Source organism: Ulvibacter sp. 2305UL32-6, assembly GCF_058148545.1.
The window spans coordinates 115344-346029 of record NZ_JBYVKA010000001.1 but is presented as its reverse complement, the minus strand read 5'-3'; the positions used below and the strand labels follow the sequence as shown (position 1 = coordinate 346029).

Below are 230686 nucleotides of genomic sequence, written 5' to 3'. Positions count from 1 at the left end.
GTTTCTTTGGAAGTGGGATTATTAATTCGTTTACAGTCTGCGTTTAAGCAATTGCAAAGGTACAAAAAAAACGTCGTTAGACATGGTCTTTATACGCGTGTATTCGACCTCTCGAATTAAGCAATTTGAGCTAAATACAATTGTTTTTTGTAAGTTTCCGAAGTAAAAAAAGACTTACTTATTCTATGTGTACTGTAACTTTTATTCCGCGAGGATTTAACGATTTTATTTTAACCTCCAATCGAGACGAAGCTCCAAATAGAGAAACTTTACCACCCTCTACTTATACCATCAATGATACCCAATTGCTGTTTCCGAAAGATACGGTGGCGGGAGGGACATGGATTGGTCTTTCAGAGAAAAACCGACTTATATGCTTGTTAAATGGTGGTTTTACAACACACGAACGAAAAGAAAAGTACCGTATGAGTCGTGGTATTATTGTAACTGATCTTCTTACTTCGGAAGATGCTTTGGATTCAATTAACACCTATGATTTACATGATATCGAACCTTTTACCATCATTTTGGTCGATTGGGAAAAAGATCTGAAATTATACGAACTGGTTTGGGATGGAGCCAAGGCACATTTAGAAGAAAAACCCATAGCACCTACTATTTGGTCATCTTCACTTTTGTATTCTGAAGAAATTAAAAAGAAAAGAGAATCTTGGTTTTCGGAGTTTCTTTTTAAAAAGATGCGACCTTCCGAAGAAAACATTTTAGATTTTCATAAAACTGCCGGAGAAGGAGATTCAAAAACTAATTTGATCATGGATCGAGGTTTTGTTAAGACTAAAAGTGTGACGCAAATTCAAAAAAACGCAGAATCAACCTCCATGCGCTATGAAGACATAGAGAGGCAAACAGTTAGCTTACATTCCATTTGAACTATACCGGAAAAATAATAGTGTTGGCTTTTCCAGATACCTTTGTAACAATGAGTACCGAATGGGTCTGCAAATTATTACCGTTGGTAGGATTGGGAACCCGTGACTATATTAAAGCGGGTCATGCTGCTTTGGTGTTAATTGAGAACAAAACTGGACAAGCGCGTTATTTTGATTTTGGAAGGTATGTAACGCCAGATGGTTATGGACGAGTGCGCGGCGCTAATACTGATGTCGAGTTGGAGATCCCTTTTACTGCAGAAATAAATGAGTTTGGGCAGTTGACAAATCTAAGCGAGATTGCACTTTGGTTAGCTGCTAATCCGCAAAAGACACATGGAGAAGGCAGGATGCTCACTTCGGTGTGTGATGCTATCGATTATAATAAGGCGAGTAGTTTTATTGGTGAATTGCAGACTGCGGGCAGTATTCCTTATGGCGCGTTTGAAAAGAATGGCAGTAATTGCGCCCGTTTTGTAACAGATACTATTCTCGCTGCAACCCGGGACAGATCTATTATTAAAGCACTGTCTTTTAATAAAAAGTTTACACCAAGTACTGTTGGCAATGTGGAAAAAGCAGCCGGAAGCCAACCTATCTTTGAAGTGTATAACGGAGAGGTTAGATCCTTTAAAGGGTCTGCTTTTACAGAAAATATTAAAAACTATTTTCATAAAAAGCGCCCCCACAAAGGTGTAGATTCTGTTGTGCAAAGAAAATTGCCTATTTACGCTCAACAATTGACGGGCACTGGGAGTGATGCTTGGTTTTATATAACTTCGGAAAGAGGCTTACCGAGGAATCATTTTAGGATACGTCGGTATAACGATCAAAAAGAATTAGATTTTGACGGGGTTTATGTTTCCGAAGAATTCGAAATAGATAAGCCATATGAATTTACATATGATTCACACTGCCAGTTTTGTCATGTTTTTCAGAAGAATAAAAAAATAAGGCTTGCCAAGATTGCGATCTTTTCGCCTAGTTTATTGCAAAAGGTGCGGTTAGTTTAAAAAGCGGGATCCCAACTTGAAACTTTTCGCCAGTATCGAGATTGCGCATACCGTAATATCCCTTCATTGATCCAAAAGGAGATTGTAACTCGCATCCACTCTGATAGGTGTGTTTTTGGCCAGAGTTGAGTACTGGTGTTTCGCCAACAACACCCGGACCTTTAACTTCTTCAATGGCGTTTAAAGTGTCGGAAATGATCCAATGGCGGTCTTCCAATTGTACAGGCTGATCGCTTGTGTTTTCAATACTCACAGTATACGAAAAAGTATAAAATGCTTGAAGCCCCCTGTGGTAGGTGCCTTCAAATCGTGTAATCACTGACACTTTAATTCCGCGTGTAATTTGTTGTACCATTAATATAAAGCTACTGAAATTAGCAAAAATAAAACGGCGCTAAACGATGCGCTGATAAAGAAAACGTTATTTAAAAATATAAATTTTATGATTGTTAACCATCTTTTTTCTTTGTAAAAATTCCGAAGGGCTTTATAAAAATAAAATGGACCTATAAAGGTAAGGAAGATACTAGCAAATAATCGGTCGCCTCCAATGAAGAGATCTGGAATTGAGCAGATCAACATTCCTAAGAAAACGAAACTGAAAATATGAAAGATAAAAACCATATGTTCCATATAAGTATGCCTTTTTTTGGAATAGATAAGCCAAAAGAATAGTGCATAGAACGGCGTAAAAAAGAATAAGAAAAACGGAATTTTCCCTAATAGAAACCTACCAAAATCACCGGGATTTTTCTTGACTTGTTCAAAAACGGGAATTTTTGAATAAATCCATCTATGGTAGCGGGTATTTTTATGCCCCATACTATCTAAAGCTTGGGCAGAACTCTCTATGCTTGTAGTTTTGTAAAAGTTATAGTAAAGCTTGGTGCGTTCTATGTTCTCTTTACTCCATGAAAATTTGTTTAAACTATCTTCTGCAATAAGGGTGTAACTTGGTAGGGGGTCTTTTGTTGGCGTTTTGTATTTAGTTTTGCTGCTATCACTAGGTGTGTTACTTGCTAAATATTGGGTAGTATTTGCTGTTTCAGGAATAGGTTCTACATTAGATTCAATGTTTTCTTCTAGGCTGTCTGTGTTTATTAGATTGTAATTAAAGCCATCGTTTGTTGAAAGTTTCACTACTGGTCCGCTTTCTTTTTTAACTTCTTTATAAAAATTGCTGCCATCATCGGTATACCAAATTATTGTGCTTTGTACAATAAAATAGACAATAGAGACGCTCAAAAAGAAACGAAAGGGATTGGCGTATTTTAACCTTTGTCCGTTTACGTAATTTTTAGTAATCACGCCGGGTTTAAAGAGGAGATCTCTTAATGTAAAGCGAAGTCTTGAGTCATAGGCAATGATACTGCCCAGAAATTCGCTAAAAAAGTCTTTAAGCGACAAACTTTTGGTTGTGTTTAGTTGTCCGCAATACGCACAGAATCGATCGCTAAGATCGAGTGGGTGATTGCAATTAAGACAGGTCTCACTGCGATATTTGAAGTGTCGCCTGCTGTTTTCGGAAACACTTTTTTCGGTTACAACGGGTTTATTCTGGTCAGTCACGAGGTAAATTTAATAAAAAAGAATAGATGCTGTTGTGTTTAACCGCACTGAAATACACTGTGTGCTTTACCTTTATTAAGTGATGTTGATTTGTAGTTTTTTTTATTATTTACTTTTGAAGTACTTCGGAAGGAAATAATTGAGTATTTTGAGCAACAAAACGTTCTAATGTATTAAAGAATATTTCAATGTCTTCAGCTTCTAGCGAAGAATTTATTGTGACCAAACGAACAAATTCGAGTTCTTTAAAATTTCCGAAGCCTACCAAGACAGTCCCACTCTCATATAGAGCCGTACAAAGATGCTGTGCAGGAATATTTTTATAATTAAAACATACAGAAATGGAATCATCGTAACTGTGCAAGGTGTAATCTGGATGGTTTTTAATATAGGCACGTGCCTGATCGGCTAGCGTAAATTGTTTATTGACCATGGTTTCCAAGCCACGTGTTCCAACCGATTTCCATAGGGTCCAAAACTTTAAAGCGTCATTCCGTCTCCCGCATTGTATGGATGTTTTGCCCAAATTGTAATCGTCGCCATCTGTTTGATACAAATAGGCTGCGTCATTTGAAAAGGAATTATAGAGATGCTTTTTATGTTTTGTAACAATGATCGAGCAACTTAGCGGTGTTCCAAGCATTTTATGTGCATTAATACTAAACGAATCTGTTAATTCGAGTCCGTTGACCAAATGTCTGTGTTTTTTGCTAAAGATCACTCCTCCGCAATAGGCACCATCAACATGCAGCCAAAGTTGGTGTTCTTGGCAGATCTCGGCAATAGGTTCAATGGGGTCAAAGGCGCCAAGTACCGTTGTTCCTGCTGTTGCGTTTACGAAGAAAGGGATAAAGCCTTGACGACTGTCCTGTTCAACTATTTCCCGTAGTTTTGAGACGATCATTTTTCCTTGAGAATCTGTTGGGATATAGCGCACTTGTTCTCTTCCAATACCAATAAAGGCAGCATTTTTAGGAATAGAGTAGTGTGATTCTTCGGAAGTGTATAGTGTCATTTTTTGAGTGATACCCTCTTGACGTACATTTGCTTTACGTGCATCGCGTGCCATAAGCATGGCCATAAAATTGGTCATTGAGCCACCAGGAGCAAAGGTTCCATCGCTATCTTTTCCGTAGCCAATAAGATACGAGATCTTATGTAAAATTTCTTTTTCGATACCTACCTGAGGTCCGGCAACTTTGTAGGTATACATGCTGTTGTTTAATAAAACGGCTAAAAGGTCTCCTAAGGTTGCTTTTGATTGTCTTCCTCCAAAAAGCTGGTTAAAGAATAGTTTTGTGGCAGTACGAGGGGTCTGTAAGATAAGTTTCTCAAGAACAGCCTCAAATTGTGCAGCGTTTGTAGGCTGGTCTGACAGCGTTATATCCAGTTCGGCGTACATATTTGAAGCAGGCACGGGATGAATGACCGGTTGTTTTTTTTCGGCGTCGAGTAGTTTTTGCGCTAATCTTTTAAATAATTCGAGATCTTTTTGCATGTTTGATAGCGTCTATTCTCTCAAGGAGAAATAATATTGGTTTTGTAGCTGTTAGCCGTAAGCCAATTGCAAACCTTTCGAAGGTGACTAATTATTTGTGATATTGGTAGAACTGGCTTGTCCCATGCCGATGATCTTGTCAAAACGAGCTCCTGGGGCCCGATAATAAGCAATGACAGTATAGTCATTTTCGGTTTCCCAGAAACTACCAGATACAGGAATTTCGTCAATAGAGCCATCTCGATCTACAAGAACGTACTTATAATTGTAATACCCTTGTTTAAATAATCGTGAATTTTGATAGCTGTTGGTGCTTTCGTTGTAGCTCAAATATGTGCTTCCGTCAATACTCCAGTTATTAAAATTTCCGTAGAGATGAATTTCTTTATCTCCAATATCATCATAATATTGAAGATTAAAATGCAATCGTACGTATTCAGCTTCAATAGCATTATTTTCGGCATAGAGATTTCGCACCACAAAATTACCGTTTATATCTGGGTTGTAAGTATATGGGCGATCGTGTCTTGGGATGTCTGTATATAGGAAATTTTCGTAGATGTCGTTTAGTTCGATGCGTCGAATACCATTATTGGCGACACGCACATCTTTATTGTCGAATGCTAAAAATTCATTACCACCCCAAAATGCTGCTTCCTGATCATAGCGATAAATAAGTTCTGAGCCAATGGTGTATTGCGGCTTTAGATTGGTGATGGCGGTACCTAAATTACTGTTCTGTAAAACAACTGTTTTTACATTTTGCTTCGGATTGATAAGTAATAGGGATGGGGAGTCTATGGTGAAATGAACTACTTGTTTTTCTTCAATATACTGAAGGTCGCGTGATCTTTTTATTTCAACACTAACGCCAACTACAGATTCCATAACCATAAATTTTCTAGAGAAAATTGGGTCGCCATTGTCGTTGTAAAAGCTGATGAGGTAATTTCCGCTTTTGGTTATGCCTCGGGTTTCGCGATTTGGAATGCGCAATTGATAATTTGAAAATATCTGTAAAGTGTTTAATGAGTTTTCGTAATTTTCTATTCGAACTTCATCAAAACCATCGAGGTATTCACTTTTAGCGAGATCGCTTGGAGTCCAATCGAAGTTATGATGCGTAATAACATAGTAAAAGTCGTCTTCTTCACCGTTGAGCGCGTCAAAAGACAGTTGCAATGGGTCTCCAAGGCGAATAATTGGCAACTGACTTTGAGCTGTGTTTCCTTTAAATTGAATAGTTTTTATATACGGTGGTGGCGGAATTTCCTCAACTTGAGCCATAAGTTGCAGCGTGAGGAAAAGCAGAAATAATAAGGAAAGTTTTTCTTTAATCATGTGATGGCATTTGTGCGGTTAAATATAAACAAATTTTGTGCCTTTAAATTGTGTTTATGGCTTTGCTCATTTTTTCAAATAAAAAGGAAAGATTAATTGTGGGATGCTTTTGTATTTTATAAATTTGCACACCCTAAATTATACGCTTAGGGATAAAAGGCAATTTTAACACAACTATCCTATGTCCAAAGACATTAAGATTAAAAAAGGTCTTACCATTCGTTTAAAAGGCGAAGCGGATAAAACACTTTCAAACGCACCGCGCTCTCGAACCTTCGCTTTCAGACCTTCCGATTTTCACCTAATTACGCCAAAAATGGTTGTAAAAGAAGGAGAAAAAATTCAAGCAGGAGATACTATTTTTTACAGTAAAGGTAATGAGGCAATTAAGTTTGTTTCACCTGTAAGTGGAACTCTTTCGGAAATTGAACGTGGCGCAAAGCGCGTTATCACAAAGATCACAATTGAAGGCGATCAACAAGACAGCTTTAAAGATTTTGGAATAATCAATCCAGATTCGATGCGACCAGAAGACCTGAGAGCTCATTTATTAGCTTCCGGATGCTGGCCATTTATAAAGCAGCGTCCGTATGACGTTATCGCAGATCCCGATACTATGCCTAAGGCGATCTTTATTTCGGGAATCAATACTGCGCCTTTAGCAGCCGATTTAGATTTTACCTTAAAAGGGAAAGAAAAAGAATTGCAAGCTGCTTTAACAGCTTTGAGTAAGTTGACCGACGGAAGTGTTCATCTAACTATAGGTGCTGCTGGCGTGTCTCCATTTGCTCAAATGAAAGATGTTGTGATGCACACGATAAAAGGACCGCATCCGGCAGGAAATGTAGGGACACAGATCGCTAAGATCGACCCTATAAATAAAGGAGAGACTGTTTGGACGGTTGCTGCACAAGATCTAGTGATCATTGGAGAATTGTTGTTAACTGGAAAGTTTAATGCTGAACGTATTATTGCGTTGGCAGGTTCTTCCGTAAAAACACCAAAATACTACAGAACACGAATTGGAAGTGAAGTTTCTACTTTTCTTTACGATTCTGGAATGGACGAAGAAAATGTACGTGTGATTAGCGGGAATGTTTTAACGGGGAAGCAAATTTCGCCAAAACAGCATTTAGGTTATTACGATAATACGGTAACGGTAATTCCTGAAGGTGACGATTATGAGTTCTTTGGATGGAATAAACCGATCTTCAATAAAATTTCACCTTCACGTGCCTTGACCTTTTCTTGGTTATTTCCGAAGAAAGAATACGAACTAGACACAAATACAAATGGCGAACACAGAGCCTTTGTAGTGACAGGAAATTACGAAGAAGTGTTTCCACTAGATATCTATCCACTGCAAATTTTAAAAGCGTGTATGGTTCAAGATCTTGATGCTATGGAGGCACTAGGAATGTATGAAGTGGCTCCTGAAGACTTTGCACTTACCGAATTTATTTGCGTGTCTAAACAGCCGCACCAAGAGATCATACGTCAGGGTCTTGACTTAATGTATAAAGAAATAGGATAACGCTATGGGATTGAAACAAAATTTACATAAGCTAAAAGAGAAGTACAAAGGCACAAAGATGGCGCCTGCATTCAATGCATTGCATACTTTTTTGTATTTGCCTAACGAAACGACCCATTCGGGAAGTCACGTGCGTGCAGCAGATGATCTAAAGCGTACCATGAATATGGTGATCATGGCCTTAGTGCCGTGTTTGATCTTCGGAATTTTTAACGCTGGGTATCAACACAATTTACAAACTATGCCAGAAATCACTAAAGCAATGAGCTTTTTTAGTGGTGAATTCTGGAATTTAGACAATTTTAGTGTTGGTGCGTGGAAAGTGATTCCATTAGTGCTTGTTTCCTACGGAGTAGGTCTTGCGGTTGAATTTTTATTCGCTGTAATTAAAGGTCACGAAGTTGAAGAAGGTTATTTGGTTACTGGTATGTTAGTTCCTCTCATCGTGCCTGTTGATATTCCATTGTGGATGTTGAGTGTGGCTGTGATCTTTGGTGTTGTAATTGGAAAAGAAGTTTTTGGGGGTACTGGAATGAATATTTTGAATCCAGCATTGACCATTCGTGCTTTTCTCTTTTTTGCATATCCTACATGGATGAGTGGTGATAAAGTATGGGTTACGGGAGCAGTAGATACCGTTGGTCAACCAGATGCTATTACGGGAGAAACTATTTTAGGGAGTTTAGCACAAGGAAAGGGGTATATGGATCTAAGTATGATGGACCAATTTTTAGGTTTTATACCTGGTTCTGTAGGAGAGACATCTAAAATTTTAATTATTATTGGTGCCCTTATTTTGATATTCTCAAAAATAGGAAGCTGGCGTATTATCTTCAGTACGCTTGTTGGAGCATTGACAATGGGGCTAATTTTCAACGGTGTTGTTGCCGCGGAATGGATAGGTGAAAGCAGTAAATTTTACGGCTTGATGAATGTTCCTTTCTGGCAACACCTTATTATAGGTAGTATTTTGTTTGGAGCAGTTTATATGGCAACAGACCCAGTAACGGCCTCACAAACCAATAAAGGTAAATGGATCTACGGTTTCTTGATCGGGTTTATTTCCATCATGATCAGGGTGTTTAACCCGGCCTATCCTGAAGGTGTATTTTTAGCAATATTATTAATGAATGTGTTTGCTCCAACCATTGATCACTACGTGTTACAAGGGAATATTAAACGAAGAGCGAAGCGTTTAAAAGTTAAAACAGCATAAGTTATGGCGATCAATACAGATAAAAATAGTTATACGATCATCTTTGCAGTTATTATGGTCGTTGTTGTAGGCTCTTTACTTGCAGGCTTTGCGAGTGGATTGAAGCCTTTGATCACAGAGAATATGGAGGCTGAAAAGCAACAGAATATTCTCTATGCAATGAATGTGAATGACAATGAAGGGGACGGAGATGTAACCTTTATACCAACCGATAAAGTTGCCGGTGAATTTTCAAAGTATATCAAAAAACAGTATGTCATTGAAGGCGATAAGGTTACTGAAAATCCTGAGGCTTATTTAATTGATATTAAAAAAGAAGCGACCAAAGCAAAAGATCCAAAATATACAAGAAGATTACCGGTTATGGTCGGTGAAAAGGACGGTAAAGAAATTTATGTGGTGCCTGTTCGTGGAAAAGGACTTTGGGATGCCATCTGGGGCTTTGTTGCCATGGATAAAACAATGACCATTCAGGGAGTTTATTTTGACCATAAGGGGGAGACTCCTGGTTTGGGTGCTGAAATCAAGCAACGGTATTTTATGGATGATTTTACCGGGGAAAGTTTCCTTAACGGGAATACCTTTGAAGGAATCAATGTCGCTAAAGGAAATAATGATCCTTTAAACAAGGATAAAGACGATTACGAAGTTGATGCCTTAGCAGGAGCAACAATCACGGGCGATGGGGTTTCAGCAATGCTGAGAAAAGACATCAAAATGTACGTGCCTTATTTTCAATCTTTAAATAAATAAGAAATGGGATTATTATCAAAAAAAGATAGAAAACTAATATTAGATCCCCTAGCGGATGACAACCCAATTACCATTCAGGTATTAGGGATCTGTTCTGCACTGGCTATTACAGCACAGTTGAAGCCGTCTATCGTTATGGCGATTTCAGTAATCTTTGTACTGGGTATTGGTAACGTAGTGATCTCGCTAATGCGGAATATCATTCCGTCTAAGATCAGGATCATTGTACAACTTATTGTTGTTGCTACCCTTGTAATTATTGTAGATCAGGTTTTAAAGGCTTTTGCATACGAACTAAGTAAAGAACTTTCCGTATTTATTGGGCTTATCATTACCAACTGTATCATTATGGGACGCTTTGAAGCCTTTGCTTTGGGTAATGGTCCGTGGCGCTCATTCCTTGATGGAGTCGGGAACGCGTTAGGATATGGTGTGATTCTGATTATTGTAGGGTTCTTTAGAGAATTATTGGGGAGCGGAACATTATTCGGATTTAAAGTTTTAGGAGATCCTATCACAAAAACGGGATTGTATGCTATTGGATACGAAAACAACGGATTTATGGTATTACCTCCTATGGCATTGATCGTTGTAGGTATTATTATTTGGGTACAACGCTCACGTAATAAAGCATTAATAGAAGAGAATTAAAAAGCCTGCAGTTCGCAGTGACAGTGAGCCATTTTGCTCACTATTAACTGCCACTGCCAACTGAATACTAAAATATATGGAACATATAGAATTATTTTTCAAATCGATCTTTGTTGATAACATGGTATTTGCATATTTCCTCGGAATGTGTTCGTATCTAGCAGTATCAAAAAAAGTGAGTACCGCTGTTGGTCTTGGAGCAGCCGTTATCTTTGTATTGACGGTGACCGTTCCGCTTAACTGGTTTTTAGATCAGTATATTCTTCAGCCGGGCGCATTGGCATGGCTAGATGGAAATACTAAAACGCCCGAGTTAAGTGCTTATGCAGACTACGATCTTAGCTTCTTGTCATTTATCTTATTTATTGCAACCATTGCAACTATGGTACAATTGGTAGAGATCATTGTAGAAAAATTTTCACCATCCCTCTACAACTCGCTTGGTATTTTCCTTCCTTTAATTGCCGTGAACTGTGCCATCTTAGGAGGTTCATTATTTATGCAATCAAGAGAAATTGAAACAGCGCTGTTAGCGTTAAATTACGGATTCAGTTCTGGAATAGGTTGGTTTTTAGCAATCGTTGCCATTGCCGCTATTCGTGAAAAGATTCGTTATTCTAATGTGCCGGCACCTTTACGCGGATTAGGGATCACATTCATCATCACTGGTTTAATGGCCATTGGATTTATGAGTTTTGGTGGAATGCTAACAGGAGGTGATGAAGACACTTCGCTTGAAGGGAAAAATTCTGAAATCGGTTTAAGTCCTTCCGAAGCAAAAGAAAATTTAGAAGAAGCAAGTACCCAAGTGGTAGAAGTTTCAGAAATAACACAAGAATAGTATGATTTTAGCAGCAAGTACTTTAGGCGTTATCGCAGCAACCGTAGTGGCATTTTTAGTGTTGACTCTACTATTGGTAGCATTATTGTTATTTACAAAACAAAAGTTGTCTCCGTCAGGCCCCGTAACTATTACGATCAATGACGAAAAAAAGATTGAAGTTGAAAGTGGCGGTACGCTGCTGTCTACCCTTAGTAATAACAAGATCTTCTTACCGTCTGCCTGTGGTGGTGGTGGAACTTGTATCCAATGTGAGTGTCACGTTTTAGAAGGTGGTGGAGAAGCATTACCAACCGAAACACCACATTTCAGTAGAAAAGAACTAAAAGAAGGCGCGCGTTTATCTTGTCAGGTAAAGGTAAAGCAGGATATGAATATTCATATTCCTGAAGAGGTCTTCGGAATTAAGAAGTGGGATGCCGTGGTTGTTCGTAATTACAACGTAGCGTCTTTTATCAAAGAATTCGTAGTAGAAATTCCTGAAGACATGAATTACAAGGCTGGTGGATATATTCAGATTGAAATTCCACCTTGCGAAGTGAAGTTTGATGAGATGGACATTACGGCACACCCTGAAGAGCATGAAACACCAGATAAGTTTCAGGCAGAATGGGACAAGTTTGGTCTTTGGCCATTGGTAATGAAAAATAACGAAACAGTTGAAAGAGCCTACTCTATGGCGTCTTATCCAGCTGAAGGACGTGAGATCATGTTAAATGTACGTATTGCTACACCGCCATGGGATCGCGCTAAGAATCAATGGATGCAGGTGAATCCAGGAATTGCTTCTTCTTATATTTTCAACTGTAAGAAAGGTGATAAAGTTGTTATTTCTGGACCTTATGGTGAATTCTTTATTAATCCTTCGGAAGCTGAAATGCTTTATGTAGGAGGAGGAGCAGGAATGGCACCGATGCGTTCGCATTTATACCACCTCTTCAAAACTCTTAGAACAGGACGTAAAGTTACGTATTGGTATGGAGGTCGTTCAAAACGTGAATTGTTCTATCTAGATCACTTTAAGCAATTAGAAGATGAATTTCCAAACTTTAAGTTCTATTTGGCCTTATCGGAGCCTATGGAAGAGGACAATTGGAAAGTTAAAAAAGATATCCACGATGAAGCTGGTGACGGTTTTGTAGGGTTTATTCACCAAGTTGTGATCGATAACTATTTGAATCATCACGAAGCACCAGAAGATATTGAATTGTACTTCTGTGGTCCACCATTGATGAACCAAGCTGTTCAGAAAATGGGAGAAGATTTCGGTATCCCAGATGAAAACATAAGATTTGATGATTTTGGAGGATAATACATATCTGAATTAATAAAAAAAGCGCTCAATTAGAGCGCTTTTTTTTATGCATAACAAGGTGATAAAGATGCTTTTAATCTGAAATAACTTGCTTTTGAGCTAAATTGAGTTATTTTTGAGATTCTTATAAACTAACCAAAGGTTTTTAAAAGCACCTATTATGAGCATCAAGAAGCCCTTCACACGTCTACTTATTTTATGCTGTGCCGTTTTTTTATCTATTACAGCAATAGCCCAAAATAAAAACAATACCACAGCTGTTAAGCAATTGTCAAATGTTTCACCCACAACGACAAGTCCAGTATATAATGGTAAGTATGTAAAAAGTTATCAAAAGGTTATTGAGGCAACCAATACACAAGGACTCCTAGAGTTACAGCGTCAGTTTAAGGCAGCCGACTTGCTTTCTAAATCCGAAACCAGATCGTATGCCTTACTTCGGAATATTCCGGTACGCTTTGAAAAAGAGGATGGAACTTTAGTCGAATTACAGCATATTACCGCTGATGGGACACCCATATATTTTACTACATTTAATGATGATGCTGCAATTTCAACTCGGACCAATTATCTCAATACTGGAGGTGGCTTGGGCTTAGATCTCAATGGAGATGATCTTGTGGCCCACGTATGGGATGGTGGTTTGGCTAGATCAACCCATCAAGAATATGACGGTACAGGAGGAGTAAATAGATTCTCCATTGGAGATGGCACATCGGCCTTACACTATCATTCGGCACACGTAACTGGAACTATCATGGCTTCAGGTGTACAAGCTGCTGCAAAAGGGATGGCTTGGCAAGCAGATGCGGTTGGATATGATTGGAATAATGACGAATCTGAAGCCACCACAGCTGCCGCAGGAGGTATGCTTATTTCTAATCACTCATATGGGTATGCTATGCGGGATATAAATGGAAACCCTCAGTTACCAACACTTTGGTTGGGAGGGTATATTTCCGATTCTCGCAACTGGGATAATATCATGTATAACGCGCCTTACTTTTTGATGGTTGTGGCTGCAGGTAACGACGGAAATGATAACGGCGGTAATACCGATCCGCTGGATGGGCAAACGGCTTATGATAAATTATCGGGTCATGCAACCGCCAAAAACAATCTCGTAATCGCAAATGGTCAGGATGCTTCTATTAATGGCGATGGATCTTTAAATTCCGTAACTAGAAATAGTTCCAGTAGTGAAGGACCTACAGACGATTATCGTATTAAACCCGATTTGATGGGGAATGGAACAAGTCTGTATTCGACCTATGAAACATCTGATACTGCCTACAATTCTATCTCAGGAACTTCCATGGCATCTCCCAATGTGGCTGGTACCTTGTTAATTTTACAAGAACATTATAACAACTTAAACGGCTCTTTTATGAGAGCTGCTACACTCAAAGGGTTGGCATTGCACACGGCTGATGACGCGGGTGCGAGTGGGCCAGATGCACAATACGGCTGGGGATTGCTCAACGCAAAAAAAGCAGCAGAAACATTGACAACGGCAGCCGCGGCTAGTGGAAGTGCTATTGTAGATGAATTAACTTTAACAAATGGGCAAACCTATCAAATTACAGTTCAGTCAAATTCGGTAGATCCTCTAATGGCGTCAATTTCATGGACAGATCAGGGGGGAACAATACAAACAGTGACAAATGACAATTCATCACGCTTGGTAAATGATCTTGACGTTCGTGTAACGCAGGCAGCAACAACATACACACCTTGGAGATTAACAGGTGTTACAACAAACGGGACTGGTGATAACGATGTTGATCCTTTTGAGCGAATTGACGTTAGTGGTGCTTCCGGAATGTACACCATAACCGTAACACATAAAGGAACTTTATCCAGTCCACAGAATTTTACATTGATCACAACAGGAATCGTTACGGCTCTAACGCCAGAAATTTCATTTGCTCAAACAACCATGACGCAATTGGAAAATTCAGACTGTAGTTTTACTGATATATCTGTGCCTGTAAATATTGCACAGATTCCATCTCAAGATGCTGAGGTAACTTTTTCTGTAGCAGGAGGAACAGCGACAAACGGTATCGATTTCTCGATATTGGCACCAACTGTAACTTTTCCTACAACAGGTACCGATTCACAAAATTTAATCATTAGAATGTATCATGATGATTTTGTGGAAGGTGATGAAACCTTAATTGTAGATTTTACTGTAAACAATAATGGTGGTGATGCAACGGCTAATACTAATGCTGACAGCCTAACGCTGACAATCAATGATGACGATTTTGGCCCTACAGCCTTAACAACATATACACTCTTTTCTGAAGATTTTGAAGATATTACAGGATGGATCAATACAGAAAGTACTGTAGATAATGAGCTGTGGCTTTATATTACTGGTCTTGGCGGTGTAGGAGATTTTGTGGGTCGAGGTATAGGTTCTGTAACAAACGATGCTGCCATTGGTGGTCTTGGTACCTTATACGATCCAGAAAACTATCTTATTAGTGAAGCGATTACTATTCCCGACAATGCAACAAATACTGCTTTCACATATTCAGTATATGGTGCTTCGTCATCATTAGAGTATTATACCTTACGATGGACAGAAGATATAAGTTCCTTCGCCGCTATAGACGCAGGACAATTAATTGAAGAACGTTTTGCAACTGCGAGTACAGCAGACACAAGAACTGTTAATTTAACTGATATTGAAGGGCAAACAGGATATTTTGTTATGATACATGACAATCCTGTGGCACCAAGTTCATCACATGGCTTACTCGTTATTGATACGGTCAACATTGATGTAACGATTGAAACAGCCGTACAAACTGCTGTTAATTCGGGAACAACAAATGATTCAGTGAATATAAACGGAACAGGCTCAGCTTATGAATATGATTCAGGCGGAGATATTATGTCTCTTATAGTTAATAACGATAGTTTCGATTATGGTTGTACTGATGTTAGCCTATCAAGAGCGGGGGTTACTGCACAATCATACAATGGTAGTAGCTTACCGGATCTGGTGATGGATAAAACTTTCACTCTTGCTCCAGCCAATACAAATGGCGCGGGTGATGTGACACTTACGTTTTACTTTTCTGAAGATGAAATCGATGGTTGGGAAACCACTACGGGTTTATTACGCGGAGACCTGGTAGCTGGAAGAGGCAATGCTTCAAGTGTTTCTGAAGTTGCTAATCTTACTATTGGAGCTTTCGGAGATAATATCACCCTTACAGGTAACTTTACAGGCCTCGACGGTACCTTCTATTTTGGAAATGCCGATTCTTTTATATTGCCTTGTTCAGGTCCATTAAAAACATGGGTTGCTGGAGCGTGGAGTCCTTTAGGAACGCCAACAGCAGCAAATAATGTAGTGATTTCAGACACCTATAGTACAATAACAAATGGAAACATTGATGCATGTGCATTAACGGTGAGTGACGGAGTTACTTTAACCATTGATGCTAATACATATGCCAAACTAGATGGTAACATTAGCGTAAATGGTACAGGGTCTCTAATTGTAAAACACACTGGTAGTATAGTTCAGGTAGATCCTATCGCTACAGTTACAAAAGATCCAACAGCAACAATTAATGTTGAAATAACCACACCAGTATTGAGCAATCGTGACTTTATGGTCATGGGTAGCCCTATGGATGCAGAAACCAGAAACGGAGTCTTTACTGATGCGTTCTTAGTGCTCAATAATACGCCTGCCAATTTTTATCCCTTAGCGGGAGTGCCTTCAGGAGGTACAAATTTTGTAGATGATAAGAATACAAATGGAAAATGGCTTGCTGTGTATAATAGTACTATTAACGTTGGTGAGGGATATATCGTTCGTCCACAAACAGCTTATAATGATCCAGCGGTTACTTCATATGATATGACCTATGCTTTAGGTACCCTAAATAATGGTGATATTACGATGCCGTTAGGCTATAATGGTCCAGTGAATAATCCTACCGGGACACCTCATTTAATGGCAAATCCATATGCTTCTCCTATCAGTGCTCAATCGCTAATCAATAACAATGCACTAATAAATGAGGTTTATTTTTGGGAACATCTCACCCCTCCAAGTCCAAGTCTTCCGGGGTCAAATGCCATGAATTTTGATATGGATGATTTATCTATTTACAACGGATCGATGGGAATTCCTGCCCCAAATGACCCAGGTATCAGTACAACTCCAAATGGTGTAATATCTACTGGACAAGGATTTGCTATAAAATCTCAAGGAATAGGTACACTGACCTTTGAAAATAATATGCGTCTTACAAGTGGTAATACAACCCTTCGAAATGTAAATGAAGAAACTGAAATTGATAGGTTAACACTGGAAGTGCGTAACACTGAATATGGTGTTGGAAGTTATACAGGAATTGCTTTTAATGCACAGGCAACAGAAGGTTTTGATGATCGTTTAGATACACAAAGATTAGCCAGTATTGTTTCAATTTTCTCTCATCTTCAAGATGGCTCCCAACAATTAGGTATACAAACAATGCCAGCCTTCGAAAATAATGTGAAAATTCCATTAGGCTTTACTACTCAAGTACCAGCAGAACTTGAATATGTTATTTCTATTGCGAAACGCGAAGGAACTGAACTTGAAACGACCAACATTTATTTGATAGATAATCTTTTAGGTACGATCACTAATCTAACAGAAACAGATTATAGCTTTAAGAGTAACAAACAAACCTATGAAGGACGATTCGCCCTACAATTTGAAGCCGAAGTTCTGGGTGTTCAAGATGTATTTGCGAGTAGTGTTTCCTTCTATCCAAATCCAACTGAAAGTATCTTAAATATTACTTCCTTGACAGCTGGCATCGATAAAGTTATTATACATGATATCGCAGGAAGAAAGATCAGTGAATTAGCTTATTCCGCAAAAAAGAATATTTCGGTGGATCTCTCTCAACTAGATGCAGCTGTTTATTTTGTAACTGTAAATACAGAAGGTGGTGCTGTCACCAAAAGAATAGTAAGAAAGTAAATAAGAAGTAGAAAATTTAGTTAATAAGTTGTAAAGCCGTCCGTATTTATAATCGGACGGCTTTTTCATTGAGTATTTGCAAAATAAAATGACGCTTTTTCTGTTACAATAAAGATGAAAAGAGCACTGCTCATAATTGTTTTGTTAGCTGTTGTTGGTTATTTTTTCTTTACTAAGAAGGGGAAAGTATCCAAAAATGTAGCATTGAGCTACGTGATGCCCGTTAATAATATTAATAAAGAGGGTACAATCATATCAGATCGTGTAAAACTCCCCGAGGGCTTTTCACGCGTTTTGTATGCCGAAGGTTCTTTTGAACAATATATTCAGAATTACAAACTGAAAGATTTTGATGCCCAGATCATTAATTACGACGGAAACCCATACATTTATCAGGGCGGTCATGTTGGTATTCTAGAGGTTCCCGTCCCGTCAAATGGTCTTCAGCAATGCGCAGATGCACTCATTCGTTTACGAGCCGAATACCTTTGGGAGAGAAACCGAAAGGATGAAATTGGCTTTAAATTCACTTCAGGGCACTATTGTTCTTGGTCAAAATACGCCGAAGGTTATCGACCAAAGGTAAGTGGAAGTAAAGTGTCCTTCCATAAAACTGCTTCCGTAGATGCTTCCGAAGCAAATTTTTATAAATATCTCAATCTGATCTATATGTACTCAGGCACGCAGTCTCTCTACGATGAACTTCCTAAGGTAAAGCATATAGAAGATGTGCAAGTTGGTGATATGCTAATTTATCCTGGAAGTCCGGGTCATGTTGTAATGATCGCCGATCTTGCAACCAATGCGGCTGGCGAAAAATTGTTTATTTTAGCGCAGGGAAACACACCAGCACAAAGTGTTCATGTGTTAAAAAACTTAAATGCTTCAGATATCAACCCATGGTACTCGTTAAAAATGGGAGCGTATCTTGAAATTCCCACCTATTATTTTAACAAGACACAATTCGTTCGATTTAAATAAAAATGAGTCAAGAACTAAGCCTGCAGGAACTCCATAATCTCGCCATGAATATCGTAGGAAAAGATATGGAGGCACAAGGATTTGAATTTTTAGGAGTCAATTCTAAATTAAAAAAGGATCCGCAATTCGTCGGACTTAAAAATAAGGATCTACATTTTGTGATTGTACGTGCCATTCGCTATCCGCAGGATGCCAACGCCTATGACCCAGTCTTTATGCAAACTATTAAGGCACACGCCGAAAGTTTTGAAGCCAAAACATATTATGCAGGTGTTGGTTTAGGGCATGGAAGTGATTATGCAAAACCGGTTATAAAAGGAGAAGACTATACTATGGTGTATAACGGATTGCAAGAAATTGAATAAGACATTTATGAAGCGTCCACTACCTTTTGGCTTAGTTGTAATTATTTCGTTACTGCTTTTTTCCTGTGAAAATGAGCAAGAAGCACCTAAGATCATTCAAGGCAATGCCTTCGGAACCACCTACGGAATTCAATATTTTTCTAACAAGGGATTTGATATTGAAAAAGGGATCGATTCGGTGATCAATGCCGTAAATAGATCAGTGAGTACTTACATGCCCGAAAGTGATATTTCAAAGATCAATCGGGGTGATAGCACGGTAATAGTTGACGCTATTTTTAAAGAGGTCTTTCGAATTTCAGAAATAGTCCATACCAATTCTAATGGTTATTTTGATCCAACTGTTGGTGTACTTCGGAATGCATACGGCTTCGGTGATACTAAGGCATTAAACGAAATAGACGCCCAAACACTCGATAGTTTGATGCCGTTAGTCGGTTTTCGAAAGGTCACTATTACAGCCAACAATACCGTAAAAAAGGAGCACCCAAATACATATATCGACTTTAATGCGGTTGCAAAAGGTTACGGAATTGACTGCATTGGCAATTATCTAAATTCGCAAGGAGTTCATGATTATTTGATTGAATTAGGTGGAGAGATCTTGGCAAAGGGTACTAATAAGGCCAAACATAAATCATGGGCTGTAGGGATTGAAGCCTTAGATTCGGATGTAGATCACCGTAATGCCTCCGTGATCATTCGTTTAAAAAACAAGGCAATGGCAGGTTCTGGTAACTATCGAAAATTTCGTGTCGATTCTGTTTCAGGAAAAAAGTATGTACATACTATTAATCCTTTAACAGGTTCTGCCGAAGAAAGTAACGTTACCAGCGCAACAGTTGTTGCAAATACTTGCGGACTTGCAGATGCTTACGCAACGGCGTGCATGGCAATTGGTTTTGAAAAAGCTAAAGAGATGATCTCAAAGATCGATGATGTTGAGGTTTATCTTACCTATAACGATACTTTAAATGAATCAAAAGTATATATGTCTAAAGGATTTGAGCTGCTTATTCAGCAGTAGGTTTTGTGCAAACAGGCAATAATTCTCCTTTTGCTAATCGGTATTTGTTTATAGTCTCTTCGGAAAGTCTTGTCGTATAGTCTACTGCTTCTACTTCAAAACCAACTTGTCTAAGTGTGTCAAAATAATCCATGCCGTAGACACGTACATGGTCATATTGCCCAAAGATTCTCGCGCGCTCCTTGGCATCCGTAATACTATCATCTTCAAACGTTATCTTTCGATCGGCTTCATAGGGAACTTGTAAAATAGCTGTTCCGCCAGGCGCTAAAACGCGATAGAGTTCCTTCATTGCCTTATGATCATCAGGAATATGTTCCAAAACATGATTACAAATGATAAAGTCGTAACTATTATCTTCAAACGGAAGCTCACAGATATCTGCTTTTACGTCGGCAATAGGCGAATTGAGGTCGGTTGTTGTGTATTGTAAGTTTTTTAATTTCCGGAAACGTTTAAGAAAGGCTTGTTCTGGTGCAAAATGTAGTACGCGTAATGGAGCTGAAAAAAAATCTGTTTCCGAAGTCAAATACAGCCAAAATAAACGATGACGCTCTAAAGAAAGTGTGCCTGGAGCCAATACATTCTCACGTACCGTTTCATAGCCGTAGGGTAAAAATTTCCGAAAAGATTTCCCATCAATAGGGTCGGTATATTTTTCGCCACGCAAAAAAAAAGCAACTATGGGTCGTACCACGTAACTCAACCGAATGAGTATGGGTCTTGGGATAAGATTTAGGAAAAATTTAAAGATCTTTTGCATTGGTGCTTAGGCCTGACCTTTTGCTAGATGTTTTTTTGATGATTAAAGTACCAGTGCTCTTTCTCTAAAAGCGTCTTCTTCGTCGCTTTCAATGCCGAGGGCTTGATAGATATATCCAAAAGTAGACAACAATTCAGGTTTTCCATTCACAAGTGCCACATCATGCTCAAAATGAGCACTAGGCTTTCGGTCGGCGGTTAAAATAGTCCAACCGTCTTTTAATTGTTCAATTCGGCGAGTCCCTAAGTTAATCATGGGTTCGATTGCCACAGTTGTGCCTTCCACAAATTTCTTTCCGCGACCACGTCTGCCATAATTTGGCATTTCAGGATCTTCGTGCATTTTTGTGCCTATTCCATGGCCTACCAATTCACGTACAACACCATAACCATGTGCTTCACAATACTGCTGTATAGCAAAACCTACATCACCTGTTCTGTTGCCAATTTTAAAGGCTTTAATGCCTTCATATAGTGATTCTTTGGTGATCTTTAATAATTTTTCAGTCTCTGGATCAATTTCACCAACAGCAAAAGTATAGGCGTGATCACCATAAAAACCATGTTTGATCGCCCCGCAATCAATAGAAATTATATCACCTTCTTCTAAAGGGGTATTGTTTGGAATGCCGTGTACTACCTGAGCATTCGGACTCATACATAGCGTATTTGGAAAGTCGTATAAACCTAAAAAACCCGGTATTGCACCATGATCACGAATGCACTCTTCAGCGATCGCATCAAGTTGTAAGGTGGTAACTCCCGGTTTTACTTCGGCAGCTAGCACACCAAGGGTTTTAGATACCACAAGAGCGGCTTCGCGCATTAATTCTATTTCTTCACGTGTTTTGGGTATGATCATAGCAATGTTTTAAAAAGGAAACCATCCTTTTTTACGTTTTGGTGGCTCGGGTACATTTTCGCCAATCAAGTCTTGATAAATGAGGCCCCAACTACGAAGCCCTCCTGCATTTCTATCGTCAATAAATAGGTCGGCGTTTATTTTCCGACTGTATTTTTGGTCGAATTCTTCCTCTGGAAAACTTTTATTAACAGCGTAGAATACGAGTCCGTGTTCCTCGCAAAAAGCAACAGCTTCGTCTAGCGCTTTTCCATAGCGATAGGTCCAAAGCACTAAGCGGTGACCGCGTTCCTGCAGCTTTTTTAACGTATCAAAAGCGAATAGGATAGGTTTTCCAATTTGTGGATAAGCGTCTTCAACAATGGTTCCGTCGAAATCGACAGCAATGGTAATAGTATCAGTGATCATTTGGCTTAAAAAAGGCAAAATTACAAAGAAATCTGTCTAATTCTATGTTTTTATACTGTTAAATAAGTGACTCGCGGCTCATTGCTGCTGGTTTTTGGATCCCCATAAGGTGTAAGATCGTTGGGGCGATATCACCTAAAATTCCAGATTTGACTGCTTTAATGTCTGGATCCACTACGATGAGAGGAACCGGATTCGTGGTATGCGAAGTATTTGGTGAACCATCAGGATTTTTCATGGTTTCACTGTTTCCGTGGTCAGCAATGACCAAAGTAGTATAACCGTGTGCTAATGCAGCGCCTACAATATCTCTGGAACATTGATCTACCGTTTCACAGGCTTTTATAGCTGCTTCAAAAACGCCAGTATGTCCAACCATGTCAGGGTTGGCAAGATTTAAACAGATAAAATCGGCCGATTCTGCATTGAGTTCAGGGATGATCTTATCGCGAATATCAAACGCACTCATTTCGGGTTGTAGGTCGTAAGTGGTCACCTTGGGAGATGGACAAAGAAGTCGGGTTTCTCCTTCAAACGGTTTTTCTCTTCCGCCGTTAAAAAAGAAGGTAACGTGAGGGTATTTCTCGGTTTCCGCAATACGGATCTGTTTTTTATGGTTTCGTTCCAGAACTTCACCCAAAGTATCGGTAATATTATCTTTATTATAAACAACGCGTACTCCTTTATAAGAATCGTCGTAATTGGTGAGCGTTACATAATAGAGTGGAAGCGGTTTCATTCCGTAAGCATCAAAGCTTTCTTGGGTAAGTGCCCTTGTAAGTTGCCTTCCACGATCGGTTCTAAAGTTAAAAAAGATCACTACGTCGTCGGGTTCAATGGTTGCGACCGGTTTTTGATTTTCGGTCATAACGATGGGTTCTAAAAACTCATCCGTAATGCCAGCGCGATAACTTGCCTCGATGCTTTCAACTGCGTTTTGAGATGCCGTTCCTTTTCCGAAGACCAAGAGATCATAGGTTTTTTTTACGCGTTCCCAGCGCTGATCACGATCCATAGCATAATAGCGTCCAATGATTGAAGCCAATTTTCCACCTGTTTTTTTCAAATGCTCTTCTAATGCGGAAATGTGCTTTGCACCAGATTTAGGGTCCACATCCCGACCGTCGGTAAAAGCATGAACAAAAACATTGTTTACGTTTGCTTCCGAAGCAGCCGTTAATAATCCCTTTAAATGATCAATATGAGAATGCACTCCACCGTCTGAAACCAAGCCTAAGAAATGTACCTTTTTGTTGTGTTCCTTTGCATACTGAAAGGCACTTTTCAACACAGGTTCGTTATGTAAGGTATTATTCTGAATAGCAAGATTGATCTTGGCCAGATCTTGGTAAACGATACGGCCAGCACCTAGGTTCATATGGCCAACTTCGCTATTACCCATTTGCCCTTCTGGTAGGCCAACGTACATGCCGTCGGTTCGCAGTTGTGAATGAGCATACCTGTCATACAATGAATCTATAAAAGGGGTTTTGGCTTGCGCAATAGCAGAAACAGCAGGGTCTTGTGTAATTCCCCAACCGTCTAAAATAAGGAGTAGGACTTTTTTATTCATAAGACAAAGGTAATGAGAAGCCCTTCAGAAATCAACAAAACAGCGATAGAAAGACACTAAGATGTTGGTTATCCGCCATATTTGATGATAGCCTCTCTAATCTTTTCCATTCGGTTGTCGGGATCTGGATGTGTGCTTTGAAACTCGGGTACCCGACTCGGACCAGCAGCGGCTTTTAATATTTCCATAACGTCGATCATTTGATACGGGTCATAGCCAGCTTTGATCATAAAGCGTACACCAAGATCATCGCTCTCCAGTTCGTCACCGCGACCATTACCCAATAGTACGTTTTGACCAATACCAGCAACTAATCCGCCAGCATCGGCACCCACCGAAGCTCCTTGAGAGATCGTCTGCCAAAATTCACCTTCAGCGATACGTTCTGCCGAATGACGTCCCAATACATGGCCAATTTCATGTCCGAGTACGCCTGCAAGTTGATCTTCGTTTTCTAAGCGAGAATACAGCGCGTAGGTTATAAATATTTGTCCGCCAGGTAATGCAAAGGCGTTGATGGTTTCTGGATCAGCCAACAAATGGAAGTCGTATTGATAGGGTGAATTGGCTGCCATACTTGCATTGACCAATTTTTCTCCAACCATGTCAACATAGCTTTGCGCTCGCTGATCTTGATGGAGGCCGCCGTATTCTTGAGCCATTTGAGGCGCACTTTGTAAACCAATGGCTATTTCCTGTTCAGGATCCATTGATATCACTTGGGAGGTACCTGTATATGGGTTTTCTTGTGTATTGGCGCATTTCTTAAAAAGGGCAAAAACTACAATGATAGCCCCGATAGCAAGTCTTATTTTCCAACTATTTCTCATGGTGTGGGTTTTGTGATAGCCTAAATTTACGAAATGCCTTAAAGTAAATCTGGATTTATATCTAAAATATTTTCGGATCGATACTTCTCAATAAAGGCATCTGTAAAGTGCTCGGCGCCTTTTATCTTTTCTTCCAATAAAATTTGTTTCAGATCAAGTTTCCTATACGATTCGAGCATGGGTTTTGAAACAGGCGCATAACTAAAATGCCAAGGTTCATATTTAAAGCCTTTTCTATTTATATCGTCTGTGTACACTTCGTAAAAACCGAAGCTGTTAGAATGCTTGTTTAGCCATTCCTTTAATTGGCAAAACGGACCATCACCATGAAACAGAGCAGGCTGTAAGACACTTTTTGGTCTTGGCTTCGCATTTCCATCTATGATGTCAATGTCTGTACCCCAGTGATGACGGGAGGTTCCGGGTATAGTGGAGTATTCTATAATTTTTTCAATCGCTTGAGTAGGAGTGAGCCCTTCCGACGTAAAACGGGTGTATTTGCCTTCATAGATCTCTTTTTGTCTTTGAAAACTTCGGTAGGCAGAAACCAATTCGATCTTGATGTTTTCTTTGGCGGCGGCGGCTTGCATCTTGGCAAACGCAGCGGCGGCGTCCTTGTGCATGGTTGTGGTATATGTGCGCTCTAACAGATCTGGATTTCCCTTACCAATAAGTTGACTTCTCGTAAAGGTTTGTTGTGCTTCGGAAAAAGACAGCTGCGGAAAAATACTTACGCCCAATCCTGCAATTCCCGCCAATTTTATAAATTCTTTTCTTTGCATGTTTTATCTTAGTGACAAAGTTAATCCTTAAAAATAGCTATATTTTGAATCATAATACTGTACGTTTCGAGATTATTCCTTCCGAAGATATTTTGATTATTGCTCCTTTGCTTCTTGTATTAGGTTCCGAAAACACTTCCGAAGAAACCATTAAGGAACGGCTCCTTGAAATGGCCCAACAAAGTTACGAATGTATTGGTATTTACGATGGGGAACATCTAATCGGCACTTGTGGTATGTGGTTTCAAACTCGACATTATGCAGGAAAAAGCTGTGAAGTAGACCATGTGATCATCTTAGAAAGTCATCGAAATAGAGGGATAGGTAAAAAACTAATGGCCTTTGTTTATAATTATACTTCAAAAAAAGGTTGTAATTGGGTAGAGCTTAATACGTATGTGCATAATTTTCCTTCACATAAATTTTACTACAACGAAGGTTTTGTAGCCAAGGGGTATCACTTCGTAAAAACGCTTTAAAATAGTTTTTCAAGCGCTGTTTCTGATGCAACTTCACGCGCATTTTTTTCTTGTTCAAAAATACGTGCAGACCGTGTTCCTTTCAATACAATCTTTTCTCCAATAACACGAAGCCAACTACCTTCTCTTAACCCAACCACTGGAATGGTATTTTGCGTGTGAAATTCTTTGATACGCGTTTCGCGAGTTTCACCCATGTGTTCACTATTCTCTACAGGATCTAGATAATGTGGATTTAAATTAAAAGGAATCACACCTAGCGTTTTAAACGAAGGCGGATATACAATGGGCATATCGTTGGTGGTCTGCATGGTGGGGCCGCAAATATTGCTTCCCGCGCTGGTTCCGAGGTAAGGTGTGCCAGATAAAAGTACTTCTCGGAGCGTCTGCATCTGGTTGTTTTGATGGAGTTGGGCAACAAGTACAAACGTATTTCCGCCTCCTGTAAAAATACCTTGCGCACTACGAATAGCTGCTTCAGGATCTTTAAAAGTATGTAATCCAACCAGTTTTTTGTTTATTTTCTGAAAAGCGTCAGAAGCTCTTTTTGTGTAGTCGTCATGTGAAATTCCACCCGGACGTGCGTAAGGTATAAAGAGAATTTCTTCGGAATTTTGATAGAGATCTACCAACGATTCAATAAGGTAATCGAGGTATTTGCCACCAAAAATGGTAGATGTACTTGCAACAATTAGATTTTTCATGCGTCTTAAAAGTGAATGTAGGCAAATATTTGAAAATTACTTCTAATAATAATCAATAAACAAAATATTATGAAAATTACACTGCTTATTTTAATTACAATAGTTTCCTTGTATGGTTGTTCTAGCGACGATTGTGGAGAATGCGATACTGGAGCAATACCCTTTTACTTTGAAATCGTAGACAAAGCAAGCGGTGAGAACTTGTTTACAAACGGAACCTACAACTCGAAGGAAATCACGGTAGTTAATACACTTAACGTCACAAATAATATCTCGTTTAAGACTACAAATATCCAATTTCAATTTATCGATAGTGATGATGCCAATATTCTAGCTATAGCCGGAATTGGATTAGAGACCGAAATTGTTAATATGCGAGTTAGTGTTTCGGGAGAGCCTATTTTTGACTTTTATGTTGATGTAGAAAGAAAACAAGGATCATGCTGTAAATTTAATACTTATAACGTGGTTGAAGTTAGAGAATCTGACTCTGAATACGATTCTGAACTTCATAGATATACGGTTTTTGTGGACTAAAAATTGTAGCCGTACTTGCAACAATTAGATTTTTCATGCGTCTTTTTCTTGAAATTCTAAATGTATAGAATGACTTCGGAATGATTTCGATTTCATCAAAAACAATACGTATCTTTAAGTCATGAACTCGAAATATCTATTTCTAATATTGCTGCTATTACCTTTTTTAGGTAATGCACAAGATGATGTAGAACGTATTGAAGTAAACGGGACGATAACGGCTCCAGTTAATGAAGATGTTGAGGGAATTACCATTTATAACAAGTCATCTTATAAAGGTGCTGTAACAGATGCTAAGGGTGCATTTACTATCGAAGTAGCCGAGAATGATAGAGTGCTTATTACAGCAATGCAATATCAAACGTTTACGGTAATTATCGATAAGGGGGTCATTGATAACAGAAGCATGAACGTATATCTCAACCCTGTCGTTTATAAATTAGATGAAGTTATTGTTCGTCCGTATGATCTTTCAGGTAATATTCAAGCCGATGTTGCTTCTATAGAAACCAATGTGGTGACACCGCAATGGGACATGTCTTATGAAACCATGGAATTTGAATATGAATTTTCAGATGATCAGTATACTTCAATTCGAGGAAATAAAGCAGAAGAAGCCTTTTACAACGGACAAAAACCAAATGATCAAGCGAGTATAATTGGTATAATTGGCATGTTCTTTCCAAAGAAAACATCCTTGACTTTAGGTCGGGAGTACACCGAGATGGCAATGGTCCGCGGAGGATTAAAACAACGCTTTCCGAAGCAATATGTCTTAGAGACCTTTGGTATTCCCGAAGATGAATATGGCAGATTTATCTATTTTGCTGAAGATGCTGGAATTCCTCAGTCTATGCTAAAGGAAGAAAATACAATGGATCTGCTCGCCTTTTTATTTGAGCAAAGCGAACTTTACAAGGCGCAGCGTGAAGATGACTAAAGAATGGCTCTTTGTGGTGTGTTTGTTGTTTTGTGCTATTTCTATTGCACAACAAATTGACCTTAAAGGAAAGATCACCAACAGCAGTGAAGTTGAAGGAATACATATCTTAAATACCAGTTCACATTTTAATGCGGTGACCAATGAAACCGGTCACTTTTCAATCCGGGCGCAATTGCATGATACTTTATTGATTTCTTCGGTGCGGTATGTAGCAGATAAACTGGTAATTTCTGAGGAGATCTTTCAAAATAAAACAGTTGTAATTACTTTGAATACCATGGTGAATGAGTTGGATGAGGTGGTCTTAGGGCCTAATCTTTCAGGAAACTTGGCTACAGATCTTAAAAATATTAAAACGGAAGAATCTATTAATTTTGATGATGTAGGAATTCCTGGGTTTCAAGGAAAACCCGAAGAGAAGATCGTTCCAGTAGTTGTTGCATTTTTCCCGACCAATGTGAACTTGGAGGCAGTCTATAAATACCTTTCCGGCTATTATAAAAAGTTAAAGATCCAACGAAAATGGGAAAAACAAAATATGACGGCAGCACTAATGATTCAGTATTATTCACCAAGCTTTTTTGAAGAAGCTTATTCCATACCTGAAAATCGGCTTTATGATTTTTTACTCTTCTGTATAGAAACCACCGAGATTCAGCAAGATTTTTTAAATGAAAATTACGCAAATGTACTTTCGGCATTTAAGCTAAAAAGTGCTGAATATGTTGATCGCCTAATAAAAGAGGAGCAAACCAACAAAAAGGAATAATTATTGCTCAGAAAATAATACATTCGCGTAATATCGCAGGAATTACCCCTACTATGAAATTATATAAATTACTGTTTTTATTGATGCTATTCCCTCTGATAGCGGCAAATTCTAACCATAAGTTCTATGTGAGTACTACCAATATTGAGTTTGTTCCTAAAAGTGAATCGGTACAAATTATCAGTAAGATCTTTATTGATGATATTGAAAAGGCACTTCGGAAGCGTTCTGGAAAAGAAGTTTCTCTGGCAACAAAAAAAGAAACTGAAGCCGACAGAGAATTGTTGAAAAACTACATAATGCAGAAATTCAGCATATCGATCAACGGCGAGGATTCTAAGTATCAATATCTCGGAATAGATTATGAAACCGATATTGTGAAGTGCTACCTTGAAATTACGGGTGTTTCAGAATTTAAAACGATCGAAGTTGATAACAAAATTCTCTTCGATATGTTCGATGAACAAAAAAATATAATACATGTCAAAACCCCTGAGAGTAGGAAGAGTATGGTTTTGAATATTGATAATCCTAAAGGATTGTTAAACTTTTAAAGGTTGTCATATAAACTAAAGCGATAACCTTACTTTTAGAAATTAATTTTAACCAAAGTACCATGAAGCTAATTAAATGCCTTTCCCTTGTTGCTCTTTTTCTCTTTGCAGGAATTGCTCAAGCGCAAGAAGAAACTACACCTGAGCGTAAGCCTGGGCATACCAATAATAACAGATTTAAGCAATTGTACGAGGAGTTTTCTACTCCAAATACGTACCGTAGCGCTAATGGAGCTCCAGGTCCAGATTATTATCAGCAACAAGCTGATTATGTAATGGATATTGAACTGGACGATAAGAATGCACGTATCTACGGAAAAGAAACAATTACGTATACAAACAATTCACCAGACGCCCTAGAATATCTTTGGGTACAGTTAGATCAAAATGTACGGGCGCAAACTTCAAAATCTAAACTAATTGAACCTAGTGGAGCTGCACCTGCCGAAATGGCCGGAACTTTTGTAAGTCAATATATGGGTGCTGGATTTGACGGCGGTTTTAAAATTGATTTTGTAAAAAATGAAAAAGGAGTTAATCTTCCTTACACTATCAACCAGACGATGATGCGGGTAGATATGCCACAACATCTACAGCCTGGAGATAAATTCGTTTTCTCGATCAAATGGTGGTACAATATTCCAGAGCATACTATTGACAGAGCGCGTAGTGGTTATGAAACGTTTGATGATGGAAACCGCGGTTATGTGATCGCTCAGTTTTATCCAAGAATGGCCGTTTATAACGACGTTGAAGGTTGGCAGAATAGTCAGTTTTTTGGTCGTGATGAATTTGCTCTTCCCTTCGGAAATTTTGATGTGAACATTACTGTTCCTGCAGATCACACCATGGATGCAACAGGGAAGCTGTTAAATCGTAAGGAGATCTTTTCAAAAGATATGATGAAGCGTTACGAACAGGCCAAAAAGTCATATGACAAGCCTGTGATCATTGTAACGCAAGCAGAAGCAGAAGCTGCTTCAAAAGGTTTTTCAACAGAGAAAAAAACATGGAAATTTAGAGCAGAAAATGTACGTGATTACGGATTCGCCACTTCAAGACGATATATTTGGGATATGATGGCGGTTAAGATCGGCGGAAAAGATGTGATGGCTGTTTCGGTATATCCCCCAGAAGGAAATCCATTATGGGAAGATTACTCAACCCTTGCTGTTGCAGCTACTTTGAAGTCGTACTCGAGAATGACTTTCGATTATCCGTACCACAAGGCAATTTCAGTACATGCTAAAAATCAAGGGATGGAATATCCAATGATTTGTTGGAATTACGGTCGTCCAGATAAAGACGGTACATACAGTGAACGTACTAAATATGGTATGATCAGTGTAATCATTCACGAAGTTGGGCACAACTACTTCCCAATGATTGTAAATAGTGATGAGCGCCAATGGACATGGATGGACGAAGGTTTAAATACTTTTGTGCAATATGTAGCCGAACAAGATTTTGGTGAGTGGTATCCAGAAGCAATTGCTCCCAATAAAGCATACCCATCACGTCGTGGCCCTGCAAATAAAATTGTTGATTATATGGCAGGTGACCAGGATCAAATGGCTCCTATTATGACCAAGGGACTGAACACATATAGCTTCGGAAATAATGCCTACGGAAAACCAGCGACAGGATTGAATATTTTGCGTGAAACCATTATGGGACGTGAGTTATTCGACTATTCTTTTAGAACCTATGCACAGCGTTGGATGTTCAAACACCCAACTCCTGAAGATTTCTTTAGAACAATGGAAGACGCTTCGGCAGTAGATCTAGACTGGTTCTGGAGAGCTTGGTTCTACAGCACTGAATACACCGATATTGGCGTTCAGGATGTTAAAAAATTCTACGTGACTTCTAAAATGAACAAGGAAGTGCGTGAAATGATGGAAGCTAGAGGAATGAAAGCAGAAGACCTTCCGCCATTAGTATACCTTGTTGAAGAGGGAAGTGAAGATTTTGAAGAGAGCATGCGTACTTCAACTTTAGATGATGTTACTACACTAAATGAGTATATCATGGATAATGTTCCTGCTTCAGAAAGAGCGAACATGAAAAAGCCGAAGTTCTTCTACGAAGTAACTTTTGAAAAGCCAGGAGGTATTCCAATGCCAATTATTGCTGAGTATACCTATTCAGATGGTACCACAGAGCGTATCACATATCCAGCGCAAATTTGGAGAAAGAACGACAAATCAGTTGGAAAAGTGATTGCTTCAGAAAAAGAAATTACAAAGATCGTTGTTGATCCAGATGAAGAAACAGCCGATATAGATACTGAAAATAATACCTGGCCAAAACGCAAAAAGTTGGGTGAGTTTAACAACTTTAAAAATAAAGTAAAGGGAGAATAATAATTCTACCTCAAATTTTTCGCAAAACCCTTCCGTTATCTTGGAAGGGTTTTTTGCTTGTTGAAATCTTATTAATTGTATCTTTGCCCTATGAATTTGATCGCAATTCCTCTTTTTATTAGCGGTGCTGAGATTGCCTTTATTCTCTTTATCGTTTTGTTGGTTTTTGGAGCCGACAAAGTCCCTGAAATCGCACGCGGACTCGGGAAAGGTATGCGACAAATTAAAGACGCTACCAATGATATTAAGTCTGAGATCACCAAAAGCGCCGAGAAACAAGGTCTTGATATTGACATTACTAAAGACGTTCGAAAAGAGATCGACAAGGTGAAAGAAGACGTTGAAGAAATCACCGGACCCATCAAAAGACGCTTCTAGATGCTGGAAACCCTGAAACAATGGGACAGAGAGCTTTTCATTTACTTGAATAATTTAGGTATTGAGAAATACGATTCTTTTTGGCTCTTTGTAACTCAAATTGAAAGCTGGATCCCACTCTTTGTTTTTTTTATTGTGCTTATTTTTTATTTCTACGGAACTAAAAAAGGCCTGCTGGTTTTCTTTTTAACTCTGCTTACCTTTACCTTAACCATCACCATTACAAACCTTACCAAAGAGTATGTAGCACGGATTCGCCCCAATAATGTGGAAGTTCTTTCAGAATTCATTAGAACATTACAAACACCAAATAACTTTAGTTTTTTCTCAGGACATGCATCCTCTAGTTTTGCCATCACCACCTTTGTAGTGCTTTCACTTCGACAGTTTAACAAATGGATTGTCTTGGCGTATCTCTGGCCGATTTTGTTTGTATTAAGCCGCATCTTTGTGGGTGTTCATTACCCAAGTGATCTCTTTGTAGGTGCCTTGGTGGGGACGAGCATCGCTTTAGGGATGCATTGGGTTTCCAAAAAAGCTCTTAAACGTATTTAAAATTTTACTATCTTGATTGTCCTAACAAAAACAATCAACCATGAAAACAACTACAATTGCATGGGCAAGCGCCCTATTATTAGTGTTTACAGCATGTTCAACAGACAAATTAGACGTTCTCCCCAACGACGAAGCATCACGCACAGCAACAACTTCTCAAGAATTACTTACCATTCCCCAGATCAATAATATTATTGATGCGCGATTACGATCAAATGGCGACTTCAGCTGGAGCGAAGTAAGCGATCAAGTTTTATGGAGTGCTACCGTACACGGAAATGGTATTTTAACTATTGGCTACGGAAATGAAGATGAAAGCTTTCGCTTACAGGAAACCCCACGCCTAACCGAAGCTAAAAACCAGATCATTGACGCTGTGATCTCTTCCGAAGGTATTTCAAAGAAGAGAGCCATAGTTGAAGATGATCAGGTTCTCAATGTGATCGATCTGGAAGTAAATAGCATTCAAACAATTACAATGTTACGCGAACGCGATGATATTCGTTATTTAGAGCCTAATGCGTATTCCTTTTTTACTTCGGAAGCATATCCGCAAAACCAGCGATCTTCAAGCGGTTGTAGTAAAGACGGACAATCACTAAACACCAATGACTACAGAACCGTTGCTCCCGGAGCTTTAGTTAGCTGGACCTATGACGAGCACAATATTACTCAGGCTTGGGGACTTAGCACTGGCGCAGGAGTTACTGTTGGTCTTATCGACACAGGCGTATCTCAGAGTCAGCCGTTTTTAGGAAGTAGCTTTAATGATGGTTACAGTAGCGGAAGAAGCATTCAGAAATATGGAACCTTTATAGACTCAGCATGGCCATGGTCAAATAATTATGATGGGCCACATGATAAATGCGGACATGGAACTTCTATGGGATCAACCATAGCTTCTCCCCGGAATAATAACAATATGCCTGTTGGTGTGGCTTACAACTGTAATTTAGTATCGTATCGCGCTACCGAAGATGTATTGTTGAATGATTATCACGAAAGAAAAGGGGTGAAGGATGCCCTAGTAGCACTTGGAAACCGCAGTGATGTAAAAATTATATCGATGTCTGTTGGGTATCCATGGTCTATCGGAAATGTAAAAGACGGTATTAAGTATGCTTACAACAAAGGAAAACTCATTTTTGCCGCAGGAGGGACGTCAACCGCGGCTACCAATTGGTATCCTGTAATTTTTCCAGCAAGTATGAGCGAAGCTGTTGCCGTTACCGGAATTACAGATGACGGTACCTATCAGCAATGTGATACCTGTCACGACGGAAGCCAGATAGAATTTACAGTTGTTATGGAACGAGATAACAATAATGACCGTACAGGAACCGTACTCGGTTTCTACAACGGTGATAAAAAATATGTTGGTGGTTCTAGTGTTGCCACCGCAACTACTGCTGGAATTGCAGCACTTGTTTGGTCACGTCATTCAAGCTGGTCACGTAGTCAGGTGCTAACACGCCTTCGTCAGAGTGCCGAATTTTATCCAAATAAAAGCAGCACCAAAGGCTACGGAAATATTGACGCCTTGCAGGCAGTGCAATAGCATATTCAGAAATATATAATCAAGTTTAAGAAATGGCACCCAATGCATCTGTATTGGGTGCTTTTTTTAACGTACACGCGAAATGGTTAAACCATCCCGAATTGGCAATAGTACGGTCTCTAATTTTGGATGTTCGTTAAGAAGTTTGTTGTACGCTAAGATGGCCTTGGTGTCTGTGTCACCCTCTTTTAGGGGTTGAACTACCTTTCCGCTCCAAAGTACATTATCACTCAAAATAACAGCACCCTGCGATAGTTTCGGAAGTAAGATCTCTAAATATTTAGGGTAGTTGCTTTTATCAGCATCAATAAAGACCAGATCAAAGGTAAAATCGAGACCTGGAATAATATCAAGGGCATTGCCTGTATGTTGCTTTATTTGCTCTCCCCAAGGAGATTTATCAAAATATTTTCGCTGTAGATCGAATAACTCTTCATTAATATCTATAGTGTGAAGCTCGCCATCAGCTTGCATGCCTTCTGCTAAACACAAAGCCGAATAGCCCGTATAGGTGCCTATCTCTAAAATGTACTTCGGTGAAATTAATTTAGAGAGCATACTTAAAACTCTGCCCTGAAAATGACCACTTAGCATACGTGGTGCCAAAACGGTTTGCCAAGTTTCTTTGTTAAGCTGCCTTAATAATTCGGGTTCAGCTTGTGAGTGATCGCTAGCGTAGGCATCTATGTTTTTTGGAAGGAAATCCATTAGCTTAGAATCCGAGTTCGCAGTTTTTGTTTTGCATCAGTATCATCACCACATAACCATTGAATCACATTGTCTTCCCAAATCGCATCACATTGCATTTCAGTTAAGATATTTCGTTCTTTAGCTAAATCAAGAATTTTTCCTGGGTATGATGATTGTTCTGCACTCTCCATTTCACCTAGTGGATAAGGATCATCTAAGCCCATTACTACTTGTTTATAGCCTTGATTTTTAACTAGTAACTCCAATGATCCCGTATCGTGAACTAAGGTGTCAAAAAAGATATTTCGGTGCCCTACAGCCTTTCTAGGGTGTGTTTTTCCTTCAAAGAGATCTGGCCGACCATCAAAACCTTGTATTCTTCTACCTAAGTTCATCTGCGCTAATTGTCCGCCGTGTGCAAAGCAGGTGCGCATATTTGGATACTTATCGGCATAGCCATTTAGCGTTAAAAAGTGGTAGGCGTCTGCACATTGGGCTAACATCCAAATGAGGTGAAAACGCCAAGCTGTATTTTCTAGTTTAATAAATTTTTCCCCGTCATAAGGATGAATTTCAACGGCTAGGTTGTATTTGCTAGCCAATTCAAAAATAGGCTCATTTTCTTCATCAAAAATACAACGCCAAGTTCCAATGGTGTCCATATAGTGTGTTGGAAGACAAAGTAGTTGTAAACCTAGATCTTCAACACAACGTTCCATTTCCCATAAAGCACCTTGCACAAAACCAGGGTGAACTACAAAACCACAAGTAAATTTAGACGGATTGTCTCGCTGTACTTTCGCGTTAAAATCGTTTTGAAATCGCAATGCCTGCTTCATTTCTTCCACCCGCAGCCCATTTCCATAAAGTTGTGATAAATTTAAAACGACCGCATGATCCAGCTTGTAGCGCTCCATCCACGCTAATTTTTCATCAAGAAAAAAACTAGAATCGGTCACCGGACGACTCCAGTCTTTTTGCAACATAAATTTACGATCCTTATCTACCCAAAAGATTCCTTTTTCCTTCATAAAGTCAGGGATCTCCTCGGGGTATGGAAGTAAATGTGAATGTCCGTTAATTCTTAGTTTTCGTTTCATGGTTTGTTATATTTAATGCGACTCTAATGGGTTTGTTTTGGGCGTGCCCACGCCATATGCGTGGTCGGGCTTTTCGCTGTATTACTGCCCTTTGTTCCCTCGGGCAGTAGATGCCGCTGCAATCCCTCACGCGAGCTCGGGGGGATCACAAGCTTTTCGTTCTTCCTCCGTCAACAGGCAAGTTAATGCCATTTATATAGCTAGCCGCTTCACTAGCAAGAAAAGCTACCGCATTGGCAATTTCTCCTGGTTGAGCAAATCTCCTTGCCGGAACTAAGCTCTGCATAAAGGCAGTTGCTTCAGCTTCGGTTTTGTTCATCTTTTTAGCTGCGTTTCCAACAATATCTTCAAGACGATCGGTGGCGGTAAAACCAGGTAAGACATTGTTTACCGTTATGCCAAACTGCCCTAATTCATTGGCTAATGTCTTGCTCCAACTAGCAACTGCACCACGAATTGTGTTACTCACACCAAGCCCGTCAATAGGTTGTTTTACCGAAGTTGAAATGATATTTATGATCCTTCCATAGTCTGCTTTCTTCATGCCAGGAACCACGGCCTGTACCAATATCTGATTATTGACCAGATGTTGTGAAAAGGCATTGGTGAATTCAGAAACATCTGCCGAAAATATAGGACCGCCTTTAGGACCGCCTGTATTGTTTAGCAAGATATGAAAGGTCTTTTCTGAGACTGCTTTTTCTACTTTTTCTTTTACTTCTGAAGGATTACTAAAATCGGCTACAAAGTAATTGTGTTTTTGCCCGTCCTGAAAAGGAAGTTCAAGCAAGGTTTCCTTTAATTTCTCTTCATTACGTGCAACCAAAGTTACGGTAGCGCCAAGCTGTGCCAGGAGGATGGCAGAAGCTCTTCCTATTCCTGCGGTGCTTCCACAGACCAATGCATTTTTATTTTTTAAATCTAAATTCATTTTATAAGTTCAAGGTTCATTAACTCTATTTTCAATCTAACTCATATTTTATACAGACGTTCTTGGGTTCTGTGAAAAAACGCAAGGCTTCAAAACCGCCTTCACGCCCTACGCCACTATCTTTTACACCCCCAAACGGTGTGCGTAGATCGCGATTTAGCCAGGTGTTAACCCAAATAATTCCAGCTTCGAGTTGTTTGCTCAGCCGCATGCTTCGGTTAAGATCATTGGTCCACAAGGTAGCTGAAAGTCCGTATTTCGTACCATTAGCCATCTTTAAAGCTTCTGTTTCCGAAGAAAATGGCATAATGGTAACCACTGGGCCAAAAATTTCTTCTTGATTTACACGGCATTGATCGTCAAAAACTTCAATGACTGTAGGCTGTAAATAATAGCCATTCTCATGACCCGCTACTTTAACGCGCTTACCTCCAAATAGTATTTTCCCGCCCTCTTCTTCGGCAAGCGCAATATACTGTTCTACTTTTTCGAGATGTGGTTTTGATACCAACGCCCCTAAATTCGTTTTGTCATCTGATGGGTCTCCCACTTTAAGCTCACTCACTTTTTGAACAAAATCTTTTTTAAATTTTTCGAAAATAGATTGTTCAACAAAAATCCGACTTCCGCAGAGACATATCTGCCCTTGATTTGCAAAGGAAGAGCGAACAGTCACGGCCATCATTTTATCATAATTGCAATCTGCAAAGATGAGGTTGGGGTTTTTTCCGCCCAATTCTAACGATAGTTTTTTAAACATGGGCGCAGCGGTTCTGGCAATATGTGCGCCGGTTTGAGTGCCTCCGGTAAATGAGATCGCTTTGATGTTTGGGTGCGCAACTATGACTTGCCCGGCAGACGGTCCAGTGCCGTGTACAATGTTAAGTACCCCTTTAGGAAGGCCAGCTTCGGTGCAAATTTCCCCTAACAGATAGGCTGTCATTGGCGTAACTTCAGAAGGTTTCGCTACCACACAATTTCCTGCTGCGATCGCTGGCGCGATCTTCCATGTAAATAAATAGAGCGGTAAGTTCCATGGTGAGATACAACCTACAACGCCTAACGGTTGGCGCAAGGTGAAGTTTATGGTTTCTAGACCAACACTTTCGTGAGCTTCGCTAGAGAATTGAGTGATCGCATTTCCGAAGAATCTAAAATTACTCGAAGCTCTTGGGATATCAACCGCTTTTGCTAAGCTGATGGGCTTTCCGTTGTCTTTTGATTCGGCTTCAGCCAGAGAAGCTAGATTTTCTTCGATAAGATCTGCTATTCTGATCATGATACGGCTACGTTCTTCGATGGTGGTATTAGACCATAGAGGAAAAGCTGTTTTTGCAGCCTGATAGGCTGTTTCCACATCTACCTCATTGCTGTTTGCAATTTGAGCATAGACTTCGCCGTTACTCGGATTATAATTGTCTATCCATTCACCAGATTGTGGTTTGGTGTAGGTTCCGTTGATGTAGTTTAAAATCTTGATCATTCTTCTTTCTTTTCTGAAAATAGTTTTTCAAAAGCATCATATACAGCCAAATGTAAGGTGTCTCCGTGGTCTTGAGCCTCAAAAAATTTATATAGCACAGTACTCTCTGTTTCCTTTAAGGCAAGCCACATTTTATAGTATAGTTTAGTTGCGCCGGTTTGCATTGTGGGGCCTTCTGTACCAACGGCAACATAAATATTGGTTGGTTTCTTGATTTTAGCTGGTTCGAGTTTTAAAATAGATTCGTCATCCCACCAAACACTAGGGCTCACAATAATGTAATTATCAAACAGCTCAGGTTTTTTGTGTAAGATTTCTGCAGCTAATAATCCGCCTAGCGACTGTCCGATGATCGTTTTTTCTTCAGAAACTTTATAACTTGAAGTGATAAAAGGTTGTAATTCTTGCTCTAAAAACTGAATAAACTTTCCTGAACCGCCTGTAGTAGGAAATTCTTTTCGGTCTAATGCGTTATTTGAAGGAAATGTGAAGTCGTGTTTTCTATCAATATTAGCGATCCCAACCACAATGGTTTCAGGAATCATATTGATCCAAGAAAAGGAACCAAATTGTACTAATCCTGCAATATGTATAAAATCTTCATCTGCCGAGCCGTCTAATAGATAGATCACGGGATATTTTTTACTCGAACCAGCGTCGTAGCCCAAGGGTAAGTAGATATTTAAAACTCGCTCTTCGTGTAGTATTTCGGAATACATCGTGACAGATTCACCGATAACAAATGGCTTCGTTTGAACCGATGCTACTTCCTGAGAAAACGATTTAATTGTAAACAGGCAGAGAATTACGAGTATAATAGGTTGTATTCTCATCATAATTAGGATACCGGCTTATAAGCCATTGCTTTTATTTCAACAACTAAATTAGGGTGAGGTAATTGATGCACCGCAACGGTAGTTCGCGCGGGACCATTTTCTTTGTTAAAGAACTCACTATATACTTCATTGTATCCTGCAAAATCGTTCATATTGACTAAAAAACTTGTTACATCAACCACATCTGCCATAGTGGCATTTTCGGTGGCTAAGTAATCTTTAATGTTTTCTAATACGGCGCGTGTTTGTTCTCGTACGTCCAAATGCATGGTTCCCATTTCATCTACCTGATGAACACCTGCAAAGGTATTATCGGCCAGGCGAGAGCTCGTTCCGCTTACAAAAATAAAATCTCCTGCACGTTTTACATGTGGATAGGCTCCTCTTGGCGATGCTTTTCCTTCTACTAATCGGCTTTTGTTGCTCATTGTTTTTATAAATTTCCAGCCACTGCATCATCGTGCAGTATGGCTTCGGTTTCTTTTTTAACTAATACTAACTTGTCTTTTAGCGGCATGTTCTCTGGCACATTTCCATCGGCAATTAAATTTAAGATGGCTTTGTCTTGTGCTCTTCCGCGTTGTAATGCTTCAAAATACGAAATGTCTTCGTTAAAAGTAACTAATGAATACTTTGAATAATATTCATTTGGAAATTCGGCCTCAAAAGCGGTTTCTAGTTTTCTTTTTTGCTGAAATAAAGCACTTGCAGTATGCTCTTTCATTTCGTGGAAGTTATCTACTGCTAGATCTGCTATAGCATCGGTATCTCTCTTGCGAGCGCTTTCATAAGCTGCAAACACTTCATTCCAATTGATTTGGGTGTCTTCTGAAACCACTTTTAGCTTATCTAAAATGTTGTCAAATACAACAACATCTTCAAAGGAAGCATTCATTCCTTGTCCGTAAAAAGGAACGATCGCGTGCGCTGCATCTCCCATGATCAGTGATTTTCCATAGCAATGCCATGGCGTGCATTTGATCGTGCCTAAAGGTCCTGTAGGGTTTTCGAAAAATTCTTCAATGAGGTTAGGCATCAAGGCCACAGCATCTGGGAACTCTTTTGTAAAGTATTCAGTAACCATTTCTGGCGTCGTTAAATTGTCGAAACAGTAATCACTATTTGAATAAGGCAGGAACAAGGTTACTGTAAAACTACCATCTAGGTTGGGCAGTGCAATGAGCATATCTTCCCCACGAGGCCAAATATGCAAGGCTCCTTTTTCAGTTCGGTAGCCTCCTCCTTCGGCCGCAGGAATTGTAATTTCCTTGTAGCCATGTGTAAGCCAATCTTGAGAAAAGCTAAACAGAAATTTTTTATGCGTGAACATATTCCGTCGCATGACCGATCCGGCACCATCCGTTCCAATAACAATGTCGCCTTTGTAAGTAACTATTTCTTTAGTGTTGTAATCTTTAAAGTTTGCGCTTCCATTTTCTAGATCAACACTTTGACAGCCTTTATTAAAAATGATCTCAACATTGGGCATGGCTTCCGCAGCATCTAAAAGTAGCATGTTTAAACCTGGGCGTGATATAGAGTTTATATACTCGTCTTGTCTTCCGCTATATTTACTTAAAAATGTATTGCTTTCTTTATCGTGAATCATCCTGCCCAACATGGGAATACACAGTTTTTTTGCATCTTCTTCCACACCAGCAAGACGCAGTCCTTTAAGTCCGCGGTCACTAAGGGCAAGGTTGATTGAACGTCCTGCATCCTGCGTAACATCGCGAAGGTCTGGGCGTTTTTCAACAAGGGTAATGTTGAATCCTCGTTGTGCCATTCGTAAAGCGAGAAGGCTTCCGCAGAGTCCGGCGCCAATGATAAGTATATGTTGTTGATTTTTCAAAATATTGTTATGGTTGAGCACAGCAATAGTCTCTTTTAGATTATATATTAGAAACACCCTTTAACTGCGTCAGGGAGTTTATTTGTTTAAAGCACTTTTTTTAATCGTTCTACAAATTCAAAAACGTCTTCAAAACTGTTATACAAAGCAGTAGGAGCTACTCGTATCACATCGGGTTCGCGCCAATCGCTTATTACACCTGCTTCGGTAAGTTTTGTATGTAGCGTTTTATCTGCGCTTTTCACTTGAATAGAAAGTTGAGAGCCGCGTTCTTGTGGATCTCGAGGGGTAATTATGTTAATATTTTTGTTTTCTAGAGAATCGATTAGAAATTCGAGAAATCCTGTCAATTTGATCGCTTTTTTGCGAAGATTTTCAAAACCAGCTTCGGCAAAAACATCTAAGGAAGCTCTAATGGCAGCCATAGATAAAATAGGAGGATTGCTCAATTGCCAGCCTTCAGCCCCAGGCAAAGCATCAAATTCATGTCGCATGTTAAAGCGCGTCTTTTTGTTATGACCCCACCAACCGGTAAACCGATTCAGTTTGTCATTATTTGCATGGCGTTCGTGAACAAAACATCCACCCAAACTTCCCGGGCCACTATTTAGGTACTTATAGCTGCACCAAACGGCAAAATCTGGACCTGTTTCGTGCAAGTCTGGCATAATGTTTCCAGCGCCGTGTGCAAGATCAAAACCAACCATGCAACCATGTTTATGGCCTAATTCGGTGATTTTTTTCAGCGGAAAATGCTGTCCGCTATAATAATTGGTGCTTCCAATCATAAGCAGAGCGATACTGTCACCATCATTTTCTAATATGGTTTCTAGATCTTCAAACCTACAGAGTTCTTCACCTGCTCTGGGTTTCCACAAAATTAAGCCATCTTTTGGGTCGAAACCGTGAAATTTCAATTGACTCTCCATAGCGTATTTGTCGCTAGGAAAAGCATCACTTTCAACAACGATCTTGTATTTTGTCTTTGTTGGCTGATAAAACGAGACCATCATAAGATGCAGATTGGTCGTTAGAGTATTCATCATAACTACCTCGCTAGGCTTGGCACCAACAATTTTGGCCATGTTTTCAGACAAGAATTCGTGATAGGGAAGCCAAGGGTGTTCGGCATCTGTATGTCCTTCAACTCCTAAATTTGCCCAATCTTCTAATTCTTTCGAGATATATTCTGAAGTAATTTTTGGCTGTAATCCGAGCGAATTCCCACAGAGATAGATCAACGGATTCCCTTGGGGATCCTTTGGAAGAAAAAATTGATTTCTGAAACGTGCCAAGGGATCTTGACGATCGCACTTTTGGGCGTATGCTAAGGAATTCTCAAACATATTGAGTGATTGGTTTTTTTGGCTTGTAACAAAAATAGGAATTAAAATTTGAAGTTTTGGTATGATAGTATTTGTGAATCATCATAGAAAGAAACTATCTTTGAGGAAATTGATCATAGCGTGAACCGTTTTTTACTTTTCATATTTTTTCTATTAGTTTCTGTAGCTGCCTTTTCACAATCGATTGCGCGACAATGGAATGAGGAGGTGCTTCACGGAATACGAAATGACTTTGCGCGTCCTACTGTTCATGCGAGGAATTTGTTTCATAGCTCGGTACTTATGTACGATATGTGGGCGGTGTTTGACGAAGCTGCTGATACCTTTTTTCTCGGAAAGAAAGTAGGAGATTATACGTGTGAATTTAACGGTTTTACTACTTCAGAGCCTATTTCCGAAGCAAGAAAAAAAGCCATCAGTTATGCTGTGTACAGATTGATGAGGCATCGGTTTGCAAATTCGCCGGGTGCTGAAGAAATTTTGGAATCCATTAATGCCCTAATGGGAAGCTATGCATACGATACATCGTTTACAGGTATTGACTATCAAAGTGGAAATCCGGCTGCGCTCGGTAATTATATTGCGTCACAAATTATTGCTTTCGGAATGCAGGATGGCGCAAATGAGGCAAACGATTATGAGAACATCTCCTATGAACCACTTAATGAACCTTTAAATACTGATGTGAGTGGAAATCCTGAGATGACCCACCCCAATCATTGGCAGCCTCTTAAAGTGGATAATTATGTTGATCAAAGCGGGAATACAATTCCTGGGGGACAACCTCCTTTTTTAAGTCCGGAGTGGGGGAGCGTGGTTCCATTTTCACTAACGGAAGCAGATCGAACAACGTATACAACGCCTAATTATGATTTTCAAGTGTATCACGATCCAGGTGATCCTTGCTATTTGCAAGAAGGTATGGGCATCTCTGACCCTTATAAATGGAATTTTGCTACAGTTGTAGCTTGGAGTTCGCATCTTGATCCTACCGACGGAGTGTTGGTTGATATTTCTCCCAAGGCCTTGGGAAATATGAGTACAGATCTATTTCCAAAGGACTTTCAAGAATATCAGGCTTTTTACGATTTGCAAAATGGCGGTGATCCTAGCTCTGGTCATTCCTTAAACCCTGTGACAGGTGAGCCTTATGAATCGCAAATGGTGTTTAGGGGAGATTATACCAGAGTTCTGGCTGAGTTTTGGGCAGATGGTCCCGATAGTGAAACACCTCCTGGACATTGGTTTACGTTATTAAACTATGTGAGCGATCATCCGTTATTAGAAAAGAAATTTAAAGGAACTGGTAAGGTATTAAGTGATCTGGAGTGGGATGTCAAGTCGTATCTTATCATGGGTGGAGCCATGCATGATGTTGCTGTTTCGGCATGGGGAATAAAAGGTTATTACGATTTTGTTAGACCCATAAGTGCTATTCGCTATATGGCAGATAGAGGACAATCAACCGATATGTCTGCTACAAATTATCACCCCAGTGGGTTACCTCTTATACCGGGCCATATTGAAACCATAGAACTTGGTGATCCGTTGGCGGGAAATTTTGACGAAAATGTAGGGCGAATCAAAGTAAGAACATGGCGCGGCCCCGAATTTATCCCAGATCCTAATAATGATGAAGCCGGTGTGGGTTGGATCTTTGCTGAAGAGTGGTTTCCATATCAACGCCCATCTTTTGTGACACCACCATTTGCAGGGTATGTATCGGGACATTCAACCTATTCACGGGCTGCTGCTGAGATCATGACCTTATTAACCGGGGATCCGTTTTTTCCAGGTGGTATGGGAACCTTCGATATTGAGGCAGATACGTTTTTAAAATTTGAAAAAGGTCCGAGTATGCCTATGCAGCTCCAATGGGCTACGTATCGCGATGCTAGTGATCAAACTAGTTTGTCACGTATTTGGGGTGGAATTCATCCTCCTATTGATGATATACCAGGACGTATCATTGGTGAAAAGATTGGGATCGAAGCTTTTGCCTTTGCTGAAACTTATTTTACACTCGGCTTGGCTAAAAAAGGCTTATTGTTTCCAAATCCTGCAGAAAACTCGGTTTCAGTTTTATACAAAAGTGATAAAGACCTCACGGTTGCTTTTTACGATGTATCGGGTAGGAGAATCGCTAATATGCCTGCTGTTTTTAAGGATGACCATACAGCCACTATTGATATCTCTGGAATGTATCAAGGCTTGTATTTTGTGAGTTTGTTAGAGGGTGATCGTCTTCTCTTTACCGAAAAACTCATCAAAAAATAGCATCGAGATTTTGATTTATTGTTTTACTGAGATATTGGTAAAATACAACTTAAAGTTAGCAGTTGAATCCCTGTGCATAGTAGCAATTTTTATTCCGTCATGATTTTGGTAATCTTCCCAAGTAGTAACCATAGAAGGTACGCTATCATTTCCTTTTCTAAAAATCCATTCTTTGATCATTAGATCTTTTCCGTAGAAAAAATCATAAGCGTCTCCCGGGGTGTATCCGCCTTCATTTCCATAGGTAAGGGTAAGTTTATTAAGTGTGTCCTTTGAAATTGGCGCGAGTACGTTTTCTTCTTCGGAAATAGTGGTCCCTTGGTCCCAAAGAAGGTTAAAGGGAGCGAGTAGCCAATATTTATCGTTGATGAACGCAGCGTCATATTGTTTGGTGATGCTATCGACCTTAGATCGGTTATAGGCGACCGTGTCTTTTGCCGAGCGCATTACAACATCGTTGCTTTTTGGTTTCCAAACCCAGGCCCGCTCGTAGTGGCTTTCTCCACGATCTACATTGAAGGTAAAACTGATCTCAGAAACATCCTGAAATATTTCAAACCCATTTTTATATGCGATCATTTCGGCTGTGGTAAGCACCGGATTTTTATCGTGATCAGGTATAAATTCTCTTGACCCTGTTTTGTTTTGAGTTTCATCACACGCTAAAAGTGTGCTAATTATAAGCGATAGGAACAGAATTCTTTTCATGATCATTAGATTTTTTTCAAAAATACAGAAACTATTATTATGACTATAATTTTTGTAATTTTAGGTGATGGAAAAACAGAAAGAATATAGTAACGGTGAAATAACTGTTATTTGGAAACCAGGTCTTTGCATTCATTCGACGAATTGTGTAAAAGGCGCACCAACTGTGTTTAGACCATCAGAGAAACCCTGGGTACAAATGGAGTCTTCAGACATAGAGAATATCGTAAATACGATACATAGTTGCCCGAGCGGTGCCTTGACGTATTATCGTAATGATGGAGTTGCAAAAAAAGAAACTTTAGCCACTTCCGAAGAAATCAAAATTGAAGTCATGCCCAACGGACCGTTGCTTGTTTTTGGAACGCTTTCGGTGAATCATGCAGACGGGAGTAAGGAGATAAAGGAAAACCAAACAGCTTTTTGTCGCTGTGGCAAAAGTAGGAATCAACCGTATTGCGACGGAACGCACAAGAAATGATGGATTTTACGGTACATGATAATACAGAAAGAAAACGATTTGAAGTGGTGGTAGACAATCATGTTGCCTTTGTCGAATATATTCGTTCCAAGGGAAATGTTATCTATTTAACGCATACAGAAGTTCCTTCAGAACTAGGAGGAAAGGGCGTAGGCACAGCACTCGTAAAAAATGTATTGGATTTAATAAAAGCGGAAGATGCTAAGGTGGCGCCGCTTTGTCCGTTTGTAGCAGGATTTATTAAACGAAATGAAGTTTATAGGGAGCTGGTTGCTTCTGGCTATAATGTATAAACCCCTCGAGAGAACTCGAAGGGTTATTTTGATTTAAATACTAAAATTTAATCTACCGCATCTTCCACGTCATCTGCAATTTGTTCAACGGTCGATTTTTCTCTACAGCTGTGTAAACTGGTTGACAAAAGCCCAAGGGCTAAAACTAAAATAAATACCTTTTTCATGTTTGTTGTTTTAAGTTAATTGTTTGATTGTTGTTTTTTCTTTAGCCATCATCACGGGCGTCTTCCTGTTGCAAGTCTGTAAAGAATTCCAATTACAGCAAGCACTAATAAAATGTGAATTAGACTACCAACAGCGTCTCCGAATCCAAAGTAACCGACTAGCCATCCAATGATTAATATTACGACGATAAGCCAAACTAAATCTCTCATGTTTTTGATGTTTTATGGTTAATATTCTATAAAATTAACAAGAAAGAAGTTGCATCTTTAAACATTTAACAAAGTTTAGTTTTATTTGTTAAATATTATTTAATGACTTGGATAATGGTAGCATTTGTTACTTTTGAGTTAATCAAATTTTAAATTATGGACTATAAGCTGGCTTTTCAGACAAATCGGGAGACATGGAATAAAAAGGTGTCTGTTCACGCTACAAGCGATTTTTACGCGATGGACGATTTTAAAAATGGCGCAACATCTTTAAAGCATTTTGAATTAAAAGCATTAGGTGATGTTTCGGGAAAATCATTGCTGCATTTACAATGCCATTTTGGGCAAGATACCTTGAGTTGGAGTAGATTAGGAGCCAAATCTACGGGAGTTGATATTTCCGAAGAAGGCATAAAACTCGCAAATGAGTTACGTGATGAACTTCAGCTTGATGCGCAATTTGTGTGTTGTAATGTTTTAGATACAAGCAAATATGTTCAGGAGACCTTTGATATTGTATTCACGAGTTATGGAACTATTGGGTGGCTACCTGATCTAAAACCATGGGCTAAAATGATCTCAGAGCGATTACGCCCTGGTGGGACCTTTTATATAGTAGAATTTCACCCCATAGTTTGGATGTACGATTATAACGTATCACCACCTGTAATGAGGTATGGCTACCAGCAAAAAGAGGTGATCTATGATGAATACGAAGGTACGTATGCCGAGGGGGATGCTAAATTATTGAGCAAGGAATACGGCTGGAATCACGGCTTGGGCGAGGTTATTTCAAGTTTGACTGAAGTCGGACTTCATATCGATTATATGCATGAATATGATGAATCACCTTATGACGTTTTTCCGGACCTAGAAAAACAGTCCAACGGAATGTTTCGATTGCCAAATGGGCATTATCCGTTACTTTTCGAAATTAAAGCTACCAAACTTTAGTGCGCTGAATCTTCTTTTAAAAGTTCGGGGAATTTTGCTTGAAATCGTTCTAATCTAGGAATTGATACCGCACGAATATACGGGTGGTTGGGGTTGTTCTTTTCAAAATCCTGATGATAGTTCTCACCATCCCAAAACTTTTCAAAAGGAAGTACTTGTGCAGCAACCTTTCCTTTGCCAACTTCTTTTTCTAATTCGGTTATTTTAGCATCGATGATCTGTTTCTGTTCTTTGTTTTGATAAAATATAATAGAACGATATTGTGAGCCATGATCTGGTCCTTGTCCGTTTACCTGAGTGACGTTTTGAGATCCAAAGTAAACATCTACCAATTGACTAAAGCTAATGACCTTAGGGTCATAAATAATTTCTACCGCCTCGGCATGCCCTGTTCTTCCAGTATTACTGTCTTCATAAGTTGGGTTTTCGGTATGACCACCGCTGTATCCTGAGATTGACTCTTTTACGCCCTTAACACTTTCATAGACTGCTTCAACGCACCAAAAACATCCGCTCGCAAAATACGCACGTGCAAGTCCGTTTTGCAGTGGAACCTCAACGGCATTCACTTCTTTTTGAGCAATTGTTTCAGCTTCTTTGTTTTTCTCGTTAGATGATTGGCATGACGCTTGAACTGCTGCAAAAACGGTTAGTGAAAGAATAACAAGATACTTTTTCATAAGAATTGAATTTTTCTATTGGTCTTGGGAAATGTAAAAACCTTTCATGAAAAGTAATAAAAAAAGCCCTCACGGTATGTGAAGGCTTTGTTATAATTGTGTGGAAGATATTATTTCATTTTACTGAATAATGTATCCATTTTTTCTTTTTCTTCGTCTGCAAGTGCAGGATCTACTAAGATACGACCACTGTGCTCATCGGTAATGATCTTCTTACGAGATGCAATTTCCATCTGAACTTGTGGAGGAATTGTAAAGAATGAACCTCCAGAAGCACCGCGTTCTACAGCTACAACTGCTAAACCATTCTTAACATTAGTACGAATACGTTTGTAAGCTTTTACTAGTCTCTCTTCGATCTTCTTTTCGAATTTCTCAGATTCTTTGATCAAAGATTTTTCTTCTTTCTCAGTTTCGGCAAGAATTTCGTCTAATTCACCTTGTTTGTGCTTTAAGTGTTCTTCACGCTCACCAACACGGATCTTTGTTTCGTCGATAACTTCCTTCTTCTGCTCAATTTGTGCCTTTAGCTCTTTAATGTGCTTTTCGGCCAATTGAATTTCTAATTCTTGAAATTCGATCTCTTTGCTCAATGAATTATATTCACGATTGTTACGCACATTTTCTTGCTGCGTACCATATCGCTTGATCAATGTTTTTGCCTCTTCAATTAAGTTCTTCTTAGCCTTAATCTGATCTTCAATTACTTCTAGATCTGTATTCAACTTTTCTTGGCGTGTGATCATACCAGCCACTTCATCTTCAAGATCTTCAACTTCCAAAGGAAGTTCTCCACGTACGTTTCTGATTTCATCGATTCGCGAATCGATTAATTGCAGATCGTACAAAGCTCTTAATTTTTCTTCTACAGTAATTTCTGTTTTTGTTGCCATACGTTAAAAATAGCTAATAGGGTTTGTGTTTGTTTGCGCTAAAACGATTGCAAAATTACTAATTTTTTTCGTAAGGAAAGAAACTAAAAGGTCTTTTGTATACTGTTCGCTTTCGTAATGCCCAATATCTGCCAAAAGGATCTGATTTTCTGCCTTAAAAAAATCGTGATATTTTAGATCGGCTGAAACAAAAGCATCAGCACCTGCAGCTTTAGCAGCATCAATTGCAAAGCTTCCGCTTCCTCCCAAAACCGCAACTTTTTTTATTTCCTTCTGAAGTAAACCTGAATGACGAACACAGCCCGTTTTCATGGTTTTTTTGACAAAGGCCAAAAACTCGTTTTCAGACATAGCCTGTTCAAAGGTACCTATCATACCCATGCCTATTTGTTTATTTGAATTCTCAATTGTGATCACCTCATAGGCCACTTCTTCATAGCTATGTGTATTAAAAAGGGCCTGTAACACTGGTTTTTCAAGGTGCTTCTGAAATATGACCGCAATTTCTACTTCTTCTTCGATATGTAATTCACCCGGTCTTCCCTTGGTAGGTTTAGCATGCGAATTTGCTTTATAGGTTCCATTTCCGAAGCTATTAAAGCTACAATGACTATAATTGCCTAAATGTCCAGCTCCTGCTTCAAACAATGCATTACGGAGGGTTTCAGCTTCATCTTTTGGAGCGTAGGTAACTAATTTTTTTAGGGTATTTTTTTGTGGAATTAGAATACGGCGATCATTCAATCCTAATTTTTCACAAATCATGGCATTGACACCGTTATGGGCATTGTCTAATGCTGTATGAATAGCAAAAATATTGATATCATGTTTAATTGCCTTTTGTACTGTGCGTTCCACATAACTCTGACCGGTGAGTTTTTTGAGACCCGAGAAAATGATTGGGTGAAAGCTTACAATAAGGTTGCAATTTTTCTGAATAGCTTCGTCAACCACAGCTTCAAGAGTGTCAAGCGTAACCAAAATATTGGTGATCTCGGCGTGGGTATCACCCACTAAGAGTCCGGTATTGTCAAAATCCTCAGCATACTTTTGCGGGGCGAGTTCTTCCAGTACGGCAATTACTTCACTTACTTTCATGTATAGGAGTTTTGAAGTAAAGATAGTAGTTTCTGTTTGATGCTGAGTGGTGGTCGAAAGATGATGTGTTAATTGTGCGCCCAATTTTTCTTTTCGTTCTTTTTTGATTGGCCGCTTCAACTCTCGCTATTTTTGTACTTTCGTCTTATGAAGGTTTTACGCATGTTATTGTTTCCTTTTTCATTGCTGTATGGCTTGGTGATGCGCATACGAAACCTTTTTTACGATAGAGGTTGGTTTAAAAGCACTACCTATGATATCCCTATTATCTGTGTGGGAAATCTTTCGGTGGGAGGTACTGGCAAGTCACCTATGATAGAATTCCTGATAGAAACACTTCAGGACGATTATAAATTGGCAACTTTGAGTAGGGGTTATAAGCGAAAGACTTCGGGGTATTTAGAAGTTTCAGAGACAAATACAGCCAATGAGGTTGGTGATGAGCCGCTTCAGTTTAAAAAGAACTTTCCAAATGTAACGGTAGCTGTATGTGCTGATCGTCGTGAAGGTATTATAAATTTAGAACAAAAGGCAGAAGTTATCTTATTGGATGATGCCTTTCAGCATCGCAAAGTAAAAGCGTCTACAAATATTCTACTTACACCTTTTGATGATCTTTTTATCGATGATCACATGTTGCCGACGGGTAACTTACGGGAACCAAAAAGCGGTTATAAGCGCGCAGATATTATGATTGTTACAAAGTGTCCCGAACGTGTAGCGTATGCGAAGCTTCAGGAGCTAGAATATCGATTGCCTATTGCCGATCATCAGAAGTTATATTTTTCCAGAATTTCATACGACACTAATATTTATGGGGTTTCGGAAGTGCTTCCACTTGAGTATCTCGCCGACAAGTCGTTTACGCTGGTGACAGGGATTGCCAATCCAGATCCTTTGGTTTCTTTCTTGAACTCAAGAGATTTTAGTTTTGATCATGAGAAATTTCCTGATCATCACAATTTTAGCAAAACCGATCTTATAAAGCTTGAGCAGAAGCAGATCATCTTGACTACTCAAAAAGATTATATGCGTTTGCAAGGACGTTTGTCTAAATATGCTTTTTATTATCTACCTATTAGAACGCAAATTCTAAAAGGTCAGGAGGAGTTTTTAAAAGAGACAATTCACGCTCGTATAGCGAAGTTTAGAAAAGGCTAATCAGGAAACTGGAAATTTAGTGCCTTCAATGCTACGGTAGATCTTTTCAAAGAACTCTTCTGTTTTAAATGGCTTCGGAATGATCTCGTTAAAGCCAGCGCGATAGAAATCATCTAAATTCTCATCGATAGTCACAGCCGTTAAGGCAACAATTGGGATCTCCTTATTGAATTCTCTGATCTTCTGAGTTGCCTCAATACCACTAATTCCTGGCATATGAATATCCATAAGGATGACGTCGAAGGTGTGTTTTTCAACCATTTTGATGGCGTCCATTCCATTATCTGCCACCATACATTTCATCTTGTTCTTTTCCAAAATTTTCTTGGTGATCATTTGGTTGATCTTATTGTCTTCAACAACAAGAACCGAGCGATTTTCTAATGCGAGGTAATCAACTTCATATTTGGTGCCATTCGCATTGATATCGTCTTTATGTTCTTCGGAAACTTCAAAACTAATATTAAACCAGAATTTAGATCCTTGGCCTAACTGACTCTCAAGGTGAATCTTACTGTTCATAAGTTCCAATAGGTTTTTTACAATTGACAATCCGAGACCTGTGCCGCCAAATTTTCGATTGATCTGTAATGACCCTTGTGAGAACGTTTCAAAAATACTCTTCTGTTTTTTCTTAGAAATACCAACACCATTATCTTCAATTTCGAAGTGAAGAGCTACTTTTTTAGCATGCTGATCGATATGTTGCACGCGCACCGTTACATGGCCGTTTTGCGTAAATTTTACAGAATTTCCTATTAGATTGATAAGGATCTGAGATAATTTTAGAGGATCGCCTACCAGTCGTGCCGGAATACTTTCGTCGAACTCGAGGGTCAATTTATTTTTGCGATCGTCGGCAGATTTCTTTAAAGCGATAAGTACGTCGTTGATACGTTTTTTAAGGTTGAAGGTAGTTTTCTCAACTTCCACTTTGTTCGCCTCGAGCTTGTTTAGATCTAAAATATTGTTGATGAGTGATAGTAGGTAATCACCTGAGAATTTTAATGAATTTAGATGTTCCTTCTGATGTGGTTTTGGATCTTCCTCAAGCAACAAGTGTGTTAAGCCCGTTACAGCGTATAGCGGTGTTCTTAATTCATGCGTAATGGTTGATAAGAATTGCGCTTTTGCCAAGGATGCCTTTTCGGCTTTCTCTTTGGCCAATTGTAGCTCGTTGTTTTTGTCTTGCAATAGTTCATTGGCTTTTGCTCTCAAATTGTTGTTCTTGTAGAGCGAAAGAGTTAGTAGGGATAAGATAACAATAAGGGCGATACTCAAGCCCGTGGTCATTTTTGTAAAATTGATTGACTTCTGCTGTTTGTCCAAATCGTTTTTCTGATTTGCAATAATCGTATTTAGGTCTCCAATAGATTCGGAGGTAACTCCTTTAGATATGGCTTGCATATAAGAAGATGCAATAGAATCTTTACGAGAGAGATACTTATTCAATAAGGCGTTGGCCTCTTCAGTATTATTGCGGGCGATGGCTATTTGTGCTGCAATTCGGATGTTCTCAATTGTTAAACGCGTATAGTTATTCGCTTTAGAAAGAGAATCACTTTGTGCTAATACTTCTTCAATGTTATCAAGATCTTTGTCTTCCAAATTAAACAAAGCATCGGCTTTGTTACTATATGCGAAGGCCTCTTGATATTTTTTATTGTGGACTGAAAATAAGGGAATTGAAGCGTCAAGGTAGTTGAGTGCAATGGTTGTATTTCCTTTTTTTAATTCCAAAATCCCCAAGCCAAGAAGTACATCAGCGCGTTCGGCCTCTAGATCATTCTTCGCGAAATAATTGTCTGCTTCTTTTAGATATCGCTCCGAACTTTCGTATTCCTTGGTCCTTGTTAGTACAAGACCGTATAGCAACTTTACAGAAGCAAGTTTAGCAGTATCATTTAGTTTATCTAATAACGCAATAGCTTTGATGGCTTCGGAAGATGCCTTTTCGTAATTTTGAAGATAATAGTTTAAATTGGCTGTTGCATATTGAATATCAGCCTTTAACGGTTCATCGTTTATGCGTGAAGCTAGCTTCCCGGCTCTGTTAATCTTGCCAATGGCTTCATCAAAATTCTGACTCTTAGTAGCGATCAACGACTCACGTTTTAGGTCTTTGATCATGGCAATAGTATCGCTCTTCGTGCTCTGAGCAGAGGCGCTCAAGACTACGAAAATCAATAAAAATGCGAGGGTTAGATATTTGTATCTTTCGGGGTACAAGTTCATTCAGTGATGTACTTAAGCGATAAATATACTCATTTCCTCGATATTTGTAAGATTAAATCTACAATTCTTGAAGAATATCCGATCTCATTATCATACCAACCAATAATTTTTACCATTTTACCAATCACCGAAGTCATGCCTGCGTCAAAAATGCAGGAGTGCGGATTTCCGTTTATGTCAATCGAAACTATAGGATCTTCTGTGTATTGAATGATGTTTTTAAAATTACTTTCGGAAGCTTTTTTAAATGCATTATTTACTTCTGCGATCGAAACCTCTTTAGATACATTTAAGGTAATATCGGTAAGCGATCCGTTGGGTACCGGAACGCGAATACCACAACCTCCAATCACATCAGAAAGCTCAGGAAAGATCTTTGTTAATGCCTTTGCTGCGCCTGTGGTTGTAGGTACAATTGACTGCCCAGCCGCCCGCGCGCGTCTCAGATCGCGATGTGGTTGATCATGTAGACTTTGATCTGTGGTGTATGAATGTATTGTTGTAATATACGCCTGTTCTATACCACAGAGATCATTGATCACTTTTAGCATAGGTGCGGCATTATTAGTGGTGCAGGATGCGTTTGAAACGATGGTGTCTTCTGGAGTCAAAATTCCTTCATTAACGCCAAGAACAACGGTTTTAATGTCGTCTTCGGAAGGCGGAACCGAAAGAATTACCTTTTTAGCCCCGTTTGTGATATGTTTTTGAAGTTCATTTCTCAATTTGAATTTACCTGTGCATTCAATCACTATGTCGGTATTGTTCCATTGTAAGGCATTCAGGTCTTTTTCCGAAGTAAACCGAAAGGATTTTCCAGAAACAACGATATGTTTTTCTGAATAAGAGATCTCTTTATGCCAAACTCCGTGGATGCTATCGTATTTTAGGAGGTGGCTTGCCGTTTTAGTGTCCATTAGGTCGTTAACGGCAACGACCTCAATACTTGGATGATCAAAAAGCAGTCGGAAAAGATTCCTTCCAATACGTCCAAAACCGTTAATACCAACCGTGATTTTCTCTGCCATGGAAGTGATCGCTTAAGTAAGGTGTTTTTGCGCTTTGTAAGAAGAACGAACCAAAGCACCACTTTCTACATGACGAAAGCCCATTTCGAGTCCGATTTCCTCATATTTCTTGAATTGCTCTGGAGTAATAAATTCTTTTACGGGAAGATGTCTTTTTGATGGTTGTAAATATTGACCAATAGTAACAATGTCGAGATCTACTGATCGCAGGTCTTTTAATGTTTGAATGACTTCGTCTTCGGTTTCTCCTAATCCGAGCATGATACCACTTTTGGTGCGTTTTATGCCTTGTACTTTCAGATAGCGTAAAACTTCTAAGCTGCGTTCATATTTTGCTTGAATACGCACTTCACGTGTTAATCGTTTTACTGTTTCCATGTTATGTGAAACAACTTCTGGAGCTACTTCTATAATGCGGTCAATATTGCGGGTATCACCTTGAAAGTCTGGGATAAGAGTTTCTAAGGTTGTTTCGGGGTTCATTCTGCGAATGGCTTTTACCGTTTCAGCCCAAATAATAGATCCCATGTCTTTAAGATCATCGCGATCTACCGAAGTTACAACGGCGTGTTTGATCTCCATTAATTTTATTGAGCGAGCCACTTTTTCTGGTTCATCCCAATCCACTGTTTCAGGTCGTCCCGTCTTTACACCACAAAAGCCACAAGAACGTGTACAAATATTACCTAGAATCATAAAAGTAGCGGTTCCTTCCGTCCAGCATTCGCCCATGTTGGGGCAACTTCCAGACGTACAAATGGTATGTAATTTGTATTTATCTACGAGTCCGCGGAGTTCTGTGTATTTCTTACCTGTTGGCAACTTTACCCGAAGCCACTTAGGCTTAGGGGTGTGTTTTTTAGGTGCTAAAGTTTCTGTACTCATAAATTTTTTTCCTTCTTCAGTAAACGGTCGATGCTGTTAAGCAAAGGTACAATAATTAAAATTCTGAAGCCAATTTGTAAAAACTCAAAAGAGGTTGTGTTATTGTGTTTTCGAACCTGTTTTTAGTTGAAAAGTGTGGTGATGTACCAAAAACTGAAGCCAGAAAGAACGAGAATGCCAAAAAGACTAAACATTTTTAAACCTTTTGAGGGTCTCGCAGTTTGAGGGGTATGCTTTCCGTTAAGAAGTTTATAGTTTATAATAGCATAAAAAGGAGCGGTCATAAAGGAAAGTATTGTCGCAATTTTTATAAGGAGTCCCATTTCCGAAAGTAAAAAGAAAAATATAGCGAGGGTTCCTAAGACCAGTATAATGAGCCAAAGTAGGTATCCGCGTTGATATCTTGTGCCTGTTAAAATTTCCGAAGTAATATGCATCACTCGAGGGGACGCATCTAAGGTAGTTAGGGTAGTGCTAAACATGGTCATCAAAGCTGCTATCCCAATGACCACCTTGGCGCCATCGCCAAGGCTGTGAGCATACATACCTATTAATTGGTTGGCAAATTCACCACCTTGAGGAGAAAAACGCTCGCCACTTTTAAACATGACAAGGGCGCCTAAGGCCAAAAATGCGATGGCTAATACAGTTGTTGCAACATAGCCAACGTTAAAGTCGAATAAGGCATCTTTTTGATTGATTCCTGCAGTGGTTTTGTTCTTTTCAACGGTCCAGATAGACTGCCAAATGGAAATGTCTAAGGGTGCAGGCATCCATCCCATAAAGGCGATCAAGAACGCGATTGAAATCGGGTCTGTTGGTAGTGTTTGAGCGAAGGAGATGCTAGTTTCGGGTTTTATGGCTAAACCAACTGCAATACAAGTGCTTATGGTCAGGCAAATAACGATCACCTTCATTAAGGTGTCTAGAAAGGCATATCGGCCGATAATCAAAATGGTAAAGCAAATACTAAGAATGATGGCGGTCCAGAAAACGATCGAGCCTCCGCCAAATAAAGTAGTTGCAATTCCTGCAGTTACAATGGTTACTGCAGTTTGAATAGTAAACATTGTGGCGAATGATAATATAAAATAGGTGATGAGTACACCTTTTCCCATTTTGCGATAACCTTCCAGTAAACTCTCGCCAGTCGCAGCGGCGTAACGCGTGCCGTATTCAAAGAAGGGATATTTTACCAAATTGATAAGTAACAGCGCCCACAACAACCCGAACCCAAAATCGGCTCCAGCTCGTGTTGACTGAACAAGATGTGAGACACCTATGGCGGCGCCGGCAAACAAAAATCCAGGTCCGAACCTTTTAAGCGTTTTGATCACCTGTTATTTTTTTGGGTAATAAGCTCGAGTAGTAACTTACGTGCTCGCAGTAAGCGCACTTTTACATTATTGAGCGGTTCATCGAGTGTTTCAGCTATTTCATTATAGCTCATTTCCTGAAAATATCTTAAATTAATAACCTCTTGATAATGAGGTTTAAGTTGTTTGATGTGGCGTAGTAATTTGGCTAAATGCTGCTCGGTGATAAGTTTATCCTCAGGTGTTGGAGAGTCGTCGGGTATTTTCTGAATTTGTTCGTCGCTTGTATCTGTAGTATTCGAATAAATAGAAGCATTTTTTTTACGAGTCTTATCTATTTGGATATTTTTCGAAATAGTGATCAACCACGTACTGAAGGTGTATTTTTCATTAAACGTTTCAATTTTGTCGAATGCTTTGGCGAAGGTCTCGATAGTGATGTCTTCGGCATCATATTCATTTCGAACACGGTTTAATTGGAATCCATAAACTTGATTCCAAAATTGATTGACTAGGGCATTGAACGCACTTTGTTCGCCTTGTTTTGCCTTTTGAATTTCTTTAAGAAGTGTGTCTTCGTTTATTTCCAACGAGATGGTTTTGATCGAGTATTAGAAATAAAGATACTCAATTGTACTAAAAGAAGAAACAAATCGAGAAGCGGAAGTAGATAGATTATATCTTTCTCTTTCAAATTTTTTGAACTCTTACCTATAACGATCCATTGTAAAAGCAAACGCAGAGCAATGATAAGAGTGGGTATTTGCCAATTGAGTATTAATAAAGATGCTAAAGCAAGTCCCCAAAATAAGAGGTTCGCTAGGTAATAAAGCGTCAACAAAAATTTATGTTTGGGTTTGTAGAATTTTGCAGTACTAATATGACGTCGTTTTTGATGAAACCATGCGTTCCAGGTTTCTTTAGGTGTTGAATATGTAAAGGCGGCTGCTTCTGTACAAATGGCAGTGTTAGTTCCTGTTGCCGTTTCGTTTACAAATAGGTCGTCATCACCACTTGCTAGTTTTATGTGTGATATAAATCCGTTATTGGCATAGTATAGGTTGGATGTATAAGCAAGATTTCGTCCAACACCCATATAAGGAATACCAGCTTTTGCATACGAAAAATACTGAGTTGCGGTTAACACTGTTTCAAAACGAATAAGCATATTGAGCAGCCCTTTGCGTTTTTTATAGCCGCCATAGCCTAACACGAGCTGCTTTTCCGTAGAAAATTTAGATGCCATAATAGCTAACCATTGGGAAGACGCTGGTACGCAATCGGCATCTGTAAAAATCATACATTTGTTTTTTGCTCTTTTGATTCCAAGGGTTAGCGCATATTTCTTATAGCCCCAAAACGCTTCATTGTTTTCAACATTGACGATCTGAATACGATCGTCCTGTTCTTGAAATTGTTCCATGATCTCTAAAGTATCATCGGAAGAGGCATCATTTATAAGGATGATCTCGAAATTTGGATGGTCTTGTTTAAGAAAGGAGGGTAGGTTATTCTTAAGGTTTTCGGCTTCATTTTTTGCACAGATAATAAGCGAAACAGGAAAATACGTTAACGTTTTTTCTTCGGAAGTTTTATGAAACGAAAATTTAGAAAATAAAAGGTAAAAACCGCAATTTATTATAACCACGATTGCCAATGCGTAGAGTAGCATCATGCTAGTGAAAAGGCGTTAATTTATTTGGTATGTGTTTCTTCGGAACAATTTCCGAATTGCTCCGGGGTTTTTCCGCAGAAACTACAATTGTCACCATCTTTATTTAAAAACGGACTCTGACTCGCACAGGTTCCGGCGAATTTTCCATCCTTTTTTGCCCAAAGCTTTATGGCAATGCCTCCAACGGCAAGTAATAATAAGAGTAGAGTTATAAGTAAAAGGCCCATGTGTACAATTATTAGGCTACAAAAGTACAATCTTTCTTGTTGATTTGCATGCATTTTGACTATTTTTAGCCTTTCTATTTTTAACTAAACTTATACCCATGATGCGTCGTATATCTATTCTTTTGTTCTTGTCAATTGCCTTGTATTCTTGCAAAGAAGATCCTAAAAAAGTTGCTGAAGCTCAAGAAGCAATTATCATGGAAGAAAACAAGAAAAGGGCGGAAGCCGAATTTGAAGTTAAGAAAGCTGAGGCGAAAGTTCAACTCAATAGTGTTATGTCGAAACTAATGCAAACCCCAGATGTTTCTGTGTTTACAAGTGCTTTGGTTACAGCAGAATTGACAGATACCTTACTTAAAGGTGAGGGTCCGTATACAGTTTTTGCTCCTATATCAAGTGCTTTTGATTTACTAAAGAATGAAGAGTCGAGTATACTTACAACGGCCGATCGTAGATCAGAATTGGTAGCCCTGCTTCAATCACATATTGTAAGTGGAAGAATGGATTCTGTTGCCTTGGTCAAAAATATTCGTGAGGGTAATGGTAGCTTTGCTATGAAGACGCTTTCTGGCGAAACATTAACAGCCTTAAAAAGTGGAATGGATATCGTAATTAAAGATTCTCAAGGGGTGCGAGCTGTTGTTGGGAAGAGTGACATTACGGGTTCAAACGGTGTGATTCATGTGTTAGATAAGGTGCTTGCCGTTAAAAAGGTTGAAAATACGCCTAAATAATATTTACTTCGGGTTCGATATAAATATCGAATTGATCTTTTACTTTTTTCTGAATTAACTGTGCGAGATCCCAAATGTCTTGTCCGCTGGCATTACCATAATTCACCAATACAAGTGCTTGTTTTGCATGGACGCCTGCATCTCCGAAGCGTTTGCCTTTTAGGCCCGTTTGCTCAATGAGCCAACCAGCTGGAATTTTAAATTGGGTTGGAGAAACTTCGTAAAAGGGAGCCTTCGGAAACCGCAACCGAAAATTTTGAAAGCTAGACGCGTCCACCACAGGATTCTTAAAAAAGCTTCCGCTATTTCCCAATTCTTTTGGGTCTGGAAGTTTCGATTGTCGGATAGCTATTACGGCTTCAGAAACATCAGCAATAGAAGGGTCATTGATATTTTTGCTCGCTAAAGCTGCTTCAATTGCACCATAATTTGTTTGTATTTTATGGTTCTTTTTGGTTAGTTCAAAGGTTACGCTTGTAATGATGTATTTACCTTTTTCCTGATTCTTAAAAATACTATTGCGATACCCAAATTGACACTCTTGATTGCTAAAAGTTTTGATTTTGTTTGTAGCGATTTCGGCGGCTTCACAAGAAATAAATACATCCTTGAGTTCAACTCCATAAGCGCCAATATTTTGAATGGGAGCGGTACCTACGTTTCCTGGAATAAGTGATAAGTTCTCTACGCCCCCATAGTTATGTTGAATGCAGTACTGCACTAGACCGTGCCAGTTTTCTCCTGACATAACCTTGAGGTGAACAGTTTCTTCATTCTCTGAAACAATCTCGATTCCCTTACTATTAATATGAACAACAAGCGCATTAATATCATTAATTAGAAGCATATTGCTTCCGCCTCCTAATATGAATAGCTGCTCATTGGGATATTCCTTGAGAATTTGTAGTATTTCCGCGGTGTTTTCCGCAGCGACAAAAGATCGAGCTTTTGCATCAATCCCGAAAGTATTGAAAGCTTTTAGTGATTTGTTCTTTTCAATTTTTAGCATCAATCGCGGTATACTTCTAAGGCTTTCTTTAGAATAGAAACAGCTTTTATTAAACTCTCTTTGTTTAAAACATAAGCGATCCTGATTTGGTTGCGACCTGCCCCTTCCGAAGAATAAAATCCGGCTGCTGGCGCTACCATGATGGTTTGCCCATCAACATCAAAATCTTCTAAAAGCCATTGCGCGAAGTGGTCGCTATCTTTAATTGGGAGTTGCGCGATACAGTAAAATGCACCTTTTGGGTGTCCTACCTTAACTCCAGGAATACCTTCAAGGCCTTTTATTAATATATCCCGACGTTCTTTATATTCTGAGATCACCTCGTCAAAATAGCTTTGTGGTGTTTGTAAAGCCGCTTCACTTGCGATCTGGGCAAATGTTGGCGGACTAAGACGTGCCTGTGCAAATTTTAAGGCAGTACGTATGACTTCCTTATTTTTTGAAACAAGACAGCCAATTCGAGCGCCGCACATACTGTAGCGTTTTGAAACGGAATCGATAATTATACCATTTTCGGCTAAACCTGCTTCTTCAAGTATTGAATAATGTTTTTCGCCATCGTAAACAAATTCTCTATACACTTCGTCGGCAACCAAAAAAAGATCGTGTTCTATTACTATAGCCGCTAGTTTTTGAATTTCTTCTTTAGAATAGAGATACCCTGTTGGATTTCCAGGATTACAGATAAGAATTGCTTTTGTTTTAGGTGTAATAAGTTTTTCAAATTCTGAAATAGGAGGTAAAGCAAAGTTATCTTCGATTTTTGAGATCACAGGAACGATCTTTACGCCTGAGGCTGTAGCAAAACCGTTGTAATTAGCATAAAATGGCTCTGGTATAATGATTTCATCACCTGCATCTGCGATACTTCCCATGGCAAAAAGTAAGGCTTCACTTCCACCTGTAGTCACAATAATGTCATCTGCTGTAACTGGAATGTTGTTTCGATTGTAATAATCTGCGATCTTATTTCTGTAACCTTCAGATCCTTCCGAGCGCGTATAGGCTAAGATATCTAAACTATGGTTCATCACTGCATCCATGGCTATTTGAGGCGATTTGATATCGGGTTGACCAATGTTGAGGTGAAATACAGTTTTGTTGGCTTTATAGGCCTTTTCAGCAAATGGAACCAGCTTTCTAATAGGTGATTCCGGCATGTTTTTTCCTTTAATTGAAACAGCTGGCATATTGTCTACATTTAATTACAAAGTTGCGAAAATAATTTATAATAGCATACCCTCTCAGACAGCCGATTCAACTTTTTTTAATATCTTGATACTATTAGTCTATATGAAGAAGAGTGTTACATTTTTATGCCGTTTATTAATCCTGCTTTTGGGTATTTCAACAATGTTGGGTCAGGCTGGTTTTAAACTGCCGAATGAAGTTGATCGAACTAAAATAAAATTTGAGTTGGTCAATAATCTGGTGGTCATACCAGTAAAAGTCAATGGAACTCCACTTAATTTTATTTTAGATAGTGGTGTTAATTCAACCATTTTATTTGCCTTTAAAGAGGTAGATTCGGTAGAAATAAGAAATGTAAAACCTGTTAAGTTGAAGGGCTTAGGCGAAGGAGGAAGCGTTGATGCTTTAAGGAGTGAGGGGAATTTAATGGAGATTGGCCAAACAAAGAATAAGCAAAGTACCCTCTATGTTATCTTTGATGACGATCTAGATTTTTCATCTCGTATGGGAACTTCCATTAACGGGATCATTGGATACGATTTTTTTAAAAAGTTTATTGTCAAGACCAACTATGTGAACAAAAGTATTTCGGTGTATGAGCCAGCTGCTTATGTTCCAAAAAAATGCAGAAAGTGCCAAACGTTTCCTCTAATTTTTAATCAAAGGAAGCCTTATATTACGCTACGCGACACACTTTCGGAAGAAAACACTGAACATGTTCTGCTAGTAGATTCTGGATCTAGTGATGCGCTGTGGTTGTTTGACGAGGCTAAACATATTGATACAATACAGAAAAACTATTTTGATGACTTTTTAGGTCTAGGTCTTAGTGGCAATGTCTACGGAAAAAGATCAAAATTGCCTGCATTTCAATTGGGTAAATTTGAATTAAAGAATGTGAAGGTTGCTTATCCTGATGCTCGATTTCTTGAAAATATAAGGCAATTTAAAGAGCGTGATGGAAGCATAGGTGGTGACCTTTTAAAACGATTTACTGTAACCATGGATTACGCGGGTAAACAAATGATTTTAAAGAAGAACGCTAATTATAAGACCCCTTTTCATTATAATATGAGTGGGTTGGTCATTGAGCATGATGGTATGGTTTTAATAAAAAACTTTGAAAATCCAAATAACGCCGTTATTTCTAATAAGCGGGAGCACGATACAAACGGTATGGTAACGATTAATTTAGGCACTATTGTCACCAAGCTTTTGGCACCTCGATATGTTATAGCCGAGGTTAGAAAAGGTTCTCCTGCAGATCTCGCCGGACTCTTAATAGGTGATATTGTATTAACGGTTAATGGAAAGCCAGCACAGCGCTATCGTTTACACGAATTGATCTCTATGTTTTCAAGCGTAGCAGGCAAAAACATTACCTTAAAAATAGAACGAAATGGAGTAGAGTCTAGCGTAAAGTTTAAACTTAAAAAGGTGATATAAAAAAAGCCGGCTTCTTTGGAAACCGGCCTTTTAACATTTTACTCTTTTCTATTTACTTTGTTTTCTCAAGTAAACTTTTATCGCCAGCCATTACTTCTCCTTTGATCTTAAGAGCTTTAATAGCTTCATCAGCGTTAGAATAAACGGTTACCGTTTTTCTAATTGGTCCAACGCGATTTGTGTCATATTTAACCTGGATAGTACTAGAAGCTCCTGGAGCAATTGGTCCATCTGGTTTTTTTGGAACTGTACAGCCGCAACTTGACTTTACGTCATTAATGATAAGTGGTGCATTTCCAGTGTTTGTAAATTCAAAAACACGAACACCATCGCTGCCTTTAGCGATTTCACCGTAGTCTACAGTATCTGATTTAAATTCAATTTTTGCCTGAGCTTTAGCGGCATAGCCAACTAAAGCAACTAACATAACTAGAACTAATTTTTTCATAATTTCTATAATTTAGGATAAGCTAAAATAAGTAATCTCCACACGTCGTGCAAAATAAGTTATTCACTTTTATAATCTTTAAGATATACCTACTTTTGCCTACTTAGTTCAAAAATCAGACCAAAAATGGCTTTAGAGGCAAAATATAGTACGCAAGAGGTTGAAAATAAATGGTATAGTTACTGGATGGAACATAACTATTTCCATAGTGAAGTAGATGAGAGAGAGCCATATACTATAGTAATTCCTCCGCCAAATGTGACAGGAGTGTTGCATATGGGACATATGCTGAATAATACATTGCAAGATGTATTGATACGTCGTGCGCGTCTCCTTGGTTATAATGCCTGCTGGGTTCCAGGAACAGACCATGCGTCTATAGCAACAGAGGCAAAGGTTGTGGCTAAGTTGAAAGCCGATGGAATAGAAAAGTCAAGTCTTACGCGTGAGCAGTTTTTAGAACATGCATGGGAGTGGACTCATAAGCACGGAGGTATTATTTTGGAACAGCTTAAGAAACTGGGAGCGTCCTGCGATTGGGAACGAACCAAATTTACTATGGATGACGAGATGTCGGCTTCTGTAATTAAGGTTTTTGTTGATTTGTATAACAAAGGAGTAATTTATCGTGGATATCGCATGGTAAACTGGGATCCTGAAGCGCAAACGACACTATCTGATGAGGAAGTTAACCATGTTGAACGTCAAGGTAATCTATACTATCTCAATTATAAAATTGAAGACAGTGATTCTACCTTAACTATTGCTACAACAAGGCCTGAGACTATTTTAGGAGATACAGCTATTTGTATTAACCCTAATGATGAACGCTTTCAGCATTTAAAAGGTAAAAAGGCTATTGTACCTATCTGTAATCGTGTCATTCCTATTATTGAGGATGAATATGTCGATATTGAATTTGGAACCGGATGCTTAAAGGTAACACCAGCTCATGACGAAAATGATAAGAATTTAGGTGATAAACACGGTTTGGAGGTTATTGATATCTTAAATGATGACGCCACTTTGAATAGCTTCGGAATGCATTATAAAGGTAAAGATCGGTTTGTAGTTCGAAAAGAGATCGTTCAAGAACTTGACTCTTTAGGTGTGTTGGCTAAGGTTGAAACACACACCAATAAGGTAGGGACCAGTGAGCGTACCGGTGCGATTATAGAGCCGAAATTAAGCGATCAATGGTTTTTGAAGATGAAAGACCTTGCGCAACCTGCACTTGACGCTGTTTTGGAAAATGAAGTTCATCTTGTTCCAGAAAAATTTGTAAGTACTTACCGTTATTGGATGGAAAATGTTCGTGATTGGAATATCTCACGTCAGTTGTGGTGGGGACAACAAATACCAGCCTATTTTTTCGGAGATGGTGCCGATGACTTTGTTGTTGCCGAAACCAAAGAAGAAGCTTTGGTGTTAGCTCAGAAAAAATCTGGAAATACAACGCTCACAAGTACAGACCTGACACAAGATCCCGATGCACTTGATACGTGGTTTTCATCATGGTTATGGCCTATTAGCGTATTTAATGGAATTCTTGAACCAGACAACAAGGAGATAAATTACTACTATCCCACTAACGACCTGGTAACAGCTCCCGAGATCTTGTTTTTCTGGGTAGCACGAATGATCATTGCGGGCTACGAATTTAGAAATGAAAAACCTTTTACAAACGTATATCTCACAGGAATTGTTCGCGACAAGCAACGTCGGAAAATGAGTAAATCGCTGGGGAATTCTCCAGATCCCATCGAGTTGATGAAAAAACATGGTGCTGATGGCGTGCGTGTGGGAATGCTGTTGAGTTCTCCCGCTGGAAACGACCTTATGTTTGATGAAGATCTTTGTAAGCAGGGAAGTGGTTTTGTAAATAAAATATGGAATGCTTACCGTTTGATTGATGGATGGGAAGTTTCCGAAGCACTTGAAGAAGTAGAGACATCGAAGATCGCAGTTTCTTGGTATGAAGCAAAATTTCAAAAGACATTGATCGAAATTGAAGATCACTACGGGAAATATCGTATTAGTGATGCTTTAATGTCAACCTATAAGTTGATTTGGGACGATTTCTGCTCTTGGTTTCTCGAAATGGTCAAGCCAGGATATCAACAGCCTATCGCTGCAAAAACAAAGGCAAAGGTGATTGCAATTTTGGAGAATAACTTAAAGGTACTACATCCTTTTGTTCCTTTTATTTCTGAAGAGATCTGGCAACATATTTCTAAACGTACTCCAGAAAATGCCTTGATTGTTAGTTCGTGGCCAGAAATAGCTTCATTTGATGCTGAAGTGATATCAGATTTTGAGTTTGCTTCGGAAGTGATCTCAGGGGTTCGAACTATCAGAAAACAGAAAAACATTTCCTTTAAGGACGCAATAGAGCTTTCGGTGATCAACAATGATAAGGCATCAACCTCTTTTGATGCTGTTATTTGTAAACTGGGGAACATTTCTCAGTTAAATTATGTTGATGAGGCTGTAGAAGGTGCCTTGACATTCCGGGTAAAATCTAATGAATACTTTATCCCAATTGAAGGAGCCATTGATGTAGATGAAGAGATCGCTAAACTTTCCGAAGAACTCAAATATACCGAAGGATTCTTAAAAAGTGTTCAAGGAAAACTCAAAAATGAGCGTTTTGTAAGTGGTGCTCCAGAAGCTGTTGTAGCGATTGAAAAGCGTAAAGAAGCAGATGCGTTGGCGAAAATTGAGACCTTAAAGGCGAGTTTAGCCAGTTTAAAATAACGCCTAGGCTGTTATGAGATCTTTTTAAGAATACTGAATAACCTTATTTTCTGTATAAGAAATAATGGTTAACCGTTTCAATGTACATTTTTTTAGCTTCATCAGGATCGAGCTCACGCGCTTGAAACAAGGCGTTTGTTTTAAAAGCTCCTATTAGTGGGTTGCTACTACGGCCATACATATCGGTTGAGTTTGTAGCCCGCTTATAATATGCGTACAGTTTTAACAGCACATCTGCTGGAAAGGGTTCTTTGTGAGCGTTAATATGCTCAACAGCCGCTAAAAAAGTAGTATGTAACTCATCTTTTGTCATGCGTTTGCCAATACAGTAATTCCCCCTTTTACTTTTTGATTTAATTGTACAGCTACTTTTGAATCTATTGGTAGAAATACATCTACCCGAGAACCAAACTTAATAAAGCCACTATCGTCTGTTTGTTGGGCTATGTTACCTTCTTTGGCGTAATTTACGATACGCTTTGCCAAGGCTCCAGCAATTTGTCTATGCAGTACGTCGCCAAACTTCTCTGATCGCACAACAACTGTTGTACGCTCGTTTTCTTCGGAAGATTTGGGGTGCCAAGCAACTAGAAATTTACCAGGATGATATTTGCTGTAAACAATCTCGCCACCAACTGGATAACGAGTCACGTGTACATTTATAGGTGACATGAATACAGAGATCTGAAGTCGTTTTTCATTGTAGTATTCTTTTTCAAAAACCTCTTCAATTACAACTACTTTTCCATCTACGGGTGATAATACCTCATTTGAATTAGGGGCAAAGCGACGCTTCGGATTCCTAAAAAATTGCAGAATTAGTATTAGAAATAACACTAGAGCGATAATGATTCCTCCTTTGAAGACTGAATTTTCAACAAAGTAATGGGCTGCTAAGCTCAGGGCTATACACAACGCAAGTGCGATGATAATGATTTTTGATCCTTCTTTATGAAACATATTGTACAATTTCTAGAAAAGCGTAAACAAACGGACTCGCATAGATAATGCTATCTAGTCTATCAAACAAGCCTCCGTGTCCTGGCATAATTACACCGCTGTCTTTTACACCGGCTTGTCTTTTAAATTTTGATTGAATTAAGTCGCCAATAGTGCCAAAAACGGCGATTATAATGGCAAGGCCTATCCAAGTTTTTAGTTCGAAAATATTCGTGTATTTAAAGATAATAAAACTAGCTAAGATGGCTCCTGCTAATCCGCCCAAAAACCCTTCGATCGTTTTTTTAGGGGAAATGCGCTCGAGCAGTTTGTACTTTCCGAAGTTTTTTCCAATGAGATAGGCAAAAGTATCATTACTCCAAATGATTATAAATACGCTCATAAGGATCTCTGGCATGAATACTCCATTCTGAACCGGAATATTCGTTAGAAATACAAAGCCGCTAATTAAGTAAAAAATAACCACGATATATTTCTTCTTTTCAAACATCGGGATCTTGGAAGTCCAAAGAACATCTTTCAGTAGAAATAAATTCACAAAGCAGCAGAGGATAATGAGCAATAGCAAGGCATTGCTATCCCAGATATTATAACTAAAAAAGTAGAAGGCCAATGCCATAAGGGCGTAGGCTAAATAGCTTTTTAAATGAATAAGTTTTAGAAATTCGCTTAGGGTGATCATTGCCAAGCAGCAGAATAAGAGTAAGAATAACTCACGCGAAATGAACATCGATACAATTACGACAGCCACATAGATAGCTCCCGATAAGCCTCGCACGATGTATTCCTTCATAGATTATAAGTCTTCCAATAGCAGCAAATATAAGTTTTTTGTGCTACTTCCATAACTCATAAAGTCCTTTTCTTTTTCGGTTTCAAAGTCCTGAATGGTGGTGATATTACTTGGAATATGCCCTTCGCACTGGTTCTTTATGGTTCTAAGTCCCTCGCTTATAGTGTCAACCAATTGGCTAGTAGTGGCGAAGATGATAAAGTTGGTAGGAAGTTCGTTTAATTTTTTTTCTTTAATCTGATTTGAAGAGAGCAGAATTGATCCATTGGTTGCCACCAAAGATTCACATGTGGATAGGAAAAAAGTAGCATTAGCCTTTTTTCCGAAGCTTAAATTAAAGCCTTCAAATCTATCTTTTAGTTGTTCATTGATACAGAATACTTCTTTTTCATACCAATCGTTTTCGAGTAGGATGTTATCAAATGCCTCTAGAACTTCTTCCAGATTTTCGCAATAAAGAAACTTTCCACCGTTGCGATTAAAGTGATAGGTAAATTTTTCATCAACGGGTAATTTTTCTTCTGGATAATATTTACCTCGATCAGAAATACCAGCTTTCTGATTTGATTTACCTTTGGGGTTTAAAAGTCTTTTGAACAGACTCATTTAGTGAATTTTGAGGATTTCATGTATGCAATAGCTTCAAATATATAAAAACTAAAGCGAAGTTGTGTTAGGTAAATTCTAAAGTTTAGCCTTTCGGCAAAAACAATTGCTGCTAAGTAGCAGCAATTGTTGGTTCTTCAGGCTTATTAAACGGTCTCTCCCCAAAGATTCGTTCTAAGCTCTCTTTAAATATGACTTCTTTTTCTAATAATTCATTAGCTAGAAGTGTCAATTTATCTTTATTGTTCTCCAATAATTTGATAGCACGTTGATATTGCTCTTCAATAATATTTGAGATTTCCTTATCGATCATTTCGGCTGTACTTTCGCTGTACGGCTTTGTGAATCCGTATTCGGTTTGTCCAGATGAATCGTAATAGGTAATGTTTCCAAGTTTTTCATTAAGACCATATATGGTCACCATAGCTCGAGCTTGTTTTGTAACCTTTTCAAGATCACTAAGAGCACCAGTAGAAATTTGATTGAAAATAACCTTTTCAGCAGCACGTCCACCCATAGTGGCACACATTTCGTCAAGCATTTGCTCTGGTCTCACAATAAGACGTTCTTCTGGTAAATACCAAGCAGCACCTAATGATTGACCTCGTGGAACAATAGTAACTTTTACCAATGGAGCAGCGTGTTCGAGCATCCAGCTTACTGTTGCATGACCAGCTTCGTGAAAAGCGATGGCTTTCTTTTCGCCAGGAGTGATAATTTTATTTTTCTTTTCTAAACCACCAACAATTCGGTCTACGGCATCTAAGAAATCTTGTTTTCCTACCGCTTTCTTTTCTTTACGGGCTGCAATAAGTGCAGCTTCATTACAAACATTTGCAATATCTGCACCTGAGAATCCAGGAGTTTGTTTAGAAAGGAAATCTGTATCGAGGTTTTCTTCTTTTTTAATAGGCCTAAGGTGAACTTCAAAAATTTCTTTACGTTCTCGTACATCTGGTAGATCAACATAAATTTGTCTGTCAAAACGTCCAGCACGCATAAGCGCTTTATCGAGCACGTCGGCGCGGTTTGTTGCAGCTATTACAATAACGTTACTATTCGTTCCAAAACCATCCATCTCAGTTAGAAGTTGGTTTAGGGTGTTTTCACGCTCATCATTAGAACCTGAAAAGTTATTTTTTCCACGGGCACGACCTATGGCATCAATTTCATCAATAAATATGATAGAAGGTGATTTTTCTTTGGCTTGTTTAAAAAGATCACGAACACGGGAGGCTCCTACACCTACGAACATTTCAACAAAATCTGAACCTGACAATGAAAAGAAAGGAACTTTTGCTTCTCCAGCAACGGCTCTAGCTAATAAAGTCTTACCAGTTCCAGGAGGGCCTACTAATAAGGCTCCCTTCGGAATTTTACCACCAAGAGCAGTATATTTTTCAGGGTTTTTAAGGAAATCTACAATTTCTTGAACTTCTTCTTTGGCTCCTTCAAGTCCTGCGACATCTTTAAACGAAGTTTTGACATCGGTCTTTTCATCGAAAAGTTTGGCTTTTGATTTTCCTATATTAAAGATCTGACCTCCGGCGCCACCGCCAGCTCCAGACGACATACGTCTCATGATGAATATCCAAATACCAATAATAATTACAAAAGGGAGTAGAGTAAGCAAGACATCCATCATCTTGTTCTCTTCTGTATCCCACATTACCGTAGGTGCAACATTACTTTCTTCTTCTATAGTATTGATGCTATTTTCGAAATTTTGAAGATCTCCGAACTCAAATTGATAATCGGCATCGCCAGCATTTTCCAAAATTCCACCGCCTTTGGTTTTGGCGTGAATTTCCTTCGTTTTGGCTTCTTCTGTCAAATATACCTTAGCGATCTTTCTATTGATGATTTCTATTTTAGCAACATCGCCGTCACGTAAATATTGTTCAAAATCGGCCCTAGACGTGTCTTTGGGCTGTGACCAGCTACTTCCTCCAAAAAATTGAATACCAATAAACGCCAAAAATATGGCGGCATAGATCCAGTACGGACTAAATTTTGGTTTTTTGATTTCGGGTTTGTTATTTTTTTTATTTTCTTCGGCCATGTGGCGTTTTTTTAGTGCGTTGTTTGTATTTTAACTTGTTTGGCATCTCCCCAAAGACCTTCGATATCGTAAAATTCTCGAATGTGTTTTTGGAAAACATGAACCACCACATGCACATAGTCCATGAGGATCCACTCGGCATTATCACTTCCTTCTATATGCCAAGCTTTCTCGTGTAATTCTTTGCTAACGGTTTTTTGAATGGAATTTACGATCGCGTTTACCTGCGTATTTGAAGTACCACTGCAGATAATAAAATAGTCGCAAACTGTATTTTCAAGCTCTCTAAGGTCAAGTATTTCAATGTCTTGTCCTTTTACATCTTCAATTCCTATAATAATATTGGTGATGAGTTGATCTGTGTCTTTTTCTTTTTTTGGCATTAAAAAAATTTATTTGTGCAAAGTTATTACTTTTTTGTTTCTTGAAACAGCTTAAAACGCAATAGTAAAGCAATTTTTTTCTCTATGAAGATAATCAAACTTAGTGCCACTTCTTCTACCAATTCATATCTGAAATCGCTTCTGAAAGAAGTGTCAATTGAAGACGAAACGGTGATTAGTGCGCGGGAGCAAACAGCAGGTCGCGGACAACAAGGTGCTTTGTGGCAATCACAAACGGGTAAAAGCCTTGCCTTTAGTGTCTTCAAGCGATTTAATTCTCTTGCCGTCTCTCAACAATTTGTACTTTCAATGGCTGTGTCATTAGCTGTTCAAGATGCCCTAAATAGGTTGGGTGTGCCTAGTGTTACTGTCAAATGGCCTAACGACATATTGTCAGATAACAAAAAGATATGTGGAATTTTAATTGAAAATACAATTGAAGGGTCCCAAATTGCTTCGTCAATCATTGGTATTGGTGTCAATGTTAATCAAACAGAATTTGATAATTTGCCCCGTGCAGGTTCTCTTAAAATGTGTACAGGTACTTCCTATGATCTGGATGAAGTACTTCAGAAAGTTGCAAGCGCAATTGTTTTTGAGCTAAATAAACTCACAGCTAGTTCTATTTCCGAAGTAAAACAACGCTATGAAACGCTTCTATTTAAAAAGAATAGTATCGCCGTTTTTGAAAATTCGGCTGGAGAACGTTTCAATGCCTGTATAATTGGCGTTAGTGATATGGGGCAGCTCATCATTCAAACCGAAGATGAATTGCAACAACAGTACAATCTTAAAGAAATAAGTCTGCTTTATTAAAGCCCTTTCATATTTTCGGAAAGTGTCTCGATAAACTTGCTAATTGGACTTTTGATCATCATAGCCATCATCGGATTAAAGTCTCCGGAAAAGAGAAGTTCAGCTTCACTTGTGGCTTCCGAAGTCTCATTGATATTGGCGGTGAGGGTAAAAGGGAGTTTCTCACTCATGGCGCCTAATACTACTTTATTCGGACTCTCAACTTCTTTCAGTTCCAATGCAATTTCAGGCATCCCTTTTAAAGCAAAAACAAAGGCTTTTTCGTTGATCACTTCAAATTTGCTTATGTTCTCAGGCATTAACACCTTGAAATTCTTAACATCACTAAGAAAATCACAAAGGTCGGTAGCCGATTTCTGAACGGTAACTTTTTTACTGTTTAAATTCATCTTTTAATTAAAATTTAGGAATAGAGTAGTACAATAATGATGCCTATTATTTGGCAGCTGAAGGATCCCATTGCGATGGGTTTTCACGCCAAGTGGCCAAGGTTGATGCTTGGTCTGCAGTAATGTAATTTGATCGTTCAGCCAATACCAATAAATTCTCGTAATCACTTAAGGTATGAAGTTTAACATCTGCTTTCTCAAAGTTTTCTTTTGCAATATCAAAGCCATACGTAAATATGGCAATCATGCCTTTAACGTTAATATTTGCTTCCTTTAGGGCATCAACGGCAACAAGGCTACTTTTACCTGTACTAATGAGGTCTTCAACCACCACCACATTTTGATGAGCCTCAATATGACCTTCAATTTTATTTTGACGCCCGTGCTTTTTAGCTTCAGGGCGCACATAGCAAAAAGGAATATTTAGATAATCTGCTACTAACATACCAATACCAATGGCTCCTGTAGCAACACCGGCAATTGCATCGGGTTTACCGTATAATTCTTCAATTTGATTTGCCATATGCTCCCGTATAAAATTACGGATCGCTGGATATGAGAGTGTTACCCGATTATCACAATAAATAGGTGACTTCCAACCAGAAGCCCACGTAAAAGGGTTTTGTGGTTGCAATTTTATTGCATTTATTTGTAAAAGTAATTCGGCTGTTTTTTGAGCAGTCTCATTGTTTCTTATCATACTGCAAATGTATAAAGTTTTTGTAAAAGATATTCCTATTATTCTTTCTACTCAGAAAAATATTGGCAAGCAATATCTGGCTATTCCTTTAAAGTTAGCGCGCTTTAAAAAATTGATTAAACGCATCAATAATGGTGAGCTGCTCTATATTAATCTCTATCATAAAAATGAAGAGAAATTAGAGCGTTTTCTTCGGAAGAAACTACCCGTTGTAGAAGCGGCTGGAGGGATGGTTCTTAACAATAAAAGGGAAATCTTATTTATACGCCGTAACTCGAAGTGGGACCTTCCGAAGGGAAAGATAGAAAAGGGGGAATCACACACGGAAGCCGCCTTACGAGAGGTGGAGGAGGAAACAGGCGTGAAAGGTTTAGAAATTAAGAAATTTCTAAAAACCACCTATCACGTATTTAAAAGGAATGAAAAGTTTAAACTTAAGATCACCTATTGGTATGAGATGTATACCACATATGACGGTCCGTTAGAGCCTCAAGAAAACGAAGGTATCAAGAAGGTTAAATGGAAAAACTTTGAGAAATCACAACGAGCGCTTCAAGATTCCTACGAGAATATCAAGTTGCTTTTTCCGAAGGAATATTTAACCACCCACCCTAATGACAGGATATCGTAAATGTGCTTTTTCATAATGTGGTGACTGCTTATGGATCCAGTCTAACTGCGTGTACCAGTTCTTTGCAAAATCAGGCTCTGCTTCTTTTTTCTTCTGAAATACCTCGTTGATATCCGGATTATCGCGCAAGAATTGAAGTGCTTTGTCTTCCCAGACATATGGAGAAAATCCTTCCTTTTGTTGTAAGATGGTATCGAAAAAGTTCCAATTAAAAAATGAATCGGGTGCTGTGGGTTCTAGTGTCTCCAAAAGATAGCGAACGCCTTCTTGATCGGTGTCAAAAATATAATCTCCTTCCTTTATATTTACCTCTAAACGCTGCTTCTCTATCTCAGTATTGTAGTGTAGGTAATGTCCTTCATACGGAGTTTTTACAGTTTTATAGTCTTTGATATGATAGACTTCAGCTAAAAAGTTAGTATCCTTCTTTGCGCGTTCATAATGTATCTTATTAGCCTTTATAAGATCAATAATGTTCCAGTACCCTTGAGGAATGATATACTTTTCGGGAATCGTAACAGTTTCGGTTGGAGTGAAATAATTGTAGTAGTTAATATCTCTTGTAAATGGCTTTGACTCGTCGTATTTAAGTCGGTTGCTCCCTGTAACCTCACTGGGGATCATTTCGCCTTCATATCCTTTAAATTGTAAGGTACTGGTTTTGCTACTATCTATTTTCCAGGCTATAGGATATGTATTACCAGCCTTGTATTGCGTTGTTGCATTTTTCCGAAGCTCTCTAATAACCTCTGCCTCATTATCGGCAATGTTAATAAAACTTTTCATTAGCTCATATGTTCCTTCTACACGCTGTTTATAAGGTTTAAGCATATGTGTTTCAACCATCATTCCTAATGTATTGTAGAGGGCTGTATAACCGGTTGAATAACGCGGCCCATCCATAAACTGACTGAAACCTTTTTCGGGGGTGCTATTAAACACATTGACATAGGGTGTGATATCCCAGTTCTTTTGTTTTAAGGAGTCTTCCAATTGTGGCATTAGGTTTTTGTGAAGATAGTTTCCTAAAGAACCTCCTAACTTGTTGTGTTGGGTAAATAGGTGTGTAAGTGTGTATTGGTAATCTGCACCGTTACTTACATGGTTATCAATAAATAGGTCTGGCTTTACCGTGCGAAAAATATCGATAAAAGCACGAGCGTTTTTTGTGTCGGCTTTGATAAAGTCTCTATTGAGGTCATAATTACGAGCGTTGCCTCTAAATCCGTAGCTCTCAGGTCCGTTTTGATTGGTTCGTGTATGACTATTCCTGTTTAATGCTCCCCCTATATTATAGACAGGGATGACTGCAATAATAGTATTATTGGGAGCTTCTAGTTTTCCAGTAGCATAGTCACGCAGTAAGAGCATGGAAGCATCTATACCATCGCTTTCTCCAGGATGTATACCGTTATTAATTAGGATAACAAGTTTCTCGCTTTCGTCTGAAAATTCGGACTCAAATGATCTATTCGGGTTAAAAGTTATAAGGTGTAGTGGTTTACCGCTATCAGTTTTTTCCATGGTATACATAGAAATAGAGGTGAATTGGGCGGCAAGTTGTTCGTAGTATGAAATAACTTCTGAATAGGTGGGTGTTTGAGTGCCTTCCGATTGCTCAAAAATGGTTGTACCATCGAAAGTTTGTTTTTCTTCAGAATTACCACAAGATAGAAGTAAAAATACGATTATTAAACAGAGGTATTTGCTCATAGTATTGATAGTAAGAATTGTATGTCAATATTTTGTTGTGCTGTAATAATTATAAAAATATTAAGAAATTTTTTGCAATTAGTATCAATTTTCAAATTGCTTTCCTATATTTGTTACACAATATTAAACTTTTAAACATACTATTATGAAAAAAATTACTTTATTACTTGCTGCAGTTGCAGTATCGTTTGCTGGTTTTTCGCAGACAACAGTAACCCACAACAACTCTGAAGTTATGGTTGATGGATTAGGTCTAACTTGTCAGTCTGGAGGTATTACTACCGAAGGTTTTGACGGTGGTGCTTATGACTTAGCTGGTGATTTCGCTATCACTGATGCATTTCAGGTAAATGAAGTTACTTTTGGTGTTGATGAGACTATTGGTGCTCCTGGTGACGCTTACACAGTTACTGTAAACGTTTACACTACAGACAGTGGAACTCCTGCTGGAACATTAACTTTATTAGGAAGTCAGCCAGTGGTTGTTTCTTCTGCTGATGACTTAACTGTTAAGTCTGTAGTATTCGCTACGGCTCCTGTTGTACCAGCTGGTGAAGTTATGGTTGTAGAATTAGCTTTCGTTGATGATGGTCAAACTAGTTTCCGTTTAGGTGGAACTGATGTAATGGCTAACGACGATTCATGGATTAAGTCTGATCCTTGTGGTCTTGCTAATTATGACACTTACGCTAACTTAGGATTTGCTGACAGATGGCACGTTGTGAGTGCAATTGGTGAGGCTGTTTTAGGTGTTAACGATAACATCGCTGAATTGGCGTCTGTTTATCCTAACCCTGCTCAAGATATCCTTAACGTTTCTATTCCTACTTCTGTTGAAGTAAATAGCGCTCAGCTTTTTGATATCTTAGGAAAAGACACTGGTATCCAGTTAGTAAATGGTCAAATGAATACAGCTAACCTTGCAAGAGGTGTATACTTGTTGAATGTTAAAACAACTGCAGGTACATTGACTCAAAAAATCGTTAAGGAGTAATTAGAACTTCTTTACAATATTAAGAAAGGCCTCAACATTTGTTGAGGCTTTTTTTATTGTGTGGTTTTATCCTAGAACAGAATGGTTGGTTTAGTGATCTTAAAAGCCAAGGAAAGAGTTTATGGTTTCCCCTTATTAGGTACGAACCACAGTTCGGCTAGAGATGACTAAGGCTATTTCAAGACTGCTATTAGATCGTGATCTAATTTGTCTTCTTAATAATTGAGAGATATTTAAAAGAGGAACCTTGATCAAGGGATATTTAAACGCTTCTTTTCTTCTGAAGAACGGTTTTAGCATTCTTAACTAATAGGTATTAAAAAAGGCGCTTCCATTGGAAGCGCCTTTTTTAATGTAAATATCTAGATGATAACTAGCCGTTCATTGAAATTAGGAACTCTTCGTTATTTCTAGTTTGTCTAAAACGATCATTTATAAATTCCATCGCTTCAACTGGGTTCATGTCTGCAAGATATTTGCGCATCACCCACATACGTTGAATAGTGTTCTCATCGAGTAATAAATCATCTCTACGTGTACTTGAAGAGGTAAGATCGATCGCTGGGAATATTCGTCGGTTAGAGATCTTTCTGTCTAACTGTAGCTCCATATTTCCTGTACCCTTAAATTCTTCAAAGATAACTTCATCCATTTTAGAACCAGTCTCAGTCAGTGCAGTTGCAATAATACTGAGCGAGCCTCCATTTTCTATGTTACGTGCAGCACCAAAGAAGCGTTTAGGCTTATGAAGTGCGTTGGCATCAACACCACCACTTAATATTTTTCCACTTGCAGGTTGTACAGTGTTATAAGCTCTGGCTAAACGTGTAATAGAGTCTAAAAGAATTACCACATCGTGACCACATTCTACAAGACGCTTTGCTTTGTCTAAAACTAGATTTGCAACACGAACGTGCTCTGTTGCTTCTTTGTCAAAAGTAGAGGCAACAACTTCGCCGCTAACATTACGTTGCATGTCTGTAACTTCTTCAGGTCGTTCATCAATTAGTAAGATGATCTGATATACTTCAGGATGATTCGCAGCAATTGCATTGGCGATATCCTTTAAAAGCATTGTTTTACCTGTTTTTGGCTGTGACACGATCATACCACGCTGTCCTTTTCCAATAGGAGCAAACAAGTCTATAATACGCGTTGAGATTGTACTTTGCTTATCGGCAAGATTAAATTTTTCTTCCGGAAATAAAGGTGTCAGGTGTTCAAAAGAAACACGATCACGAACCACATTAGGACTCAAGCCATTAATTTTGTTGACCTTAATTAATGGGAAGTACTTCTCGCCTTCTTTAGGAGGGCGCACTTCACCAAGTACAGTGTCACCACTTTTTAGACCAAAAAGTCTGATCTGCGATTGTGAAACATAAATATCATCTGGAGACGATAAATAATTATAATCACTTGACCTTAAGAAACCATAACCGTCCTGCATAATATCCAGTACGCCTTCGCTTTCAATAATTCCGTCAAATTCAAAATCAGGTTCTTTATAACGGTTTCTATTGTCTTTGTTACCATTATTACCGCCTTTAGATGAACGATTGTTGTCTTTGCGATTGTCTTTAGATCCATGCTGTCTGTTGTCATTTGGATCGATTTTGGAATCTTTCGAATTTCGAGTATCGTCTTTCGTATTCCGATTTCCGTCTTTTTGATTCCGATTGTTATCTTTTTGATTCCGATTACCGTCTTTTGTGTTCCGGTTATCGTCTTTTGTGTTTCGGTTATCGTCTTTTGAAGTCTGGTTATCTTCTTTCGTTTTGCGATTATCATTTCGTTGATCGCTACGATTGTCACTTTTTTGGTCCTTGCGCTGATCGTTTTTCTGTTCGGCGCGAGGCGCTCGTGGTGGACGCGGTTTGCGTTGTGGCCTATTGTTTTCTGAAGGAGCTTCAGTGGTAGTAGGTGTTTTGGCCGCGGCAGGCGTTTCTGAGTTTTTGGAAGTTGGTTCGTCTGAACCAACAACTGCTTTTACCGCTGTAGGATTGGCAGCTTGATAATCTAAAATTTGATAGACCAAGTCTAGTTTTTTTAAGCTTCGGTATTTAGGAACTTTTAATGCTTTTGCAAGTTCTTGAAGCTCAGGAAGCTTTTTAGCTTTTAATTCTGATATTTCTAACATTTAAATGGGTATAATATATTGTTATGTAGTGTATTCCCGAAAGGGGTGGTTTTGAAAAAAAAATAGTTGAAGACTAAGTAACCGAGATTGAATTGGTTACGGATTAGTATTGCAAGTATACAACAATTATTTAAAAAATGGGTTGTATCGTTTTAAAAAGAAACCTTATTTTTGCTAAGAATTATTTAGAACAATTATGTTACAACGCATTCAAACCATTTATATAATTATTTCGATCTTTGCATTAGGATCGCTATATTTATGGTTTCCTGTGATATTGGATGCAGCTGGTATTCCAGTTATTGAAAGAGGTGAGCCATTAGTTTTTGGTCTTTTGTTTGCCTCCATTGCGTTGTCAATAATTTCGATCTTGAGTTTTAAAAAGCGGCAGTTACAATTTGTGCTCAACCGTTTAAGTATCATATTAAATTTTGTATTACTGGGCGTTTTCGTGTACAGGTCTCTAACTTTATCCGGAGAAACATTGGTTTCTGAGAAGGGTATTGGGGTGTTACTTCCTATCATTTCTATCGTTTTTTTAGCGATGGCCAATAAAGCCATCAAAAAGGATGAGGATCTCGTAAAATCTGTAGACCGGTTGCGTTAAAACATCTCCTTAGTATATTTTAGTGCAAACCCTCAAAGAATGCCATCTTTGGGGGTTTTTTATTTTTCTTCGGAAATCTTAACGCTTAAATTCAATTACCTCAAGGTTACTAATGGTTTCTTTGTCAATTTGAAAGCGAAGCATGGTTCGTACTTTGTGAAAACCATGAGTACCTGCGGCACCCGGATTCATATGTAGAAGCCCCAATTTCTTATCATTCATCACCTTTAAAATATGAGAGTGCCCAGTAATAAAAAGTCGTGGCGGGTTTGCGTATAAGGCATCACGTATAGCAGGACTATAATGTCCTGGGTAACCTCCAATGTGGGTGATCCATACATCAACTTGTTCACACATAAACCGATTGTGCAGTGGAAATTCACTGCGAGCTTCGGCATCATCAATATTTCCGAAAACCGCCCTAAGGGGTTTTATTTTTTTTAGCGCATCGGTCACTTTTAGATCGCCAATATCACCTGCATGCCATATTTCATCGGCTTCTGAAGCATATTTTAAGATTTTATCGTCAATATAACTGTGTGTATCGCTTAAGAGAAGAATTTTTGTCAAAAGATCATTTTTAAGATGTCTTGCGAAGATATTGATTTTTGAGACCGAAGTGTGAAGACCGAAGACGGAAGTTAATTGAATAGTTGATTGGGTGTTGGAAGCATGAATCAAGAAGAAGGAATAAAATTGAACAAGTACGTTTTTAATCTTACTCTTTGGAATAGCTATTTTTTGTAAACTTAGCAATCATTCAATCATTCAATCATTCAATCATTCAATCATTCAATCATTCAATCATTCAATCATTCAATCATTCAATCATTCAATCATTCAATCATTCAATCATCACGGCAATTCCGTATTTTTGCCTTTCCGAAGAAAAATTATGCGTTATTTTATTGACATCGCTTATAACGGCACAAACTATTGCGGCTGGCAAAAACAACCCAATGCAATCACCGTACAAGAAGTTTTGGAGACAAGTATGAGTACCTTTTTTAGAAAGGATGTTCAAGTTGTTGCGGCTGGCCGTACCGATGCTGGCGTACATGCCAAGCAGCTGATCTTGCATACTGATTTGGAGGGGCTTCAAAATATTGATGAAACTATTTTTAAACTGAATTCATTTCTTCCTGCCGATATTTCAATACGGTCTATCGTTAAGGTACTTCCCGATGCACATGCGCGATTTAATGCGGTTGCAAGAGAGTATAAATATGTGGTTTCTTTGCGGAAAGATCCTTTTCTGCAAAATTTGGCCTTTCAAACGTTTCATCGGCCTGATGTAGAATTGATGAATGACGGGGCTGCTTTACTATTGGATTATCAAGATTTTCAATGCTTTTCTCGTTCAAAAACCGATGTCAAGACCTACCTTTGTGATATTAGAAAAGCGAGTTGGACACAGCAGGAAGATTTGCTTACTTTTACCATTGAAGCAGATCGTTTTCTTCGGAATATGGTTAGAGCGATCGTTGGAACTTTGTTAGATCTAGGTCACAAAAGGATAACTATTGAGCAATTACATAAAATCATTCAGGATAAACAACGCAGTAAAGCTGGTGCTTCTGCGCCAGCACATGGATTATATCTGACCAAAGTAGCGTACCCTGAAGATCTATTTATAAAATAAAAGCCCTACCAAGGTAGGGAGTGATATGGCGGAAAGCGGAAAAGCATTCGATTTTAAACTATTCAGACGTTTGTTGAAATTTACAAACGCCTACAAATTGGTATTTTATTTTGTGGCTTTCGCCGCAGTGGCCATGTCTGTATTGGCCGTACTTAGACCGTATTTGCTTAAGGAAGCTATAGATACTTCTATCGTTCCACAAGATGCCGAAGGTTTTTTATACTTTATAATTTTAATGCTCGTAGTACTTGTCTTTGAAGTGCTGTTTCAGTTTGCATTTATTTATTATTCGAATTGGCTCGGACAAAGTGTTATTAAGGATCTTCGCGTAAAACTCTTCACCTTAATGTTGAGTTTCAGAATGAAATATTTTGATAAAAGTGCCGTGGGTCGTTTGACCACAAGAGCGGTTAACGATATTGAAACCATTTCTTCTATCTTTAGTCAGGGTCTTTTTATGATCATTAGCGATTTGCTAAAAATGTTTGTCATCGCTGGGTTTATGCTCTATCAAAGTTGGCGTTTGTCACTTATAGTTTTTGCCATCTTACCCATTGTTATTTATGCAACTCGTCTCTTTCAGCGGGCTATGAAAGTAGCCTTTGAAGAAGTGAGAAACCAAGTGGCCAATTTAAATTCATTTGTTCAAGAACGAATTACAGGAATGAAGATCGTGCAGATCTTTAACCGTGAAGACATAGAATACGAGCGATTTAAAGAAATTAATGAAAAACATAAAAAGGCATGGGTAAAGACGGTTTGGTATAATTCGATCTTTTTTCCAATTGCTGAGATGACTTCAAGTGTGGCCATCGGACTCGTAGTGTGGTACGGAGGATTGAATGCTGCTGGTGGAGGTATCATCACTTTAGGTTTGATCACAGCCTTTATTGAACTTTCACAAATGTTATTCAGACCGTTGCGTCAAATTGCAGATAAGTTTAATTCGTTGCAAATGGGAATGGTAGCTGCCAATCGTGTCTTCGGAATTTTAGATACACAATCTCATATCGAGGATGTAGGTACAAAAGTATTGACCAAAGCGGAAGGACGTATTGATTTTGAGCATGTATGTTTCGGATATGTTGAGGGCGAAGAAGTGATACGAGATATTTCGTTCAGTGTAAAAGCAGGTGAAACAATAGCAATCGTAGGAGCTACTGGAGCAGGAAAGAGTACGATCATTAATTTGCTCAATCGATTTTATGAAATTAATAGTGGAGTTATTTTGGTAGATGGCGTTTCCATTAAAGAATACACACTGGACTCATTACGTTCAGAGATTGCGGTCGTATTACAAGATGTTTTCCTCTTTGCCGATACGATATTAAATAATATTACTTTAAATGATAAAGCTATTTCCGAAGCAGAAGTCATAGCGGCTGCTAAAGAAATTGGAGTGCATAAATTTATTACTTCACTGCCAGATGGCTATCATTACAACGTTAAGGAACGCGGTTCGATGCTTTCTTCTGGGCAGCGTCAACTTATCGCTTTCTTGCGTGCATATGTGAGTAAGCCTAGTATTTTGATCTTAGATGAAGCAACGTCTTCAGTAGATACTTATTCCGAAGAAATGATTCAAACAGCCACCGAAAAAATTACAAAGAATAGAACTTCTATTGTGATCGCGCATCGTTTAGCAACCATCAAAAAAGCAGATAAGATCTTAGTAATGGATGCTGGAAAAATTGTGGAAACGGGGACGCATAAAGAATTGCTTCAGCGTAAAAATGGTTACTATAGAAATCTTTACGAGGTCCAATTTATGACCGAAGAAGCTATATAGCCTATCTTTTGCTGCGCTGCGGCCTTCTGAGCTTCTATCATACCATCCATATAACCGCCTGTGTACATGATGATCCCTATAATTAACATGGTTATAAAAAGTAAGGGGATCAAAATGAGGCCAAATAGCAATGTTTTAAGTAGTATTTGGAGCACGCTCAACCCGTATAAGCGCTTTAAAACATACCCGTAGAAAATTACTTGAATAGGAAGTGCTGCAATAGTGATTACTTGGAAAACAGGAAAATACCAAACAGTCATCAAATAGAGCAGTGTAACTAAAATGGAAACGTGAGAATACGCATATAACGCAATAATTAGGTGCTCGGCGTAATTGTATTTTTTGTTTTTAAGAAAAACCAGACGTGAAATGGCTGCTAAAAAAGGAATAGTCAGAAAAAATATTAGTGAAGTATACTCAAAAATAGATTTGTTTATGTCGGCCGACATTTTGGCCTGCTCAGCGTTTGCGCTAAACATTGATGATTGATAGTTTAAGGCATCCGGGAACCATTTTAGAAAGACAAAAAAGAAAAAACTAGACAGCGTTAATGCAATGGTAAAGTATCCGAAAGCATGGATATACTTTTTACGAACTCCATCAATATAGCCGCCAATTACCACTTCAGGTTTGCTGAAAAGATGAAAAAAAGTTCGTACAGGTTTACTGGAATCAATACTAAAAAATGCGGTAGCAAATTCAGTTAGTAATGATTTCATGGTAATGCGACGATCAATCACTTTTGCGCCACAAGCGTTGCAAAAGCGATCATTATCACTCAATGTGAGTTGGCAATTTTTACAAGTTGTCATTACCCTAAATCTTTTTTAATTAGTTCTCGTAGTTGATCAATATCTTCATACAGCACAAAATCGCCATCTTTTAAATAAGATATTTGTCCGTTTTCCTCCGAAACGATCAAGCAAACAGCATCGCACTTTTCAGTAACACCAACTCCTGCGCGGTGACGTAGTCCAAACCGCAATGGAATTTTTCTATCGTTTGATACAGGCAGAATCACTCGGGTCGCTTTGATAAAATTTTCTTCAATGAGCATGGCTCCATCATGTAGCGGACTATTTTTAAAGAAAATACTTTCTATAATTGGTTTGTTTACTGCAATATGCATACTATCTCCAGTGTTTTTTACAAACTCAAGACTATTGTTACGTTTAATGACAATAAGGGCTCCAGTATTGGTTAGGCTCATACTTTGACAAGCATCTATGATCGCGTCAACATTGGTAGATGAAACTTGATCGGTGCCAGTAAAAAGTTTGAGGCGTTTCCAAACCCGTTTTCGAGCACTAAAATTAGTAGAACCCAACATGAGTAGAAATTTCCGGATCTCCTGCTGGAATACAACAATCAATGCAAACATTCCTACGCCTAAGAAACCGCCCAGAATTTTACTAAGAAGCTCCATTTCCAAGAGCACGGTGAGACGCCAAATGGCATAAATAATGACAATTCCAACAAAAATGTTGATGGCCACGGTACCTTTTACCAACCGATACATATAATAAAGAAGCACCGCTACCAATAAAATATCGATGGCGTCAATAACTCTAAATTTTGTAAAATCCAATAAATCCAAAGGCAAGAGGTTTTTGTAAATGTACTTTTTTTATTTAAATATTTTTAGCAACTCCACTCAGCATTTCATACAGTTTTACACATTCTACAGCTTCTTTTACATCGTGTACGCGTAAGATCGAAGCGCCTTTGTAAAGGGCAATACTATTTAATGCAGAAGTTCCATTAAGCGCTTCACTAGCTTGCGTTTCTAAGGTTTTATAAATAAGTGATTTGCGCGATAGGCCGACTAAAAAAGGAATTCCTAATGTCTTGAAAAACTCTAGATTCTTGAGAAGTTCAAAGCTTTGTTCTCTTGTTTTTGAAAAACCAAAACCTGGGTCGGCAATAATATCGTTAATACCTGCTGCTCTCGCCTTAGCTAATTGTTCAGAAAAATAATAAAGAACATCACGTGTTACATCTTTGTATTGGGTGAATTGTGTCATGGTTTGAGGTGTGCCACGCATATGCATAAGAATATAGGGAACACCCGCTTCGGCTACCATTTTAAACATAGCTTCATCAGCTTGACCTCCAGAAATATCATTTACCAAGGCTGCGCCTTTTACAATAGCTTCTTTTGCAACCTCACTTCGGAAGGTGTCAATTGAAATCGGTATTGATGGAAAAACTGCTGAAATAGCTTCAATAATAGGGATGGTACGTGCAATTTCTTCTGTTTGCGAAACTTCCGAAGCACCGGGTCGGGAACTATATCCGCCTATGTCGAGAAAGGTCGCTCCAGCTTCAATATGAGTGCGCGCCTGTGTTATGGCATCATCAAGAGTATAGTTTTTCCCGCCGTCATAAAATGAATCTGGAGTTACGTTTATGATGCCCATGACCTTTGGAGTTGATAGATCTATGAGATTTCCTTTGCAATTAATAGTCATGGACGAGTTAGTGGGTTTTAACACTGTGGATATGAAAGATACTATTGGAATAAATAATACAGTATAATTTAAATTCGTTATTTTTCAGCAAAAATCAACTTTAAACTTTCGCCTTTCGGCTTTGAACTCTTAACAATTTAAGCGAAATTTACGCAAAATCTTACACAATCGCTATGGCAGACACTTCCTCGCAGTATAATGATGTTATTGAAACCTGTAGGGCCTTGTTTATCAATAAAATGAAGGACTACGGAAGCGCTTGGCGAATCTTACGATTACCATCCCTGACCGATCAGATCTTTATAAAAGCACAACGTATTCGCGGTTTACAGCAAAATGCCGAACGCAAAGTAGATGAAGGCGAGATAAGCGAGTTTATTGGTATAGTCAACTATTCGGTGATGGCTTTGATCCAACTGGACAAAGGGGTGGTTGAACAACCCGACCTTTCGTTGGAAGATGCTACGCAGCTCTATGACGAAAAAATAGCGATTACCAAGCAACTCATGTTAGACAAAAATCATGATTATGGAGAAGCTTGGCGCGATATGCGTGTAAGTTCTCTAACCGATCTTATCTTGCAAAAATTGCTTCGGGTAAAGCAGATAGAAGATAATCAAGGAAAAACTTTGGTTAGCGAAGGTATAGACGCGAATTATCAAGACATGATCAATTACGCGGTTTTTGCCATGATCCATTTGGAAGCACAGTAAAACATTATAGTAGCATTGCCTTGGCGATGTGTTTAATTTTTGTAATAAATTATTTGTATGAGAGTTCTCGTAGGCGTTAGTCGCATATTTGTAGGTGTATTATTTATCATTAGTGGATTGATCAAATTGAATGATCCTGTTGGTTTTTCTTTTAAACTGAAGGACTATTTTGCTCCAGATGTTCTTAACCTAGAGTTTTTGGTTCCTTACGCATTGGGCTTGGCCGTGGTCATTGTGATCTTTGAAGTTATGCTGGGTGTCATGATCATTTTAGGGTATGCTAAAAAGTTTACGCTATGGAGCTTATTGCTCATGATCGTTTTCTTTACATTTCTTACGTTCTACTCGGCGTATTTCAATAAAGTAACCGATTGTGGTTGCTTTGGTGACGCACTAAAATTAACCCCTTGGGAGTCATTTTGGAAAGATATTGTTCTTCTAGTGTTGATCCTGATACTTTTCTTCGGAAGGAAATATATTCAACCTTTCTTTAGTAAAGGTGCCCGAAGCATTCTTGTATTCGTTTCATTAATTGGCTGTTTGTTTTTAGGATATCATGTATTGCAACACCTTCCGGTAGTAGATTTTAGAGCTTATGCCATTGGGAAGAACATTTCCGAAGGAATGCAAGTTCCCGAAGGTGCTCCTAAGCCTATTTTTGAATACGCATGGAAATTTAATATAAACGGTTCCGAAGAGGTGATCAAGACTAGTGGAGACTATCCGCAAGTAGATGGTGAATTTATAAGTGTAGAAACCACCGAGCTTCAAGCGGGCTACGAACCACCAGTGCACGATTTCAGCATAGAGCGAGATGATACCGATTTCACTGAAAAGTTCTTAAACTCCGAGAATCTTATTGTTGTAATTGCGTATAGTTTAAGCAATGCCGAAATGGATGGATTTTTTCCAGTGCGTGATATAACAAATGAAGCGATAAAGAAAGGGTATACAGTTATTGGTATGTCTGCTTCTTCACGTGAACTAACCGAAGATCTCACCGAAAAATACGGTCTTAATTTCGATTTCTACTTCTGTGATGAAACAACCTTAAAAACGATTGTACGTAGTAATCCAGGGATCATTGAACTTCAAAAAGGTACCATCACACAAAAGGTTCACTTTAATGATGTTGATAAATTAATTTTAAAAGAACTACCTAGTGCAATTCCAAATTTAGATTTTCAATTAAAACGTAAACTAGATAGCATCGGGAAGCTAGATCAACAGTATCGTACGTTGATGCAGATTGAATCTCTAGAGGAAAGAGCGGCAAAAGGTGCTGAAATGGGCTTAGGTCATAGTGACTACTCAGACAAGTCGCTTTGGGATATGCAGCATGTGATTGATGAATCTAACCAAGCCTATGTTGAAACCATCTTAAAAGAACGTGGATATCCTGGAAAATCGATAGTTGGAGAACCAACAAATGAGGCGGCATGGTATGTAATTCAACACAGTATGGAACAGATTCCTGTATATTTTCCTATGATAAAGAAAGCAGGCGAAGCGGGTGAAATTCCGTTTAGAATGGTTGCTATGATGGAAGATCGTTATTTGATGGATCAAAACAAACCGCAGATCTATGGAACTCAGGGCGCATATCGAGAATCGATGGGCGAATTTATCTGGCCGATACAGGATCCTGAAAATGTAAACACCTTACGCGCTAAAACCGGATATAAAAATACGATCGAAGAATACGCGAAAATTTTATTTGGTGAAGATTTTGAATACAAAGTCCTAACGATGGATGATATAAAAGAATAAGCCTTGATACGATATCTACTTCAAAAATTAGGATACGCGTTGTTAACGCTTTTTGGAGTGGTGACTGTCATTTTTTTTCTTTTTAATATATTACCTGGTGATCCCGCCAGAATGATGCTTGGACAAAATGAAAATGCTGAGCAGGTGGCCTTGGTAAAGAAAAAGTATGGCTTTGATAAGCCAATTGGGATGCAATATCTATACTATCTGAATGATCTCTCACCTTTGTCTTTTCACAGTACGAATACGACAGATTATACATTTCCTTCGGAAGGAAAATACGAAGCAACGCGTTTGTTTACAATAGGAAAAACGGAAGTAGTACTCAAGTACCCTTATTTGAGAGAATCATTTCAGAAGAATGGTAAAGAGGTAAGTACAGTAATAGCCGAGACACTTCCTAACACCTTTATTTTGGCTATTTCTGCCATAACAATTGCTATCATTATTGGAGTACTTTTGGGAATTGTCTCGGTGCTTTTTAAAGATGGTTTTATTGATAAGTTGATCCAATTAGTGAGTACATTCGGGATGAGCGTTCCGTCCTTTTTTAGTGCTATTTTATTTGCGTGGATCTTCGGCTTTTTACTAAATGAATATACCCATTTAAACATGACGGGTAGCCTCTATGCGGTTGATGATTTTGGAGAAGGACGATTTATTCAGTGGAAAAATTTGATCTTACCCGCGATTGTATTGGGGATTAGACCTCTGGCCGTTGTAAGCCAGTTGATGCGTAATTCACTTTTGGAAGTCCTTAATCAAGATTATATTCGAACTGCAAAAGCAAAAGGCCTGTCGTTTTGGACGATCATTAGGAAGCACGCGCTCAAAAATTCACTGAATCCCGTAGTGACGGCAATTTCTGGTTGGTTCGCTTCAATGCTTGCAGGCGCAGTATTTGTAGAATATATTTTTGGTTGGAATGGCCTTGGTAAGGAAATCGTTGATGCGCTCAATACCTTGGATCTACCTATCATTATGGGTGCTGTGATCGTGATCGCAACCTTGTTTATAATAATTAATATCCTGGTCGATGTTATCTACGGATGGCTTGATCCTAAGATTAGTCAACAATAGTTTAGTACAAAGTTTAGCATAAAAGAAACAAAAATGAGACAGAATATAGTAGCCGGTAATTGGAAAATGAACAACGATCTTGCCCAAACAGAATTGCTTCTTAAAGATCTAAAAGCGCAAGTGATCCCTGAAGACGTTCACGTCATGGTGGCGCCATCATTTGTGAATTTAAATCATGCATTTAATTCCCTCACCGATCATCCTATTACCGTGGCGGCACAAAATATGCACCAAGCCGAAAGTGGAGCCTTTACAGGAGAAATTTCAGCGAGTATGCTTAAAAGCGTAGGTGTTGAGGTTGTTATTTTGGGTCATAGCGAGCGCCGAGCCTATTTTGGTGAAACGAATGAGCTGCTTTCAGAAAAAATAAATACTGCCTTAAAGCATGATATGACTGTGATCTATTGCTTTGGTGAGGAACTGGCAGATCGCAAAGCAGGCAACCATTTTAAAGTAGTTGAAGAACAATTACAGAATGGCATTTTTCATGTTGCTGAAAAGAGCTGGAGCCATATAATTTTGGCCTATGAGCCGGTTTGGGCTATTGGCACAGGCGAAACTGCGAGTCCGGAGCAGGCCCAAGAAATGCACGCCTTTATACGGGATTGTATCGCTAAGAACTACTCGAAACAGGTTGCAGAGAAAGTTTCTATTTTATATGGCGGGAGTGTAAAACCCAATAATGCTGCCGAAATATTTGGAAAAGCAGATGTTGACGGCGGACTCATAGGTGGAGCTGCGTTGGATGCCACTAGTTTTATGGCTATTGTAAACGCGTTTAATACTACTAAATAATATAACTGTGATCTATATAGGATATGTTTTTACCGTTTCTCCGCTCCAGCCAGGGACTGAGATCTTAATCGCCGAACTTGGCTATGCAGGCTTTGAGAGTTTTGTTGAGACGGAAGATGGTGTTGAGGCTTACATACAAAAGGCCGAATGGAATGAAAGTATATTAAATGACATTCAGGTGTTGTCTTCTGCCGAATTTCAGATCAGTTTTACTTCTTCGGAAATTGAACAGATCAACTGGAACGAAGCTTGGGAAAAGAATTTCCAACCTATAGAAGTGGATGGGAAATGTGCTGTAAGAGCGCCCTTTCACAAGCCTTCGAAGGTAACTTACGAAATTATTATAGAACCGAAGATGTCGTTTGGTACGGGACATCACGAAACCACGCATATGATGCTTCAGCATATCCTAGAGCATGATTTTGGAAATAAAACAGTATTAGACATGGGCTGCGGTACAGCGGTTTTAGCCATTTTAGCCGAAATGCGTGGTGCGGCTTTAGTAGACGCTATTGATATTGACCCTTGGTGCGTAGAGAATTCCGAAGAAAATATTGAACGGAATAATGCCAAGAATATTCGGGTGCAATTAGGAGATGCAGCAAAAATTCCGAAGCAAACCTATCATGCAGTGATCGCCAACATAAACAGAAATATTCTTTTAAATGATATGCATGTATATCGCGAAAGCTTATTGCCAGGGGGGTGGCTCTTTTTGAGCGGTTTCTATACCGAAGATCTTCCCATGATCATACAATGTTGTGAGGCTTTAGGTTTTACTTTTGAGGGAAATAAAGAACGAAATAACTGGGTTGCAGCTAAGTTTATTTTAGCGTAATTGATACAATATTTTTAAAAGCAAATTGTTTATTTAACTGGTGGAAGCATCTCGAAATCACAGATTTTAGTTAAATTTTTGGGGTTTACAATTAGTTTTCAGAATTTTAATGATGTTATGAGTACTCAAGAAAAATATCAGGAAGATACCCTCGTAGAGGAAGAAGTTAAAAATCAGAACCAAATTGTATTGTTCAATGATGAGGTAAATACCTTTGATCATGTGATTGATACGCTTATTTATGCTTGTGACCATACTCCCGAACAAGCCGAACAATGTTCTATTATTGTTCATTATAAAGGAAAATGTACCGTAAAAACAGGCGATCTTGATGATCTTAAACCGCGCTGTAGCCTATTATTGGACGCGGGTCTAAGTGCGGAAATCCAATAAAAATTACTAAATCCTTGCCGAAAACCTAAAGTAATTATCGATAAAGTGTATAATTGATAATTATTTAGGAAATTTCCTACAAATATTAATTTTTATTCTTAAATTGTTCTCTGGTTAACCTAATTTATTATTCACTAATTTTTAATTCATTAACTATGAGAAAATTAACAAACCGGCTACTGGGAATCCTCACCCTTAGCCTGCTTCTAGTTTCTTGCTCTAAAGACACAGACAGTGTTCAAGAAGCTGAGAAAGAAGCAAACAGTACTAAGCAAGTTCCACAAGAATTAATTGACATTGTCAATAAATTGGAACTAAACAGCAATTTCGTTCGCTATGGCGATTTCGTTCTCCCCAACGGAACCGTAGAGGAACGAATTTTTATTGAAGAGGATGTTTCAATGACCGAAGAGCAATTGAGAGCTCTAGGCGCTGTAGATATAACTTCAAGACAATATCGCACCAACAATCTTGTAAGTCAGGGTAGAAATATTTCTATTATTGGATATACAGGTAGTGGTGTAGCGCTTTCTTCTAAAGCTAGAACAGCTTTACAGTGGGCTGTCAATAACTACAACCGCCTAAGCGGAGTCTCAATTAGTTTTACACTTACATTTGGTGCCGACTGGCAAAGCAAAGATATGGTAGTCTATGACACTTCTTCGAGCAATAATGGCGCTGGTGGTGTAGCTGGGTTTCCTAGTGGAGGCTTACCGTACCAATTTGTTCAGATTTACAATTTAGAAGGCTATTCTACAGACGTTAATGAGCACGTACTTACACATGAAATAGGTCACTCTGTGGGCTTCCGTCATACAGACTGGTTTAGTCGTCAAAGTTGTGGTCAGAATGTAAACGAAGGAACTGGTAGCTATGGTGCGAACCATATAACGGGAACTCCAACCGGATACGATTCATCGTCTATAATGCTAGCATGTTTTAGTTCAAATGCAACAGGTGAATTTAATGGGAATGATGTTACTGCACTTCAGAATATGTATTAACACTATCCATCAACAAACCTAATTTAAGAAAGCCCATGAAAATGGGCTTTTTTGCTTTTAGTGTTATTAATTGAACTTCTATCGAGTTTAGGTTCCTAAATTATTGGTACTATTTGCCAAAGGATATCCTAAGGATTGTAGCTTTAACTTTACGCCTTCCAGAGCATTGTGCGTGCCATAATCAAAAGAAACTGCCCCAATAGTTATATCCACCGAAACCTTTGAAACTTCTGGGATACTAGCGAGTTTTTTACGAATAATATGTTCACACTCAGAACACCGTAAGTTTTGTACAATGAGTGTTATGTCCATTGATTTTATTATATAATGGCTAAATTATTACGACAAATATGCTGCCTAAATCTTACCAAAACTATGATTTTTGTCAGTTAAATTTTTGTTTTCTGAAGCTATCTTTGGGCTAACCAAAATGTAAAAAAAACATGAAAACCTTATTAGTACCAACAGATTTCTCTACTCATTCTGAAAATGCACTTCGTGCTGCCGCAAGTATTGCTAAAAAGCAAGAAGCCGAATTACTAATTGTGCATATGGCAGGTATTAAAGATAGCATCCTTACAAAAGAAGAATCTTCCAATGCGCTAGAGTCTATATTTTATATGAAGCTTACTGAAAAGCGATTTGCAGAGTATTTAGACAAACCGTATTTAGAGGGTATTCCTGTAAGAGAAGTAATTAAGAAGTATAAAAATTTTTCAGAATTGAACGATGTAGTTGCTGAAAACAATGTTGACCTTGTAATAATGAGTTCGCATGGAAGTAGCGGAATTGAAGAGATGCTTGTAGGTTCAAATACAGAGAAGGTTGTTCGTTCTGCCAAGATACCGGTGCTAATCATCAAACAATTTACATCAGATTTTAAAATGGAAACAGGAGTGTATGTTTCTAATTTTTCTGAAGAAACCATGGAAGCCTATCACAAAGCAAAAACATTTTTTGAGAGTTTTGGAGCTAAAATGAAATTACTTTATGTCAATACTCCAGGCCCGTCTTTTAAACGCACTAGTGAGATCGATAAGTTATTATATGAATTTTTTGAAGCTGCAAATGAACCTAAGTTAGCCGAAAAGATCAAAGAAGTAACAGTTGTTTCAGACTATACAGTTGAAGACGGAGTTTTTGCATATAGTCAATTGATAAATGCCGATTTAATTACGATTCCCACTCACGGTAGACAAGGAATTGCACATTTCTTTAGAGGAAGTATTTCTGAAGATGTCGCAAATCACGCTACAGTGCCGGTTCTTACCATTCGTATGTAAGAGCGTCTAGAAACCGCCTATTATTTGCGACAAGGCTTTTGGGTCTTCAATTTTGATGCGTTTGCCTTGGGTAGAAATAATCCCTTCTTTCTTAAATTTTGCCAATGTGCGTATACACAGTTCTGTGGCTGTGCCAACCACATTGGCAATGTCGCCACGAGACAGGCTTAGGGTCAAATACCCATCTTTGTCGGTGCCAAAATTGGTTTCGAGATATTGCAGTACTTGTGCCAAACGCTGATTTACATTTTTTTGTGCCATGGTCACAATACTGTCATCAGCGAGTTTTAGTTCGTTGGCCATATGTTTTAAAACTGCCTGCGTAAAATCTGGATTTTTATGAAGGCTTTGTTTTATATGTTCCTTCGGAATATAGCACACTTCCATGTCGTTAAGGGCTACCGCGCTCAAATTGGTAGCTTCAGAAGTGATTACAGAACGTTGCCCCATAACTTCACCTTTGGTGGCAATTTTAACGATCTGGTCTTTCCCATTATTGCTTAATTTAGAAAGTTTTGAAGCCCCGTCGCGAATACAGAAGACACCATTGAGGCGTTCACCCTCTTTAAATAATACTTCGCCTTTCTTGATAGATTTGGTAACCTTATTGTCAGAGATACGCTTTAATTCCTCTTTTTTCAAGGCGTTAAAACTATTCATTTGTCTAATAATGCAGTTTTCGCACCTTCCAGTGTGATGGTGATCTCCCATAGATTGTAAATCTAATCAATAGCGCTTATTTTCCAAAGAAATGATTTTAAGAATTTTGAAGATTTCAATAGCGACTGACAAAAATCATATTTAGAACTGCCATATTTATAGACATTTGTTCCAAGGTATAAGCAAATTTATGGAAACGTGTTATCATTGTGGTGACGATTGTTACGACTCGGTTCTGGAATATCAAGGCAAAAATTTCTGCTGTAATGGCTGTAAAACAGTCTATGAGATATTTCAAGAAAATGATTTGTCTCATTATTACGAACTTCAAGCAAATCCGGGTAAATCACCATCCGAAACAAAGACCGCATTCGATTATTTAGAGAACGAAGCCATTGTGCAAAAGCTCTTAGAATTCGATGAGCAAGGTACTCAGATCGTTTCTTTTACCATCCCTCATATACATTGTAGTTCGTGTATTTGGGTGCTTGAAAATTTACAAAAGATGCATCCGGGCGTTATTCATTCACAGGTGAATTTTCCTAAGAAAACCGTACGAATCACCTTTGCTTCCGAAGAAATTTCGCTCAAAGAACTCGTGATTTTACTATCTCGTATTGGCTATGAGCCGAGTATTTCTTTAGATGATTTTTCAAAAAAAAGATCGTCAGTAGATCGAAGTTTGATCTACAAATTGGGCGTGGCAGGTTTTGCCTTTGGAAACATCATGTTTTTATCTTTCCCCGAATATTTTGAGGTCAATGAGTTTTGGCTAGACCAATTTAAGGGCTTGTTTCGTTGGCTTATGTTTGCTTTTTCCGTTCCCGTTGTATTTTACGCCGCTCAAGATTATTTTATCTCTGCCTATAAAGGTTTACGATCGCACGTGCTCAATATTGATGTACCTATTGCCATTGGGATAACCGTCTTATTTCTACGTTCAACGCTTGAGATTATTATGCATTGGGGAACAGGTTTTTTTGATAGTCTTGCTGGTTTGGTGTTCTTTTTACTCTTAGGAAAATTATTTCAGCAGAAAACATATGCTTTTTTATCTTTTGAACGAGATTACAAATCGTATTTCCCTATGGCGGTAACCCGTTTAGTTGGCAGATCGACTCAAGATGAAGAATATGTACAAGTGTATGATCTTAAAAAGGGTGATAGAATCTTGATTAGAAATGCCGAGCTCATTCCTGCCGACGGAATATTATTAAAGGGAACAGCTCTTATTGATTACAGTTTTGTAACTGGAGAGGCTGAACCCGTTTTAAAGAAAGTTGGCGATACTATTTTTGCAGGAGGGAGGCAACAAGCCGGCATTATTGAAATGGATGTTTTAAAGCCAGTTGCGCAGAGCTACCTTACAAAATTGTGGAATAACACCGTGTTTAATAAGAACAAAGCCAGCACTTTTGACACGATCACCAATCAAATAAGTAGACGATTTACCATTGGTATTTTGCTCATTGCTGTTCTGGCAACAACATATTGGTTATTTGTAGATACTAGCATCGCTTTTAATGTTTTTACAGCGGTTCTTATCGTTGCTTGTCCGTGTGCCCTCGCATTGGCCGCACCCTTTACTTTAGGGAATATGTTGCGTATCTTCGGAAATGAGAAGTTCTATTTAAAAGAAAGCCATGTGATTGAACAAATGGCAGCAATTGATACGGTTGTTTTTGACAAAACTGGAACGCTTACTACAAATAATAAAAATGTGATCGCTTATGAGGGGATCTCGCTTTCCGAAGAAGAAAAACAGCTCCTTACCAGTACGCTTAGAGCTTCTAGTCATCCGTTGAGTAGGGCTCTGTATAAAATGTTACGACAGCATGACGTGTTTACACTCGATGATTTTACGGAAGAAACAGGGAAAGGAATTATTGGCGTTCATGGTGTTTCGGAGATCAAAATAGGAAGTTCGTCCTTTGTTGGAAAAGATGCGGCGGTTTCTAAGCAGTACACGCAAATGAATCTACAAACAGAGGTGTTAAATACGGGTCGTACTGAAGTTCATATTGCCACAGCAGACGCCTATAAAGGGTGCTACGTATTTTCTAACAGCTATAGAACTGGAATGGAAAGGATTTTTAAGGAGATTGGGCAAAGCTGTGAAATTGTAATTCTTTCGGGGGATAATGATGGTGAAAAAAAATATTTAAAAGAACTGTTACCCGATTCTGCTCAATTACATTTTAATATGAAGCCAGATCACAAGCTAGCTTTTATAGAATCACTTCAAAAAGAAGGGAAGCGCGTTATGATGGTTGGTGATGGTTTAAATGATGCGGGTGCACTTGCACAGAGTGATGTTGGTATTGTGGTCTCGGAAGATATTACTCTCTTCTCGCCAGCTTGTGATGGTATTATGGATGCCACGCGTTTTTCAGATCTACCAACTTTTATGAGACTATCAAAAAGAGCAATTAGTGTAATTAAATATGCCTTTGTGTTTTCCTTGTTATACAACTTGGTAGGCTTGGGTTTTGCCGTTAGCGGAAACCTAGCTCCTGTTGTTGCGGCCATTTTAATGCCATTAAGTTCTATTAGTATAGTGGTTTTTACCACTTTGGCAACCTATTTAATAGGAAGTCAGATAAATAAAGAAAAAGTTAGATTTGGGTCAAAAAATAGAGAAGAACTGACAAAAGTCATCTTTTCTACAAGACCTTCAGACTAATTTTACATTTTTAATTCAGGTAGGTATGAGTATCATTTATTTGCTTCTTACAATAAGCGTTATTGTTGCTGTTGTGTTTTTTATAGCCTTTGTCATTTCTGTGAGAAAAGGCCAATATGACGATACATATACACCTTCAGTAAGGATGCTTTTTGAAGACGAACTTGTCAAAGAAAAATCACCTTCCAAAGAGAAAAAATCAACCGTTTTGAACCAATCAAATAACTAGTTATATTATGCAAACAGAACAGTTTTATTACGATAACAAGATCGTAAAGAAGTTTGTCTACGCCACCATTTTTTGGGGTATCATTGGTATGTCTGTCGGACTGCTACTCGCCTTTATGTTCTTATTTCCAAATGTTACCGATGGTATTTCTTGGTTAAGTTTTGGGCGTTTACGACCCCTGCATACCAATGCCGTCATTTTTGCCTTTGTGGGTAATGCCATCTTTGCGGGTGTTTATTATTCTACGCAAAGATTACTAAAGGCTCGTATGTGGAAAGACTGGTTGAGCAACCTTAATTTTTGGGGTTGGCAGGCCATTATAGTTGGAGCAGCAATAACGCTCCCATTGGGGTATACAACTTCAAAGGAATACGCCGAATTAGAATGGCCGTTCGATATTGCGATCGCTATCATTTGGGTTGCATTTGGGGCAAACCTCATTGGAACAATGATTAAAAGGAGACAACGTCACCTGTATGTTGCAATATGGTTTTACTTGGCGACTTTTGTAACTGTTGCGGTTTTGCATATTGTAAATAGTATTGAGTTGCCTGTAAGTGCCTTTAAAAGTTATTCGGCCTATGCTGGGGTGCAAGATGCATTAGTACAATGGTGGTACGGTCATAATGCCGTTGCCTTTTTCTTAACAACGCCGTTTTTAGGGCTTATGTATTACTTTGTTCCTAAGGCAGCAGATCGTCCTGTATATTCATACCGACTATCTATTGTGCACTTTTGGTCTTTGATATTTATTTATATCTGGGCTGGACCTCACCACTTGTTGTATTCTTCATTGCCCGAATGGGCTCAGAACCTAGGGGTAGCATTTTCTATTATGTTGATCGCACCATCTTGGGGTGGGATGATCAACGGACTCCTAACACTGCGAGGTGCGTGGGATAAAGTACGAACCGATCCAGTTTTAAAGTTTATGGTTGTGGCCATTACCTGTTATGGTATGGCAACCTTTGAAGGTCCTATGCTTTCGTTAAAAAACGTAAACGCTATTGCTCACTTTAGCGATTGGATCATTGCCCATGTACACGTAGGCGCCTTGGGTTGGAATGGTTTCTTGACCTTCGGAATGATCTATTGGTTGGTTCCTCGCTTGTTTAAAACAAAGCTCTGGTCAATAGGACTCGCGAATGCGCATTTCTGGGTAGGAACATTAGGAATCATTATGTATACACTTCCTATGTATGTTGCTGGTTTTGTACAAGCATCTATGTGGAAGCAATTCAATCCAGACGGAACACTCACCTACGGAAACTTTTTAGAAACGCTTAATGAGATCATCCCAATGTATTGGATGCGTGCTATTGGTGGTTCATTATATATAGTGGGTGCCTTTATCATGCTTTATAACGTGGTAAAAACAATACAACAAGGAAGCAAAGTAACAGACGATCTTGCCGAAGCAGCACCTTTAGAGCGCGTTACTAAAAAGCGAACTGCAAAAGAAGGATATCACACTTGGTTAGAAAGACGTCCTGTAAGATTGACAATTTATGCTACTATTGCTATCCTTATTGGAGGAATGGTACAGATCGTTCCGTCCTTAATGGTAGAAGAATATGTGCCGGTTATTTCAACTGTAAAACCATATACACCCTTAGAGTTGGAAGGCCGTGATATATACATACGCGAGGGTTGTGTGGGTTGTCACTCACAGATGATTCGTCCTTTCCGAAGTGAGGTTGAACGCTATGGTGAATATTCAAAATCTGGTGAATACGTATATGATCATCCGTTTTTATGGGGTAGTAAACGTACAGGACCTGATCTGCTTCGTGTAGGTGGAAAATACAGTGACAACTGGCACCTAAATCACTTCTATGATCCTCAGAGTACCTCTTCTGGTTCTATCATGCCATCCTACAAATGGCTTATCGGAGCAACCTTAGACAAGAGTAATACGGAAACAAAAATGGAAGCTATGGTAACTTTAGGTGTTCCATATACAGACGAAGATATAGCACGTGCTCAAACCTGGATGACTGAACAAGGAACCAAAATAGAGCAGAATTTATACAACGATCCTGACTTTGCTAAAACCTATGAAGCTGATAAAAAATATGCCGAAGAGAATGGAGAAGATTTTGTGGATATGCGTGATCGTGAAATTGTGGCTATTATAGCCTATTTACAGCGCTTAGGTACTGATATAAAAATCAAAACCAGCGAAGAAGTAACAACCAACTCAAACGAATAATCATGCTAAAATTTATAAAAGGAAATTTAGAAAACATAGATGGAGTTGAGATCTATCCTATGATCTCACTACTTATCTTCTTCTTCTTCTTTGTCGCCTTGTTTTTATGGGTGTTTACGGCTAAGAAGGAACATATTGATGAAGTGAGTCATATTCCATTAGAGGATACCAACCAAAATAATGAAACGATATGAAAGGATCAGCTTATTTAAGGATACTAGCCTTTGTTGTTATAGGGTTTTTACTGCTTCACTGGAGTGGTAGCGCGGGAGATAGCTCGGCATTTGTAGAACAACCATGGCTGTGGGCTGTGCTTGGAATTATTACACTTATTTACATTGCCGGAGAAATCTGTATAGCAGCGCTGCGTAATATTTTATACCGAACCTTGAGTCCTGATGCGCGCATTCGATATGATCAAGAAACAGTGCTGGCAAAAGAAAATCAGTTTAGCGGTATTAAAAGGGTTTATAAAAAGCTCTTAGGTGATAAGCCTATGGAGGCTGAAGACGAGATCCTGTTAGACCACAATTATGATGGAATAAAAGAACTTGATAATAATCTACCGCCATGGTGGGTGTACGGTTTTTATGCAACGATCATTTTTGCTGTTGTGTACATGGTTCGTTATCACGTTTTTGACGACGTAAATCAGCATGAAGAATACGCTATCGCGGTCGCCGAGGCCAAAGTTGAAATTGAAGAATACAAAAGAACGGCCAAAGATCTTATTGACGTTAACACAGTAGAATTACTTACAGATGCAAGTGACCTCAGTGCAGGTAAAAATGTTTTTACTGAAAACTGTATTGCTTGTCATAAAGCAGATGGTGGAGGAGGAATTGGTCCTAACCTGACTGATGATAACTGGATATTAGGTGGAGGTATTAAAAATATCTTTAATACTATTTCTGAAGGAGGTCGCGCCGGGAAAGGAATGGTTTCATGGAAAACTGATCTAAAACCATCTGAAATGGCACAAGTAGCCAGTTATGTAATGAGTTTACGAGGCACAACACCTGCAGAGCCTAAAGCACCTGAGGGAGATATTTGGGTTGATGAAAATGTACCCGTCGATGATGTGATAAAAACGGAAGTCATCGATTCTACTCAGGTAGAGGTGGTAATTCCAGATGTAGCGGTTGAGCTTAATTTGGAAGGTCAGACAGATAAATAATACACGATTCTTAGAGTACTAAAGAACACCATGCCATGCTAAAAGAAATTGCCAAAGAATTAAAAAATAGTGATCGGCCAGTGGTGCGCACACTTCAGAATCATGGAGGTACTAGAGTTATTGCTATTGGTTTAGGCAAAAATGTGGAGCTAAAAAAACATGTGGCACCATCAAAAGCAATCTTATATGTTTTGCAAGGAACAGTTCATTTTCACCTTCCAGAAGTAGTACATGAATTGAATTGTTACGATACGTTTGAAATCCCATTAGAGACTCCGCATTCTGTTATAGCCGAGACAGACGCAATATTTATGATCATTTTTACTGCGGAATCATGAGCGATATTGAAACCAGAGAGGATATTGAGTTGTTGGTAAATCAATTTTATGATCTGGTAAGGCAAGACGAAACTATTGGTTACATATTTAATGAAGTGGCTCAGGTAAATTGGGACGAGCATCTTCCGAAGATGTATTCCTTTTGGGAAACGATCCTTTTGGGAAGCATGTCATTTAAAGGAAACCCAATGGATAAGCATATTCAATTAAGTAAAAAGACCAGTATGCAACAGGTGCATTTCGACGCATGGTTATCATTGTGGAATAAAACAATTGACTCTCATTTTGCGGGAGTAGTGGCTGACAAGGCTAAACAGCGAGGGATTAACATTGCTGGACTTATGTTGCATAAAATAGAACAGTACGGTTAACGGATATAGTGAATAATAAGTTATGGCAGAGCAAGGACAAGATAATTTTAGAGATACCATAGGAACGTTAAACGAAGAAGGGAAACGGGCATGGGTATTTCCAAAAAAACCTGTAGGTAAATGGTATGAGTACAGAAAATACGTAAGCTATGTGCTTTTACTTTTTTTATTTGTAGCCCCCTTTGTCAAAATCAATGGGCATCAATTTTTGATGTTTAATGTTTTAGAACGCCGATTTAATATTTTCGGATTTCCATTTTGGCCTCAAGATTTTTACATTTTTGTGATCATGATGCTGGTAGGGGTTGTCTTTGTGATCTTGTTTACAGTTGCTTTTGGACGTTTATTCTGTGGTTGGGTTTGTCCGCAGACCATTTTTATGGAAATGGTATTTCGACGAATAGAATACTGGATCGACGGGGATCGAGGTAAGCAGATCCGTTTGGCTAAAATGCCTTGGAATGCTGAAAAGATCAGGAAACGTGTTACAAAATGGATCATCTTTTTTATCATTTCTTTTTTAATAGCTAACATATTTTTAGCCTATTTAATTGGTAGTGATCGTGTGTTGCGCTATGTAACAGATGGACCTTCAGAGCATATGAGTACGTTTATCTCTCTCCTTATTTTTACAGGTGTCTTTTACTTTGTATTTGCGTGGTTTAGAGAACAGGTATGTATTATTGTTTGTCCTTATGGAAGACTCCAGGGCGTGCTACTCGACACTAAATCTGTCGTAGTTGCCTATGATCATAAGCGAGGTGAAAAGGAAGAAGGACGCGCGAAATTTAAAAAGAATGAAGACAGGGAAGCCACAGGAAAAGGTGATTGTATAGATTGTTTTCAATGTGTGCAAGTATGTCCCACAGGAATTGATATTAGAAACGGAACACAACTGGAATGTGTAAACTGTACGGCGTGTATTGATGCTTGTAATACGATCATGGAGGCGGTCGATCTGCCTAAAGGCCTAATTCGTTATGCAAGTGAAGAGGAAATTGAAAAGAAGACCAAGTTTGAATTTACACCACGTCTAAAAGGATATGTTGTTGTATTAGGGATCTTGATCGCAGTATTATCAGGCATGCTTTTTCTTCGGAATGATGTTGAAGCTGATATCTTACGCCTTCCAGGGCAGTTATACGAGCGTAAAGCAGACGGTGTGATCAGTAATGTATATACTTACAAACTAGTAAATAAAACTAATTTAGAAATTAAGGATGTACGCTTTGAGCTTATGTCACATAAAGGTTCAGTAACGATAGTTTCTCATGACACGTTTTCGGTACCCGCTGGAGGATTGGCAAAAGGAACATTATTTGTTGAACTTAATGCGAGCGCGTTAAGTGGTGATAAAGATAAAGTGACCATTGGAGTTTATAGCGGGGATGAGCTTATTGAAACTACACGAACCGCATTTTTAGGTCCGAGGAGCTATAATTAAACATGCAGCTACATCATCGCAAGAATTGCGAAGGATGTTGGTCGCTAGCGAAAAAGGACCCGATTAAAATATTAAAACATGAAAGAGCATACAAAAGATAATTGCTGCAAAGGATGTCAAAACGGACAACCAGGAACGAATGCGGCATGTCAGGCAAAACTATTGATGGAACGCCTACAAGACGGTCTTGCTAATGAGAGCTCTTTAGAAACTAAAAAGTAGAAAATTAATTAAAACCAACTCACTAAGCTGAGGTATCATTATGAAATTTAATTGGGGAACGGGACTGGTTATTGGAATGCTGCTCTTTATTGGGTTTATCATGTTTTTTGTATTTAGAATGATGACCGATCACAATCTGGATCACGATCTGGTGACCGAAAAGTATTATCAAAAAGAAATGGAACTGCAGGAAATGATCTATGCACAACAGAATACAGCTTCCATGGAAGAACAAATTAAGGGATTGAAAACGGCAGAAGGTTATGTAATTACATTCCCAGAAGGTTACGATCCTAAAAAAATTACTGGAAATGTGTTCCTATATAGACCATCTAACAAGCAACTGGATTTTGACTTCGCTATCGACTTGACAGATCCTAATTTGCTCATACCTGACAAACGCTTGTTGGATGGTCGTTGGAACATTACCATCAACTGGGTATACGAAGGCAATAATTACCAGTTTAAAAAAGAAATAGTGTATTAATTATGTTATTAACCGGGCTCATATTTGGACTTTTAGGCAGTTTTCACTGCGTAGGTATGTGCGGCCCTATTGCATTTATGTTGCCCGTAGATCGGGAAAACAAGGCGAAACGAATTATTCAGATTGGCAGTTATCATTTAGGGAGACTTTTTACTTACGGAATCATAGGTTTGCTTTTTGGCTTTTTAGGAACACGTCTGAATCTCTTCGGAATACAACAGCAAGTCTCTATTGCGATCGGGATCTTGATGATCTTGGCGATTCTATTACCCACACGCATTTTTAGCAAATACAATGGTTCTTCATTTATGTATCGTTGGGTTGGTAAAGTGAAGTCGGGATTAGGACAAGCCCTTAAGCGGAAATCGGCCGACAATTTTTTTACTATTGGATTTTTAAACGGATTGTTACCTTGTGGCTTGGTTTATATGGCTGTATTTGGTTCGGTGGCGGCTGGAGGACCTTGGGAAGGTGCGATGTATATGTGGGCTTTTGGACTTGGAACGGTCCCTTTAATGACTACAGCTACCTACCTAGGGAATTTTTTAAAAGGAACGGTTAAAAAGAAAATTGTAAAGGCGATACCTGTTTTTGTGGTGTTTGTAGGTCTATGGTTTGTGGTTCGTGGATTAGGTCTGGGAATTCCATATCTCTCACCAAGTTCTCATGTATCACAACAAAAAATTTCGGCACATCATTCGTGTCACTAAACGTACTATTAATTTAAATTTCTACTGATGAAAACACTTTTTTTACCACTTGTAGACTGGGGAATGGGCACCGTACTTATTGGCGTTTTTGCCTTGGTGTGTGTTATCCTAGTTGCTGTAGTTTATAACCTGTCACAAGGTGACAAAAAGAAGGAATAATCATATTGTATTTCGCGGTTTGATCAAGTCATCTTGATTCAACCGCGCAATTGCTGATTAGGGCAACTTTTTTATATAGTCATAGAGAACAACTGCGTTTCTGGCTTTTTACGTTGTAGACGAAGGTCAAATGGCAAGCAGATATTTCGAACATAAGGTTTGCCTTTTTCGGTAACTGAAATAGATTGTTCTTGAATCATAATGAGTTCGTCTTTTTCCAATTCCTTAAGTTGTTCTAAAACCTGTGGTAATTCGAGGAAAACTTCCGAAGGAAGTTTCCATGATGTTTGAAATTTACACATAAGGTTTAGAATATGTTGCCGAATGATAAGGTCTTCTTGAGTAAGCAAATGACCGCGCATAACAGGAAGAGTATTGTTTTCTAGAATTTGATAATATTCTTTTAGGCTTTTTACATTTTGTGAAAAGCCAAACCAGCTATCGCCAATAGCAGAGACACCAAGACCGATCATCATATTGGTTTTAGCTGTTGTATACCCCATAAAATTTCGGTGTAAAGAGCCATATTCTTGCGCCTTGTGTAAGGCATCAGTTTTTAATGCGAAGTGATCCATGCCTATTTCTACATAGCCAGCATCGAGTAATTTTTGTTTCCCTGTTTCATATTGAAGTCGTTTTTCTTCGGGGCTTGGCAGGTTGGCTTCGCTATAGCCTCTTTGGCCATTTCCTTTGATCCACGGCACATGCGCATAGCTGTAAAAAGCAATACGATCTGGCATAAGTGAAATCGTTTTTTCAATGGTGTTCTCAACATGTACTAAGGTTTGAAATGGGAGTCCGAAAATAATATCATGTCCTACCGAATTATAACCAGTTTCACGAGCTTCTAGGGTTACGCGCTGTACATTTTCAAAAGGTTGAATTCTATTAATAGCCTTTTGAACGGTTTCGTTATAGTCTTGAACACCGTAGCAAACTCGTGTAAATCCGTAGCGATTGAGTGTTTTTAGATGTTCCTTTGTTGTATTGTTCGGATGACCTTCAAAACTAAATTCGCAGTTGGGTGCTTTATCGGCTATTTTAAAAATTCCGATAAGGAGTTTTTCTAGGTGTTCCGAAGAAAAAAAAGTAGGGGTGCCGCCACCAAAGTGTAATTGTTCGATAGAAGGTTTTTCTTTTAGAATATCGCGATAAAGCTGTAATTCTTTGAGCAATGCTTCAATGTATGGGAGTTCAACGCTGTGATTCTTTGTAATACGTTTGGTACAGCCGCAAAAGGTACACATTGATTCGCAGAAGGGTAGGTGAATGTAGAGCGAGATCCCTACAGGTTTGTTACTTTGGGAAAGATTCTTTTGAATACTTAGTTCCCAACCGTCTAGCGAGAATAAATCGTTGTCCCAATAAGGGACCGTTGGGTAGCTAGTATAACGAGGTCCGGGAACATTGTATTTTGATATAAGTTGCTGAGCCATGTCCTGTATTTAGGGTACAAAACTAGGCGTTGTTTAAGGGATATAGTATGATTTTTGTCAGTTGTCAATCTATAAAAAACGGCAGGTCTAAACCTGCCATTTTATTATTATTCTCTATTGCTATTATGCAAAACTCATACAAAAATGTTCGTAGTTTTCGGCACTGCGTCTGGCCTTCTTTGGATTGTCTTCGGCCAATTTAAGTGCGAGCTCATCTCCATAAACTGTTTCTCCATCTAGCTTTTGATCGGTAAACCAGACGTGTATCAATTCATGAATTAAAACACTTGCAATGTAATTGTAACCTATTTCTTTGGTTTCTTCATCTAGTGAGTTTTCAATCAATTTAGGAAACACTTTAAAGGTTTTGGGTTCAAAGAAAGTTCCCATATTTTGAGCATTTGTGTTTTGATCTCTTTGAGGATGAAATCGAATGGTGATTTTTTTGTTTAGACGGTCATCAACCGATTTTAAACGATCATATACATCCTTAACATCACTTGCTTTATCTACTGCTCCAAACCATCTGTTCAGTCTTACTCTATCTGCCCATATGGAAGTCCATTGATCTCTAGGTTCATCAATTATGGTCTGCAGTCGGCGAAGGCCTCTTGCTGAAATATCTTTTGCAATAGTATAGGCGTTTTCAAGTATATCGAAGGCATCTTCAATGACAAGTTCTTTTTCAACAAGAATTTCATTACCATTTTCTGTTTGTTTTTCGGCATAGGAAATATCGCGAAGATCGGCACGTAATATAGCAACATTTCCTGCCACGCTAGGCAATTCAATGTTGAGCCAACGTTTCACTTCTTTGATCTCCTTTTTTACATCTTTTACCTCTTCTTTTTTGTCTTTGTTGATGTCTTTTACATCGCTTCTTTTATCTTGACGGATATCTTTTTTAGCTTCGCGTTTTTCCTTGCCCGTTGCATCCGATTTACGGATCTCCTTTTTGTCGTCGCGAGCATCTTTTCTGATGTCTTTCTTTTCTTTCCGAGCGTCTTTTTTAATGTCCTTTTTTTCGTCTTTAAGCTCTTTTTTGGCTTCCTTCTGATCTTGTTTCCGCTTCTTTTCAGCAGCTGTTTTTTTTCGTAATAGTCCCATGATATTGTGTTTAAAACATTATTAATTAATTTACGAATAGATGGAACGAAGAGTGTTTTCCTGAGAACTACCGTAAAAATGAAATAAATTGTGATGGGGAATCGAAGTATGTAAATGTAGTAACTAATTGATTTTAAAACCTATATGAATTCATGGATTTTTAAAATAGTGCTTCGCGTAGCCGACCTTTAGGCGGTGGTTTCAAAAACGAAGCTAATTACCATTCATCTTCACTAATTGGTAATTCATGATCTTTGTTTATAATAACCAAGACCGTTTCGGGGATAAAAAAGTGTAAAATACTCCCCGTAGAAGATGATACTATTGAAGTAATAAAATTTAAAAGAGCTATTGCCAAGTTGGAGATGCAGCATGAGAACTTCATCTTTCACAATCTGTAAAGGCATCCAAAGAGTCTTCCGAAGAAAGTAAAAAAGAGTTCCCCGTTAAAACAAACCGACCTTCTAATGTTGTTGCTTGTGATTATTTTACAACCAATATTTTCCGAGTTCAAAATAGCTTTGAGCGAAATTATGCTAAGCTAGATTCTTTTGTCATCTTAATGTGTGTTTCGGGTATAGCTACAGTTGTAGTAAATGGTATTACTGAAGTAGTGTCGAAAGGAGAGACCATCTTATTAGCTGCAACTATAGCAGAGACTTACTTTTTTGCTAAACAAGCAGAATTTCTAGAAATGTATATTTCAGAATAGTATCAGCAGAGAGAAACCATTTAAAAATCTTTTTTTCTACTTTTTCGATAAATATTGAATACAGGTATAGCGACCCAAAGTGATAGCGTTCCGATCGATATCAATAAGCCCAAGCCAGTTCCGAAGAACTTTTGAAAAACGGCACCTGTATATCCTAATAATGCCGAAATATCTAACTTCAATAAGATAAGAATACGGGATAGATCAATAGGGTTAAACATGGTGGCAAAGATCGAAAAGGTATCTAGCGGGTACGATTCTAGTAAAATAAGGCATAGTAAAAAGAGCCCATCATAGATCACAGCCATAAAAAGCCAAAGTAGTATGGCATAGCTAAAACCCTTAATTTTATTCTCGTTGTACAACGCAATATTAAAAGCCAAAGCTGTAAATATGAGCGTTAAAAAAGTGCCAGTAACAAGTAATAATACAAAATCCCATATTTCATTAGATTGAAACAGGCCATAAAGAATGAAAGGTATGCCTAAACCTATAATTAAACTCATCGATAGCGAAAGCCCTACGCCAAGATATTGTCCTAGAAAAATAGAGGAGCGTTTAATAGGTTGGGCCAGCAATAGTTCTGTAAATTCTTTAGAATTATAATAGTACATAATTCCAAAAATGGTACCTATGAGTGGTACTAAGATTATGATCACGTTCATCAAGGTAATGACCGCCTTAGAGAGGTCATTATTTAAGAAAAGTAATACCGAACTTAATAAGAGGTAAAATAGCAAGTAGACATAACTCCATCTGCTGCGTATCAGATCATAAAAACTATATTTTAGTATTTTAAGCATTGTCTTGAGTTAAGAGATTTGCGATAGCATGTTCAAAATCAGATTCTTTGGTCTGTTTCTTTAGTGCTTCTATGTTGCCTTTAAAGTATACTTTACCTTCGAGTAAAAACACAATTTCATCTGCCATCTCTTCCACAAAGCTCATGATGTGGGAGGTGATCAATATAATTTTCCCCTTTGATTTTTCTTCGGAAATGAGCTCTTTCAAACGAATCAAGGCTATAGGATCCAGACCTGTAGTAGGCTCGTCAAGTATAATAATCGGACTGTCGAACATCAATGTTAGTACAATATTTACTTTTTGTTTTGTTCCACCAGATAGATTGCTCAGTTTTTTAGATAAGAATGGTTGTAACTTAAATAGGGATACTAGTTTTTCATCATCTCCTGGGCGGTTCCGCAGATCTTTGATCATGGCGATCAGTTCTTTTACCGTGAGGTTTGCAGGAAAATTAGCTATTTGCGGTAGGTAATCAATGTCATCCCTATATTTCCACTTTTTCTTGATAGATACTCCATCTAAAAGTAAGCTTCCTTTATCTGGAACTACCATTCCTAATAAGGTTTTGATCAAGGTAGTTTTGCCAGAGCCGTTAGGCCCTAAGATGGCAAATATCCCTTTCTTGGAAATCTCTAGATCTATGCCTTTAAGCACATGGTTTTTTCCGAACCGCTTGTGTAATTGCTCTATTTTGATCATTAGTACCGTTTCATTTTTGGAGTCATATCTAACAAATTACTGGGTGTAAATACAGGGGATACTTTCTCTGAAAAATCGATAATATCGATAAATAGACTTCGCATGAGGATGATGGTTTCGGGCGTTTTATTAACAATATAAGAGAACAGTTTAACGGGTCTATATGGTACGTCGCCCACCCCGTCTTTATCGAGGTCATATCCCGTATAACTACTCCAGTAATTATCCCGAAAGACATTATCATTTATTCTGCTGTTATATGCAATGTCAAAAGAGTTATATAAAAAATTATTTTTTTCAAAGGTGTTAGCGTAGCAGGCACCTAACACTTTGATCGCATATCCGTTACTGATAAAGCTATTGTTAGAATACACTATTCTATTAGAGCCTTCTATATTTATTCCTACGGTATTTTCTTCAAACACATTATCCATAATTTCGGCGTCATTGATTTCTTTTAACAACAAACCAAAAGCAGCCGATCCCCAGTTTTCTTTGAATGTGTTATTGAGCATTTTTATGCGTTTTGAAAACATTACGGCAACTCCAGCTCCATTGTTCTCAAAAGTGTTGTTGGTGTATAGATCATCATTAGAAAACATAAAGTGCAGACCATAGCGTAAGTTATTTGTGCTTATGTTTTCATTGATGGTGATATTATCTGAAAATTCCAGATAAATTCCATCGCGTACTTTTTGCACGATGTTGTGTTCTACGATCACATTTTTTGAATACCATAATTGAATTCCATTACCCGAGTTGTATTCGTCTTGTGCGTCTCCAATAATTTTGTTGTGATAGATCTTTCCATTGTTCGATTTTTCAATATAAATTCCGAAGAACAATTTTTCCAATACCACATTTTGGATCAAGAAGTTTTTGCTTCTAACCACGCGTATGGCGGCATGATCACTAGTGTAACTGGTTCCTACGTTTATTATAAATAAGCCGTCAATGGTAACGTCATCAGAAACAACTCTTATTATTTCACCTTGATCCTCTCCGTCGATGACTGGAAAGTTTTCACCTTTAAGGGTTAGTGGCTTGTCAATTACAATATTATACTCTTTATATGTTCCCTTTTTTACTAAAATAGTATCGCCCGTTTGTGCGGCCGAAATAGCCACTTTTAAGGATTTTATGTCACAAGTTTTGCAAACTGTAATTGTATTTGCGAAGACCAAGTGAGAAGCAAAAAATGCTGCTATTATAATATAAATATGACTGTAGGGTGTTTTCAAGGAATGATAGGTTTATCTCTTTAAATACGCCTTGAGGGAATCCCAAGTATATAATTCTCCTTCTTTTTCTGCTTGTACTTTCTCTGCGCTTTCTCTTGTTTTAAAAGCTGTTAGATTTGCCCCCATAGGGCTAGGAAGTTTATTGCTTATTAAAAAGACAGCATCTTTTGTTTCAATAAACTCTGTTGGACCTTCATAATAATTCGTAACGAGTGTTGCGATAGGCAAGTCTTTATTTTCTGCCATGTAGTTCAGCATACACTCTGTTGCATCAAATTTGAATACCTTTCCCTTATCGGTGATCAGTTCAGAGCCATGGATCTTATCGACAATGGTCATTTTACAAAAGTGGCAGCCGTCGTTTCCGTAATCAATGGCTTTCGGACTTTTGCTACAGGCGCTAAGTATTACGAATCCCAATACAATTAATATGGTCTTGTTTAAGTGTTTCATGAGTTGACTTTTTTTGCTCGTTTCCCCAAAAGATAGGCAAAAAGAGTGAATAACATTCCTAATCCCATTAGATAACCTCCCAGTCGCGGATAGGAGTAAGCATCAAAATTTAATAACTTTTGATGTCCTAACAACGGAGGTTTATAACTCATAGGGGTGCCATCGGGATTTTGTAATTTCATTATAGCGTTTGGATCGAGATTGGTTCCGTAGTCCATCATCCAAGCATTAAAATCGTACATGCCCAAAATACCTAATATAGTCATCACAATGAGCCAGCCAAGAAACCAGTGATAGCTTACTTTTTTGAATAGTCCTAGTAAACCTATAATAACTCCCAAGGTTGCCATTGTGCCTATTACAATAGGGAAAACACTAAATTCCCACATATCTTTAGGTTTTGGAATGGTTTTCATGCCAATATAATGGTTGAGTCCATCAATATTTTGAATGTCAAATTCGTTCATTCCCTGAATCCCATTGATATAGATATTCATTCCCAAAGGTTCTGGATATTGAGGAGCGCCAAGCATGATATTCCATAGGGGAAATACAAACAGCCCTGTCAATAATAGAGCACCAATTATCATTAAAGTACTTGCCTTTTTCATTTTTATAAGTTTATTGGAACTACGCTTTGCGAAGCGTGTATATTGATACGGGAGTTTAATAAGCAGGCAGTATATTAGAAACTGCCTGCTTAAAAACAACCATCAAAATTAGTCTCCTAGAGACCAACTCAATTCTATGTTAGAATTTGCGGGTGAAACTCTAACATAACCCTGCATTTCTTGGTGCAATGCACTACAGAAATCTGTACAGTAAAATGGCCATACACCTACTTGCTTAGGCTCCCAAATAGAAGTTTTGGTCTGTCCTGGCATCACTAGTAATTCTGAAGTGTTTTGTCCTAACATCGCAAATCCGTGAGGCACATCAAAATCTTGCTCGTGATTGGTAATATGGAAATACACTTTATCACCTACTTTGACACCTTCAATATTATCTGGTGTAAAGTGGCTACGTATGGTAGACATATAAATATGTACTTCGTTCCCTTTTCTTTCTACTCTTGCCTGATCTGGACTTGTTACTGCGTATGGGTGCTTGTTTTCATCTAACCTGTAGATCTTTTTTGATTTAGGGGCTAAGATGCTCGCTGGAATTCCTGCAGCATAATGAGGTTCACCGTGCGTTGGGAAATCATAGAGGAGTTCCATCTTTTCACCCGTAATATCGTAAAGCTGGGCAGAGTGCTCCATTTCCGGACCTGTGGGCAAATATCTGTCTTTGGTGATCTTATTCATTGCGACTACATATTTTCCAAATGGTTTTCTTGAATTTCCTCCGGGAATCATTAAGTGACCCACCGAATAGTAGGTAGGTTTTCTGTCAATAACTTCCCAAGTGCCAAGTTTCCATTTGACTACTTCCGAAGAAATAAAGAATGTAGTATACGCATTTCCTTTACCATCAAACTCCGTATGAAGTGGTCCTAAACCACCACTCTTAACGGTTCCGGCCAATACATCTTCAAACTTTAGAATGGGAATTCCGTAAGCTTCTCCGTCAAACTTTTTACCTTCAATTGCAGCGATCATTTTATCAAATGAGTGCACAGTCAAGTCTGCTGAAAGTTTACCATTCCCAATAATATATTGTCCTGTAGGGTCTACATCACAACCGTGAGGTGATTTTGGAGTAGGTAAGAAATAAACGGCACCAGGTACTTTAAGCGGATCTACCGTTAGCACTTCTTTGCGTATTGTTGAGGTCGCTGTGTGAGTTGCTTCATCATATACATTGTGGGCATAGTTTGCTGGCATTTTTGTACCTCCGCCATTATTCACATATTCTTCAATTTTTTTCCAATTTACCGCAGCAATAAAATCTTTATCATTTTGAGAAGCATTTACTTCTAATAATGAATTTGCTTCCTCCGTATTGTAAGTTGTAAAGAAGAACCATCCGTGTGATTTATCACGACCAGGGTGTGATAGGTCATAATTAAAACCAGGCATTAGCAGCTGAAATTTAATATCCATATGGCCATGTTCTGGGTCGACGCTTATAAAAGAAAGTGCTCCTTTAAAGTTGCTCTTATATTCACTAATAGGCATATCTCTTTGTGGTACAGGAACAGAAAAACGGGTTCCTGCTACAACGTACTCTGTGTTTTCAGTAATAAAAGAAGAACTGTGGTTCCCCGCACTGTTAGGTACTTCAATGATCTCTTCGGTCTCAAAGGTGGTTAAGCTAATTCTTGCAATTCTTGGGGTGTTATTACCATTGATGAAAATCCAACGTCCGTCGAGCACTCCTTTCGTTTGAGAGATGTCTGGGTGGTGCGAGTCATCCCAGGGTACAAACCCATGAGAGGTTTCAAGCATAGGTTTGGTTTCTTCAGAATACCCATAACCCGAAGTTGGAAATTGTGAGAACACAGGAATTTCTTTAAACATTCTACCAGAAGGTAAGCCGTATACAGTAATATTACCACTATAACCTCCAGACATAAATGCGTAAAATTCATCTAATTCTCCTGGTGCAACATAAACCTTTTCGGCTGCACTAGATCGTAATGCGCCGCTAGATGCATCCTTTCCATTATTGTCTCCGCAACTGGTAAGGAGCATTATAGCTCCAATCAGTGTTAATAGTTGAAATTTAATATTTTTCATTGGTTGTGAGTTTTAGTTGTTGTCTTATTTGTTTTTACTATTATTCTGGTAAAATCACCTTGTCTACTACGTGTACAATACCATTACCAGCTTTAATACTTGCTACTATTTTTGCTCCACCTATAAATACGTCTTCGCCCTTAACTTCGACCATAACATTGGTGTCATCTGCCTGTCCTAGTTTTTTGAATTTTTTCAAAAAATCTTTATCGTAGTTGCCTGCCGTTACGTGATGCTTTAGAATGGCCGCTAGTTTTTGCTTGTTTTCGGGTTTTAATAGATCCTCTACAGTTCCAGGAGGTAAGGCGGCAAACGCCTCGTTGGTAGGGGCGAACACCATTAATGGACCTGCATTTACTAATGAATTTTCTAAACCAGCTGCCTGAACTGCAGCAACCAAAGTAGTATGATCTGGTGACCCCATCGCGATTTGTAATACATTAGGGGTTGAACTATCATCTTCAATAAAGGCCTGACCTTTTTGACTATCTGAAACAGCCTCCTGAGTGGTTTGAACAGAGGTTGTTGTTTGCTTTGCATCATTGTCTTTACAGCTGTAAAATGCAATAAAAACTACGAGCAAATAAATTGTTTTATAAATATGATTGATTTTCATACTGATTTTATTTTAAGGTTCGGAAATATTCTAAGATATCGCGAGCTTGAGCCTCGGTTAAATTCTGATTTGCCATTGCAGCTCCATTAAACTCAACAAGTAAGTCTTTAGCGCACTGGTCTTCTTCAGTCATCAATTTTGGATCTAGAATCATGTTCATTATCCATTCCGGACTTCTACGGTCTAAGATACCAGTAGGATTAGGGCCTATAAAGCGTTTATTGGTCTTATGACAAGCTGTACAATTAGTTTTAAAAAGACCTGCTCCTCTTTCTGCCATTGCATTATCAATGGTTGCACTGAGCTCTAAATTTTTGATCTTTCCAACACCTTTGTTGTCAGTTGTGATTCGTTTTGATGCTGGCACTTCATCTGTTGCTGGCGTTTCGGCTTTTTGCTCAACTTTAGGTTTCTCACCAATTTTAAAACTTTTTTCTTTTTTTTCTTCTTTCCCCCCACAGCTTATTAAGATGGTAATTGTGAGAAGGAGTACCAATGTTTTTGTTGCTCTCATGTGTATTGTATTAGGTTGATGTTGTTTTAAATAGGATCAAAGTGGAATATCCCTTTGACATTACAAAAATAGCGGACAAATTTATCCGAATTAATGACTTTTATCATATAACCGACAATTTTATCTTTTTTACCTTTGTAAAAAATTTAAGTCTATGTTTTCGAAAGCTTGCGAATACGGAATTCGTTCCCTGATATATATTACTATGAAATCATCCCACAATGAGCGCGTTAATCTTGTAGATATTTCGACAGCCATCGATTCACCGACTGCCTTTACAGCGAAAATTCTACAAAAACTTGTCAAAAATAATATTGTGGAGTCGGTAAAAGGACCTCATGGCGGGTTTCATATTGCCAAAGAATCTATGGACACCATTAGCCTTTCAGACGTGGTTAAAGCAATTGACGGCGATACTATTTATAATGGTTGTGGTTTAGGTCTTGCAGAATGTAATGAGTTACGCCCATGTCCTTTACATGACAAATTTACACAGGTTAGGGGAGACCTGAAACAAATGTTAAAAACAACTAACCTTAGAAGCTTAGCTGAGGAGTTGGAAAGTGGAAGTAGTGTATTAAGGGTTTAATAATTTTACAAAATTACCCTGATGTATTTATGACCAGCGTTCAATTTCTAGAAGTTTCTACTCAGTTTACGTGATTATTCGCTACGCTCATGATCCAGAAAATCTCCGTAGTCTAAATGAAAAGTCGCAAATTGTAGATTTGCGACATTTTTCGCTAAGCTTCCGAAACATTTGTTTCTCGCTTTTTGAAAAATAAAAAAGTCTGCACATTTGTGCAGACTTTTCCTTCTTTAGTGACCTCGACTGGATTCAAACCAGTAACCTCTTGAGCCGTAATCAAGTGCGCTATTCAGTTGCGCCACGAGGCCATTATTGGGGTGCAAATATATTCCTTTTTCTAGCTATGGCAAAGGAGATTTAGAAAAAAAATAAAAATATCCTTCCTTTTTATTATAAGACTTTAAAAAAATAATACAAAATAATCGCAGTACGTGTAGAACAGCAAGGAGTTGCGTATTTTTGTAATCATCAGCTCACCTTTTATTATCAAATTTTATGACATTAAATAAACAACAGTTCACGCAAAATCTTCAATTGCCTATAGTAGCAGCGCCCATGTTCTTGATCTCCGGACCAGAAATTGTCATTGCATGTTGTAAGGCAGGAATCGTTGGAACATTTCCAGCACTCAACCAACGAACCTCCGAAGGCTTCGAAGAATGGGTCGTTCAAATTAAGACCGAACTCTCCCGATGGGAAAATGAAACAGGCAAAAAAGCAGCACCTTTTGGCGTAAACTTAATTGTTCATCAAACCAATCCAAGGGTAGAAGCAGATCTAAAAATTTGTGTAAAACACCGGGTGCCATTAATTATTACCTCCCTAGGGGCAGTATCACAAGTAGTTCAAGCGGTGCATAGTTATGGTGGAATTATTTTTCACGATGTGATCAAAAAACGTCATGCAGAAAAAGCGATCGAAGCTGGGGTTGATGGTCTAATCTTGGTTTCAGCGGGAGCAGGTGGTCACGCCGGAACATTAAATCCGATGGCATTTGTAAACGAGATTAAAGGCATCTTCGATGGTTTTATTTTGTTGGCGGGCGCTATGAGTACGGGTAATGATGTTGCTTCAGCCATGCAAATGGGTGCCGATCTTGCCTATATGGGAACGCGTTTTATTAATACCAAAGAAGCTAATGCGCCCAAAGAGTATCAAGAAATGATAGAAAGTTCAGAAACTAGCGATGTGGTATATACAGCAGCTATTTCTGGCGTTGCAGCTAATTTTCTTCGGAAGAGCCTCGAGGCCGGTGGAATTCCACCAGAAATGTGGGAAAGCAAAGCTAAGATCGACTTCGGAAAAGAGCTTAACACCGAAGCCAAAGCATGGAAAACTATTTGGTCTGCCGGACAAGGCGTAACGTCAATTCACGATGTTTCTTCGGTTTCCGACTTGATCGAAAAAATGAAAACAGAATTTAAAAACGCCATTAAGAGACAAGCCGAACTACTTAACAAGTATAACTAAAGATAAATCATGCTACAGATAGAGGATTATATTCGCGATATTAAAGACTACCCAAAGCCCGGGATACTGTTTAAAGACATTACTCCACTTTTGGGAAATAAAGAAGCATCTGAAGATTGTCTTAATAATCTACTTGATCTTATTGGGGATCTAAAAATCGATAAGGTAGTGGGTATTGAATCACGCGGATTTTTCTTCGGAATGTTGCTTGCTCAAAAACTGGATGCCGGCTTTGTTCCTGTAAGAAAAGCAGGGAAACTGCCGTTTACGACCTATGTTGAACCGTATTCTCTTGAGTATGGTATGGATTCACTCGAAATTCACGAAGACGCCATAGCACCAGGAGAGCGTGTTTTACTTCACGATGACGTGCTTGCTACAGGTGGAACAGCACGCGCGGCTTGTAATCTTATCAAAAAATGCGGAGGAACTATTGTGCAATGTAATTTTATTATGTCGCTCGATTTTCTTGGCGGAAAGCGCAAACTACAACAGTATAATGTCGCTTCAGTATTACACTATTAATCTAATGCGTTTTTTGTAACCCATAATTTATAACCAAAAAGGGCTAACTGAAACTTAGATGCTTTTGCCAGATCAAGCTTCTTTTTTGTAAAGCTGGGTAAGAGTGCTTTATTGATCTTAGCTAAGGTTTTAAAAAACGATTTCTTCATACTATAAAAATACAAATAAAAAGCCTTTCCAACTGGAAAGGCTTTTTATTATAAACTACTAACACCCATTATAGTTCAATCACTACATTGTCAATAGGAGCGTCGTCATCAGTTTTTGTATAGATTTGTTGTTTACTACCCTTACCATTGTCGGCTTCAATTTTAATACGCGTAATTTTACCCTGGCTATTTCTTTTTACTTTACTGTAATTAAACGAGATTCCCTGAGAAGCAAGGTCGACTTTTAAACGAGACAAGTCGGCATCAGAGGTATTCGAATCAATAATTATTACATGTTCGTTATGGTTGCCGTGAGAAGACTGACTTACATGTGAGCGATTTCCGTTACCGTGACTTATCGTGCTGCTAATATTGTGGTTTTCATGGGCTTCGTGAACTTCACGTTCTTCTTGCTCTTCTCTTATTTCTCTACTTCTTTTACGCATTTCTTTACTGCGTTCGGCCATTTCAGAACGTCGAGATTCCATACGTTCGCGCATCTCTTCTTTGCGTTCTATCATTTCTTGCTTACGTTCCATCATTTCCTCTTTGCGTTCTTCCATTCGTTCAACACGTTCTTCCATACGAGCTACTTTACGCTTTTCATGCGCTTCAGACCAAAATCCTGTTTCGCCATTGTCTCTAGCGTAGAAGAAAAAATCTTCAATAGGTTCTCCATCGTCCCCGCTTACGCTATAGGATCCGCTGTTTCCGTTACCCGAATACGTAATTGATAATGCGGTGATCTCACCTTTGGTATTGCGAGAAACACTATAAGACATATCGAGTTTGTGCTCTTTTTTTAGTGTAGCTTTCATCGCGTCAAATTGCGCATTGGTGGTGTTTTTAGTGACGTCTATTTTTATATCCTTCATAGTATTACCGGTTAAACGCTGAACATTTACGGGCGTCTTTGGATTATTAAGAATAACACTTTGTGATTGCAGGGGTGAAGTGGTTGCCGTTTTTTGCGTTGCTTCGGAAACTGTAACATCTACTTCCGGTTGGGCTATTTCTAAACTGTTTTGAACGGAAAACGCATTGGCTTGCACGCCTTTTGCGGTTGCTTCAGAAGACATTACATCACTATCCATTTCCGAAGAAGAAATAGCGTGTACACTTTCATTGAGCTCAGCTTCGTTGGGCGTTTCCAGAAAGGCGATTTCTTCCTTTACATTAAAACTCCACAGGAACACTGCGATTGCTGGAATAACCAAACTTAATTTAAGTTGGCTGTACTTGTTTGAATTGCTTTTGTTTAACATAATGATTCGTTTTTTGATAAATGATTGATAAAACTGATTGGTAAGCGCTGGCGCAAAAACGGTCGATGAGGCCTTGACCAGCGTTAATTGATACTCTTTTTTTGATTGTACTTGTTGAACTGTTGTGTGATCTGCGAGATATTCTAGGTTGGTTTCTATACTCTTTTTATACGCCCATGACAAAGGGTTAAACCATTGTATCGTACGCATAAGATGTGCTAAGATTAGATCTATTGAGTGCCATTGTCTTGCATGTACTTGCTCATGTTCTAAGATCATACCAAGCTCGTGTTCCGAATGTAGTTTTGGATTGTAAACAATATATTTAAAGAAGGAAAATGGTGAGATGGTTTCAGTAATTGCAATAAAGGTATAGCCGTTTTTAGCGTGTCCGGGATATTTCCGAAGTAAACGTACTAAGGAAATTAATTGTACAGCGAAATGAACAAACATAATGGTGAGTCCGAGAACGTAGATCCAAAGTGCGACATCCCAAAAACTAGGTGTCCAGGCGGCTTCGGTTTGTACTAGGCTGTGTGATATCATGGGGAGTTCGTCTGGAATTGGAGTAGATTCTAGCGTGCTAACGGGTGCCGCAACATACGTAGTTTTAGTAAAGGTCAAAAATGGTAGTGCGAGCGCAGCTAGTATTCCTCCTAAAAGATAATGACGATTGGCCGTAAAAAAAGTGTCTTTTCGTAGTACGATATAATATACTAGGTAGAAAACTGAGAAAATACCAACCGATTTGGCGACATAATTTAGTAGTTCCATGTTACGCGTTTTTTTCTATGAGTGTTAAAATTTCTCGAAGTTCGTCGGCACTAATTTTCTCCTCTTTTGCAAAAAAGGAAACCATACTCTTATAGCTGTTGTCAAAGTAGCGAGACATAGCGATGTTCATAAAGCGTTTGGTGTATTCTTCTTTGCTGACCACAGGGTAGTACTGATGTGTTTTTCCAAAAGCCTGATACGATACATAGCCTTTCTCTTCCAGATTGCGAACAATGGTCGATACCGTATTATAATGATTGTCATTAGGCAGAAGGGCCACAATCTCTTTAACGAAGGCTTTTTCAAGCGACCAAAGCACTTGCATTACCTCTTCCTCTTTATTTGTTAATTGTTCCATACGTCAAACTTAAAACTATTTTTCTAGTTATACAACTATATTTCTAGTTATGTAACGATAAAATTAGTTGTTTATTGTAATTACGAGTCAAATATGATAGATTGTAGGGGGTTGTACAATTTGCATTTAAGGAAATACCTTAGCGTCTCCCAAGTATAGTTAGAATTGATTCTGAAACCCTAACAGATCTGTTTCATCGGGAACATCGATTTTGTATCTTCGCGTTCAGAAATAAAAATACATGAGTATACTATTTGTTTTATTGGGGTTGATCTTATTGGTTGTAGGGGGCGAATTTCTAGTCCGCGCTTCGGTTGCCTTATCTTTTAAGTTGAAGTTGTCAAAAATGGTCATTGGTTTAACGGTGGTTTCTTTTGCTACTTCGGCTCCCGAATTGCTCGTGAGTTTACAAGCTGCTCTTAATGGTTTTAGTGATATCTCCTTAGGAAATGTGATTGGGTCAAATATTGCGAATATTGGCTTGGTGTTAGGTATTACTGCTATGATAGCACCTCTTGGGATCGATAAAGATTTTTATAAATTTAATTGGCCGGTGATGATGCTTTTATCGGTTGGACTCTTCTTTATTTTACAAAGTGGGAATGTAATTTCACGTACGGAAGGTATTGCGCTACTTCTTATATTAGGAGTCTATTTGTATCTCTTAATTCGCCGTGCTCGGAAATCGGCTAAAGAAGATATGGTGGAGGAAGTAGATGATAAGCTATCTCTAACCTCTAATTTTAAAATGATTATCTGGTTGCTAATTGGGGGTTTAGCACTTTGGGGTGGTAGTGAACTTTTGGTTACGGGAGCGGTAGATCTTGCCACGGCCATGGGGGTTAGCGAACGTGTCATTGCAGTAACCATGATCGCAATTGGAACAAGTGTACCAGAGTTGGCTGCCTCGGTAATTGCTGCCTTGCGACGAGAGAAAGCATTATCCTTAGGAAATCTAATTGGTTCTAATATTTTTAACATTGCCTCAGTATTAGGATTAACAGCCGTGATTCAACCTATAGTTGTTAAAAGTCAAGAAGTTTTAACCAATGACATTTGGTGGATGCTTGGATTTGCTGGAATTCTTATTCCGCTGGCGTTTCTTCCAATTAAGCTTGAAATAGGCCGATATAAGGGACTTTTACTTGTAATTGCATATTGCGCCTTTATTAGCTTAGCCTTTATCAACTAATTTTTCTTTCTCAAATTAATATTTTTCTTACTTATGATCTTCGTATCGAGATAGGAGTTTTCTGTCTATGATCTTGTATCTCCTAATTATATAAGGGTATTTCTTTTAAAGGTATATGATTTGTAATTTTTCTAGCGCAAAATAGGGGGTCTGTTCATAAAATCATCATTTTATTAATAACTTAACACTAAAAATTAGGGGGTGTATGCTTAAAAATTATATTTTTGCGCTCTTAATCTAAATAATTTAAAGCACATCTTATGTCTACATTGCGTTTTCATGCCATTAAAGAAACCTTTAAGCGTCAGGTAATCGACGTACAAGAACCTGCAAGACGTTCTGATATCTTCGGAAAGAACGTTTTTAACGACGGCGCCATGCGTCAATATCTTACAAAAGATTCCTATAAGAGTGTCAAAGATGCTGTTGAAAACGGATCTAAAATTGATCGTGCTGTAGCAGATCATATTTCAACGGGAATGAAAGAATGGGCTATTTCTAAAGGAGCTACTCATTATACACACTGGTTTCAGCCATTAACTGGGACAACCGCCGAAAAACACGATGCCTTTTTTGAAACCACAGATGATGGCGGCGCTATTGAAAAATTTGGTGGTGGTGAGCTGGTTCAGCAAGAGCCAGATGCATCGAGCTTTCCAAATGGAGGTATTCGAAATACATTCGAAGCACGTGGGTACACGGCTTGGGATCCTACTTCACCTGCCTTTATTTATGGAACAACCTTATGTATTCCTACAGTGTTTGTTGCTTATACAGGAGAAGCTTTAGATAATAAAACACCTTTACTACGTGCGCTGCAGGTAGTTGATCAAGCTGCCACAGATGTAGCAAAATACTTCGATAAAAATGTGACGAAGGTGAATCCTACGTTAGGTTGGGAACAAGAATATTTTTTGATCGATACTGCTTTGGCTAAATCACGTCCCGATATTATGTTTGCGGGCAGAACCCTTTTAGGTCACACTTCGGCTAAAGGACAACAATTAGACGATCATTATTTTGGCTCGATCCCAACACGTGTTTTAAACTATATGCGTGATCTGGAAACTGAATGTATGTTATTGGGTATTCCAGTAAAAACACGTCATAACGAAGTAGCGCCTAACCAATTTGAATTGGCGCCTATTTTTGAAGAAACAAACTTAGCTGTAGATCATAACTCCTTACTAATGGATGTAATGAGCAAGGTAGCAGATCGTCACTTCTTTAAAGTGTTATTTCACGAAAAGCCATTCGCAGGTATTAATGGAAGTGGAAAACACAACAACTGGTCGTTAGCTACCAATACAGGCGTAAATTTATTAGGTCCGGGTAGTACACCCATGAAGAATCTTCAGTTTCTTACCTTTTTTATCAATACCATTAAAGCGGTTAACGAGCATGAAGAATTATTACGTGCTGCAATTGCTAGTGCGAGTAATGATCACCGTCTAGGAGCAAATGAAGCGCCTCCTGCGATCATTTCAGTGTTTATTGGTTCACAGCTTACAAATGTGCTGGATGAATTGGAGAAGGTCACTAACGGAAAATTATCTCCGCAAGAAAAAACCGACCTTAAATTGAACGTAGTTGGCAAGATCCCAGAGATCTTACTTGATAATACAGATCGTAACCGTACTTCACCATTTGCGTTTACTGGGAACAAATTTGAATTCCGTGCGGTAGGGTCTACAGCAAACTGTGCTAAGCCAATGACTGTTTTAAACACGATCGTTGCAAGACAGTTGATCGACTTTAAAAAGCAAGTTGACGCGCTTATCAAGGATAAGAAGATGAAGAAAGATGACGCCATCTTTAATGTGTTGAGAGAATATATCAAAGACTCTAAGCGAATTCGTTTTGAAGGAGATGGTTATGGTGAAGCTTGGGAAGTAGAAGCAAAAAAGCGTGGTCTTAGTAACAACAAAACAACGCCAACTGCTTTAAAAGCACAGGTTTCAAAAAGAACCATTGCGCTTTACGAAGACCTAGGCATTATGAGTAAGGTTGAAATTGAGGCACGTCATGAGATCGAAATGGAAGAGTACGCAAAACGTATTCAAATTGAAGGTCGTGTGTTAGGTGATATTGCAAGAAATCACGTGATTCCAACAGCGATTCGCTATCAAAATATTTTGATCGAAAACGTACAAGGGATCAAAGATATCTACGGAAAAGATTTTAAAAAACTAGCAGGTGAGCAAATGCGCCTTATTGAACAAATTAGTGGCCATATTGAAAATATCAATCAAGGGATCACCAATATGATCGAGGAGCGCAAAAAAGCAAATAAACTCACCGATATCGAAGAATGTGCACATGCATACTGCGATGTAGTAAAGCCATTTTTTGATGAGATCCGTTACCACTGTGATAAGTTAGAATTGTTGGTAGACGACGAGATCTGGCCACTTACAAAGTATCGCGAGCTATTGTTTACACGTTAAATATAATTGAAATGCAACTTAAAAGACTGTCTGAAAAGACGGTCTTTTTTTGTTAGTAGATTACTGATTTCAATACCGAGCTCCCAACTTTAAGCTGTAACTTTTCTTCTTTCTTCGGAAATCACAAGCTCGGTGGTATTGCTATAGTAGTAAATATTGCTAGCGACCTTTAGTAGCTAGGCCATGCAAAATTTGCAGTGACAGTCACCCGTTTCATTTCGGAACATTTTGGCGGTACCCAACCGGCAAAAGTAGGCTAATAACACGCTATGACCCTCTAATTGTCTATGGATCGGTTCCATTTCCGAAGAAATCCATAAACAATGAGGCCTAATTATGAGTGCTTAGACTTAGATTGGTAAAAATGTTAACATAAGATTAACACTTCATAATTATGCCGCTTTCTTGTATTTTATCGGCTTTTGTTTTGAGATTAACCTATAAGCCGTTCGAATTAAGTAAGTGTTTAGCTACATAATATACTCATATTTAGACATGTACGTATAAATACGTAGAAATAAAACAGAAAAAATTCTCATCTTTGAGTAAGGTATAGAATAACTAAGCAGGTTTAATTAGTCCGTTTATACAATGGATAGCGGCATTTCAAAAGGGTCTCATTCTTTTAAGCGCAGCTGCGCTCGTACTAAGCACAGTGATGTAAACAAATTTGGAAATGGTAACGGCTCTAATGTTAATCAAAACAACTAAGAGCAGTTTTATTTAGTAGTAGAATAATTAGATTAGAGGCGCGCCGTAAGGTGCGCCTCTTTTTTATCTCCACATTACTGACGGGAGCTTTGTATTTCCAACAGCATAATTGCCATTTTATATCTCTTATTGAAGTTTATTGAATTCATCATAAGAATTCTAGCAATGAACAGATTTTAGGATAAAATGCCGAAATCTGTTTTTTATAGGGTATTACGGGTAGGATTCCTCTTTCAAAAGATGCCCTTAAGCGGTGATAGATAACGTTTTATCGTCACGACGATTGTTAATTTTTTATTTAACAAAACATTAACATTCATAAAATAAACAGAGTTTGGTGCTTTTGGTCGATCATACTCTGCCATTTGGCTGAATAATTCAAAACCGTTGTAAGAAAAAATCTAATAAATTTTTGAAAAATAGGGGCGTACGTGTATGTACGTATTTTACAGAACAGGAAAGTAGTTGACATTTGATGTGTAAATAATTCAATTAACCAAGTTGCAATTTTACTTTGACTATATCTTTTTTAAACAAATTTGATAAGATGCGTACGTATTTAGATAGCTCTCCTTGTGTTGGTCCTATGACGTTAAACGCTACTTCAAACTCCATAATATTATTTTACTAACTAAATTTTATACTTATGAAAAAAGTGCTTTTAAGCGCAGCTGCGCTGATGTGTGGAACAGTAATGTTTGCGCAATTCAACAACTCAAATGTCAATCAGGTTGGCAACGGAAATGATTCCGATGTAGACCAAATAGGATTGATGAATGACTCAGATGTAGACCAACTAGGTAACAACAACGAAAGTGATGTATTACAGCTAGGTGCTACAAACGGATCTATTATGTTACAAGATGGTAACAGAAACGATTCAGATGTTCAGCAATTAGGTGATGATAACACATCTGATGTACTTCAAGATGGTAACAGAAACGAAAGTGATGTACACCAGGGTCTTACTGGTTTCAGTCCAGCAAATAACGACAACAATGCAGCTTCTGTAACGCAGGTTGGTAATAGAAACATTGCGCATATTGATCAATATGGAGATGCAGACGGATCAGATGATAACACTTCTGCTATTACGCAGACAGGTAATTCTAATGCTGCATATAATCTTCAAGAAGGAGATATGAATAACGCTACACAAGATCAATTGGGTGATAGAAACTATTCAGATGTAGATCAGTTAGGAGATAACAATGACGCCGACGAAGATCAAACCGGAGACCATAACTTTTCTAATACAGATCAAACAGGTGATGATAACGAGTCTGATATGACTCAAAATGGAGATTTTAACCGTTCTGTTGTTGATCAAGATGGAGATTTGAACAATAGTGATGTTGACCAGGATGGTAATGCTAACCGTTCCAATGTGGCTCAAATCGGCGACATGAACGAAAGTGATGTTCGTCAATTTGGTGACGATAACAACGCACTTACTGTACAAACAGGAGATATGAATGAAAGCGATACGGAGCAGGATGGTGACCGTAACAGATCTAGAGTATTTCAAACAGGAAATAGAAACAGAGCGGAAGTTTACCAAGGAGATGGTGCCTCTATCAATGATGATAACACGGCTTTAGTGCGTCAAACAGGTGATAGAAACAAAGGTTTCATTCAGCAGTACGGTGATCCAGACGGTATGGGTTCTGATAGAAACGAAGCAACTATGCGTCAAACAGGTGATCGAAATACTGGGTTTGCGTATCAACGAGGAGACGATAACGCCTCAGATACACGCCAAAACGGAGATTTAAACCGTTCTGGAGTTATTCAACGTGGAGATTTCAACACTTCAACCGAACTACAAGTGGGTGACTCTAATTTTAGCGATACCGATCAAATTGGTGACTATAACGTAAATGATATGACTCAAAGAGGTGATGATAACAGAAGTGATGTATTTCAACGTGGTGATACCAACTTCGCACTTTTATTATCTCGTGGAAATAACAATAATAGCGATGTAGATCAGGATGGTGATAATAACTCATCAGATACTGAACAACTTGGTGATTATAACGGTAGCTCTGTAAACCAATTAGGTGACAGAAACATTTCTACAGTTGCACAAGATGGAAACGCGAACAGCGCTACTTTGTTCCAAAGTGGAGATGACAACCAGTCGTATGTTAGTCAAATTGGAAACAACAATGGTTCAGGTACTACTCAAATAGGTGACTTGAACTATTCACAAGTAGACCAAATTGGTAACTTGAACATCAGTAGTGTTGGTCAAGTTGGTGATAACAACCTCTCTGTTGTGTATCAAGATGGAAATGCTAACAACAGTCAAGTTGGGCAAACGGGAGATGATAATATTCAAGCGACTATTCAATTGGGGAATACAAACTATAGCAATACCCAACAATTTGGTGATCGTAACCTTTCGCTTACAATTCAAGATGGTAATCAAAACTCAAGTGTTGTAAACCAAAATGGTTTTGAGCACGGTAGTCTTGTGTTACAACAAGGGAACAATAACCACAGTATTGTAGGTCAAACAGGAAACAACCAAACAAGTGTTGTTAGTCAAATAGGAAACAACAACAACTCAAATGTTTCACAGAGCAACTAATTAAAGATTAGTAGTGATTTGTTGACTATTTTAGTGAGGGAGGCGTATCGTAAGATGCGCCTCTTTTTTTTGAGATAAATTAGTTGGATTTGCTTCGGAAATCACAAGCTCGATGGTATTGCAGTATATAAAGGAAGTGATAGCGACCTTTGCGATCTAAACCAAGCAAGATTGTCAATGTCATATAAGATTGGTATTTCGGAACGTTTAGGCGAAATGCAACCGACAAGAATATGTTAGTTAGAGAGTAGCTTGTTATTAAATACCCCTGAGCATTTTAAAATTTCCGAAGTGATTATAAAAGAGTAACATACGGAAGAACAAATAGGCATGATCTGCTTTGGCCCTTTAATATAAGTTAGGATTTCTCCTTAAAAAGCACGGTTTATCGGAAGTAATAAACACTTCATCTTTGGTGTAAAAGAAGTAAATAATATTAACATAATATTAACATTTTGCTGTTTATCGATTTTTCGGTATTTCATCGAATTTTTAGATCATTTTAACTTCGAAATTTAAAAATCCTTGTAGGAAAGATACCACGCAAGACATTGAATAATAGTGAGGTACGTGTAAGTACGTAGATAAGCATGAAAAAAGTTATGCATCTTTGAAGTAGGAGAAAAAATAACTAACCAAGTTTCAATTCCCCTACATTTTATACAATTCATGCCAAAGCTTTAGACGGAACCGTGTTTAGGTAGCGTAGGGATTGTGCAGATATAAGAAAATTTTACTAACTAAATTTATTACTTATGAAAAAAGTATTATTAAGCGCAGCTGCGCTGATGTGTGGAACAGTAATGTTCGCGCAATTCAACAACTCAAATGTCAATCAGGTTGGCAACGGAAATGATTCCGATGTAGACCAATCAGGTTTCATGAATGACTCTGATGTAGACCAACTGGGTAACAACAACGAAAGTGATGTTTTACAGATAGGTGCTACAAACGGATCTATTATGTTACAAGATGGTAACAGAAACTATTCAGATGTTCAACAATTAGGTGATGATAACGCATCTGATGTACTTCAAGATGGTAACAGAAACGAAAGTGATGTACACCAAGGTTTTGATGGTTTAAGTACTGGTGATGACCGTAACGATGCTACGGTACGTCAAACAGGAAACCGTAACGATTCTCACATAGATCAGTATACTACGGGTGGTGACTCAGATGACAACACGTCAAGTGTTTCTCAAACGGGTGATCATAACAATGCTTACAATGGGCAACGTGGTGATGATAACAATTCTGATATTGACCAAACAGGAGATCGTAATGATTCTGATGTAAATCAAGAGGGAGATAATAACCACTCTGACGAAGATCAAACTGGAGATCGTAACCGTTCTGAAACAAATCAAACAGGTGACGATAACGAGTCTTATATGACTCAAACAGGTGACGACAACCGTTCTACGGTTGACCAAGATGGTGACGATAACGAAAGTGATGTTGATCAAGATGGTAACATGAATCGATCTGCTGTAACCCAAACAGGTGACGAAAACGAAAGTGATGTTGATCAAGTAGGTGACGATAACCGCTCTAGAGTTACTCAAACAGGTAATGAGAATGAAAGCGATGTTAGTCAGTTAGGTAATACTAATGATTCTAGAGTTACTCAAACAGGAGACGATAATGAATCTGAGGTACACCAAGGATTTAGTGGAGCTTCAATACATGATAACAACACTAGTGTTGTAACTCAAACAGGTGACGATAACTATTCTCACGTAGATCAATATACCATCAATGGTGACGTAACAGGATCTGATGATAACGACTCTAACGTACGTCAAGTAGGTGATAGTAACAGCGCTTATGTTCGTCAAAGAGGAGATTTTAACATTTCTGATCTTGATCAAGTAGGAGACGATAACGATTCTGATGTTACTCAAACAGGAGACAACAACAACTCAGACGAAAATCAAAGAGGTGATAATAACGACAGTGATACCGACCAATTAGGTGACGGTAACATAAGTGTGATGTCTCAAAGAGGTGATGATAATGAAAGTGACGTAAACCAAGTAGGTGATTCAAATGATTCTACAGTAGGGCAACGTGGATTAAGTAACGATTCTGATGTAGATCAATTTGGTGATAATAACATTAGTTTTGTAGAAGAGTTAGGAGATGATAACGAAGCTGATGTTTTACAAACAGGTGATCGTAACTATGCTCAAATATCACAAGGAATTTTAGGTCTTACTAGTCTAAATAATGATCGTAATGAGGCTTCTGTAACACAGACTGGAGATGATAACATTGGTGTAATTTTCCAATTATTTGATGCAGGTGGAGCAGATGACAATGACGCTGCTGTAACACAAACTGGAGACAGAAACGGAGCTCGTATTCAACAGTCGGGTGATGATAACACAGCAACTACAGATCAAGTAGGTGATGATAACATTAGTTTGACACTGCAAGTAGGTGACAACAATAATTCTGATGAGGACCAAACAGGTGACTTTAACGAAAGTGATACACAACAATTTGGAAACTTTAATGGTAGCTCTATGAACCAATTAGGAGACAGAAACATCTCTACTGTATACCAAGACGGTAATGCTAACACTGCTACATTGTTCTCAAATGGTGATGACAACCAGTCTTATGTTGCTCAAGTTGGAAACAACAACGGTTCAGGTACTACTCAAATTGGTGACCTTAACTTGTCTGAAGTTGACCAAAACGGTAACACTAACATTAGTAGTGTTGGTCAAGTTGGAGATTTTAACTATTCTGATGTAGATCAAGATGGTAACGCTAACAACAGCCAAGTTGGACAAACTGGAGATGATAACGTTTCAGGTGTATACCAAACAGGTAATACTAACTTTAGTAACACACAACAATTTGGTGACCGTAACTTTTCTATCGTAGATCAGCAAGGAAACCAAAACTCTAGTGTAGTAAACCAAAATGGTTTCGAGCACGATAGTGATGTACTACAAGTGGGTAACAACAACGGAAGTATTGTAGGCCAAACTGGTAACAACCAAACAAGTGTTGTAACTCAAATTGGTAACGGTAACGGCTCTAATGTTTCACAAAACAACTAAGAGGAGTTAGCACTTATTAGTAAAATAAGTATGTAAGAGGCGTGTCGCAAGATGCGCCTCTTTTTTATTTACTGTTTATACTACTTTTTCTGTATTTATCGAAAAGTAGCATGGCTTCCGTACAGAAAATAAACTCGCTAGGCGCTAAAGAATAATACATTTTATATTCTGCAATCATCCAACACCCACTTGCCGTTATTAGAAATAGCGAAGACGGGGCGCCCAGCACTTAACACCCAGCTTCCAACTATCGGCCTGTGTCTTCCTTTCTATCATCATCCCTTTTGTTACTTAGTCGTCGAAGACAAGATCCGGCATCTTTCTTCGGAAATCGCATGCTTATAAGTATTAAAGAAAAGAAGAATAGTGCGGGTGACCTTTGATATTTAGACCGAGTTGAAAGTGGTGTTTAAGAGGCCAGGTTTTATCTCGGAATTTTTAGAGCCATATATGTTAAATTATATTGAATAGATATTTGTCTAAGGAAAAGGCATCTTGTGATCTTGAAATTTCCAAGACATTTGCAAAATTCCTGATTATAAGCTAACTGTAACACGTACGGTCAATTTATAGCCATTTTTAGGTCATCTTTTTTTGTAAGAAACAGACTTCAAAATTGTATTAGGTTTAATAGTCTGTCATTTCCATCACGCATTATATCGGACATAGCTTAACGTTCGTCGAAACCCAAAAGTCTATAACTTATTTTAACATAATTTTAACATTTAATGAATTTATCTAAATTCGTGTATTTCATCGATACGAGACAGCAAATGGACGAAAAAATCACAATTTTAATGTAGGAAACGGCTTACTAATATTACTGAAAATCAGCTCTATACGTGTAAGTACGTACATCTGTTTCTAAAATAATTCGCAAATTTGATGTGTAGAAAATAAGCAACTAACCAAGTTTAAATTTTACTCTCCTTACGTTATTATCAATCACCCCAATGATTGCCTTATGAACTTGTTATTCCATGCTTAAATGGATATTAAAAAATGTAACAATTTGACTAATAACATATTAAAAATTTATTTTACTAACTAAATTTATATTAACATGAAAAAAGTGCTTTTAAGCGCAGCTGCGCTGATGTGTGGAACAGTAATGTTCGCGCAATTCAACAACTCAAACGTCAATCAGGTTGGCAGCGGAAACGATTCCGATGTAGACCAAATAGGATTGATGAATGACTCAGATGTAGACCAACTAGGTAACAACAACGAAAGTGATGTGTTACAGATAGGTGCTACAAACGGATCTATTATGTTACAAGATGGTAACAGAAACTATTCAGATGTTCAACAATTAGGTGATGATAACACATCTGATGTTCTTCAAGATGGTAACAGAAACGAAAGTGATGTACACCAAGGTTTTGATGGATTAAGTACTGGTGATGACCGTAACGACGCTACGGTACGTCAAACAGGAAACCGTAACGATTCTCACATTGATCAGTATACCACGGGTGGTGACTCAGATGACAACACGTCAAGTGTTTCTCAAACGGGTGATCATAACGATGCTTACAATGGGCAACGTGGTGATGATAACAATTCTGATATTGACCAAACAGGAGATCGTAACAGCTCTGATGTAAATCAAGAGGGAGACAATAATGACTCTGACGAAGATCAAACTGGAGATCGTAACCGTTCTGAAACGGATCAAACAGGTGATAATAACGAGTCTGATATGACTCAAAATGGTGATGACAACCGTTCTACTGTAAACCAGGATGGTGACTTGAATGATTCTGATACAGACCAAACAGGGAACGCTAACCGTTCTGCAGTTGATCAAATTGGTGATTCAAACGAAAGTAGTGTTTGGCAAGATGGTGATGACAACCGTTCAGATGTTGACCAAAATGGTAACATGAATGATAGTGAAGTTATCCAAACAGGTAGCCGTAACGCAGCACGTATTCTTCAGAATGGAAACAACAATGATGCTCAAGGGCACCAAGGTACTGTTGGTGGTGCTAACAATGATGATAACACGCTACGTATCAGACAAGATGGTAACGGTAACGATGGTCACGTAGATCAGCATTACAATATTGTTAGTTCTTCAAACAGAAACGATTCAGATATTCACCAAACAGGTGATGACAACGTTGCTTACAACTGGCAAGATGGTGATGATAACACATCTGCACAACGTCAAATTGGAGATGATAACGATTCAGATGTAGAACAACATGGTAACATGAACGATTCAGATGAATTCCAAAGAGGTGATGATAACGAGAGTGATACAGACCAGGATGGTGACAGTAACATGAACTTAATGGTTCAAAGAGGAAATTCAAACGTTAGTACTGTTGATCAAACGGGTGATGGTAACTCAGCAGACTTAGATGTTCGCGGAGACAATAACGACTCTGATGTTGACCAAGTAGGTGATACTAACATAAGCGATACTGACCAATTAGGTGATGACAACGAGTCTGATGTTTCTCAAACAGGAAATGATAACTCTGCGCAGTCATGGCAAGGTTGGACTGGTAACACGCCAGCAAACAATGACCGTAACAAGTCTTCTATTACTCAAAATGGAGATCGTAACGGAGCTGCTGTATTCCAATTATTTGATGGTGGTGGAGCAGATGATAATGATGGGGCTATTGTTCAAACAGGAGATGATAACATCGGTGTTATTCAGCAGTCTGGAGATGACAACTACTCAAGAACTGACCAAGTAGGTGATAACAACTATAGCCGTAACAACCAGTTTGGAGATCACAACAACTCTGATGAGGACCAGACAGGTGATGACAACCAGAGTCAAACAAATCAGATTGGAAACTATAACGGTTCTTCTATGAATCAGTTAGGTGACAGAAACATCTCTACTGTTTTACAGGATGGAAATGCAAACTCAGCTAGCTTATTCTCAAACGGTGATGACAACCAGTCTTATGTTGCTCAAGTTGGAAACAACAACGGTTCAGGTACTACTCAAATAGGTGACCTTAACTTATCTGAAGTTGATCAAAATGGTAACACTAACATTAGTAGTGTTGGTCAAGTTGGAGATTTCAACTATTCTGATGTAGATCAAGATGGTAATGCTAACAACAGCCAAGTTGGACAAACTGGAGATGATAACGTTTCAGGTGTTTATCAAACAGGTAATACTAACTATAGTAACACACAACAGTTTGGAGACCGTAACTTGTCTATCGTAGATCAGCAAGGAAACCAAAACTCTAGTGTAGTAAACCAAAACGGTTTCGAGCACGATAGTGACGTGTTGCAAATGGGTAACAACAACGGAAGTATTGTAGGCCAAACAGGTAACAACCAAACAAGTGTTGTAACTCAAATTGGTAACGGTAACAACTCGAATGTTTCTCAAAGTAACTAAGAGATTGTAAAGTTAATTAATAAGTATAAGGGCATCGAAAGATGCTCTTATACTTGTTTTTAAAAAGTCCATAATCGTAGTGGATTTTTTCAAGAAGTAAGAATCAGATTACCAAGAATGTAGTATCTTACATTAAATTTGAAACCATGAAAAAGTTTAATTATATTTTCTTATTGCTAGCACTTTTTTTAGGAAGTTTAACCGCTAGTATTGCTCAAACAACTACCGCAGGTAATGTCGATGCATTGCGTTTTCAAGACGCAGATACCCAATTAAATATTCTCTCCAATCAAAATAGTGCCATATATAATAAAACAATGCAATCTTCGGCACAACAAAATACGGTCTTTATCAGCCAGATAGGTGATAACAATACCATTTCTTCAGTGGTTAACTCCTCCAATACAGATATCAGCCTAGTGCAATTAGGCGATAATAATGGAATTTTTTCCAGCATAAAAGCATTATCCCTTGAACAAAATATTGTTCAAAATGGGAACAACAATACATTTACTAGTTCAAATTACTACATGACCAAAGAATACGATGTCCAGGTGTCTCAAAATGGTAATAATCAAAATCTCACCTTATTTGGGCAAAATTCTATTTCAGAAAAATTGAAAGTGAATATGCAAGGCGAAGGACAAACGGTTATCGTTCGAAACTTCAACTAATTCATAGCATGCCTTTTATTAAGATCTTTACATTTGTTACTTTGCTGTGCTTGGGAATACCAGCAGCAGCTCAGGGTTTTAATAGTGAAGTTGAAGCGAAAATTAATATTAATGAATCTGATAAAATCCTTGAAGTGGTTGCATCGGCCCGTAACAAGACCAATGTCAGTCAAACCCTACGCTTTGTGCTTTCTGTCAATCGAACAGATGTTGATGGCAATCAATCGAAAGAAGAGCAAAATGGTAGGTTTGTTTTAAATCCTTTGGAAAAAAAGAACCTTTCCAAAGTAACGGCGAGTATTCAAGGAGATGATAAAGTAATTATTTTATTGCTTATCTACGATCTCTACGATACTATTTTAGGAAAAGACCGATTGGTTTTTAATGATGAAGGAGACGATTATGTAAGTATTATTCAGAAAGAAGAACTCGCTGAGATTATCAATGATGTTGATGCGAAAGATATTGGAGTACTTCGTGGAATTGTGATCGAAGACACCAAGACCAAAGCAGGAAGAGATTTTTATAAAGCCTTTACGGATGGTTATAGAAACAATAATATTAATGGCGACAAAATTGTTACTGTAAAAGAGGTGCTCTCATTAGGGCGCAATACTAAAATTGAAGTTTTAGTTGCCGAACGTATAATTGTTGAATTTAATGTGAACCCGAGAAGCGATTTTTTACAGCAAATGGCAAATTTCTCATTACAACGAGTGGTTGCGCATTTTGAAAAATTGGAAAGAGAAAAGACGGTACAAGTACGATATTAATTGATCATTATGAAAACGATAATTACAATACTTATTTGTTTTATTGGTTGTACGGCCTTCGGGCAACAACTCACATATAAAGCTAAAAACCCAGCTTTTGGGGGAGACACTTTTAACTATACGTGGCTGCTTAATTCGGCTAATTCTCAGAACTCATTTACAGATCCCAATGCTAATGATGCAGATGAATCTAGTTTAGAAAGTTTTGCAGATGATCTTAACAGACAACTTTTAAGTCAGATCTCTCGTACCTTATTAAATACACAATTGGCAAATGGTCTGCAGCCAGGATCTTTTAATTTTGGTGATTTAGCACTTGAAATTTTTGAATCCGCAGAAGGCTTGGTCATAAATATTTTAGATACAAACACAGGAGAACAATCTCAAATTATTGTCCCTAATTGATTGGTTGCAAATGAATTTTATATATAGAATATTCTCGGCCACGATGGCACTTTTTTTATTAGCCGGTTGTGGTGCGTATTTCAATCAGCCGCTCAGTGAGCAGGATGCGCGAACTGGAGAACTAACGCCTAAAAGTACTGTTTTAAAGGAATTTCCACTACCGCAAGAACCTGTGGTGGTAGGGGTTTATAATTTTAAGGATCAAACGGGTCAATTTAAGCCAACTGAAAATGGAAGTACTTTTAGTACGGCTGTGTCACAAGGTGGAACAACCATGCTGATTAAGGCATTAGAGGATTCAAAATGGTTTACTCCCATTGAAAGAGAGAATCTACAAAATCTACTAAATGAGCGTAATATTATACGCCAAACACGAGATGACTACAGGAAAAATCAAAACCCTAATGAACCTACATTACCACCTTTACTCTATGCTGGGATTCTTCTGGAAGGCGGCGTTGTTTCGTATGATTCTAATATTTTAACTGGAGGAGTAGGAGCAAGGTACTTTGGTGTTGGGGGTTCTACTCAGTATAGACAAGACCGATTGACCATTTACCTACGAGCAGTCTCAACTTCAAGTGGTAAAATTTTAAAGACAGTATATGTTTCCAAAACCATTCTGTCTCAAGCGGTTGATGCAAGTCTATTTCGCTATGTAAATTTTCAGAGACTTCTTGAAGTAGAAACAGGCTTCACTAAAAATGAACCTGTACAACTTGCTATGAAAGATGCTATTGAAAAAGCTGTTGAATCTCTTATCGTTGAAGGGATTCAAGGCAATCTATGGAAAACAAAAGAGGGTAAAGAAAAGGATGATGAACTTGTAAAAGCTTATCTAGACGAAAAGGAGATGGAAGAATCACGCCTTTTATACGATAGAAAACAACTCGACAATAATTTTAAGAACTCGGTTTCTCTAACTGCCAGTACACCTCTTTTTAGTGGAGATTTGGAAAAGAAACGATTTGGCTATGGTGGAGGATTAGGCTATACAAGACAAGTAACCAATCACCTGCATATTGCAGCTAAAGGTACCTACCTCCAATTTGAAGGTGGGGAAACCTTTGAAGATAATTTTGCCGATATCAAACTGAATTTAGAAGGTGTAATTTTACCCTATGATGACTTCTCGCCTTATGTTTATGCAGGTCCAGGAGTGTTGATAAATTTTGATGAGCGCAATAATGGGAATCCAAATGTAGAACCTGCAATAACGTTGCAATACGGATTAGGGGTGCTTTTTAATTTTTCTGAAAGAATGGGCTTAAGAGCCTTTGCAGATCACAACCTAACCTTTACCGATAATATCGAAAAAGTGATCAATGGTAAAAGAGACGATTACTATTTCAATTTTGGATTGGGAATACATTTTAACTTTGAAAAGAAAAAAGATAATAGCATAGTCAAACAACTTGATAGAACTTTAGAATAATGAAAACTTTTAAAAAAATACTTGGCGTTTGTGCCATTCTGGCCCTTTGCTATTCTTGTTCCGAGGATCCCATTAGCCAAAACGGATTTGGTGATGTTACGGGAACGGTCGTACTCGCTGGAGATAATACGCCTTTAGCGAACGTTAAAATTACCACCAGCCCAGTTTCTAATACTGTCTTTACAAGTGAAGGCGGACTTTTTCTACTTAGAGATATACCTGCTGGAGAATATGCTATTCAAGCCGACTTGGATGGCTATATCACTAGCTTTGAAGCCGCAAATGTAATAGATGGTCGCGAAGTGAACGTGGTTTTTGAATTGGTTGAATCAACAGCTAACAACAGACCTCCAGAGGAACCTGTTTTAGATACCCCAGAGGACGGCGCTACCGATTTAGGATCAAGTATTGATTTTATTTGGTCTTCTACAGATCCAGATGATGATGATATTTTTTATACTCTGGAAGTAAGAAATACGGCAACCGATGAAATATTACTTATCGAGACAGAACAAGACACTATGGTTACTGTTGAAAACCTGCGTATAGGTACTACATATGTTTGGCAGGTTGAGGCTACAGATAATGTAAACGAACCTGTAAAAAGTGCTTTACGAACATTTAGCACCACAGGTGAAGGTACTAATCGATTTTTCTACGTGAGAAAAATTGGTGGAAATAATGTGATTTTTTCTGGAACAGATACTGACGAGGGTGATGGTAATGAGCTGATATTTAACGAAAACGAATTTCAAATTACTTCAGAAAACAGTAACAGCTTCCGTCCAAGACAAAATAGTATTTCAGGAAAAGTCGCTTTCTTGCGTGATGTAGGTGCAGAAACGCATTTATTTGTTATGGATCCAGATGGAACAAATGTAAGGCAACTTACTACAGACATTCCTGTGGCTGGGTTCAGACAAAGCGAAATAGACATCACATGGAGTCGTAACGGTCAACGTATTATATATCCATACTTTAATCAATTATTCTCGATCAACGCATCAGGAACAGGAAATGACCCTATTTACGAGTCGGCACCTGGAACGTTTATTACAGAAGTGGATGTAAACGAGGTTAACGATCTGCTCGCAATAAAAACAAATAACGCTGCTGGATACGATGCTCGTATCGTAATTATTAATCCAAATAATGATAGTGAAGTGCATGTTGTTTTTGAAGAAAAGCCGGGAGCTATTGGCGGGATAGACTTTTCAATTGATGGAACGAAAGTGCTCTATGTACATGATGATTCGGGCCATGAAGTTCCAAATTACAGACGATTGGATAGTAGGGTTTATGAGTATGTGATTAGTGACAGTGAACCTACTGAAATTGATACAGCCAAGCCTGCTGGGTTTAATGACTTAGATGTAAAATATACTCCAGATGAAGGAGGTGTTATTTTTACAAGTGGTTCAAATGATCAAATTTCAGACTTAGATATTTATATAGTCCGTTTCGATGATACCGGTGCGAGAGAAAAGGTTTTTACCAATGCTACTATGCCCGATTGGGAATAACAGTTAATAAAATACAAATAAAAAACGCTTCGATAGTTCGAGGCGTTTTTTGCATTCCTTACTTTTGTAGTTAGAATTTAGATACCATGAGTCAAGAAATTTCAAAACGTTATGCGCAACGAGGTGTTTCGGCCGGCAAAGAGGATGTGCACAATGCAATCAAAAATATTGATAAAGGCCTTTTTCCACAGGCCTTCTGTAAGATAGTACCCGATTACCTAACTGGTGATGATGACTACTGCCTTATTATGCATGCCGATGGCGCAGGAACAAAATCGTCTTTGGCTTATATGTATTGGAAGGAAACGGGAGATCTTTCTGTATGGAAGGGTATCGCTCAGGACGCGCTTATAATGAATGTCGATGACCTCCTATGTGTAGGAGCAGTTGATCATATAGCATTGTCATCAACTATTGGTAGAAATAAGAACGTTATTCCTGGAGAAGTTATTTCAGCTATCATTAATGGAACTGAAGAACTGATCGAAGATCTTGCAAAATTTGGAGTTGAGATCCATGCTACTGGTGGTGAAACAGCCGATGTTGGGGATTTGGTGCGAACTATTATCGTTGATTCAACGGTAACAGCTCGTATGAAAAGAAGCGAAGTTATCGATAACGCGAATATTCAGGCTGGCGATGTGATTGTTGGTCTTTCTTCATTTGGTCAAGCAACTTATGAATCTGAGTATAACGGGGGAATGGGTAGTAACGGACTTACATCGGCACGTCATGATGTTTTCAATAAATATTTAGCTAAGAAATTTCCAGAAAGTTTTGACCATGCTGTCCCTGATGATCTCGTCTATTCGGGAACAAAAAAATTAACAGATCCAGTAGCTAATAGCCCTTTAAATGCTGGGAAATTGGTGCTTTCGCCAACAAGGACATATGCGCCCATTATTAAACAGATTCTTTCTAAGATCGATAGTAAGCAAATTCATGGTATGGTTCACTGTAGTGGTGGGGCTCAAACCAAAGTGCTTCATTTTGTCAAGAATCTGCACATTATAAAAGATAATCTGTTCTCAGTACCGCCATTATTTAAATTGATCCAAGAGGAGAGTGGTACTGATTGGAAAGAAATGTATCAAGTATTTAATATGGGGCATCGAATGGAGTTGTATGTTTCAGAAGAAACGGCCTCAAAAATTATTGAGATTTCTAAAACTTTCAATGTGGATGCTCAAATTGTTGGCCGTGTTGAGGCTTCCGAAGAAAAAACCCTCTCCATAAAAAGTGAGTTTGGCATTTTTACCTACACTTGATTTTTGTGAAGTAATTTACTTCCGTATAAATAATAACTTGTGAAACGGCTCTTAGGAAAACATAATCCATTGTATTTTATTTTGGCCATTGTTTTTTTTGCGCTAAGCTTTTACTTTTTTTACAAGGGTGAATTGCAGCTCTTTAGGGCCATGCGGGGGGGTGTTTGTTTTTCTGCTCTTGGTTTTTTGTTCTTTTTTCGATCTAAGAGTATTTCTTTATCTATTCTTCTTTTTCTTGTTTTCTACGGAACCTCAAGTTTTACAACAGTTTGGTATGAAAATGCACTTGTAGCAACATTATCTATGGCGCTTAATTTTATTGCGTTTGTATTTTTAATTTTAGCCTTATGGCCAAAAGTTAGTTTTCGCAGTATGAGTAGGTCACTATTGTTGATATTTTTGGTAATGATACTGTTTAACGGGTATTTGTTAATTGAGTTTGTTCAAATGATCCGTGATTTTACACTAAGTAAGTCGCATTATCTCTTTATGCTCTTAGGTGCCATGGCAGTGGTGGTTACAGGATTTTTATCATTGTTATATAATCATCGTCACGGTTCGCGTAGTTCGCTGCTTTTGGTGTTGTTTGTTTTCGCGATTATCTTTGCGGAAGTTTTTCGCGGAATTGCCTATTACGAGTTTGCCTACGGAAATGTAGCCGTGCATATTGCTAGAATGTTACTTATAATGGGTGTCTTGTTAGTGGTTGCTTTTGAGCGAGCAGAAAAGAAAAGCGAAGAACAATTCAATCCAAGAATCTTTTAGAGGGTATATTTAATCTTTTATAAATCGAAACGTACTGTTCATTTAAACAAAATATTCCTAAAGCTTTTACGCCTGCTAGCTTAGAAAGCTTCCTTATTTTATTGTAAATTTGAACGATTATTAAAACCTATGTTAGAGAAACTTCAAATAGTTAAAAATCGCTTCGACGAAGTAAGCGATCTTATCATTCAACCTGATATTATTTCAGACCAGAAGCAGTATGTTCAACTAAATAAAGAATATAAAGATCTTCGGGTTCTCATGGATAAACGGGAAGAGTATATTATTGAAACCGAACGCTTACAAGAAGCTGAAGAGATAATTTCAGATGGAAGTGATGCTGAAATGGTCGAAATGGCCAAAATGCAGTATGATGAAGCAAAAGCACGTATGCCCGAGCTAGAAGATGAAATTAAAGTTTTACTTATTCCGAAGGATCCAGAAGATGCCAAGAATGCCGTTATGGAAATTCGTGCAGGTACGGGAGGAGATGAAGCTAGTATTTTTGCAGGAGATATTTTTAGAATGTACACTAAATATTGTGAATCTAAAGGTTGGCGCACTAGTGTGGTTGATTTTAGCGAAGGAACCAGCGGCGGATTTAAAGAAATTCAGTTTGAAATTGAAGGAGATGATGTTTATGGTACTCTAAAGTTTGAAGCAGGTGTACATCGAGTACAACGTGTTCCACAAACCGAAACCCAAGGACGTGTACACACCAGTGCCGCAACGGTTATGGTTTTTCCTGAAGCTGAAGAATTTGACGTAGAAATAGATCCAAAGGATGTTCGGGTTGATTATTTCTGTTCTTCCGGACCTGGTGGACAATCAGTGAATACAACCTATTCAGCCGTGCGATTAACCCATGAACCAACAGGTTTGGTCGCTCAATGTCAGGATCAGAAATCACAGCATAAAAACAAAGAGAAAGCTTTTAAAGTGCTTCGCTCACGCTTATACGATCTTGAATTAGCCAAAAAGCAGGCAGAAGATGCCCTAAAGCGGGGATCTATGGTTACCAGTGGTGATCGAAGTGCGAAAATTAGAACGTATAACTATTCTCAAGGACGCGTTACAGACCATCGTATCAATCTAACATTATATGATCTACAGAATATTATTAATGGTGATATCCAAAAAATTATAGACGAATTACAACTAGTTGATAATACCGAACGATTGAAAGAATCTGGTGATACTTTTTAACTACGGAAAGATATAATGACGACCCAAAACCTTATAGCTGAAATCAAAAAGAAGGCTACCTTTCTTTGTATCGGTCTTGATGTAGATCTTGAGAAAATTCCGAAGCATTTGTTAAAGGAAGAAGATCCTACTTTTGCCTTTAATAAGGCTATTATAGATGCAACACATCACTTAGCGGTCGCTTATAAACCCAACACCGCTTTTTATGAAGCGCAAGGTGTCTCTGGTTGGAAATCGCTAAAAAAAACCATAGACTATTTAAACACAGCGTATCCAGAAGTTTTTACTATTGCAGACGCCAAAAGAGGAGATATTGGTAATACGTCACGCATGTATGCCAAAGCCTTTTTTGAGGATCTGGGTTTTGATTCTGTTACTGTTGCACCTTATATGGGGAAAGACTCGGTAGAGCCCTTTTTGACATTTAAAGATAAGCACACCATTTTATTGGCCTTAACCTCAAATAAAGGTGCGTTTGATTTTCAAACCGAGGATGTGGCTGGTGAAGAGCTTTATAAAAAAGTATTAAGAACTGCGTCATCTTGGGAAAACGCGCATAACTTAATGTATGTAGTTGGCGCAACGAAAGCAGAATTTCTTGCTGATATTAGAAAAATTGTTCCTAAGAGTTTTTTATTGGTTCCTGGTGTTGGAGCACAAGGAGGAAGTCTTTCGGAAGTTTGTAAATATGGTATGACAGAAGATGTTGGTCTGCTTGTAAATTCTTCTCGGGGAATTATTTATGCATCTAACGATATTAATTTTGCCGAAGCGGCTGCTTCCGAAGCAGAAAAAATGCAGAAGGAAATGGAGGCGCTATTACGCTCTCACAATGGGCGTTTTTAAAATGCCATGGAAATTCAAGATCAACTTCAAAGAGAATTAAGTTTTAAGAATACGCCCAAACGTATTGTGTCTTTAGTTCCGTCACAAACGGAGTTATTGGTAGACTTAGGTTTGCATGATCACCTAATTGGAATTACCAAATTTTGCGTTCACCCCAAGTCACTTCGCAATGAGATTACGGTTGTTGGTGGAACCAAAAAAGTAAACTTGGAGAAGATAAAGGCATTAAAGCCTGACATTATTATTTGCAACAAAGAGGAAAATACGGAAGAAATTGTTTTGAACTGTTCTGATATTTGCTCAGTTTGGGTTAGTGATATCTACACTATTCAAGATTGTTTGAATATGATCACGAAACTTGGACAGCTTTTTAACGTTCAAGACAAGGCCTTAGCGATTAATCGCTCTATAAAGAGTGCTAGTCAAGATTTTGTAGAATTTATCCAAGATAAACCTACTCGTTCGGTAGCCTATCTTATTTGGAAAGATCCTTATATGATCGCTGGTCAGAATACATTTATCAATGAGTTGTTACAACTTAATAATTTTCAGAATTTTAATTGCAAATCAAATCAACGCTATCCCCAAATACAATTAGAAGAGCTAGATAAGGCAGAACTGATCCTTTTGTCATCTGAGCCATATCCTTTTAAAGCTAGCGATGTACAAATATTAAAAAACGCACTCAATAAAGAAGTGCGTTTAGTAGATGGCGAATATTTTAGCTGGTACGGATCCAGACTAAAAGATGCTTTTTCGTATTTTAAAACCTTACATTAATCTTGTAGTGCAAATACTTGTTTTAACAATGTAGTTGTTCTAGAATTAACTTTGGTCCGTATATTTTTTTCTTCAACAGAGATCATCTTGTAAACACCTTGTAGTGCCTGCTGAGTAACATAGTCGGTTAGATCAGGATTCACCTTGTTCGTAAAAGGAATAGTATTGTATTTAGTAATAATATTTGACCAAACTTGATCTGCGCCTACTTTTGCGAATGAATTTTGAATTACCGGGTTAAATTTTGCGTAAAGCTCCTGATTAGTTTTTGCTTCCAAATAAGAGGTAGCAGCGTTATCTGCACCTAATAGGATATTTTTTGCATCAGTAAATGTAATTTGCTGTACGGCAGAAACGAATATAGGGGTTGCTTCTTTTACTGCATCTTCGGCAGCGCGGTTTAAAACTTTTAAACCTTCGTCGGCTAACTTGCTTAAGCCAATGTCACGTAAAGTTTTATCAACTTTTTGAAGTTCTTCTGGAAGTAGGATCTTTACAAGATTGTTCTTATAAAAACCATCTTTTTGAGTGAGCTTAGTCACTTGTTTGTTGATACCCAAGTCTAGCGCCTGGCGAAGTCCTCCAGCAATGTTAATTGTATCAACACCACCAGTACCCGTGGGTAATGTATTAACTACATTTTGAAGTTCGGCACAAGAGACAACAGTTAAACATAAAAAAACGAGTGCAATTTTTCTGAGCATAATGAAAATATTAAGAGTTCAAATATAAACATAAAAAAAGACCTCTTCCGAAGAAAAGGCCTTTTTGTATTATTTGACTAAAGTGATTATTTGATCACTTTGATAGTCTTAGAAGCGTTTCCAATTTTAACGTTTACTAAGTAAGCACCAGAACTAAGAGCGCTCATATCGATGCTTGGAGAAACTGCATCAGGCTGAGCCTGTAATACAACTTTACCAAGAACATCATAAACAGTAACAGCATCAACAGATACTTTAGAGTTAATGTTTAAAACATCTTTTACTGGGTTAGGGTATACGCTAAATACATCAGCAGCGAAATCATTAGTTCCTAATACACCAGGAGCAAAGATTACGTCATCGATATAGTATTGGTTGTTTGTGTCGATAGAGAAAAAGTCAATTCCACCAAGAACTGCATCATCTCCAAAAACAGTAGGAGAAGCAGAAGATCCGTCGATAGTAATTGTGTATTCAGTATTGTCAACATCAGCATAGATAGAAACATCGAACCAAGTAGCTTCAGGGTAGCTTAAGATTTCACCGTTAGCGTCATCAACAACTTCACCTGGAGTTGCACCAGCATCGTTAAATACTACGTTACCTGAGTTAAATACACCAGCTCCACCATTACCAGCTCCGCCAGCTTCAGTTTCACCTTGGATGTTAAAGTAACCACCTTTACCTGCAGGGATGTACATTTTGAAAGCCAAAGTGTAGTCTCCATCAGTTCTGTTTCCTAAAAGAAGGATAGTGTCAGTTACACCAGAATCATCAACATATAAAGATTGAGATCCAGAATTTGCTTGATCATTAACAACGTTAATGTCTTCTGCAGCGTTAGGAGTTCCAGACCAAACAGACCATACAGATGGGTTTTGAGTTCCCATGTCACCTAAAGCATATGCTTCAGCGTCGTCTTCGATAAAAAATTGTGCGTTAGCAGTAAATGCGAAAGCACAAAGTGCCATTGTTAAAAAGTAGATTTTTTTCATTTGTTAAAAATTTTATTGTTTAATATTGAACGACCAATATACAAAATTATCTAACACTCCCAAGAGTATTTAAGTTTTTTTTAATATTTAAAATGGGTCTTAGACTCACTAAATTGGCGTGTTTTTCGTAGCTTTGACCTCTCATTATTAATGCTTTTTTACATGCAACAGCCAGCTCCTTATATTCCAAAAAATAAAGTAAGAATTGTAACCGCAGCATCTCTTTTTGACGGTCATGATGCCGCAATTAATATAATGCGACGCATTATACAATCAACAGGAGTTGAAGTAATACATCTCGGTCATGATAGAAGTGTTGAAGAGGTAGTAAACACTGCCATTCAAGAGGATGCCAACGCTATTGCAATGACGTCTTATCAAGGAGGTCATAATGAATACTTTAAATATATGTACGACCTCCTTAAAGAACGAGGGGCAGAACACATAAAGATTTTCGGTGGGGGAGGTGGCGTTATTCTTCCTTCTGAAATTGAAGATCTAATGAATTACGGAATTACTCGAATTTATTCTCCAGACGACGGACGCGAACTCGGATTACAAGGAATGATCAACGATCTGGTTCAAACATCCGATTACCCGATTGGTGATAAACTTAATGGCGAAATTGATCAACTTTCTAATCAGGTACCTGGTGCTATTGCACGTGTAATCTCGGCTGCCGAGAATTTTCCGGAAATTGCAGAGGAGACACTTCAAAAAATACATCAGAAAAACAAAAATGTAAAAACACCTGTATTAGGGATCACTGGTACTGGTGGCGCAGGTAAATCATCTTTGGTCGATGAATTGGTTCGTCGCTTTTTAATAGATTTTCCAGAGAAAACCATTGGTTTGGTCTCTGTAGATCCTTCCAAAAGAAAAACGGGAGGCGCCTTATTGGGGGATCGTATTCGAATGAATGCTATTAATTCGCCACGTGTATATATGCGCAGTCTAGCAACTAGGCAAAGTAATTTGGCTTTGTCAAAATATGTTTCTGAAGCCATTGAAGTGATCAAAGCTGCGGAATACGACCTTATTATATTAGAGACATCGGGTATTGGGCAAAGCGATACAGAGATTATTGAGCATAGCGATGTGTCATTATATGTAATGACACCCGAGTTTGGTGCAGCTACACAACTGGAAAAGATCGACATGCTCGACTTTGCAGATCTAGTTGCTATTAATAAGTTTGACAAACGTGGCTCGCTTGATGCCCTACGCGATGTAAAAAAACAATACATGCGTAATCACCAACTTTGGGATACGCATCAGGATGACCTTCCTGTGTTCGGCACTATAGCGTCGCAATTTAATGATCCGGGAATGAACAAACTCTACAAAGCTATCATGGATAAGCTAGTAGAAAAGACCGAAGCCGATCTGAAAAGCGATTATGTCATCTCCGACGAGATGTCTGAAAAAATATTTGTCATTCCACCGGCAAGAACACGTTATCTTTCTGAAATAGCCGAAAGCAATAGAGCCTACGATAAAAAGTCGATAGACCAAGAAGAAGTCGCTCAAAAACTCTTCGGAATCTATAAATCAATCGAGGCCATTACAGGTTTTATTCCAGAATTAGATAAAGCCGGACTCAATTTGGATGCTATTTCAGATATTTCCGAAGAAAAGAAAGACCTTATTAAACTCTTGCACGCCGAATTTGATCGCGTCAAATTAGATCTCGATCCTTATAATTGGGAAGTTATTACAGGCTGGGATGAAAAAGTAAATCGTTATAAAAACCCTGTCTATACCTTTAAGGTACGCGATAAAGAGATCAATATTGATACACATACCGAATCGTTGTCGCATACGCAAATTCCAAAGGTTGCTTTGCCAAAGTACAGAGCTTGGGGGGATATCTTACGATGGACATTACAGGAAAATGTACCCGGAGAATTTCCCTACACGGCAGGATTGTATCCGTTTAAGCGTGCTGGGGAAGACCCCGCACGAATGTTTGCTGGAGAAGGTGGCCCTGAACGTACCAACCGCCGTTTTCACTACGTAAGCCACGGATTGCCAGCAAAACGCTTATCGACTGCATTTGATAGTGTTACACTCTACGGAAATGACCCCGATCACAGACCAGATATCTACGGAAAGATAGGTAATGCAGGGGTTTCCATTTGTTGTTTAGATGATGCCAAGAAACTGTATTCAGGTTTCGACCTAAGTCACCCAATGACCTCAGTAAGTATGACTATTAATGGTCCGGCGCCGATGTTATTAGGCTTCTTTATGAACGCGGCGATAGATCAAAATTGCGAGAAATACATTAAAGAACATGGTCTTGAGGCTGAAGTAGAGAAAAAAATTGACGCACTATATAAAGAAATCGGTGTTGATCGTCCAAAATATGTTGGAGATCTGCCGGAAGGTAATAACGGACTAGGCCTAATGCTTTTGGGTGTTACCGGAGATCAAGTACTGCCAAAGGATGTATATCTTACCATTAAGGCCGATACTTTAATGCAGGTACGCGGTACGGTTCAAGCAGATATTTTAAAAGAAGACCAGGCTCAAAATACTTGTATTTTTTCTACGGAATTCGCTCTGAGATTAATGGGCGATGTACAGGAATATTTTATCGAAAAACAAGTGCGAAATTTTTATTCGGTATCTATTTCGGGATATCATATTGCCGAAGCAGGCGCAAATCCGATCACACAGTTAGCATTTACGCTTTCAAACGGGTTTACTTATGTTGAGTACTATCTTTCACGAGGTATGGATATCAACAAATTCGGACCTAATTTATCTTTCTTTTTTAGTAACGGAATTGATCCCGAGTATTCGGTAATTGGTCGTGTTGCTCGAAAGATTTGGGCTAAAGCACTTAAAGATAAGTACGGTGCTAATCCGAGAGCACAAATGTTGAAATATCACATACAGACTTCAGGAAGATCACTACATGCTCAGGAAATCGACTTTAACGATATTCGTACAACCTTACAAGCTCTTTACGCTATTAACGACAACTGTAATTCGTTACATACAAACGCCTATGATGAGGCAATCACTACACCTACCGAAGAAAGTGTTCGTCGGGCTATGGCAATTCAATTGATCATCAATAAAGAGTTAGGACTCGCAAAAAATGAAAACCCAATTCAAGGAGCGTTTATTATTGAAGAGTTAACCGATCTTGTTGAAGAGGCTGTTTTGGCCGAATTTGACCGCATTACAGAACGTGGCGGTGTGTTAGGTGCTATGGAAACTATGTATCAGCGAAGCAAGATTCAGGAAGAAAGTCTCTATTATGAAACCTTAAAGCATAATGGAGAATTTCCGATCATTGGGGTTAATACATTCTTAAGTAGTAAAGGGTCGCCAACAGTGCAACCTGCCGAGGTAATTCGAGCTACGGAAGAGGAAAAGTTAGAGCAAATACGTACGCTTCATAATTTGCATAAAGCCAAAGGAGATACTGCTGAAACAGCAATAAAAAAGGTACAGTACGCGGCAATTCACAATGAAAACATGTTTGAACAATTGATGGAGGCAACTAAAGTGTGCTCTTTAGGTCAGATCACGGCCAAATTGTTTGAGGTTGGTGGTCAGTACCGCAGAAATATGTAATCAGATCGCCAATTTATACAAGCGAAGCTCGGCAAAAATTGTGCAAGCTAGGTATCCCGATGAACAAATTTTTTATTCTGAAGTAAGGCTAAGGTGATTAAAAGCTGAAGATGTTTATTGCTTATAGTGTCAGCATCCAGCTGCGTTGAAGTTTTCTAAATTTTTTTAAATCTCTTCGAAGTAATTGAATGAACTCCTTACCATTGGTATTTGCATGCTCTAAGCGCTCACAATTTTTTTGTAGGGTGTTGATAAGATGATTAACAGAAGCAGCATATTTATGCTTTTCTTCTGAAAAAGTTTGAGCTTCAGCCTTAAAGATCTCTGGAGCCAACGAAATGGATTGTTGTACAATATCACCGCTAAAATAGATATTTGGGTCTTCGTTTCCGTTTTCCTGCAAGTGCGCGAGGTCGTGAACGATATAACTTGATATATTTTGCGATAGAGCAAATATATCCATAGCCTTTTTATATATAGGCGATTGCGGGAAGCGTTTGGGTATTGTAGGTGTCATTTTATCTTTTCAAAGCCTTTCAAATTTAGGTACAAGTTTTCATTTCTTACTATCGATTTTAAAGTAAAAAGCTATATTTGCATTAAATATTGACTTTTTTTAGATAATTTTAATTAAAATGAACATCGATCCTTTGAATTGGAAAATCCTTGATTGTTTGCAGAAAAATGCACGACAGTCGAATGCCGAAATTGGTCGCATTGTTGGGATTAGTTCACCGGCTGTTTCTGAACGAATTCGGAAAATGGAAGACGCAGGTCTTATTCACGGTTATAAAACATTGGTATCACCCTTTGAAGCTGGATACCAATTAAAGGCGATCATTACAATAAGAGCCTTTATGGGAAAGTTAAAACCATTTTTAGAAAAGGTAAAGAGTTATGATGAGGTGCTCAATTGCTATCGCATTACAGGTAATGAAAATATTGTAATGGAGGTAGTTTTAAAAAATCAGAAGCATCTTGAGGCGTTTATCGATCAACTGATTGTATACGGAGAAACCAAAACGCAAATTGTTCTTTCGCATGTCATGGTTAACAATGAAATAAAACCGGTCTCCAAAATTCTTTATAAACAGTAAAGAATTGAAAGGTTAAAAGAATTGTAATTGTATTTTTTATAACATCAAGGCGGAAGTTAATAGAGTATCTTGGTGCTAAATAAAAAATAGAGCCTCATGAAAAACTACACAAGTCACTTTTTAATTGCAACAATCATTACTGTAGCGCTTGGCTTTTCGGGAATTGAATTTACCGGTGCTGTCGTTGTACGTTTTTTGGCACTTATTGCTGGAATTGGTCTAATGCTGTCTTGTCTTGACGCAGTGATCATTTCTAAACGCATGCATAAAATTCAAGTCAAAAAAGAAAAACAACTACGAGAAAAGCGCAATATTGAATAAGAGTTTCCTTATTCTTTTACAATAAGATGTGGAACATTATTGACGTTCCAATCTATTACCAGCCCACCCGCAAGGGATTGGGCTATTTTTTTTCCGTATAAATGCTCAGTGAGATAGAGTGCTGCTTCAAAACTTTTGGCACCACCAGCCGATGTGATGTACTTTCCGTCATGCACAAATAGAACATCTTTTCGCACATCTAAGTGTGGAAACATTGCTCGCATGGTTTCAATATCGCTTGGAAAAGTGGTTGAAACAACGCCATCAAGTAGTCCTGCTTTCGCCAAAACAAAAGCGCCGTCACAATGTGAAGTGACATACAGTGCGTTTTTAGATGTAGTTCTCACAAAATCTAACATAGCTATATTTTCCAGATCGCTGTCAAGATGATGCTCTGCGCTGGGTATCACTAAAATATCTATGGATGGGAGACTATCAGAGGTATAATTATAATCAGGGAGAATCCGTAGACCCTCAAATGTAACTACAGCTTCATCTTTTTGGGCAACTGTAAATACATTCATTGCCTTAATGTTTTCTCTAAACACCGTATGCTGAAAAATATCAAAAGGTGCTGTAAGTTCTGTATTGTATACCCCATCCATAATTAGAAAGGCAACGTTATATCGGGAGCTATCTAACTTCGGAAATTGCTTTTCAGTAATTACACTTTCTGAAATTACTTCGGAAGTAGCTTGTGACTCTTCCGAAGTATTTTTACAAGAATGCATTCCGAAGAGTACACTTCCGAGGCCAAAAAAAATAATCAGTACTTTTCTCATGATTCTATATGTATTGATGGTTCTAAAGGAGTTGAAGTACTCCTTTTATGCCATTTGTGCAACCAAAGGGTTAGTAATGCAACTAAAACTAAAATAGCAAACATTGCATACCAGGTGGTTGCAAAACCAAAGCTATCTACCATATTCATGCCTCCATTATGCCCAAAGATATGTGAAATGCTAAAACTCATACTGTAGAGCCCCATATAGCTTCCTTTTCTACCTTTTGGTGCCATTTCTAAGGCAAGTGCATTTGAGAAAGGAGAGCCTATCATCTCGCCAAGTGTCATTAGGATCATACCAATGACCAAGATGCCAACCCAATCTCCTGCGTTTAGAACAATAAAGCTAAGAGCCAATAATACGGTGCCCCAAAAGGTTGCCATGGTTTTCGAAATGTTAATACGTTCTAACCAGCCTACCAAAGGCATTTCAAATATCACAATGATAATACCATTTAAAAAGAGCAGTAAGCCAATAAGGTCTTCTGAAAGTCCGTGGCCTTGTTCGTAGTATATGGGAATTACCGAAAAATACTGAACAAACATGACGCTACTCAATATCATAATTACGATAAGAAGGATAAACAATGGATTCTTATGTGGAGGCACTCCATTCTTTACCACGATCGCTTTTGGTTCGTCTTTTGAAACTTTTTTTGGTTTTAGCAATATAAATAACATGATAGCGGCGATCACACAAGTACTACCATCGATCCAAAAGAGGGATGCATAATCGATATTCGCGATTATAATTCCACCAATTACAGGACCTATTGAGAATCCAAGGTTAATGGCGAGTCTTATAAGAGCGATACTACGCGTTACATTCTTCGGCTTACTATATGCCTCAACTGCCACAAAAATGGCAGGGCGATAGGCGTCGGCTATAAAAATAAGGGCAAACATACCAATACAAATACTGATATAACCATCTAGAAATTGAAACGCAACGAACCCCAAACCACCTAGAAACAAACTTGTGGTTATTACCTTGTAAAATCCGATGGTATCTGTTAATCGTCCGCCAATCCAAGTCCCAGACAGGGAGCCGAGTCCGTAGCAGGTCATGATCAAACCAACTTCGGGCAGTGAAAAGCCTTTGTTATTTACGAGATAGAGCGATAAAAATGGCAGTACCATAGCGCCAGCTCTATTTACAAAAGTTACGAGTGAGAGTAACCAGATCTCCTTTGAGAGTCCGGTGTAATTACTTATATATTGGTTGAATAATTTTTTCATGATGCTTGTATAAAAATAAAACGTCCCGGTGAGAGCCGGGACGTAAGTGAATTGATTTATCTTATTAATGTATCAACAATAACGTACGACCAGCTGGTGTGAGATCCACACGACTGTTCTATATTGAATTGTTTTACACTGCATCATAGTCTTGATAATGAGAGGTTAAATGTATTAATTTTTTTTGAAATGCAAGGAATTTTTAATTTTCAGTTTTAAATTCCTCTATTTTTACTGAAATTGTGCACTATGAAAAACGTATTATTGATCGTCTTTTTGGTTTTCTTCGGAATCTGTCAAGGCCAAAGTAACCGAAAGCTTCTTAAGGAAATTAAAAAATACCATACTTCCAAAAATGTTGAATTTGCAGATCCAGAGAAGAGCATTTTAACACCAGAGGACCTAACGACGTTTAGAGCACTTGATTTTTATCCTGCAGATCTTAAATTTAGAGTGGTAGCAAAATTTGTAAGAACACCTAATGAAAAGCCGTTCTTGATGCCGACTACTACAGATAGACTTCCGGAGTATGTAAAATATGGTGAAGCCCATTTTACGCTAGACGGTAAAGATTTGGTGCTCGCATTATATCAAAACACAGCAGGTTACGAAGATCCAGCTTATGAGAATTATTTATTCTTACCTTTTACAGACCTAACAAGTGGTGACGGTTCTTACGGTGGCGGCCGCTTCTTAGATGTTTATATTCCTAAGGGTGAGGTCATTATTTTAGATTTTAATAAAGCGTATAATCCATATTGTGCCTATAATCCAAGGTATAGTTGTCCTATTCCGCCAGAGGAAAACGATCTATTGGTTCGTATAGAGGCAGGAGTAAAGGATTACGGACACCATTAGAAAAATTTAACGAGCCACATTCCGAAAAATACCGCAGCGAATCCGATGACAAAAGTTCCGAAGGCATAAAGCGCAAATGTAGTAAGATCACCCGCTTTTAGAAAGATATGGTTTTCATAGGCAAAAGCCGAAAATGTTGTGAATCCACCACAAAAACCGGTTGCTAAAAAGAGGATGGTATTTTGAGAGACAGAATTGTTTTTTAATGCCCAGCCTAAGATAAAACCAATAATTAAACTCCCAAGAATATTTGCTATAAAGGTTCCGTAGGGGACTCCATTAGCTGAACTATTCATGTATTTACCCAAACCATATCGCATGGCGCTGCCAAAGCCGCCACCAAGAAAAACGAGTAAAAATTGTTTCATAATTTAGTTTGGTGCATTCATCTCTGGGGCAACGGGCATATAAACTTCCGTAACCCAATCTGCCGGGTTGGACACGTTACCAGGATCGGTTACATAAACCTCAAACATTTTGGCACTAGGGTGTGCTGGCAATTGATTTTCAGCCATATAAGCAGCTCCGGCCGCATACGCTTTGTCTAAATTAGTATAATCTCCTTTTAAAGTTGTTTTTACAGTTCTTACGGGTTCCATATAACCACAAAGTACATCACTGCCTTCAGGTGTGATCACTCGTTCTCGCACTGGGATGGCCGTTGAGAATATAACATTTCCTGTAGTTTGATCTACATTGTTATAAATAGTAAAAGGCATACCACTGCTTTGTATATTTCCCTGTTCCATAAAACCGGCCACTTGTCCCATCATGGGGGCCATTTTAGTGCCGATATCACTCATTTTTGCTGCGGTAGTATTATACATGTAAAATCCCCCAGGATATAGCGTGACACCATCAACATTTACGGTGTATTTGGCTAGTTCTTCTTTGACCTTTGTCTCTAAGCTATTTAATCCAGTTTTATACATTTCAGAAATCCCTGTTTCCATATCGTCTTCTTGGAAAGCCATAAAAACTTTTTCCATGAGCGTTTGTTCGCCTTTCATTCCCCAAGTTACTTTTGTTTGACCCATGGTTTCGGTTTCTTCAAACTTCCAATAAACATCGCTTGTGGAATCGCCAATAGGAGTGCTAAAGGTAATTTTTTGCTCAATTTCTTTATTAGGAATGACTTTGGTGGTTTCCATAGAGCCTTCCCCTACATTTATATCATCACTAATCCAAGAATAAGAAGCACCTTCGCCTTCTGTTTTTTCAGAATAGTTGATCTTAATATTTGGGTCAATAGCCATCCAAGGACCCCATTCTTGCCACGTTTTATAATCTTTTACTTGGTCATATACAACAGATGGTGGGGCATCGATGATTTTAGATTCTGCTACATCAAATGATCCATCTTGTGTTGAAAAATAGATGGCACCTCCAATAATTACGATAAGGAGAAGAAAAAAGAGGTATTTTAATATTTTCATGGTTGCTTTGTTTAATGCTGTTAAAGATAGTAAAAAACGCTGGCTCATGGTAATTTGTATACTTCGGAAGCAATTTATCTACAGCGAGCTCATTTCCGAAGTGAAAATTATAACCCACTAAGAAACGAGCCAATATTTTGCTACATTTGTGCAAAACCAAAAAAACAGAACGAATGAAGAATACTTTTTTTGTGGCGCTTGCTATAAGCGGACTTACTTTATTTTCTTGTAAAGACGACAAGGCGAAGGATATGCCAGAAGCCGAAGTGGCGAAAACGGAAATACAGACCGAAGATGACTTTAATTATCTCGTAGGTCAATTTGCAGATCTTAAAATTTTACGATATCAAATCCCTGGCTTTGAAGAGTTAAGTTTGAATGAGCAAAAGCTCGTGTATTATTTAACCCAGGCTGGATTAGAAGGACGTGACATCATGTGGGCGCAAAATTATCGTCATAACTTAGCGATACGTGCTGCTTTAGAAAATATTTACGCAAATTACAATGGTGATAAGACTTCTGATGATTGGAAGAACTTTGAAATATATTTAAAACGTGTTTGGTTCTCTAACGGAATTCACCACCACTACAGTAACGCCAAAATTAAACCAGATTTTAGTAAGGCGTACTTAGAACTGCTATTAAAAGAAACAAATTCTACCCTGAAGGGCGAAGCTCTTGAAGTTATCTTTAATGATAAAGATGCTAAAAAGGTAAATCTTTCGAAAGATTCAGACATAGTTTTAGAAAGTGCGATCAACTTCTACGGGCCAGATGTAACCACGGCAGATGTTGAAAAATTCTATGGTGCGATTAAAGTAGATGCTGCAGAGCCAATCGAAGTTGGATTAAATACTCGTCTTGTAAAAGAAAACGGTAAATTAGTTGAGCAGGTTTATAAAAGTGGCGGACTTTACGGAGAAGCTATCGACAAAATCATCTATTGGTTAGAAAAGGCCAAAGGAGTTGCCGAAAGCGATGCGCAAGCAAAGGCATTGGGATTACTTATTGAATACTACAAAACAGGTAGCCTTGATACTTGGGATGACTATGCCGTTGCATGGGTGGAGTCAACAGAAGGAAACATCGATTGGATCAATGGTTTTATTGAAGTGTATAATGACCCGAAAGGTTATAAAGGTTCATACGAAACTATTGTACAGATCAAAGATTTCGACATGTCTAAAAAGATGGCGGTACTTTCAAAAGAAGCACAATGGTTTGAAGATAATTCTCCGCTGATGCCAGAACACAAAAAGAAAGAGGTAAAAGGTGTTTCATATAAGACAGTGATCGTTGCTGGAGAAGCTGGTGATGCTTCGCCAAGTACACCAATTGGTGTAAATTTACCTAACAACAACTGGATTCGCCAGGCACACGGTAGCAAGTCGGTTTCTCTTGGTAATATCATACACGCATACAGTAATGCCGGTGGTAGTGGGAGATTACAAGAATTTGCTAACGATGAGCAAGAAGTTGCTCTTGAAAAAGAATACGGTGCTTTAGGTGACAAGTTACATACTGCTTTGCACGAAGTTGTAGGTCACGCTTCAGGGCAGATCAACAAAGGTGTTGGTACACCAAAAGAAACCTTAAAAAGATATAAATCTACCATTGAAGAAGGACGTGCCGATCTATTTGGCTTATACTATTTAATGGATCCAAAACTTCAGGAATTAGGTCTTGTGACTGACTGGGAGAAAACTGGAATCGCTGCGTATGATGGCTATATCCGTAATGGATTGATCGGTCAATTAGTGCGATTAGAATTAGGTGATGATGTTGAAGAAGCACACATGGTAAATCGCCAGTGGGTGAGTGCTTGGGCGTATGAGCGCGGACAAGCAGAGAACGTGATCGAAAAAATAACACGTGACGGAAAAACGTATTACAACATTAATGATTACGGAAAACTTCGTGCCATCTTTGGTGAATTATTACGTGAAACTCAACGAATTACTTCGGAAGGAGATTACGAAGCAGCTAAAAACTTAGTTGAAAACTACGGAGTAAAAGTAGATCAAAAACTTCATGCTGAAGTATTAGAACGCAATAGCAAGTTTAAGTCGGCACCATATAGCGGATTTGTAAATCCGATGATCGTTCCAACGATGGATGGTGAAGAAATCACTGGATTCAATGTGATGCAGCCAGATACTTTTGAAGGACAGATGCTAGAGTATTCTAAAAAGTACGGGAATCTTTCTAAAAACTAGAGACACACATTTCTATAAAGATAAAAACCTCCTTGCCAGTATGGTAAGGAGGTTTTTTTCAACAAAAAAACACGAAACAAGAACAATTAATATTTTTGGCTTCTTCAAATAGCCTTGTTGTATCTTTTCAGAATACAGGTTCAATGTATTCTTTTCCAAAAGGCATTGACATACCCTTTGTAGGGTATTTATTCTTTTCCAGCAACCTTTTTTAGTAGGGTTGTAATGGTACGAGCATTTTCAATTGCGTCAGCTTGTATTTCAATCTCATTTTGGTAGTTTTCGATCTCGCCATCTTCATAATATTGAATGATCTTTTCAAGATAGTAGGTGTTAGCCACAATGGTAACATTCTTTCCAGAGGTTTCCATTTTAATACTTGCAGGATTGATGTCGCTTAAGTTGAAGTCGTAGGTGCGCTCTTCGCTTGATTTGGTAGTGATTTCGATTTGCTTAAAGACAATGGAGTTATTATCATCTTCCGAGGTAAACACTTGTTCAAAGGATTTATCGTTTAAATCTACCTTTTTGATCTGTTCCTGTAAGCGAGTTACTAAGGTCGCTTTATCGCCTTCTGTATAAGTGTCTTTTTCTGAATTACATAGTTCAATGATCGTTTCCATCGCTTTTTGAACTGTAATTGCATCTTCAATTTCAGGAACGTAGATGGTAAAACTATCGGTGTAGTTTTTTTGTTCATTGTCTTCTGTATGTTTGATAAAATTAGATCCGCCATTTGTAACAATATTTACGAGCACAAATTTGCCTTTGGTTTCATATTGTACCGCATTTTTGTTGAGGTCTTTAAAGTTGAATAGATATTCTTGTCCAGAGATCCCTTTATCAGACACATTATTTTGTGTAAACGCAACCACACAATCACCTTTAAATAGTTGGTTGATAGTTGTTTCATTTACCGTGACTTTATTCGTATGAATGTTTAAAGTTTCAATGGCTTCGGAAATGTTCGCTGGTTTTTTAACAGTTCGATCAAATGCCTCTTGTGATAATTGGATCAGTGATTTAAGCACCTTCTGAAGATCACGGGCTGTTTCTACACTTTCACAGGCAATTTCAAAATCACTGACATAATTTTCCTGTACCCCTTCTTTAAAATGTTTAACAGTTTTCAATTTACGACGTGTTTCCATTGCGATGCTGAATTCTTCCCCGCTAATCTTAAAAAGAATTGAATTTGGATTGATGGTCATTACATTAAACTCGTAAGTATCACTTTTTGAGGTTTTTCCACTGTTCTCAGTAATTGCAATGGCCATTTTGCCTGGATAAGTTTCAATAAGAGACACTTTCTGGGCAAACTGAGTTTTTATAAGGTTTACATCACTCACATTAGCAATGATCCATTGCATATGGTCTTCATAAGTAGTTAGTGAGAGCCTTTTTTCAGTAATTTCCTGTGCTACAGGGATTAGTGCTTTAAATCGATCTTCTAGAGCGCGAGCATTGTCAATGTTGGCTGCATAAACAAAAATTTCATTTCCATATGATATTTTTTCGCGATCTATTGTACACTTTAGTAGATCTTGTTTTTTGGCAGAAAGTAATTGTACTTGTATCAGATCTTTATTGGTAATTGTTTTGACAGTGTTTTCGTCTATATCTGCAAGATTAAATTCATAACTATTTTCACTGCTTTTACCGTCTTTTATTGTAGTCTCAATAATAGTAAGTTGAATAACACCTGGTTGGGTCATGGTTGCCGTTTGAGTGTATTCATACTTGCCACTGATCACTTTTTCAAGTTCTTCGTTTAAAGAATTTACCAGATCGTCAAAATTTTGTGCGCCCACTGTAAGGCTGCTTAGCATGAATAGGACCAGGTATGGTAAAGAGTTAAAAAGCTTCATTTTTCAGTAATTTTAAAAAGTTTAAAAAAAGGCTTCTTCCTCAAGAGCAGAGAAAAGAAGCCTTCTTACAAAGGTTACTTAGTTGAATTTGTATCCTGCAGAAATCTGAAGTACGTTGTTCTGTACAGAAAAGTCATCAGCGTCTTTATAGATGTTTGAAAGACCTAAAACATAACGCAGTCCGAAAAATAGTCCGCCTTCTGTATTGTACGAACCACCGATCCCAAATCCAAGATCGAGACTATTTGTAAATTCTTTAATGTCTTCTGTGTCTGATTCAGTTTCGCCATCAAATTCTGCGGTAAACTCTTCTTCCGCAGAAAGGAGAAAACTAAATTGCGGGCCTGCCTCTAAAGCGATAGCTTCGGTAACATAGTATTTTCCCATGATAGGAAGGCTTAAATAAGCAAGTCTCGTTTCCGCCTCTACCGAAAACCCTTCTTCACTCTCTTCGTATTTACCGCCTAAGCTTGAATAGAGTAGTTCTCCTTGAACACCAAATTCATCTGAAAGCATGTACTCAGCGAGCCCGCCAAGATGAAGTCCGAGTTTTCCTTTAGCACCAGATTCTACATCGCCACCTAAGGAGGCTAAGTTAACCCCTCCTTTTACACCGAAGGTTAATTCTTGTGCTTGAGCGAACTGAAACACCGTAAAAATGAAAGCCATTGTTAGTATAACTTTTTTCATAATCATTATTTGTATTAGAGGTTCCTGTATTTGAGAACCTAGGTTAGTAATTCCCGTTTGGGGTGTTTAATTTTTAAATCTCTGGTGAAAAACCGTCTTCATCATAAAGAACGCGACCTGTGTTGTTTTCAATAAAATATCCACCCGGATCACCATTGTCATCTAGCATAAGAACAGCAACTTGTACATTTTCAATACCATCATCACCTAGTTCACCAGAGATGGCAAAGGTTGTTTCCGCTGTTTGTCCGCCGCTAGTAACATTAATAATTAAGAATACCGAAAATTGATTATTATCTCCAGAAATAAAAGAACCGTCTCCATCGTATTCTTCTGGCCCCGAATCACCTGTAAAATCGATCGTCAAATTTTCGCTGTCTTGATTGCTGAAGTTCATTGTGATGTCTGGAAACTGAATGCCAGGTGTATCGCCAGGAACAGAGCTCGCTTGCAAAATTGAAGGAGAAACGTAATAGATGCCTTCAATATTTGGCGGGTTGTTTCCGGTGTTGATCTCAAAATCGAGATCGTTCAATGCATCAACAATGTCGCTGCTGTAGAAATCTTCGATGTCTTCAATAGAACCATCGAACTCGGTATCGTCTGAACTGTCACTGTTGTCGTCTTTTTTACAACTAACAAGAACAGTACTAAAAGCAATAGCAAGTAGAATAATTTTTTTCATGGTATTATTTGTTTTTAGTTATGGTGTAAAAGTATTTTGAAAGTTTCTTACAGAAAATACCCAATGGAGGGTATTTATAGCTTGTTTTTCTTCGGAATAAAAAAGCCTCAAATCTATTAAGGTTTGAGGCTTTAGGGTTAGTTAGTGTAAATTCTATTTTAAGCGGGCTTGGAATTCGCCTATGACGTCGCTATACGATCGAAGCACACGATCCCACTCTTTGTACAGTTCGTCACTTTTAACACTTGTAAGAGGTAAATTTGATTCTTCGCTTACAAGTTTTACCTTAAACGTTAATGGATCTGAATTTGACTCCTTAATGATTATTCGAGTTCTAATGGTGTTCTGAGTAAACGATTTCAACGACCAAGCGGTACGTAAATACCCCGTCTCTTTATCGGTCATTTCAATAACATCGATATAGGATAAAACGATCTGGTTGATGAGCTTCCAGGCGCGATCTTTCTCCATTTCGTTTACTTTTAACTCAATATCAATATTGGCGATATCGGTTTGAATTGAAGCGTCATAGGCATCATCACGTTTCATCTCAACGAAGTATGTTTTAGGAGGAGTGGTCATTCCTTTCTTATTGCAGAACTCTATTTTCTCCACCAAAAAACCAATTTTCTTGGCAATCACGGTAACACAATCGTCTTTAGGCACTAATACTTCGGTGGTTCCTTTTCCAATAAGTTTTCCATTGATATAGATCTCGGCATCAGTTTCAGAGATTCCAAGCTGTACTTTTTTCTTACCAACAAATGTGGCATCTAATTTTTCTGAAATCGAATCTGCAGCAAAATTTGGAATTGCTACACTAAATGCAAGGAGTAAGAGTAAATGTTTCATAATAATTGTTCTAAAGAATGGTTAGTGTTTTGGTTTAAGTTTTATTGAAACAAATGTATTGTTTCAAAGTGCGTTAAACCATACCCAGTATTGGGTAGATTTAGAGAAACCCGAAACCAAAGCCAATATTAAATACTGGCAGGCCACCATCGCCTATACCGGGTATTTCACCAATTTCTTCGGTGGTGGTTTCATTAGAACTATTGCTTTTAATGAGAATTGTGTCTGGCAATTTTCCGAAGCCATAACCAACTTCAATCCTAAAATAAAAAGTACGCCCTAATTTTGCGCCTATTTTTAAATTGATGGTGTTAAAATCAATGATGCCGGTTCCGTCTTCCACTGAATTATCAAAATCGACTTCGGGATAATCACCTTCTCCGTGAAAAGAAAAGTACGATATACCCGCGTACAAACCTTTTCCGGTGGGTTTCATATAAATGTTGCTGCCAATTTCAAAGTTGGTATAAGCAATGCTAACATCATCATAGGTATAAGAGAGCGGCATAAAATCAATTGCTGCAGAAACCCGATTGTCTAGCAGCGGTGTTACATATTCGGCATTCATCGTAATAACGTTGGGTGTTCCAAGGCGCACGCCAATGCGTAACGGTTTGATGTCTTCTTGGGCTGTGATCTCAACAGAAAATAAGCTAAGAATAATTATAAGAGATATATACTTTGTCATACGATTTAGTTTTTGATTCTTCGGAATTCTTGCTGTACTTCTCTAAAAGCGAACAGTTGGAGTTGTCTTGAGCCAGTTATTTTTAATTTTCTTATGATATTCTTGCGATGCGTGCTAACAGTAGCTTCACTAATGCTCAAAATGGAAGCTATTTCACGCGACTTAAATTCGCAGCCTATTAGATTGAATATTTGGCGTTCTCGGTCACTCAAACAAGGTATGGTTGTGGTTTTATTTTCGGCAATTGAAAACAGAACAATGGCTTTCTTTAATAATAATGCACTTGAGGAAACTTTTTGAATTGCTTGTAAAACCTTTAGGGTTTCTGCGTTATCAATGCAAAGATGATTGGTCTGTGCTTGATCAATTAGGTGTAAAATTTCCTGATGAAAATCCATGCGACCAAAGTACATTTTGTCACACCTCAAAGAAATACCCTATGAAGGGTATATTAAAAACGACTACATGTTTATGGGGTAATAGTGTAGATGTGATTAAAAATCATACTTTTTTTCGAGGGCATAGCGCAGTAATTCGCCTTTGCCAGATAGCCCTAATTTTCGGATCATATTTTTTCGATGTTTCTCTACTGTAGAAACAGAGGTAAACCTTACAGCAGCTATCTCACTTGATGTTTTTCCTTCGCCAATAAGCGCTAAAATGGCACGTTCGCTTTTAGACAGGATGAGTTTCCTATTTGATGTTTTTACCTCTTCAGAAAGAAAAGAAATATCAATTGCTTTATCGAAAAACGTGTTACCTATAGCTACTTCGCGAATGGCTGTAAGTACTTGTTCAAGGGGTGAGTTTTTGAGAAGATACCCAGAAGCGCCTGCGGCATGCATCTGCCGAACAGCCTCTTCCTGATCAAACATGCTAAAAGCGATGATCTTTATGTGCGGAAACTCCTTTTTAATAATTTTAGCTGCTGCAATACCGTCAATTTTGGGCATTTTAATATCGGTTAGTATCACTTTTGGCTGTTTTAACCGTACTATTTCAATTAGTTTTTCTCCGTCATTGGCTTTGCCTACGATCGAGATATCCTCTTCGTATTTCAGTAATAAATCAATACCATCTACAAGGCTTTGATGGTCTTCGGCGATTGCTACAGTTATCATATGGGTATATCAATTACAATGGTAGTTCCATTTCCTTTGGAAGAATCTACTTCCATACTTCCTTCGAGGTGCTCTACACGTCTTTCAATGCTATCGAGCCCCATCCCGTCATTGTTTTTTACTATTTCCTTTGGATCAAAACCTACACCATTATCTTCTACAATAATATTTAAGGAATCTTCATGTTGAGTGATCGAAATACTTGCTTCGGAAGCATTTGCATGCTTAATAATATTAGTAACTAGCTCTTGAATAATGCGAAAAACCATGATCTCTAACGAATTTTCAAGTCGGTCGTCCAATCCAAAATCCTGAACATCTATCTGTAAATTTTTTGTAGTAGAAGCATTTTTAGCGAGTTTCTGAACAGCCGGGAGCAGCCCGTTTTTTGCCAATACACCACTGTTTTTTAAGTGGGCCATAGATCGAACTTCGGCATAAGCGTCGTTTAAAAGTTCTCCGGTTTTCGCAAACATTTCGTCTAAATGTTCAAGCTTGGTCTTATTTTTTGAGAGATGGTCAAATTGGAGTTTAGCAGCAGAGAGAGTGGCACCTACACTATCATGTAGATCGGAAGCCAGGCGTTGCCGTTCCTTTTCTTGACCTTCCAACATAGCGTCAATGGTGGTAAGCTCTTGGTCGCGTAAGATTTTCTCTGTTTTTTGAATTTCGATTTCTCGTTGTTGCTCAGCAATACGTTGTTTACGTTTGGTGTTTTTCTGAAGAAGTATAGCGATGATACTCCCAATTATGATTGCGAGGATACTTCCAATCCATAAGAATCGCTGTTGTTGTTTCTTTTTAGCAACTTCATTCTGAAGAAGGAGATTCTGTTTTTCCTTTTCACCAGCTTGGAATCTTGTAATGTTAGCATTTTGAGCAGCTACATTAACACTGTCGCGATAACGCATGTTTAATTTTGAATACCGAAGTGCTTCAGAAGGATTTCCGATCGCCTCATAATCACTCATTAAAAGGTCGTAGATAATTATTTTTACGTTTTTCCGATAAAGGCTATGATGAATGGAATCAGCCTGATGTAAGAGTGTAATAGCTTTTGAAATATCGCCCTTCTTTCGCGCAACATTTGCCTGATTTATTAAATTATAAGGTAATCGATAATTTACTGGGGCTTTCTTTAGCATCTCTGCTTCCTGTTGAATGTAATAGGAAGCAGAATCTATCCTCCCGCTTATTTCTGCGTGATAGACACTTAAAATACTTGGAATACGGGCATTCACTAGTAAATCATCACTTTGTTTGGCGTATTTTTTTGCTCGATTAAAATAGAAATAGACAGAATCTTTATTTCCGGTTAAAAAATGTTGTTGTGCTCTAGCGAGGCTGGCTGTGATTACTTGTTTTGCAAAACCGTTCTCTATTGCTGTCGTTTCGTATACATCTAAATAGTGCTGCTTAGGATAGGTGTAATGTTTTTGAGATCGGGTAGTGGTATAGATCTCAAAATTAATATCGTTTGCTTTTTCTAATTCATCTAAAGCATAAAACAGTGATTGTGCCTTCGAATACAACGGCAGCGCCACATCCTCATGGTTTCTGGCGTTTTCAGATTCGGCGAGAAAGAAATAATAGGTGGCTTTATCATAACTGCTAAGGTTGGTTGTATCTAAACGATTGATATAATTGTAAGCCGAATCCATTTCTTTTAAGGCAGAAAATATTTTAACATGCGCTAGTGTTTTTGTGTTTTCTGGTGCATCTAATTTTAAGGCATACATTTTTGCCTTTTCAAATTGATAATTATTTAAAAGGGAATCTAGTATATCATCTTGTGCAAAAGAGTGTGATCCTGTTAGCACAATTAGTATAAAGAGTAATTTGTTTAATACGCTCATTAATTATCTCGGTGGAATAACTCCGCCTCCAACTGTACTTGGTTCAATAAACGATGGAAGGGCATCAATGGATGCTTGGATTTCTCCTAGTGCTTTTTGAAAGTTACTGGGTAGTTTGTTTGATTTTAATTTATCTATTATAATATTGTCTATGTCTGTTTGGCGTTGTTCATAATCTTCATCATGTATTGTGATCAAATAGATGGTGGTGTTTTGGTCAAAATCTTTTAAACCTAGAACCTTAGTGGCATTATTTTCATCTCTTAGGACCCGATAATGTCCATTACTAGTATTTTCAGCCTGTTTGCTATGTTTAAAAATTTCTAAGATGACATTATTATTGGGCACATTTAATTTTTTGATGACCGACAATTTTGGGCTTGCCTCACCAGTTTCACCGGTAAGATCAGGATAATTGTAAAATGGGACTTTTATAGATCGACTATAAAGAACAGAGTCATTTTTCTTTTTTAATACTCCGTGGAAAGAATTGAAATCAACTAATTGACGATTGGGTTCTTGAGAGCCAGCTGATGTTGTTTCACAATTCGCGAGTTTTTCCTGTGTGATGCTCAATTCTCGATTACAATCATCGCAACAGCTAGAAAGTAAGATCATGCTGAAAAATGTAATGCCTAGGTAAAATAGTTTCATAATTACGTTTTTTAGTTTCAGTAAAATTAGTGGTAAATTCTAATAGCATTTATACCCATTAAAGGGTATTTAACTCAAAAGTACAGAGATAGCCACCGGAAATGTACAGACTAATTGTTGTCTCTACGATAAATCTAGCGTCAAAATGATGGGAAAGCAAATTAATTAGGAAATAATTTCCAATGTTGTGATAGCTAATTAGCCTTTAAGGTAAATCTTAATTGCAATTAACAATCCTACAAAAGCCAAAAAGCCAATAAGGATCCAAAGGCTACCTTTAAAATATTTTTTGTCTCTCATTTTATCTTTTCGATAGCTGTAGATAGTTATTGCCACGAAGGCAACAATAAAAAAGATAGCAAAGATGAGTTGGTTGGTTGAGAACATATCTAGTATTTCTAAAATGCAAAAATACACAAATCCTTTGGTGAAACTAGCGGTAAATGATAGCTTTGAATATTAAACAAATAAGAAAAATGAAAAACAAGATAGCAGCTGTACACGAATTTCATACGGCATTTGGTTTAGGGATCAACAATAAGCCTACAGCGCAGTTAGATATAAAGAAAAACCTTTTGCGTTACGAACTTATGCGCGAGGAGAACGAAGAATATCTGGAAGCCGCAAACAATAATGATTTGGTTGAGGTAGCTGATGCACTAGGGGATATGCTCTATATTCTTTGCGGTACGATCATTGAGCACGGCATGCAACATAAAATTGAAGAGGTCTTCAATGAGATCCAACGAAGCAATATGAGCAAATTAGGCGCAGACGGAAAACCGATCTATCGTGAAGACGGTAAGGTTTTAAAAGGGCCAAACTACTTTAAACCAAATATTCAGAAAATACTAGAATCTTAATAAGATTAGAGATTTAGGTGTTTAGGCACCAACTGCTAAACTTTTAACCTTTACTCGCCAGCCAAAAGGATCTTCAGCAACATTGTATTGAATGTCCATTAGCTCCTTTTTAAAGCGTGTAGCGTAACTATCGGAAGGTTTTTCCAGTTCGTAAACAATATCTTTATAGCTAAAGGCGCTTACCGGGCTTATTACGGCTGCAGTTCCGCTTCCAAATATTTCTTTTAGGGAGCCATCTTTCGCTGCATCAATCAATTCGCTTACGGTTAATTTTCGAATGTCTATTTTGACACCTGCTTTTTCAGCAAGCTTGAGAACACTTTTTCGGGTCACTCCATCTAAGATACGATCGCTTGTAGGCGCCGTAATTAGGGTGTCGTTGATTCGGAAAAAAACATTCATCGTTCCAGCTTCTTCCAAATATTTATGTTCATTAGAATCGGTCCACACCACTTGCTGAAAGCCTTGCTCCTTTGCAAGATTGGTAGGGTAAAATTGTGCTCCGTAGTTTCCTGCTGCTTTTGCTGCTCCAACGCCTCCGTCGGCTGAGCGACTGTATTTTTCGGCGATCATTACTCGTACATCACCTGTGTAATAAGCCTGTGCAGGAGATAGGAGGATCATAAATTTATATTCGTTTGATGGAGAAGCAGAAACACCTACCTGAGTTGCTATAGCAAAAGGTCTAATGTAGAGTGAGTTTCCAAAGCCTGGTTTTACCCATTCGCGGTCCATATCGACAATTGTGTTCAAAGCTTCAAAGAAAATTTCTTTAGGAAATTCAGGAATCGCCATTCGCTTAGACGATTTATTGATACGAAGAAAATTTTCTTCTGGACGAAAGAGAAACACATCACCAGCATCATCCTTAAAGGCTTTCATCCCTTCAAAAACTGCTTGTCCGTAGTGAAACACCTTGGCGCCGGGAGATATAGTAAGCATGCCGTATGGCTTGATCGTTGGGTTACGCCATTCGCCATCCTTATAGTCACATTCAAACATGTGATCAGAGAAAACACTTCCGAAGGAAAGATTGTCAAAATCAACATCACCTACTCTTGATCTACTTGCCTTTTCTACAATTAATTTTGTCTCTGTCATGTGTGTGATTTACTTGGTTTAATATTTCGCAAAAATACTCAAAATTTTAATGCTAAAAAATGGTCAAAAATTATTAAAATTGCAGTATATTAAAACACTATATAATAGTTAATAACCCATTATGAAAAACTTATTTTTCCTGTTGCTTTTATCGATCCTGTTCGTTGGTTGCAACAACAAAACTAAAGAAAGTACAATTCCTGTTGAATCTCAAGAGATTGCGCAAAACTATCAGTCGTTTGGCGATAAGATCTCAGATGACAAGGTGCTCTCAATGCAAGAGATTAGTGAGAAATTCAACACGCTAAAATCTGGAGATACGGTTCCTGTTAAATTTACCACAAAGGTAAAAGAAGTATGTCAGAGTAAAGGTTGTTGGATGCGTCTTGATATGGGCGAGGAAGAAGCGATGGTCAAATTTAAGGATTATGCTTTTTTTATGCCAAAAGACATTGCTGGGCAAGAGGTGATTGTAGAAGGTATGGCATTTGTTGAGGAGATGAGTGTTGACGAACAACGTCATTACGCAGAAGACGCTGGTAAATCTGCTGATGAGATCGCTGCGATCACTGAACCAAAAAGAACACTTTCGGTTATCTCTAACGGGGTTCTAGTTCCTGAAGAATAAAATTGTGAAGCGTGAGTTCCTTACAACTGGTGATGGTTCTGTAACCATACATTTGCCAGATTGGGATGAACAATATCACTCAAAGCACGGTGCTATTGCTGAGGCGAAGCATGTTTTTATTCAAACAGGTTTACGTCATTTTTTTTCTGAAGCAGAGCTGAAACAAATTTCAATATTAGAAATTGGTTTTGGTACAGGGCTTAATGCGTTATTAACGCAGCTCGAGGCGGAAACTAATTCATGGGGTATTGATTATACGGGTATTGAAGCTTATCCTGTTTCCGCTTTGGAAGTAGAAGGGCTAAATTATACTTCAGAGTTAAATATGCCTTCGGAAATGTTAACCCAAATGCATAGCGTTCCGTGGGGAGATCAAGTGCAATTATCTACATTTTTCAATCTTCGGAAGCGCAAACAATTCTTTTCAGAAATTTCCGAAGAAAACACATATAACCTTATATATTTTGACGCTTTTGGTGCGCGGGTGCAACCTGAACTTTGGACCGAAGAGATCTTTTTGCGGATGTTTAATGCGCTAAAAATAGGTGGAGTATTAGTTACCTATGCGGCCAAAGGAAGTGTTCGCAGAGCCATGCAAACCGTTGGGTTTAAGGTAGAGCGTCTTCCAGGACCTCCTGGCAAAAGAGAAATGCTTCGAGCTACTAAAAATTAAATTACTAAATCAATATTTGGAGCATTTGGCAAAACATGTTGGCCTTCTATCTTGCTGCTTTACATACAACACTCAACCAATTACTAATCTTCCGTTAATGTCCTTGTAGAAGGACGATTTAAGCTGTAAATTTAAAGTAAAAACAGCATGAAAATTTTAATTGCCGGAGCAACGGGTTTAATAGGTAGCGAAGTAGTACGTCAATGCCAAAATGCGAATATTGATGTACACTATTTAACCACGAGGTCCGAAAAGATAGAGAATAAACCTAATTATAAAGGCTTTTTGTGGAATCCCGCTAAGAATGAAATAGACGGAAATGCATTTGATGGTGTTTCAGTTATTATCAATTTGGCTGGGGCTAGTATTTCCAAACGATGGACCAAGGCATACAAAAAAGAAATTTTAGAAAGTAGAGTGAATACAGCTGGTTTGATGTATCGGTTTTTAGAAAAAAATGAGCATCAAGTGAGTCATTATATTTCTGCCAGTGGTGTAAGCATTTATCCAAATTCTAAAACAATGCTTTACTTTGAAGATAGTGAAGCTATTGATACTACTTTTTTAGCTGAAGTAGTAATTGCCTGGGAGGCTGCGGCCGATCAATTTTCGTCCCTAGGGATCGATGTCGCAAAATTACGAACGGGTGTGGTGCTAGATTCTAAAGAAGGAGCCCTTCCACAAATGGCCAAACCTATACGCTACAATATGGGAGCGCCACTTGGCGATGGTGAACAATGGCTCTCATGGATCCATATTAAAGATATTGCAGCAATGTATGTTTTTACGGTACAAGCACAGCTAGAAGGCGTATATAACGCCGTATCGCCCAATCCAGTTACCAATAAGAAGATCACTCAGCAGATCGCTTCAAAATTAAACAAACCTTTATGGTTGCCTCATGTTCCTGGTTTTATGATAAAATTTCTCTTAGGTGAAATGGCCACATTGGCGCTTGACGGACAATTGGTAAGTTCGGCAAAAGTACAAGAACAAGGATTCAATTTTTCGTACATTAATGTTGCACATGCATTAGACGATCTACTATAAAAAAAATGCGCGATGAGAATTGTCATCGCGCATTTTTTATATGTCTTTTTAGACTTATTGCTTGTTTCCGTGCAATTCGATGGTCAGTTTAATTTCATCATTGATAAACTTATCTCCTAAATTGTCAAAAATATTCTTAGAACCATAGTTTACACCCCATTTGGTGCGATCGATTGTAAATTCCTGACTTTTAAGAAAAATAGTATTTCCAGGAAAGGAAACAATAGCTGGGAAGGAAATAGGATTAGTCTTGTCTTTGATTGTTAAATTTCCATTGACAGTGACCTTCCCGCCTTCACCTTCTACACTCGTAAGTTCGAATGTAGCAGTAGGATATTGATTTACATTAAAAAAGTCACCTTCTTTTCCTTCAACAGTACCCATAAGATGTGCCTCTAAATTGGCTTTAGAGTCGCCTTCTAGGTCGGTGTTTTTAATAGATTTCATGTCGATCACAAAATTACCTGATTGGATATTTCTGTTTTCTACGGCCAATTCGCCAGAGGCTAAGTTGATCGTTCCAAGGTGTTTTCCCGTCGGTTTATTACCCTCCCAATTGATGGAAGAAGTTTCGGTGTCTACAGAAAAAATGTCGGCAGCTGCAGAAGCAGTAGCTGCGTCGGGAGTTTCCATGTTTTCCTCTGTCTTATTCGCGTTTTTACAGGCCGTAAATTGAAAGCCTATAAAGGCTACTAGCGCCAATCGTATTATTGAATTTGTCATAAAATTGTTTTGTTAATGGTTATAGGAACGAAAATAGATAACTGTTAATCGCTTTCTCTTAAATAAATTATAAATTACGTTGTGACATTTTGACATTTTTACAGAAATGGCAGTACTTTTGCTTCCTTCTGAAAAGATTAAAATAATGCGATTTATGAGCAAAAAGAGTGAATTACAAGATCAAGATGCCATCGTTAATGATGAAATGAACGATGCGCATACTGAAAACCATATAGAAACTGAAGGGAAAGATTCATCAGAATCTTCTGAGATTAGCCAGCTTGAGACTGTTGAAAAAGAATTGCAGCTCGAAAAAGATCGCTACCTGCGTCTTTTTGCTGAATTTGAAAATTACAAAAAACGTACAGCCAAAGAACGAATTGATTTGTTTAAAACGGCCGGAGAAAGTGTGATTACTGCCATGTTACCAGTTTTAGATGATTTTGATCGTGCGTTAAATGAGTACAGTGGGGAGGAAGATGATGTACATGTTCAGGGGATGACTCTTATAAGTAATAAATTAAAGGAAACCTTGCGACAAAAAGGCTTGGAGGTTGTAGAAACTGAAGTTGGACAAGTTTTCAATGCGGATGATCATGAAGCGATCACGCAGATTCCGGCACCTTCCGAAGATATGAAAGGTAAAATAATAGATGTAGTTGAAAAAGGGTACGCCCTTGGTGAGAAAATTATTCGCTATCCTAAAGTAGTGATTGGAAACTAAGTTATGAAAGAAGATTATTACGAATTATTAGGCATCTCAAAAGGTGCTTCAGAAGCAGAAATTAAAAAGGCCTACAGGAAAAAGGCTATTGAACATCATCCAGATAAGAACCCTGGCGATTCTACTGCAGAAGAAAAATTTAAAAAAGCAGCTGAGGCCTATGAGGTTTTAAGTGATCCCAACAAAAGAGCACGCTACGATCAATACGGGCATCAAGCCTTTGAAGGTGGAGGCGGATTTGGCGGTGGCGGCATGAACATGGATGATATTTTTAGCCAATTTGGTGATATTTTCGGTGGTGGTGGCTTTGGTGGCTTTAGTGGTTTTAGCGGCGGTGGAAGAAGGACCATCAAAGGAAGTAATTTGCGAATTCGCGTTAAACTTACTTTGGAGGAAATTGCCAATGGCGTTGAGAAGAAGATCAAAGTAAAACGCAAGAAAGTAGCGCAAGGCACTAGCTTTAAAACGTGTACAACCTGTAATGGAGCCGGACAAGTAACCCGCATTCAGAATACTATTTTAGGACGTATGCAAACATCGGCTACGTGCAGTACCTGTGGTGGAAGCGGTCAAACAATCGACAAAAAGCCCGCTAATGCAGATAATCAAGGGATGCTCACTACCGAAGAAACTGTCTCTATTAAAATTCCTGCTGGCGTTGTAGAAGGAATGCAACTTAAAGTTTCTGGTAAAGGAAATGATGCACCAGGGAATGGAATTGCCGGAGATCTATTGGTTGCAATTGAAGAATTGCCACACGATACTTTATCACGTGAAGGTGATAATCTGCACTACGATCTTTATATTAGTTTTGCGGAGGCTGTCTTGGGAGGTTCAAAAGAAATTGATACAGTTACAGGAAAAGTGCGTATTAAAATAGAGCCAGGAGTTCAAAGTGGAAAGATATTACGCTTACGAAATAAAGGAATTCCGAGTATAAATAACTATGGAACAGGAGACCTTTTAGTTCACGTAAATGTCTGGACACCAAAGACCTTAACAAAAGAGCAAAAGGACTTTTTTGAAAAAATGACGGGTGATGAAAACTTTCAGCCAAGACCAGAAAAAGAGGACAAATCCTTTTTTGAGAAAGTAAAAGATATGTTTTCTTAAAAAAACGTTAATTAAAAATAATTTACCTATATTTGGTTATCGCTTTTCTTAAAAGCGGTAATTTTTCTTTTTCATAGCAATTTTTTTCCCACCCTACAATGCAAATTGAGGGTGGGTTTTGTTTTTTATGGCACTTCTTTTTTTATTGGTGTAACAATGATGTTCTTTGTAATACAAATAGTTTAAAATAGTCTTAATAGCCGTGAAGCATCCGTAGCAAAACAATATCTTTACGTCGCTTTTGAAAAATAAACATGGAAAAAATATTAGTAGCAAACAACGTTTCAAAGTCGTTTGGAAGTTACACAGCACTTAATAATGTCTCTATCGAAGTTGAAAAAGGGAGTATTTTTGGGCTTTTAGGTCCGAATGGTGCTGGAAAAACAACCCTGATACGTATCATCAACCAAATAACAATGCCTGATAGTGGTTCTATTATACTAGATGGTGAACCATTGCAACCCGATCATATTAGATATATTGGATACTTGCCTGAAGAGCGAGGTCTTTATAAGTCTATGAAGGTGGGTGAACAGGCCTTATATCTGGCTCAATTAAAAGGCCTGTCAAAATCTGAAGCTAAGGAACGACTCAAATATTGGTTTGACCGATTAGACATTGGAGATTGGTGGAATAAAAAGATTCAAGAGCTTTCAAAAGGGATGGCTCAGAAGATTCAGTTTGTGGTAACGGTTTTACATCAGCCCAAGCTTCTCATCTTTGATGAACCCTTTAGCGGTTTCGATCCAATTAATGCGAATTTAATCAAGGATGAAATACTGCAACTTAGGGAAGATGGTGCGACTGTTATTTTTTCGACCCACCGCATGGAATCTGTTGAAGAAATGTGCGATCATATCGCCTTGATCCATAAATCAAACAAAATATTGGATGGCAATTTACTCGACATAAAACGGGCATATCGATCCAATACATACGAAGTAGGTTTAATAACTCAAGAACAAGCAGCAGTGGTTTCAGAATTAAGCGAAAAATTTACACTGTCGCCTGCTACGTTTAAAACGCTCCATAACGAGCTACAATACAAAATTCAAATTCCTGAAAATGTATCGGCCAATGAACTGGTTGGGTATTTGACATCCAAAGGACAGCTCACGCATTTTACGGAGGTGATTCCTTCAGCAAACGACATATTCATTGAAACGGTAAATAACAATTAATAAAGACGCTATGAATCATTTACCACTTATAATTAAACGAGAATATCTCAATAAGGTTCGTAACAAATCCTTTATTATCATGACATTTTTGACGCCCTTGATCTTTGTAGGGATCTTTACGCTCGTGGCTTATTTATCTAGCCTGAACAATAGCGATGTACGCGTCATTTCGGTGCTTGACGAAAGTGGATTATTTACTGAAGAATTTAAAAGTACCGACAATATAACCTATAATTATATCGAAGGACAAACCCTTGAAGAAGCAAAAGCTGCGGCTCAAAAAGACGAAAATTACGGCTTGTTGTATATTCCGAAAACAGATAGTATTGCTGCTTTTGAGCACTCCATTCGATTTTATTCGGAAGACTCACCATCTATTACCGTACTCGATAATGTGGAGGATATCCTCTACACCAAGGTAAATTCTCTTGCTTTGAGTGAAGCCGGAATTGATTCCGAAGTGATCGACAAACTCCGTATTCGGGTAAAAGCAAATCTTGAAACCTATAAAGGTGAAGAAACTTCAGAAATAATAGGCCTAAGTAAATTGATCTTTGGTGGCCTTGCAGGATATCTCCTGTTTATGTTTATTATTATCTACGGAAATATGATTATGCGTAGTGTTATTGAAGAAAAAACGAGTCGGATTATTGAGGTTATTATTTCTTCAGTAAAACCTATCAAACTAATGCTTGGGAAGATTATTGGAACTTCTTTAGCGGGCGTAACGCAATTTTTAATGTGGACGATCCTTATAGGCGCGCTCACTGTAATTATACCTGCCATTTTTGGTGTAGACACTTCCACTATCGAAACACCGCAGCAGCAGGCTTTGGCTCAAGCTGCTGGAGAAGGGGGAATGGAGAATATAGTGGCACAAGGTCAATTGGTCTTTGATAGCTTACCCATAACCAATTTGGTTGTTATGTTCTTGTTCTTTTTTATTGGTGGATATCTGTTATATGCTTCTATGTATGCAGCTATTGGAGCTGCAGTTGATAGTGAAACAGATACACAACAATTTATGATGCCTGTATTATTACCACTTATTTTAGCAGTTTATGTTGGGTTTTTTACCGTTATTGACAATCCGCATGGTACAGTAGCACAGGTGTTTTCTTATATACCATTTACTTCTCCGGTAGTTATGTTAATGCGTATACCTTTTGGTGTTCCAATTTGGCAACAAATACTGTCGGTAGTCATATTATTTGCTACATTTATGGCTACGGTTTGGTTCGCCGCAAAGATTTACCGTGTAGGTATTTTGATGTACGGTAAAAAAGCAAGCTATAAAGAGATCCTTAAATGGTTAAAATATTAAGATAGGTGCAAGAAAACGTTACCGAAAAAATAGAGGAAGTAGTTAAGGAGGATATTTGGGGAATCATCAAAGAAGTGTTAAACCTTGGGTTTCACTTTGGTGAGGGTGATAAGCAGATCAATATTACCGTGGGCCTCATTCTCTTAATTTTGGTCTCCTTTATTATCTCTAGCTTTTTACTTAAGATGGTGCGTACGCTCTTTACGCGCAAAATGGATACCAATGATAAATCTAAATTCATTAGTGTCTTTAAATTTATTAAATACCTCGTTTATATAGTTGTAGTATTTGCCGTACTCAGTTTTGCAGGTGTTAATGTGACACCCTTTTTGGCAGCCTCTGCAGCCCTGTTGGTAGGTTTGGGGCTTGCACTTCAGGAGTTATTTCAAGATGTTATTGGTGGTATATTTATCATTATCGATAAATCATTATTAGTTGGTGATATTGTTGAAATAGAGGGTAAAGTAGGTCGGGTAATAGATATAAAATTACGTACTACACGTGCAGTTACTAGGGATGATAAGATAATTATTATTCCTAATCACAAGTTTATAACAGACACCATCTACAATTATACTCAAAATAGACGAACCACTAGGGAGAGTGTGCAAGTTGGTGTTGCCTACGGAAGTGATACTGCCAAAGTAAAAGAATTACTTCTTGAAAGTGTTGCCAAGCAGGCAGGTGTTTTAAAATCACCTAAACCCTTTGTTTTATTTGAAAATTTTGGCGATTCATCATTAGATTTTGGAATTTATTTCTATATAAATGATAGTTTTACCGACCCACGTATAAAAAGCGAAATACGTTTTACCATAGATATGCTCTTTCGTGAGCATAATGTTACAATACCTTTTCCACAGCGGGATGTACATATTTTCGGCACTCAAGACGTGCCAAACACTTCTTCCAAAATGGAAGATGATTAATTGAAAAAGTTTCTTTTAACCTTTATGAAAAATTGTATCCTTAGTTTTCTTGTGCTGATAGCCATAAATCTGGAATCCGTAGCACAGTCAACCGATCTCGCTAGAGTAGAATATCTGCATATTCCGTTCTCAAAATCTAATAATAGTATTAGCAGGTATCGCGTTTTTGCACAAGCACCAATTCCGCTAAACAAAGAACTTACAAGTTTTTTTGTAGTAGGATTAGAATATCGATATCACAGTATTGATATTCAGGATGAAGTGCCATTTGATCCAAAGATCATTAGCTCTGTTCAGCGTATGGACGCCTATGTTGGCTATGTTCAAAGAATAGAGAATGATTGGGTCCTTGGCGGGAAAATGGGCGGCAGGATCGCTTCAAATCTCAAAGATGGTCCTTCAGGAGATGATTATATTTTTGAAGGAGGCATCTATGCTATAAAAGATAGGAAAAATGACACAATCAATACCCCGTGGCGTCTTATTTTAGGATTGACGTATTCAACAACACCTGGTAGAAATTATCCTCTGCCACTAATTAATTATTATCGAGAGTTTCGTCCAAATTGGACCTATACCTTGGGTGTTCCCAAAACAAATGTGCGCCATTATTTAAATGATAGCCACAAAGATGCCTTACAAGCATATGTAACATTAGATAATTTCTTCGGAAATTTGCAAGAGAACATTATAGTGAATGGAAAGCCAGCTGAAAATGTTTCAATGACCACGGTTATTGCTGGTTTAGGATATGAACACTACTTTACAGATCATTTGCTGTTTTACGGTTATGGTGCTCATACAATTTATACCGAATTCCGCTTGCGAGATAATAACAGAGAAACAGCCTATATAATAAATGAAGATAATTCGTTATACTTTAGAGCGGGTTTAAAATTCAAATACTAAATATGTCAAAAATACTGATAATTGAAGATGAAGCTGCCATACGACGCGTATTGGTAAAAATTTTAAGCGAAGAAAATGATTCGTATATCGTTTCCGAGGCCGAAGACGGACTAGCAGGGATTGAACTTATTAAAAAAGAAGATTTCGACTTAGTTCTCTGTGATATTAAAATGCCAAAAATGGACGGCGTTGAAGTGCTGGAAGCTGTAAAAAAGATCAAACCCGAAATTCCTATGGTGATGATCTCTGGTCATGGCGATCTTGATACTGCTGTAAATACAATGCGTTTGGGTGCTTTTGACTATATTTCAAAGCCGCCAGATCTCAACAGATTACTCAATACAGTACGTATTGCTCTAGACCGAAAAGAGCTTGTTGTAGAAAATACACGTCTCAAAAAGAAGGTGAGTAAAAATTATGAGATGATAGGCGAATCGGAAGGGATAATGCATATCAAAGATATGATCGAAAAAGTAGCAGCTACCGAAGCGCGCGTTTTTATCACCGGACCGAACGGAACTGGAAAAGAACTTGTTGCGCACTGGATCCATCAAAAAAGTGACCGGTCAAAAGGGCCTATGATTGAAGTGAATTGCGCTGCTATTCCTAGTGAACTTATTGAAAGTGAATTGTTCGGGCACGTAAAAGGTGCCTTTACATCAGCCAATAAAGATAGAGCTGGTAAATTTGAAGCGGCCAATGGTGGAACTATTTTTTTAGACGAAGTAGGAGATATGAGCTTATCTGCGCAAGCTAAAGTATTGCGCGCGCTTCAAGAGAACAAAGTACAACGTGTTGGTAGTGACCGAGATATTAAGGTTGATGTACGTATTGTAGCAGCTACAAATAAGGACTTAAAAAAGGAGATCGAAGAAGGAAACTTCCGAGAAGATCTCTATCACCGCCTGGCCGTGATCTTAATTGATGTGCCCGCACTAAACGACCGAAGAGAAGATATTCCTTTGCTGGTAGACTATTTTTCAAACCGAATCGCTAACGAACATGGAACCGCACCGAAGAAATTTTCAGATAAGGCCGTCAAAAGATTACAGGCATACGATTGGACTGGAAATATTCGGGAATTGCGAAATGTAGTAGAAAGACTTATTATCTTAGGGGGTTCCGAAGTAAGCGAAGATGACGTGAAATTATTCGCCAGTAAATAGAAAACGATGAAAGAGATTATTATATCCGACTATAAAGTTTCAGAAAAAATAGAGATCGCTAACACTAAAACGTTTGTCGATCTGGAAGCTTCCGAAGATACAATAGAGGAAGCACTTGAAGAAACGCGAGAAAAATTGGGCAAATTGCAAGATACGCTATACGCACATGGAAAATATGCGGTTCTTGTATGTTTACAAGGTATGGATGCGGCTGGAAAAGATAGTCTGATACGAGAAGTCTTTAAAGATTTTAACGCTCGTGGCGTCGTTGTTCATAGCTTTAAGGTGCCTACCGAATTAGAAAAAAAACACGACTACCTTTGGAGACATTATATAGCTTTACCCGCTCGTGGTAAGTTTGGTGTTTTTAATAGAACACACTATGAAAATGTGCTTGTAACACGTGTACATCCCGAATATATTCTGGGTGAAAATTTACCACATGTTCATAGCGTGAACGACGTAAATAACACGTTTTGGGATAAACGTTTTGATCAAATCAATCAATTTGAAAAGACCATAGCCGAAAATGGTACCATCATATTTAAATTTTTCCTGAACTTATCTAAAGAAGAACAAAAAAACCGACAATTACGTCGTTTGCATAAACCGAGCAAGAACTGGAAGTTTTCGGCAGGAGATTTGGATGAACGTGACCTGTGGCCTGCATATATGAACTGCTACCAGGATATTTTAAACAGAACGTCAAAACCACACGCGCCTTGGTATGTTATTCCATCAGACGATAAGTCTTCGGCACGTCTTATGGTTGCGAGTATTATGTTACAAGAGTTACAACAATACAAAGACATCAAAGAACCAGAATTAGACCCAAAAGTAAAGGCTCGTATTGATGAGTTTATTGCACGATTGGAAAACGAATAGCCTCTGCTATGTTTTCTGAAAGTTGCTAACAACAAATTTGCACCCATGAAAAAATTATTTCTCATTGCCTTATGTTTACTGTTTGCTTCGGAAGGGTTTTCGCAGCAAGTAAACGTAAAAGACTCAACAACCATGCGTACTATTTACGACATGGCCTTACTGAACGGAAAAAGTTACGAATGGCTTAGCCATCTTTCTAACGAGATCGGTGGAAGATTGTCTGGTTCTATTCAAGCAGAACAAGCAGTAAAATATACACAGGCCGAACTGGAAAAACTGGGCTTAGATAAAGTCTGGTTGCAACCAGTAATGGTTCCAAAATGGACTCGAGGTGTAAAAGAGTACGCGTATATTGAAACAGCTCCTGGTCGGACATCGGTTACAAATATTTGTGCATTGGGTGGTTCCGTAGCTACAACAGACGGAGGTTTAAAAGCAAACGTGATCGAAGTACAAGGTATAGAGGATCTCGAACGCTACGGAAAAGACCAAATTGAAGGAAAGATCGTGTTTTTTAATAGACCTATGAAAGCAGATCTTATCAATACATTTGAGGCTTATGGCGGCTGTGTTGATCAAAGATACGCTGGTGCCGCAGAAGCAGCAAAATATGGTGCTGTTGGTGTTGTGGTTCGTTCAATGAATTTACGCAACGACGATTTTCCACATACGGGATCAATGGGCTATGGAGATACTCCTATAAGTCAGCGCATTCCAGCTTGTGCTATTAGTACTAATGGTGCAGATTACCTAAGTAGAGCCCTCAAGATCCAACCTGATCTGGCTTTTTACTTTAAACAGACCTGCAAAACGCTTCCAGATGTTGAGTCGTTTAATGTGATAGGTGAGATCACTGGTTCTGTTTACCCCAACAAATATATGGTAGTTGGCGGTCATTTAGATTCTTGGGATCTGGGAGATGGCTCACACGATGATGGGGCTGGCTGTGTTCAGTCTATGGAAGTTTTAAGATTGCTGAAGGAGATCAACTACAAACCAAAACACAGCATTCGCGTTGTTTTATTTATGAATGAAGAAAATGGCTTGCGCGGTGGACGAAAATATGCCGAACAGGCTAAGCTAAAAGGGGAGGATCATATTTTTGCTCTTGAAAGTGATTCGGGAGGCTTTTCACCTCGTGGTTTTTCATTCGATACCGATGCGGCTAATTTTGAGCAAGTAAAATCATGGAGCGCTTTATTTGAACCCTATCTTATCCACAGTTTTACTATGGGAGGCAGCGGCGCAGATATTGGTCCGTTGAAAGACGACGGACTCGTACTAGCCGGACTTCGTCCAGATTCACAACGTTATTTTGACTACCATCATGCCGAAAACGACACTTTTGATGCTGTTAATAAGCGTGAATTAGAATTAGGTGGAGCAGCTATGGCAAGTCTTATCTATCTTATGGATACTTACGGAACAAAAACCGAGATGACCAATCTAAAAAAATAAATATGTCTTTTCTGAATGCAGAATGGAGACGTTTAGCGCTGGCGAATTATGAGATCGACCAGAAAATTTTGCAACCATTTCTTCCTAAGGGAACTGAAATTGATCTATACAATAATACCTGCTATGTAAGTTTAGTGGGCTTCCGATTCTTAAACACAAAAATGTTTGGGATTTCAATCCCGTTTCACAAAAACTTTGAAGAAGTTAATTTACGGTTCTATGTGCGGTACAAAGACCGTGATATCTGGAAAAGAGGCGTTGTTTTTATCAAAGAGATCGTCCCTAAAGCAGCAATTTCATTTGTAGCCAATACCCTGTATAATGAGCACTATGAAACACGGAAGATGAAACATCGCTGGGAAACCATAGGCTGTGATATGCACACCGAGTATTCATGGCAAACAAAAAATGATTGGCAGCGATTCAGTATTATTTCCGATATTCATACCAAGCCCATTCCGAAGCAATCTGAAACCGAATTTATTACGGAGCACTACTGGGGTTATAGTAAACAATCTGCTACAAAAACCACCCAATATGAAGTAACCCACCCGCGTTGGGATGCTTATGATATAAAATCATACAATATTGATGTTGATTTCGGAAAGGTCTATGGCACCGAATTTGATGCATTGTCTACATTAAAACCGAAATCGGTTATGCTGGCCGAGGGTTCTAAAATTACCGTAGAAGGAAAGACAATCATTTAATTGTTACACTTTAATACGGTAAATTATTATCGGAATTTACCTTCAGCCAGTTGAAAATAGGATACATATAGTATCTTGTTATAAACATTTCAAATTTGGTTAAACAGTTTACATCGGTTATTACACGCTTCCTTCTGGGTGTTTTGGTGCTTATGAGCACCATGATAGCCTATGGAAATAGTCGCGCTTCAATAGATGAAACTTTTATTTTGGATTCGCAAACTGTTCCTACAGCCGAAGATTATAAAAATCAAGCTTTAGAATATGCTGCAAATGATCAGGCTCGTTTAGCTTCCAAAAGCATAATTAATTATATGTCTCTTACAGGAGACCTGTCAATTCTCAATGATCATCTTTTTGAACCTATTAAGGATAGCGAATCCTTTATGGCTTTAAAGAACACCTTTATTGGTAGTTTGTCACCTATGGTAATGCTCTGTTTATATGCTGGTTTTCTGGGATTCTTTATTTTCCTTGTTATAAATACACGCCGCGGAACAGATCATATTGGGAGTCTCCTAATTGGACTTTTTGTTCTTTTCCATTGTCTATTTTTAATCCATCGCTGTATTTATGTAAGCGGTTATCAATACGCATTTCCTAACACGCTGTATGTGTCAACCACGTTTTCGTTCTTGTATGGGCCGTTGTTATATTTTTACTTTAAGCGAATTATTCAAAAGCATCAACTTCAGTGGTCAGATCTGTTGCATTTAATTCCGTCTGCAATCTTGCTGTTTTATCTGCTTCCTTATTACGGGATGTCGTCTTTAGAGAAATTTAATGTTTTGTTAGATCAAAAGAACAACCTCTTACCGGGAACCAATACTATTATTGTAGTGAAGATCATATCATTAAGCGTTTATGCCTTTTTTACATACAGACTCTATAAAAGTGGTCTGGAAAATAGTTCCAAGAAACACAAAGCATCTGAATTATGGCAACGTAACATCATCGCGATTTTTATCGTATATGTAATTGCCTATATCTTCTACGGTGCATCTATCACAACAGCTTTTAGTTTTCCTGCTATGGCGCATTTGCAAACTTTTGTAATGGCAGCCCTTGTTTTCTATGTCGCCTATATCGCTTATGCACAACCAGAAATTTTTAAAGGAAAGGTCACATTGGTAGATCCAGTCATTCTCTACAAGTATAAGAAATCTGGGCTTACACCTAGTTTATCAGTAGAACTGCGGGATAAATTGGTTTCGTTGATGAACGAAGAAAAGGTATATAGACAAAGTGATATCAATCTTGAGAAACTGGCAGAACTTATGGAAACAACGCGCCATAATGCTTCTCAAGTGGTTAATGAACACTTCGGGCTCAATTTCTTTGAGTTAATGAATAAATACCGCATTGCGGAAGCCATGGCTATCCTGCAAGATGATTCAAATAAATTGAGCATCATTCAAGTAGCATACCAAGTTGGTTTTAATAATAAGGTCACCTTTAATAAGTCGTTTAAAAAAATGGTAGCTAAAACGCCCTCGCAATATGTTACTTCCTTAAAGACTATTTAGTTTTTTGCTGAAGAGAATGGTAAACGTTGATAGGCATTATCCAAAATTCAAGCAACCTTTTGTTTCTTTATATCACAGTTAATATTCATTAATTGTCTTGTAGTTTCATGTTTAGTTTACTACATAGTTTGGTGAGTAAACCTCCTTTTTAGATTTGGAAAGATGTTTAGAAGGAGGTTTTTTAATGCCAGCAAACTATAAAAAAGAGCCGTATTGCTTCGTTGGTTTTCGCATAGACTAATGTGGCTTTACGGTTCATTGTATTTGTTTCTATGATTTTTTTTATTTCTGAATAGGAACGCCAATTGGTACAATTTTCAGGCGGGTCAAGCCATTGTTTCTTTTCTGGGATTGCATACAGTGTGTCACTGTTATTTTCACTTCGGAAGTCATTCCAATGCAACCATTCGCCAACGACACATTTTCTAAAACTTTCCGAAAGACTAGAAACCTCCATTCCCTTGGGAAGAAATAGAAAAGCCTTTAAACATAGCTGTTGTATCGTTTTTTCAGAATCGATCTCCAAAGTAGTGAGTGTCGGTTTTGTTTCCGAAGCAAACAGCATCTGAAATTGCTTTGATGCCAGCTTATTTATTTTATCATATAAACTATCTTTCCTATTTGGTCCTATCCATCGTTCGTATTCCGAAGACATTCGCGCGTCGTACAAATAAAATTTACACGCTAGTTCAATATGACAGTGATGCTTGGTCAATTGGTCATATACCAAATAGTCTAACTCACCTAAGGTTTCTGTGTTGCCTTGAATTTGAATATTGTGCGCCACTAGTTTATATCGCTGGGAAGCTTCCAAATATTGCTGAAAGTAATACTCAGCCTGTTTGCCGAGCATGATTTCAGAAATATCATGTATCGTTTTTGGTGTTGTTATTTCTTCGGAAAAAATAAAAGGTGCGTACTTAAAACCTTCCGAAGTTAAAATAAGATCGGGAGCTTTTATAAAACGTTGAAAGGCAGATTGTGGCGAGATACTTATTTTTTTATAACACTTTCATAACGCGCGATCCAATCATCGACGGTCATTTTTGAAACTAATTCTCCCAATAGTTCATACGGGATTTTACTCATGTTCTTAAAACGGATACAGCTTTTTCCTATATCAAGTTTTGTACTTACGTGCTTGGGGTATTCTGCAACAAACCAATCCATAAGTTCTGGGTCGCTATAAATACCCATATGATAAAAGCCAATATGGTTCTTTTGTGATGCAAGATTTATAAACGGTAAAGGAAGTGAAGGGTCACAATGATACCCATTTGAATATTTACTGTGAGGTACCACATAACCAAGCATTCCATAATTCATCGTTTCTTCAAAGCCTGATGGTAGATTCTCTAAAATAGAATTTCTCAGCTTTGTAATGACTTCTTTTCGTTCTTTAGGTAAGGCGTCAATATAGGCGTCGGGCGTCATGGCAGTAGATTGCATGTTCTGTTTTTTAGTAAAATTAAAAGTACAACTTTTACTTTGGCCTTGCAATATACGTTCTTGTCACAAAGACGACTACGTTTTTAAAAAGATCAATTACAATCGTCTTTTTGTTGTTTAAATAAACATAAGATTACAGAAATTGCGCGTTCTGTTTTTTACCTTTGCGCCCTAATAAAAAACTACTGTGTCTTTAAAAGCATATACCAAAGAGTTCAATTATAATATCCGTTTGGCCACACCAGTTATTCTTGGAATGTTGGGTCATACAGTGGTAGCGCTTGTTGACAATATCATGGTTGGTCAATTAGGGACAGCAGAACTCGCCGCAGTTTCTCTGGGGAATAGTTTTATGTTTATTGCAATGTCTCTTGGGATTGGTTTTTCAACGGCAATAACACCGTTGGTGGCAGAAGCCGATAGCGAAGGTAATTTTGACAACGGCAAAGCTGCTTTTAAGCACGGATTGTTTTTGTGCACCATGTTAGGGATCGCTTTGTTTTTGGTTGTATTTATGGCTAAACCTCTTATGCATACAATGCAGCAACCTCCCGAGGTGGTTGAACTCGCCATGCCTTACCTGAATTTAGTGGCTATTTCATTAGTTCCCTTGATCATTTTTCAGGCGTTTAAGCAATTCAGTGATGGTCTTTCAATGACCCGTTATCCTATGTACGCTACTATTGTTGCCAATGTGGTAAACGTGGTGTTAAACTATATGTTTATCTTCGGAAAGTTTGGTGCACCGGCAATGGGAGTTGTTGGCGCGGCCATTGGAACCTTAGCATCGCGGGTGATCATGGTTTTATATCTCTGGTTTATTCTCGCCAGAAAAGACAAATCGAAGGCCTACGTAACGCATATTAAATTTTTTACGCTCTCTAAAGCCATGCTTAAAAAAGTATACAATTTAGGGATGCCTTCGGCCTTACAAATGTTTTTCGAAGTGGCAATTTTTACAGCGGCTATCTGGCTTTCCGGAATTTTAGGAAAAAATCCGCAAGCCGCAAACCAGATTGCGTTAAATTTATCTTCCATGACCTTTATGGTAGCCATGGGGTTCAGTGTGGCAGCAATGATCCGTGTTGGAAATCAAAAGGGATTAAGCAATTTTATAGAACTTAGACGTATCGCCTTTTCTATGTTTTTAATCTCCCTTATTTTTGCTGTGGTATTTGCGACTGTCTTTTTACTTTTTAACGAGGTAATGCCAAAGATCTATCTCGATTACGATAACCCTCTCGAGTTTCTTGACAACACTGAAGTAGCAGCAATAGCTGCGCAATTATTGCTTATTGCCGCTGTTTTTCAGATTAGCGATACCCTGCAGGTTGTCGCCTTGGGAGCATTACGCGGAATGCAAGACGTAAAAATACCAACAGTGATCACATTTATTGCTTATTGGTTGGTCGGGTTTCCAATATCGTATTATTTAAGCATGTATACCGATGCCGGTAGCGCTGGAATTTGGTGGGGCTTGCTCGCCGGACTTACAGTTTCGGCAATACTGCTGTTCATTAGATTTAACTATCTTTCAAAACAGTTAATTGCAAATCCGACGGTTAAAAACATTTAAAAACAAGAACTTATGACCTTACCAAAATATATTTTAGGCGATAATACAGATCATCCAACGGCTATATTTGTAATTCATACCGAATTTCCTCGTTTTATCATAAACTTGGAGAATGATGAAGTAGAGTGGTTTGAAGAATTTGACAACCACGATAAAAAAGAACTAGAAACGGAAACCGAAAACTACATTCGTGAAGCAACCGAATTCTACGATAGGGAAGTAGCGCGATACGAAGATGATTGAAGAATTACTCAAATATGACACAGAATTGTTCCAGTTTCTCAACGGACTCGGGAACTCATCATGGGATGGTTTTTGGCGATTTGTGACCTTAAAATGGTCGTGGATCCCTATGTATGCTGTATTACTTTATTTGGTTTATAAACACTACGGCTGGAAGTCCACGTTGGTGATCGCCGTATCAGCAGCGCTTATGATCACGGCCTCAGATCAGTTGTCAAACTTGTTTAAATATCACTTTGTACGTCCGCGTCCCTGCAAGGTTGAAGCATTGCGAACAAGTATTCGCTTTGTTGCCGATCGATGTGGCGCTTATGGTTATTTTTCAGCTCACGCATCGAGTTCCATGGCAGCAGCTGTTTTTATTGGGCTTCTACTAAAACCTTATTATAAATATCTTGTCTTTATTTTGCTGTTTTGGGCTGTTTTTGTGGCGTACAGCCGTATTTATGTTGGCGTACATTATCCCTTAGATATTGTTACTGGTATGTTTTTCGGAAGTATAATTGGGTTCCTGTTTTATAAAATACAAGCTTGGTTTCGTAACCGATTTTCTATTTCGTAACTAGGTATAGGTCTCGCCACAAGCGGGTTCTGTGTGATTTACTTCCCAATTTTGCCGTATTCATATCATATCGGGTGACTTTTTCAACCGTATAATTGTGAAAGGTTTTGAGGAAGTTTGTTCTTTGTTCTTCGGAAACGAGCACGCCAAAGGTTTCTGCGGAAGGAATAACAATCTCGCCGTCTCGCTCTATTACTGGCAATTTTTTACCGTAGTCCCAAACCATCTCAATAGCGACCACGGAATACTCATAGACTTGAAGGCTGTTCTCTTGTTCCCAATTACTAATTTTGGAAAGCGGTTTATAATTGTCGTTGATCACAATGAGGCGTGATAAGGGTAATCCAAGACACATCACAGCGGCTATAAAACCAATAGTGGCGTAAAAAACAGCTTGTATCTGCTTTATAAATAACTTCCGAAGCAAATAAATACTAATGACAAATAAAGCCACTGACAATAAAACAAACCAATGCCAGTTTCCGTTAAGTTGATCTTTCAGAAAGAACCAACCCACAATAGGAAAAGCGATTCCAACGAGACCGATGATACCAAAGTTTATATAAACGGGTAGGGTTTCGCGCTTGTCTTTAAGATTTTTAAAATTTCCGAAGAGATATTCCAAATAATAGGCCGTATTTAAGGCAAGAGGAATTAATACTGGCAATAGATAGCGTGTCTTTTTCTCTGGGATGATTGATAATAAAACAACCGCTGATAGGGTCCATAACAAGGTAAATTGATAGCCTTTTTTGTTACTTACACGATCCTTAAGATAGGGATATAGCAGCGCGATAAACGCGGGAATTGTCCAAACACCACTCTGGCTAAAAAAACTCCAATAGTAATAAAATGGGCGTACATTATAATTTGTCCAATTGGCAGTTTCACGAGTTGTGATCGCTACAAGTTCGGAGGGATCATTGAGATAGACATAGAGATACCACCAAGAGGCGAGGGCCGTGCCAAGCAGGATAAAAATAACGATGGGTATGACAATTTGCTTTAAGTTTTTAAAAGAATATATAATTCCGTAGGCAACTAAGAAGGGTAGTAGCAGCGTATAGACCGCAACAGGGCCTTTGCTTATGCATGATAGTCCTAAAAAAAGTGCGGCAAGCAAGGCATGTTTGTACTGATGGCTTTTTACCGTAAGGAGTTGATAAAGTTGATAAAGACACAGCATCATAAAGGCATATGCAAAAATGTCCCATTGTCCGTTTCTCCCAGTAAAAACAATTAAAAAAGAAGTAGATAGCACCAGAGAGCTTACAAGTGCTAGTGTTTTGTTGACGGTTATTTTTAATGAAAATTTATATGTAGTAAGCGAAAGCAAGAGCGCAGCAAGGGCGGCTGGAAATCGTAAGGCAGCGATATTCTTTATGCCAAATATAGCTCCTGAAATTGCGGTGAACCATGTAGGTAACGGAGGTTTCTGATATCGTGCTTGCCCGTTGAGAGTGGTAAGGATCCAATTATTATCGGTCAACATTTCTCTTGCTGCAATAAAATTACGAGCTTCCATGATATTGACGTAGAGTGCATCGAGATGCGAAAAGAAAATAGCGATACAAGCAATGACTATTAGAACTATGGGGTGTATCGATCTAGTCATCTTTTTGGTTCTTTAAAAGATAAATGCTGCGAAGATACAAGATAAGACCAAATAGATGGGCTACGATCAAGACGGGGTCTTTTCGGAACATGCCATAGACAAGAATTAGCGAAGAGCCTAACAGGCTCATCAACCAAAATCCAAGGGGTAGGTGTGAACGCTTTCGATTTTCACTGTAGATCCACTGGTACACAAAGCGTAAGGTAAATAGAATTTGCGATACAATGCCTAATACAAGTAGCCATAAAGGAATCTCTTCCGAAGAGATCAGCTCGCTCCAAGAAACATTTCCTTCAATAAAGATAAGGGACCAACTAACAAAGGGAATGATATATATAAACCACTGAAAAAGCTTGGTCTGTTTTTGCCATTCACCTTGTAATTGTAGATTTCTGATATAAATAAAATAGGTGATCACTTGCCCGAGCATAATGGCAAAATCACTTCTCAAATATCCATAGACAAAAAGTAAAAGTGCAGCTCCGAGACCCAAATACCAAAACAAAGAAGGTGTAACGATGCGTTTCTTTTTTTCTGAAAGCAGCCATTGTATAATAAATCGTGCCGAAAAAAGCGTTTGCGCTAGAAATCCGATGCCATAAACGATCCAATCATTCATCCTTTGTCTTTTATCTCGTAACGAATGTATTTGCGCTTCATCCAGAGGTAAGCGAAGCAATCTACCAAGGGGCCTAAGAGTCGGTTCCAAACTCCAAACTTGGCAGTTCCAGCGGTACGCGGAAAATGACGAACAGGAACTTGAAGAATTTTACCATCTTGAAGAAGGACCATGGCGGGTAAAAACCGATGTAATCCTCTAAACATAGGTATATTCTTAGCATAGGTTGTTTTGATCACTTTTAGCGGACAACCAGTGTCATCCATGCCATCTTTAGTAAAGGCTCTGCGAATGCTGTTGGCGATCTTTGATGAGATGTTTTTTATATAACTATCTTTCCGGTCACTGCGAACTCCCGTGATCAGATCATAGTTTTGGGTATGCGCCAATAGTAAATTAAAATCTTCTGGTGCTGTTTGCAGATCAGAATCCATATATCCCAACCATTGCGTTTCAACAGTATCAAACCCTGCTTTTATGGCTGCGCTAAGACCGCTATTTTTAGTAAATTCTATAAAATGGAAGGCTTCATTCCTGCTGCAAATTTCTTTTAAATACGTCCCACTACTATCGGTTGAGCCATCGTTGACAAAGAGGACCTGTGTTTTTTTAATAGCTACCTTTAGATAAGCCGCAAGCGCATGCTCCACCCGTTCTAAATTTTCGGCTTCGTTGTAGACAGGGACAATGATGGTGAATTCAAACATGCGGACGACTTTCAGTCTGCTGCAAAAGTATTTCTTTTTTGAGGAATGACGAAGCATATAGTACGGCATCTCTGCGTTCTATTCTTCCAAAAGTTATACAGAGATTAAATAATTTCATTTCTTTGCACGAATTAACAAACACTTCATGAAGTTCTTAACACGCAAACAAGAGTACGGCGTATTTCTTTACAGAATACTTCTTGCGTATGTGTTCTATTTTATTGCTCGCCTACTGTTTTTAATGTACAATCAGGACTTGTTGCAGGTCGATTCTATCGGGCAATTTTTTAAACTATCCTATTACGGACTCACTTTTGATACAACGGCCATATTATATGTAAACTTGTTGTTTATATTTTTATCACTGTTTCCTTTATTTATAAATACGAGGATCTGGTATCAACAGCTGCTTTTTTACGTGTATTTTGTATTTAATTTATTTGCCTACGCCCTTAATTTTGTAGATCTTATTTATTACAAATACAATTTTAGTCGTACCACAAGAACTGTTTTGAACGTGCTCGAAAACGAAGAAAATAAAGGGCGGATGTTTTTGCGATTTGGGATTGACTATTGGCACGTTTTTCTTTTGTTTATATGTGTGAGTTGGTTGTGGATTGTGCTCTATAAAAAGTACCGTGTCACACCAGTACCTATTCTGCGTAATGGTTGGGTTTATTTGGGCAGTTCGCTTCTTTTCTTCGGAATTGTAGGTGTATTAGTAGTTGGTGGGATTAGAGGGGGCGATTTTAAAAAGAGTACCCGCCCTATCAATATGGTAGACGCAAGTAGGCATGTTGATAAGGTAGAGCACTCAGATCTTGTTTTAAATACACCCTTTGCATTTATTAGAACGTTTACGGCCAATTCGTTTAAAAAAGTAAACTATTCGCTTCCGGAGGGAACCATAGAAAAATATGTTAAGCCAATAAAAGAATATCACAATAATCCACCAACAAGTCCAAATATAGTTGTGATCATTACTGAAAGTTTTTCGAGAGAATATCTAGGTGCATTCAACAAAGATGTGGGCATTGAAAATTTTGAAAGTTTTACACCTTTTTTAGATTCTTTGGCACAATACAGTTTGATCTTTCCGAATGCTTTTGCAAATGGAAAAAAGTCAATTCACGGGATGTCATCTGTTTTAGCTGGAATTCCGTCATTTGACGATGCTTTTACGTCCTCTGCCTATTCAAAACAGCCAATTGAATCTTTAGTTTCTACGACCAAATCTATAGGATATGAGACGTCATTTTTCCATGGAGCGCCCAATGGTTCTATGGGTTTTCAGGGCTTTGCCACTATTTTAGGTATTGATCATTACTTCGGAATGGAAGAATACAATAATGATGACGACTTTGACGGATCTTGGGGGATTTGGGATGAGCCATTTTTGCAGTATATGGTTCAAACTCTCAATACTCAACCACAACCATTTTTTAGCACTGTTTTTACGGTAAGTTCACATGAGCCTTATGTAATTCCGAAGGAATATAAAGGGAAATTTCCGAAGGGATATGTGCCTATGCACCAAACGGTGGGCTATACAGATTACGCGTTTAAAAAGTTTTTTGAGTCGGCTAAAAAGCAGCCGTGGTATGACAATACCATATTTGTCATTACGAGTGATCACGGGAATCAGATTCATTACGGAGAAGAATTTTACAAAGTTATAAACCGCAATGTGGTACCCATTCTATTCTTTAGTCCGAAATACAATTTACAAGGTGTTAATAAAGATTTGGCACAGCAGATGGATATTTATCCTACTTTGCTTGATCTCATAGGATACGAAAAGCCCTTCCGAAGTTGGGGGAGAAGTTTAACCGATACTATTCAGAAAGAAAAACCATTTGTTTTAAAGCATGGAGTTGGGCAATACCAATTTTTGATGGGTGATTATATCTGTATTTTCGATGGAAATAACGTATCGGGCATCTATGATATTAAGGATAAGGCGCTGCGTAAGAATTTATTGTCTTCAGAAAAAACTCCTGAAATGGACGAAATAATCTTAGCTGCAAAAGCTTTTGTAAAAGATTACTTCGATAGGATCATTGATAATAAGCTAGATAGTCATGAAATCTCAAATTAAAAGCATAGTTTTATAAAATGAAGAAAAGAATTGCCATTCTACTACTGCTTGTAGTGTTATTTTTTGTCTGGAAGTATGTATATGATGTCAATATAAATCACAACTTTGCTACTATAACCGAAGGAAAAGTATATAAATCGGGTGTGATACCGCCGGACGAAATTGAAGATTACATCAAAAGTAATTATATAAAAAGCGTGGTTGACCTGCGTTTTCCAGGTACTAAAGACACCATAAATAATCCAGAAATTCCAGAAGAATTAATTGCTGAACAAGAAGCAGTTGAAAAACTTGATGGAGTTAATTATTATAATGTAGGTTCTCGTCAAGTACCTGATGAAGCTACATTAGAACGTTTTTTTAAGGTAATGGACGATTCGTCCAATTACCCGGTTCTCATCCATTGCTATCATGGCGCTGGTCGTGCGCAGTTATTTTCATCGCTCTATCGAATAGAATATGAGGGGATGAGTAATGAAGATGCTCGTAGCAAGACTAGGACCATTGTAAAATTTAGTTCTTTTGATGATGGAAAGCCAAAAGGGGAGTTTTTAAAGCACTATACGCCTCGTGAAAATAAAGCAGATTAATACTCCTAATCTTTAGCCGATCTAAGTACTTTTTCGGCTGCCTCAAAAGGAGTTGTCTTGTTTTCGGCAAGTAAAGCGAGTTGTTTTTCCAGTTCCTTTTTTACTTCGGAATTCGAATAGAAATTATCTTTTAAGCGATTTTCGATGGTTTGTTTTAGCCAAAATGTACTTTGTTCTTTTCTTTTTTTCTGAAAATAGCCATTTTCTGAAGTATCCTTAATATAGCTATTGATCATTTCCAGCACTGCCTCAATACCTTCGTTGTTTAAAGCACTTGCGGTCATTGTTTTTGGAGACCACCCGCTCTCTTTTATCGGATAGAGATGTAAAGCTCGGTTAAAAGCTGTTTTGGCTAGTTTGGCTGCTTTTACATTTTCACCATCAGCCTTGTTGATCACTATGGCATCGGCCATTTCAATGATCCCTCTTTTCATGCCCTGCAGTTCATCCCCAGCTCCGGCTAGTTTAAGCAATAAAAAGAAATCGGTCATTGAGTGCACGGCGGTTTCACTTTGTCCCACGCCTACCGTTTCAATAATTATTTGATCATATCCTGCAGCTTCACATAAAATTATAGCTTCGCGGGTTTTACGAGCCACGCCTCCTAATGAATCGCCGCTTGGGGAAGGTCTTATAAATGCGTTTGGTTCGGTAACGAGTGCTTCCATGCGTGTTTTGTCTCCTAGAATACTTCCGTGGCTAATAGAACTACTAGGGTCTACGGCTAAGACAGCAACTTTATGGCCTTTGGCGGTTAATAAGAGTCCTAGTTGCTCAATAAAGGTACTTTTGCCAACTCCGGGGACTCCGGTGATTCCTATGCGTGTAGAGTGGTTTGCCTTAGGAAGACAGGCCGATATAAGCTCTTTCGCCTGTTCCTGATGTTTGGGAGCTGTACTCTCTATCAAAGTAATTCCGCGACTTAAAGCAGCTTTATCACTGGCGAGTATACCTTTTATCAGTGTTGCTGTTGAAGGAGCCTTCTTTCTGCTTTTCTTTAGTTTTTGAGCAACTTTATCACTCAACCTTGGTGGTTGTTGAATACCCGCTTTTTCGGAGAGTGCGTTTGTATTTTTAGACGAATCTGTCATGATGTGAATTTATGACAATTTTATGAATATCAATTTTAATAGCATGAATAGTCATAGTATCTTGAATTTATATTAATTACTTAAAATTATACGTATGAAAACGCTATATGAAGCAACAACGACAACCAAAGGAGGTCGAAAAGGGCATGTTACTTCCGAAGACGAAAAAATTGATTTTAATCTTTCAGTACCTAAATCAATGGGTGGTGACGGAGGCGAAGGGGTAAATCCTGAGCAGTTTTTCGGAGCGGCCTACTCGGCATGTTTCGGGGGAGCCATTCAGGCAGTTGCCGCTGCAAAGAAAGTAGAAATTGATGATGAGAATATTAGTGTTACTGCAACCATAGGCTTCTGTAAGGATGAAGATGGTTTCTTTTTGGAAGCGACGCTCGATTGTTATATTCCAGGTGTTGATCTAGAAACTGGTGAAGATCTTGTTAATGCCGCGCATGAGATTTGTCCGTTTTCAAAGGCAACTCGCGATAATATTACAGTAACCCTAAATTTGTTGTTAAACGAATAGGGTTTTGATGGATATTTCCAAAAATAGCACTGTTTAAAAGCGCCCATACACCAATTGATCAATATCATTTTGTGTGTGGGTTTTTTTTCTGAAAATAATTTGAAACATCAAGGTCTATTCGTCGTCTTTTTTACGAACAGCAACCAAAAACACCATCACGTTTGACTGATTCTTTACTTGTTGAATTATGCAAAAAGCATGACCCCAAAGCACAAATGGAGCTATACCGGCGCTATTGTGACGGAATGTTCATTGTGGCAAATCGGTATGTAAAGGATACTGCGGAAGCAGAAGACGCAATGCAGGAAGCTTTTATAAAAGCGTTTAAAAAGCTGCATCAGTTTCAGGGGGAAGTTACATTTGGCGCTTGGTTAAAGCGCATTGTGATCAATACCTGTCTCGATATAATTAAAGCGCGTAAGGCAACTTTTTATAGCATTAATGAAGACATATTGCATATTGCAGATGATGAACCAGAATCATGGAATGTTCCAGATGCGGCAAGTATGGCAGAAGTTAAACGAGCAATTGAAGAGTTGTCTGAAAATTACAGAACCGTAGTGCAATTGTTTCTTATGGAAGGTTATGATCATCAAGAGATCTCCCAGATTTTGGGTATTACTGAAAGTGCTTCTAGAACCAATTTACACCGCGGAAAATTACAATTACAAAAATCCCTAAAACACTTGCAATATGGCACAGGATATTAGAAAATTGCTGCAACAAGATTCGCACGATGGTCCAAAACTTTCGAAAGATCATGAAGCGCGTTTTGCTACCAAGTTAGAAGCTGCGTTTACAGAACAAGCTTCCACGGATGGTATTAGGATACTTTCAGAAAAGAAAGGTTTTAGCCGTTCTTGGATGAAGGTGGCCGCAATAGCCGTATCCCTTATTGCGGTTAGTATTTTTGGGTATTACTCCCTTTCTGAAAAGAACTTACTTGGAGGTGAAGAGTTTGTAGAGACTTCCGAAGAAAATAATACTTTGGAGAGTCCACAGCTAACGCTAGGGTCGCTGTCACCCGATTTAAAGAAAGTGGAAGATTATTATGTGACCGGTATTAATGTACAGTTGGCGTCGCTTCAAATAAATGATGATAACCGCGATGTTATTGAAGGATATATGGAGCAGTTAGAATCATTGTCAATTGATTATACGCTTTTAAATACCGAATTGAACGAAGTGGGACCAACCGAATCAACCATCACTGCTTTGATAGATAATTTACAATTACGTTTGGAATTGCTGTTCAAACTGAAAAATAAATTAAAAGAACTAAAAAATCAAAACAATGAAACATACAATAGCATACAAATTTAGCATCCTTGTGATCCTATTTTTGGGTGTGTCGTTCTCTATAACGGCGCAAACGAAGAAGATAGAATCTTTTGATGTGGTGGGTGACGATATATTGATCTCGGTCAATACAAGTCATACCAATGTAACCTTTGAAACCTGGAACAAAGACAAAGTTGAGGTTGAAGCTTATGTAGAAGGAGAGAACTTGACGGAAGCCGAGAAAAAACAGATCTTAGAATCATGGAATCTAGAGGTACTTGGCAATAGCTCACGTATCGTAGTGTCTTCATATCCAGGATTAAATCTGGGTGGAATGGAAGCGCTTAGCGGTTTAAGCGAGCTTGGAAGATTAGAATTTTTAGGTCCAATGATGGAAAATATGCCGGTTATGACCACATTTGAAATGCCGGTCATGCCAGATGATCTGTTGAAAAATATGGGAACCTTGAAGTTTGATTATGATGCCTATAACAAAGATGAGGAGGCTTATATGAAGAAATGGGAATCAGATATCAAAGAAAAATTTGGGAAAGATTTTCAAGTCAAAATGGAGAAGTGGGGAGAAGAATTTGCCAAAGAATGGGATGAAAAGAATGGCGAACGATTGAGTGCCGAATGGGAAGCCAAAATGGAAGCCTGGGGAGAGAAGTTTGGGAAAGAAATGGAAGCCTGGGGGGAGAATTTCGGGAAGGATATGGAAAAATGGGCAAAACAGTTTGAAGATGAAAATGGAGATCCTAACAGTGTTTATACAAAAAAAGTGATCACTGATCCCAATGGTAATAAAACCATACTCCTTAAGAGCGGTAAAACAGGCAAGTTAAAGGATGTAAAAGCAACTAAGCATTTGATCATTCGTATGCCAAAAAACTCAAAAACAGAGATCAATATTCGTCATGGAGAGATCAAAATGGCAGATGCGATCAATGTAAAAGCAACGCTAAATTATTCGGCGTTTACTGCAAACAGTATTGATGGGGGGGGGACCCTCATCAATGCTGCTTATGCGCCTGTTATTGTAAATGAATGGAAGCGCGGAACACTCTATGTAAAGTTTGTTGAAAATTGTACTATTTCTACAGTTGATCGTATCAATCTACGTTCTAATTCGAGTGATGTCTTAATAGGTACGATCACTGGTGATGCGACGCTAGTGGGGTCATTAGGCAACTTTAAGATCGATGCTGTTTCTAAAGGCTTCAATACTATTAACATCACATTAAAAAATAACGATGCCGTTTTTGCTATCCCCAGTAATAACTTCAATTTTACTTTAGACGGAAAACGTTCTACACTAAAATATCCAAAATCACTCAACCTAACGTCTTCTAAGCGCGGTGAGCGTGTCCTTATTCAAGGTTATTTAAACAAACCAAACCCCAACAAAACATTTACCATAGATGCATTGTATAGCAATGTAACTCTTCACTAGGTTAACGGTTCTCGTTACCAAAATAGTCAATCAGATATAATTCCAAAAAGAATATCGCGGCAAAGGCTGCGGTGGCCAACATTAAGAAATCCATTTTCCGAAGTTAAAGTTTCTAATATAGCTATTTATGATTTTGCCTTTTTAGCATTGTTTCTATTTCAGCTGTCTATGATGCGTTGGTTTCTTCCGAAGAAAAGTAACATAAATAAACTTAAAAAGAAATGTTTATGGCTTTCGTAAGCGTTTTACAAATAGGGCAGCAATAGCCGAAATAACAACGCCACCAACAAGTGCTCCAATAGCGGCTTGCATAATATAGTTACTAATGTTAAAATATTCATTGGCCTTTTTGATGGTCATTACTTCATTGGTCACCGAATAATTCTTCACATTCACAAAATATTCAGGTGTGATATAATTGTGAGTAAGGTATTGCCCGAGTGGTGAAAGTAACGCAACAAAAACACTCATAACAACGCCTGTGGTGAAAGCTTGTTTCCATGTGATATGTCGGTCATAATATCTACGACGTTTTTCGCGCATTGCCAATAAGTACATTAAGAAGGCAAAAGGAAGAAATAGCAGGGTTAGCCAAAAGTGATCGGCAATTTTTTCGTCATGCCAGCCCAGTGTTTTTTCGAGTAGCATCCAAGCGAGTGCCATTACTGAAAAAACGACGGCCCATTTTATTTCGATCTGTACTTTTTTCATGTTTTTATCAAGTAGTTTGATATACTTACTTTCCGAAGATAATAAAAAAAAACCTTGAAAAAATCTGTTCCAAGGTTTCTTAATTTATAATTAGCTAGTCTTAGTCAACCAAAACCCATTCGCCTTTATTGATAAGCGGAATGGCTTGTTTATATTTAACTTCTTTGCTTTCGCCACTCATCACATGCTTGATGGTCACTTTGTCATTACGCCCAATTTTAGGTTGTTCCCGGGTAATGGTCTCAGTAACTTGTTGACGTTGCGGTTGTGTCTGTCCTGCAGCACGAGATTCGGCAGCACGCTCATCCATATTTGGAATTTCATCTTTCTGCTCATTCAATTTTTCTCTTGAACGAACTTCGCGAGCTTCTTGAATTTGCTGCTGATTTTCCTGCGGAAGTTCCCCTTTATACAAGAACGACAATACATCTTTATTCACTTTTTCTATCATTCCTTTAAATAACTCAAAGGCTTCAAATTTGTAAATAAGTAATGGATCTTTTTGTTCGTGAACAGCAAGCTGAACTGATTGTTTTAACTCATCCATTTTACGTAAATGAGTTTTCCACGCATCATCAATGATAGCAAGAGTGATATTCTTTTCGAAATCAGTAACCAACTGTTTACCTTGCGTTTCATACGCTTTTTCTAAGTCGGTTGCAACATTAAGCGTTTTGATACCATCTGTAAATGGTACTAAAATACGTTTATACTTTTCGCGTTGTGTTTCGTATACGTTTTTAATAACTGGAAAAGCGGTTTCAGCGCTACGAGCCATTTTATCTTGATAATGCTTGTAAGCCGCTTTATAAACAATACCAGCGATCTTTTGAACATCCATCTTTTCAAATTCTTCGGGAGTAATCGGACTGCTCATTGAGAAGTATCTGATCAATTCGAATTCGAAATTCTTGTAATCTTGTGCCATCTTATTGCTCTCCGTAATGATTTCCGAAGTATCATAGATCATATTGGCAATATCTACACGAAGACGCTCTCCAAACAATGCATGGTAACGACGTTTGTAAACAACTTCACGTTGCGCATTCATCACATCATCATATTCGAGTAAACGCTTTCTAATTCCGAAGTTATTCTCCTCTACCTTTTTCTGCGCTCGCTCTATCGATTTTGAGATCATAGAATGCTGAATCACTTCGCCTTCCTTAAGACCCATACGGTCCATCATTTTTGCAATACGCTCACTTCCGAAGAGACGCATCAAATTGTCCTCCAAAGACACATAAAACTGTGAACTTCCCGGATCTCCCTGACGTCCACTACGACCACGTAACTGTCTGTCTACACGTCGAGAATCGTGACGTTCTGTACCAATAATGGCCAAACCGCCGGCTTTTTTAACTTCTTCACTTAATTTAATATCGGTTCCACGCCCAGCCATGTTGGTTGCAATAGTAACAACACCCGCGTGACCCGCTTCCTCAACAATATCTGCTTCTTTTTTGTGCAGTTTCGCGTTTAGTACATTATGCGGAACATTGCGCACACTTAACAAACGACTTAACAATTCTGAGATCTCAACCGATGTTGTTCCAATAAGAACAGGTCTTCCAGCTCGTGAGAGATCGGTTACTTCTTCAATAACCGCATTGTATTTTTCACGTTTTGTTTTATAGATCTTATCCTCTTTATCTTCTCGTGCGATTGGTCGGTTGGTTGGAATTTCAACTACATCCAATTTATAGATCTCCCAAAGTTCACCAGCTTCAGTAACTGCAGTACCTGTCATTCCAGAAAGCTTATTATACATTCTGAAATAGTTTTGAAGCGTAACCGTTGCAAAAGTTTGCGTCATCGCTTCAATTTTGACATTTTCTTTTGCCTCAATTGCCTGATGGAGTCCGTCGCTATAACGACGCCCATCCATGATACGACCAGTTTGTTCATCAACGATCATCACCTTGTTGTCCATCACCACATACTGGGTGTCTTTTTCAAACAATGTATACGCTTTAAGTAGTTGGTTTAGCGTGTGTATACGTTCACTTTTTACACCAAAGTCACGAAATAGCTCTTCTTTTAAAACAGCTTCTTCTTCGGAAGAAAGGCCTTTAGCTTCAATTTTTGCGATTTCAGTTCCCATTTCTGGCATGACAAAGAAATCTGGATTATCAGCTCCCGAAAGATATTCAACCCCTTGATCGGTCAAGTCGATCTGATTGTTCTTTTCTTCAATAACAAACCACAAATCAGCATCTACCTTTGGCATCTCCCGATTGTTGTCTGCCATATAGGTATTCTCCGTTTTTTGAAGAATATGACGAATTCCATCTTCTGAAAGATATTTGATCAAGGCTTTATTCTTCGGAAGACCACGATAAACGCGAAGTAATAAGAAACCACCTTCTTTAGTATCGCCAGCGGCAATTAATTTTTTGGCTTCGGCTAAAACACCTGTTAAGTGCTTTCGCTGAATAGCTACCAGATCAGCAATTTTAGGTTTTAATTCATTAAACTCATGTCTATCTCCTTGTGGAACTGCACCAGAAATGATCAAAGGCGTTCTCGCATCATCGATCAATACAGAATCTACCTCATCGACGATCGCGTAGTGGTGTGGGCGTTGTACAAGATCACCGGGTGCATGCGCCATATTATCACGCAGGTAATCGAAACCAAATTCATTATTCGTTCCATAAGTAATATCGGCATTGTATGCTTTTCTTCGTGCCTCAGAGTTTGGAGTATGGTAATCAATACAGTCTACGGTCATTCCGTGGAACTCAAAGATAGGAGCCATCCACGCGCTATCACGTTTGGCTAAGTAATCGTTTACGGTTACAAGGTGTACCCCATTTCCAGCAAGTGCGTTGAGGTATACAGGAAGCGTAGCCACCAATGTTTTACCTTCCCCAGTTTGCATTTCTGCTACTTTTCCTTGATGTAATGCAACACCACCAACAAGCTGTACATCGTAATGAACCATATCCCAGGTTACTTGCTTTCCAGCCGCGTCCCATGAATTTTGCCAGATCGCTTTGTCGCCTTCTAGGGTTACATAATCCTTTTCTCCTGAAATTTCACGATCAAAAGCGTTGGCAGTAACGGTAAGGGTTGTATTGTTTTTAAAACGTTTTGCAGTTTCTTTTACTACTGCAAAAGCTTCGGGAAGGATTGCGTCGAGAGTTGCTTTTTCAACTTCGTAACGATCGTTTTTAAGTGCATCGATCTTGTTATAGATATCTTCTTTTTTGTCAATATCTTCTTCTACATCGGCTTCCTTTTGAAGCTGGTCGATCTGTGATTGGATCTCAGACTGATCGTCTTTTATCTTTTTCCTGAAGTAATCCGACTTCGCTCGTAGCTCATCAAGAGATAGCTTTTCGAGTGCTGCTTCGTGTTCTTTAACTTGGTTAACATATGGTTGAATGTCACCAATGTCCTTTTTGGATTTATCTCCTACAAAAACTTTTAATACGTTGTCTAAAAATCCCATGATATTATGCTGTATTTAATGCTAAATCGCTATTGGCTGGGTGCCTTTTTAGCGGTATACAAAAAAAACGTAAAAAAACAAGATAGCAAAGGCTTCTGGCGTTTTAATGCGTGTTCTTTGAGCAAAAAAAAAGTCCCTATTGAAAGAGACTTTTTTTATTAGTATTTATGTTAGCGCGTTATTAAGGCGCATGTTAGTATTCATCTTCATTCCACAGATAATCTTCGTCCGTGGGATAATCAGGCCAAATTTCTTCAATAGAGTCGTAGGAATCTCCTTCGTCCTCAATGGCTTGTAAATTTTCGACTACTTCAAGCGGTGCGCCTGTTCTAATAGCGTAGTCGATCAATTCATCTTTAGTTGCCGGCCAGGGTGCATCACTTAAGTAAGATGCGAGTTCTAATGTCCAGTACATAGAAAGGGTGTTTAATTTTGTGCAAAAATAATTTTTTAGTTGAAAAAGTCAAGGAAAATAACCATTATTTATGCTATATTTTTAAGAACGTTTGCAACTGTCTTAAAATCAGTGTGTTGCACAGGCTAAAAAGTAACTAAAGTTTTTCGGGAATCCACTTAATTTCTTCCGCTTGCAGGTCATAAGACAACTTCCGTGCCAGCACAAAAAGATAGTCAGAAAGTCGGTTGAGATACATTAAAACACGTTCGTCAATAGGTTCTTCTTCGTGTAATAATGTAGCCATTCGTTCGGCTCTACGACACACACAGCGTGCTATGTGACAATATGACACAGTAGTATGACCGCCAGGTAGGACAAAGTGCGTCATAGGAGGTAAGGTAGCGTCCATTACGTCCATTTCGGTTTCGAGCAGCTCAATTTCGGCAGCGTCAATCTTTGGGATGTTAAGACGTTCTTTTCCATTTTTAAGGGTTTCCTTTTCAGGAGGTGTTGCTAAAATTGCGCCAACGGTAAAGAGTTTGTCCTGAATATGAACCAAAATTTCTTTTGATCGAGGATCTATTTCTTGATCGCGAATAAGCCCGATGTGTGAGTTGAGTTCATCAACTGTTCCATAGCTTTCAATTCTAATATGGTGTTTAGGGACTCGTGTTCCGCCAAAAAGGGCCGTGGTGCCTTTATCTCCTGTTTTTGTGTAAACTTTCATTCTTTTTTCTGTTTCTTTTTTCGCTCCTCATAGTTTTGCTTAAAACTACGACGTCTACGCTCGCTCTGCTTGTTGTTGTTATGTCTGCTCCACATATAAATGAGACCAAATAATACGGCCACAATCACGATAACAACAATGGGATTTGAAAAACTTATTTCCATAGCGTGAAGATACAGCGCGTTGGATGAATTTGCAAGAGTAAAGTTGGGTTGGTTACTTGGTCATTTCGTTGCGTAAATTTTCACTAAAGATCAAAGAGAAAAAGTGCAATTTATAAAATAGCACGAACCGTTTATAATTTTAATCAGCTATGAGCAACAGTTTTACGTACATCGCTCTCCACAATGCCATCACGTAAACGAATGATACGGTGAGCGTGTTCTGCGATTTCTTCTTCGTGGGTTACCAAAATAACGGTGTTTCCCGCGGCATGAATATCATTAAAGAGTTTCATGATCTCATCGGAAGTTTTTGAATCGAGATTTCCTGTAGGCTCATCGGCAAGAATGATCGATGGCTTGTTTACCAAGGCTCTACCAACAGCAACACGTTGGCGTTGTCCTCCAGAAAGTTGATTGGGCTTGTGATCCATCCTATCTGCTAGACCAACATCGGTTAGTACTTCTTCAGCTCTTTTTATACGCGCACTTTTAGGAACGCCAGCATAGACCATTGGCAAAGCGACATTCTCTAAAGCCGTGGTTCTAGGTAACAAATTAAACGTTTGAAATACAAAGCCAATTTCAGTGTTTCGTATTTCGGCTAATTCATCTTGCGACATATTACTTACATCCTTTCCGTTTAGCTCATAAGACCCCGAAGTAGCTGTGTCTAAACATCCTAAAAGGTTCATAAGGGTAGATTTACCCGAGCCAGAAGGCCCCATAAGCGCCACATATTCACCACGCTCAATATCGAGATCGATTCCTTTTAAAACCTTAACAATTTCTTGTCCTAAGGGGAAATCTCTGGTGATGTTTCTGATTTTAATAACTAAACTCATGCTGAAAGGTTTATTGTTTGCAAGATACCAATTACTACCATAAGACGCAGTGACCTTTGGTATGTTACATTCTGATACTAAAATGTTCTTTACGCTGTTCTTTTCTGAAAAAAACAAGTCCCCAATAAAAAAGATCAATACTTACAGTGACTTCGGGACGAGTACATATTTCCTGCCAGGCTTCGGTCATTTCTGAGCTCCAATAAATATCATCAAAGATAAGTAGGGTATTGTTATTTGCTCGTTTCTGAAGGATCTCAAAATAATCTAAGGTATTTTGTTTGTTGTGGTTTCCGTCAATAAAGACGAGATCGTACGTTTTGGTTTCGTCGGAAAAGAATTGTTCAAAGGAACTGTTGTAAAGTTGTATGTTTTTTAAACCGAATTTTTTAAAAAGCCCCTTGGCTACTTCCGAAGTATTTGGGCAACCCTCAACCGTATCGATGATCGCTGAAGAATTTGCCAAGGAAAGTGCTGCGGTGGCGCGACCCAAAGAGGTGCCCAGTTCCAGCACCGAATTGGGTTGAAAGTAGTGTGCTAATCGAAATAGTAAGCGTTGTCGCCTGGGTGTGATCCCTGCATGTTTTCCGATAGCCGAGATGCTTCTTTCATCCGACTTAAATACCCGCGAGCCCGACCCGAAGTCGGTTATCACAATTTTTCTCTTATCTAAAGCGATCTCGGTGTTATAAGATTTCAGAAGAGAATAGGCTTTATATGATGCTTTGTCATAAATACATTGGGTAACCAGCTCATAAACAAAAGGGGAGTGGACGCCGTGTGCGTTGGTGGCGCGCGTGATGAATTTTAAATAGGATGTGATTGAATGCTTCAGTGAATCAATGATTTAATGAATTAATGCTTTGATGAATTAATGATTTGATGCGTTCAAAGCTTAAAGCTAAAAGTTTTAACTGTAATATGAATGTCAAAAACCTACAAATCACTACTCACTGTCACCTTCTAGCTTTTCAGATAATTCAAACCATCGCATTTCTTTCTTGGCGATATCATCGATGATCTTTTGTAAGATAGCCGATTGTTTATTTATTTCTTCGCCTTCCCAGTTTTCGGTGGCAAACTTAGCTTGAAGTGCCTCACGATCTCGCTCCAATTGAGCAATATCTCGTTCTAGACGGCTGTGTTCTTTTTGTTCGTTATAGCTTAAAGCGGCTTTTGAAGTGTCCTTTTTCCAATCGTTTTTTGCCTTGGCAGGTGCTGCTTCGAGTTCCTTTTTTGATGGCTGACTGTCTTCATAGATTCTGAAATCGGAGTAATTTCCTGGGAAATCCTGAATCTCGCCATCGCCACGAAACACAAATAGGTGATCTACGATCTTATCCATAAAATAACGGTCGTGAGAAACTACGACGAGACAACCAGGAAAATCGAGTAAAAAGCTCTCCAAAACGTTGAGCGTAACAATGTCGAGATCGTTTGTTGGCTCATCGAGGATCAAAAAGTTTGGGTTTTGAATGAGTACGGTACAGAGATATAGGCGTTTTCGTTCGCCACCACTGAGTTTGTCTACAAAATCGTATTGTTTTTTGCCTTCAAAGAGAAAGCGCTCCAGCAACTGACTAGCGGAGATCTGTCTTCCTTTTTTAAGCGGAATATAATCGCCATATTCACGAATCACATCGATCACTTTTTGTCCTTCCTTGATGGTGATACCCTTTTGTGTATAATAACCAAATTTAACGGTATCGCCAATGACCACCTTACCAGAGTCTGGTTTTAGTGAGCCTGTAATAATGTTTAGAAAAGTAGATTTGCCTGTTCCGTTTTTACCAATGATTCCAAGGCGTTCGCCACGTAAAAAGTTGTATTCAAATTTTTCGAAGAGATTTTTGTCGCCAAAGGATTTCGATATTTTGTGAATTTCTACCACTTTAGTTCCTAAGCGTTCCATGTTGAGTTCGAGCTCCACCTCATTGTCGTTTCGACGTTTATGAGCATTTGCTTTAATTTCAGCAAAATCATCAATTCGCGATTTACTTTTGGTGGTTCTTGCTTTGGGTTGACGGCGCATCCACTCGAGCTCTTTTTTATAGAGTTGTTTGGCTTTACCTGTCTCGGTAGTTTGATTCTCTATACGAGCATCACGTTTATCGAGGTAGTAGCTATAATTTCCTTTGTAGCTGTATAGTTGTCCTTCGTCTAATTCAACAATTTCGTTACATACACGCTCTAAAAAATAGCGGTCGTGCGTAACCATAAATAGCGTAAAATTCTCTTTGGCAAAAAGTTGCTCTAACCATTCGATCATTTCAAGATCTAAGTGGTTGGTAGGCTCATCCATGATCAAAAGATCTGGCGTGGTAAGAAGAGCGTTGGCGAGCGCAAGTCGCTTTTTTTGTCCGCCACTCAGGTTACCTACTTTTTGTGAAAGGTCATCGAGTTTAAGTTTAGAAAGGATCTGTTTATAGCGGGTTTCAAAATCCCAAGCGTGATGAGCTTCCATTGCCTCGAATGCTTTTTGGTAGGCTTCTGAATCATCTGGATGCAGCAAGGCTTTTTCGTAAGCTGCAATAATAGTTAGAATGGGGTTTTCTGCAGTGAAGATCGTTTCTTCAACCGTAAGCTTTGGATCTAAGTTAGGTTCTTGTGATAGGAAAGCAACTTTCAGATTTTTTCGGAATACGACCGTGCCTTCATCTGGAGTGTCATCTCCTGATAAAATGTTAAGTAAGGAGGTTTTTCCAGTACCGTTTTTTGCTACAAAACCAATTTTTTGTCCGGAGTTAATTCCGAAGGAAATCCCTTGAAACAAAACTCGTTCACCATATGATTTTCCAATATTTTCAACAGACAGATAGTTCACACTTCAATTTTTTGCAAAATAAGTGGTTTTTGGTCAGTTAAAATAAATTTAGTTTCATTATTACGTTGGTTACGCTATATTTGCTTCAATAAGAACCCAATCTTAGTTATGAAATCGACGTACCTGTTACTATACTTGGTTATTGCAGTATGTTTCTCCTCTTGTATATCTACTAAAAAATTAACATACCTTCAGGAAGACGGGGTTGTCTATGATACCCTTGTGAGCGTTCGAAAAATGCAGGAACCTTACAGGCTTCAGGTAAATGACCTTTTAAGTATTCGAATAAAAACCTTAGATCAAGAAACAGTAGGAATTTTTAATCCTGTGAGTGATGTAGGGCTAAATGCTACTGGAGAACAGAAGCTTTATTACGATGGATTTGTGGTTGATATGCACGGAAATGTGCGGGTGCCTAGTCTGGGGGAGATTCCGGTATTGGGTAAAACCGTAGAAGAGATCCGTGATGATATTGAAGTGCGCTTATTAAAGGATTTTTATAAAGAAGAAGCCAACGTTTTTGTTACAGTTAAATTAGCGGGGATTCGTTATACTATTAACGGTGAGATAGGGAGTCCGGGATCTAATATTATTTATAGAGATGAACTCTCCATTATGGAAGCCATAGCAAACAGTGGTGATATCACCATAACAGGAGACCGCACCAATATCATTATTATTAGGCAATATCCATTAGGTCAAAAGGTGCATCATATCAATCTTACAACGATCGATGCTGTAAATTCGCCCTATTATTATGTTCAGCCAAACGATCTTATTCTTATTAATCCACTTCCGCAGAAATCGTTGGGAACTGGAACTACAGGACTTCAGTCTTTTACAACAATTCTTTCCGTCATTACGGCGTTGACATCAACCATATTGTTATTTATAAGGTTATAACTATGAGTGAAGATATCGAAACAAATGACGTAGGAACCACTTTTGATTTTAAAGGCTTTCTTTTTAAACTTTTAAGTTATTGGCCTTTAATGGTTATTAGTCTGGCCATTGCTTTTGGAATTGCGTATTATATCAATGTTCGAAAGCAACCTATTTACCGTATGGGGAATATGATCTCGATTAAAGATGATCAAAACCCGTTTTTTACATCCAATACGAGTTTGACATTCAACTGGGGAGGAACTACAGATAAGGTAAATACCGCTGTGATTACACTGAAATCACGTTCTCACAACGAGCGTGTTGTTGAGCGTTTACAGCTATATTTAAACTATAAGAAAGACGGTAAATATCAAAAAGTAGATGCCTATAAGGCCACACCTTTTTTCGTCAAAGTTGATACAACACAGCCCCAAATGCTGGGTCGGGAGATGACGATAACTTTCCGCGATTCAATTACATATATTTTGTCTGCTGAATTTCCAGAAGGAAAAATAGGGCTGCAATATTACACGGGTGAAAAGGAGAAGATCTCCAAATATATGGAGGCTCAAAGCTTCGCCCAAGAATTCAAACTTGGTGATCGTGTATCTTTACCTTTTTTCTCTGCTGTTCTAGTCCCGAATAAAGAGGTTAGGGTAGAGCCAGGAGTTCCCTATTATATCAATTTTATAAATTTTGATTCTGCTGTAAAATCAAATTCCAATGTGGGTATCACTCCTGAAAGTAGAGGGTCCTCTATATTGAAGCTCACTAAAACAGGTCTTAATAAGGCCAAATTAGTAGATTATCTCAATAGCTCGGTATATGTGTTGAGCGAAAATATGTTGGAGCGTAAAAACTTGTTTGCAACTAAAACCATCAGCTTTATAGATAGTAGTTTAGCCATTAAATCTAAAGAATTGCTCGCTGCAGAGAATGAGTTGAATTCTTTTAAAAATAAAAATGAAATTTTTAATCTCGAAACGGAGGGGCAGCAAATTAATACTAAGCTTAACACTTTAGACTCGCAGGAAGAAGCGATCAATCAGCAGCTAAATTATTATAACATTTTAGAAGATTACCTTATAAATAGGCAAGATTATCGCAATGTGCCAGCTCCGTCTGTTTCTGGGATTGGTGAGCCTAGTATTAGTTCTGGGATTGGTCGGATAGTAGATCTGGCGGAAAAACGAAATAATTTACAGTACTCATTCAAAGATGGCGCTCCTGTTTTTGCCGATATTGATAGACAGATTGATGCTGTAAAGGCTGTGTTATTGGAGAATATAAACAGTTCAAAAAGTTTAAAGAGAGGTGAGCTTAAGGAAATTCGGAATAGTATCGCAGAGAACGAAGCTAAGATCAGAAAGTTACCCCGTGAGCAGCAAGATCTTATTAAAATAGAACGGCAGTATAACTTAAGCCAGGGAAGTTATAATTTATTCTTGGCCAAAAAAGGAGAAGCTTCGCTTGTAAAGGCAGCGAATGTTAGTGATGTGCTTTTTATTGACAACGCAAAAGATATTGGCGGAGGACAGGTTGGGCCCAATACACGGCTTAATTATATCATGGCGCTGCTTTATGGGTTTTTATTACCCTTCTTATTTGTGTTCGCTAAGGTGTTCTTTGACACCCGGGTGAGTAGTGTAAAAGATATTGAACGCCTTTCAAAGATCCCCGTCTTAGGTGTGATAGGTAAAAGTTTGTTAGAGAATAATTTAGCTGTTTTAAACAAGCCTAAATCTGCTATTTCAGAATCGTTTAGAGCCTTGCGTTCGAGTCTCCAGTTCATTTATAAAAAACAAAATATTGAAGGAGCCAAAACTGTATTGGTAACCTCGAGTGTGAGTGGAGAAGGTAAAACATTTACTTCCATTAACATCGCTTCGGTTTTTGCTTTGAGTGAAAAGAAAACTATTTTATTAGGTCTGGATCTTCGGAAGCCTAAAATTTTTGGTGATTTTAATGCAAATAACGACTTGGGTATAGTTAATTATTTGATCAATGATGCAAACCTAGATAAGATCATTCAGAAAACACACGTGCCATATTTAGACATTATTACGTCGGGGCCTATTCCACCAAATCCATCAGAGTTGTTGATGAGTGAACGAATGACAGAGCTTATTTCGACTTTAAAAGAAGAATATGACTATATTATTTTAGATTCACCACCTTTAGGTCTTGTAGCGGATGCCTTAGAGCTGCTTAAATTCGCAGATGCTACGCTCTATTTGGTGCGTCAAAATTATACCAAAAAAGGAATGTTTGCCTTGGTAAATGAAAAATATAGAAAGGGAGAGATCAGCAATATTAGTTTTGTACTAAACTTCTTTAACGATAAGGGCAAAGGCTATGGCTACGGGTATGGCTACGGGTATGGTTACGGTTATGGTGCCTACGGAAATGGCTACCACGAAGACGAACCTAAACTAAATCTTTGGGATAAAATAAAACGATATTTTAAGCGAAAGTAACGAGCAATTTTAATTTTTTACGATATTCAACGGTATGCTCACAAAAAGACAACTAGCAATCAAGCGTGTTTTTGATGTATCTATTGTCTTTTTAATGCTTCCATTTGTGATATTTCCACTAATTTTGCTCACGCTGGGAGGATCGCTTAGTACAAGACAGTCCGGAATTTTTAAACAACGGCGTATCGGACAGCTTGGAAAACCGTTTTTCTGTTATAAAATTCGAACCTTAATAGGCGAGAATCATGAGGATATTCATGAAATTGTGAATAGTGAAACGAGATTTGGAGGGTGGCTTCGGAAGACAAAATTGGATGAGCTACCACAGTTGTTCAATGTTTTAAAAGGCGATATGAGCTTGGTAGGTCCAAGACCCGATGTTGCAGGTTATGCAGATGTACTGCAAGGAGTCGATAGAGTAATTCTTACAGTAAAACCAGGAATTACAGGCCCAGCAACCTTGAAGTATCGCAACGAAGATGTATTGCTTCAAGAACAAAATGACCCAAAAGCATACAATGACCAAGTTATTTGGCCTGATAAAATAGCAATAAATAAAGAGTATATAAAAAACTGGAGTGTAACAGAGGATATTAAATTAATAGTTGCTTCCGTATTAAGATAAGTGAAATGAAAGAAAATCCCACCATCGCCATTATTGGTTTGGGTTATGTAGGACTCCCATTAGCAGTAGCATTAGCTGAAAAGTATAAGGTAATAGGCTTCGATATCAATCAGAAGCGTATTGCTGAATTAAAACAAGCAAAAGACCACACCTTAGAGATCACTTCCGAAGAACTTCAGAAAGTATTAGATGGCTCAGGTACGGTTGGTTTGTCGGTTAGTTTTGATGCTTCGGAAATTGCTGAAGCAACCGTCTTTATTGTAACTGTACCAACACCAACAAACAAATACAACCAACCAGTATTAATTCCTTTAGAAAAGGCAAGTGAAACTGTTGGAAATGTACTGAAAAAAGGAGATGTGGTGATCTATGAATCTACCGTATATCCAGGTGTGACCGAAGATGTTTGTGTTCCAATTTTGGAATCGACTAGCGGACTTGCATTTAATACAGACTTTTATGCGGGGTATTCACCTGAACGTATCAACCCGGGAGATAAACAACATACAGTGACCAAGATCCTGAAAGTGACTTCTGGCTCTACACCTGAATCGGCAAAGTATATCGATGAGTTGTACGGAAGCGTGATAACAGCAGGAACGCATTTGGCTCCTTCTATTAAAGTTGCAGAAGCGGCTAAAGTGATAGAAAATTCACAACGTGATATCAATATTGCGTTTGTAAATGAACTTTCAAAAATATTTAGACTTATTGGAATCGATACACAAGATGTGCTGGAAGCAGCAGCGACCAAATGGAACTTTTTAAAGTTTACACCAGGTCTTGTTGGCGGACATTGTATAGGAGTAGATCCATACTATTTAGCTCAAAAAGCACAGGAAGAAGGCTACAATCCAGAGATCATTCTTGCAGGAAGACGTATGAATGACGGTATGGGAAGTTATGTAGCTCACGAAGTTGTAAAATTGATGATCAAAAAGGACGGTAAGGTAAAAGGCGGCAATGTACTTGTACTTGGTGTTACTTTTAAGGAAAACTGTCCGGATATCCGTAATAGTAAGGTTATTGATGTGATCGATGAGTTAAACAATTACAGTATGAATGTAGATGTTTTTGATCCTTGGGCCAGTGCCGATGAAGTGAAACACGAGTTTGGTATTTCACTTATTTCCGAAGAAAAAGAATTAAAAGATCATTACGACGCAATTATTCTAACCGTGGCACATTCGGCTTTCGGTGAATTCAATATAGATACTTATACCTCAGAAACATCTGTAGTATTTGATGTGAAAGCATTTCTTTCAAAAAACAAAATAGACGGTAGATTATAATGTACAAAACAGCTTATCACACAGAAGACATTTCAAATTATAGTTTCTTAGTAACTGGCGGTGCTGGTTTTATAGGTTCAAACTTAGTAAAATATCTATTGAGTTTTGGCGCAAAAAAAGTGCGTGTACTAGATAATTTGGCGACAGGGAGAAAAGAAAATTTAACCGAATTCCACGGAAATCCCGCATTTGAATTTATGAAAGGGGATATTCGAGATTTAGGCACTTGTAAAGCAGCCATGAAAGGGATCGATTTTGTTTCACATCAGGCAGCATTAGGTTCAGTGCCACGATCGATCAATGATCCTATTACCTCAAATGATGTAAACGTTTCAGGTTTTTTGAATATGCTTGTTGCTCAAAACGAAAGTGCTACTGTAAAGCGATTGGTCTTTGCGGCATCTAGCTCAACCTATGGCGATAGCCAATCATTACCAAAACGGGAAAACAACATTGGAAAACCTATTTCGCCGTATGCTGTGACCAAACTGGTCAACGAATTATATGCCGATGTTTTTTATAAGACCTACGGAACTAAAACGATAGGTTTACGTTATTTTAATGTGTTTGGGCCTAAACAGAGTCCGAATGGTGCTTATGCAGCGGTTATTCCATTGTTTATGCAGTCACTAAAGACAGACACAGCTCCAACCATTAATGGTGATGGCGAACAAACACGAGATTTTACATTTGTAGAAAATGCAGTTCAAGCCAATGTACGTTCGTTTTTTGCTCCTGAAGAAGCTGTGAATGAAATTTTTAATGTCGCTTTTGGTGATCGTATAAGCTTAAATACCTTGTGGAGTGAACTTCAAAAAATATCGGGTAAAAAATTAGCTGCCAATTACGGTCCGCCGCGAAAAGGCGATGTACGTGACTCATTGGCTGATATCTCTAAAGCAAGAGAACTTATAGGCTATGATCCATTATTCTCTATTGCAGATGGTTTAAGAGTGACTTGGGACAACTTCGAGCAAGTATGAAAGAAGAAAAATGGTTGTATGAAATTTCGGCAAAACGAAAGCTCATAGATCTTAATTTTAAGGAGATCTGGCGGTACCGTGATTTACTGGTGCTCTTCGTAAAACGGGATATTACAACTGTTTATAAACAAACCATCCTCGGGCCCCTATGGTTTTTAATTCAGCCACTTTTTACTTCCGTAATCTTTACTCTTATATTTAATAATATTGCAAATATTCAAACGGGTGGTGTTCCGCCATTTTTGTTTAATCTTGCTGGCATCACCGCCTGGAATTATTTTAGATCCTGTCTTTCTGAAACATCTACCACATTTACAAAGAACCAGAGCATCTTTGGTAAAGTTTACTTTCCTAGGGCTATTATGCCTTTATCAGTTACGATATCAAACCTATTAAAGTTTGTAATTCAAATATTTATTTTAATCATACTATATATATATTATTCGGCCGCTGGATTTGATATAGCACCGAATAGCTATTTGGCCTTATTCCCTATTTATGTACTAATGATGGCTATACTAGGATTGGGTGCTGGAATGATAATTTCCTCATGGACCACTAAATACCGAGATCTAAATGTTTTGGTTGGCTTCGGAATTCAATTACTGATGTATTTGTCTGCAGTTCCATATCCAATCAGTGAGATCATTAATAAGAAACCTGAATATGCTTGGGTGGTTATCTATAACCCCATGGCTCAAATTGTTGAAGGATTTCGTTTTATGATCTTGGGTCAAGGAACTTTTACTTGGTTTGGATTCTTTTATACCTTAGTTGTTGCAATAACGGTGTTTTTAATAGGCCTTATTGTTTTTAATAGAACCGAAAAGAAATTTATCGATACTGTTTAATATTAAAAAAGGAAAGATTAAAGACGAAAGTTATAAATAAACCAATTCACCATGTCCATTATTTTACAAGTTGAAAACGTAGCAAAACAATACCGTCTGGGCTTGGTAGGTACACGTACTTTGCAGCATGATGTAAAAAGATGGTGGTATAACATCCGAGGAAAGGACGATCCCTTCCTTCAGGTTGGTGCTGTAAATGATCGTAGCTCGAAAGCAAATAGTGAATATGTTTGGGCTCTTCGTGACATCAATTTTGACGTTCAACAAGGAGAAGTGCTGGGTATTATTGGAAAGAATGGTGCAGGAAAATCTACCTTATTAAAAATACTTTCTAGGGTTACCAGTCCCACGACTGGTAGTATTAAATATCGTGGTCGTATCGCATCATTGTTAGAGGTGGGTACAGGCTTTCATCCCGAACTAACAGGAAGAGAAAATATATTTTTAAATGGTGCGATCCTGGGAATGACCAAAGGAGAGATCGCATCAAAAATTGAGGAGATCATATCGTTCTCAGGCTGTGAAATGTATGTTGATACACCTGTAAAACGTTATAGTAGCGGAATGCGTGTAAGATTGGCCTTTGCCGTTGCAGCCCACCTTGAACCAGATATCTTAGTGATCGATGAAGTTTTGGCTGTGGGAGATGCCGAATTTCAGGCGAAGGCTATAGGAAAAATGCAGGATATTAGTAAAAAAGATGGACGCACTGTTCTTTTTGTAAGTCATAATATGGCTGCGGTTAAGAATTTATGCACCCGCGCCATCGTTTTGGAAAATGGCACGATGGCTTTTGAAGGAAATACCGACGAAGCGATCAAATTTTATTTACGAAGTAGTCGAAGTGCCGACGGAGTATCACTATTACATCGAACCGACCGACAAGGGAATGGGAAGATGCTTGTTAAAGATGTACAATTATTTAATAGTGAAGTTGAGCCCATCGCTGAATTGATCTCAGGGAATGAATTACTCATTCGGGTAAGCGTCAAAAAGATTTCGCCTATAAACTATGATAAACTAACCTTTGCCTTTAATTTTAGAGATCATTACGAAAAGAATGTTTTGTCATTTGTTACTGATGAAATGGGCGTGAAATTTAAAGATCTTGAACAACAAGATCACTTTTTTCTTAAAATTCCGAAGTTATACCTAAGAGGCGATCTCTATTATTTACGTGTCGTTATTTTCGAAGGAAGCCCAAGTGGAGAGAATTTGATCGACCGACTTGAAAATGCCGTAAAAGTTACAGTTCTACCAGGTGATATATGGAACACAGGTGTTGTTAATAGAGGAGGTAGTAGCGCAGTGATTCCAGCCGAATGCTTTTTTAATGAAGCTTAAAAAAAACATAAAAAGATATATAGTTAACCGCACCGCTGGTTATCTGCTAAAAGGAGTTGATGCTGTTGTTATAGTCAGTACCGGACGTACGGGCACCCAGTTTTTTGAAGGCTTTTATCGTCAAGTAGATCCCAATGCTTTTGTATTTCACGAACCCAATCCAGATTTTTTTGAAGTAAGCCTAAAAAAGATCAGAGAAAAGCAACCATCAGCTACCATTACCAATGCAATTATTAGTGCGCGTGGCTCATTACTATGGAGCATTAAGAATTTGATCAAAAGAATTTCCGGCAAACCAATCACTTTTATAGAGTCAAACCCCTTTATCTATCCTCTTCTTGATCATTATGATTCGGTTTTTAGATCTGTAAAAATGGTCTACATTACACGAGATTATAAAACTTATCTTTTATCAGCTTATAATAAAGATCCGCAGAGCGACGGAAATAATAATTTTTATGGCGATTCAGATCTTCGGAAGCGACTCACTGCAGTCGATTTTAATGAAATGTCACAGCAACAATGGGATGAACTCCCGCGAATACAGCGAATTGCTTGGTATTGGAATACATGCAATAGCGTACTGTTAACAAGATTGCAATCCACTAAAGAGCAGTCAATACACTTAACTTTTGAAGATCTATTTGAAAAGTCGTCCAAAATCCAAGAAGACACAATTGCTTCTTTATTGAGTTTAACACATCCGAGATACAACTTTAAAGAAAATAAGGATGCTTTGCTTAAACGACTTTCAACAAAGAAAAATGCCAGTGATAAACTAAGCACAGAGAGAACTTTCAATGATTTTGATCCAGAGACACAATTACATGTTCAAAAGCTGGTAGCGCCAATGAAAGATGCCTTAAAATATGGCGCGAATTGATATCTTTGGAAGAGATAATAGAAAAACAACGAAAAGTATGAGCCAGAAAAAAGTACTCGTCACAGGAGCCGATGGTTTTATAGGATCGCACCTAACCGAATATCTTGTTGAAAAGGGCTATCAGGTAAAGGCGTTTTGTTATTATAACTCCTTTAATTCCTGGGGGTGGCTCGATACGCTTCCGAAGAAAATATTAGACCAAATTGAGGTTTTTACAGGCGACATCCGAGACCCAAACGGGGTTCGCACTGCTATGCAGGATATTGATGTAGTATATCATTTAGCAGCGCTGATCGCCATTCCGTTTAGCTATCACTCGCCAGACTCATATATTGATACCAACGTAAAAGGAACACTTAATGTATTGCAAGCCGCTCGCGATCAAAACCTTGAACGCCTTATTGTAACTTCTACTTCGGAAGTGTACGGAACTGCGCAATATGTGCCAATTGACGAAAAACACCCAAAACAACCACAATCGCCCTATTCTGCATCAAAAATAGGAGCCGATGCGATTGCAGACTCTTTTTATCGAAGTTTTGAGATGCCAGTCACCATTGTACGGCCATTTAATACCTTTGGTCCAAGACAGTCGGCACGTGCTTTTATTCCTACGATCATCACACAATTACTAAACGGTTTTTCAGAAATAAAACTAGGAGACATCACTCCAACACGTGATTTGCTATATGTTAAGGATACCGCGAGCGCTTTTGAAGCGATCGCAAATACCGAAAGCCTAATTGGTCACGAAGTTAATATCGCAACTAATTCCGAAATATCTATCGGTGATGTAGCTCAAACGCTTATCAGTCAGATAAATCCTGATGCAAAAATAGTTTTAGATAAAGAACGTTTGCGTCCTGAGAAGAGCGAGGTGTTTCGGTTGTTTGGCGATAATGCTAAATTGATGAAGCACACCCAATGGAAACCTAGTTATACATTTGCTGAGGCCTTAGCCGAAACGAGTTCTTGGTTTGCAGATCCTGATAACTTGAAGGCGTATAAAGCAGGTATTTATAACGTGTAAATATCTTTCTTCGGAAGGATCACTCGAAATAATGTAATTTGATTAACTTCGGAAACGTCTATGAAACCAACCTTAGAGCATAAAATTGAGCACCTTTTAATTCAAGAAGATCAGTCTATCACTGAAGCCCTTCGTCAAATGGATGCAGTAGACCGAAAGTTGCTGCTCGTTATCGATGCTTCTAAACAGTACAAAAGTCTGCTAAGTGTTGGTGATATTCAGAGACATCTAATTAAGAATCAAGATTTTCAAGCCAAGGTTTCACAAGTACTTCGATCCAACCTACGAGTAGCTTCTGTAACTCAATCGAAAGCCGAAATACGCAAAGAGATGCTTCGCTTTCGGATGGAGTTTATGCCTGTCTTAGATAAAGATGGCCATCTAGAAGACCTGATCTTGTGGGAAGAGCTCTTTTCAGAAAAACACACAAAGGCCAAAGGAAATCTACAATTGCCTGTGGTTATTATGGCAGGCGGACAAGGAACTCGTTTGCAACCCATTACCAATGTAATTCCCAAGCCTCTTATTCCTATTGGTGAGAAAACCATCGTAGAGCATATTATTGATCGCTTTTTGGAAGCAGGATGTAATACCTTTCATTTTACTGTAAATTATAAAGCCGAAATGATCAAAAGTCATTTTGAAGGTATTATAGATAAAAAGTACACCCTTAATTATTACAAGGAAGAAAAACCAACAGGTACTGCCGGAAGTTTATCATTGTTAAAAGATAAAATTTCGACTCCGTTCTTTGTCTCTAATTGTGACATCTTGGTGGAGCAGGATTATACAGAAGTCTATAAATATCACAAAGAAAACAACAACGAGCTCACTTTAATCGGCGCTTTAAAAAATCATCCTATTCCTTACGGAACCCTACAATTAGACAGTGATGGCTTTCTTCAAGAAATAACAGAGAAACCTGATCTTAATTACTTAGTAAATGCTGGGTTATATATCATAGAACCACATTTGCTGGCTGAAATACCTGAAGATTCATTTTTCCATATTACACAATTAATTGAGCAGATCATCGCTAGAAAAGGTAAAGTAGGGGTCTTCCCGGTGAGTGAAGCTTCTTGGATGGATATTGGCAATTGGGCCGAATACAATGAAACCCTCAAACGTCTAGGTGAAAGTCCGTTTTTATAATGTCCAACAAGCCCATCAAAATAGCATCATTAGGGTTAAGCCAGTCTAATTTTTTAAACCAATTGTACGGTCTTTTAAAAGAAGAGAACCCTAACTTCTCATTTCATGTTGATAGATATCGTGATCTGTCAAATGGTACTATTGTTGAAAACACCTCTGTTTTTGATGAGTATCATGACTTTTCTAAAGAAAAATTTTCAAAGGTCGCGTTACTTTGGACGATGGTTCGGTTATGGTGTATGTCGGTTTTTTGGAAGTATTTGTTTTTTGAACTTGCTAATGCCAAGTCCATCAAAGATGTGCTGATCTCAGTAAAAAATCAAGCCATTTATAAGCATATCGCTGAAAAGATTATATTGCCAATGGGTTTTAAGGTGGTTCATATTCACTTTTGTACTCCCTACAATCTGCGCTATGTACCTTACTTGCAAAATAAAGTGGCTATAGTTTGTAGTTTTTGGGGATCCGATCTCTATCGAAACCTAGGAAAACGAAATAAATTTTATGTTGCTGATGCATTAGAGCGAGCTACGGCTGTGACCATTCAAACTCCTGAAATGGGAACGCATCTCTTTAAAAAATACGGGACAAAATTTAAAGATCATATTGTGTATGCGCAGTTTGCTATAGAAACGAAGATCTATAATTTACTGGATACCTATAAGGAAGATCTTTCGGTCTTGTCAAATTTTAAACGGTCTTGGAATATTCCTGAAGATCATATCGTGGTTACCGTTGGGTATAATGCAAATGAAGCTTTTAAACATATTGAAGTGCTAGATCTAATTCGGACCCTTCCGAAGCAAGAAAAAGACAAGATCACTTGTTTATTGCCATTAACATATTCTAAAGATAAGAGCTATCTCCACAAATTAACAACCTATCTCAATACGGTTGATGATGTGCAAGTGGTATGTATCAATGAGTTTATTTCGCATGAGGACCTAGCCAAATTACGCCATATCACTGATATTCAAATACAGGTTCCTGTAAGTGACGCCCTGAGTGGCTCAGTGACCGAAGTGCTTTATGCAGGTAATGTAGTACTTGCCGGGAGTTGGTTGCCTTATACTATTTTTAAGCGTAGCGGAATTAACTATGAAACGATCGATGCCTTAAATGAATTACCTACCAAACTACAAACAACCATACAACAGTTGTCAGATTTAAAAACGAAAAATCGCGACAATTATAAATATATTAAAGCATCGTTTTTTCCAGAGCACACCATGAAGGCTTGGCATCAATTATATGCTTCGGTCATTTGATTTGCTTCGGAAGTATTGCTATGCTATCTTGCTGAATCATGGAAAAAGAACCATCCATATCGATCATTATTCCTGTCTACAACAGAGTACATCTTGTTGCTGAAACCTTGCGCTCTATTAAGTCGCAATCCTTTACCAACTGGGAATGTATCATTGTTGACGATGGCTCTTCAGATGGCACTCAGGATCTTCTTAAAGCGATTGCGCTTACAGATAAACGATTTACTATTTTAGAGCGACCGTCTCATACAAAAAAAGGGGGTAATACCTGTAGAAATATAGGTTTGGAAGCCGCACAAGGCAATTATATTCAGTTTTTTGATAGTGATGATCTTATGCAACCCAATATGTTAGAGCGCAAGATCCAACTTCTAGAGCAAGGAGATTTTGATTATGTGATCTCTAAAACGGCCAATTTTGAAGATCCAGATCCAAATAAGATCATTAGTAATAATGAAGGTTACTATAAATTTCACGGTATTGCCATCACACATTTTAACTATGTGGACCAAAAGATTAATTGGCTTACCCCAGATTTCCTTGGAAAGCGAAAGTTAATAGGTGATTTACGGTTTAACTCATTGCTACCTTCCGGCCAGGAATATAACTTCTATTGTAAAGTAACAGCACGGTCTGTAAAGGCAGGTGTTTTGGATGAATTTACTACACTTAGGCGGATTCATTCTGGATCTATAAGATCACAATTAAACGAAGACACCGAACGTCTATGGCGAGAACGCGTTATTTTGAGGAGAGAAACTTATAAGGAGCTCAGACTGTTAGGGAATAAGAAGGTTGAACGTACATTATTCAATGCTTGGCTAATTTCTACCTTGGATATAAAAATCTCCGCAAAAGATCTTATCTATATAACTTCAAAATTATTTTTACAAGGACGCTTTAAACTCTTATTCTATTTTAAAATCTATCATTTTACTAAACTTCTGACAGGTAAAGGTCATTATTTCAGAAAGAAAATACGAAATTGCTTATCTAGAGCTTGATTGTTGTCTTATTTTAATAAAATTTACATTTAATATATTTTGAACCCACTTGTTTCCATTATCATACCAACATTTAATCGTACAAGTTTACTATTGGAAACTCTTGATAGTATTAAAGCACAAACTTATACTAATTGGGAATGTATTATGGTCGACGACGGTTCTGAATACGATCTGATAGAAAAAGTTAATAGATATATCGTAAGTGATGCTCGTTTTCGTTTTATTGAGCGACCCCAAAGTGTGCCGAAGGGAGGTAATTTTTGTCGAAATTTCGGATATAAATTTTCTAAGGGAGATTTAATACAATGGTTTGATAGTGATGATTTGTTTTTGCCTCAATCTATTGAAGAGAAGGTTAATGCGATGAAGCAGGAGGATGATTATGGAATTTGTGCAATTGAACTTTTTAGAGGAAGTTCAAAAAACGTTGAAAAGATTTATAATAATAAGCCTTCAAACAATCTAATAAATGCGTTTCTGAGGGATGAATTATTACTAAATATTCCGTCCTTCATTTATAAAAGAGCAACTGTCGATTCTTTTTGTTTTTCAGATACATTGACACGAGCTCAGGATTTAGATTTTGTATTTCGGGTGATTACACAACCTAATATCCAAGGTAGTTGGATTTCAAAATCATTGGTGCTAGTTCGCTTGCATGAAAATAGTATTACAAAGCGCTTTCAGCAATTCAAAGATGAGGATTTAAGGTCAGAAATCTTCGTTAGGAAATCAATATTAGAATATACAGCCAAGAATCAACCTTCTGGAGTTAATATGGCCTTGGCGAAATATCTAAATTTAATTAAACAATTGCTTAAACTTAGAAGACTTGATTGGTTTTTTCAAAGTCTTTCCGAATGTCCAAAACTTACCTATGGTTTACGGTTAAAGTTGCGTTCTGTTGCTTTTATTTACCATCATTTCGGAAAAGGTTTGAATACATACAGTAAAATTGTTCGCGCCTATACAAAAGATTAATTTTGAGTGTTGTTCCGTCGCTTGTGTTTTTTTGTATTTCCTAAATAAATGAAATTTTGAGCTTACTATTATGAAAAAATCGTTGATGATTCTCGATTAACTTTATTAAAATACACCATTTTTATTGTCATTAGAGATAGCTTTGTATTTCATTATCCTGAAGTTATTATCTTTGAAATAACGCACATGAAGGCAAAAAAAAAAATACTTATTACTGGTTTGTTAGGCGCTTATGGAGGCCGTGAACTAGAAGCCGCATTCATTGCGAAAACATTCGAAAAGAAATACGAGGTAGCACTTTTATCTACCGTGAATGTGCATCCTGATTCAGATATCTATGCGTTTGGTTTTAAAGGGAAGGTTGATTCGCTTAATGAATTGGTGTATAAGGAGAGTTTTTGGGTGCGAACGCTCACAAAATTAATGTACGCTTTTCGAAAAAAAATACGGGCAAACCACTATCATATTTCCAATAAGTTAACCCAACGGTTTATAGATCTTGACGCAGTTAAACATCGTGTCATTAAAAACCATATAACATCTTTTGATGCCATTATCATTTGTGCGCAATTGCATTCGCAGCAAATCAAAACCTTAGCCTTAAGCGCCGAAGAAGCGCAAATTCCTACTATTTTTAGAACCACAGGTACTATAGATCTTGACGCAGTAAAGCAACCAGAATGGTTAGAGCATATAACTTACTTTATTCATCATTCTGAAACCAATGCCGCCCATTTAAGGCATCTTAAAAATCCGTTTTATAGTGTTATTGATCAGTGTGCATTCTTAGAAGCTAAGTTGCTCAAACTACCGTTGGTTTCAGAAAGGATCACCTCGTTTTTATGTCTGGGAAGATTAGATGAAAATAAAAATATTGCAAGCGTTATAGAGGCTTTTCAAAAGATCGAAGGGCCAAATCTACGATTGAGTATCGTTGGAAACGGTCATGAAAAAAAGAAATTGCACGAAATGGCTTCAACCGATAATCGTATTACTTTTAAAGCCAATATAAAACATGATGCTATTGTTGATTGCTATGGAGACCACGATTGTCTCATTATTGCATCACATCAGGAAAGCGGACCTTTAACCGCTATTGAAGCCATGGCAGCAGGACGGGTAATCATTAGCACACAGGTTGGCGCTATGCCTGCACGTTTGCCAGATCATCCTTTTTGGTTTGATGGTACTTCGGAAAGCTTGCAGTTGGTAATGGAAAAAGCAATGCAACAAACGCCAGAGCAGATAAAAACTTTAGCGCGTAAGGGTAGAGAACGATATCGATCTAGTTTTTCTGAAGCAGAAATAAAAAAACAGTATGTAGCGGTGCTCGAATCATTCGTTTAACTTTGTGTCTATGCAAAAAGGGCTTATTTCGATTATAATTCCAACTTTCAATCGTGCAGATCTGCTAGGCGAGACTTTAGACAGTTTTATAGGGCAAACCTTTACTAATTGGGAGTGTCTTGTGGTTGATGATGGCTCTACTGATGGTACGCAGGATATTATTAAAACCTATGTCCAAAAAGATAGTCGGTTTCAATTTTTACAACGTCCAGAAGATCGCGTAAAGGGCGCTAATGCTTGTCGGAATTTTGGCTTTGAGCAAAGTAATGGAGAGTTTATAAATTGGTTTGATAGCGATGATATTGCTGCGCCTAATTTCCTTTCAGAAAAAATAAAACTCTTAGAGAATGATGAATCACTTGACATGGCTGCTGGTTTTGGAGAGGTCTTTTATACAGACGGACGACCCAATCTAAATGTTTGTCCGGTAGACGATCATACCAACAATGAGGTTGAAAATTATATTTTACACGACTTTTGTTTTTATACCAATTCTCCCTTATGGCGAAAAAGCTATTTGCTGGCGAAAAATGAATTTTTTGATGAATACCTTCACCGTGGGCAAGAAAAGGATCTGCATTTTAGACTTGTTGTCAAAGGCATTCGGTTTAAGCGCTTTAAAGATTATCCGCTATTTTATAAGCGAGGCGATAACGAAAGTATTTCTACGCAAGCAGGTTCTAGCCTAAATGCGAAGAAATCGGTTTTTGACTTTCGGGAAAAGCAATTTCTTATTCTGGAAAAGATAGATAATCCTTCCAAAGAAAAATTGATAGAATATTTATTTTATAGACAGGCAGCGTTGTATTACGATATGGTTCAAAGTGCGTCTCCTTCAGAAAAGAATCAAATTATAAAAGTCTACTTTCCGAAGTTGGAGTATATGCTGCGGGTAACACATCTTGCTCCAAAGTATAAAAGAAGTATTAACTTCGGAAATTTGATGCTGAAATTGCTCGGAAAAGGATATAAATTCTTCTATTTTCCTCATTTTGATTACAGAAGTTTTTAAATTGCAGTGTCAAGGGTGCAAGACACCCTTAGCAACTAACCAAATTAAGACCATATGAAAATACTGATCACGGGAGGTGCAGGAAACATAGGAAGTTCCATGGCCACAGCGCTCCAACGTAATCCAAATAACCAAATAGTCATTGCCGATAACCTACTTACAGGCAGTATTTCTAAGATCCCTCAAGCTGATAATATTCTTTTTGTAAAGGCCGACGTCAATGATTTTAATGACATCGCCTCTATTTTTTATACGCACCGCTTTGATTATGTCTTTCATTTTGCTGCGGTGGTAGGCGTAAAGCGCACTCTTGACAATCCGTTGTGGGTTTTAAACGACATCAAAGGATTCGAAAACATTCTCAATCTCTCTAAGAATACAAGCGTTAAAAAGGTATACTTTTCGTCTTCTTCGGAAGTGTATGGAGAGCCTTTTGAAATTCCGCAGAATGAACACACCACACCGCTTAACTCAAAATTGCCTTATGCTATTGTAAAGAATGTGGGTGAGTCGTTTTTAAAATCATACCACGACGAATTCGGACTTGATTATACGATCTTTCGCTTTTTTAATACCTATGGGCCTAATCAGAGTGAAGATTTTGTGATCCCAAAGTTTATTCAAGCTGCCCTAAATAACGAAGATATTACCATTTACGGTGATGGGAGTCAGACGCGAACTTTCTGCTATATTGACGATAACATCGACACCTTGCTAAAGATTCATGAAGGCAATTTGGTAAATAATGACGTGATTAATATTGGTAACGATGAGGAGATGTCGATTTTACAACTTGCGCATTTGGTCGTTGAGCTTTGTGATAGCAATTCTAATATTATTCACTTACCTGCTCTAAAGGAAGGCGACATGACCCGCCGATGCCCTGATATTCATAAAATGAAAGAAATTCTTAGTCGTGACCTGCTCACGGCAAAACAAGGAATTAACAAATATATTAATCATTTAAAAAAGTAAGGATGCGCATTGGAACCCATCCTGAGAAATCCAATCACACCCTAGAAACAGATGCCTATCATCGCATCGTGATTCCTGTATATATTCCAAATTTAACGGAAGCCTACTTTAAAGATGGGCTCGCAATACTACGCTACTGTTTGGATAGTCTCTTAAAAACTATTCATGAGAAGACACGTGTTACCTTAATTAATAATGCGAGTTGTCCTGAGGTAAAGACTTATCTAGAAGCTGTTTATAAGGCCAATGAGGCGATCGATCAACTGTTTCATAGTGATATTAACCTAGGAAAGGTAAATGCTATCTACAGTGCAGTAAAGAGTAATTTGGAGCCTTTGATCACCATTAGTGATGCCGATGTGTTTTTTAAGGCTAATTGGCAAAAGGAAGTAGAACAGGTATTTGTAGATTTTCCGAAAGCTGGTATGGTATCACCCGTTCCGAGTAGTTTGGCGTACAATACAGATTTTGTTCGTTCTACATTTTACTACGGATTCAAACGCGGAATACTCAGATTTAAGTCGGTTAAAGATCAAAACGGACTAATAAAATTTGAAGATAGCATAGGAAGAAAATTATACAATAAAGCGCATCTCGACAAATATCTGACCCTATCTACAAAAGATAAAACGGCCGTTGTTGGCTGTGGTCATTTTGTAGCGACGCTCCGTGCCGAAGTGTTTAGACACGCACCTCCTTATCCTAGCAACGCTAAAATTGTGGGGGGCAGCGAAAATAAATACTTCGATATTCCAAATAACGAAGGCGGATACCTACGGTTGGCGACCCATGGAAATTACGCGTATCATTTAGGAAATGAGGTTGAACCATGGATGGATACCGAGATGGAAGCACTTAATACTTCCGAAGAAAAACCAGCTGTCAATACCAAACTTCGCTTTGAAGTTGCCGGAATTTCACAAACAGGTAGAGCCCTTGGCAAAGTCCTTTTTCGTATCCTCGTACGCGTGGGTCCCATAAAAAGATGGTACTTTAGCTTGTTGGGCATGAAAGACAAAACCTACTAGTATGAATGCTATTAAAACTATTTTACTGATCCAATATCCTATGCCGCTTAAGCGTATTGCGAGTTGGACCAATATGTACAATTATTATCTTCGGGAAAATAAACACACTTTCAATTATATTGTCTGCCCGAAAGATGATGAAAAGGCGCCGGGAGCCACCTACGCCTATGTTGAAGAACCTTCACTTCAAACCAAAGTACAGCAAAAAATAGATTACAAAACTCGCTTTAATCGCTACTTTAAGGCACTAGATTCGGTGATCGAGCCCAATACCAAATACATTATTCATATCATTGATAATAGTGGTATTGTAGCACCTTTAAATGCGCATATAGAATCGAAGTACAATAGAAAAGATTTTTATGTTCAGTATTACTATCAGGGATTTGACGTGATGTTTGATGGGGAAAAAGCAGAAAACTTCCTCTCGGGTATAGACGAAATGTTTTTCCTCACCAAAATGTCCTATCAGCGTTATAAGGAATATTACTATGAGCTTACTTTTCGCGCAGGGGTAATGCACAATACCACCAACTCAAAGTTATTTTTTAAGGTGTCTTCTTCGGAAAAGGAACAATTAAAAAAGCAGATGGGCATCACAGCGAAAACGGTTTTTTTATGGTGCTCTCAGGATCGCCCGAAAAAAGGTCTTCATATCATTTTAGACGTTTGGAAACGTATATACAATGGCGACCCCAACGAAATGCAATTGCTTATCGTAGGAACTAAAAACAAAATTGAGCAAGACGGACTCACCTGGATAGGGCGTGTGCCAAATGCCGAATTACCAAAATATTATCAGATCTCAGATTTCTATCTTTTTTCAACGCTTTGTAAGGAAGGCTTCGGAATTGTACTCGCAGAAGCACTTAAATGTGGCTGCTATTGTATCGCTTCAAATCAAGGCGGTGTACCCGAAGTACTTGATCACGGGAACTACGGAAAGATCATAGAAAACCCTAATTTTATTGACGAATGGGTTGAGGTGATCAAAGAAAGTATGATGGAGTTAGAGCAAAATAACGGTGTGAATCCGTTTTATCGTGAAGATTTCGATAAACTATATGATCTAGACGATTGGTGTGATAAAATGAACGCCAAAATAGAAGATGCTAAATTTAATTTACGCTAATGTTAACCATTGCTGAAATAGGACAAGCACATAACGGTAGTTATGCCAAATTGCTCGAATATATCGACGCTGTGGCAAAAACAGGCGTAAAAGCGATCAAGTTTCAAACCCATATTGCAGAAGCCGAAAGTAGTATTTATGAGCCGTTTCGCGTAAAGTTTTCTGATGATGCCACTCGTTTTGACTATTGGAAGCGCATGGAATTTACACAGCAACAATGGATCGAGATCGGTGAGCGCTGTAAAAAACTCGGACTCCTATTTATAAGTAGTCCGTTTAGCAACAAAGCCGTCGATGTACTTGAAAAAGCTGGCGTTGAACAATATAAAATAGGGAGCGGAGAAGTCACTAATTTCTTATTGCTGAAAAAGGTGATCGCCACAACTAAACCTATTATTATTTCTAGTGGAATGAGTTCATTAGCAGAATTGGACGCTACTGTTTCCTTTCTGAAAAAAAACAAGGCAAGCTTTAGCATTTTACAATGTACCACCAGCTATCCAACACAACCAAAAGACTATGGGCTTAACGTGATCGGCGTTCTGAAAGAGCGTTATAAAATACCCATTGGCTTTTCGGATCATTCGGCAGATATCGCTACAGGTATTGCTGCGGTTACTTTAGGTGCAGAAATTTTAGAATTTCACGTGGTCTTCAGTAAAGAAGATTTTGGGCCTGATGTTACATCTTCGTTGACGATGGAAGAAACAACCGCCTTGATCGATAGTGTTGAGCGTATTTCCGAAGCTATAGAAAATCCAATAGATAAATCTGATAACAGCCGTTTTACAGACCTAAAGAATATTTTCGAAAAATCACTCGCTGTCAATAAAGATCTACCTGCAGGGCATATACTAAGCTTTGAGGATCTGGAAGGGAAAAAACCGAAAGGCTATGGATTGGATGCTTCAACATTTGAAGCGGTTATAGGGAGGAAACTCACGCGAAGTATGAAGCAATGGGACTTTTTAAATGAACAAGATATCACCTGATTATGGGTAAGAAAAGAAAAATTTGCGCGGTAATTACAGCGCGCCCCTCGTACAGTAGGGTGAGAACTGCTTTAAAAGCCATTAAAGAACATCCCGATCTGGAGTTGCAATTGGTGGTTGCTGGATCTGCATTATTAGATCGCTACGGGAATGCTGTTAATTTTATTGAAAAGGACGGCTTTACTGTAAACGAAAAGGTCTTTATGGTTCTTGAAGGTGAAAATAAGACAGCAATGGCAAAGACAACTGGTCTTGGCGTGATGGAATTGGCAAACGTGTTCTACAATTTAGAGCCCGATGCAGTTCTTACCATTGCAGATCGTTTTGAAACTATTGCTACTTCGATAGCCGCAGCTTATCAAAATATTCCTTTGATTCACTTACAAGGTGGTGAAGTCACTGGTAATATTGACGAAAAGGTACGTCACGCGAATACAAAATTGGCAGATATTCATTTTGTTACTTCGGAAGACGCCAAAGAACGTGTCATTAAAATGGGTGAGGATGAAGCGTATGTGTTTAATACTGGTTGTCCATCTATCGATATAGCAGCGCAAGTAGCGGCGTCTCCTGAATTAGATTTTGATCCTTTTAAAAAATATGGAGGTGTTGGAGCCCAATTTTCTCTTTCCGAAGATTATATTGTAGTGATGCAACATCCTGTAACTACCGAATATAGTGCTGCTAAAGAAGATGTGTTAAAGACCCTGCGTGTGGTTGATGATTTAAAGATACCAACCTTTTGGTTTTGGCCAAATGTTGATGCCGGCGCCGATGGAACTTCTAACGGAATCCGCTCGTATCGCGAAAAGGCAAATCCAAAACACATTCGATTCTTTAAAAATATGGAGCCCAATGATTTTTTAAAGCTTTTACTCAATAGTAAATGCCTCGTAGGAAATTCGAGCGTCGGGATACGTGAATGTTCTTTTTTAGGTGTGCCGGTAGTAAATATAGGAACGCGCCAGAATAGAAGGCTTCGCGGTGAAAATGTCATTGATGTGGCATATACAGAAAGTGAAATAAAACGCGCTATTAAAGAACAATTGGCTTCTCCTAAAAATATGAAGAGCACCATTTATGGCGATGGAGGTAGCGGCCAAAAGATCGCAGATATTTTAGCAACCGTAGAACTTCGTTTTCATAAAACAATAACCTATTAATGAAGATCTTAGGGCTCATACCGGCACGTGGTGGAAGCAAAGGCATTCTCAATAAGAATAGAAAGCTCTTGGGAGGAAAGCCCTTGTTACAATATACAGCTGAAGCGGCCTTGAATGCAACAAAACTAGAGGCTGTGGTGTTTTCTTCGGAAGATAGAACACTTCGGGATCTCGCTAAGGTATTTAAGATTGAAGTGCCCTTTGTTCGTCCGTTGCACTTGGCCACCGATGAAGCTGGAAGTTTAGAGGTAGTTCAACACGCTATTGAGACCTTGGAAAAAGACGGAAGAAGCTTTGATGCTGTATGTTTATTACAAGTTACAACGCCCTTCCGAAGTGGCAGCATCATTGATAAAGCCATTACAAAATTTACTAGTGAAAATGCAGATACGCTCATTTCGGTACAAAAAGTACCTCATCAATACAATCCGCATTGGGTTTTTGAACCTTCCAAAGGCAGTCTTAAAATTGCAACGGGAGAGGATGAGATCATTAAAAGAAGACAAGAATTACCAGAAGCGTTTGTGCGCGATGGCGCTATTTATATTGTAAAAACGGAGGTTTTGATGAATGGGTCTTTCTTCGGAAAAAAAATAAGCTATTTAGAAACCGACCCCGAAACGTATGTGAATATTGATACACCCGAAGACTGGGCTAAAGCCGAAGCGATAATAAAGAATCAAAACAAAGGATAGATGTTATTTAATTCGATCGAATTTTTTCTCTTCCTTCCTATTGTATTTTGCCTGTATTGGTTTGTATTCAAAAAGTCACTTAAAATTCAAAACATACTTTTATTAGTTGCCAGCTATGTTTTTTACGGTTGGTGGGATTATCGGTTTTTAAGCTTGATCTTGTTTAGCACCCTGATTGATTATTGGGTGGGAAGGCAATTGGAAATTTCCGAAGACAATAAAAAGCGAAAACAGCTTTTAGCTATAAGTCTGCTGGTAAATCTAGGTCTTTTGGGCGTTTTTAAATATTACAATTTCTTTATTGAGAGTTGGATCGATGCCTGGGCTATGGCCGGGGTGACCATGCATGCGAGTACATTAAAGATCATTTTACCAGTTGGAATATCATTTTATACCTTCCAAACCTTGAGTTATTCGATCGATGTTTACCGAAAAAAACTTAAGGCAACATCCAATTTTGTTTCTTTTGCAGCCTATGTCTCTTTCTTTCCACAATTAGTTGCGGGCCCTATTGAGCGAGCGACAAACTTGTTGCCACAATTTTACAAAAAGCGCGTTTTTACCTATGAAAATGGCGTGGTAGGGATGCGTTTAATACTTTACGGGCTGTTTAAAAAAATGGTCATAGCTGATAATTTCGCTCCTTTTGTGGATGATATTTTTAATAATCACGCTAATTATTCAGGGATCATACTTGTTTTAGGAGCTGTTCTTTTTGCGGTGCAGATCTACACAGATTTTTCGGGTTATAGTGATATTGCCATTGGTACAGCTCGCCTCTTCGGATTTAATTTAATGCTCAATTTTAAGCATCCCTATTTTTCGAGAAATATTGGGGAATTCTGGCGAAGATGGCATATCTCATTATCTACATGGTTCCGAGATTACTTATATATCCCGCTGGGAGGTTCCCGCGGAAGTAAACTGATGCAGCTTCGCAATGTGATGATCATCTTTTTAGTGAGTGGTTTCTGGCATGGTGCTAATTGGACCTTTATCATTTGGGGAGCATTGCATGCATTGCTATTTATACCGCTGCTGTTTTTTGGACAGAATAGGAAATACACAGACAATATAGCGGAGGGCCGAATATTTCCTAGCTTTAGAGAAGGAATCGCTATGTTGACCACTTTTGCTTTAACCACCTTTGCCTGGATCTTTTTTAGAGCCGAAAGCGTCACTCAGGCTTTTGATTATATTAAAACCATGGTTGTTAACAGTAGTGTCCTTTCGTTTTCAACCAAAATGACGTATACAACTGATATTAAACCTCTTTTCTTTATTCTTGGTATTTTTATTTTCTTAGAATGGTTTGGAAGGGATCGAATTGATTTTGTCAATCCGTTTTTAAAAAAGTATAGTGTTGTTCGCTATGTAGTTTACTTTGCAATGGTATTTTTGATCATCGTAAGCTTTAAAAATGACAACACAAGTTTTATATATTTTCAGTTTTAGATGAAAAAGTTTCTTCTTCATATGTTGTGGGTTTTGGTTGCATTTTATGTGGCCTTATACGCCATTCAATATGCTTATGATTATAAGATCACCCATAGCAGTGATGTAAATCATAAAATGTGGCATGATGTCGCAAATGGGAACATTAATGCAGATATTGTTTTTATCGGAAACTCAAGAGCACTTGTACATTATGACCCGGCGCTTTTTCATGATAGACTTGGTTATTCAGCTTATGTTTTGGGTATGGATGGAGAAGGATTTACCAGCCAGAAGATCATTAAAGATCTGTATTTGACCAATAATAAAGCTCCAAAAATATTATTTCAGAATGTTGATATCGCTTCATTTGCGCCCGTAAAAACCTATAACAAACCGCCGCATCTGCCGTATATTTCATATAAAAATGTAGCCGATTTTTATGCCTTTAATAAAGATGCTTATATGGAATGGCTATTGCCTATGTATAAGTATCGTTATTATGCGAGTAATTACAATAAATTATTCAATAATGATAATATCACCAAAGTTCGTGGATATCAAGAAATGGACATTCCATGGAGAGGCGAAAATAAAAAAAAGAATCCAACTGTAGATAAATCGCGACCAATGGACGGTTTCGATTACAAAAAAGGGTATGACTATTTGGACGAGCTAGCGCAAGAAACTTTAAAGAGTTCAACTGATCTGTATTTATCATGGGCTCCAACTTATTATGAACGAACGGTGCGCAATCAGGACAAAGTTACAATGCTTGTTAATCGATTTCGTGAATTTGAAAAACGCTATGATCATGTGCATTTTTTAGATTTTACCCGCGATTCGCTAACCTTAGATACAATTTACTTTTATAATGAAAACCATCTGAACAAAAAAGGGGTTCAAATTTTCAATGAAGAGGTAATAGACAGCATAATTAGGATACAAGAGTCAAAATGAATAAAGTGATAAATAGACTTTTCGAAAAAAAAATATCAGCTTCCGGGCTTGCGGTCTTTCGTATTTTCTTTTCGCTAAATCTGCTTTTTGAAGTATTCCGTGTTTTTCGTTACAGACAGCTCTATTTCGATCCAATGCCTTTTATTGAGTCTGCGAGTCCGTTGATAACCATCAGCCTTGTAGTATGGATGTTGGTGTTACTTTGTTTGAGTGCCGGACTATTTACCAAAGTAATGAGTGTTTTGAATTACGCCCTGGCGCTCTTAGTTATAGACTATTTTGGCCTACTTGAATATCATATGAATCACATCTATATTGGGATGAGTTTTATGATGATATTTTTACCCCTAAATCGTTTTTTCTCAGTTGACAGTTTATTAGCTAAACGGGCAGATAAAAATAAGGTGATCCAAAGACGTAAAGTAGCCGCACTTTATTATTACTTGCCGTTGATACTGGGTATAGGGTTTGTTTATCTCGATTCTATCTTTTTTAAATTTAAATCAGATATGTGGGTAGGTGGTTTAGGGATGTGGCTTCCCGCCTCTATGCCACAGGCAACGATATTAAAGGATCAATGGCTACTAAATCAAAAATGGCTGATCGTTTCTCTGGGTTATTTAACCATGTGCTTCGAACTTATTTTCCCCTTTACGTTTTTTATAAAACGATTTAGAATACCACTATTAATTGTAGGTATTGGGTTGCATATTGGCATTCTTCTCGAATTCCCTATTCCGTATTTTGCACTGGGTTATATTGCTATTTATATTCTTATGGTGCCAGTTTCGTTATGGGACAGGATAGCGCAAAAGTTAGAAAAGCCTACATTGCAAACAAACTTAGCAGGTATAACTTCCGAAGAAAAAACAACCCCCGTACGGTCTAAAAAAGCACTCGTCATACTTATGCTTTGTGTGCTGCTGTTGCAACTGAATTCAACTTTTAATTTTCCACTAAGTGAAGGAATTGTAAGTAAGATAGAAGCTAGTTTTCCTTCGGCTCAACCTGTGCTAGGTGAGCTTTTACAAATAAAAAAGAAAGTAAGGCGGTTTTCAGTAAAAGCACTCGGAATTACTCAGCATGGTGTGTTTGTGGACGAACATTTTGCTGGATTCAACAACTTGTATTCGGTAAAGTACGGCGAAACGTATTTGCCATTCTATGATGTTGATGGTATGCCAGACAGCTATCTTCAAGGGGGAACCTGGATCGACTTTAATTATCGCGTAAATGGTATTAATGTTCAGCAACGTATGGGAACACTTGAAAAAGGACTTAAACGTTACACGGCCTTTTGGGCAAAAAAGCAAGGAGTGTCATTAGAAAATACTGAGTTTTCAATTGTTCAGAAAAAAGTAAAACCCATATTTTTATGGGAGAAAGACTTACTTAAAAACAATATGAATACGCCCTGGGAAAAAGTAGGAACCATGACTTGGTCTAAAGAAAAAGCATACATAACGTTTGAAGAAAATCTAAAATGAAAGCTGATCAATTACATATTGTCATTGGTTCCAACAGCTTTTTAGGCCGTACACTTTGCGACCAATTAGTAGCGAGAGGATTTGAGGTAAAGGGTGTTTATCATCAAAATACAGATCATTTACTAGAAGGAATTCAGCAGCTTCCAATTGCCCATTTAGAAACGCTGCCAAGAGACGTAGCCGTAGTATATATAGTTAGTGCCTACGTGCCTCAACTCGAAGATAAAGGGGT

220 protein-coding genes, 1 tRNA gene and 2 pseudogenes (1 of these 223 running past the window's edge) are annotated in these 230686 nt (G+C 38.2%); 128 read left to right on the top strand and 95 right to left on the bottom strand.

Going from position 1 to position 230686, the window contains the following annotated elements; genetic code table 11:
- Window positions 1-185: 185 nt before the first annotated feature.
- Entirely contained in the window at window positions 186-890 is a 705-nt protein-coding gene (locus ACY2RU_RS01695) for an NRDE family protein (protein ID WP_490136671.1), read from the top strand.
- A 23-nt stretch (window positions 891-913) separates the two neighbouring features.
- A complete protein-coding gene (locus ACY2RU_RS01690) occupies window positions 914-1903 on the top strand; it encodes a DUF6695 family protein (RefSeq protein ID WP_490136670.1) in 990 nt (329 codons plus the stop codon).
- On the opposite strand, the gene apaG is transcribed toward ACY2RU_RS01690, so the two are convergent.
- From apaG to ACY2RU_RS01670, 4 genes are all read right to left on the bottom strand, one after another.
- Complete coding sequence (gene apaG / locus ACY2RU_RS01685; protein ID WP_490136669.1) at window positions 1872-2258, bottom strand: Co2+/Mg2+ efflux protein ApaG; 387 nt, start codon at window positions 2256-2258, stop codon at window positions 1872-1874. The two genes, ACY2RU_RS01690 and apaG, sit on opposite strands and share 32 nt — an antisense overlap.
- On the bottom strand, window positions 2258-3472 hold the full coding sequence (locus ACY2RU_RS01680) for a DUF3667 domain-containing protein (RefSeq protein WP_490136668.1): 1215 nt from the start codon (window positions 3470-3472) through the stop codon (window positions 2258-2260). Before ACY2RU_RS01680 ends, apaG begins: the two co-directional genes overlap by 1 nt.
- Before the next feature lie 109 nt (window positions 3473-3581).
- On the bottom strand, window positions 3582-4970 hold the full coding sequence (locus ACY2RU_RS01675) for a pyridoxal phosphate-dependent decarboxylase family protein (protein WP_490136667.1): 1389 nt from the start codon (window positions 4968-4970) through the stop codon (window positions 3582-3584).
- Window positions 4971-5057: 87 nt separating this feature from the next.
- Entirely contained in the window at window positions 5058-6311 is a 1254-nt protein-coding gene (locus tag ACY2RU_RS01670) for a type IX secretion system plug protein (protein ID WP_490136666.1), read from the bottom strand.
- Between the two features lie 181 nt (window positions 6312-6492).
- Here ACY2RU_RS01670 and ACY2RU_RS01665 point away from each other — a divergent pair, with 181 nt between their 5' ends.
- The 10 genes from ACY2RU_RS01665 to ACY2RU_RS01620 all read left to right on the top strand — a co-directional run bounded on the left by ACY2RU_RS01665 (window position 6493) and on the right by ACY2RU_RS01620 (window position 19999).
- The gene (locus tag ACY2RU_RS01665) at window positions 6493-7845 is read left to right on the top strand and encodes a Na(+)-translocating NADH-quinone reductase subunit A (protein WP_490136665.1); all 1353 of its coding nucleotides are present in this window, start codon (window positions 6493-6495) and stop codon (window positions 7843-7845) included.
- 4 nt (window positions 7846-7849) lie between these two features.
- Entirely contained in the window at window positions 7850-9061 is a 1212-nt protein-coding gene (locus tag ACY2RU_RS01660) for an NADH:ubiquinone reductase (Na(+)-transporting) subunit B (RefSeq protein ID WP_490136664.1), read from the top strand.
- A 3-nt stretch (window positions 9062-9064) separates the two neighbouring features.
- Window positions 9065-9814: a Na(+)-translocating NADH-quinone reductase subunit C gene (locus tag ACY2RU_RS01655; protein WP_490136663.1), complete on the top strand. Its 750-nt coding sequence runs from the start codon at window positions 9065-9067 to the stop codon at window positions 9812-9814.
- A gap of 3 nt (window positions 9815-9817) precedes the next feature.
- A complete protein-coding gene (locus ACY2RU_RS01650; RefSeq protein ID WP_490136662.1) occupies window positions 9818-10465 on the top strand; it encodes an NADH:ubiquinone reductase (Na(+)-transporting) subunit D in 648 nt (215 codons plus the stop codon).
- A 76-nt stretch (window positions 10466-10541) separates the two neighbouring features.
- Window positions 10542-11306 carry an NADH:ubiquinone reductase (Na(+)-transporting) subunit E gene (nqrE, locus tag ACY2RU_RS01645; RefSeq protein WP_490136661.1) on the top strand — a complete coding sequence of 255 codons (765 nt, stop codon included), beginning with the start codon at window positions 10542-10544 and terminating at the stop codon, window positions 11304-11306.
- 1 nt (window position 11307) lies between these two features.
- Window positions 11308-12618 carry an NADH:ubiquinone reductase (Na(+)-transporting) subunit F gene (gene nqrF, locus ACY2RU_RS01640; protein ID WP_490136660.1) on the top strand — a complete coding sequence of 437 codons (1311 nt, stop codon included), beginning with the start codon at window positions 11308-11310 and terminating at the stop codon, window positions 12616-12618.
- Window positions 12619-12781: 163 nt separating this feature from the next.
- Complete coding sequence (locus ACY2RU_RS01635) at window positions 12782-17626, top strand: DUF8693 domain-containing protein (RefSeq protein WP_490136659.1); 4845 nt, start codon at window positions 12782-12784, stop codon at window positions 17624-17626.
- Between the two features lie 114 nt (window positions 17627-17740).
- Window positions 17741-18607, top strand: coding sequence for a DUF4846 domain-containing protein (locus tag ACY2RU_RS01630; RefSeq protein ID WP_490136658.1), 867 nt, complete (start codon window positions 17741-17743; stop codon window positions 18605-18607).
- A gap of 2 nt (window positions 18608-18609) precedes the next feature.
- Window positions 18610-18972: a DUF8840 domain-containing protein gene (locus tag ACY2RU_RS01625; RefSeq protein ID WP_490136657.1), complete on the top strand. Its 363-nt coding sequence runs from the start codon at window positions 18610-18612 to the stop codon at window positions 18970-18972.
- A 7-nt stretch (window positions 18973-18979) separates the two neighbouring features.
- Window positions 18980-19999, top strand: coding sequence for an FAD:protein FMN transferase (locus tag ACY2RU_RS01620; protein WP_490136656.1), 1020 nt, complete (start codon window positions 18980-18982; stop codon window positions 19997-19999).
- Here the strand turns inward: ACY2RU_RS01620 and ACY2RU_RS01615 are convergent.
- The 6 genes from ACY2RU_RS01615 to ACY2RU_RS01590 all read right to left on the bottom strand — a co-directional run bounded on the left by ACY2RU_RS01615 (window position 19986) and on the right by ACY2RU_RS01590 (window position 25216).
- Window positions 19986-20762 (bottom strand): class I SAM-dependent methyltransferase, encoded by a 777-nt coding sequence (locus ACY2RU_RS01615; protein WP_490136655.1) that lies wholly within the window; start codon window positions 20760-20762, stop codon window positions 19986-19988. The genes ACY2RU_RS01620 and ACY2RU_RS01615 overlap by 14 nt on opposite strands.
- A 42-nt stretch (window positions 20763-20804) precedes the next feature.
- Entirely contained in the window at window positions 20805-21623 is an 819-nt protein-coding gene (gene map, locus ACY2RU_RS01610) for a type I methionyl aminopeptidase (protein ID WP_490136654.1), read from the bottom strand.
- 9 nt (window positions 21624-21632) lie between these two features.
- Window positions 21633-22031, bottom strand: a complete 399-nt coding sequence (locus tag ACY2RU_RS01605; RefSeq protein ID WP_490136653.1) for a BT0820 family HAD-type phosphatase — start codon at window positions 22029-22031, stop codon at window positions 21633-21635.
- Between the two features lie 58 nt (window positions 22032-22089).
- Window positions 22090-23604, bottom strand: a complete 1515-nt coding sequence (gene gpmI, locus ACY2RU_RS01600; protein ID WP_490136652.1) for a 2,3-bisphosphoglycerate-independent phosphoglycerate mutase — start codon at window positions 23602-23604, stop codon at window positions 22090-22092.
- A gap of 68 nt (window positions 23605-23672) precedes the next feature.
- Complete coding sequence (locus ACY2RU_RS01595) at window positions 23673-24434, bottom strand: M48 family metalloprotease (protein ID WP_490136651.1); 762 nt, start codon at window positions 24432-24434, stop codon at window positions 23673-23675.
- Between the two features lie 38 nt (window positions 24435-24472).
- Window positions 24473-25216: a M15 family metallopeptidase gene (locus ACY2RU_RS01590; RefSeq protein WP_490136650.1), complete on the bottom strand. Its 744-nt coding sequence runs from the start codon at window positions 25214-25216 to the stop codon at window positions 24473-24475.
- Between the two features lie 44 nt (window positions 25217-25260).
- Here ACY2RU_RS01590 and ACY2RU_RS01585 point away from each other — a divergent pair, with 44 nt between their 5' ends.
- Complete coding sequence (locus ACY2RU_RS01585; RefSeq protein WP_490136649.1) at window positions 25261-25695, top strand: GNAT family N-acetyltransferase; 435 nt, start codon at window positions 25261-25263, stop codon at window positions 25693-25695.
- Here ACY2RU_RS01585 and pepE read toward each other — a convergent pair.
- Window positions 25692-26399, bottom strand: coding sequence for a dipeptidase PepE (gene pepE, locus ACY2RU_RS01580; protein WP_490136648.1), 708 nt, complete (start codon window positions 26397-26399; stop codon window positions 25692-25694). The genes ACY2RU_RS01585 and pepE overlap by 4 nt on opposite strands.
- A gap of 69 nt (window positions 26400-26468) precedes the next feature.
- On the opposite strand from pepE, the gene ACY2RU_RS01575 reads away from it, so the two are divergent.
- From ACY2RU_RS01575 to ACY2RU_RS01540, 8 genes are all read left to right on the top strand, one after another.
- Entirely contained in the window at window positions 26469-26936 is a 468-nt protein-coding gene (locus ACY2RU_RS01575) for a hypothetical protein (RefSeq protein ID WP_490136647.1), read from the top strand.
- Between the two features lie 121 nt (window positions 26937-27057).
- The gene (locus tag ACY2RU_RS01570) at window positions 27058-27876 is read left to right on the top strand and encodes a carboxypeptidase-like regulatory domain-containing protein (protein WP_490136646.1); all 819 of its coding nucleotides are present in this window, start codon (window positions 27058-27060) and stop codon (window positions 27874-27876) included.
- Window positions 27869-28648 (top strand): carboxypeptidase-like regulatory domain-containing protein, encoded by a 780-nt coding sequence (locus ACY2RU_RS01565; RefSeq protein ID WP_490136645.1) that lies wholly within the window; start codon window positions 27869-27871, stop codon window positions 28646-28648. Before ACY2RU_RS01570 ends, ACY2RU_RS01565 begins: the two co-directional genes overlap by 8 nt.
- 53 nt (window positions 28649-28701) lie before the next feature.
- Window positions 28702-29202 carry a DUF6702 family protein gene (locus ACY2RU_RS01560; protein ID WP_490136644.1) on the top strand — a complete coding sequence of 167 codons (501 nt, stop codon included), beginning with the start codon at window positions 28702-28704 and terminating at the stop codon, window positions 29200-29202.
- 62 nt (window positions 29203-29264) lie between these two features.
- Window positions 29265-31568, top strand: a complete 2304-nt coding sequence (locus ACY2RU_RS01555) for a M1 family metallopeptidase (RefSeq protein WP_490136643.1) — start codon at window positions 29265-29267, stop codon at window positions 31566-31568.
- 90 nt (window positions 31569-31658) lie between these two features.
- The gene (locus ACY2RU_RS01550; RefSeq protein WP_490136642.1) at window positions 31659-31946 is read left to right on the top strand and encodes a Sec-independent protein translocase subunit TatA/TatB; all 288 of its coding nucleotides are present in this window, start codon (window positions 31659-31661) and stop codon (window positions 31944-31946) included.
- Window positions 31947-32501: a phosphatase PAP2 family protein gene (locus ACY2RU_RS01545; RefSeq protein ID WP_490136641.1), complete on the top strand. Its 555-nt coding sequence runs from the start codon at window positions 31947-31949 to the stop codon at window positions 32499-32501.
- Window positions 32502-32541: 40 nt separating this feature from the next.
- Window positions 32542-34059: a S8 family peptidase gene (locus tag ACY2RU_RS01540; protein ID WP_490136640.1), complete on the top strand. Its 1518-nt coding sequence runs from the start codon at window positions 32542-32544 to the stop codon at window positions 34057-34059.
- Window positions 34060-34125: 66 nt separating this feature from the next.
- On the opposite strand, the gene ACY2RU_RS01535 is transcribed toward ACY2RU_RS01540, so the two are convergent.
- The 8 genes from ACY2RU_RS01535 to kynU all read right to left on the bottom strand — a co-directional run bounded on the left by ACY2RU_RS01535 (window position 34126) and on the right by kynU (window position 42297).
- The gene (locus ACY2RU_RS01535) at window positions 34126-34767 is read right to left on the bottom strand and encodes an O-methyltransferase (protein ID WP_490136639.1); all 642 of its coding nucleotides are present in this window, start codon (window positions 34765-34767) and stop codon (window positions 34126-34128) included.
- Window positions 34767-35849, bottom strand: coding sequence for an amidohydrolase family protein (locus tag ACY2RU_RS01530; protein ID WP_490136638.1), 1083 nt, complete (start codon window positions 35847-35849; stop codon window positions 34767-34769). Before ACY2RU_RS01530 ends, ACY2RU_RS01535 begins: the two co-directional genes overlap by 1 nt.
- A gap of 145 nt (window positions 35850-35994) precedes the next feature.
- On the bottom strand, window positions 35995-36780 hold the full coding sequence (locus ACY2RU_RS01525) for an SDR family oxidoreductase (protein WP_490136637.1): 786 nt from the start codon (window positions 36778-36780) through the stop codon (window positions 35995-35997).
- Window positions 36781-36811: 31 nt separating this feature from the next.
- Entirely contained in the window at window positions 36812-38263 is a 1452-nt protein-coding gene (locus ACY2RU_RS01520) for an aldehyde dehydrogenase (protein WP_490136636.1), read from the bottom strand.
- Window positions 38260-39099, bottom strand: a complete 840-nt coding sequence (locus tag ACY2RU_RS01515) for an alpha/beta hydrolase (RefSeq protein ID WP_490136635.1) — start codon at window positions 39097-39099, stop codon at window positions 38260-38262. Before ACY2RU_RS01515 ends, ACY2RU_RS01520 begins: the two co-directional genes overlap by 4 nt.
- Before the next feature lie 2 nt (window positions 39100-39101).
- A complete protein-coding gene (locus ACY2RU_RS01510; protein WP_490136634.1) occupies window positions 39102-39527 on the bottom strand; it encodes a RidA family protein in 426 nt (141 codons plus the stop codon).
- A 5-nt stretch (window positions 39528-39532) separates the two neighbouring features.
- Window positions 39533-40951 (bottom strand): FAD-dependent oxidoreductase, encoded by a 1419-nt coding sequence (locus ACY2RU_RS01505; protein ID WP_490136633.1) that lies wholly within the window; start codon window positions 40949-40951, stop codon window positions 39533-39535.
- Window positions 40952-41037: 86 nt separating this feature from the next.
- The gene (kynU, locus tag ACY2RU_RS01500) at window positions 41038-42297 is read right to left on the bottom strand and encodes a kynureninase (protein ID WP_490136632.1); all 1260 of its coding nucleotides are present in this window, start codon (window positions 42295-42297) and stop codon (window positions 41038-41040) included.
- Between the two features lie 120 nt (window positions 42298-42417).
- Here kynU and ACY2RU_RS01495 point away from each other — a divergent pair, with 120 nt between their 5' ends.
- On the top strand, window positions 42418-44574 hold the full coding sequence (locus ACY2RU_RS01495; protein ID WP_490136631.1) for a T9SS type A sorting domain-containing protein: 2157 nt from the start codon (window positions 42418-42420) through the stop codon (window positions 44572-44574).
- 15 nt (window positions 44575-44589) lie between these two features.
- On the opposite strand, the gene ACY2RU_RS01490 is transcribed toward ACY2RU_RS01495, so the two are convergent.
- Window positions 44590-45282, bottom strand: coding sequence for a hypothetical protein (locus ACY2RU_RS01490; RefSeq protein WP_490136630.1), 693 nt, complete (start codon window positions 45280-45282; stop codon window positions 44590-44592).
- A 67-nt stretch (window positions 45283-45349) separates the two neighbouring features.
- Here ACY2RU_RS01490 and ACY2RU_RS01485 point away from each other — a divergent pair, with 67 nt between their 5' ends.
- Together ACY2RU_RS01485 and ACY2RU_RS01480 are read left to right on the top strand one after the other, a co-directional pair.
- Window positions 45350-45763, top strand: a complete 414-nt coding sequence (locus ACY2RU_RS01485; protein WP_490136629.1) for a (4Fe-4S)-binding protein — start codon at window positions 45350-45352, stop codon at window positions 45761-45763.
- The gene (locus tag ACY2RU_RS01480) at window positions 45760-46056 is read left to right on the top strand and encodes a GNAT family N-acetyltransferase (RefSeq protein ID WP_490136628.1); all 297 of its coding nucleotides are present in this window, start codon (window positions 45760-45762) and stop codon (window positions 46054-46056) included. The genes ACY2RU_RS01485 and ACY2RU_RS01480 overlap by 4 nt, the downstream gene beginning before the upstream one ends.
- Window positions 46057-46274: 218 nt before the next feature.
- Here ACY2RU_RS01480 and ACY2RU_RS01475 read toward each other — a convergent pair whose 3' ends face one another.
- Window positions 46275-46433 (bottom strand): lmo0937 family membrane protein, encoded by a 159-nt coding sequence (locus ACY2RU_RS01475; protein ID WP_490136627.1) that lies wholly within the window; start codon window positions 46431-46433, stop codon window positions 46275-46277.
- Between the two features lie 156 nt (window positions 46434-46589).
- Between ACY2RU_RS01475 and ACY2RU_RS01470 the strand changes: the two genes are divergently transcribed.
- The gene (locus tag ACY2RU_RS01470; protein ID WP_490136626.1) at window positions 46590-47387 is read left to right on the top strand and encodes a class I SAM-dependent methyltransferase; all 798 of its coding nucleotides are present in this window, start codon (window positions 46590-46592) and stop codon (window positions 47385-47387) included.
- On the opposite strand, the gene msrA is transcribed toward ACY2RU_RS01470, so the two are convergent.
- The 3 genes from msrA to ACY2RU_RS01455 form a co-directional block, all read right to left on the bottom strand.
- On the bottom strand, window positions 47384-48067 hold the full coding sequence (msrA, locus tag ACY2RU_RS01465) for a peptide-methionine (S)-S-oxide reductase MsrA (RefSeq protein ID WP_490136625.1): 684 nt from the start codon (window positions 48065-48067) through the stop codon (window positions 47384-47386). The genes ACY2RU_RS01470 and msrA overlap by 4 nt on opposite strands.
- Window positions 48068-48177: 110 nt before the next feature.
- Window positions 48178-48960, bottom strand: a complete 783-nt coding sequence (locus ACY2RU_RS01460; RefSeq protein ID WP_490136624.1) for a zinc ribbon domain-containing protein — start codon at window positions 48958-48960, stop codon at window positions 48178-48180.
- A gap of 3 nt (window positions 48961-48963) precedes the next feature.
- A complete protein-coding gene (locus ACY2RU_RS01455; RefSeq protein ID WP_490137459.1) occupies window positions 48964-50058 on the bottom strand; it encodes a Nif3-like dinuclear metal center hexameric protein in 1095 nt (364 codons plus the stop codon).
- A 147-nt stretch (window positions 50059-50205) separates the two neighbouring features.
- On the opposite strand from ACY2RU_RS01455, the gene lpxK reads away from it, so the two are divergent.
- The gene (gene lpxK, locus ACY2RU_RS01450; protein ID WP_490136623.1) at window positions 50206-51219 is read left to right on the top strand and encodes a tetraacyldisaccharide 4'-kinase; all 1014 of its coding nucleotides are present in this window, start codon (window positions 50206-50208) and stop codon (window positions 51217-51219) included.
- Here the strand turns inward: lpxK and ACY2RU_RS01445 are convergent, their stop codons facing one another.
- From ACY2RU_RS01445 to ACY2RU_RS01415, 7 genes are all read right to left on the bottom strand, one after another.
- A complete protein-coding gene (locus ACY2RU_RS01445; RefSeq protein WP_490136622.1) occupies window positions 51220-53406 on the bottom strand; it encodes a response regulator in 2187 nt (728 codons plus the stop codon). It lies immediately after the preceding gene.
- 77 nt (window positions 53407-53483) lie between these two features.
- Window positions 53484-54482, bottom strand: a complete 999-nt coding sequence (gap, locus tag ACY2RU_RS01440; protein ID WP_490136621.1) for a type I glyceraldehyde-3-phosphate dehydrogenase — start codon at window positions 54480-54482, stop codon at window positions 53484-53486.
- A 12-nt stretch (window positions 54483-54494) separates the two neighbouring features.
- Window positions 54495-55367, bottom strand: coding sequence for a lipoyl synthase (gene lipA / locus ACY2RU_RS01435; RefSeq protein WP_490136620.1), 873 nt, complete (start codon window positions 55365-55367; stop codon window positions 54495-54497).
- Window positions 55368-55489: 122 nt separating this feature from the next.
- Window positions 55490-56704: an Nramp family divalent metal transporter gene (locus ACY2RU_RS01430; protein WP_490136619.1), complete on the bottom strand. Its 1215-nt coding sequence runs from the start codon at window positions 56702-56704 to the stop codon at window positions 55490-55492.
- Complete coding sequence (locus ACY2RU_RS01425; RefSeq protein WP_490136618.1) at window positions 56701-57273, bottom strand: RNA polymerase sigma factor; 573 nt, start codon at window positions 57271-57273, stop codon at window positions 56701-56703. Before ACY2RU_RS01425 ends, ACY2RU_RS01430 begins: the two co-directional genes overlap by 4 nt.
- Window positions 57264-58358, bottom strand: coding sequence for a glycosyltransferase (locus ACY2RU_RS01420; protein WP_490136617.1), 1095 nt, complete (start codon window positions 58356-58358; stop codon window positions 57264-57266). The genes ACY2RU_RS01425 and ACY2RU_RS01420 overlap by 10 nt, the downstream gene beginning before the upstream one ends.
- Before the next feature lie 20 nt (window positions 58359-58378).
- Window positions 58379-58585, bottom strand: a complete 207-nt coding sequence (locus ACY2RU_RS01415) for a membrane or secreted protein (RefSeq protein ID WP_490136616.1) — start codon at window positions 58583-58585, stop codon at window positions 58379-58381.
- A gap of 98 nt (window positions 58586-58683) precedes the next feature.
- Here ACY2RU_RS01415 and ACY2RU_RS01410 point away from each other — a divergent pair, with 98 nt between their 5' ends.
- Window positions 58684-59319 carry a fasciclin domain-containing protein gene (locus ACY2RU_RS01410; RefSeq protein WP_490136615.1) on the top strand — a complete coding sequence of 212 codons (636 nt, stop codon included), beginning with the start codon at window positions 58684-58686 and terminating at the stop codon, window positions 59317-59319.
- Here ACY2RU_RS01410 and murB read toward each other — a convergent pair.
- Window positions 59312-60328: a UDP-N-acetylmuramate dehydrogenase gene (gene murB, locus ACY2RU_RS01405; RefSeq protein ID WP_490136614.1), complete on the bottom strand. Its 1017-nt coding sequence runs from the start codon at window positions 60326-60328 to the stop codon at window positions 59312-59314. The genes ACY2RU_RS01410 and murB overlap by 8 nt on opposite strands.
- Window positions 60328-61518, bottom strand: a complete 1191-nt coding sequence (locus ACY2RU_RS01400) for a pyridoxal phosphate-dependent aminotransferase (protein ID WP_490136613.1) — start codon at window positions 61516-61518, stop codon at window positions 60328-60330. Before ACY2RU_RS01400 ends, murB begins: the two co-directional genes overlap by 1 nt.
- 103 nt (window positions 61519-61621) lie before the next feature.
- Here ACY2RU_RS01400 and ACY2RU_RS01395 point away from each other — a divergent pair, with 103 nt between their 5' ends.
- Window positions 61622-62965 carry an aspartyl protease family protein gene (locus ACY2RU_RS01395; RefSeq protein WP_490136612.1) on the top strand — a complete coding sequence of 448 codons (1344 nt, stop codon included), beginning with the start codon at window positions 61622-61624 and terminating at the stop codon, window positions 62963-62965.
- 52 nt (window positions 62966-63017) lie between these two features.
- On the opposite strand, the gene ACY2RU_RS01390 is transcribed toward ACY2RU_RS01395, so the two are convergent.
- The gene (locus tag ACY2RU_RS01390) at window positions 63018-63413 is read right to left on the bottom strand and encodes a DUF1573 domain-containing protein (protein ID WP_490136611.1); all 396 of its coding nucleotides are present in this window, start codon (window positions 63411-63413) and stop codon (window positions 63018-63020) included.
- Window positions 63414-63539: 126 nt separating this feature from the next.
- Between ACY2RU_RS01390 and ACY2RU_RS01385 the strand changes: the two genes are divergently transcribed.
- A complete protein-coding gene (locus tag ACY2RU_RS01385; RefSeq protein WP_490136610.1) occupies window positions 63540-66170 on the top strand; it encodes a valine--tRNA ligase in 2631 nt (876 codons plus the stop codon).
- Between the two features lie 43 nt (window positions 66171-66213).
- Here the strand turns inward: ACY2RU_RS01385 and ACY2RU_RS01380 are convergent, their stop codons facing one another.
- The 6 genes from ACY2RU_RS01380 to rsfS all read right to left on the bottom strand — a co-directional run bounded on the left by ACY2RU_RS01380 (window position 66214) and on the right by rsfS (window position 70974).
- Window positions 66214-66483 (bottom strand): acyl-CoA-binding protein, encoded by a 270-nt coding sequence (locus ACY2RU_RS01380; RefSeq protein WP_490136609.1) that lies wholly within the window; start codon window positions 66481-66483, stop codon window positions 66214-66216.
- On the bottom strand, window positions 66480-67130 hold the full coding sequence (locus ACY2RU_RS01375; protein WP_490136608.1) for a phosphatidylserine decarboxylase family protein: 651 nt from the start codon (window positions 67128-67130) through the stop codon (window positions 66480-66482). The genes ACY2RU_RS01380 and ACY2RU_RS01375 overlap by 4 nt, the downstream gene beginning before the upstream one ends.
- Window positions 67120-67923, bottom strand: coding sequence for a phosphatidate cytidylyltransferase (locus tag ACY2RU_RS01370; protein ID WP_490136607.1), 804 nt, complete (start codon window positions 67921-67923; stop codon window positions 67120-67122). Before ACY2RU_RS01370 ends, ACY2RU_RS01375 begins: the two co-directional genes overlap by 11 nt.
- Window positions 67924-67926: 3 nt before the next feature.
- A complete protein-coding gene (locus ACY2RU_RS01365; protein WP_490136606.1) occupies window positions 67927-68529 on the bottom strand; it encodes an LUD domain-containing protein in 603 nt (200 codons plus the stop codon).
- Between the two features lie 112 nt (window positions 68530-68641).
- Window positions 68642-70591, bottom strand: coding sequence for an ATP-dependent zinc metalloprotease FtsH (gene ftsH, locus ACY2RU_RS01360; protein ID WP_490136605.1), 1950 nt, complete (start codon window positions 70589-70591; stop codon window positions 68642-68644).
- 11 nt (window positions 70592-70602) lie between these two features.
- Window positions 70603-70974, bottom strand: a complete 372-nt coding sequence (gene rsfS, locus ACY2RU_RS01355; RefSeq protein ID WP_490136604.1) for a ribosome silencing factor — start codon at window positions 70972-70974, stop codon at window positions 70603-70605.
- A gap of 84 nt (window positions 70975-71058) precedes the next feature.
- Between rsfS and ACY2RU_RS01350 the strand changes: the two genes are divergently transcribed.
- Complete coding sequence (locus ACY2RU_RS01350) at window positions 71059-71790, top strand: biotin--[acetyl-CoA-carboxylase] ligase (RefSeq protein ID WP_490136603.1); 732 nt, start codon at window positions 71059-71061, stop codon at window positions 71788-71790.
- Here the strand turns inward: ACY2RU_RS01350 and ACY2RU_RS01345 are convergent.
- Both ACY2RU_RS01345 and pyrE read right to left on the bottom strand, forming a co-directional pair.
- Entirely contained in the window at window positions 71787-72179 is a 393-nt protein-coding gene (locus ACY2RU_RS01345; protein WP_490136602.1) for an SRPBCC family protein, read from the bottom strand. The two genes, ACY2RU_RS01350 and ACY2RU_RS01345, sit on opposite strands and share 4 nt — an antisense overlap.
- A gap of 46 nt (window positions 72180-72225) precedes the next feature.
- Window positions 72226-72879, bottom strand: coding sequence for an orotate phosphoribosyltransferase (pyrE, locus tag ACY2RU_RS01340; protein ID WP_490136601.1), 654 nt, complete (start codon window positions 72877-72879; stop codon window positions 72226-72228).
- 7 nt (window positions 72880-72886) lie between these two features.
- Between pyrE and ACY2RU_RS01335 the strand changes: the two genes are divergently transcribed.
- The gene (locus ACY2RU_RS01335; protein WP_490136600.1) at window positions 72887-73510 is read left to right on the top strand and encodes an NUDIX hydrolase; all 624 of its coding nucleotides are present in this window, start codon (window positions 72887-72889) and stop codon (window positions 73508-73510) included.
- Here the strand turns inward: ACY2RU_RS01335 and ACY2RU_RS01330 are convergent.
- Window positions 73478-75223, bottom strand: a complete 1746-nt coding sequence (locus tag ACY2RU_RS01330) for a M14 family metallopeptidase (RefSeq protein ID WP_490136599.1) — start codon at window positions 75221-75223, stop codon at window positions 73478-73480. The two genes, ACY2RU_RS01335 and ACY2RU_RS01330, sit on opposite strands and share 33 nt — an antisense overlap.
- A 235-nt stretch (window positions 75224-75458) precedes the next feature.
- Here ACY2RU_RS01330 and ACY2RU_RS01325 point away from each other — a divergent pair, with 235 nt between their 5' ends.
- The gene (locus ACY2RU_RS01325; RefSeq protein ID WP_490136598.1) at window positions 75459-76217 is read left to right on the top strand and encodes a T9SS type A sorting domain-containing protein; all 759 of its coding nucleotides are present in this window, start codon (window positions 75459-75461) and stop codon (window positions 76215-76217) included.
- A gap of 373 nt (window positions 76218-76590) precedes the next feature.
- Here ACY2RU_RS01325 and rho read toward each other — a convergent pair whose 3' ends face one another.
- Window positions 76591-78357, bottom strand: coding sequence for a transcription termination factor Rho (gene rho / locus ACY2RU_RS01320; protein WP_490136597.1), 1767 nt, complete (start codon window positions 78355-78357; stop codon window positions 76591-76593).
- A gap of 196 nt (window positions 78358-78553) precedes the next feature.
- Here rho and ACY2RU_RS01315 point away from each other — a divergent pair, with 196 nt between their 5' ends.
- Window positions 78554-78964 (top strand): DUF4293 family protein, encoded by a 411-nt coding sequence (locus ACY2RU_RS01315; protein ID WP_490136596.1) that lies wholly within the window; start codon window positions 78554-78556, stop codon window positions 78962-78964.
- Window positions 78965-79042: 78 nt separating this feature from the next.
- On the opposite strand, the gene ACY2RU_RS01310 is transcribed toward ACY2RU_RS01315, so the two are convergent.
- Window positions 79043-79534 carry a metallophosphoesterase family protein gene (locus ACY2RU_RS01310; protein WP_490136595.1) on the bottom strand — a complete coding sequence of 164 codons (492 nt, stop codon included), beginning with the start codon at window positions 79532-79534 and terminating at the stop codon, window positions 79043-79045.
- Window positions 79535-79859: 325 nt separating this feature from the next.
- Between ACY2RU_RS01310 and truA the strand changes: the two genes are divergently transcribed.
- Both truA and ACY2RU_RS01300 read left to right on the top strand, forming a co-directional pair.
- Window positions 79860-80606: a tRNA pseudouridine(38-40) synthase TruA gene (truA, locus tag ACY2RU_RS01305; RefSeq protein WP_490136594.1), complete on the top strand. Its 747-nt coding sequence runs from the start codon at window positions 79860-79862 to the stop codon at window positions 80604-80606.
- A 25-nt stretch (window positions 80607-80631) separates the two neighbouring features.
- The gene (locus ACY2RU_RS01300; protein WP_490136593.1) at window positions 80632-82395 is read left to right on the top strand and encodes an ABC transporter ATP-binding protein; all 1764 of its coding nucleotides are present in this window, start codon (window positions 80632-80634) and stop codon (window positions 82393-82395) included.
- Here the strand turns inward: ACY2RU_RS01300 and ACY2RU_RS01295 are convergent.
- From ACY2RU_RS01295 to folP, 3 genes are read right to left on the bottom strand one after another with little or no spacing between them, the layout of a single operon-like run.
- Window positions 82359-83207, bottom strand: coding sequence for a DUF3667 domain-containing protein (locus tag ACY2RU_RS01295; RefSeq protein WP_490136592.1), 849 nt, complete (start codon window positions 83205-83207; stop codon window positions 82359-82361). The genes ACY2RU_RS01300 and ACY2RU_RS01295 overlap by 37 nt on opposite strands.
- A complete protein-coding gene (locus ACY2RU_RS01290; protein ID WP_490137458.1) occupies window positions 83207-83983 on the bottom strand; it encodes a diadenylate cyclase in 777 nt (258 codons plus the stop codon). The genes ACY2RU_RS01295 and ACY2RU_RS01290 overlap by 1 nt, the downstream gene beginning before the upstream one ends.
- Window positions 83984-84026: 43 nt before the next feature.
- Window positions 84027-84866: a dihydropteroate synthase gene (gene folP, locus ACY2RU_RS01285; protein WP_490136591.1), complete on the bottom strand. Its 840-nt coding sequence runs from the start codon at window positions 84864-84866 to the stop codon at window positions 84027-84029.
- Window positions 84867-85039: 173 nt separating this feature from the next.
- On the opposite strand from folP, the gene ACY2RU_RS01280 reads away from it, so the two are divergent.
- From ACY2RU_RS01280 to ACY2RU_RS01250, 7 genes are all read left to right on the top strand, one after another.
- Window positions 85040-85579 (top strand): DUF1599 domain-containing protein, encoded by a 540-nt coding sequence (locus ACY2RU_RS01280; RefSeq protein WP_490136590.1) that lies wholly within the window; start codon window positions 85040-85042, stop codon window positions 85577-85579.
- Between the two features lie 57 nt (window positions 85580-85636).
- The gene (locus ACY2RU_RS01275; protein ID WP_490136589.1) at window positions 85637-87349 is read left to right on the top strand and encodes a BT_3928 family protein; all 1713 of its coding nucleotides are present in this window, start codon (window positions 85637-85639) and stop codon (window positions 87347-87349) included.
- A gap of 3 nt (window positions 87350-87352) precedes the next feature.
- Complete coding sequence (locus tag ACY2RU_RS01270) at window positions 87353-88429, top strand: ABC transporter permease (protein ID WP_490136588.1); 1077 nt, start codon at window positions 87353-87355, stop codon at window positions 88427-88429.
- Window positions 88430-88462: 33 nt separating this feature from the next.
- Entirely contained in the window at window positions 88463-89224 is a 762-nt protein-coding gene (tpiA, locus tag ACY2RU_RS01265; RefSeq protein WP_490136587.1) for a triose-phosphate isomerase, read from the top strand.
- A gap of 1 nt (window position 89225) precedes the next feature.
- Complete coding sequence (prmA, locus tag ACY2RU_RS01260) at window positions 89226-90062, top strand: 50S ribosomal protein L11 methyltransferase (protein WP_490137457.1); 837 nt, start codon at window positions 89226-89228, stop codon at window positions 90060-90062.
- Window positions 90063-90179: 117 nt separating this feature from the next.
- Window positions 90180-90455 carry an ATP-dependent Clp protease adaptor ClpS gene (locus ACY2RU_RS01255; protein ID WP_490136586.1) on the top strand — a complete coding sequence of 92 codons (276 nt, stop codon included), beginning with the start codon at window positions 90180-90182 and terminating at the stop codon, window positions 90453-90455.
- A gap of 155 nt (window positions 90456-90610) precedes the next feature.
- Window positions 90611-91459, top strand: a complete 849-nt coding sequence (locus tag ACY2RU_RS01250; RefSeq protein ID WP_490136585.1) for a M57 family metalloprotease — start codon at window positions 90611-90613, stop codon at window positions 91457-91459.
- An 87-nt stretch (window positions 91460-91546) separates the two neighbouring features.
- Here the strand turns inward: ACY2RU_RS01250 and ACY2RU_RS01245 are convergent, their stop codons facing one another.
- On the bottom strand, window positions 91547-91771 hold the full coding sequence (locus ACY2RU_RS01245; protein WP_490136584.1) for a heavy-metal-associated domain-containing protein: 225 nt from the start codon (window positions 91769-91771) through the stop codon (window positions 91547-91549).
- A 131-nt stretch (window positions 91772-91902) separates the two neighbouring features.
- Between ACY2RU_RS01245 and ACY2RU_RS01240 the strand changes: the two genes are divergently transcribed.
- The gene (locus ACY2RU_RS01240; RefSeq protein WP_490136583.1) at window positions 91903-92742 is read left to right on the top strand and encodes a universal stress protein; all 840 of its coding nucleotides are present in this window, start codon (window positions 91903-91905) and stop codon (window positions 92740-92742) included.
- 6 nt (window positions 92743-92748) lie between these two features.
- Here ACY2RU_RS01240 and ACY2RU_RS01235 read toward each other — a convergent pair whose 3' ends face one another.
- Window positions 92749-93402, bottom strand: a complete 654-nt coding sequence (locus ACY2RU_RS01235; protein ID WP_490136582.1) for a Crp/Fnr family transcriptional regulator — start codon at window positions 93400-93402, stop codon at window positions 92749-92751.
- A 190-nt stretch (window positions 93403-93592) separates the two neighbouring features.
- Here ACY2RU_RS01235 and ACY2RU_RS01230 point away from each other — a divergent pair, with 190 nt between their 5' ends.
- From ACY2RU_RS01230 to ACY2RU_RS01175, 12 genes are all read left to right on the top strand, one after another.
- Complete coding sequence (locus ACY2RU_RS01230) at window positions 93593-96085, top strand: heavy metal translocating P-type ATPase (protein WP_490136581.1); 2493 nt, start codon at window positions 93593-93595, stop codon at window positions 96083-96085.
- Between the two features lie 25 nt (window positions 96086-96110).
- Window positions 96111-96314 carry a cbb3-type cytochrome oxidase assembly protein CcoS gene (gene ccoS, locus ACY2RU_RS01225; RefSeq protein ID WP_490136580.1) on the top strand — a complete coding sequence of 68 codons (204 nt, stop codon included), beginning with the start codon at window positions 96111-96113 and terminating at the stop codon, window positions 96312-96314.
- Between the two features lie 7 nt (window positions 96315-96321).
- On the top strand, window positions 96322-98526 hold the full coding sequence (gene ccoN, locus ACY2RU_RS01220; RefSeq protein ID WP_490136579.1) for a cytochrome-c oxidase, cbb3-type subunit I: 2205 nt from the start codon (window positions 96322-96324) through the stop codon (window positions 98524-98526).
- 2 nt (window positions 98527-98528) lie between these two features.
- Window positions 98529-98720, top strand: a complete 192-nt coding sequence (locus tag ACY2RU_RS01215) for a CcoQ/FixQ family Cbb3-type cytochrome c oxidase assembly chaperone (protein ID WP_490136578.1) — start codon at window positions 98529-98531, stop codon at window positions 98718-98720.
- The gene (locus tag ACY2RU_RS01210; RefSeq protein WP_490136577.1) at window positions 98717-99703 is read left to right on the top strand and encodes a cbb3-type cytochrome c oxidase N-terminal domain-containing protein; all 987 of its coding nucleotides are present in this window, start codon (window positions 98717-98719) and stop codon (window positions 99701-99703) included. Before ACY2RU_RS01215 ends, ACY2RU_RS01210 begins: the two co-directional genes overlap by 4 nt.
- A gap of 35 nt (window positions 99704-99738) precedes the next feature.
- Entirely contained in the window at window positions 99739-100041 is a 303-nt protein-coding gene (locus ACY2RU_RS01205; protein WP_490136576.1) for a cupin domain-containing protein, read from the top strand.
- On the top strand, window positions 100038-100412 hold the full coding sequence (locus ACY2RU_RS01200) for a group III truncated hemoglobin (RefSeq protein ID WP_490136575.1): 375 nt from the start codon (window positions 100038-100040) through the stop codon (window positions 100410-100412). Before ACY2RU_RS01205 ends, ACY2RU_RS01200 begins: the two co-directional genes overlap by 4 nt.
- Window positions 100413-100434: 22 nt before the next feature.
- Entirely contained in the window at window positions 100435-101856 is a 1422-nt protein-coding gene (ccoG, locus tag ACY2RU_RS01195) for a cytochrome c oxidase accessory protein CcoG (RefSeq protein WP_490136574.1), read from the top strand.
- A gap of 78 nt (window positions 101857-101934) precedes the next feature.
- A complete protein-coding gene (locus ACY2RU_RS01190; RefSeq protein ID WP_490136573.1) occupies window positions 101935-102078 on the top strand; it encodes a hypothetical protein in 144 nt (47 codons plus the stop codon).
- A gap of 40 nt (window positions 102079-102118) precedes the next feature.
- The gene (locus ACY2RU_RS01185) at window positions 102119-102565 is read left to right on the top strand and encodes a FixH family protein (RefSeq protein WP_490136572.1); all 447 of its coding nucleotides are present in this window, start codon (window positions 102119-102121) and stop codon (window positions 102563-102565) included.
- Window positions 102566-102567: 2 nt separating this feature from the next.
- Window positions 102568-103275, top strand: a complete 708-nt coding sequence (locus ACY2RU_RS01180) for a sulfite exporter TauE/SafE family protein (protein WP_490136571.1) — start codon at window positions 102568-102570, stop codon at window positions 103273-103275.
- 27 nt (window positions 103276-103302) lie between these two features.
- On the top strand, window positions 103303-103434 hold the full coding sequence (locus ACY2RU_RS01175) for a hypothetical protein (protein WP_490136570.1): 132 nt from the start codon (window positions 103303-103305) through the stop codon (window positions 103432-103434).
- A gap of 71 nt (window positions 103435-103505) precedes the next feature.
- On the opposite strand, the gene hemN is transcribed toward ACY2RU_RS01175, so the two are convergent.
- Both hemN and ACY2RU_RS01165 read right to left on the bottom strand, forming a co-directional pair.
- Window positions 103506-104870 carry an oxygen-independent coproporphyrinogen III oxidase gene (hemN, locus tag ACY2RU_RS01170; protein WP_490136569.1) on the bottom strand — a complete coding sequence of 455 codons (1365 nt, stop codon included), beginning with the start codon at window positions 104868-104870 and terminating at the stop codon, window positions 103506-103508.
- 123 nt (window positions 104871-104993) lie between these two features.
- Complete coding sequence (locus tag ACY2RU_RS01165) at window positions 104994-105977, bottom strand: M35 family metallo-endopeptidase (protein WP_490136568.1); 984 nt, start codon at window positions 105975-105977, stop codon at window positions 104994-104996.
- A 481-nt stretch (window positions 105978-106458) separates the two neighbouring features.
- On the opposite strand from ACY2RU_RS01165, the pseudogene ACY2RU_RS01160 reads away from it, so the two are divergent.
- Window positions 106459-106689, top strand: a pseudogene (locus tag ACY2RU_RS01160) (type I phosphomannose isomerase catalytic subunit); the annotation flags it as partial.
- A 20-nt stretch (window positions 106690-106709) separates the two neighbouring features.
- Here the strand turns inward: ACY2RU_RS01160 and ACY2RU_RS01155 are convergent.
- The 8 genes from ACY2RU_RS01155 to ACY2RU_RS01120 form a co-directional block, all read right to left on the bottom strand.
- On the bottom strand, window positions 106710-107492 hold the full coding sequence (locus ACY2RU_RS01155) for an ABC transporter permease (RefSeq protein ID WP_490136567.1): 783 nt from the start codon (window positions 107490-107492) through the stop codon (window positions 106710-106712).
- Window positions 107485-108192: an ABC transporter ATP-binding protein gene (locus ACY2RU_RS01150; RefSeq protein WP_490136566.1), complete on the bottom strand. Its 708-nt coding sequence runs from the start codon at window positions 108190-108192 to the stop codon at window positions 107485-107487. Before ACY2RU_RS01150 ends, ACY2RU_RS01155 begins: the two co-directional genes overlap by 8 nt.
- Window positions 108192-109412 (bottom strand): nitrous oxide reductase family maturation protein NosD, encoded by a 1221-nt coding sequence (locus ACY2RU_RS01145; RefSeq protein WP_490137456.1) that lies wholly within the window; start codon window positions 109410-109412, stop codon window positions 108192-108194. Before ACY2RU_RS01145 ends, ACY2RU_RS01150 begins: the two co-directional genes overlap by 1 nt.
- Window positions 109413-109445: 33 nt before the next feature.
- Complete coding sequence (locus tag ACY2RU_RS01140) at window positions 109446-109886, bottom strand: nitrous oxide reductase accessory protein NosL (RefSeq protein WP_490136565.1); 441 nt, start codon at window positions 109884-109886, stop codon at window positions 109446-109448.
- Complete coding sequence (locus tag ACY2RU_RS01135) at window positions 109883-110497, bottom strand: hypothetical protein (protein ID WP_490136564.1); 615 nt, start codon at window positions 110495-110497, stop codon at window positions 109883-109885. The genes ACY2RU_RS01140 and ACY2RU_RS01135 overlap by 4 nt, the downstream gene beginning before the upstream one ends.
- Window positions 110498-110605: 108 nt before the next feature.
- Window positions 110606-112567, bottom strand: a complete 1962-nt coding sequence (gene nosZ / locus ACY2RU_RS01130) for a Sec-dependent nitrous-oxide reductase (protein ID WP_490136563.1) — start codon at window positions 112565-112567, stop codon at window positions 110606-110608.
- A 40-nt stretch (window positions 112568-112607) separates the two neighbouring features.
- Window positions 112608-113183, bottom strand: a complete 576-nt coding sequence (locus ACY2RU_RS01125; protein WP_490136562.1) for a fasciclin domain-containing protein — start codon at window positions 113181-113183, stop codon at window positions 112608-112610.
- A 7-nt stretch (window positions 113184-113190) separates the two neighbouring features.
- Window positions 113191-113697 carry a c-type cytochrome gene (locus ACY2RU_RS01120; RefSeq protein ID WP_490136561.1) on the bottom strand — a complete coding sequence of 169 codons (507 nt, stop codon included), beginning with the start codon at window positions 113695-113697 and terminating at the stop codon, window positions 113191-113193.
- Between the two features lie 154 nt (window positions 113698-113851).
- Between ACY2RU_RS01120 and ACY2RU_RS01115 the strand changes: the two genes are divergently transcribed.
- A complete protein-coding gene (locus tag ACY2RU_RS01115) occupies window positions 113852-114286 on the top strand; it encodes an RrF2 family transcriptional regulator (protein WP_490136560.1) in 435 nt (144 codons plus the stop codon).
- A gap of 234 nt (window positions 114287-114520) precedes the next feature.
- On the opposite strand, the gene ACY2RU_RS01110 is transcribed toward ACY2RU_RS01115, so the two are convergent.
- A tRNA-Arg gene (locus ACY2RU_RS01110) sits at window positions 114521-114594 on the bottom strand.
- Window positions 114595-114781: 187 nt separating this feature from the next.
- Between ACY2RU_RS01110 and ACY2RU_RS01105 the strand changes: the two genes are divergently transcribed.
- On the top strand, window positions 114782-115756 hold the full coding sequence (locus tag ACY2RU_RS01105) for an NAD(P)H-dependent flavin oxidoreductase (protein WP_490136559.1): 975 nt from the start codon (window positions 114782-114784) through the stop codon (window positions 115754-115756).
- Window positions 115757-115765: 9 nt separating this feature from the next.
- The gene (locus tag ACY2RU_RS01100) at window positions 115766-116281 is read left to right on the top strand and encodes an adenine phosphoribosyltransferase (RefSeq protein ID WP_490136558.1); all 516 of its coding nucleotides are present in this window, start codon (window positions 115766-115768) and stop codon (window positions 116279-116281) included.
- On the opposite strand, the gene ACY2RU_RS01095 is transcribed toward ACY2RU_RS01100, so the two are convergent.
- The 3 genes from ACY2RU_RS01095 to ACY2RU_RS01085 all read right to left on the bottom strand — a co-directional run bounded on the left by ACY2RU_RS01095 (window position 116278) and on the right by ACY2RU_RS01085 (window position 118827).
- Window positions 116278-116430 (bottom strand): SsrA-binding protein, encoded by a 153-nt coding sequence (locus ACY2RU_RS01095; RefSeq protein ID WP_490136557.1) that lies wholly within the window; start codon window positions 116428-116430, stop codon window positions 116278-116280. The two genes, ACY2RU_RS01100 and ACY2RU_RS01095, sit on opposite strands and share 4 nt — an antisense overlap.
- Before the next feature lie 68 nt (window positions 116431-116498).
- Window positions 116499-118469 carry a M56 family metallopeptidase gene (locus tag ACY2RU_RS01090; RefSeq protein ID WP_490136556.1) on the bottom strand — a complete coding sequence of 657 codons (1971 nt, stop codon included), beginning with the start codon at window positions 118467-118469 and terminating at the stop codon, window positions 116499-116501.
- A 1-nt stretch (window position 118470) separates the two neighbouring features.
- Window positions 118471-118827, bottom strand: coding sequence for a BlaI/MecI/CopY family transcriptional regulator (locus tag ACY2RU_RS01085; protein ID WP_490136555.1), 357 nt, complete (start codon window positions 118825-118827; stop codon window positions 118471-118473).
- A gap of 241 nt (window positions 118828-119068) precedes the next feature.
- Between ACY2RU_RS01085 and ACY2RU_RS01080 the strand changes: the two genes are divergently transcribed.
- From ACY2RU_RS01080 to ACY2RU_RS01010, 15 genes and pseudogenes are all read left to right on the top strand, one after another.
- On the top strand, window positions 119069-120019 hold the full coding sequence (locus ACY2RU_RS01080; RefSeq protein WP_490136554.1) for a calcium/sodium antiporter: 951 nt from the start codon (window positions 119069-119071) through the stop codon (window positions 120017-120019).
- 260 nt (window positions 120020-120279) lie between these two features.
- Window positions 120280-122466, top strand: a complete 2187-nt coding sequence (locus ACY2RU_RS01075) for a glutamine synthetase III family protein (protein ID WP_490136553.1) — start codon at window positions 120280-120282, stop codon at window positions 122464-122466.
- A gap of 1357 nt (window positions 122467-123823) precedes the next feature.
- The gene (locus ACY2RU_RS01070) at window positions 123824-125773 is read left to right on the top strand and encodes a beta strand repeat-containing protein (RefSeq protein ID WP_490136552.1); all 1950 of its coding nucleotides are present in this window, start codon (window positions 123824-123826) and stop codon (window positions 125771-125773) included.
- 755 nt (window positions 125774-126528) lie between these two features.
- Window positions 126529-128850, top strand: a complete 2322-nt coding sequence (locus tag ACY2RU_RS01065) for a beta strand repeat-containing protein (RefSeq protein WP_490136551.1) — start codon at window positions 126529-126531, stop codon at window positions 128848-128850.
- Between the two features lie 1063 nt (window positions 128851-129913).
- Complete coding sequence (locus ACY2RU_RS01060; RefSeq protein WP_490136550.1) at window positions 129914-132229, top strand: beta strand repeat-containing protein; 2316 nt, start codon at window positions 129914-129916, stop codon at window positions 132227-132229.
- A 146-nt stretch (window positions 132230-132375) separates the two neighbouring features.
- On the top strand, window positions 132376-132903 hold the full coding sequence (locus ACY2RU_RS01055) for a hypothetical protein (RefSeq protein WP_490136549.1): 528 nt from the start codon (window positions 132376-132378) through the stop codon (window positions 132901-132903).
- Between the two features lie 8 nt (window positions 132904-132911).
- On the top strand, window positions 132912-133676 hold the full coding sequence (locus ACY2RU_RS01050) for a CsgE family curli-type amyloid fiber assembly protein (RefSeq protein ID WP_490136548.1): 765 nt from the start codon (window positions 132912-132914) through the stop codon (window positions 133674-133676).
- 9 nt (window positions 133677-133685) lie between these two features.
- Window positions 133686-134081, top strand: a complete 396-nt coding sequence (locus ACY2RU_RS01045; protein WP_490136547.1) for a curli assembly protein CsgF — start codon at window positions 133686-133688, stop codon at window positions 134079-134081.
- A 43-nt stretch (window positions 134082-134124) separates the two neighbouring features.
- The gene (locus ACY2RU_RS01040) at window positions 134125-135516 is read left to right on the top strand and encodes a CsgG/HfaB family protein (RefSeq protein WP_490136546.1); all 1392 of its coding nucleotides are present in this window, start codon (window positions 134125-134127) and stop codon (window positions 135514-135516) included.
- Window positions 135516-135779: pseudogene (locus tag ACY2RU_RS01035) on the top strand (carboxypeptidase-like regulatory domain-containing protein); the annotation flags it as partial. The gene ACY2RU_RS01040 and the pseudogene ACY2RU_RS01035, both read left to right, overlap by 1 nt.
- A gap of 1346 nt (window positions 135780-137125) precedes the next feature.
- Window positions 137126-138307: an AIR synthase related protein gene (locus ACY2RU_RS01030; RefSeq protein WP_490136545.1), complete on the top strand. Its 1182-nt coding sequence runs from the start codon at window positions 137126-137128 to the stop codon at window positions 138305-138307.
- 39 nt (window positions 138308-138346) lie between these two features.
- A complete protein-coding gene (locus ACY2RU_RS01025) occupies window positions 138347-139072 on the top strand; it encodes a hypothetical protein (protein WP_490136544.1) in 726 nt (241 codons plus the stop codon).
- A 129-nt stretch (window positions 139073-139201) separates the two neighbouring features.
- Window positions 139202-140278: a peptide chain release factor 1 gene (gene prfA, locus ACY2RU_RS01020; protein ID WP_490136543.1), complete on the top strand. Its 1077-nt coding sequence runs from the start codon at window positions 139202-139204 to the stop codon at window positions 140276-140278.
- Window positions 140279-140293: 15 nt separating this feature from the next.
- Window positions 140294-141124 carry an orotidine-5'-phosphate decarboxylase gene (gene pyrF / locus ACY2RU_RS01015; protein WP_490136542.1) on the top strand — a complete coding sequence of 277 codons (831 nt, stop codon included), beginning with the start codon at window positions 140294-140296 and terminating at the stop codon, window positions 141122-141124.
- A 6-nt stretch (window positions 141125-141130) separates the two neighbouring features.
- Window positions 141131-141904, top strand: a complete 774-nt coding sequence (locus ACY2RU_RS01010) for an ABC transporter substrate-binding protein (RefSeq protein ID WP_490136541.1) — start codon at window positions 141131-141133, stop codon at window positions 141902-141904.
- Here ACY2RU_RS01010 and ACY2RU_RS01005 read toward each other — a convergent pair.
- Both ACY2RU_RS01005 and ACY2RU_RS01000 read right to left on the bottom strand, forming a co-directional pair.
- Entirely contained in the window at window positions 141901-142608 is a 708-nt protein-coding gene (locus tag ACY2RU_RS01005) for a DUF4197 domain-containing protein (RefSeq protein ID WP_490136540.1), read from the bottom strand. The two genes, ACY2RU_RS01010 and ACY2RU_RS01005, sit on opposite strands and share 4 nt — an antisense overlap.
- An 86-nt stretch (window positions 142609-142694) precedes the next feature.
- Entirely contained in the window at window positions 142695-143603 is a 909-nt protein-coding gene (locus tag ACY2RU_RS01000) for a T9SS type A sorting domain-containing protein (protein ID WP_490136539.1), read from the bottom strand.
- A gap of 162 nt (window positions 143604-143765) precedes the next feature.
- Between ACY2RU_RS01000 and ACY2RU_RS00995 the strand changes: the two genes are divergently transcribed.
- Window positions 143766-147194, top strand: a complete 3429-nt coding sequence (locus ACY2RU_RS00995) for a methylmalonyl-CoA mutase family protein (RefSeq protein ID WP_490136538.1) — start codon at window positions 143766-143768, stop codon at window positions 147192-147194.
- 121 nt (window positions 147195-147315) lie between these two features.
- Here the strand turns inward: ACY2RU_RS00995 and ACY2RU_RS00990 are convergent, their stop codons facing one another.
- Window positions 147316-147657: a hypothetical protein gene (locus ACY2RU_RS00990; protein ID WP_490136537.1), complete on the bottom strand. Its 342-nt coding sequence runs from the start codon at window positions 147655-147657 to the stop codon at window positions 147316-147318.
- A gap of 172 nt (window positions 147658-147829) precedes the next feature.
- On the opposite strand from ACY2RU_RS00990, the gene ACY2RU_RS00985 reads away from it, so the two are divergent.
- Window positions 147830-148291 (top strand): Lrp/AsnC family transcriptional regulator, encoded by a 462-nt coding sequence (locus tag ACY2RU_RS00985; RefSeq protein ID WP_490136536.1) that lies wholly within the window; start codon window positions 147830-147832, stop codon window positions 148289-148291.
- A 96-nt stretch (window positions 148292-148387) separates the two neighbouring features.
- Window positions 148388-148612 (top strand): hypothetical protein, encoded by a 225-nt coding sequence (locus ACY2RU_RS00980; RefSeq protein ID WP_490136535.1) that lies wholly within the window; start codon window positions 148388-148390, stop codon window positions 148610-148612.
- 8 nt (window positions 148613-148620) lie between these two features.
- On the opposite strand, the gene ACY2RU_RS00975 is transcribed toward ACY2RU_RS00980, so the two are convergent.
- Complete coding sequence (locus tag ACY2RU_RS00975) at window positions 148621-149394, bottom strand: DJ-1/PfpI family protein (protein WP_490136534.1); 774 nt, start codon at window positions 149392-149394, stop codon at window positions 148621-148623.
- The gene (locus ACY2RU_RS00970) at window positions 149391-150635 is read right to left on the bottom strand and encodes an MDR family MFS transporter (protein ID WP_490136533.1); all 1245 of its coding nucleotides are present in this window, start codon (window positions 150633-150635) and stop codon (window positions 149391-149393) included. The genes ACY2RU_RS00975 and ACY2RU_RS00970 overlap by 4 nt, the downstream gene beginning before the upstream one ends.
- Before the next feature lie 249 nt (window positions 150636-150884).
- Between ACY2RU_RS00970 and ACY2RU_RS00965 the strand changes: the two genes are divergently transcribed.
- Window positions 150885-151493 carry a DUF1684 domain-containing protein gene (locus tag ACY2RU_RS00965; protein WP_490136532.1) on the top strand — a complete coding sequence of 203 codons (609 nt, stop codon included), beginning with the start codon at window positions 150885-150887 and terminating at the stop codon, window positions 151491-151493.
- Here ACY2RU_RS00965 and crcB read toward each other — a convergent pair.
- Window positions 151490-151861: a fluoride efflux transporter CrcB gene (gene crcB / locus ACY2RU_RS00960; RefSeq protein WP_490136531.1), complete on the bottom strand. Its 372-nt coding sequence runs from the start codon at window positions 151859-151861 to the stop codon at window positions 151490-151492. The two genes, ACY2RU_RS00965 and crcB, sit on opposite strands and share 4 nt — an antisense overlap.
- Window positions 151862-151864: 3 nt before the next feature.
- Window positions 151865-152929, bottom strand: a complete 1065-nt coding sequence (locus ACY2RU_RS00955) for an SRPBCC family protein (RefSeq protein WP_490136530.1) — start codon at window positions 152927-152929, stop codon at window positions 151865-151867.
- 173 nt (window positions 152930-153102) lie between these two features.
- On the opposite strand from ACY2RU_RS00955, the gene ACY2RU_RS00950 reads away from it, so the two are divergent.
- Window positions 153103-155145: a dipeptidyl-peptidase 3 family protein gene (locus ACY2RU_RS00950; protein ID WP_490136529.1), complete on the top strand. Its 2043-nt coding sequence runs from the start codon at window positions 153103-153105 to the stop codon at window positions 155143-155145.
- A gap of 188 nt (window positions 155146-155333) precedes the next feature.
- Here ACY2RU_RS00950 and ACY2RU_RS00945 read toward each other — a convergent pair whose 3' ends face one another.
- The 9 genes from ACY2RU_RS00945 to ACY2RU_RS00905 all read right to left on the bottom strand — a co-directional run bounded on the left by ACY2RU_RS00945 (window position 155334) and on the right by ACY2RU_RS00905 (window position 163559).
- Window positions 155334-157013 (bottom strand): hypothetical protein, encoded by a 1680-nt coding sequence (locus ACY2RU_RS00945; RefSeq protein ID WP_490136528.1) that lies wholly within the window; start codon window positions 157011-157013, stop codon window positions 155334-155336.
- Between the two features lie 78 nt (window positions 157014-157091).
- Window positions 157092-157703: a porin family protein gene (locus tag ACY2RU_RS00940; RefSeq protein WP_490136527.1), complete on the bottom strand. Its 612-nt coding sequence runs from the start codon at window positions 157701-157703 to the stop codon at window positions 157092-157094.
- A 73-nt stretch (window positions 157704-157776) separates the two neighbouring features.
- The gene (locus ACY2RU_RS00935; RefSeq protein ID WP_490136526.1) at window positions 157777-158388 is read right to left on the bottom strand and encodes a hypothetical protein; all 612 of its coding nucleotides are present in this window, start codon (window positions 158386-158388) and stop codon (window positions 157777-157779) included.
- A gap of 153 nt (window positions 158389-158541) precedes the next feature.
- Window positions 158542-159240: a hypothetical protein gene (locus ACY2RU_RS00930; RefSeq protein WP_490136525.1), complete on the bottom strand. Its 699-nt coding sequence runs from the start codon at window positions 159238-159240 to the stop codon at window positions 158542-158544.
- A 100-nt stretch (window positions 159241-159340) separates the two neighbouring features.
- Complete coding sequence (locus ACY2RU_RS00925; protein WP_490136524.1) at window positions 159341-159928, bottom strand: hypothetical protein; 588 nt, start codon at window positions 159926-159928, stop codon at window positions 159341-159343.
- Window positions 159929-159933: 5 nt separating this feature from the next.
- The gene (locus tag ACY2RU_RS00920; protein WP_490136523.1) at window positions 159934-160326 is read right to left on the bottom strand and encodes a LuxR C-terminal-related transcriptional regulator; all 393 of its coding nucleotides are present in this window, start codon (window positions 160324-160326) and stop codon (window positions 159934-159936) included.
- Window positions 160327-160422: 96 nt separating this feature from the next.
- The gene (locus ACY2RU_RS00915; protein WP_490136522.1) at window positions 160423-161049 is read right to left on the bottom strand and encodes a response regulator; all 627 of its coding nucleotides are present in this window, start codon (window positions 161047-161049) and stop codon (window positions 160423-160425) included.
- Window positions 161046-162905, bottom strand: a complete 1860-nt coding sequence (locus ACY2RU_RS00910; protein WP_490136521.1) for a sensor histidine kinase — start codon at window positions 162903-162905, stop codon at window positions 161046-161048. Before ACY2RU_RS00910 ends, ACY2RU_RS00915 begins: the two co-directional genes overlap by 4 nt.
- 3 nt (window positions 162906-162908) lie before the next feature.
- A complete protein-coding gene (locus ACY2RU_RS00905; RefSeq protein WP_490136520.1) occupies window positions 162909-163559 on the bottom strand; it encodes a hypothetical protein in 651 nt (216 codons plus the stop codon).
- A 476-nt stretch (window positions 163560-164035) separates the two neighbouring features.
- Between ACY2RU_RS00905 and ACY2RU_RS00900 the strand changes: the two genes are divergently transcribed.
- A complete protein-coding gene (locus ACY2RU_RS00900) occupies window positions 164036-164422 on the top strand; it encodes a pyrophosphohydrolase domain-containing protein (RefSeq protein ID WP_490136519.1) in 387 nt (128 codons plus the stop codon).
- 21 nt (window positions 164423-164443) lie between these two features.
- Here the strand turns inward: ACY2RU_RS00900 and ACY2RU_RS00895 are convergent, their stop codons facing one another.
- Complete coding sequence (locus ACY2RU_RS00895) at window positions 164444-165523, bottom strand: branched-chain amino acid aminotransferase (protein ID WP_490136518.1); 1080 nt, start codon at window positions 165521-165523, stop codon at window positions 164444-164446.
- Window positions 165524-165644: 121 nt separating this feature from the next.
- Between ACY2RU_RS00895 and ACY2RU_RS00890 the strand changes: the two genes are divergently transcribed.
- From ACY2RU_RS00890 to ACY2RU_RS00880, 3 genes are all read left to right on the top strand, one after another.
- Window positions 165645-166151 carry a DUF4920 domain-containing protein gene (locus tag ACY2RU_RS00890; RefSeq protein ID WP_490136517.1) on the top strand — a complete coding sequence of 169 codons (507 nt, stop codon included), beginning with the start codon at window positions 165645-165647 and terminating at the stop codon, window positions 166149-166151.
- 4 nt (window positions 166152-166155) lie between these two features.
- On the top strand, window positions 166156-166824 hold the full coding sequence (mnmC2, locus tag ACY2RU_RS00885; protein ID WP_490136516.1) for a tRNA (5-methylaminomethyl-2-thiouridine)(34)-methyltransferase MnmC2: 669 nt from the start codon (window positions 166156-166158) through the stop codon (window positions 166822-166824).
- A 147-nt stretch (window positions 166825-166971) separates the two neighbouring features.
- A complete protein-coding gene (locus ACY2RU_RS00880; protein WP_490136515.1) occupies window positions 166972-167874 on the top strand; it encodes a TIGR01777 family oxidoreductase in 903 nt (300 codons plus the stop codon).
- Between the two features lie 54 nt (window positions 167875-167928).
- Here ACY2RU_RS00880 and ACY2RU_RS00875 read toward each other — a convergent pair whose 3' ends face one another.
- Window positions 167929-168597, bottom strand: a complete 669-nt coding sequence (locus tag ACY2RU_RS00875) for a YceI family protein (protein WP_490136514.1) — start codon at window positions 168595-168597, stop codon at window positions 167929-167931.
- Window positions 168598-168751: 154 nt separating this feature from the next.
- Between ACY2RU_RS00875 and ACY2RU_RS00870 the strand changes: the two genes are divergently transcribed.
- The 11 genes from ACY2RU_RS00870 (at window position 168752) to ACY2RU_RS00820 (ending at window position 180522) form a co-directional block, all read left to right on the top strand.
- Window positions 168752-169321 (top strand): nucleotide exchange factor GrpE, encoded by a 570-nt coding sequence (locus ACY2RU_RS00870; RefSeq protein WP_490136513.1) that lies wholly within the window; start codon window positions 168752-168754, stop codon window positions 169319-169321.
- A 3-nt stretch (window positions 169322-169324) separates the two neighbouring features.
- Complete coding sequence (gene dnaJ, locus ACY2RU_RS00865; protein ID WP_490136512.1) at window positions 169325-170434, top strand: molecular chaperone DnaJ; 1110 nt, start codon at window positions 169325-169327, stop codon at window positions 170432-170434.
- 254 nt (window positions 170435-170688) lie between these two features.
- Entirely contained in the window at window positions 170689-171615 is a 927-nt protein-coding gene (locus ACY2RU_RS00860) for an ABC transporter ATP-binding protein (protein WP_490136511.1), read from the top strand.
- Window positions 171616-171625: 10 nt separating this feature from the next.
- A complete protein-coding gene (locus ACY2RU_RS00855; protein WP_490136510.1) occupies window positions 171626-172939 on the top strand; it encodes an ABC transporter permease in 1314 nt (437 codons plus the stop codon).
- Window positions 172940-172944: 5 nt separating this feature from the next.
- Window positions 172945-173868 (top strand): mechanosensitive ion channel family protein, encoded by a 924-nt coding sequence (locus ACY2RU_RS00850; protein ID WP_490136509.1) that lies wholly within the window; start codon window positions 172945-172947, stop codon window positions 173866-173868.
- 24 nt (window positions 173869-173892) lie between these two features.
- Window positions 173893-174777, top strand: coding sequence for a DUF6268 family outer membrane beta-barrel protein (locus ACY2RU_RS00845; RefSeq protein ID WP_490136508.1), 885 nt, complete (start codon window positions 173893-173895; stop codon window positions 174775-174777).
- 2 nt (window positions 174778-174779) lie between these two features.
- A complete protein-coding gene (locus ACY2RU_RS00840) occupies window positions 174780-175943 on the top strand; it encodes a sigma-54-dependent transcriptional regulator (protein WP_490136507.1) in 1164 nt (387 codons plus the stop codon).
- A gap of 6 nt (window positions 175944-175949) precedes the next feature.
- Window positions 175950-176828: a PPK2 family polyphosphate kinase gene (locus ACY2RU_RS00835; RefSeq protein ID WP_490136506.1), complete on the top strand. Its 879-nt coding sequence runs from the start codon at window positions 175950-175952 to the stop codon at window positions 176826-176828.
- Between the two features lie 45 nt (window positions 176829-176873).
- Entirely contained in the window at window positions 176874-178286 is a 1413-nt protein-coding gene (locus ACY2RU_RS00830; protein ID WP_490136505.1) for a M20/M25/M40 family metallo-hydrolase, read from the top strand.
- A gap of 2 nt (window positions 178287-178288) precedes the next feature.
- Window positions 178289-178996 (top strand): YqjF family protein, encoded by a 708-nt coding sequence (locus ACY2RU_RS00825; protein ID WP_490136504.1) that lies wholly within the window; start codon window positions 178289-178291, stop codon window positions 178994-178996.
- A 95-nt stretch (window positions 178997-179091) separates the two neighbouring features.
- Window positions 179092-180522, top strand: a complete 1431-nt coding sequence (locus ACY2RU_RS00820; RefSeq protein WP_490136503.1) for a helix-turn-helix domain-containing protein — start codon at window positions 179092-179094, stop codon at window positions 180520-180522.
- A gap of 181 nt (window positions 180523-180703) precedes the next feature.
- On the opposite strand, the gene ACY2RU_RS00815 is transcribed toward ACY2RU_RS00820, so the two are convergent.
- Both ACY2RU_RS00815 and ACY2RU_RS00810 read right to left on the bottom strand, forming a co-directional pair.
- Window positions 180704-181414: a DUF1853 family protein gene (locus tag ACY2RU_RS00815; protein ID WP_490137455.1), complete on the bottom strand. Its 711-nt coding sequence runs from the start codon at window positions 181412-181414 to the stop codon at window positions 180704-180706.
- A gap of 101 nt (window positions 181415-181515) precedes the next feature.
- Window positions 181516-181971: a DUF1801 domain-containing protein gene (locus ACY2RU_RS00810; RefSeq protein ID WP_490136502.1), complete on the bottom strand. Its 456-nt coding sequence runs from the start codon at window positions 181969-181971 to the stop codon at window positions 181516-181518.
- A 187-nt stretch (window positions 181972-182158) separates the two neighbouring features.
- Between ACY2RU_RS00810 and ACY2RU_RS00805 the strand changes: the two genes are divergently transcribed.
- The 3 genes from ACY2RU_RS00805 to ACY2RU_RS00795 are packed head-to-tail and all read left to right on the top strand — an operon-like array spanning window position 182159 to window position 184352.
- Entirely contained in the window at window positions 182159-183547 is a 1389-nt protein-coding gene (locus tag ACY2RU_RS00805; protein WP_490136501.1) for an MATE family efflux transporter, read from the top strand.
- A 12-nt stretch (window positions 183548-183559) separates the two neighbouring features.
- Window positions 183560-183790, top strand: coding sequence for a DUF8828 family protein (locus ACY2RU_RS00800; protein ID WP_490136500.1), 231 nt, complete (start codon window positions 183560-183562; stop codon window positions 183788-183790).
- Complete coding sequence (locus ACY2RU_RS00795) at window positions 183783-184352, top strand: phosphatase PAP2 family protein (RefSeq protein WP_490136499.1); 570 nt, start codon at window positions 183783-183785, stop codon at window positions 184350-184352. The genes ACY2RU_RS00800 and ACY2RU_RS00795 overlap by 8 nt, the downstream gene beginning before the upstream one ends.
- Here ACY2RU_RS00795 and ACY2RU_RS00790 read toward each other — a convergent pair.
- From ACY2RU_RS00790 to ACY2RU_RS00780, 3 genes are read right to left on the bottom strand one after another with little or no spacing between them, the layout of a single operon-like run.
- Window positions 184342-185967, bottom strand: a complete 1626-nt coding sequence (locus ACY2RU_RS00790) for an ArnT family glycosyltransferase (RefSeq protein WP_490136498.1) — start codon at window positions 185965-185967, stop codon at window positions 184342-184344. The genes ACY2RU_RS00795 and ACY2RU_RS00790 overlap by 11 nt on opposite strands.
- Window positions 185960-186586, bottom strand: coding sequence for a lipid-A-disaccharide synthase N-terminal domain-containing protein (locus tag ACY2RU_RS00785; RefSeq protein ID WP_490136497.1), 627 nt, complete (start codon window positions 186584-186586; stop codon window positions 185960-185962). The genes ACY2RU_RS00790 and ACY2RU_RS00785 overlap by 8 nt, the downstream gene beginning before the upstream one ends.
- Entirely contained in the window at window positions 186583-187293 is a 711-nt protein-coding gene (locus tag ACY2RU_RS00780) for a glycosyltransferase (protein WP_490136496.1), read from the bottom strand. Before ACY2RU_RS00780 ends, ACY2RU_RS00785 begins: the two co-directional genes overlap by 4 nt.
- 145 nt (window positions 187294-187438) lie before the next feature.
- On the opposite strand from ACY2RU_RS00780, the gene ACY2RU_RS00775 reads away from it, so the two are divergent.
- Both ACY2RU_RS00775 and ACY2RU_RS00770 read left to right on the top strand, forming a co-directional pair.
- Window positions 187439-189391: an LTA synthase family protein gene (locus tag ACY2RU_RS00775; protein WP_490136495.1), complete on the top strand. Its 1953-nt coding sequence runs from the start codon at window positions 187439-187441 to the stop codon at window positions 189389-189391.
- 17 nt (window positions 189392-189408) lie between these two features.
- Complete coding sequence (locus ACY2RU_RS00770) at window positions 189409-189981, top strand: dual specificity protein phosphatase family protein (protein WP_490136494.1); 573 nt, start codon at window positions 189409-189411, stop codon at window positions 189979-189981.
- Between the two features lie 5 nt (window positions 189982-189986).
- On the opposite strand, the gene meaB is transcribed toward ACY2RU_RS00770, so the two are convergent.
- Window positions 189987-191072 carry a methylmalonyl Co-A mutase-associated GTPase MeaB gene (gene meaB / locus ACY2RU_RS00765; protein ID WP_490136493.1) on the bottom strand — a complete coding sequence of 362 codons (1086 nt, stop codon included), beginning with the start codon at window positions 191070-191072 and terminating at the stop codon, window positions 189987-189989.
- 94 nt (window positions 191073-191166) lie between these two features.
- Between meaB and ACY2RU_RS00760 the strand changes: the two genes are divergently transcribed.
- From ACY2RU_RS00760 to ACY2RU_RS00745, 4 genes are all read left to right on the top strand, one after another.
- Entirely contained in the window at window positions 191167-191595 is a 429-nt protein-coding gene (locus ACY2RU_RS00760; RefSeq protein ID WP_490136492.1) for an organic hydroperoxide resistance protein, read from the top strand.
- 161 nt (window positions 191596-191756) lie between these two features.
- A complete protein-coding gene (locus ACY2RU_RS00755) occupies window positions 191757-192305 on the top strand; it encodes an RNA polymerase sigma factor (protein WP_490136491.1) in 549 nt (182 codons plus the stop codon).
- Window positions 192289-192918, top strand: a complete 630-nt coding sequence (locus ACY2RU_RS00750; RefSeq protein ID WP_490136490.1) for a hypothetical protein — start codon at window positions 192289-192291, stop codon at window positions 192916-192918. Before ACY2RU_RS00755 ends, ACY2RU_RS00750 begins: the two co-directional genes overlap by 17 nt.
- Window positions 192890-194329, top strand: a complete 1440-nt coding sequence (locus tag ACY2RU_RS00745) for a hypothetical protein (RefSeq protein WP_490136489.1) — start codon at window positions 192890-192892, stop codon at window positions 194327-194329. Before ACY2RU_RS00750 ends, ACY2RU_RS00745 begins: the two co-directional genes overlap by 29 nt.
- A gap of 225 nt (window positions 194330-194554) precedes the next feature.
- Here ACY2RU_RS00745 and ACY2RU_RS00740 read toward each other — a convergent pair whose 3' ends face one another.
- The 7 genes from ACY2RU_RS00740 to ACY2RU_RS00710 all read right to left on the bottom strand — a co-directional run bounded on the left by ACY2RU_RS00740 (window position 194555) and on the right by ACY2RU_RS00710 (window position 203451).
- On the bottom strand, window positions 194555-195040 hold the full coding sequence (locus ACY2RU_RS00740) for a DUF4199 domain-containing protein (RefSeq protein WP_490136488.1): 486 nt from the start codon (window positions 195038-195040) through the stop codon (window positions 194555-194557).
- A 100-nt stretch (window positions 195041-195140) separates the two neighbouring features.
- Entirely contained in the window at window positions 195141-198497 is a 3357-nt protein-coding gene (secA, locus tag ACY2RU_RS00735) for a preprotein translocase subunit SecA (protein ID WP_490136487.1), read from the bottom strand.
- A 193-nt stretch (window positions 198498-198690) separates the two neighbouring features.
- Window positions 198691-198912, bottom strand: a complete 222-nt coding sequence (locus tag ACY2RU_RS00730) for a DUF2795 domain-containing protein (protein ID WP_008272287.1) — start codon at window positions 198910-198912, stop codon at window positions 198691-198693.
- A 136-nt stretch (window positions 198913-199048) separates the two neighbouring features.
- Window positions 199049-199621 (bottom strand): cob(I)yrinic acid a,c-diamide adenosyltransferase, encoded by a 573-nt coding sequence (locus ACY2RU_RS00725; RefSeq protein WP_490136486.1) that lies wholly within the window; start codon window positions 199619-199621, stop codon window positions 199049-199051.
- A gap of 307 nt (window positions 199622-199928) precedes the next feature.
- Window positions 199929-200627, bottom strand: a complete 699-nt coding sequence (locus tag ACY2RU_RS00720; protein WP_490136485.1) for an ABC transporter ATP-binding protein — start codon at window positions 200625-200627, stop codon at window positions 199929-199931.
- A 64-nt stretch (window positions 200628-200691) separates the two neighbouring features.
- Window positions 200692-201282: an O-methyltransferase gene (locus tag ACY2RU_RS00715; RefSeq protein WP_490136484.1), complete on the bottom strand. Its 591-nt coding sequence runs from the start codon at window positions 201280-201282 to the stop codon at window positions 200692-200694.
- Between the two features lie 291 nt (window positions 201283-201573).
- Window positions 201574-203451, bottom strand: a complete 1878-nt coding sequence (locus ACY2RU_RS00710) for an ABC-F family ATP-binding cassette domain-containing protein (RefSeq protein WP_490136483.1) — start codon at window positions 203449-203451, stop codon at window positions 201574-201576.
- 108 nt (window positions 203452-203559) lie between these two features.
- On the opposite strand from ACY2RU_RS00710, the gene ACY2RU_RS00705 reads away from it, so the two are divergent.
- The 25 genes from ACY2RU_RS00705 to ACY2RU_RS00585 form a co-directional block, all read left to right on the top strand.
- Window positions 203560-204354 carry a polysaccharide biosynthesis/export family protein gene (locus ACY2RU_RS00705; RefSeq protein WP_490136482.1) on the top strand — a complete coding sequence of 265 codons (795 nt, stop codon included), beginning with the start codon at window positions 203560-203562 and terminating at the stop codon, window positions 204352-204354.
- Between the two features lie 2 nt (window positions 204355-204356).
- On the top strand, window positions 204357-206813 hold the full coding sequence (locus ACY2RU_RS00700; protein ID WP_490136481.1) for a polysaccharide biosynthesis tyrosine autokinase: 2457 nt from the start codon (window positions 204357-204359) through the stop codon (window positions 206811-206813).
- 34 nt (window positions 206814-206847) lie between these two features.
- Entirely contained in the window at window positions 206848-207438 is a 591-nt protein-coding gene (locus ACY2RU_RS00695) for a sugar transferase (RefSeq protein WP_490136480.1), read from the top strand.
- Between the two features lie 5 nt (window positions 207439-207443).
- Window positions 207444-208730 (top strand): nucleotide sugar dehydrogenase, encoded by a 1287-nt coding sequence (locus ACY2RU_RS00690; RefSeq protein ID WP_490136479.1) that lies wholly within the window; start codon window positions 207444-207446, stop codon window positions 208728-208730.
- The gene (locus ACY2RU_RS00685; RefSeq protein WP_490136478.1) at window positions 208730-209713 is read left to right on the top strand and encodes an SDR family oxidoreductase; all 984 of its coding nucleotides are present in this window, start codon (window positions 208730-208732) and stop codon (window positions 209711-209713) included. The genes ACY2RU_RS00690 and ACY2RU_RS00685 overlap by 1 nt, the downstream gene beginning before the upstream one ends.
- Window positions 209710-210564, top strand: coding sequence for an ABC transporter permease (locus ACY2RU_RS00680; protein WP_490136477.1), 855 nt, complete (start codon window positions 209710-209712; stop codon window positions 210562-210564). Before ACY2RU_RS00685 ends, ACY2RU_RS00680 begins: the two co-directional genes overlap by 4 nt.
- A gap of 51 nt (window positions 210565-210615) precedes the next feature.
- On the top strand, window positions 210616-211908 hold the full coding sequence (locus ACY2RU_RS00675) for an ABC transporter ATP-binding protein (protein WP_490136476.1): 1293 nt from the start codon (window positions 210616-210618) through the stop codon (window positions 211906-211908).
- Window positions 211898-212791 (top strand): hypothetical protein, encoded by an 894-nt coding sequence (locus ACY2RU_RS00670; protein ID WP_490136475.1) that lies wholly within the window; start codon window positions 211898-211900, stop codon window positions 212789-212791. The genes ACY2RU_RS00675 and ACY2RU_RS00670 overlap by 11 nt, the downstream gene beginning before the upstream one ends.
- Before the next feature lie 37 nt (window positions 212792-212828).
- A complete protein-coding gene (locus tag ACY2RU_RS00665) occupies window positions 212829-213821 on the top strand; it encodes an NAD-dependent 4,6-dehydratase LegB (RefSeq protein ID WP_490136474.1) in 993 nt (330 codons plus the stop codon).
- Between the two features lie 60 nt (window positions 213822-213881).
- Entirely contained in the window at window positions 213882-214973 is a 1092-nt protein-coding gene (locus ACY2RU_RS00660; RefSeq protein WP_490136473.1) for a nucleotidyltransferase family protein, read from the top strand.
- Entirely contained in the window at window positions 214973-216241 is a 1269-nt protein-coding gene (locus ACY2RU_RS00655; protein ID WP_490136472.1) for a glycosyltransferase family protein, read from the top strand. The genes ACY2RU_RS00660 and ACY2RU_RS00655 overlap by 1 nt, the downstream gene beginning before the upstream one ends.
- A gap of 38 nt (window positions 216242-216279) precedes the next feature.
- Window positions 216280-217245, top strand: coding sequence for a glycosyltransferase family 2 protein (locus tag ACY2RU_RS00650; protein ID WP_490136471.1), 966 nt, complete (start codon window positions 216280-216282; stop codon window positions 217243-217245).
- A gap of 39 nt (window positions 217246-217284) precedes the next feature.
- Window positions 217285-218229, top strand: coding sequence for a glycosyltransferase family 2 protein (locus tag ACY2RU_RS00645; protein WP_490136470.1), 945 nt, complete (start codon window positions 217285-217287; stop codon window positions 218227-218229).
- A 186-nt stretch (window positions 218230-218415) separates the two neighbouring features.
- Window positions 218416-219576 (top strand): glycosyltransferase family 4 protein, encoded by a 1161-nt coding sequence (locus ACY2RU_RS00640; RefSeq protein ID WP_490136469.1) that lies wholly within the window; start codon window positions 218416-218418, stop codon window positions 219574-219576.
- Between the two features lie 10 nt (window positions 219577-219586).
- Complete coding sequence (locus ACY2RU_RS00635; RefSeq protein WP_490136468.1) at window positions 219587-220588, top strand: glycosyltransferase family 2 protein; 1002 nt, start codon at window positions 219587-219589, stop codon at window positions 220586-220588.
- Between the two features lie 54 nt (window positions 220589-220642).
- Window positions 220643-221563: an NAD-dependent epimerase/dehydratase family protein gene (locus ACY2RU_RS00630; RefSeq protein WP_490136467.1), complete on the top strand. Its 921-nt coding sequence runs from the start codon at window positions 220643-220645 to the stop codon at window positions 221561-221563.
- 2 nt (window positions 221564-221565) lie between these two features.
- Window positions 221566-222591, top strand: a complete 1026-nt coding sequence (locus ACY2RU_RS00625; protein WP_490136466.1) for a glycosyltransferase family A protein — start codon at window positions 221566-221568, stop codon at window positions 222589-222591.
- A gap of 1 nt (window position 222592) precedes the next feature.
- Complete coding sequence (locus ACY2RU_RS00620; protein ID WP_490136465.1) at window positions 222593-223723, top strand: glycosyltransferase family 4 protein; 1131 nt, start codon at window positions 222593-222595, stop codon at window positions 223721-223723.
- Window positions 223723-224715 (top strand): N-acetylneuraminate synthase family protein, encoded by a 993-nt coding sequence (locus ACY2RU_RS00615; RefSeq protein WP_490136464.1) that lies wholly within the window; start codon window positions 223723-223725, stop codon window positions 224713-224715. Before ACY2RU_RS00620 ends, ACY2RU_RS00615 begins: the two co-directional genes overlap by 1 nt.
- Window positions 224716-224717: 2 nt before the next feature.
- A complete protein-coding gene (gene neuC, locus ACY2RU_RS00610) occupies window positions 224718-225878 on the top strand; it encodes a UDP-N-acetylglucosamine 2-epimerase (RefSeq protein WP_490136463.1) in 1161 nt (386 codons plus the stop codon).
- On the top strand, window positions 225878-226573 hold the full coding sequence (locus ACY2RU_RS00605) for an acylneuraminate cytidylyltransferase family protein (RefSeq protein ID WP_490136462.1): 696 nt from the start codon (window positions 225878-225880) through the stop codon (window positions 226571-226573). The genes neuC and ACY2RU_RS00605 overlap by 1 nt, the downstream gene beginning before the upstream one ends.
- Entirely contained in the window at window positions 226574-228028 is a 1455-nt protein-coding gene (locus tag ACY2RU_RS00600; protein ID WP_490136461.1) for an MBOAT family O-acyltransferase, read from the top strand. It abuts the gene before it with no gap.
- The gene (locus tag ACY2RU_RS00595) at window positions 228029-228967 is read left to right on the top strand and encodes a hypothetical protein (RefSeq protein ID WP_490136460.1); all 939 of its coding nucleotides are present in this window, start codon (window positions 228029-228031) and stop codon (window positions 228965-228967) included. It begins immediately after the preceding gene.
- Window positions 228964-230454, top strand: a complete 1491-nt coding sequence (locus tag ACY2RU_RS00590) for an HTTM domain-containing protein (RefSeq protein ID WP_490136459.1) — start codon at window positions 228964-228966, stop codon at window positions 230452-230454. The genes ACY2RU_RS00595 and ACY2RU_RS00590 overlap by 4 nt, the downstream gene beginning before the upstream one ends.
- Window positions 230451-230686, top strand: the 5' end (the start) of a protein-coding gene (locus tag ACY2RU_RS00585) for an NAD-dependent epimerase/dehydratase family protein (RefSeq protein ID WP_490136458.1). It continues 625 nt past the right edge of the window; only the first 236 of its 861 coding nucleotides appear in the window; it begins with the start codon at window positions 230451-230453; its stop codon lies off the right edge, out of view. Before ACY2RU_RS00590 ends, ACY2RU_RS00585 begins: the two co-directional genes overlap by 4 nt.

What these genes read in the sequence shown, in the direction of transcription:
- ACY2RU_RS01570 (WP_490136646.1), top strand. Translation starts at nt 27,058, where the DNA reads ATGAACTCGAAATATCTATTTCTAATATTGCTGCTATTACCTTTTTTA.
- ACY2RU_RS00770 (WP_490136494.1), top strand. Translation starts at nt 189,409, where the DNA reads ATGAAGAAAAGAATTGCCATTCTACTACTGCTTGTAGTGTTATTTTTT.
- ACY2RU_RS00660 (WP_490136473.1), top strand. Translation starts at nt 213,882, where the DNA reads ATGAAACCAACCTTAGAGCATAAAATTGAGCACCTTTTAATTCAAGAA.
- msrA (WP_490136625.1), bottom strand. Translation starts at nt 48,067, where the DNA reads ATGAAAAAGTATCTTGTTATTCTTTCACTAACCGTTTTTGCAGCAGTT.
- ACY2RU_RS01335 (WP_490136600.1), top strand. Translation starts at nt 72,887, where the DNA reads ATGTATAAAGTTTTTGTAAAAGATATTCCTATTATTCTTTCTACTCAG.
- ACY2RU_RS00920 (WP_490136523.1), bottom strand. Translation starts at nt 160,326, where the DNA reads ATGGATTTTCATCAGGAAATTTTACACCTAATTGATCAAGCACAGACC.
- ACY2RU_RS00730 (WP_008272287.1), bottom strand. Translation starts at nt 198,912, where the DNA reads ATGTACTGGACATTAGAACTCGCATCTTACTTAAGTGATGCACCCTGG.
- ACY2RU_RS00905 (WP_490136520.1), bottom strand. Translation starts at nt 163,559, where the DNA reads ATGAAACTATTTTACCTAGGCATTACATTTTTCAGCATGATCTTACTT.
- ACY2RU_RS01630 (WP_490136658.1), top strand. Translation starts at nt 17,741, where the DNA reads ATGAAAAGAGCACTGCTCATAATTGTTTTGTTAGCTGTTGTTGGTTAT.
- ACY2RU_RS01200 (WP_490136575.1), top strand. Translation starts at nt 100,038, where the DNA reads ATGAGCGATATTGAAACCAGAGAGGATATTGAGTTGTTGGTAAATCAA.
- ACY2RU_RS00690 (WP_490136479.1), top strand. Translation starts at nt 207,444, where the DNA reads ATGAAAGAAAATCCCACCATCGCCATTATTGGTTTGGGTTATGTAGGA.
- ACY2RU_RS01365 (WP_490136606.1), bottom strand. Translation starts at nt 68,529, where the DNA reads ATGAGTCTGTTCAAAAGACTTTTAAACCCCAAAGGTAAATCAAATCAG.
- ACY2RU_RS00890 (WP_490136517.1), top strand. Translation starts at nt 165,645, where the DNA reads ATGAAAAACTTATTTTTCCTGTTGCTTTTATCGATCCTGTTCGTTGGT.
- ACY2RU_RS01070 (WP_490136552.1), top strand. Translation starts at nt 123,824, where the DNA reads ATGAAAAAAGTGCTTTTAAGCGCAGCTGCGCTGATGTGTGGAACAGTA.
- ACY2RU_RS01245 (WP_490136584.1), bottom strand. Translation starts at nt 91,771, where the DNA reads ATGGACATAACACTCATTGTACAAAACTTACGGTGTTCTGAGTGTGAA.
- ACY2RU_RS01125 (WP_490136562.1), bottom strand. Translation starts at nt 113,183, where the DNA reads ATGAAAATCAATCATATTTATAAAACAATTTATTTGCTCGTAGTTTTT.
- kynU (WP_490136632.1), bottom strand. Translation starts at nt 42,297, where the DNA reads ATGTTTGAGAATTCCTTAGCATACGCCCAAAAGTGCGATCGTCAAGAT.
- ACY2RU_RS01215 (WP_490136578.1), top strand. Translation starts at nt 98,529, where the DNA reads ATGCTAAAATTTATAAAAGGAAATTTAGAAAACATAGATGGAGTTGAG.
- apaG (WP_490136669.1), bottom strand. Translation starts at nt 2,258, where the DNA reads ATGGTACAACAAATTACACGCGGAATTAAAGTGTCAGTGATTACACGA.
- lipA (WP_490136620.1), bottom strand. Translation starts at nt 55,367, where the DNA reads ATGAGTACAGAAACTTTAGCACCTAAAAAACACACCCCTAAGCCTAAG.
- prfA (WP_490136543.1), top strand. Translation starts at nt 139,202, where the DNA reads ATGTTAGAGAAACTTCAAATAGTTAAAAATCGCTTCGACGAAGTAAGC.
- ACY2RU_RS00995 (WP_490136538.1), top strand. Translation starts at nt 143,766, where the DNA reads ATGCAACAGCCAGCTCCTTATATTCCAAAAAATAAAGTAAGAATTGTA.
- ACY2RU_RS00685 (WP_490136478.1), top strand. Translation starts at nt 208,730, where the DNA reads ATGTACAAAACAGCTTATCACACAGAAGACATTTCAAATTATAGTTTC.
- meaB (WP_490136493.1), bottom strand. Translation starts at nt 191,072, where the DNA reads ATGACAGATTCGTCTAAAAATACAAACGCACTCTCCGAAAAAGCGGGT.
- ACY2RU_RS01175 (WP_490136570.1), top strand. Translation starts at nt 103,303, where the DNA reads ATGAAAACACTTTTTTTACCACTTGTAGACTGGGGAATGGGCACCGTA.
- pyrE (WP_490136601.1), bottom strand. Translation starts at nt 72,879, where the DNA reads ATGATAAGAAACAATGAGACTGCTCAAAAAACAGCCGAATTACTTTTA.
- ACY2RU_RS01545 (WP_490136641.1), top strand. Translation starts at nt 31,947, where the DNA reads ATGCTGGAAACCCTGAAACAATGGGACAGAGAGCTTTTCATTTACTTG.
- ACY2RU_RS01695 (WP_490136671.1), top strand. Translation starts at nt 186, where the DNA reads ATGTGTACTGTAACTTTTATTCCGCGAGGATTTAACGATTTTATTTTA.
- ACY2RU_RS00965 (WP_490136532.1), top strand. Translation starts at nt 150,885, where the DNA reads ATGAAAAACGTATTATTGATCGTCTTTTTGGTTTTCTTCGGAATCTGT.
- ACY2RU_RS00620 (WP_490136465.1), top strand. Translation starts at nt 222,593, where the DNA reads ATGAATGCTATTAAAACTATTTTACTGATCCAATATCCTATGCCGCTT.
- ACY2RU_RS01030 (WP_490136545.1), top strand. Translation starts at nt 137,126, where the DNA reads ATGAGTCAAGAAATTTCAAAACGTTATGCGCAACGAGGTGTTTCGGCC.
- ACY2RU_RS01095 (WP_490136557.1), bottom strand. Translation starts at nt 116,430, where the DNA reads ATGAAGAAATCGTTTTTTAAAACCTTAGCTAAGATCAATAAAGCACTC.
- hemN (WP_490136569.1), bottom strand. Translation starts at nt 104,870, where the DNA reads ATGGCTCAGCAACTTATATCAAAATACAATGTTCCCGGACCTCGTTAT.
- ACY2RU_RS00795 (WP_490136499.1), top strand. Translation starts at nt 183,783, where the DNA reads ATGATTGAAGAATTACTCAAATATGACACAGAATTGTTCCAGTTTCTC.
- ACY2RU_RS01670 (WP_490136666.1), bottom strand. Translation starts at nt 6,311, where the DNA reads ATGATTAAAGAAAAACTTTCCTTATTATTTCTGCTTTTCCTCACGCTG.
- ACY2RU_RS01230 (WP_490136581.1), top strand. Translation starts at nt 93,593, where the DNA reads ATGGAAACGTGTTATCATTGTGGTGACGATTGTTACGACTCGGTTCTG.
- ACY2RU_RS01535 (WP_490136639.1), bottom strand. Translation starts at nt 34,767, where the DNA reads ATGGATTTCCTTCCAAAAAACATAGATGCCTACGCTAGCGATCACTCA.
- ACY2RU_RS01165 (WP_490136568.1), bottom strand. Translation starts at nt 105,977, where the DNA reads ATGGGACTATTACGAAAAAAAACAGCTGCTGAAAAGAAGCGGAAACAA.
- ACY2RU_RS01155 (WP_490136567.1), bottom strand. Translation starts at nt 107,492, where the DNA reads ATGCTTAAAATACTAAAATATAGTTTTTATGATCTGATACGCAGCAGA.
- ACY2RU_RS01295 (WP_490136592.1), bottom strand. Translation starts at nt 83,207, where the DNA reads ATGACAACTTGTAAAAATTGCCAACTCACATTGAGTGATAATGATCGC.
- ACY2RU_RS01550 (WP_490136642.1), top strand. Translation starts at nt 31,659, where the DNA reads ATGAATTTGATCGCAATTCCTCTTTTTATTAGCGGTGCTGAGATTGCC.
- ACY2RU_RS00775 (WP_490136495.1), top strand. Translation starts at nt 187,439, where the DNA reads ATGAAGTTCTTAACACGCAAACAAGAGTACGGCGTATTTCTTTACAGA.
- folP (WP_490136591.1), bottom strand. Translation starts at nt 84,866, where the DNA reads ATGACTATTAATTGCAAAGGAAATCTCATAGATCTATCAACTCCAAAG.
- ACY2RU_RS01380 (WP_490136609.1), bottom strand. Translation starts at nt 66,483, where the DNA reads ATGACAAAAGATGAGTTACATACTACTTTTTTAGCGGCTGTTGAGCAT.
- ACY2RU_RS01185 (WP_490136572.1), top strand. Translation starts at nt 102,119, where the DNA reads ATGAAATTTAATTGGGGAACGGGACTGGTTATTGGAATGCTGCTCTTT.
- ACY2RU_RS01480 (WP_490136628.1), top strand. Translation starts at nt 45,760, where the DNA reads ATGATGGATTTTACGGTACATGATAATACAGAAAGAAAACGATTTGAA.
- pyrF (WP_490136542.1), top strand. Translation starts at nt 140,294, where the DNA reads ATGACGACCCAAAACCTTATAGCTGAAATCAAAAAGAAGGCTACCTTT.
- ACY2RU_RS00600 (WP_490136461.1), top strand. Translation starts at nt 226,574, where the DNA reads ATGTTATTTAATTCGATCGAATTTTTTCTCTTCCTTCCTATTGTATTT.
- ACY2RU_RS01660 (WP_490136664.1), top strand. Translation starts at nt 7,850, where the DNA reads ATGGGATTGAAACAAAATTTACATAAGCTAAAAGAGAAGTACAAAGGC.
- ACY2RU_RS01415 (WP_490136616.1), bottom strand. Translation starts at nt 58,585, where the DNA reads ATGGGCCTTTTACTTATAACTCTACTCTTATTATTACTTGCCGTTGGA.
- ACY2RU_RS00840 (WP_490136507.1), top strand. Translation starts at nt 174,780, where the DNA reads ATGTCAAAAATACTGATAATTGAAGATGAAGCTGCCATACGACGCGTA.
- ACY2RU_RS00790 (WP_490136498.1), bottom strand. Translation starts at nt 185,967, where the DNA reads ATGACTAGATCGATACACCCCATAGTTCTAATAGTCATTGCTTGTATC.
- ACY2RU_RS01470 (WP_490136626.1), top strand. Translation starts at nt 46,590, where the DNA reads ATGGACTATAAGCTGGCTTTTCAGACAAATCGGGAGACATGGAATAAA.
- truA (WP_490136594.1), top strand. Translation starts at nt 79,860, where the DNA reads ATGCGTTATTTTATTGACATCGCTTATAACGGCACAAACTATTGCGGC.
- ACY2RU_RS00800 (WP_490136500.1), top strand. Translation starts at nt 183,560, where the DNA reads ATGACCTTACCAAAATATATTTTAGGCGATAATACAGATCATCCAACG.
- ftsH (WP_490136605.1), bottom strand. Translation starts at nt 70,591, where the DNA reads ATGGCCGAAGAAAATAAAAAAAATAACAAACCCGAAATCAAAAAACCA.
- ACY2RU_RS01615 (WP_490136655.1), bottom strand. Translation starts at nt 20,762, where the DNA reads ATGCAAAAGATCTTTAAATTTTTCCTAAATCTTATCCCAAGACCCATA.
- ACY2RU_RS01605 (WP_490136653.1), bottom strand. Translation starts at nt 22,031, where the DNA reads ATGATCACTGATACTATTACCATTGCTGTCGATTTCGACGGAACCATT.
- ACY2RU_RS01620 (WP_490136656.1), top strand. Translation starts at nt 18,980, where the DNA reads ATGAAGCGTCCACTACCTTTTGGCTTAGTTGTAATTATTTCGTTACTG.
- ACY2RU_RS01250 (WP_490136585.1), top strand. Translation starts at nt 90,611, where the DNA reads ATGAGAAAATTAACAAACCGGCTACTGGGAATCCTCACCCTTAGCCTG.
- ACY2RU_RS01120 (WP_490136561.1), bottom strand. Translation starts at nt 113,697, where the DNA reads ATGAGAGCAACAAAAACATTGGTACTCCTTCTCACAATTACCATCTTA.
- ACY2RU_RS01650 (WP_490136662.1), top strand. Translation starts at nt 9,818, where the DNA reads ATGGGATTATTATCAAAAAAAGATAGAAAACTAATATTAGATCCCCTA.
- ACY2RU_RS01105 (WP_490136559.1), top strand. Translation starts at nt 114,782, where the DNA reads ATGACATTAAATAAACAACAGTTCACGCAAAATCTTCAATTGCCTATA.
- ACY2RU_RS00880 (WP_490136515.1), top strand. Translation starts at nt 166,972, where the DNA reads ATGAAAATTTTAATTGCCGGAGCAACGGGTTTAATAGGTAGCGAAGTA.
- ACY2RU_RS00895 (WP_490136518.1), bottom strand. Translation starts at nt 165,523, where the DNA reads ATGACAGAGACAAAATTAATTGTAGAAAAGGCAAGTAGATCAAGAGTA.
- ACY2RU_RS01410 (WP_490136615.1), top strand. Translation starts at nt 58,684, where the DNA reads ATGATGCGTCGTATATCTATTCTTTTGTTCTTGTCAATTGCCTTGTAT.
- ACY2RU_RS00870 (WP_490136513.1), top strand. Translation starts at nt 168,752, where the DNA reads ATGAGCAAAAAGAGTGAATTACAAGATCAAGATGCCATCGTTAATGAT.
- ACY2RU_RS01080 (WP_490136554.1), top strand. Translation starts at nt 119,069, where the DNA reads ATGAGTATACTATTTGTTTTATTGGGGTTGATCTTATTGGTTGTAGGG.
- murB (WP_490136614.1), bottom strand. Translation starts at nt 60,328, where the DNA reads ATGCTAAAAATTGAAAAGAACAAATCACTAAAAGCTTTCAATACTTTC.
- ACY2RU_RS01315 (WP_490136596.1), top strand. Translation starts at nt 78,554, where the DNA reads ATGTTACAACGCATTCAAACCATTTATATAATTATTTCGATCTTTGCA.
- ACY2RU_RS00955 (WP_490136530.1), bottom strand. Translation starts at nt 152,929, where the DNA reads ATGAAAATATTAAAATACCTCTTTTTTCTTCTCCTTATCGTAATTATT.
- ACY2RU_RS01325 (WP_490136598.1), top strand. Translation starts at nt 75,459, where the DNA reads ATGGTTGATGGATTAGGTCTAACTTGTCAGTCTGGAGGTATTACTACC.
- map (WP_490136654.1), bottom strand. Translation starts at nt 21,623, where the DNA reads ATGATCATACCCAAAACACGTGAAGAAATAGAATTAATGCGCGAAGCC.
- ACY2RU_RS01370 (WP_490136607.1), bottom strand. Translation starts at nt 67,923, where the DNA reads ATGAAGGAATACATCGTGCGAGGCTTATCGGGAGCTATCTATGTGGCT.
- ACY2RU_RS01040 (WP_490136546.1), top strand. Translation starts at nt 134,125, where the DNA reads ATGGCACTTTTTTTATTAGCCGGTTGTGGTGCGTATTTCAATCAGCCG.
- ACY2RU_RS01515 (WP_490136635.1), bottom strand. Translation starts at nt 39,099, where the DNA reads ATGATGAGAATACAACCTATTATACTCGTAATTCTCTGCCTGTTTACA.
- ACY2RU_RS00975 (WP_490136534.1), bottom strand. Translation starts at nt 149,394, where the DNA reads ATGAGAAAAGTACTGATTATTTTTTTTGGCCTCGGAAGTGTACTCTTC.
- ACY2RU_RS01665 (WP_490136665.1), top strand. Translation starts at nt 6,493, where the DNA reads ATGTCCAAAGACATTAAGATTAAAAAAGGTCTTACCATTCGTTTAAAA.
- ACY2RU_RS00835 (WP_490136506.1), top strand. Translation starts at nt 175,950, where the DNA reads ATGAAAGAGATTATTATATCCGACTATAAAGTTTCAGAAAAAATAGAG.
- ACY2RU_RS00930 (WP_490136525.1), bottom strand. Translation starts at nt 159,240, where the DNA reads ATGAAACATTTACTCTTACTCCTTGCATTTAGTGTAGCAATTCCAAAT.
- ACY2RU_RS00985 (WP_490136536.1), top strand. Translation starts at nt 147,830, where the DNA reads ATGAACATCGATCCTTTGAATTGGAAAATCCTTGATTGTTTGCAGAAA.
- crcB (WP_490136531.1), bottom strand. Translation starts at nt 151,861, where the DNA reads ATGAAACAATTTTTACTCGTTTTTCTTGGTGGCGGCTTTGGCAGCGCC.
- ACY2RU_RS00650 (WP_490136471.1), top strand. Translation starts at nt 216,280, where the DNA reads ATGGAAAAAGAACCATCCATATCGATCATTATTCCTGTCTACAACAGA.
- ACY2RU_RS00785 (WP_490136497.1), bottom strand. Translation starts at nt 186,586, where the DNA reads ATGAATGATTGGATCGTTTATGGCATCGGATTTCTAGCGCAAACGCTT.
- ccoG (WP_490136574.1), top strand. Translation starts at nt 100,435, where the DNA reads ATGGCAGAGCAAGGACAAGATAATTTTAGAGATACCATAGGAACGTTA.
- ACY2RU_RS01115 (WP_490136560.1), top strand. Translation starts at nt 113,852, where the DNA reads ATGTTTTCGAAAGCTTGCGAATACGGAATTCGTTCCCTGATATATATT.
- ACY2RU_RS00950 (WP_490136529.1), top strand. Translation starts at nt 153,103, where the DNA reads ATGAAGAATACTTTTTTTGTGGCGCTTGCTATAAGCGGACTTACTTTA.
- ACY2RU_RS01455 (WP_490137459.1), bottom strand. Translation starts at nt 50,058, where the DNA reads ATGAAAGTAAGTGAAGTAATTGCCGTACTGGAAGAACTCGCCCCGCAA.
- ACY2RU_RS00740 (WP_490136488.1), bottom strand. Translation starts at nt 195,040, where the DNA reads ATGAAAAAAGTACAGATCGAAATAAAATGGGCCGTCGTTTTTTCAGTA.
- ACY2RU_RS00635 (WP_490136468.1), top strand. Translation starts at nt 219,587, where the DNA reads ATGCAAAAAGGGCTTATTTCGATTATAATTCCAACTTTCAATCGTGCA.
- pepE (WP_490136648.1), bottom strand. Translation starts at nt 26,399, where the DNA reads ATGAAAAATCTAATTGTTGCAAGTACATCTACCATTTTTGGTGGCAAA.
- lpxK (WP_490136623.1), top strand. Translation starts at nt 50,206, where the DNA reads ATGAAGGTTTTACGCATGTTATTGTTTCCTTTTTCATTGCTGTATGGC.
- ACY2RU_RS00760 (WP_490136492.1), top strand. Translation starts at nt 191,167, where the DNA reads ATGAAAACGCTATATGAAGCAACAACGACAACCAAAGGAGGTCGAAAA.
- ccoS (WP_490136580.1), top strand. Translation starts at nt 96,111, where the DNA reads ATGAGTATCATTTATTTGCTTCTTACAATAAGCGTTATTGTTGCTGTT.
- ACY2RU_RS01375 (WP_490136608.1), bottom strand. Translation starts at nt 67,130, where the DNA reads ATGTTTCATAAAGAAGGATCAAAAATCATTATCATCGCACTTGCGTTG.
- ACY2RU_RS01485 (WP_490136629.1), top strand. Translation starts at nt 45,350, where the DNA reads ATGGAAAAACAGAAAGAATATAGTAACGGTGAAATAACTGTTATTTGG.
- ACY2RU_RS01565 (WP_490136645.1), top strand. Translation starts at nt 27,869, where the DNA reads ATGACTAAAGAATGGCTCTTTGTGGTGTGTTTGTTGTTTTGTGCTATT.
- tpiA (WP_490136587.1), top strand. Translation starts at nt 88,463, where the DNA reads ATGAGACAGAATATAGTAGCCGGTAATTGGAAAATGAACAACGATCTT.
- ACY2RU_RS01205 (WP_490136576.1), top strand. Translation starts at nt 99,739, where the DNA reads ATGCTAAAAGAAATTGCCAAAGAATTAAAAAATAGTGATCGGCCAGTG.
- ACY2RU_RS01085 (WP_490136555.1), bottom strand. Translation starts at nt 118,827, where the DNA reads ATGGAACAATTAACAAATAAAGAGGAAGAGGTAATGCAAGTGCTTTGG.
- ACY2RU_RS01525 (WP_490136637.1), bottom strand. Translation starts at nt 36,780, where the DNA reads ATGAATTTAGATTTAAAAAATAAAAATGCATTGGTCTGTGGAAGCACC.
- ACY2RU_RS01300 (WP_490136593.1), top strand. Translation starts at nt 80,632, where the DNA reads ATGGCGGAAAGCGGAAAAGCATTCGATTTTAAACTATTCAGACGTTTG.
- ACY2RU_RS01240 (WP_490136583.1), top strand. Translation starts at nt 91,903, where the DNA reads ATGAAAACCTTATTAGTACCAACAGATTTCTCTACTCATTCTGAAAAT.
- ACY2RU_RS01330 (WP_490136599.1), bottom strand. Translation starts at nt 75,223, where the DNA reads ATGAGCAAATACCTCTGTTTAATAATCGTATTTTTACTTCTATCTTGT.
- ACY2RU_RS01210 (WP_490136577.1), top strand. Translation starts at nt 98,717, where the DNA reads ATGAAAGGATCAGCTTATTTAAGGATACTAGCCTTTGTTGTTATAGGG.
- ACY2RU_RS01140 (WP_490136565.1), bottom strand. Translation starts at nt 109,886, where the DNA reads ATGAAACACTTAAACAAGACCATATTAATTGTATTGGGATTCGTAATA.
- ACY2RU_RS00725 (WP_490136486.1), bottom strand. Translation starts at nt 199,621, where the DNA reads ATGAAAGTTTACACAAAAACAGGAGATAAAGGCACCACGGCCCTTTTT.
- ACY2RU_RS01010 (WP_490136541.1), top strand. Translation starts at nt 141,131, where the DNA reads ATGGAAATTCAAGATCAACTTCAAAGAGAATTAAGTTTTAAGAATACG.
- ACY2RU_RS01510 (WP_490136634.1), bottom strand. Translation starts at nt 39,527, where the DNA reads ATGAGCAACAAAAGCCGATTAGTAGAAGGAAAAGCATCGCCAAGAGGA.
- ACY2RU_RS00630 (WP_490136467.1), top strand. Translation starts at nt 220,643, where the DNA reads ATGAAAATACTGATCACGGGAGGTGCAGGAAACATAGGAAGTTCCATG.
- ACY2RU_RS01675 (WP_490136667.1), bottom strand. Translation starts at nt 4,970, where the DNA reads ATGCAAAAAGATCTCGAATTATTTAAAAGATTAGCGCAAAAACTACTC.
- ACY2RU_RS01390 (WP_490136611.1), bottom strand. Translation starts at nt 63,413, where the DNA reads ATGAAAAAATTAGTTCTAGTTATGTTAGTTGCTTTAGTTGGCTATGCC.
- nosZ (WP_490136563.1), bottom strand. Translation starts at nt 112,567, where the DNA reads ATGAAAAATATTAAATTTCAACTATTAACACTGATTGGAGCTATAATG.
- ACY2RU_RS00940 (WP_490136527.1), bottom strand. Translation starts at nt 157,703, where the DNA reads ATGAAAAAAGTTATACTAACAATGGCTTTCATTTTTACGGTGTTTCAG.
- ACY2RU_RS00675 (WP_490136476.1), top strand. Translation starts at nt 210,616, where the DNA reads ATGTCCATTATTTTACAAGTTGAAAACGTAGCAAAACAATACCGTCTG.
- ACY2RU_RS01060 (WP_490136550.1), top strand. Translation starts at nt 129,914, where the DNA reads ATGAAAAAAGTGCTTTTAAGCGCAGCTGCGCTGATGTGTGGAACAGTA.
- ACY2RU_RS01350 (WP_490136603.1), top strand. Translation starts at nt 71,059, where the DNA reads ATGAAGATAATCAAACTTAGTGCCACTTCTTCTACCAATTCATATCTG.
- ACY2RU_RS01275 (WP_490136589.1), top strand. Translation starts at nt 85,637, where the DNA reads ATGAGAGTTCTCGTAGGCGTTAGTCGCATATTTGTAGGTGTATTATTT.
- ACY2RU_RS00720 (WP_490136485.1), bottom strand. Translation starts at nt 200,627, where the DNA reads ATGAGTTTAGTTATTAAAATCAGAAACATCACCAGAGATTTCCCCTTA.
- ACY2RU_RS00680 (WP_490136477.1), top strand. Translation starts at nt 209,710, where the DNA reads ATGAAAGAAGAAAAATGGTTGTATGAAATTTCGGCAAAACGAAAGCTC.
- ACY2RU_RS00615 (WP_490136464.1), top strand. Translation starts at nt 223,723, where the DNA reads ATGTTAACCATTGCTGAAATAGGACAAGCACATAACGGTAGTTATGCC.
- ACY2RU_RS01575 (WP_490136647.1), top strand. Translation starts at nt 26,469, where the DNA reads ATGAAAATTACACTGCTTATTTTAATTACAATAGTTTCCTTGTATGGT.
- ACY2RU_RS01180 (WP_490136571.1), top strand. Translation starts at nt 102,568, where the DNA reads ATGTTATTAACCGGGCTCATATTTGGACTTTTAGGCAGTTTTCACTGC.
- ACY2RU_RS01255 (WP_490136586.1), top strand. Translation starts at nt 90,180, where the DNA reads ATGAGTACTCAAGAAAAATATCAGGAAGATACCCTCGTAGAGGAAGAA.
- ACY2RU_RS01190 (WP_490136573.1), top strand. Translation starts at nt 101,935, where the DNA reads ATGAAAGAGCATACAAAAGATAATTGCTGCAAAGGATGTCAAAACGGA.
- ACY2RU_RS01385 (WP_490136610.1), top strand. Translation starts at nt 63,540, where the DNA reads ATGGCTTTAGAGGCAAAATATAGTACGCAAGAGGTTGAAAATAAATGG.
- gap (WP_490136621.1), bottom strand. Translation starts at nt 54,482, where the DNA reads ATGGCAGAGAAAATCACGGTTGGTATTAACGGTTTTGGACGTATTGGA.
- ACY2RU_RS01540 (WP_490136640.1), top strand. Translation starts at nt 32,542, where the DNA reads ATGAAAACAACTACAATTGCATGGGCAAGCGCCCTATTATTAGTGTTT.
- neuC (WP_490136463.1), top strand. Translation starts at nt 224,718, where the DNA reads ATGGGTAAGAAAAGAAAAATTTGCGCGGTAATTACAGCGCGCCCCTCG.
- ACY2RU_RS01520 (WP_490136636.1), bottom strand. Translation starts at nt 38,263, where the DNA reads ATGATCAAGATTTTAAACTACATCAACGGAACCTACACCAAACCACAA.
- ACY2RU_RS01090 (WP_490136556.1), bottom strand. Translation starts at nt 118,469, where the DNA reads ATGGAACTACTAAATTATGTCGCCAAATCGGTTGGTATTTTCTCAGTT.
- ACY2RU_RS01005 (WP_490136540.1), bottom strand. Translation starts at nt 142,608, where the DNA reads ATGCTCAGAAAAATTGCACTCGTTTTTTTATGTTTAACTGTTGTCTCT.
- ACY2RU_RS00595 (WP_490136460.1), top strand. Translation starts at nt 228,029, where the DNA reads ATGAAAAAGTTTCTTCTTCATATGTTGTGGGTTTTGGTTGCATTTTAT.
- dnaJ (WP_490136512.1), top strand. Translation starts at nt 169,325, where the DNA reads ATGAAAGAAGATTATTACGAATTATTAGGCATCTCAAAAGGTGCTTCA.
- ACY2RU_RS00665 (WP_490136474.1), top strand. Translation starts at nt 212,829, where the DNA reads ATGAGCCAGAAAAAAGTACTCGTCACAGGAGCCGATGGTTTTATAGGA.
- ACY2RU_RS00855 (WP_490136510.1), top strand. Translation starts at nt 171,626, where the DNA reads ATGAATCATTTACCACTTATAATTAAACGAGAATATCTCAATAAGGTT.
- nqrF (WP_490136660.1), top strand. Translation starts at nt 11,308, where the DNA reads ATGATTTTAGCAGCAAGTACTTTAGGCGTTATCGCAGCAACCGTAGTG.
- ACY2RU_RS01625 (WP_490136657.1), top strand. Translation starts at nt 18,610, where the DNA reads ATGAGTCAAGAACTAAGCCTGCAGGAACTCCATAATCTCGCCATGAAT.
- gpmI (WP_490136652.1), bottom strand. Translation starts at nt 23,604, where the DNA reads ATGAATAAAAAAGTCCTACTCCTTATTTTAGACGGTTGGGGAATTACA.
- ACY2RU_RS01400 (WP_490136613.1), bottom strand. Translation starts at nt 61,518, where the DNA reads ATGCCAGCTGTTTCAATTAAAGGAAAAAACATGCCGGAATCACCTATT.
- ACY2RU_RS01280 (WP_490136590.1), top strand. Translation starts at nt 85,040, where the DNA reads ATGGCAGACACTTCCTCGCAGTATAATGATGTTATTGAAACCTGTAGG.
- ACY2RU_RS01555 (WP_490136643.1), top strand. Translation starts at nt 29,265, where the DNA reads ATGAAGCTAATTAAATGCCTTTCCCTTGTTGCTCTTTTTCTCTTTGCA.
- ACY2RU_RS01235 (WP_490136582.1), bottom strand. Translation starts at nt 93,402, where the DNA reads ATGAATAGTTTTAACGCCTTGAAAAAAGAGGAATTAAAGCGTATCTCT.
- ACY2RU_RS00605 (WP_490136462.1), top strand. Translation starts at nt 225,878, where the DNA reads ATGAAGATCTTAGGGCTCATACCGGCACGTGGTGGAAGCAAAGGCATT.
- ACY2RU_RS00705 (WP_490136482.1), top strand. Translation starts at nt 203,560, where the DNA reads ATGAAATCGACGTACCTGTTACTATACTTGGTTATTGCAGTATGTTTC.
- secA (WP_490136487.1), bottom strand. Translation starts at nt 198,497, where the DNA reads ATGGGATTTTTAGACAACGTATTAAAAGTTTTTGTAGGAGATAAATCC.
- ACY2RU_RS01595 (WP_490136651.1), bottom strand. Translation starts at nt 24,434, where the DNA reads ATGAGAAATAGTTGGAAAATAAGACTTGCTATCGGGGCTATCATTGTA.
- ACY2RU_RS01420 (WP_490136617.1), bottom strand. Translation starts at nt 58,358, where the DNA reads ATGATGCTACTCTACGCATTGGCAATCGTGGTTATAATAAATTGCGGT.
- ACY2RU_RS01075 (WP_490136553.1), top strand. Translation starts at nt 120,280, where the DNA reads ATGTCTACATTGCGTTTTCATGCCATTAAAGAAACCTTTAAGCGTCAG.
- ACY2RU_RS01065 (WP_490136551.1), top strand. Translation starts at nt 126,529, where the DNA reads ATGAAAAAAGTATTATTAAGCGCAGCTGCGCTGATGTGTGGAACAGTA.
- ACY2RU_RS00625 (WP_490136466.1), top strand. Translation starts at nt 221,566, where the DNA reads ATGCGCATTGGAACCCATCCTGAGAAATCCAATCACACCCTAGAAACA.
- ACY2RU_RS00845 (WP_490136508.1), top strand. Translation starts at nt 173,893, where the DNA reads ATGAAAAATTGTATCCTTAGTTTTCTTGTGCTGATAGCCATAAATCTG.
- ACY2RU_RS00925 (WP_490136524.1), bottom strand. Translation starts at nt 159,928, where the DNA reads ATGACAAAGTATATATCTCTTATAATTATTCTTAGCTTATTTTCTGTT.
- ACY2RU_RS00935 (WP_490136526.1), bottom strand. Translation starts at nt 158,388, where the DNA reads ATGAAAAAAATTATTCTACTTGCTATTGCTTTTAGTACTGTTCTTGTT.
- ACY2RU_RS00875 (WP_490136514.1), bottom strand. Translation starts at nt 168,597, where the DNA reads ATGACAAATTCAATAATACGATTGGCGCTAGTAGCCTTTATAGGCTTT.
- nqrE (WP_490136661.1), top strand. Translation starts at nt 10,542, where the DNA reads ATGGAACATATAGAATTATTTTTCAAATCGATCTTTGTTGATAACATG.
- ACY2RU_RS00655 (WP_490136472.1), top strand. Translation starts at nt 214,973, where the DNA reads ATGTCCAACAAGCCCATCAAAATAGCATCATTAGGGTTAAGCCAGTCT.
- ACY2RU_RS00830 (WP_490136505.1), top strand. Translation starts at nt 176,874, where the DNA reads ATGAAAAAATTATTTCTCATTGCCTTATGTTTACTGTTTGCTTCGGAA.
- ACY2RU_RS01655 (WP_490136663.1), top strand. Translation starts at nt 9,065, where the DNA reads ATGGCGATCAATACAGATAAAAATAGTTATACGATCATCTTTGCAGTT.
- ACY2RU_RS01055 (WP_490136549.1), top strand. Translation starts at nt 132,376, where the DNA reads ATGAAAAAGTTTAATTATATTTTCTTATTGCTAGCACTTTTTTTAGGA.
- ACY2RU_RS00990 (WP_490136537.1), bottom strand. Translation starts at nt 147,657, where the DNA reads ATGGATATATTTGCTCTATCGCAAAATATATCAAGTTATATCGTTCAC.
- rsfS (WP_490136604.1), bottom strand. Translation starts at nt 70,974, where the DNA reads ATGCCAAAAAAAGAAAAAGACACAGATCAACTCATCACCAATATTATT.
- ACY2RU_RS00945 (WP_490136528.1), bottom strand. Translation starts at nt 157,013, where the DNA reads ATGAAGCTTTTTAACTCTTTACCATACCTGGTCCTATTCATGCTAAGC.
- ACY2RU_RS01050 (WP_490136548.1), top strand. Translation starts at nt 132,912, where the DNA reads ATGCCTTTTATTAAGATCTTTACATTTGTTACTTTGCTGTGCTTGGGA.
- ACY2RU_RS00745 (WP_490136489.1), top strand. Translation starts at nt 192,890, where the DNA reads ATGAAACATACAATAGCATACAAATTTAGCATCCTTGTGATCCTATTT.
- ACY2RU_RS00910 (WP_490136521.1), bottom strand. Translation starts at nt 162,905, where the DNA reads ATGAGCGTATTAAACAAATTACTCTTTATACTAATTGTGCTAACAGGA.
- ACY2RU_RS00915 (WP_490136522.1), bottom strand. Translation starts at nt 161,049, where the DNA reads ATGATAACTGTAGCAATCGCCGAAGACCATCAAAGCCTTGTAGATGGT.
- ACY2RU_RS00810 (WP_490136502.1), bottom strand. Translation starts at nt 181,971, where the DNA reads ATGCAATCTACTGCCATGACGCCCGACGCCTATATTGACGCCTTACCT.
- ACY2RU_RS01635 (WP_490136659.1), top strand. Translation starts at nt 12,782, where the DNA reads ATGAGCATCAAGAAGCCCTTCACACGTCTACTTATTTTATGCTGTGCC.
- ACY2RU_RS00900 (WP_490136519.1), top strand. Translation starts at nt 164,036, where the DNA reads ATGAAAAACAAGATAGCAGCTGTACACGAATTTCATACGGCATTTGGT.
- ACY2RU_RS01150 (WP_490136566.1), bottom strand. Translation starts at nt 108,192, where the DNA reads ATGATCAAAATAGAGCAATTACACAAGCGGTTCGGAAAAAACCATGTG.
- ACY2RU_RS00700 (WP_490136481.1), top strand. Translation starts at nt 204,357, where the DNA reads ATGAGTGAAGATATCGAAACAAATGACGTAGGAACCACTTTTGATTTT.
- ACY2RU_RS01530 (WP_490136638.1), bottom strand. Translation starts at nt 35,849, where the DNA reads ATGAAACGAAAACTAAGAATTAACGGACATTCACATTTACTTCCATAC.
- ACY2RU_RS01560 (WP_490136644.1), top strand. Translation starts at nt 28,702, where the DNA reads ATGAAATTATATAAATTACTGTTTTTATTGATGCTATTCCCTCTGATA.
- ACY2RU_RS01490 (WP_490136630.1), bottom strand. Translation starts at nt 45,282, where the DNA reads ATGAAAAGAATTCTGTTCCTATCGCTTATAATTAGCACACTTTTAGCG.
- ACY2RU_RS01345 (WP_490136602.1), bottom strand. Translation starts at nt 72,179, where the DNA reads ATGAATTTAAACAGTAAAAAAGTTACCGTTCAGAAATCGGCTACCGAC.
- ACY2RU_RS01460 (WP_490136624.1), bottom strand. Translation starts at nt 48,960, where the DNA reads ATGGCAACAAAAACAGAAATTACTGTAGAAGAAAAATTAAGAGCTTTG.
- ACY2RU_RS01100 (WP_490136558.1), top strand. Translation starts at nt 115,766, where the DNA reads ATGCTACAGATAGAGGATTATATTCGCGATATTAAAGACTACCCAAAG.
- ACY2RU_RS00750 (WP_490136490.1), top strand. Translation starts at nt 192,289, where the DNA reads ATGGCACAGGATATTAGAAAATTGCTGCAACAAGATTCGCACGATGGT.
- ACY2RU_RS00640 (WP_490136469.1), top strand. Translation starts at nt 218,416, where the DNA reads ATGAAGGCAAAAAAAAAAATACTTATTACTGGTTTGTTAGGCGCTTAT.
- ACY2RU_RS01000 (WP_490136539.1), bottom strand. Translation starts at nt 143,603, where the DNA reads ATGAAAAAAATCTACTTTTTAACAATGGCACTTTGTGCTTTCGCATTT.
- ACY2RU_RS00825 (WP_490136504.1), top strand. Translation starts at nt 178,289, where the DNA reads ATGTCTTTTCTGAATGCAGAATGGAGACGTTTAGCGCTGGCGAATTAT.
- ACY2RU_RS00670 (WP_490136475.1), top strand. Translation starts at nt 211,898, where the DNA reads ATGAAGCTTAAAAAAAACATAAAAAGATATATAGTTAACCGCACCGCT.
- rho (WP_490136597.1), bottom strand. Translation starts at nt 78,357, where the DNA reads ATGTTAGAAATATCAGAATTAAAAGCTAAAAAGCTTCCTGAGCTTCAA.
- ACY2RU_RS00590 (WP_490136459.1), top strand. Translation starts at nt 228,964, where the DNA reads ATGAATAAAGTGATAAATAGACTTTTCGAAAAAAAAATATCAGCTTCC.
- ACY2RU_RS01135 (WP_490136564.1), bottom strand. Translation starts at nt 110,497, where the DNA reads ATGAAAAAGGCAAGTACTTTAATGATAATTGGTGCTCTATTATTGACA.
- ACY2RU_RS00980 (WP_490136535.1), top strand. Translation starts at nt 148,388, where the DNA reads ATGAAAAACTACACAAGTCACTTTTTAATTGCAACAATCATTACTGTA.
- ACY2RU_RS01395 (WP_490136612.1), top strand. Translation starts at nt 61,622, where the DNA reads ATGAAGAAGAGTGTTACATTTTTATGCCGTTTATTAATCCTGCTTTTG.
- ACY2RU_RS00970 (WP_490136533.1), bottom strand. Translation starts at nt 150,635, where the DNA reads ATGAAAAAATTATTCAACCAATATATAAGTAATTACACCGGACTCTCA.
- ACY2RU_RS01475 (WP_490136627.1), bottom strand. Translation starts at nt 46,433, where the DNA reads ATGAGAGATTTAGTTTGGCTTATCGTCGTAATATTAATCATTGGATGG.
- ccoN (WP_490136579.1), top strand. Translation starts at nt 96,322, where the DNA reads ATGCAAACAGAACAGTTTTATTACGATAACAAGATCGTAAAGAAGTTT.
- ACY2RU_RS00780 (WP_490136496.1), bottom strand. Translation starts at nt 187,293, where the DNA reads ATGTTTGAATTCACCATCATTGTCCCTGTCTACAACGAAGCCGAAAAT.
- ACY2RU_RS00695 (WP_490136480.1), top strand. Translation starts at nt 206,848, where the DNA reads ATGCTCACAAAAAGACAACTAGCAATCAAGCGTGTTTTTGATGTATCT.
- ACY2RU_RS00860 (WP_490136511.1), top strand. Translation starts at nt 170,689, where the DNA reads ATGGAAAAAATATTAGTAGCAAACAACGTTTCAAAGTCGTTTGGAAGT.
- ACY2RU_RS01590 (WP_490136650.1), bottom strand. Translation starts at nt 25,216, where the DNA reads ATGCAAAGAAAAGAATTTATAAAATTGGCGGGAATTGCAGGATTGGGC.
- ACY2RU_RS01045 (WP_490136547.1), top strand. Translation starts at nt 133,686, where the DNA reads ATGAAAACGATAATTACAATACTTATTTGTTTTATTGGTTGTACGGCC.